204 protein-coding genes, 1 pseudogene, 1 riboswitch and 1 other annotated feature (2 of these 207 running past the window's edge) are annotated in these 230,686 nt (G+C 50.5%); of the genes and pseudogenes, 41 read left to right on the top strand and 164 right to left on the bottom strand.

Annotation, left to right across the window (positions count from 1 at the left end):
* From M6D81_RS01605 to M6D81_RS01590, 4 genes are all read left to right on the top strand, one after another.
* Nucleotides 1-728 carry the 3' portion of an MFS transporter gene (locus M6D81_RS01605; RefSeq protein WP_410795676.1) on the top strand. The gene continues 124 nt to the left of window position 1, outside the view, so only the last 728 of its 852 coding nucleotides appear in the window; its start codon lies beyond the left edge, outside the window; the stop codon is at nucleotides 726-728.
* Between the two features lie 155 nt (nucleotides 729-883).
* Nucleotides 884-2,137: a staphylopine family metallophore export MFS transporter CntE gene (cntE, locus tag M6D81_RS01600; protein ID WP_262675027.1), complete on the top strand. Its 1,254-nt coding sequence runs from the start codon at nucleotides 884-886 to the stop codon at nucleotides 2,135-2,137.
* A 61-nt stretch (nucleotides 2,138-2,198) separates the two neighbouring features.
* Nucleotides 2,199-2,486, top strand: a complete 288-nt coding sequence (locus M6D81_RS01595; RefSeq protein ID WP_262675026.1) for a hypothetical protein — start codon at nucleotides 2,199-2,201, stop codon at nucleotides 2,484-2,486.
* 269 nt (nucleotides 2,487-2,755) lie between these two features.
* Nucleotides 2,756-4,525: an ABC transporter substrate-binding protein gene (locus tag M6D81_RS01590; RefSeq protein WP_262675025.1), complete on the top strand. Its 1,770-nt coding sequence runs from the start codon at nucleotides 2,756-2,758 to the stop codon at nucleotides 4,523-4,525.
* A gap of 70 nt (nucleotides 4,526-4,595) precedes the next feature.
* On the opposite strand, the gene M6D81_RS01585 is transcribed toward M6D81_RS01590, so the two are convergent.
* A complete protein-coding gene (locus tag M6D81_RS01585) occupies nucleotides 4,596-5,729 on the bottom strand; it encodes an SGNH/GDSL hydrolase family protein (protein ID WP_262675024.1) in 1,134 nt (377 codons plus the stop codon).
* A 300-nt stretch (nucleotides 5,730-6,029) separates the two neighbouring features.
* Between M6D81_RS01585 and M6D81_RS01580 the strand changes: the two genes are divergently transcribed.
* Nucleotides 6,030-6,227, top strand: a complete 198-nt coding sequence (locus tag M6D81_RS01580; protein ID WP_262675023.1) for a GapA-binding peptide SR1P — start codon at nucleotides 6,030-6,032, stop codon at nucleotides 6,225-6,227.
* 169 nt (nucleotides 6,228-6,396) lie between these two features.
* Nucleotides 6,397-7,119, top strand: coding sequence for a 4'-phosphopantetheinyl transferase family protein (locus tag M6D81_RS01575; protein WP_262675022.1), 723 nt, complete (start codon nucleotides 6,397-6,399; stop codon nucleotides 7,117-7,119).
* A 52-nt stretch (nucleotides 7,120-7,171) separates the two neighbouring features.
* Here M6D81_RS01575 and M6D81_RS01570 read toward each other — a convergent pair whose 3' ends face one another.
* The 3 genes from M6D81_RS01570 to M6D81_RS01560 all read right to left on the bottom strand — a co-directional run bounded on the left by M6D81_RS01570 (nucleotide 7,172) and on the right by M6D81_RS01560 (nucleotide 10,251).
* Nucleotides 7,172-8,572: an ADP-ribosylglycohydrolase family protein gene (locus M6D81_RS01570; protein ID WP_262675021.1), complete on the bottom strand. Its 1,401-nt coding sequence runs from the start codon at nucleotides 8,570-8,572 to the stop codon at nucleotides 7,172-7,174.
* A 107-nt stretch (nucleotides 8,573-8,679) separates the two neighbouring features.
* Nucleotides 8,680-9,528, bottom strand: coding sequence for an AraC family transcriptional regulator (locus M6D81_RS01565; RefSeq protein ID WP_262675020.1), 849 nt, complete (start codon nucleotides 9,526-9,528; stop codon nucleotides 8,680-8,682).
* A gap of 15 nt (nucleotides 9,529-9,543) precedes the next feature.
* A complete protein-coding gene (locus M6D81_RS01560) occupies nucleotides 9,544-10,251 on the bottom strand; it encodes a MerR family DNA-binding transcriptional regulator (protein WP_262675090.1) in 708 nt (235 codons plus the stop codon).
* A gap of 165 nt (nucleotides 10,252-10,416) precedes the next feature.
* Here M6D81_RS01560 and M6D81_RS01555 point away from each other — a divergent pair, with 165 nt between their 5' ends.
* Nucleotides 10,417-12,879, top strand: a complete 2,463-nt coding sequence (locus M6D81_RS01555; protein ID WP_262675019.1) for an ATP-binding cassette domain-containing protein — start codon at nucleotides 10,417-10,419, stop codon at nucleotides 12,877-12,879.
* Here M6D81_RS01555 and M6D81_RS01550 read toward each other — a convergent pair.
* Nucleotides 12,876-13,508, bottom strand: a complete 633-nt coding sequence (locus tag M6D81_RS01550; protein ID WP_262675018.1) for a TetR/AcrR family transcriptional regulator — start codon at nucleotides 13,506-13,508, stop codon at nucleotides 12,876-12,878. The two genes, M6D81_RS01555 and M6D81_RS01550, sit on opposite strands and share 4 nt — an antisense overlap.
* Nucleotides 13,509-13,684: 176 nt before the next feature.
* On the opposite strand from M6D81_RS01550, the gene M6D81_RS01545 reads away from it, so the two are divergent.
* The 8 genes from M6D81_RS01545 (at nucleotide 13,685) to M6D81_RS01510 (ending at nucleotide 19,799) form a co-directional block, all read left to right on the top strand.
* Nucleotides 13,685-14,857, top strand: a complete 1,173-nt coding sequence (locus M6D81_RS01545) for a YhgE/Pip domain-containing protein (RefSeq protein ID WP_262675017.1) — start codon at nucleotides 13,685-13,687, stop codon at nucleotides 14,855-14,857.
* A gap of 288 nt (nucleotides 14,858-15,145) precedes the next feature.
* Nucleotides 15,146-15,592: a GNAT family N-acetyltransferase gene (locus M6D81_RS01540; RefSeq protein WP_262675016.1), complete on the top strand. Its 447-nt coding sequence runs from the start codon at nucleotides 15,146-15,148 to the stop codon at nucleotides 15,590-15,592.
* A 51-nt stretch (nucleotides 15,593-15,643) separates the two neighbouring features.
* Nucleotides 15,644-16,210 carry a GNAT family N-acetyltransferase gene (locus M6D81_RS01535; protein ID WP_262675015.1) on the top strand — a complete coding sequence of 189 codons (567 nt, stop codon included), beginning with the start codon at nucleotides 15,644-15,646 and terminating at the stop codon, nucleotides 16,208-16,210.
* Nucleotides 16,211-16,235: 25 nt separating this feature from the next.
* Nucleotides 16,236-17,267: a GNAT family N-acetyltransferase gene (locus M6D81_RS01530; protein ID WP_262675014.1), complete on the top strand. Its 1,032-nt coding sequence runs from the start codon at nucleotides 16,236-16,238 to the stop codon at nucleotides 17,265-17,267.
* The gene (locus M6D81_RS01525) at nucleotides 17,267-17,872 is read left to right on the top strand and encodes a GNAT family N-acetyltransferase (RefSeq protein ID WP_262675013.1); all 606 of its coding nucleotides are present in this window, start codon (nucleotides 17,267-17,269) and stop codon (nucleotides 17,870-17,872) included. The genes M6D81_RS01530 and M6D81_RS01525 overlap by 1 nt, the downstream gene beginning before the upstream one ends.
* A gap of 323 nt (nucleotides 17,873-18,195) precedes the next feature.
* Entirely contained in the window at nucleotides 18,196-18,552 is a 357-nt protein-coding gene (locus M6D81_RS01520) for a PadR family transcriptional regulator (protein WP_410795681.1), read from the top strand.
* Between the two features lie 13 nt (nucleotides 18,553-18,565).
* A complete protein-coding gene (locus M6D81_RS01515; RefSeq protein WP_262675011.1) occupies nucleotides 18,566-19,255 on the top strand; it encodes a permease prefix domain 1-containing protein in 690 nt (229 codons plus the stop codon).
* Nucleotides 19,239-19,799, top strand: a complete 561-nt coding sequence (locus M6D81_RS01510; RefSeq protein ID WP_262675010.1) for a DUF4825 domain-containing protein — start codon at nucleotides 19,239-19,241, stop codon at nucleotides 19,797-19,799. Before M6D81_RS01515 ends, M6D81_RS01510 begins: the two co-directional genes overlap by 17 nt.
* A gap of 495 nt (nucleotides 19,800-20,294) precedes the next feature.
* Here the strand turns inward: M6D81_RS01510 and M6D81_RS01505 are convergent, their stop codons facing one another.
* From M6D81_RS01505 to M6D81_RS01490, 4 genes are all read right to left on the bottom strand, one after another.
* Nucleotides 20,295-20,876, bottom strand: a complete 582-nt coding sequence (locus M6D81_RS01505) for a serine hydrolase (RefSeq protein WP_262675089.1) — start codon at nucleotides 20,874-20,876, stop codon at nucleotides 20,295-20,297.
* Between the two features lie 207 nt (nucleotides 20,877-21,083).
* Complete coding sequence (locus M6D81_RS01500) at nucleotides 21,084-22,511, bottom strand: NAD(P)-binding domain-containing protein (protein ID WP_262675009.1); 1,428 nt, start codon at nucleotides 22,509-22,511, stop codon at nucleotides 21,084-21,086.
* A 98-nt stretch (nucleotides 22,512-22,609) separates the two neighbouring features.
* Nucleotides 22,610-22,957 (bottom strand): ArsR/SmtB family transcription factor, encoded by a 348-nt coding sequence (locus M6D81_RS01495; protein ID WP_262675008.1) that lies wholly within the window; start codon nucleotides 22,955-22,957, stop codon nucleotides 22,610-22,612.
* 252 nt (nucleotides 22,958-23,209) lie between these two features.
* Nucleotides 23,210-23,998 carry a class I SAM-dependent methyltransferase gene (locus M6D81_RS01490; RefSeq protein ID WP_262675007.1) on the bottom strand — a complete coding sequence of 263 codons (789 nt, stop codon included), beginning with the start codon at nucleotides 23,996-23,998 and terminating at the stop codon, nucleotides 23,210-23,212.
* A gap of 393 nt (nucleotides 23,999-24,391) precedes the next feature.
* On the opposite strand from M6D81_RS01490, the gene M6D81_RS01485 reads away from it, so the two are divergent.
* A complete protein-coding gene (locus tag M6D81_RS01485) occupies nucleotides 24,392-24,850 on the top strand; it encodes a hypothetical protein (RefSeq protein WP_262675006.1) in 459 nt (152 codons plus the stop codon).
* 443 nt (nucleotides 24,851-25,293) lie between these two features.
* Here the strand turns inward: M6D81_RS01485 and M6D81_RS01480 are convergent, their stop codons facing one another.
* Both M6D81_RS01480 and M6D81_RS01475 read right to left on the bottom strand, forming a co-directional pair.
* Entirely contained in the window at nucleotides 25,294-25,881 is a 588-nt protein-coding gene (locus tag M6D81_RS01480) for a chromate transporter (RefSeq protein WP_262675005.1), read from the bottom strand.
* On the bottom strand, nucleotides 25,878-26,399 hold the full coding sequence (locus M6D81_RS01475; RefSeq protein WP_262675004.1) for a chromate transporter: 522 nt from the start codon (nucleotides 26,397-26,399) through the stop codon (nucleotides 25,878-25,880). The genes M6D81_RS01480 and M6D81_RS01475 overlap by 4 nt, the downstream gene beginning before the upstream one ends.
* Before the next feature lie 165 nt (nucleotides 26,400-26,564).
* On the opposite strand from M6D81_RS01475, the gene M6D81_RS01470 reads away from it, so the two are divergent.
* Nucleotides 26,565-27,443 (top strand): LysR family transcriptional regulator, encoded by an 879-nt coding sequence (locus M6D81_RS01470; protein ID WP_262675003.1) that lies wholly within the window; start codon nucleotides 26,565-26,567, stop codon nucleotides 27,441-27,443.
* Between the two features lie 193 nt (nucleotides 27,444-27,636).
* Here the strand turns inward: M6D81_RS01470 and M6D81_RS01465 are convergent, their stop codons facing one another.
* The 19 genes and pseudogenes from M6D81_RS01465 to M6D81_RS01375 all read right to left on the bottom strand — a co-directional run bounded on the left by M6D81_RS01465 (nucleotide 27,637) and on the right by M6D81_RS01375 (nucleotide 53,542).
* Nucleotides 27,637-29,256: a response regulator transcription factor gene (locus M6D81_RS01465; RefSeq protein WP_262675002.1), complete on the bottom strand. Its 1,620-nt coding sequence runs from the start codon at nucleotides 29,254-29,256 to the stop codon at nucleotides 27,637-27,639.
* The gene (locus M6D81_RS01460; RefSeq protein WP_262675001.1) at nucleotides 29,231-31,045 is read right to left on the bottom strand and encodes a cache domain-containing sensor histidine kinase; all 1,815 of its coding nucleotides are present in this window, start codon (nucleotides 31,043-31,045) and stop codon (nucleotides 29,231-29,233) included. Before M6D81_RS01460 ends, M6D81_RS01465 begins: the two co-directional genes overlap by 26 nt.
* Nucleotides 31,046-31,076: 31 nt before the next feature.
* Entirely contained in the window at nucleotides 31,077-31,961 is an 885-nt protein-coding gene (locus tag M6D81_RS01455) for a carbohydrate ABC transporter permease (protein ID WP_262675000.1), read from the bottom strand.
* On the bottom strand, nucleotides 31,958-32,857 hold the full coding sequence (locus M6D81_RS01450) for a carbohydrate ABC transporter permease (protein ID WP_262674999.1): 900 nt from the start codon (nucleotides 32,855-32,857) through the stop codon (nucleotides 31,958-31,960). Before M6D81_RS01450 ends, M6D81_RS01455 begins: the two co-directional genes overlap by 4 nt.
* Nucleotides 32,858-32,964: 107 nt before the next feature.
* A complete protein-coding gene (locus M6D81_RS01445; RefSeq protein WP_262674998.1) occupies nucleotides 32,965-34,290 on the bottom strand; it encodes an ABC transporter substrate-binding protein in 1,326 nt (441 codons plus the stop codon).
* A 108-nt stretch (nucleotides 34,291-34,398) separates the two neighbouring features.
* Entirely contained in the window at nucleotides 34,399-36,927 is a 2,529-nt protein-coding gene (locus M6D81_RS01440) for a beta-mannosidase (protein WP_262674997.1), read from the bottom strand.
* A 269-nt stretch (nucleotides 36,928-37,196) separates the two neighbouring features.
* Nucleotides 37,197-38,681, bottom strand: coding sequence for a glycosyl hydrolase family 28 protein (locus M6D81_RS01435; RefSeq protein WP_262674996.1), 1,485 nt, complete (start codon nucleotides 38,679-38,681; stop codon nucleotides 37,197-37,199).
* Nucleotides 38,674-39,621: a glycoside hydrolase family 43 protein gene (locus M6D81_RS01430; RefSeq protein WP_262674995.1), complete on the bottom strand. Its 948-nt coding sequence runs from the start codon at nucleotides 39,619-39,621 to the stop codon at nucleotides 38,674-38,676. Before M6D81_RS01430 ends, M6D81_RS01435 begins: the two co-directional genes overlap by 8 nt.
* Before the next feature lie 14 nt (nucleotides 39,622-39,635).
* On the bottom strand, nucleotides 39,636-42,110 hold the full coding sequence (locus tag M6D81_RS01425) for a glycosyl hydrolase family 28 protein (RefSeq protein ID WP_262674994.1): 2,475 nt from the start codon (nucleotides 42,108-42,110) through the stop codon (nucleotides 39,636-39,638).
* Nucleotides 42,111-42,126: 16 nt separating this feature from the next.
* The gene (locus M6D81_RS01420) at nucleotides 42,127-43,587 is read right to left on the bottom strand and encodes a glycosyl hydrolase family 28 protein (protein ID WP_262674993.1); all 1,461 of its coding nucleotides are present in this window, start codon (nucleotides 43,585-43,587) and stop codon (nucleotides 42,127-42,129) included.
* 23 nt (nucleotides 43,588-43,610) lie between these two features.
* Nucleotides 43,611-46,550 carry a sensor histidine kinase gene (locus M6D81_RS01415; protein ID WP_262674992.1) on the bottom strand — a complete coding sequence of 980 codons (2,940 nt, stop codon included), beginning with the start codon at nucleotides 46,548-46,550 and terminating at the stop codon, nucleotides 43,611-43,613.
* 1 nt (nucleotide 46,551) lies between these two features.
* Nucleotides 46,552-47,922 carry a response regulator transcription factor gene (locus M6D81_RS01410; RefSeq protein ID WP_262674991.1) on the bottom strand — a complete coding sequence of 457 codons (1,371 nt, stop codon included), beginning with the start codon at nucleotides 47,920-47,922 and terminating at the stop codon, nucleotides 46,552-46,554.
* Nucleotides 47,923-47,928: 6 nt separating this feature from the next.
* Nucleotides 47,929-48,771: a carbohydrate ABC transporter permease gene (locus M6D81_RS01405; protein WP_262674990.1), complete on the bottom strand. Its 843-nt coding sequence runs from the start codon at nucleotides 48,769-48,771 to the stop codon at nucleotides 47,929-47,931.
* Between the two features lies 1 nt (nucleotide 48,772).
* Entirely contained in the window at nucleotides 48,773-49,684 is a 912-nt protein-coding gene (locus M6D81_RS01400) for a carbohydrate ABC transporter permease (RefSeq protein ID WP_262674989.1), read from the bottom strand.
* Between the two features lie 19 nt (nucleotides 49,685-49,703).
* Entirely contained in the window at nucleotides 49,704-51,128 is a 1,425-nt protein-coding gene (locus tag M6D81_RS01395; RefSeq protein ID WP_262674988.1) for an ABC transporter substrate-binding protein, read from the bottom strand.
* Between the two features lie 300 nt (nucleotides 51,129-51,428).
* Nucleotides 51,429-51,857, bottom strand: a complete 429-nt coding sequence (locus M6D81_RS01390) for an NUDIX hydrolase (RefSeq protein WP_262674987.1) — start codon at nucleotides 51,855-51,857, stop codon at nucleotides 51,429-51,431.
* A 56-nt stretch (nucleotides 51,858-51,913) separates the two neighbouring features.
* On the bottom strand, nucleotides 51,914-52,792 hold the full coding sequence (locus M6D81_RS01385) for a PhzF family phenazine biosynthesis isomerase (protein ID WP_262674985.1): 879 nt from the start codon (nucleotides 52,790-52,792) through the stop codon (nucleotides 51,914-51,916).
* A 75-nt stretch (nucleotides 52,793-52,867) separates the two neighbouring features.
* Nucleotides 52,868-53,129, bottom strand: a pseudogene (locus M6D81_RS01380) (carboxymuconolactone decarboxylase family protein).
* Complete coding sequence (locus tag M6D81_RS01375; RefSeq protein WP_262674983.1) at nucleotides 53,129-53,542, bottom strand: tautomerase family protein; 414 nt, start codon at nucleotides 53,540-53,542, stop codon at nucleotides 53,129-53,131. Before M6D81_RS01375 ends, M6D81_RS01380 begins: the two are co-directional and overlap by 1 nt.
* A gap of 109 nt (nucleotides 53,543-53,651) precedes the next feature.
* Here M6D81_RS01375 and M6D81_RS01370 point away from each other — a divergent pair, with 109 nt between their 5' ends.
* On the top strand, nucleotides 53,652-54,536 hold the full coding sequence (locus M6D81_RS01370; protein ID WP_262674982.1) for a LysR family transcriptional regulator: 885 nt from the start codon (nucleotides 53,652-53,654) through the stop codon (nucleotides 54,534-54,536).
* Between the two features lie 123 nt (nucleotides 54,537-54,659).
* Here M6D81_RS01370 and M6D81_RS01365 read toward each other — a convergent pair whose 3' ends face one another.
* The 3 genes from M6D81_RS01365 to M6D81_RS01355 form a co-directional block, all read right to left on the bottom strand.
* Nucleotides 54,660-56,411 (bottom strand): Rieske (2Fe-2S) protein, encoded by a 1,752-nt coding sequence (locus tag M6D81_RS01365; protein WP_262674981.1) that lies wholly within the window; start codon nucleotides 56,409-56,411, stop codon nucleotides 54,660-54,662.
* A gap of 137 nt (nucleotides 56,412-56,548) precedes the next feature.
* Nucleotides 56,549-57,910 carry an FAD-binding oxidoreductase gene (locus M6D81_RS01360; protein WP_262674980.1) on the bottom strand — a complete coding sequence of 454 codons (1,362 nt, stop codon included), beginning with the start codon at nucleotides 57,908-57,910 and terminating at the stop codon, nucleotides 56,549-56,551.
* A 108-nt stretch (nucleotides 57,911-58,018) separates the two neighbouring features.
* On the bottom strand, nucleotides 58,019-58,780 hold the full coding sequence (locus tag M6D81_RS01355; RefSeq protein ID WP_262674979.1) for a PDDEXK family nuclease: 762 nt from the start codon (nucleotides 58,778-58,780) through the stop codon (nucleotides 58,019-58,021).
* Nucleotides 58,781-58,971: 191 nt separating this feature from the next.
* Here M6D81_RS01355 and M6D81_RS01350 point away from each other — a divergent pair, with 191 nt between their 5' ends.
* On the top strand, nucleotides 58,972-60,252 hold the full coding sequence (locus M6D81_RS01350) for an MFS transporter (RefSeq protein ID WP_262674978.1): 1,281 nt from the start codon (nucleotides 58,972-58,974) through the stop codon (nucleotides 60,250-60,252).
* 59 nt (nucleotides 60,253-60,311) lie between these two features.
* On the opposite strand, the gene M6D81_RS01345 is transcribed toward M6D81_RS01350, so the two are convergent.
* The 13 genes from M6D81_RS01345 to M6D81_RS01285 all read right to left on the bottom strand — a co-directional run bounded on the left by M6D81_RS01345 (nucleotide 60,312) and on the right by M6D81_RS01285 (nucleotide 73,915).
* Nucleotides 60,312-61,304 carry an HD domain-containing protein gene (locus M6D81_RS01345; protein WP_262674977.1) on the bottom strand — a complete coding sequence of 331 codons (993 nt, stop codon included), beginning with the start codon at nucleotides 61,302-61,304 and terminating at the stop codon, nucleotides 60,312-60,314.
* 55 nt (nucleotides 61,305-61,359) lie between these two features.
* The gene (locus M6D81_RS01340; protein WP_262674976.1) at nucleotides 61,360-62,298 is read right to left on the bottom strand and encodes a hypothetical protein; all 939 of its coding nucleotides are present in this window, start codon (nucleotides 62,296-62,298) and stop codon (nucleotides 61,360-61,362) included.
* A 15-nt stretch (nucleotides 62,299-62,313) separates the two neighbouring features.
* A complete protein-coding gene (locus M6D81_RS01335) occupies nucleotides 62,314-62,622 on the bottom strand; it encodes a hypothetical protein (RefSeq protein WP_262674975.1) in 309 nt (102 codons plus the stop codon).
* A 90-nt stretch (nucleotides 62,623-62,712) separates the two neighbouring features.
* Nucleotides 62,713-65,196, bottom strand: a complete 2,484-nt coding sequence (locus tag M6D81_RS01330) for a bifunctional diguanylate cyclase/phosphodiesterase (RefSeq protein ID WP_262674974.1) — start codon at nucleotides 65,194-65,196, stop codon at nucleotides 62,713-62,715.
* Between the two features lie 159 nt (nucleotides 65,197-65,355).
* Nucleotides 65,356-66,066 carry an FAD-dependent oxidoreductase gene (locus tag M6D81_RS01325; RefSeq protein WP_262674973.1) on the bottom strand — a complete coding sequence of 237 codons (711 nt, stop codon included), beginning with the start codon at nucleotides 66,064-66,066 and terminating at the stop codon, nucleotides 65,356-65,358.
* A gap of 11 nt (nucleotides 66,067-66,077) precedes the next feature.
* The gene (locus M6D81_RS01320) at nucleotides 66,078-68,333 is read right to left on the bottom strand and encodes an excinuclease ABC subunit UvrA (protein WP_262674972.1); all 2,256 of its coding nucleotides are present in this window, start codon (nucleotides 68,331-68,333) and stop codon (nucleotides 66,078-66,080) included.
* Between the two features lie 29 nt (nucleotides 68,334-68,362).
* Nucleotides 68,363-68,761, bottom strand: coding sequence for an SRPBCC family protein (locus tag M6D81_RS01315; protein WP_262674971.1), 399 nt, complete (start codon nucleotides 68,759-68,761; stop codon nucleotides 68,363-68,365).
* Complete coding sequence (locus tag M6D81_RS01310; RefSeq protein WP_262674970.1) at nucleotides 68,758-69,087, bottom strand: ArsR/SmtB family transcription factor; 330 nt, start codon at nucleotides 69,085-69,087, stop codon at nucleotides 68,758-68,760. The genes M6D81_RS01315 and M6D81_RS01310 overlap by 4 nt, the downstream gene beginning before the upstream one ends.
* Before the next feature lie 246 nt (nucleotides 69,088-69,333).
* Complete coding sequence (locus tag M6D81_RS01305; protein ID WP_262674969.1) at nucleotides 69,334-69,912, bottom strand: type 1 glutamine amidotransferase family protein; 579 nt, start codon at nucleotides 69,910-69,912, stop codon at nucleotides 69,334-69,336.
* A 154-nt stretch (nucleotides 69,913-70,066) separates the two neighbouring features.
* Nucleotides 70,067-70,321 (bottom strand): glutaredoxin family protein, encoded by a 255-nt coding sequence (locus tag M6D81_RS01300; RefSeq protein ID WP_262674968.1) that lies wholly within the window; start codon nucleotides 70,319-70,321, stop codon nucleotides 70,067-70,069.
* A 15-nt stretch (nucleotides 70,322-70,336) separates the two neighbouring features.
* Nucleotides 70,337-70,957: an NAD(P)/FAD-dependent oxidoreductase gene (locus M6D81_RS01295; RefSeq protein ID WP_262674967.1), complete on the bottom strand. Its 621-nt coding sequence runs from the start codon at nucleotides 70,955-70,957 to the stop codon at nucleotides 70,337-70,339.
* A 29-nt stretch (nucleotides 70,958-70,986) separates the two neighbouring features.
* Nucleotides 70,987-73,440 carry a heavy metal translocating P-type ATPase gene (locus M6D81_RS01290; protein WP_262674966.1) on the bottom strand — a complete coding sequence of 818 codons (2,454 nt, stop codon included), beginning with the start codon at nucleotides 73,438-73,440 and terminating at the stop codon, nucleotides 70,987-70,989.
* Nucleotides 73,441-73,597: 157 nt separating this feature from the next.
* Nucleotides 73,598-73,915, bottom strand: a complete 318-nt coding sequence (locus M6D81_RS01285; protein ID WP_262675088.1) for a metal-sensitive transcriptional regulator — start codon at nucleotides 73,913-73,915, stop codon at nucleotides 73,598-73,600.
* 331 nt (nucleotides 73,916-74,246) lie between these two features.
* Between M6D81_RS01285 and M6D81_RS01280 the strand changes: the two genes are divergently transcribed.
* Both M6D81_RS01280 and M6D81_RS01275 read left to right on the top strand, forming a co-directional pair.
* Nucleotides 74,247-74,522 (top strand): ATP-binding cassette domain-containing protein, encoded by a 276-nt coding sequence (locus M6D81_RS01280; protein ID WP_262674965.1) that lies wholly within the window; start codon nucleotides 74,247-74,249, stop codon nucleotides 74,520-74,522.
* Entirely contained in the window at nucleotides 74,509-75,258 is a 750-nt protein-coding gene (locus tag M6D81_RS01275) for an ABC transporter permease (RefSeq protein WP_262674964.1), read from the top strand. Before M6D81_RS01280 ends, M6D81_RS01275 begins: the two co-directional genes overlap by 14 nt.
* Nucleotides 75,259-75,319: 61 nt before the next feature.
* Here the strand turns inward: M6D81_RS01275 and M6D81_RS01270 are convergent, their stop codons facing one another.
* From M6D81_RS01270 to M6D81_RS01175, 20 genes are all read right to left on the bottom strand, one after another.
* Nucleotides 75,320-76,078 carry a hypothetical protein gene (locus tag M6D81_RS01270; RefSeq protein ID WP_262674963.1) on the bottom strand — a complete coding sequence of 253 codons (759 nt, stop codon included), beginning with the start codon at nucleotides 76,076-76,078 and terminating at the stop codon, nucleotides 75,320-75,322.
* Between the two features lie 28 nt (nucleotides 76,079-76,106).
* Nucleotides 76,107-76,562: a metallophosphoesterase family protein gene (locus tag M6D81_RS01265; RefSeq protein WP_262674962.1), complete on the bottom strand. Its 456-nt coding sequence runs from the start codon at nucleotides 76,560-76,562 to the stop codon at nucleotides 76,107-76,109.
* Nucleotides 76,537-77,370, bottom strand: coding sequence for an inositol monophosphatase family protein (locus M6D81_RS01260; RefSeq protein WP_262674961.1), 834 nt, complete (start codon nucleotides 77,368-77,370; stop codon nucleotides 76,537-76,539). The genes M6D81_RS01265 and M6D81_RS01260 overlap by 26 nt, the downstream gene beginning before the upstream one ends.
* Nucleotides 77,371-77,667: 297 nt before the next feature.
* Nucleotides 77,668-77,949, bottom strand: coding sequence for a hypothetical protein (locus M6D81_RS01255; RefSeq protein ID WP_262674960.1), 282 nt, complete (start codon nucleotides 77,947-77,949; stop codon nucleotides 77,668-77,670).
* Between the two features lie 286 nt (nucleotides 77,950-78,235).
* Nucleotides 78,236-78,772, bottom strand: a complete 537-nt coding sequence (locus M6D81_RS01250) for an HAD-IIIA family hydrolase (protein WP_262674959.1) — start codon at nucleotides 78,770-78,772, stop codon at nucleotides 78,236-78,238.
* Between the two features lie 22 nt (nucleotides 78,773-78,794).
* On the bottom strand, nucleotides 78,795-79,535 hold the full coding sequence (gene pyrH, locus M6D81_RS01245; RefSeq protein WP_262674958.1) for a UMP kinase: 741 nt from the start codon (nucleotides 79,533-79,535) through the stop codon (nucleotides 78,795-78,797).
* 194 nt (nucleotides 79,536-79,729) lie between these two features.
* Nucleotides 79,730-81,115, bottom strand: a complete 1,386-nt coding sequence (locus tag M6D81_RS01240; RefSeq protein WP_262674957.1) for an extracellular solute-binding protein — start codon at nucleotides 81,113-81,115, stop codon at nucleotides 79,730-79,732.
* A gap of 132 nt (nucleotides 81,116-81,247) precedes the next feature.
* Nucleotides 81,248-82,252, bottom strand: coding sequence for a zinc-dependent alcohol dehydrogenase (locus tag M6D81_RS01235; RefSeq protein WP_262675087.1), 1,005 nt, complete (start codon nucleotides 82,250-82,252; stop codon nucleotides 81,248-81,250).
* 31 nt (nucleotides 82,253-82,283) lie between these two features.
* Nucleotides 82,284-86,972: a heparinase II/III-family protein gene (locus tag M6D81_RS01230; RefSeq protein WP_262674956.1), complete on the bottom strand. Its 4,689-nt coding sequence runs from the start codon at nucleotides 86,970-86,972 to the stop codon at nucleotides 82,284-82,286.
* Nucleotides 86,973-87,432: 460 nt separating this feature from the next.
* On the bottom strand, nucleotides 87,433-88,752 hold the full coding sequence (locus M6D81_RS01225; protein ID WP_262674955.1) for a hypothetical protein: 1,320 nt from the start codon (nucleotides 88,750-88,752) through the stop codon (nucleotides 87,433-87,435).
* Nucleotides 88,742-89,263 carry a sigma-70 family RNA polymerase sigma factor gene (locus M6D81_RS01220; RefSeq protein ID WP_410795680.1) on the bottom strand — a complete coding sequence of 174 codons (522 nt, stop codon included), beginning with the start codon at nucleotides 89,261-89,263 and terminating at the stop codon, nucleotides 88,742-88,744. The genes M6D81_RS01225 and M6D81_RS01220 overlap by 11 nt, the downstream gene beginning before the upstream one ends.
* 197 nt (nucleotides 89,264-89,460) lie before the next feature.
* Complete coding sequence (locus tag M6D81_RS01215; RefSeq protein ID WP_262674953.1) at nucleotides 89,461-90,930, bottom strand: hypothetical protein; 1,470 nt, start codon at nucleotides 90,928-90,930, stop codon at nucleotides 89,461-89,463.
* A gap of 744 nt (nucleotides 90,931-91,674) precedes the next feature.
* Complete coding sequence (murA, locus tag M6D81_RS01210; RefSeq protein WP_262674952.1) at nucleotides 91,675-92,961, bottom strand: UDP-N-acetylglucosamine 1-carboxyvinyltransferase; 1,287 nt, start codon at nucleotides 92,959-92,961, stop codon at nucleotides 91,675-91,677.
* Nucleotides 92,962-92,983: 22 nt separating this feature from the next.
* Nucleotides 92,984-93,682, bottom strand: a complete 699-nt coding sequence (locus M6D81_RS01205; protein ID WP_262674951.1) for an FHA domain-containing protein — start codon at nucleotides 93,680-93,682, stop codon at nucleotides 92,984-92,986.
* Between the two features lie 175 nt (nucleotides 93,683-93,857).
* Nucleotides 93,858-94,286 (bottom strand): arsenate reductase (thioredoxin), encoded by a 429-nt coding sequence (gene arsC / locus M6D81_RS01200; RefSeq protein WP_262674950.1) that lies wholly within the window; start codon nucleotides 94,284-94,286, stop codon nucleotides 93,858-93,860.
* 36 nt (nucleotides 94,287-94,322) lie between these two features.
* Complete coding sequence (locus M6D81_RS01195; protein ID WP_262674949.1) at nucleotides 94,323-95,621, bottom strand: arsenic transporter; 1,299 nt, start codon at nucleotides 95,619-95,621, stop codon at nucleotides 94,323-94,325.
* A gap of 13 nt (nucleotides 95,622-95,634) precedes the next feature.
* Nucleotides 95,635-95,946, bottom strand: a complete 312-nt coding sequence (locus M6D81_RS01190) for an ArsR/SmtB family transcription factor (protein ID WP_262674948.1) — start codon at nucleotides 95,944-95,946, stop codon at nucleotides 95,635-95,637.
* Between the two features lie 299 nt (nucleotides 95,947-96,245).
* On the bottom strand, nucleotides 96,246-96,692 hold the full coding sequence (locus M6D81_RS01185; protein ID WP_262674947.1) for a threonine/serine exporter family protein: 447 nt from the start codon (nucleotides 96,690-96,692) through the stop codon (nucleotides 96,246-96,248).
* 36 nt (nucleotides 96,693-96,728) lie between these two features.
* Complete coding sequence (locus tag M6D81_RS01180; protein WP_262675086.1) at nucleotides 96,729-97,496, bottom strand: threonine/serine exporter family protein; 768 nt, start codon at nucleotides 97,494-97,496, stop codon at nucleotides 96,729-96,731.
* 63 nt (nucleotides 97,497-97,559) lie between these two features.
* Nucleotides 97,560-98,471 (bottom strand): NAD-dependent epimerase/dehydratase family protein, encoded by a 912-nt coding sequence (locus M6D81_RS01175; protein ID WP_262674946.1) that lies wholly within the window; start codon nucleotides 98,469-98,471, stop codon nucleotides 97,560-97,562.
* Between the two features lie 130 nt (nucleotides 98,472-98,601).
* Here M6D81_RS01175 and M6D81_RS01170 point away from each other — a divergent pair, with 130 nt between their 5' ends.
* Nucleotides 98,602-98,871: a hypothetical protein gene (locus M6D81_RS01170; protein WP_262674945.1), complete on the top strand. Its 270-nt coding sequence runs from the start codon at nucleotides 98,602-98,604 to the stop codon at nucleotides 98,869-98,871.
* Nucleotides 98,872-98,936: 65 nt separating this feature from the next.
* Here the strand turns inward: M6D81_RS01170 and ahpF are convergent, their stop codons facing one another.
* From ahpF to M6D81_RS01070, 20 genes are all read right to left on the bottom strand, one after another.
* Complete coding sequence (ahpF, locus tag M6D81_RS01165) at nucleotides 98,937-100,466, bottom strand: alkyl hydroperoxide reductase subunit F (RefSeq protein ID WP_262674944.1); 1,530 nt, start codon at nucleotides 100,464-100,466, stop codon at nucleotides 98,937-98,939.
* A 13-nt stretch (nucleotides 100,467-100,479) separates the two neighbouring features.
* Nucleotides 100,480-101,043, bottom strand: a complete 564-nt coding sequence (gene ahpC, locus M6D81_RS01160) for an alkyl hydroperoxide reductase subunit C (protein WP_262674943.1) — start codon at nucleotides 101,041-101,043, stop codon at nucleotides 100,480-100,482.
* 729 nt (nucleotides 101,044-101,772) lie between these two features.
* Entirely contained in the window at nucleotides 101,773-102,801 is a 1,029-nt protein-coding gene (locus M6D81_RS01155; RefSeq protein ID WP_262674942.1) for an ABC transporter substrate-binding protein, read from the bottom strand.
* A gap of 37 nt (nucleotides 102,802-102,838) precedes the next feature.
* Complete coding sequence (locus M6D81_RS01150; protein WP_262674941.1) at nucleotides 102,839-104,140, bottom strand: NtaA/DmoA family FMN-dependent monooxygenase; 1,302 nt, start codon at nucleotides 104,138-104,140, stop codon at nucleotides 102,839-102,841.
* A 137-nt stretch (nucleotides 104,141-104,277) separates the two neighbouring features.
* Nucleotides 104,278-105,129, bottom strand: coding sequence for a helix-turn-helix domain-containing protein (locus M6D81_RS01145; RefSeq protein ID WP_262674940.1), 852 nt, complete (start codon nucleotides 105,127-105,129; stop codon nucleotides 104,278-104,280).
* A gap of 7 nt (nucleotides 105,130-105,136) precedes the next feature.
* The gene (locus M6D81_RS01140; protein WP_262674939.1) at nucleotides 105,137-106,255 is read right to left on the bottom strand and encodes an NAD(P)/FAD-dependent oxidoreductase; all 1,119 of its coding nucleotides are present in this window, start codon (nucleotides 106,253-106,255) and stop codon (nucleotides 105,137-105,139) included.
* On the bottom strand, nucleotides 106,252-107,004 hold the full coding sequence (locus tag M6D81_RS01135; protein WP_262674938.1) for a class I SAM-dependent methyltransferase: 753 nt from the start codon (nucleotides 107,002-107,004) through the stop codon (nucleotides 106,252-106,254). The genes M6D81_RS01140 and M6D81_RS01135 overlap by 4 nt, the downstream gene beginning before the upstream one ends.
* Nucleotides 107,005-107,561: 557 nt before the next feature.
* Nucleotides 107,562-108,245 (bottom strand): DUF4367 domain-containing protein, encoded by a 684-nt coding sequence (locus M6D81_RS01130; RefSeq protein WP_262674937.1) that lies wholly within the window; start codon nucleotides 108,243-108,245, stop codon nucleotides 107,562-107,564.
* Complete coding sequence (locus M6D81_RS01125) at nucleotides 108,242-108,787, bottom strand: RNA polymerase sigma factor (RefSeq protein WP_262674936.1); 546 nt, start codon at nucleotides 108,785-108,787, stop codon at nucleotides 108,242-108,244. The genes M6D81_RS01130 and M6D81_RS01125 overlap by 4 nt, the downstream gene beginning before the upstream one ends.
* Before the next feature lie 682 nt (nucleotides 108,788-109,469).
* Nucleotides 109,470-109,949: a GAF domain-containing protein gene (locus M6D81_RS01120; protein ID WP_262674935.1), complete on the bottom strand. Its 480-nt coding sequence runs from the start codon at nucleotides 109,947-109,949 to the stop codon at nucleotides 109,470-109,472.
* A gap of 12 nt (nucleotides 109,950-109,961) precedes the next feature.
* Nucleotides 109,962-111,461 carry an aminoacyl-histidine dipeptidase gene (locus M6D81_RS01115; protein ID WP_262674934.1) on the bottom strand — a complete coding sequence of 500 codons (1,500 nt, stop codon included), beginning with the start codon at nucleotides 111,459-111,461 and terminating at the stop codon, nucleotides 109,962-109,964.
* Between the two features lie 95 nt (nucleotides 111,462-111,556).
* Nucleotides 111,557-112,528 carry a proline dehydrogenase family protein gene (locus tag M6D81_RS01110; protein WP_262674933.1) on the bottom strand — a complete coding sequence of 324 codons (972 nt, stop codon included), beginning with the start codon at nucleotides 112,526-112,528 and terminating at the stop codon, nucleotides 111,557-111,559.
* A gap of 88 nt (nucleotides 112,529-112,616) precedes the next feature.
* Nucleotides 112,617-114,113 carry an aminoglycoside phosphotransferase family protein gene (locus M6D81_RS01105; protein ID WP_262674932.1) on the bottom strand — a complete coding sequence of 499 codons (1,497 nt, stop codon included), beginning with the start codon at nucleotides 114,111-114,113 and terminating at the stop codon, nucleotides 112,617-112,619.
* A complete protein-coding gene (locus tag M6D81_RS01100; RefSeq protein WP_262674931.1) occupies nucleotides 114,110-114,922 on the bottom strand; it encodes a hypothetical protein in 813 nt (270 codons plus the stop codon). Before M6D81_RS01100 ends, M6D81_RS01105 begins: the two co-directional genes overlap by 4 nt.
* Nucleotides 114,923-114,924: 2 nt before the next feature.
* Nucleotides 114,925-115,407 carry a hypothetical protein gene (locus M6D81_RS01095; protein WP_262674930.1) on the bottom strand — a complete coding sequence of 161 codons (483 nt, stop codon included), beginning with the start codon at nucleotides 115,405-115,407 and terminating at the stop codon, nucleotides 114,925-114,927.
* Between the two features lie 156 nt (nucleotides 115,408-115,563).
* The gene (locus M6D81_RS01090) at nucleotides 115,564-116,715 is read right to left on the bottom strand and encodes a T9SS type B sorting domain-containing protein (protein WP_262674929.1); all 1,152 of its coding nucleotides are present in this window, start codon (nucleotides 116,713-116,715) and stop codon (nucleotides 115,564-115,566) included.
* A gap of 15 nt (nucleotides 116,716-116,730) precedes the next feature.
* Nucleotides 116,731-117,285, bottom strand: coding sequence for a GNAT family N-acetyltransferase (locus M6D81_RS01085; protein WP_262675085.1), 555 nt, complete (start codon nucleotides 117,283-117,285; stop codon nucleotides 116,731-116,733).
* Between the two features lie 209 nt (nucleotides 117,286-117,494).
* Nucleotides 117,495-117,983 carry an 8-oxo-dGTP diphosphatase gene (locus M6D81_RS01080; protein WP_262674928.1) on the bottom strand — a complete coding sequence of 163 codons (489 nt, stop codon included), beginning with the start codon at nucleotides 117,981-117,983 and terminating at the stop codon, nucleotides 117,495-117,497.
* 38 nt (nucleotides 117,984-118,021) lie between these two features.
* The gene (locus tag M6D81_RS01075; protein ID WP_262674927.1) at nucleotides 118,022-118,783 is read right to left on the bottom strand and encodes a hypothetical protein; all 762 of its coding nucleotides are present in this window, start codon (nucleotides 118,781-118,783) and stop codon (nucleotides 118,022-118,024) included.
* Between the two features lie 19 nt (nucleotides 118,784-118,802).
* A complete protein-coding gene (locus tag M6D81_RS01070; RefSeq protein WP_317259083.1) occupies nucleotides 118,803-119,501 on the bottom strand; it encodes a metal-dependent hydrolase in 699 nt (232 codons plus the stop codon).
* A 230-nt stretch (nucleotides 119,502-119,731) separates the two neighbouring features.
* Here M6D81_RS01070 and M6D81_RS01065 point away from each other — a divergent pair, with 230 nt between their 5' ends.
* From M6D81_RS01065 to M6D81_RS01040, 6 genes are all read left to right on the top strand, one after another.
* Nucleotides 119,732-120,190: a VOC family protein gene (locus M6D81_RS01065; protein ID WP_262674926.1), complete on the top strand. Its 459-nt coding sequence runs from the start codon at nucleotides 119,732-119,734 to the stop codon at nucleotides 120,188-120,190.
* Nucleotides 120,191-120,463 carry a hypothetical protein gene (locus M6D81_RS01060; protein WP_262674925.1) on the top strand — a complete coding sequence of 91 codons (273 nt, stop codon included), beginning with the start codon at nucleotides 120,191-120,193 and terminating at the stop codon, nucleotides 120,461-120,463. It begins immediately after the preceding gene.
* Nucleotides 120,464-120,662: 199 nt separating this feature from the next.
* Nucleotides 120,663-121,253: a TetR/AcrR family transcriptional regulator gene (locus M6D81_RS01055; RefSeq protein ID WP_262674924.1), complete on the top strand. Its 591-nt coding sequence runs from the start codon at nucleotides 120,663-120,665 to the stop codon at nucleotides 121,251-121,253.
* A gap of 121 nt (nucleotides 121,254-121,374) precedes the next feature.
* Nucleotides 121,375-122,712 (top strand): cytochrome ubiquinol oxidase subunit I, encoded by a 1,338-nt coding sequence (locus M6D81_RS01050; protein WP_262674923.1) that lies wholly within the window; start codon nucleotides 121,375-121,377, stop codon nucleotides 122,710-122,712.
* On the top strand, nucleotides 122,709-123,752 hold the full coding sequence (locus tag M6D81_RS01045; protein WP_262674922.1) for a cytochrome d ubiquinol oxidase subunit II: 1,044 nt from the start codon (nucleotides 122,709-122,711) through the stop codon (nucleotides 123,750-123,752). The genes M6D81_RS01050 and M6D81_RS01045 overlap by 4 nt, the downstream gene beginning before the upstream one ends.
* Nucleotides 123,753-123,980: 228 nt before the next feature.
* Nucleotides 123,981-124,400, top strand: a complete 420-nt coding sequence (locus M6D81_RS01040; RefSeq protein ID WP_262674921.1) for a DUF1801 domain-containing protein — start codon at nucleotides 123,981-123,983, stop codon at nucleotides 124,398-124,400.
* A 9-nt stretch (nucleotides 124,401-124,409) separates the two neighbouring features.
* Here M6D81_RS01040 and M6D81_RS01035 read toward each other — a convergent pair whose 3' ends face one another.
* A complete protein-coding gene (locus M6D81_RS01035) occupies nucleotides 124,410-125,318 on the bottom strand; it encodes a tyrosine-type recombinase/integrase (RefSeq protein ID WP_262674920.1) in 909 nt (302 codons plus the stop codon).
* Between the two features lie 193 nt (nucleotides 125,319-125,511).
* Here M6D81_RS01035 and M6D81_RS01030 point away from each other — a divergent pair, with 193 nt between their 5' ends.
* On the top strand, nucleotides 125,512-125,823 hold the full coding sequence (locus M6D81_RS01030) for a YbjQ family protein (protein WP_262674919.1): 312 nt from the start codon (nucleotides 125,512-125,514) through the stop codon (nucleotides 125,821-125,823).
* Nucleotides 125,824-125,869: 46 nt separating this feature from the next.
* Here the strand turns inward: M6D81_RS01030 and M6D81_RS01025 are convergent, their stop codons facing one another.
* Entirely contained in the window at nucleotides 125,870-126,469 is a 600-nt protein-coding gene (locus M6D81_RS01025) for a TetR/AcrR family transcriptional regulator (RefSeq protein WP_262674918.1), read from the bottom strand.
* Nucleotides 126,470-126,609: 140 nt separating this feature from the next.
* Between M6D81_RS01025 and M6D81_RS01020 the strand changes: the two genes are divergently transcribed.
* Nucleotides 126,610-127,302: a DUF1295 domain-containing protein gene (locus M6D81_RS01020; RefSeq protein WP_262674917.1), complete on the top strand. Its 693-nt coding sequence runs from the start codon at nucleotides 126,610-126,612 to the stop codon at nucleotides 127,300-127,302.
* Between the two features lie 99 nt (nucleotides 127,303-127,401).
* On the opposite strand, the gene metE is transcribed toward M6D81_RS01020, so the two are convergent.
* Nucleotides 127,402-129,690, bottom strand: coding sequence for a 5-methyltetrahydropteroyltriglutamate--homocysteine S-methyltransferase (gene metE, locus M6D81_RS01015; protein WP_262674916.1), 2,289 nt, complete (start codon nucleotides 129,688-129,690; stop codon nucleotides 127,402-127,404).
* A gap of 113 nt (nucleotides 129,691-129,803) precedes the next feature.
* The gene (locus M6D81_RS01010) at nucleotides 129,804-130,706 is read right to left on the bottom strand and encodes a LysR family transcriptional regulator (protein ID WP_262674915.1); all 903 of its coding nucleotides are present in this window, start codon (nucleotides 130,704-130,706) and stop codon (nucleotides 129,804-129,806) included.
* Between the two features lie 240 nt (nucleotides 130,707-130,946).
* Between M6D81_RS01010 and M6D81_RS01005 the strand changes: the two genes are divergently transcribed.
* A complete protein-coding gene (locus M6D81_RS01005; RefSeq protein ID WP_262674914.1) occupies nucleotides 130,947-131,300 on the top strand; it encodes a four-helix bundle copper-binding protein in 354 nt (117 codons plus the stop codon).
* Nucleotides 131,301-131,370: 70 nt separating this feature from the next.
* Here M6D81_RS01005 and M6D81_RS01000 read toward each other — a convergent pair whose 3' ends face one another.
* From M6D81_RS01000 to M6D81_RS00975, 6 genes are all read right to left on the bottom strand, one after another.
* Nucleotides 131,371-132,672 carry an MFS transporter gene (locus tag M6D81_RS01000; protein WP_262674913.1) on the bottom strand — a complete coding sequence of 434 codons (1,302 nt, stop codon included), beginning with the start codon at nucleotides 132,670-132,672 and terminating at the stop codon, nucleotides 131,371-131,373.
* A gap of 94 nt (nucleotides 132,673-132,766) precedes the next feature.
* Nucleotides 132,767-133,081: a DMT family transporter gene (locus M6D81_RS00995; RefSeq protein ID WP_262674912.1), complete on the bottom strand. Its 315-nt coding sequence runs from the start codon at nucleotides 133,079-133,081 to the stop codon at nucleotides 132,767-132,769.
* Between the two features lies 1 nt (nucleotide 133,082).
* Nucleotides 133,083-133,415, bottom strand: a complete 333-nt coding sequence (locus M6D81_RS00990) for a DMT family transporter (protein ID WP_262674911.1) — start codon at nucleotides 133,413-133,415, stop codon at nucleotides 133,083-133,085.
* Between the two features lie 88 nt (nucleotides 133,416-133,503).
* Entirely contained in the window at nucleotides 133,504-134,088 is a 585-nt protein-coding gene (locus M6D81_RS00985) for a TetR/AcrR family transcriptional regulator (RefSeq protein ID WP_262674910.1), read from the bottom strand.
* A 167-nt stretch (nucleotides 134,089-134,255) separates the two neighbouring features.
* Complete coding sequence (locus M6D81_RS00980; RefSeq protein WP_262674909.1) at nucleotides 134,256-135,428, bottom strand: bis-aminopropyl spermidine synthase family protein; 1,173 nt, start codon at nucleotides 135,426-135,428, stop codon at nucleotides 134,256-134,258.
* Nucleotides 135,429-135,886: 458 nt separating this feature from the next.
* On the bottom strand, nucleotides 135,887-136,813 hold the full coding sequence (locus M6D81_RS00975) for a F510_1955 family glycosylhydrolase (protein ID WP_262674908.1): 927 nt from the start codon (nucleotides 136,811-136,813) through the stop codon (nucleotides 135,887-135,889).
* A 148-nt stretch (nucleotides 136,814-136,961) separates the two neighbouring features.
* Between M6D81_RS00975 and M6D81_RS00970 the strand changes: the two genes are divergently transcribed.
* Nucleotides 136,962-138,581 (top strand): multicopper oxidase family protein, encoded by a 1,620-nt coding sequence (locus M6D81_RS00970; RefSeq protein WP_262674907.1) that lies wholly within the window; start codon nucleotides 136,962-136,964, stop codon nucleotides 138,579-138,581.
* A 16-nt stretch (nucleotides 138,582-138,597) separates the two neighbouring features.
* Here the strand turns inward: M6D81_RS00970 and M6D81_RS00965 are convergent, their stop codons facing one another.
* The 3 genes from M6D81_RS00965 to M6D81_RS00955 all read right to left on the bottom strand — a co-directional run bounded on the left by M6D81_RS00965 (nucleotide 138,598) and on the right by M6D81_RS00955 (nucleotide 141,962).
* Entirely contained in the window at nucleotides 138,598-139,689 is a 1,092-nt protein-coding gene (locus M6D81_RS00965) for a sensor histidine kinase (protein WP_262674906.1), read from the bottom strand.
* Nucleotides 139,689-140,378, bottom strand: coding sequence for a response regulator transcription factor (locus tag M6D81_RS00960; RefSeq protein WP_262674905.1), 690 nt, complete (start codon nucleotides 140,376-140,378; stop codon nucleotides 139,689-139,691). The genes M6D81_RS00965 and M6D81_RS00960 overlap by 1 nt, the downstream gene beginning before the upstream one ends.
* 90 nt (nucleotides 140,379-140,468) lie before the next feature.
* Nucleotides 140,469-141,962: a hypothetical protein gene (locus tag M6D81_RS00955; protein ID WP_262674904.1), complete on the bottom strand. Its 1,494-nt coding sequence runs from the start codon at nucleotides 141,960-141,962 to the stop codon at nucleotides 140,469-140,471.
* Nucleotides 141,963-142,155: 193 nt separating this feature from the next.
* Between M6D81_RS00955 and M6D81_RS00950 the strand changes: the two genes are divergently transcribed.
* Entirely contained in the window at nucleotides 142,156-142,992 is an 837-nt protein-coding gene (locus M6D81_RS00950; protein WP_262674903.1) for a chemotaxis protein, read from the top strand.
* 140 nt (nucleotides 142,993-143,132) lie between these two features.
* Here M6D81_RS00950 and M6D81_RS00945 read toward each other — a convergent pair whose 3' ends face one another.
* Nucleotides 143,133-144,815 carry a glutamine--tRNA ligase/YqeY domain fusion protein gene (locus tag M6D81_RS00945; protein ID WP_410795675.1) on the bottom strand — a complete coding sequence of 561 codons (1,683 nt, stop codon included), beginning with the start codon at nucleotides 144,813-144,815 and terminating at the stop codon, nucleotides 143,133-143,135.
* Between the two features lie 69 nt (nucleotides 144,816-144,884).
* Nucleotides 144,885-145,137, bottom strand: a binding site (T-box leader).
* Between the two features lie 161 nt (nucleotides 145,138-145,298).
* On the opposite strand from M6D81_RS00945, the gene M6D81_RS00940 reads away from it, so the two are divergent.
* Nucleotides 145,299-145,982 carry an NAD(P)H-binding protein gene (locus M6D81_RS00940; protein ID WP_262674902.1) on the top strand — a complete coding sequence of 228 codons (684 nt, stop codon included), beginning with the start codon at nucleotides 145,299-145,301 and terminating at the stop codon, nucleotides 145,980-145,982.
* Between the two features lie 32 nt (nucleotides 145,983-146,014).
* On the opposite strand, the gene M6D81_RS00935 is transcribed toward M6D81_RS00940, so the two are convergent.
* From M6D81_RS00935 to M6D81_RS00835, 21 genes are all read right to left on the bottom strand, one after another.
* On the bottom strand, nucleotides 146,015-146,512 hold the full coding sequence (locus M6D81_RS00935; protein ID WP_262674901.1) for a GNAT family N-acetyltransferase: 498 nt from the start codon (nucleotides 146,510-146,512) through the stop codon (nucleotides 146,015-146,017).
* Between the two features lie 4 nt (nucleotides 146,513-146,516).
* On the bottom strand, nucleotides 146,517-147,560 hold the full coding sequence (gene mnmH / locus M6D81_RS00930; protein ID WP_262674900.1) for a tRNA 2-selenouridine(34) synthase MnmH: 1,044 nt from the start codon (nucleotides 147,558-147,560) through the stop codon (nucleotides 146,517-146,519).
* A 36-nt stretch (nucleotides 147,561-147,596) separates the two neighbouring features.
* Nucleotides 147,597-148,646 carry a selenide, water dikinase SelD gene (selD, locus tag M6D81_RS00925; protein ID WP_262674899.1) on the bottom strand — a complete coding sequence of 350 codons (1,050 nt, stop codon included), beginning with the start codon at nucleotides 148,644-148,646 and terminating at the stop codon, nucleotides 147,597-147,599.
* Between the two features lie 45 nt (nucleotides 148,647-148,691).
* Nucleotides 148,692-149,996: a proline--tRNA ligase gene (gene proS, locus M6D81_RS00920; protein WP_410795674.1), complete on the bottom strand. Its 1,305-nt coding sequence runs from the start codon at nucleotides 149,994-149,996 to the stop codon at nucleotides 148,692-148,694.
* A gap of 323 nt (nucleotides 149,997-150,319) precedes the next feature.
* On the bottom strand, nucleotides 150,320-150,484 hold the full coding sequence (locus M6D81_RS00915; protein WP_262674898.1) for a hypothetical protein: 165 nt from the start codon (nucleotides 150,482-150,484) through the stop codon (nucleotides 150,320-150,322).
* Nucleotides 150,485-150,566: 82 nt separating this feature from the next.
* Complete coding sequence (locus tag M6D81_RS00910; protein ID WP_262674897.1) at nucleotides 150,567-153,452, bottom strand: ATP-binding protein; 2,886 nt, start codon at nucleotides 153,450-153,452, stop codon at nucleotides 150,567-150,569.
* Complete coding sequence (locus M6D81_RS00905) at nucleotides 153,445-153,810, bottom strand: response regulator (protein WP_262674896.1); 366 nt, start codon at nucleotides 153,808-153,810, stop codon at nucleotides 153,445-153,447. The genes M6D81_RS00910 and M6D81_RS00905 overlap by 8 nt, the downstream gene beginning before the upstream one ends.
* 26 nt (nucleotides 153,811-153,836) lie before the next feature.
* Nucleotides 153,837-155,351, bottom strand: coding sequence for a diguanylate cyclase (locus M6D81_RS00900; RefSeq protein WP_262674895.1), 1,515 nt, complete (start codon nucleotides 155,349-155,351; stop codon nucleotides 153,837-153,839).
* A gap of 229 nt (nucleotides 155,352-155,580) precedes the next feature.
* Nucleotides 155,581-156,759 carry an MFS transporter gene (locus tag M6D81_RS00895; RefSeq protein WP_410795673.1) on the bottom strand — a complete coding sequence of 393 codons (1,179 nt, stop codon included), beginning with the start codon at nucleotides 156,757-156,759 and terminating at the stop codon, nucleotides 155,581-155,583.
* Nucleotides 156,760-156,768: 9 nt separating this feature from the next.
* Nucleotides 156,769-158,064 (bottom strand): aspartate aminotransferase type Ic, encoded by a 1,296-nt coding sequence (locus tag M6D81_RS00890; protein WP_262674893.1) that lies wholly within the window; start codon nucleotides 158,062-158,064, stop codon nucleotides 156,769-156,771.
* Nucleotides 158,065-158,195: 131 nt separating this feature from the next.
* The gene (locus tag M6D81_RS00885) at nucleotides 158,196-158,642 is read right to left on the bottom strand and encodes a DUF6376 family protein (protein ID WP_262674892.1); all 447 of its coding nucleotides are present in this window, start codon (nucleotides 158,640-158,642) and stop codon (nucleotides 158,196-158,198) included.
* A 184-nt stretch (nucleotides 158,643-158,826) separates the two neighbouring features.
* The gene (locus tag M6D81_RS00880; protein ID WP_262674891.1) at nucleotides 158,827-159,234 is read right to left on the bottom strand and encodes a TerB family tellurite resistance protein; all 408 of its coding nucleotides are present in this window, start codon (nucleotides 159,232-159,234) and stop codon (nucleotides 158,827-158,829) included.
* Nucleotides 159,235-159,311: 77 nt separating this feature from the next.
* Nucleotides 159,312-159,878: an NUDIX hydrolase gene (locus tag M6D81_RS00875; protein WP_262674890.1), complete on the bottom strand. Its 567-nt coding sequence runs from the start codon at nucleotides 159,876-159,878 to the stop codon at nucleotides 159,312-159,314.
* On the bottom strand, nucleotides 159,875-160,243 hold the full coding sequence (locus tag M6D81_RS00870; protein ID WP_262674889.1) for a glyoxalase superfamily protein: 369 nt from the start codon (nucleotides 160,241-160,243) through the stop codon (nucleotides 159,875-159,877). Before M6D81_RS00870 ends, M6D81_RS00875 begins: the two co-directional genes overlap by 4 nt.
* Nucleotides 160,244-160,434: 191 nt before the next feature.
* Nucleotides 160,435-161,187, bottom strand: a complete 753-nt coding sequence (gene hisA, locus M6D81_RS00865) for a phosphoribosylformimino-5-aminoimidazole carboxamide ribotide isomerase (RefSeq protein WP_262674888.1) — start codon at nucleotides 161,185-161,187, stop codon at nucleotides 160,435-160,437.
* 106 nt (nucleotides 161,188-161,293) lie between these two features.
* On the bottom strand, nucleotides 161,294-161,716 hold the full coding sequence (gene fosB / locus M6D81_RS00860) for a metallothiol transferase FosB (RefSeq protein WP_262674886.1): 423 nt from the start codon (nucleotides 161,714-161,716) through the stop codon (nucleotides 161,294-161,296).
* A 123-nt stretch (nucleotides 161,717-161,839) separates the two neighbouring features.
* A complete protein-coding gene (locus M6D81_RS00855) occupies nucleotides 161,840-163,033 on the bottom strand; it encodes an aminotransferase-like domain-containing protein (RefSeq protein ID WP_262674885.1) in 1,194 nt (397 codons plus the stop codon).
* A gap of 35 nt (nucleotides 163,034-163,068) precedes the next feature.
* The gene (gene pdxR, locus M6D81_RS00850) at nucleotides 163,069-164,598 is read right to left on the bottom strand and encodes a MocR-like pyridoxine biosynthesis transcription factor PdxR (RefSeq protein ID WP_262674884.1); all 1,530 of its coding nucleotides are present in this window, start codon (nucleotides 164,596-164,598) and stop codon (nucleotides 163,069-163,071) included.
* A gap of 188 nt (nucleotides 164,599-164,786) precedes the next feature.
* On the bottom strand, nucleotides 164,787-165,713 hold the full coding sequence (locus M6D81_RS00845) for a serine hydrolase domain-containing protein (protein ID WP_262674883.1): 927 nt from the start codon (nucleotides 165,711-165,713) through the stop codon (nucleotides 164,787-164,789).
* Between the two features lie 4 nt (nucleotides 165,714-165,717).
* Complete coding sequence (locus M6D81_RS00840) at nucleotides 165,718-167,166, bottom strand: MDR family MFS transporter (RefSeq protein WP_262674882.1); 1,449 nt, start codon at nucleotides 167,164-167,166, stop codon at nucleotides 165,718-165,720.
* Nucleotides 167,167-167,207: 41 nt separating this feature from the next.
* A complete protein-coding gene (locus tag M6D81_RS00835; protein WP_262674881.1) occupies nucleotides 167,208-167,450 on the bottom strand; it encodes a hypothetical protein in 243 nt (80 codons plus the stop codon).
* A gap of 170 nt (nucleotides 167,451-167,620) precedes the next feature.
* Here M6D81_RS00835 and M6D81_RS00830 point away from each other — a divergent pair, with 170 nt between their 5' ends.
* The gene (locus M6D81_RS00830) at nucleotides 167,621-168,241 is read left to right on the top strand and encodes a DedA family protein (protein ID WP_262674880.1); all 621 of its coding nucleotides are present in this window, start codon (nucleotides 167,621-167,623) and stop codon (nucleotides 168,239-168,241) included.
* 62 nt (nucleotides 168,242-168,303) lie between these two features.
* Here M6D81_RS00830 and M6D81_RS00825 read toward each other — a convergent pair whose 3' ends face one another.
* Nucleotides 168,304-168,570 carry a hypothetical protein gene (locus M6D81_RS00825; protein ID WP_262674879.1) on the bottom strand — a complete coding sequence of 89 codons (267 nt, stop codon included), beginning with the start codon at nucleotides 168,568-168,570 and terminating at the stop codon, nucleotides 168,304-168,306.
* A 201-nt stretch (nucleotides 168,571-168,771) separates the two neighbouring features.
* On the opposite strand from M6D81_RS00825, the gene M6D81_RS00820 reads away from it, so the two are divergent.
* Nucleotides 168,772-170,190 (top strand): hypothetical protein, encoded by a 1,419-nt coding sequence (locus M6D81_RS00820; RefSeq protein ID WP_262674878.1) that lies wholly within the window; start codon nucleotides 168,772-168,774, stop codon nucleotides 170,188-170,190.
* On the opposite strand, the gene M6D81_RS00815 is transcribed toward M6D81_RS00820, so the two are convergent.
* Together M6D81_RS00815 and M6D81_RS00810 are read right to left on the bottom strand one after the other, a co-directional pair.
* Nucleotides 170,183-170,761: a hypothetical protein gene (locus M6D81_RS00815; RefSeq protein ID WP_262674877.1), complete on the bottom strand. Its 579-nt coding sequence runs from the start codon at nucleotides 170,759-170,761 to the stop codon at nucleotides 170,183-170,185. The two genes, M6D81_RS00820 and M6D81_RS00815, sit on opposite strands and share 8 nt — an antisense overlap.
* Nucleotides 170,762-170,844: 83 nt before the next feature.
* A complete protein-coding gene (locus tag M6D81_RS00810) occupies nucleotides 170,845-173,082 on the bottom strand; it encodes an MMPL family transporter (protein ID WP_410795672.1) in 2,238 nt (745 codons plus the stop codon).
* Between the two features lie 125 nt (nucleotides 173,083-173,207).
* Here M6D81_RS00810 and M6D81_RS00805 point away from each other — a divergent pair, with 125 nt between their 5' ends.
* The gene (locus M6D81_RS00805; RefSeq protein ID WP_262674876.1) at nucleotides 173,208-173,825 is read left to right on the top strand and encodes a TetR/AcrR family transcriptional regulator; all 618 of its coding nucleotides are present in this window, start codon (nucleotides 173,208-173,210) and stop codon (nucleotides 173,823-173,825) included.
* A 33-nt stretch (nucleotides 173,826-173,858) separates the two neighbouring features.
* On the top strand, nucleotides 173,859-174,152 hold the full coding sequence (locus tag M6D81_RS00800; RefSeq protein WP_262674875.1) for a DUF3817 domain-containing protein: 294 nt from the start codon (nucleotides 173,859-173,861) through the stop codon (nucleotides 174,150-174,152).
* A 91-nt stretch (nucleotides 174,153-174,243) separates the two neighbouring features.
* Here M6D81_RS00800 and M6D81_RS00795 read toward each other — a convergent pair whose 3' ends face one another.
* The 18 genes from M6D81_RS00795 to M6D81_RS00710 all read right to left on the bottom strand — a co-directional run bounded on the left by M6D81_RS00795 (nucleotide 174,244) and on the right by M6D81_RS00710 (nucleotide 197,288).
* Complete coding sequence (locus M6D81_RS00795; protein WP_262674874.1) at nucleotides 174,244-175,032, bottom strand: undecaprenyl-diphosphate phosphatase; 789 nt, start codon at nucleotides 175,030-175,032, stop codon at nucleotides 174,244-174,246.
* Between the two features lie 44 nt (nucleotides 175,033-175,076).
* Nucleotides 175,077-176,387, bottom strand: coding sequence for a hemolysin family protein (locus M6D81_RS00790; RefSeq protein ID WP_262674873.1), 1,311 nt, complete (start codon nucleotides 176,385-176,387; stop codon nucleotides 175,077-175,079).
* A gap of 103 nt (nucleotides 176,388-176,490) precedes the next feature.
* Nucleotides 176,491-177,627 (bottom strand): DUF3900 domain-containing protein, encoded by a 1,137-nt coding sequence (locus M6D81_RS00785; RefSeq protein ID WP_410795679.1) that lies wholly within the window; start codon nucleotides 177,625-177,627, stop codon nucleotides 176,491-176,493.
* A 103-nt stretch (nucleotides 177,628-177,730) separates the two neighbouring features.
* Nucleotides 177,731-179,869, bottom strand: a complete 2,139-nt coding sequence (locus M6D81_RS00780) for a HelD family protein (protein ID WP_262674869.1) — start codon at nucleotides 179,867-179,869, stop codon at nucleotides 177,731-177,733.
* A 510-nt stretch (nucleotides 179,870-180,379) separates the two neighbouring features.
* Nucleotides 180,380-180,679 (bottom strand): DUF1294 domain-containing protein, encoded by a 300-nt coding sequence (locus M6D81_RS00775; protein ID WP_262674867.1) that lies wholly within the window; start codon nucleotides 180,677-180,679, stop codon nucleotides 180,380-180,382.
* A gap of 822 nt (nucleotides 180,680-181,501) precedes the next feature.
* Complete coding sequence (hrpB, locus tag M6D81_RS00770; protein ID WP_262674865.1) at nucleotides 181,502-183,979, bottom strand: ATP-dependent helicase HrpB; 2,478 nt, start codon at nucleotides 183,977-183,979, stop codon at nucleotides 181,502-181,504.
* A gap of 171 nt (nucleotides 183,980-184,150) precedes the next feature.
* Complete coding sequence (locus M6D81_RS00765; RefSeq protein ID WP_262674863.1) at nucleotides 184,151-185,932, bottom strand: copper amine oxidase N-terminal domain-containing protein; 1,782 nt, start codon at nucleotides 185,930-185,932, stop codon at nucleotides 184,151-184,153.
* Nucleotides 185,933-186,078: 146 nt separating this feature from the next.
* Nucleotides 186,079-186,786, bottom strand: a complete 708-nt coding sequence (locus M6D81_RS00760) for an adenosylcobinamide amidohydrolase (protein WP_262674861.1) — start codon at nucleotides 186,784-186,786, stop codon at nucleotides 186,079-186,081.
* Nucleotides 186,786-188,378, bottom strand: coding sequence for a cobyric acid synthase (locus M6D81_RS00755; protein WP_262674860.1), 1,593 nt, complete (start codon nucleotides 188,376-188,378; stop codon nucleotides 186,786-186,788). Before M6D81_RS00755 ends, M6D81_RS00760 begins: the two co-directional genes overlap by 1 nt.
* Nucleotides 188,375-189,475, bottom strand: a complete 1,101-nt coding sequence (gene cobD, locus M6D81_RS00750; RefSeq protein WP_262674858.1) for a threonine-phosphate decarboxylase CobD — start codon at nucleotides 189,473-189,475, stop codon at nucleotides 188,375-188,377. Before cobD ends, M6D81_RS00755 begins: the two co-directional genes overlap by 4 nt.
* Nucleotides 189,476-189,502: 27 nt before the next feature.
* Nucleotides 189,503-190,333 carry an adenosylcobinamide-GDP ribazoletransferase gene (gene cobS / locus M6D81_RS00745; RefSeq protein WP_262674857.1) on the bottom strand — a complete coding sequence of 277 codons (831 nt, stop codon included), beginning with the start codon at nucleotides 190,331-190,333 and terminating at the stop codon, nucleotides 189,503-189,505.
* On the bottom strand, nucleotides 190,315-191,292 hold the full coding sequence (gene cbiB / locus M6D81_RS00740) for an adenosylcobinamide-phosphate synthase CbiB (protein ID WP_262674855.1): 978 nt from the start codon (nucleotides 191,290-191,292) through the stop codon (nucleotides 190,315-190,317). The genes cobS and cbiB overlap by 19 nt, the downstream gene beginning before the upstream one ends.
* The gene (cobU, locus tag M6D81_RS00735) at nucleotides 191,292-191,876 is read right to left on the bottom strand and encodes a bifunctional adenosylcobinamide kinase/adenosylcobinamide-phosphate guanylyltransferase (RefSeq protein ID WP_262674853.1); all 585 of its coding nucleotides are present in this window, start codon (nucleotides 191,874-191,876) and stop codon (nucleotides 191,292-191,294) included. Before cobU ends, cbiB begins: the two co-directional genes overlap by 1 nt.
* A gap of 15 nt (nucleotides 191,877-191,891) precedes the next feature.
* On the bottom strand, nucleotides 191,892-192,962 hold the full coding sequence (gene cobT / locus M6D81_RS00730; RefSeq protein ID WP_262674852.1) for a nicotinate-nucleotide--dimethylbenzimidazole phosphoribosyltransferase: 1,071 nt from the start codon (nucleotides 192,960-192,962) through the stop codon (nucleotides 191,892-191,894).
* A 69-nt stretch (nucleotides 192,963-193,031) separates the two neighbouring features.
* Nucleotides 193,032-193,811 carry an ABC transporter ATP-binding protein gene (locus tag M6D81_RS00725; protein WP_262674851.1) on the bottom strand — a complete coding sequence of 260 codons (780 nt, stop codon included), beginning with the start codon at nucleotides 193,809-193,811 and terminating at the stop codon, nucleotides 193,032-193,034.
* Complete coding sequence (locus M6D81_RS00720) at nucleotides 193,808-194,839, bottom strand: FecCD family ABC transporter permease (protein WP_262674850.1); 1,032 nt, start codon at nucleotides 194,837-194,839, stop codon at nucleotides 193,808-193,810. Before M6D81_RS00720 ends, M6D81_RS00725 begins: the two co-directional genes overlap by 4 nt.
* Nucleotides 194,840-194,842: 3 nt before the next feature.
* Entirely contained in the window at nucleotides 194,843-195,850 is a 1,008-nt protein-coding gene (locus M6D81_RS00715; RefSeq protein ID WP_262674849.1) for an ABC transporter substrate-binding protein, read from the bottom strand.
* A 156-nt stretch (nucleotides 195,851-196,006) separates the two neighbouring features.
* A riboswitch (cobalamin riboswitch) is annotated at nucleotides 196,007-196,212 on the bottom strand.
* Between the two features lie 107 nt (nucleotides 196,213-196,319).
* Nucleotides 196,320-197,288: an acetylxylan esterase gene (locus M6D81_RS00710; RefSeq protein ID WP_262674847.1), complete on the bottom strand. Its 969-nt coding sequence runs from the start codon at nucleotides 197,286-197,288 to the stop codon at nucleotides 196,320-196,322.
* Between the two features lie 270 nt (nucleotides 197,289-197,558).
* Here M6D81_RS00710 and M6D81_RS00705 point away from each other — a divergent pair, with 270 nt between their 5' ends.
* Complete coding sequence (locus M6D81_RS00705) at nucleotides 197,559-197,990, top strand: FixH family protein (RefSeq protein ID WP_262674846.1); 432 nt, start codon at nucleotides 197,559-197,561, stop codon at nucleotides 197,988-197,990.
* Between the two features lie 5 nt (nucleotides 197,991-197,995).
* Here the strand turns inward: M6D81_RS00705 and M6D81_RS00700 are convergent, their stop codons facing one another.
* The 20 genes from M6D81_RS00700 to lepB all read right to left on the bottom strand — a co-directional run bounded on the left by M6D81_RS00700 (nucleotide 197,996) and on the right by lepB (nucleotide 226,553).
* Nucleotides 197,996-198,688: a sulfite exporter TauE/SafE family protein gene (locus tag M6D81_RS00700; RefSeq protein WP_262674845.1), complete on the bottom strand. Its 693-nt coding sequence runs from the start codon at nucleotides 198,686-198,688 to the stop codon at nucleotides 197,996-197,998.
* Complete coding sequence (locus tag M6D81_RS00695) at nucleotides 198,685-200,925, bottom strand: heavy metal translocating P-type ATPase (RefSeq protein ID WP_262674844.1); 2,241 nt, start codon at nucleotides 200,923-200,925, stop codon at nucleotides 198,685-198,687. Before M6D81_RS00695 ends, M6D81_RS00700 begins: the two co-directional genes overlap by 4 nt.
* Before the next feature lie 210 nt (nucleotides 200,926-201,135).
* A complete protein-coding gene (gene add / locus M6D81_RS00690) occupies nucleotides 201,136-202,185 on the bottom strand; it encodes an adenosine deaminase (protein ID WP_262674843.1) in 1,050 nt (349 codons plus the stop codon).
* Between the two features lie 131 nt (nucleotides 202,186-202,316).
* A complete protein-coding gene (locus M6D81_RS00685) occupies nucleotides 202,317-203,132 on the bottom strand; it encodes a nucleotide-binding domain containing protein (RefSeq protein ID WP_262674842.1) in 816 nt (271 codons plus the stop codon).
* A gap of 84 nt (nucleotides 203,133-203,216) precedes the next feature.
* The gene (locus M6D81_RS00680; protein ID WP_262674841.1) at nucleotides 203,217-203,528 is read right to left on the bottom strand and encodes a rhodanese-like domain-containing protein; all 312 of its coding nucleotides are present in this window, start codon (nucleotides 203,526-203,528) and stop codon (nucleotides 203,217-203,219) included.
* 125 nt (nucleotides 203,529-203,653) lie between these two features.
* Nucleotides 203,654-206,524, bottom strand: a complete 2,871-nt coding sequence (locus M6D81_RS00675) for a VWA domain-containing protein (RefSeq protein WP_262674840.1) — start codon at nucleotides 206,522-206,524, stop codon at nucleotides 203,654-203,656.
* Complete coding sequence (locus tag M6D81_RS00670) at nucleotides 206,514-208,523, bottom strand: vWA domain-containing protein (protein ID WP_262674839.1); 2,010 nt, start codon at nucleotides 208,521-208,523, stop codon at nucleotides 206,514-206,516. Before M6D81_RS00670 ends, M6D81_RS00675 begins: the two co-directional genes overlap by 11 nt.
* A gap of 30 nt (nucleotides 208,524-208,553) precedes the next feature.
* On the bottom strand, nucleotides 208,554-209,624 hold the full coding sequence (locus M6D81_RS00665; RefSeq protein ID WP_262674838.1) for a DUF58 domain-containing protein: 1,071 nt from the start codon (nucleotides 209,622-209,624) through the stop codon (nucleotides 208,554-208,556).
* Nucleotides 209,621-210,610, bottom strand: coding sequence for an AAA family ATPase (locus M6D81_RS00660; protein ID WP_262674837.1), 990 nt, complete (start codon nucleotides 210,608-210,610; stop codon nucleotides 209,621-209,623). The genes M6D81_RS00665 and M6D81_RS00660 overlap by 4 nt, the downstream gene beginning before the upstream one ends.
* Nucleotides 210,611-212,015: 1,405 nt before the next feature.
* Entirely contained in the window at nucleotides 212,016-213,809 is a 1,794-nt protein-coding gene (locus tag M6D81_RS00655; protein WP_262674836.1) for a coiled-coil domain-containing protein, read from the bottom strand.
* Between the two features lie 33 nt (nucleotides 213,810-213,842).
* Nucleotides 213,843-214,760, bottom strand: coding sequence for an ABC transporter permease (locus M6D81_RS00650; protein WP_262674835.1), 918 nt, complete (start codon nucleotides 214,758-214,760; stop codon nucleotides 213,843-213,845).
* Entirely contained in the window at nucleotides 214,753-215,688 is a 936-nt protein-coding gene (locus M6D81_RS00645; protein WP_262675080.1) for an ABC transporter ATP-binding protein, read from the bottom strand. Before M6D81_RS00645 ends, M6D81_RS00650 begins: the two co-directional genes overlap by 8 nt.
* A gap of 28 nt (nucleotides 215,689-215,716) precedes the next feature.
* On the bottom strand, nucleotides 215,717-218,101 hold the full coding sequence (locus M6D81_RS00640; protein ID WP_262674834.1) for a DUF7408 domain-containing protein: 2,385 nt from the start codon (nucleotides 218,099-218,101) through the stop codon (nucleotides 215,717-215,719).
* 155 nt (nucleotides 218,102-218,256) lie between these two features.
* Nucleotides 218,257-218,601 (bottom strand): YqzG/YhdC family protein, encoded by a 345-nt coding sequence (locus M6D81_RS00635; RefSeq protein WP_262674833.1) that lies wholly within the window; start codon nucleotides 218,599-218,601, stop codon nucleotides 218,257-218,259.
* Nucleotides 218,602-218,676: 75 nt separating this feature from the next.
* Nucleotides 218,677-219,516 (bottom strand): VanW family protein, encoded by an 840-nt coding sequence (locus M6D81_RS00630; protein WP_262674831.1) that lies wholly within the window; start codon nucleotides 219,514-219,516, stop codon nucleotides 218,677-218,679.
* Between the two features lie 22 nt (nucleotides 219,517-219,538).
* On the bottom strand, nucleotides 219,539-220,426 hold the full coding sequence (locus M6D81_RS00625; protein WP_262674830.1) for an NAD(P)-dependent oxidoreductase: 888 nt from the start codon (nucleotides 220,424-220,426) through the stop codon (nucleotides 219,539-219,541).
* Nucleotides 220,427-220,645: 219 nt separating this feature from the next.
* Entirely contained in the window at nucleotides 220,646-223,684 is a 3,039-nt protein-coding gene (locus tag M6D81_RS00620; RefSeq protein WP_262674829.1) for an efflux RND transporter permease subunit, read from the bottom strand.
* Between the two features lie 23 nt (nucleotides 223,685-223,707).
* Nucleotides 223,708-224,397, bottom strand: coding sequence for a response regulator transcription factor (locus M6D81_RS00615; RefSeq protein ID WP_262674827.1), 690 nt, complete (start codon nucleotides 224,395-224,397; stop codon nucleotides 223,708-223,710).
* Entirely contained in the window at nucleotides 224,394-225,878 is a 1,485-nt protein-coding gene (locus M6D81_RS00610; protein ID WP_262674826.1) for a sensor histidine kinase, read from the bottom strand. Before M6D81_RS00610 ends, M6D81_RS00615 begins: the two co-directional genes overlap by 4 nt.
* A 102-nt stretch (nucleotides 225,879-225,980) precedes the next feature.
* Nucleotides 225,981-226,553: a signal peptidase I gene (gene lepB, locus M6D81_RS00605; protein WP_262674824.1), complete on the bottom strand. Its 573-nt coding sequence runs from the start codon at nucleotides 226,551-226,553 to the stop codon at nucleotides 225,981-225,983.
* Between the two features lie 180 nt (nucleotides 226,554-226,733).
* Here lepB and M6D81_RS00600 point away from each other — a divergent pair, with 180 nt between their 5' ends.
* Together M6D81_RS00600 and M6D81_RS00595 are read left to right on the top strand one after the other, a co-directional pair.
* Nucleotides 226,734-227,954, top strand: coding sequence for an MFS transporter (locus M6D81_RS00600; RefSeq protein WP_262674822.1), 1,221 nt, complete (start codon nucleotides 226,734-226,736; stop codon nucleotides 227,952-227,954).
* 14 nt (nucleotides 227,955-227,968) lie between these two features.
* A complete protein-coding gene (locus tag M6D81_RS00595; RefSeq protein ID WP_262675079.1) occupies nucleotides 227,969-228,586 on the top strand; it encodes an HAD-IA family hydrolase in 618 nt (205 codons plus the stop codon).
* A 126-nt stretch (nucleotides 228,587-228,712) separates the two neighbouring features.
* On the opposite strand, the gene M6D81_RS00590 is transcribed toward M6D81_RS00595, so the two are convergent.
* Together M6D81_RS00590 and M6D81_RS00585 are read right to left on the bottom strand one after the other, a co-directional pair.
* Nucleotides 228,713-229,009 (bottom strand): hypothetical protein, encoded by a 297-nt coding sequence (locus tag M6D81_RS00590; RefSeq protein WP_262674821.1) that lies wholly within the window; start codon nucleotides 229,007-229,009, stop codon nucleotides 228,713-228,715.
* A gap of 65 nt (nucleotides 229,010-229,074) precedes the next feature.
* Nucleotides 229,075-230,686, bottom strand: the 3' portion of a protein-coding gene (locus M6D81_RS00585; RefSeq protein WP_262674820.1) for an ATP-binding cassette domain-containing protein. The gene runs 167 nt beyond the window's last position; only the last 1,612 of its 1,779 coding nucleotides appear in the window; its start codon lies off the right edge, out of view; its stop codon occupies nucleotides 229,075-229,077.

Here is a 230,686-nt window from a genome sequence, read left to right as displayed (position 1 = left end):
TCGCCATCGGCGCAATGGCTGGACCGGGGATCGGCGGTATGATTGCGGAATGGCTTAGCTGGCAATGGTTATTCCTGATCCCTGTCCCGTTGGCCGCCTATGCTTCCTGGCTGGCGATCAGGCATATTAAAGAAGATGTGAGAAAGCCTGTGAAGCACAGTGTATTCGATTGGCCAGGCGCTGCGATGCTGGCCTGGATGGTGGGTTCGTTCATTTATTGCTTATCCCGGAATCTGGAAGGGGGCGCTGGCTTCGGCACGAGAATGAATCTGCTATTGCTTGTCGTTGGCGTTATTGTTCTACCGTTCTTTCTGTATTGGGAGCGTCGGCACTCCAGTCCCATCGTGCCGATAGCGCTGTTCCGCATCCGCTCAGTCTGGATGGGACTTGCTGTCAGCGCCATGAGCTTCATCATCGCCAACAGCCTGCTTGTCGCGCTTCCAGTACATCTCTATAAGCAAGGCAACTTGACCGCTGCGTCGATCGGCTGGATGATGCTGGCTTACTCGTTGTTACTGGCTGTCTCCAGTCCGCTTGCAGGGAGATGGTCCGACCGTCTGGGATCGAAGCCGCTTATGCTTGCCGGGCTGGCGACTATGGCAGGAGGAACCACATATCTTCTCCTTCAGCCCGGATTCATCACAATCCCGGACCTGCTCTTGGCGCTTGGGCTGAACGGAGTCGGGATGGGGTTCGGCGCCGCTATCGGATTAGGGATGGTCCAGTAGAAATTTCAGTAAAAACTTCTTGCTAATCGTAACATTAACGATTATAATTCGTAGGTATTACGATATATATCGAAAAGAATGGAAAGGTGATCATCACAGCCGTCACGATTAAGCGAAGCGATTGTTGGCGGTAGATCATCTGGAAGGATGCTGACATGAGCAAGATAATTGGAGTGGGGAGAGCCGGGGCCGTCTCCAAACCGCTGCTTCGGCTCTATGCGCTGGCGCTGTTGTTCTTCAGCGCCAATGCGATACTGAATGTCATCGTTCCGCTGCAGGGACATGAGCAAGGCTCCAGTCATACAACAATAGGTTGGATTATGGGAACCTATATGCTCACCTGCATGCTGTTCCGCCCATGGGCAGGCGCGCTTATCCAACGATACGGAGCTTCCAGGCTGCTGCGGCTGATCTTGCTCTTGAACGGACTGGCGCTCATATGGTACACCATCGCAAGCATGGAGTATTATGTAGTCGCCAGAATTCTGCAAGGCATATGCACGGCGTTCTTCTCCATGACGCTGCAGCTGGCCATTATAGATACACTTCCTGAAGAGGAGCGTTCAAGAGGCATCTCGATGTACTCGCTGTTCACCTATATTCCGACCATCGCCGGTCCGCTCGCGGCAGTAGGCATATGGGAATGGGGTGGCAGCAACGCTTTCACACTATTGATGATCGGAATTGCCGTCATGACTGCATTGTTCGGCATGGGGGTGTCCATCAGAGACCAATCGGAATCGCATGATGTGGATGGCGAGTCTGAGGAACGGCAGGTACATACGATGAAGCAGTCCCATTGGCTCCGATCGGTGGGGAACCGCCATCTGGTCGTCTGCAGTCTGTGCATGCTGGTGGCTTCCATTGTATTCGGTGCCGTCGTCACGTTCATGCCGTTATATGCTAAGACCCTGACTTACGGCAATGCCGGATTGTATCTGTCTCTGCACGGTACAGCGCTTGTCGCAACGCGAGTTATGCTCAGCAAGCGCATCCCCTCAGACGGCAGTTGGCGGCCAGCGTTCATGGCACTGCTGTGTCTGGGCGTTTCATTGACCGCGTTATTATTATCCTTTGGGCCAATGGCCGGGCTGCTCATCTATCCGGCGGCCCTCCTGTTGGGAGTTGTCCAAGCTGTCATATATCCGTACTTAATGGCTTATCTGTCCATTGTACTGCCTAAGGATAAGCGCAACGTACTGATTGGCGTCTTCATCGGCTCGGCCGATATGGGGGTCGCATCCGGCGGATTTCTTATGGGCCCTGTTGTCGACGCCGTTTCCTACGAAGGCATGTATCGGCTTTGCGCTTATATGACGGTTGGCATGGCGGCAATTGCATGGATGAGCGGCAGTTGGCTGAGAGCGAGGGAAAGCAGGACAAGCATCCATCCGGATAGTGGGATTTAAGCTTGCGAATCATTGTATTTTTTACCATTAGCCGTTAGGATAGTGGTGAGGAGGCTGTCAGATGACATGGAATAAACGTTTTTTTATCGAAGCTGTGGTGTTCGCTGCCCTCGTTCTCATCCTCTACCTGACATGGCAGGTTGCACAAGGCATGCTCCTTACAGCCAACTATGTGCCAGCTATCATCGAGAGCTATGAATCGGTCGATCAATTGGATAAATCCGTCACAATTGGTTATTCGGCAAGCGGGCACTGGGGATGGTCGGCAGCAGCAGCGACTGCGGCATTTGTCGGATTGGCAGCAGGTTATTACATGATTCGTTATCTCATGAAGAAGAAAAGCGCGTAACAGTATATGAAGAGCAGGCCTCGCCGGTTTGGGGTCTGTTTTTCGTTCGGCATAGCATGCTTATGGTATTGCTTTATCTCATCCATACGCGCCTGCTTCAGCTGATCCGCTACATAGAAATCCAGCATATTCGATCGTCCTCCTTTGTTGCTTTCGTTCATTCCATTATGAGGGGACAAAAAGGGGATAAAAAGAGTATAATTGGATATAATTGTTTTCCCCTTTTAAATCCCCCAATTATGAGGTATACGAAGGAGGACAAATAAACGATGCTGACTGAAGAACGCTATCTTCATCTCTATTCCATTCTTGCCTGCAAGCATGGTGTTGAGAAAGACGTAGAAGTATCTGTGCAGCAGCTCTCGACAGCGCTTCATTGCACGCCGCGCAATGTCAAGATTATACTGCGCAAGCTGGTGCAAGAGAATCTGATTGCCTGGCGTGCGGGGCTTGGCCGAGGCAATCGTTCACAACTTTCCTTCCTCGCGACAAGAGAGAGTGTCTTGATGAGGCTCGCCCAGCATTTCGCCTTGCAAGGCGAATATAAGCGGGCTTTTCAGCATATTCGGCAATATGGAGCGGGAACAGCGGTCCGCCCGGATTTTATTCATTGGATGAACAGCCAATTCGGCTATCATAGGGAGCAAGAGGATGAAGGGGAGTGGGATTCGCTGCGCCTTCCTGTATATAGGAGCCTCATTACGCTAGATCCCAAAGAGGTGCTCTATTCGTTCAGCGCGCATATGGTACGCCAAATGTTCGATAGTCTGGTTACCTTCGATCAGAAGCGGAGAGAAGTGATGCCCTCCCTGGCGCATGCGTGGGAGCATGACGATAAAGGGCAGACTTGGACGTTTTATTTACGGAGGGGCATTATGTTCCATCACGGCAGAGAATTGACGGCGGACGACGTCGTCTTCTCCATGAAGAGGCTGAACAGCTGCGGGTGGTGCGCGCGCTCCATTATGAACGTCGAAAGCATTGGTCAACGATCCGTCCGCTTTACATTAGCGAAACCGAATTGGATATTTCCCCGGTTTCTATGCTCGTTCGCCTACTCGATTGTTCCCGAGGAGCTGGTCAAGGAAGACGAGAGCTTCTGGAGACATCCCGTTGGCACAGGACCGTTCCGCTTCGTAGAATGGACGGAGGATTACTTCAAGCTGCATGCGAACCCGCAATACTTCCAGGGAAGGGCTCATATCGACGAAGCGATTATCGTCATGATGCCCGAGGATACCGCTTCCTTCGGCATTCGTTGGGTCCAATTGCTCAGCGACGGCGAACAGGACGACAGCGTTCATACGCAAGCCTGGAAGAGTGAAGAGTCGCCCAGCATTGGGTGCAGTCTGATCGTATGGAATGTGAACCAGGAAGGTCCTCAGCAATCTCTAAAGTTCAGGCAGGCTGTCGACATACTTATTGACCGGAACAAGATGATCCGGGAATTGAAGGATGAGCGGATGTATCCCGCTATTGGATTCTATCCGACGAATGATGAAGTCGTGTACCCTTCGTCGCCTGATCGTCAGTATGCCCGGCGCTTATTGCAAGAAGCGAATTATAAGGGAGAAGCGGTACAATTATATACGTATACAGCGCATGAAGCGGAAGTGAACTGGATATCGAAAGAGCTTGCGGGGTACGGTGTTGATGTGCAGATCCATTGGCAATCTGTCCACACTCCGCCAGATCAATGCAACCTTCAACAAGCGGACGGCATCCTTTACAGTATCGTGTGCTCCGATGATGAAGTCGATCTTGTAGAGCTGTACGAGCAGGGCAGCTTCCTAAGCCGGAATATGACGCAGGAACTGATAAGATGGACACGCGATCAGACTGACCAAGCGCTTGGAACTCGTTACAAGGAGGATCGCATTGACTGGCTGAAGCGCATTGAACGGAGAGTCATCGAGCAATCGCAAGTCCTATTCCTGACGCATCAGACGATGAACACCAGGTATCATCCCAGCTTCAGAGGAATTGTCTTGAATGAATTAGGCTGGATTGACTTCAAGGATATCTGGCTGTCAAGGTAAGCTGCCTGCCTGCGCTCCGCCAATGCAACTTGGAGGGAGGCAGCGCGCAGGCAGGCTGATCAGATTCGGCTTACGCTTGCTCCAACTCCCGGCTGAGCAATTGTTGGAAGGCGGGAGCAAGCGCATCCGCCATTCGCAAGAAACCGAGGTCTGTCGGATGCGCGCCATCGACCGTACATTCGTGGGCATCATCGCCGCCGAACATATCGCTGCCGTCGAAGAAGTGAATGTTGCGATCTCCTTGCTGCTTATATTGCTCCACGACATCGATCGCAATCTGCTTCATGCCGAGCCGGCGCTGCAGCGCTTCCGGATTGAAGTTCTCCAGCGCGTATCGGAATTTCGATACGACCAATATGGGCACTTCGGGATGCGCTTCCCGGTAGATTCGGATAAATTCCGGCAGCGTCTGGCTATACAATTCATGACTGACTGCATTAGCTTCGTAATCCAATACCAGCAAGGCGGGATCTTGAATGTCGCTAATGATCTGTGCGACTTCGGGTTCGCCGCGGCCATTGCCGGAGAAGCCCAGATTGATGAACTGGAGCGGGATTCTGCGGCTTATAATGTTCGGATAAGCCATCCCCGGACGGTTGGCGCAGCCGCCTTGCAAGATGGAAGTGCCGTATAAGACCACTTTCTTGTTGCTGGCATAAGGAGTCGGGGGGAGGACTTCGCAGTCGCTCTCCAGTCCGATGGATACCGACTTCACGCCTTGATAGAGCGGGAAGTTCAATGTTACCTCACGCATGGTGCTCTCCGGCAATTCGAATAATATACACTCGTAGGATTGCTCTCGATGGTCATAGCGGGAAGTTGCAATATATCGCTGCTCTCCCGGTGTTCCAATATAAGCGTCGAAGCCGCATTGTCCGGTCGCCGGCATATGGTACATATCCGCCGCCGCTGCGAGTTCTACGGAGACCGCAAGCCGCGGCGAATTCGTACGGAAGCTGATCTGTCCGCCTGCGGTGCAGTTCGCCAGATAATCGACCGCTTGAGACAGCTTGCCGCTCTCATTCAAGGGCATGCGGCGGAACAAGCGCTCTTGGTCATACCAGGCGAATCCCGACAGACGGAAGGGCGCTTCGACAGGGGAATGCCAGACAAGACCGAGTGGCCCCGTTTCCTCCAGCTTCATATTCTCATCCAATGACTGTACATTAATTGTTGTGCTTCCTTGTGCAGTAGCTTCTGACATGGCACAAGACCTCCTCACATGATTGGAAACGCTTAACTCCGATTTTACCACATCTTGTATAGAAGTCGATTGCTTTTTTGGAGCTTGTTGGAATAAAGTTTACATAACAATGATTATGTAGCTCTATATGATACAAGAAATATAACCAACGCTGCATACATGAATCGAATTAAACCATCATAATATGAATAAGGACGATACACTTTCTTCATTAACGCACATTATTGCAACATATAGTGTACATAATAAGATATATGATGTATACTATATTCAGAGTTCGATACGAAAGGTGTGTAGCATATGACGGATAAAGGGTTGGATTTGGGAGTCATTATTTGCAAGCATTGCATGACCGTTATCGACACACTGCCTACAGAGCGAGTAATGCGTTATTATTCGGATTGCCAGGAGCTGGATTGTCTTATGGCAAGGGTGAAGGAAGAGCAGACGTCTTACGCAGCATCTACTCATATGCTTGCAGCAAGTAGACAATCCTAAATTTATCGGGATGCCGTCGATTTTTAGCATGATCAACATTCTGAAGCAGCCATTCGGCTGCTTTCTTTTTTATACATAAAGAATTTGCAACTGACTGCTAACGGGACTTCGTCGCACATCTCCGGTATACTGAAGAGAAGAATCCGGCTGACGAAGGAGCGACAACGCGATGATGCCAACGAGGTTTTCACGAATACCCCGGATAATGGCTGTTCCGGTACCTCTCAGTTTGTGCGATGACGACTATGCATGGCTGCACACGAACGTATCGGATGTGAAGCGGAAGAAAGCGGAACGAATGCACCGACCGCAAGACGCTTATCGCACGCTGATCGGCGAGGTTCTTGCAAGGACCATGGTTAGCAGCGCATTAGACAGCTCTTATCACAACATCGTCTTCGAGCACAACCATTACGGCAAACCGATGCTGCCTGACAACCCGTCTATCCACTTCAATGTCTCGCATTCCGGACAATGGGTCGTATGTTTGCTAGGGAGCTGTCCGGTTGGCGTTGATGTGGAGGAGGTAGCAGCCATTGACATGGAATTGGGCAAGACGTGCTTCGCGCCGGAAGAATACGAATCCATTCTCCGCGAGAAGGGGGAGTCACGCTTATCCCGCTTCTATGAGCTTTGGACGCTGAAGGAAAGCTATAGCAAGGCAATCGGCCGCGGACTGTCATTACCGCTTCAGTCGTTTCGAATCGAGATCGACTCGAATCGGTCGATTTCGATTCATGCCGGAGGGGAGCCTTGCTTTTTCCGCCTTTATGATTGGGGGGAGCGCTATAAGCTGGCTGCTTGTTCGATGGAAGAACATTTCCCTGCATCTGTTGAGGCGATTACTTTGGCTCAACTAAAGGAAGAGGCGGCTTCTTCATCCAATAGATAACGAGTAGCGAGCAGCCGACTGTCGACTGCTCGCTGCCGATTAACAGTTAGAATTATCTTCGTTCCCTTTCCGGGAAGTGCAGCTTTCGGAACACCTCATAGCTCCTTCGTGCGCATTCGGAGATGGCAATGGGGTGGAACCCGCTTATCTCGGCATACAGTGTATCGTTCAACGGGGCGATCCAGGATGCGGGGAGCGCGTTCGCTCCATTGACCGCACCGAGAATGGAGCCTACAGTAGCGCCATTGCAGTCCGTGTCCCAACCGCCAAGTACAGCCGTCGTAATGCCCTTCTCGAAGTCGCCTCCGGAATGGATCAATGCGGCGGCGCATAAGGCGGCATTGTTGTTCGTATGTACAGGATGATAATGCTTGAACGCCTGCCATACGCGATCGACGAGCTCCACTTGATCATCCGTACTCTCCGCTATCCTTACCGCAAGCGCGATGTCCTCGGCAAGACGGCTTTGCTTCGGTATTTCGCTCAATCCGATCTCCACAATTCTCTTCACATCGCTTTCCGCGAATGCGGCGGCAATCATCGCAGAGCAGAACATGGCTCCGTAGATGCCGTTCTTCACATGGGAGAGAGAGGCGTCGCGCCAGGCCAGCTCCGCTGCGAGCTGGGGATTGCCGGCAGCGCCGTATGCATAGCCGTCTACGCGAATCTGAGCGCCGATCCACTCGCGGTAAGGATTGAGATAGGTACGCACCCATTCGATATGCCGCTCCCAGTCATGAGGCTTGTCATTGTGCATATGGGATAGGACGCGCGAGAAGTTCATATAGGCTTGGGCCTCTGCCGTGAACACTTGGCCGAATGGAAGATGCCGCAGCCAGTGCTTCCCGACGTCCCATGCGTCGAATGCCAGGCCGCGCTCCTCGAGCAGAAGCAAGCCGAGCACGGTATAACGAATATCGTCATCCGTCTCCATGTAAGAGATATGGCCGCTGCAGCTGGCAGTTCCGAACCAACTATTGATCGCGATGCCGTATTGTTCTCTCGCTTGGGATTCACTTGGCGTATAGTGGCTGATGGGCCACTGACCGGCGCCTTCGAACCACAGCTTGATATTATGCCAGCCGGCTCTTCCATGGGAGCCATGCATGAAGACATGCGTCTCCAGCGGCTTGCCAAGCGCGCAGCCCGCAGAACGGCCCAGCCAGGCGCCGTAGAACTTGTTCATCCATTGTTGGTCCGACAAGTCGCAGTGCAGTTCACGCGGCCCATGCGGACGGACAGACCGAATTTCCTCCAGCCCCGACGGCTCGCAATACTTGAAATCCGCTGTGGACTCAAGCGCCATCAGATCTGCATACACACCCATTAATTCCGCTTCATTCGCCTCTGCCTTCTCGACGCGTTCCGCATAACCGGTCACATCGCAGCCTTCCTCGCGGCGCTGTGTAACCTCTTGACGGATCAGTTCCCGAAGCCCGTTCCAATTTGACATTTACGAATCCCTCCTGCCATCTTAATCAAGATCACTTATGCACTTATTATAATGGCATGCGGAGGTAACAGCTTCTCATGAGGCGACGGCATTTTCTCATTATTTGCTTATACAGAAGCGCCTAAGGACAGCCGGTAAGCGGCAGGCGACATACCGGCATACGTCTTGAACACTCTGTAGAAGGTGGGCAAGCTTTGGAAGCCGCATTCGAACGCGATATGGGCAATTGTCTTGTCTGTGCCTGCCAGCTCCCGCTTGGCTGCCTGAACACGCAGCAGGGAGAGATAATCCGAGAAGCGATACCCCGTTGTCTCCAGGAATGCCCGACTAATCCGGGAAATGCTCAGCCCCAGCTCATCCGCCAATTGCTGAAGCGTAATCGGTTCGCGGAAGCGGTGCTCGACAGCATCCGTCAGCAGCTGCACATGCCGTGCAGTCTGTACGATGGACTGCCGCATATCCTCCGACAGCAGTTCACTGTAATGGCGCAACAGATGCCCGCACAATTGCACAAGACCGCTCTTGGCCATGGCCAAATACCCGGGTTTCTGCTCGTTCAGCTCCCGGGCGACAGCATGCATCCATGGCGCCAATTGCTCCGCGAGTGTCGAACCGCCCGGAATATGATTGCAGAATCGGGTGGAGCGATAGGAGAAAGGGAGCAGCAGAGCGGGGTCTTCAGCCAACAGAAGCGATGCGTCAAAGTTGAGGAATAGATAGCGGCTGGGATCGTTCGTATCGGACATTGCGATATGCCGTTCCTCATTGTTCACAAGGAACAGATCGCCAATGTCTGCGGCATATCGCTTGTTCCCGAAGGAGAACCAGCCTTTGCCCGACAGACAGAGACCGATCTCCAGACTTGTATGTACATGCGGCGGCTGCGGATAAGTAGCAGGCGTCCATTGGAACGCGTTAATCGGAATGGGATGATCGTAGGTAATATGCAGCTTCATCGATTCACTTCCTCCTCAAGGCAGACGCATATTCATGATTTCCATGTAGCGCATGATTTCGGCAATGCCGCGATATTGCAACGCCAACCGGTCATGCAGCTTTTGCATAGCAAGATGAAAGGATTTCCCCACACTTTCCAAGCTTTTCGTATCCAGATCATGAAGAAGTTGCTTCATATGTTCGATGAAATGAACCGTTTTCCTCAAGCTGCTGATGACCATTATTTTTCTGACTTCACGTATTGAGAATTGTCTGTAGCCATTATTCGCATTTCTGAACGATTGAATCAGTCCTTCCTTCTCCCAATGACGGATGGCTGACGCATTGACACCTGCGTACTTGGACACTTCCCCAATCGTCATCGCGGCATCAGCGTTCTTGACGATGCGAAAGTCCGAAAAATCCGCTCCTGCGATCATGGCCATAATGGATTCCACTCGCTGCTTTTCCAATTGGGCCTTGTGCAGCTGCTCGTTCATCAGCCACATGGCTTCCGCGGCGCTTCCTCGCTTGAGTGTTCTCATTATCTCGTAAGCGATCGGAATATCGCAGCCCTTCAACAGCGCTCTGACGGTTACGAAGGCTTGCAAGTGAACAGCCGTATAGCATCTGCGATTGCTTGCCGTTCGGACCACGTCGGGAATCAAGTCTTGCTCCTCGTATCTGCGCAATGTCGTCGTGCTAACCTGAATAAGCTCAGCCATCTCCTTGGGCGTATACATATGCTTCAAGATTCTCACCTATCCTTAAAGTTGAACCTTCAACTCCTACAACAAGATTAAACCGAATAATAGCCCGGAAATCAAGACGTAGATCACAGTAAACCGAAATATTGCATCAATGTTGTAAGATGGAATTGTGAATCGGAATCAAGGAGGCGTCAGAAAATGTCCAACATGATCGTGAAAGGTGCTTGGGAAGGCAATTTGAAAAATGTGGATGTGGAAATTCCAAAAGGAAAATTGATCGTGTTAACGGGACTTTCCGGCTCAGGCAAATCCACTCTCGCCATCGACGTTATTTTCCATGAGTGTCAGAGACAATATTTAGAAGCGATCGGGCTGCAGGGCATCCATAAGCCGAAGGTGGAATCTATTCGCCATCTGTCGCCGGCCATCATGATCTCGCAGTCGGAGTCGAACAGAAATCCCCGATCGACCGTAGGCACCTTGACCAATATGTATACGGACTTGCGACTGGTGTTCGAGAAGTTAAGCGTACGCGTCTGTCCGGGTTGCTGCAGAGAAATATCGTCCGGGGATTGCCGGGAAGAAGTGGAGAAGCGGAAAGACGAATTTAAGGTTTATATGAGCTGCGTACATTGCGGTCACCGGATGGAGAAGCTGACGCGCACACACTTCTCCCATAACACCAGGGAGGGGGCGTGTCCAACTTGCGAGGGCTTGGGCAAGGTCATGTCGATCGACAAAGAGCAGACCATCGATGAATCGCTGTCGCTGGAGGAGGGGGCTGTTCACTACTGGGGTCATAAGTATAAGGAATATCAAATCTCTGCTCTATATAGCGCCTTCCGCCATTATGGCTTATCGGTCGCTAACCACGCGCCGGTTGCCGAGTACAGTCCGCTACAGAAGGTTATTCTGCTTCATGGTACGGACAGTGTGGAGGTCAAGCGGGCATTCCCGAACATTGCAGCTCCCAGAACGGTCGCGGACGGCAAGTTCGAAGGGGTAATCTCTACTCTGTGGAGACGGCTGTCCGAGAAGGAAGGAGAGGCCAAGAAGCTGGAGCGTTACTTCGTAGAAGAGGTGTGTTCGTCTTGCGAAGGAGAGCGACTCGCTCCGTTAGGCCGCAGTGCAACAATAGAAGAAGTCCGATTGCCCCAATTGTCGGCATTCTCCCTGGACCAGTTGCAGGAATGGATTGGCGGGTTGAAGTGCTCCTTGTCCGAACGCCATCTTCGACTGATCGAAGATTATATGCTGGACTTGAATACCAAGCTGCAGCGGATAAGCAACGTCGGTCTATCGTATCTATCGCTTGATCGTCAGATGACGACGTTATCAGGAGGCGAGAAGCAGCGAATCAAGCTGGCCGCCGCGCTCGATAGCAATCTTAGCGGCATTATCTACATTCTGGACGAACCGACGGTTGGACTCCATCCGAAGGATACGGCGGGTATGATGACAATCCTTGCGAAGCTCCGGGATCTGGGCAATACAGTGATCGTGATCGAACATGACCCTGATGTCATGCGGGCGGCCGATTATTTGATCGACATCGGCCCTGGCTCAGGCAAGCACGGCGGCGAGATCATCGCAAGAGGAACATGGGAGGAGTTGCTCAGGCAAGAGGACTCTGTTACCGGCTCGTACTTCAAGCGTAAGAAGCAAGAACGCCGAACATGCCGGAGGGGAACCGGCGAGATGATTAAGGTAGAAGGAACGAGCAAGCACAATTTGAGAAATGTACATGTCAGCTTTCCGATCGGCTGTCTTACTACTGTGACGGGCGTATCTGGCTCCGGCAAATCCACGCTCGTATTCGATGTGCTTGCTGCCGAAGGCGATAAGAGATCCGCAAGTCCGCTCGTTGCCGGCATGGAACAGTTCGACCAGGTCATCACGATTGAGCAGTCCGCCATAACAAGAATGAAGCGGTCCAATGTAGCCACTTATTCCGATGTATATACCGAGATTCGGAAAATCTTCGGAGGTTTAGCGGAGGCGAAGGAGAGAGGACTGAACGCGAAGCATTTCTCGTTCAATTCTCCGGGTGGAAGATGCGAGGAATGCGAAGGACTTGGCTATGTCATGAGCAACATGCTCTTCTTCCAGGATATCGAGGTGACATGCCCGACTTGCGGCGGCAACCAATTCAATGAAGAAGTATTGTCGGTCGCTTACAGCGGATATTCCATAAAGGACATCCTTCAATTATCGATTGATGAAGCGCTGCTGGTGTTCCGGGATCATGCGAAGCTTATAAGACCGTTACAGTTGCTACAAGAGGTCGGGCTTGGTTATGTGGAGCTCGGACAGTCGTTAACGACCTTGTCCGGGGGCGAAGGGCAGCGGTTGAAGCTCGCCAGAGAGCTGATGAGCCATCGAGGAAAGCCGGCGTTATACCTGATGGACGAGCCTACAACCGGACTGCATCCCCTAGACGTGGAGAGCTTCATCAAGCTGCTTCATCGCATGGTGGATGCGGGCAGCACCGTCATCGCAGTCGAGCATAATCAGCAAGTGATGGCCGCCTCCGACTGGATTATTGATCTGGGTCCCGAAGGAGGCGTCAATGGCGGACAAGTCATGTTCACGGGGACACCTCAAAATATGATTGAGCAAGGGGAGAGTGTCACGGCAGAGCACTTGAGAAGCAGCCATTAGCCCTTCAGATTGGCAATGGCGTGACGCACTCCGGAGAAGGATAGCCAGCCTTTGCTTATTAAGCGAATCATAATGAAGTGAATCTCGGTCGGCGTCTGAATGCGTCCTGTATGGAACCAGTGCTGCAGCACTCCGACATTAGCGGATGTGACGTAAGCAATGAGATATTCCAGCGGAACTTGCAGCTCAGACGCCGAATCGGTTCCTTCAAGACCGGACAGCTTAATGAATAACCTCTGCTTCATAAGCTCCTTCACTCGCAGAACGAATGAAGGGTCGCCCTTCGGCCCTAACAGCCACTTGCAAAAATCCGCATTGCGCTCCCAATGCTCAATAATGGAGATCAAGCCGGGGAAAGGCTCATCGCGTTCTGCCGCAAGCAGCAAATCCGTGAACTGAACCTTCGATGCCAATTCTGATAGCTGATTCAGAAATTCATGCACTTGTTGTTCAATGAAATCATGCACATCCTCATAATGCAGATAAAACGTACCGCGATTAATATCGGCGCGGTTGGCGAGATCGCTAACCGTAATTTTCTCCAGTCCTTTTTCCTCCATGAGCTCGATCAACGCTTGCCGCAGCAATTTTTTGGTGCGCAGCTTGCGACGATCCGTTTTATTGTTCATCGCTCGTTGGTCCTCCTGTTCCCAAAATTGAAATCCAATCAACGTTGAAGCATAGTGTGTTTTTTAATGAACATATGCAGTTATTCTGATTATTGCAAATTCCTGTCTCCTCATTATAATTAACATTGCGATCATTAATCAACAGCATGTTCATTAAAATGAAGGAGTGTACTAAAATGATCAAACAAAAAATGTTATGGATTGGAACAGTTGCCGTTCTTGTTATTCTGATGATATTCGGTCTAGCTATGATGGGCTCCGTCTTAGGCGCAAAACCGAAATCGTTGCCTGTTGCTTTCGTAATGTTGGATCAGCCGATTGATCTGCCGGGCAGTGGAACGATGGCGTTGGGGGAGATGATCGGACAGAAGGTGAGTGGGTTGGAGCAGCTGCCAATTGACTGGAAGCTCATGTCTTCTGAGGAAGAAGCGCAGGAAGCGATGAAGCGTCAAGCGGTGTACGGGGTGCTGGTCATTCCGACCGGCTTCAGCAAGGGGGTACAATCTCTTCAGACCCCTTCGCCTAATCCGGCTACTGTGAGAGTGTACGTGAATGAAGGATTGAATATGCAGGCGGCTACCATGGTGAAGACGATTTTGGGGCAAGTCATGCGCAATGTCCAAGTAGAAATGACTAGCCAGCTGCTGGAACAGATTGGTCAACGCGCACCACAACTGCCGGTATCGTCCATGCAAGGGCTATTGACTCCTTTCTTGGTAGAAGAGATCACATCACATTCCGCAGGCGAGAATAACGGTAATGGCAGTGCGCCGAACATGCTGGTTCAAATCGTCTGGATTGGCAGTCTGGTAGGCAGCGCGTTTCTGTATCTTGCGGCAAGAAATGCCAATCAAGCAGGGGGGCGGAAGTGGCAAAATAGCACTATGCAGGTACTGCTTGCAGTGGCTTTTGCTCTGGTTAATTCCCTGTTCACATTGTGGATGGCCAAGTCATGGTATGGGATGGAAGTGGACGATGCGACATCGGTATGGATGTTCCTATGGTTGATGGCTGCCGCATTCATGTTGCTTCAGCTGTCGCTTGTAAATTGGATCGGCCTTGCAGGTATTGGTTTATGTGTCCTGCTGTTCTTCTTCTCCATGCCGCTTCTGAACTTGCCTCCGGAGTTCATGTCGCAAGCTACACAGGATTGGATTTATTCCTGGACGCCATTGCGCTATGCCGCTTCAGGCTTGCGAAACATCATGTACTTCGGCGGGGAAGAGGGAATGTTGCTTCCGCTAGGCGTCATGTGGTGGTTGGTCGGCATCTGTGCTGTTCTTCTGCTGGCTTCGGCACTGCGCAAGAATGATGATAAAGCGATGAAGGGGAGCGCTATGAAAGCTTAGTGCTAAGCAAACCCGCCAAGCATTCTTTCCATGATGGATAGAGAAGCTTGGCGGGTTTTTAGTTAGAAGTAAAGCGAATTTAGTGGATGAGCGTTAATGCCGTCGGATAAATCAGTTAAGTCTATTTTTTATCTTGAAATAATTGGGATAGCTTCTCGATAATGTACCATGGAGGGGAATTTTTTGGAGCTTGAACCTCAGGCAGATCCCTATTTCGAAAAAAGGAGTGATGGTGTTTTGAATCGGAATAAACGCAATCGAAAGCCTTTGAGAGGTTCATTTTTCTAAATGTATACCTCTCAGGCTATGATACTGAAACCAATCGATAAAGATAATTGGTATGCCTGTAGCCAACTTGAGGTAACAGCAGAGCAGAAGCATGTTTTTCCTGTTCCAATTGTGTACTGGCTTGCGGAATCGGCCTATTGCGGATTCACACCTTTAGCGGTTTATTCTGGCGAACAATTAGCGGGGTTTACCGTTTACGCCATCGACCCGGACGATGGAGAGTACTGGATTATGGCTTATATGATCGACCATCATTACCAACATCGAGGCTTAGGCAGAGCCGGTCTGGAAGAGCTAATCAGGTATATGAAAGAGAAGCATGCTTGCCATAAAATAAAACTGGGACATCGATTTGAAAACGTTCGTGCGTCCAACCTTTATGCAGCTTTAGGTTTTAAAGAAGTGGAGCGAAATAAGCAGGAAGTGATACGAGAATTGATGATTTAGGCATGATTAGGTTGGCTAGAATACCGATATAGGGTTGGGAGGAATGGGAGAATGGATACGCAAGCTAATATTTGGACCGGTTTGAAAGTGCGATTACGCTCTGTAATACCTTCGGATTGGAAAGAATTCCATGAGAACGATCAGGATTCGGAGTGTGCAAGACTTTGTGATGCGATATACTTCCCAAGATCTGAAGACGGAACAAAAGATTGGGCAGAACGCACATCAACCAAGGCGCCAGAAGGGGATAATGTATTCCTTGCAATCGAAACACACGATGGAACACTAGTTGGCAGCATTACGGCTAACAGTTGCGACACGCGCAACGGAACTTTCAAATATGGTGTTGCCATTTTTCGTAAACATTGGCGAAAAGGATATGCTTCAGAGGCAATCAGAGTATTACTTCGTTATTATTTTGAGGAATTACGATACTGCAAGGTGAACGCCTATGTATATGCCTTCAATGAAGGATCACGTGTTTTGCAGGAGCATCTCGGATTTGTTCAGGAAGGCGTTCTTCGTGAGATGATCTTTACGAAGGGCAAGCACTATGACGAGTACGTGTATGGGTTAACGAAAGATGAATTTGAACAACTCAACAGCGTGATGAATTGATGGGGCTCTTGGGGAATCATTAGTTGTGAAATGGAGGTATGTCGTATTGCAAATTTTTTGCCTAAATGAAAAGGTCGAACAATTCGATAACGCTGTCCAAGTATTTTGGCGCCAGTGGGGAACAGATAGGAATTTTAATTTCTATCATGACTGTATGCTTCATTCGTTGAAAACAGAGGACGACTTGCCAAAGTTTTATATGGCCATGCAAAATGATTCGATCATAGGTACATATGCGTTGCTGAGGAATGATCTGATCAGCCGTCAAGACATTTATCCGTGGCTCGCTTGTTTATATGTTGCAGAGGAGTTCAGAGGGAACAATATCGGGGTCGAACTGATGCAACACGCAATTCGCGAAACTCGTAAAATGGGGCATGCAAGCCTTTATCTCACCAGTGATTTGGAGGGCTACTACGAAAAAAATGGATGGGTTCACTTAAGCAACGGATTCAGTATTTTTGGAGAAGAGACGAAAATTTATGCGGCCAAAACTTTAGCTAGTCCAGATTTGGATGAGTGTTTTATAATCCGTTCTGTAAAGGAATGCTCTAACCGTCGAGATGAGTTCATTCAATACATTTCTGAAGCTTGGCCCGCAGTAAAGAACTTAGTGATTGCCCAAATAGATGGAAGCATCTCAACATTTACTCATTTGCCACTCACTTTTATCATGTTCAAGAACGAACGTATTATCGGCTTTTATCAATTGATTGAACAGGAAAATCTGATTCGGAAAGATTTTTCCCCTTGGATTGCACCTTTGTTCATCGATAAGAATGAGCGGGGGAAGGCATTGGGAGCGGTACTTTTACAACATGCAAGGAAAACTGCAGGGCAGATGGGGTATGAAAAAGTGTACTTAACTACGGATCATATTCAATATTACGAGAAGTATGGGTTCCGGGAGATTGGACTAAGCAATTTTGAATGGGGACGTCCCAGCAAAATTTATGAACACGATACTTTACTGCGAGGGGATCGCGATCGTTGTACAAAGTTCCATACAACTCGTCTGATACATGACTATACGGATAGGAGGGAGGGGAGCCTATAATGGGACTCCATACTTCTGAAGACCTCTTCATTATTGAATGCAAGGATATTTATTTGAGAGAATTCGTTGCTACTGATTTAGATAAACTTCATTCTCTAACTTGGCAACCAGAAATTTTCGAATGTTTACCCGGTTGGAACGTACCACTCGAGCAAAGGCAGGAATGGTTAATTAATTATGAAATCCCAGAAAACAAACGGTTTTTAAATGAAGCATTGAAAAATGGGGATATTGGTGAACTTCGACTGCGTTTAGGGATTATACTACAAGATTCAGGAGAGTTTATTGGTTGGTGCTGCACGGGCATAAAAGAAGAACTGCCGGCTCCAAATCGAGAAGTTATGTTTGCAATATCTAAGGACCATAGAGGCAAGGGATATACTACACAAGCTGTTCAAGGGATAATTAAGTATTTATTTGAGAATACGAATGTCGAGGGGCTGAATGCAATTGCACTTGTGCAAAACATTCCATCAAACAGAGTAATACAAAAATGTGGTTTTGTTTTTCATAGTAATATTAATATAAAGCACGAGAAATACAATTATTACAAACTCACTAAATGTGTGTGGGATAAGAAGACGCAGTCACTCGCTAAAAACTAGTTACAATCTAATCATAAATGAAATAGCTTGACACAAAATCCCGCAAATCATGAAGATGATTGTGGGATTTTTATGTTTAAAAAGCGAATAAGGTACGGAATGGAACAATGATACTATTGAATGATTTTGAAGGATAAACATGTAAATGCTATCCGGTAAATATAAAGCTCCGAACTTTATGCCACGAATTTTTGGTTGATAATGGTCAAGCCAATTAATATATTGAAAAATGATCGGATTCTAAGCGGACTATACTTGGTTTTTTTAAGTTAATGTATTACTTGTTAAGAAGTACATTGACTCACATAGTAATATCTGATACGATGCATTTGTGGGGTGAGTATAAGGTGAAAGAAAACGGAATAAGCAGCGAATTAATTCGCGGTAACATCGACACCATTATTCTTCGTGTTTTATGTGATGGAGATAGCTATGGTTATGAAATCATCAAGATAATCTCGAAAAAAAGTAACGGAGAATACGAATTAAAGGAACCATCTTTATACACAAGTCTAAAAAGGCTTGAGTCAAACAAACTTATTCAATCTTACTGGGGTAATGAGAGCCAAGGCGGTAGACGGAAATATTATAAAGTGACAGAAGCAGGTAAGGATACCTTTCACCGCAACTTTGCGGATTGGAAAATAGCCAGAGAATTAATCGACAAATTAATTAGATAGCAGGAGGAACCTTGTGAAACATTTACAATATTACGTTGATCAATTATTTAAAGAACATAAAGACAACAAACAGACGAATGAGTTGAAAGATGAAATCTTAAGCAATCTCGAAGCTAAAGTAGCTGATCTTACAGCCAATGGCATGGAATATACACAAGCAGTAAAAGTAGCTACCGATAATATTAGCGGCGTTGAATTATTGATCGACGGTAACACAAGAGTCTATACAAACAAGTATCGGATTGAATTTTTACAAATCGCATTGTTATATTTTCTAATCGCATGGGTCATAACCATCCCCCTAAGATTAGTAGGGATGGGAATTCTTCTCAACATCTTTCTGCTGATAGTCGTATTTGTAGTTGGTATCTTATTCTTCGTATTAAATGCAAAAAAGGAAAGCTACTTTTGGGGTCAGACATCCATCTATAACATTAATATTGTCATGCGCTATAGAAAAATTGCTTGGCTCATTTGGGGCTTGTTTGTTACGGTGTCCATACTTGGTAATACGGCAGTAGTATTTGGCAGTAGTATTTGGTTTGGGAGAGAGATAAATATCACTGGGCCTTATCAATTGGCCGTGTTGGTATTCAGATTTTTATTACCATTTGTTTTCATTATTATACCATTGCTTTTCCATGCGGCTTTGAAACTAATTCGTAAATATGAGGTGGGTGAGAATCATGAGAACCAGGAATAGAATAATAATTTGTTTAATCATTGTGGGATTAGCCTTATTTGGAGTGGTACAAGGTATTGTCATACCCCAAATAGAAAATACTAAAAAGCAATATATGGAGGATCAGCAAAATCCACTTAGTCACGATATTGAAAATGCATCACAATTCAAATCTAAGTATATGGGTGATAACTCTAATATAATTAATCTATTCAACTCATTGCCATTAAACAATGTGGGAATGTCATTTCGATTGATTCCTGAAAAACTAACGGCAGAGATAAACTATAAATCCTATGTAACAGATATTGGCGAAGATCAGGTCAATAAAGCATTAATATACAATGCCACAGCTGCATTTGCATTAATTGACAATTTGGAAGCCATAAACTTTAACTTTATTGAAACGTCATATAAGGTTTTGCGAAATGATGTTGCTAGTTGGTATGGTATAGAATTGTCGACATTATTAAAAAAGGATGTTTGGGAAAAGACGGTTCAGAATAAGCTTAAGGACAATGAGTATGTGTTCGATTTCACAAAAAAAATTCTGATAAGAAATTAACACGTTAATTGGTTACAAAAAACAGCCTCAATTGAACAAATATCGATCGAGGCTGTTTTGATGTTGTAACAGTAACTCCGAACTAATCATGAGAACACATAACACATAAATACTTATTTTATGAGATAGTCCGAAGTGAATGCAATAGGAGTTCGTATTTAAATGTTACTGGACAAATGCGTTGAAAAACGGTATGAGCCTATTCGCGATCCGAATACTTTTACACAAAACTCGTATTTTGTACATAAGTCTATAAATCGATTCAATGCCTAGTCACTACTGAATTTTATCGAAAATTTCGGCGACCACCTGACTCCTGCTGACCGCTTTGATTGTTGGACACCTGTTTGGGTCATACATTTAAGTGTTGGTTTAAAGCCTGCGTAATAAGATTACCAAACCTTTGAATATCAGATACGTAATCAAAACCATTCTTTCCGCCAAAAGTCCATAGACTATTCGTCATTCGTACAACCACCGCATTGCGTTCAGGGATTACAGTACATGAACAACCCGATGCCCCCAGGATTTGGTATGTTCCTTCAGGAAGATCTGGTCCAATTTCGGAGTTTGCAACCTTCTATCTTGTATCCACCAAAAATATCCTATTCTAGGAAACTGAACAGGCAGTGAGTTGGGAGTCTTAACAGAGGTAACATCTTCGAATAAAGCCTTTGGAAGAATCTGTTGTCCTTGTATTGCTCCCTTATTCAGATGTAAGTTCCCCCACAAAGCAAGTTCTCTCGCTGTTATGTAAAGATTACGATCACTACCTTCATTTGACTCGAATCTTAAAGTAGGATATGAATTAGGATCATTTATATCACAAACCAGAGTTTCTTTCCCTTCTGTTCTCCACTCCGTTTGAGTAAATCCTAAAGGTTTAAACACTCGTACATTTATGATTTCTGCAACTGTTTTTCCTGTAGCTTTCTTAATAATCTCAGCCAAAACCTCAGGTTTTTTCCCTTCAAATGATGTACCTTCTGAAAACTTACGTACAACTACGCCACTCCCCTGAAATTGTAACCCAGTTGTTCTTGTAACTAGATGTCTTATTGTGGTGCTACCGAGAATGTTAAGATCGTAGTTCTTAAGATAATTACTTATTGGCTCATCCAGGCTTTTTATCGCACCATCCGCCTTTCCGCCCCCTGCTTCGTTCCGTTTGCTTGACGTACCCCCGGGTACGCCTCCACAAACGCGCCTTGCATGGAACGAAAATTCGGCAAAATTTGCTGTCCTCAGAGTTCTCAGACACGCCCTAGTTGATTTTGTAATTTTTTAGCTGCAGCATGACGACCCACTTTCGCTAGACGTTGTAGAGCAAGTGCTTTCAGACTGATTGTCAGCTGGCTGTCTTGAAGAAAGACTACTACTTAATTGTACTGATTTATTAACACTGCACACACCTGTTTCCGGAAGATCCAATTCCACGTTCTCAGCCGCTTCCCAGTCTCCTGTAAGTGCTGCAACGATTGATCTTACTTGTTCATAGCCGGTTGCCATTAGAAAGGTTGGTGCACGACCATAGCTTTTCGATCCCACAATGTAAAAGTTGTGGTCTGGTTGCCGCAATTCTATTTCACCATGGGGTCTAACTGTTCCGCAGCTATGAACATTCGGATCGATTAATGGTGCGAGCGCACCCACACTTTCAATGTCTGAATCGATATTTATTCTTACTTCCCTAAGGAAAGATAAATTTGGACGTGACCCCGTATTACTAATAACCTCATCCAATCCATAGATGCCAATCGTCTCTCCATTGACCGTACCCAGCACATTGACTTGAGCTTCATTTTTTTCGAAATGTTCAATTAGGAATGAAGTATAAACAGATATCTTTCCAGATTCAACTAGATGCTGCAATCGTATACCAAGTACACCACGTTCACGAAGTGCGTCGCTTTGCTGACCACCATAAACATCTGCTACATTTGATTTTCGAATAACCCAGGTTATTGATGTAAGGGGTTCACGCTCCTGAAGTCGTTCCAGGTCTAACAAAGTATTAATTGCTGAGTGCCCGCTACCAACTACAAGGACATTCTTTCCTGCAAATCGTTCCATATCCCTGCCTAATACATCTGGAATCCCATAAGAAATATGGCTGTTTAATAACTGCTCCTCCCTTGTCCAGATGCCTTCTGAAACAGCAGGATTAGGAGTTGCCCAAGTCCCGGATGCATCGATCACAGCTTTAGCCTGATATTTCAACAGTTGATCCCCTTGCTGCACATGAAGAACGAAGGGCTGCTCAGCACGACCAGTTGTTTTTACTTTACTTAATCCCTTGCGAGTTACTGCAACTACTTCAGTATTATAATGTATAAAAGGCTTTATACTCGGAAGCTCCGATAATGGAGACAAATATTCATCGATTAACTCTCTTCCTGTTGGAAATGCTTGTTCATTCGGAGATTGCCAATCTGTAGCTTCTAACAACTGTTTAGCCGCATTATCCATATTATATTGCCATGGTGAAAATACACGAACATGCCCCCACTGATTCACATTACCTGCAATTTGTGCAGAAGCTTCAAATAGGATAAAGGATTCCCCTCTTGTAACTAGATGAGCAGCAGCTGCCAGTCCTATAGGACCTCCACCTATAATAGCCACAGATAGATCATCATGGGACGAAGCAGGTTTTGAAGTTGTTTTTGAGATTGGCACAGGAACTGATTTAGAACCACAACATTGACTCATTGATACTCTTCCCTCCAAATGTTCATTTTTTTCTACCTACCTACATTTTCAATTCATCTAAATCAACTTTTCTTGATATATTGATCATACGATTGCATTTAACAGCAACCGTTTGACTTTGCTTCATTCGAACGAAAAATACAACACAACTCAGAAGACAGCAGATTATTAACTTCCAATGAGTTCAACTCGTAATAACTCCAAGTTCCTCTTGTCTCACGATGAATTAACCCAGCATCAAGCAAGATTTTGAGATGATACGATAATTTAGACTGCGGCATATCAACGATCTCTGTAAGATCACATACACATGTATTGCCTCGTTGTGTTAGCTCATACATAATCTGAAGTCTCTTTTGATCAGCGAGTGCCTTAAACTTCACTTCATACTTTGTGAAATCCACCTTAACTGCATCTTGCTCCAAAATCTGAAGTTCATTAATCATCGCTGCCTACCTCCAATCCTTAACTACCGCATTCATCAATTTTATTTGATGTATATGTTTATCATAGCAACCCCTTTCCTAAAAGTCAACAACTAATCAAATCATTTTGATTAATAACCTATTTTCACTTCCACCTTAGACATTTCCCCATCTTATTAACAGCATTGGCCGTTCCACAATCCGTATTAATCCACTGAAATGTATACAATTATAGATTGTGACTATTAACTGTACATTTTGCTAAACTACTAACTAAAGTTTTCTTGCTTTAAAAACAAAGGACAAAGGAAACAGTTTCGCATTAAAAACGGAATGATAATTCTGTTCAACTTTGCTCTCGCTTTCAAGGGTTTGTTTATCAGTTTCTTCTATCATTTCCTCAATAATAAAACCTGCTTTGGATAATGCATTAATATACGTTGAAATCTTCCTTTTGCTGAGTGAAGCATCAAATCCATATTTTTCAAATGTAAACAGATTCTCGTCGTAATAAGAGCTTTTAACCACAAGATTATCTCCGTCATTTTCCATACATCTCATAACAGGGTGATCCCAGCTAAATATAAAAGTACCATCTTTCTTTAAGTAGGATGCGATCAAATGAAATGTTTTTTGTAAATCGGTAGTCCAGCCGATTGCATATATCGAATAAACAATATCAAAATAATCGATCGGTAAACCTGGATTCTCTTCCATGGGGCTATTGTATAAATGTGCTTCATGTCCACAATCTTTTAAATAACGGGTTGCATTTTCAATTTGCTGTGTTGACATATCAAGTCCCCAAAGTTCTGAGGCATTACGGTCACCATGATATTTAAGTGAGTGGCCACTTCCACAACCAATTTCAAGAACTTTTTTACCAGACACATCACCAAACAAATGTAAATCTTCTTCGGATGGTAATAAGCAACCGAGTTCTGGGAGTGAAGTTACACCGAACCATTTGTCAGCGGTACTATCCCAAAACTTCTTATTTTGTTCCAAAACCCCTTTAGTATTAAGCGTGTTTTTTCTTGAATTTAATAAAATATTGCTCATTTAAACATCTCCTTAATTCTTGGTTTCGAATGTTACTAATCGTAAAATAGAATATGTTTTTTTACAAACCGCAAAAACACACGTTCGCTATTTTGCATAGATTTGCACATTCGCATGGCTATGCCTATATGTAGGCTTTTCAGAAAATAACAACTCTTTTTATCTCTTGAAATCTTAGATTTTCTCATTTTCCCTCTGCTTTATTGCGCTAAACTGCCCTTTCGTGTTGCAACCGTCGCAATAAGCCTGCGTCCCGATCCAGTGACATCGTTAAGTAAGGCTATCCTTCCTTGGCTTTATAAAGATCAGCCAATCGTGTGGATCGGTTGAAAGCTAGTCCAAACAAAAGAAAGTACTTCCTCATATACTATAAAAAAGTTGGGAGGGATTGTTATGGCTAGAAGAGGTAGATATGCAAACCGATGGGTTTTGTTGAGAACGGTTGATAACCGCTGGGTTTTCGGGAAGATATACGAATATAATTCAACAACTATGAGGATCCTTGCATTTTATAACGTCAATGTATCAACATTCCATCCGGAATATGGCGAATTTCACTATATAGATGTGCCAATGGCGAATATTAGTGAAGCCTGGATTGTCAGTCAGTGGGTCAAATTCATTCCGCTTCCGCCTGGGGAAACATTCAACTGGTACAATTATATTAATCGTTGGGCCTTATTTTATAATTTTCATAGACATTGGACTTTCGGCAAATTAACTGCGTATAATCCTTCAACAAATGAAGTAAACATTCTTGCATTGATTAATGGGAAGTTTCGCACCATTACGTATCCACAAGCAAGTCTTATCGAGGGATGGTACGTTAAAAGCTGGGTTCGAATTCGATAGCCTGCTAATATAGCCTATTATGGCCGATGTCATAATAGGCTGTATTTCGCATGCTTCATTGTCGGCATGGCTGTGTTATATGTGCTCAAGGATAGATGATTTCTGGCTTCCCCTTTCCCCACACTGATACATGCGATGCATATCGGTTGCCAATCTACTACTCCGTTATATCAGTTGTGCAACTTGCTGAGCATGGTGCAGCAAGATTTCGTCCTGTCCAAATTCGGCAATGCATTGAAACCCAAGCGGGAGCCCTTCCGCTGGCCTTCCGGGCAGGCTAATCGTTGGTCCACCAATCGTTAACGCTCAGAGTACCTGTCGAGCGCTACGTCAAGAAAGTTTTCATGATCTTTATGTAAACCCTCTACCAAATTCCAGTTATAGTAAAAAACATCCATCATGTACCGCCTCCTTCTCCCTTTTCAGCCAAAGTACCGTTAGGCTCACCAATATAAAGCAGTCGGTCCGGTTCCTGCAAGCAATCTGAAGCCGCCCCAAATCCCCGTCAGAACCATGAGAAGGATCGGGTTCATCCTCCACTTTCTCAAAGCAATCAAAGAACCTGTAAATATAACAATGGCAAACCAATCTACTCTCGCAGCCACGCTTATTGTTGATGCCCCAATTAACGTCAATAGTAATATTTTTACGGTCGCGGACATGATCAGTCCCAGCGAAGCTGACTTCAATCCGTTCAACGTATCCAACACATAGATAGATTTATTGAATCTTTGAAAAAAACGATACATGAATATGGAAATACAGATTCCTGAAATTACACAGCCGAATGTTGCGATTATTGCGCCAGGTATCCCTGCAATATGTGAGCCAACAAACGTTGCGGTGTTTACCGCTAACGGTCCAGGCGTCATTTGCGAAATCGTAATGAGATCAGTAAATTCCCGTTGCGCTACCCAAGCGTACCTTTCTACGACCAGTTCCTGAATGAATGGAATAATGGCGTACCCTCCGCCAATGCTTAACAACCCGATTTGAAGGAAGACCAAGAGAAGTTTTATTAGTCCGCTCATTCATCCTGCCGCCTCTCGTTTAACCACACTCGCGCGATGCAGAAGAGACAGCAGGCTGCGAGGATAATTGCCACATTAATTTCCAAGAAAAGGTTTGCCACAAGTGCCAATGGAGTCAGCAAGATAAGTAGGAAAGAACGTTCCTTGATCAACATACTGCACATATCAACAACGAAATCTACAATAAGAGCCGCCACACCGGCTTGCATTCCTTTCAATACTGCAGAGATAACCGGATGCGTTGCAAAAGCAATATAAAACTTGGAGATAAATACCAATAGAATGAACGATGGAATGACAGCAGCGATGCAACTTATTATAGCCCCTGTCTTCCCTGCTACCCGATACCCTGCAAGCGTTGACAAGTTGACTGCAATTGCTCCTGGTGACGACTGTGCGATAGTTGCCATATCGACGAGCTCATGTTCATGGAAGAGTTTTTTTCTGGTTACATAATACTTACGAATCATAGGAACAACTACGTAACCGCCGCCAAACGTAAATGCACTAATAAACAAATTTATGCCAAGAAGCCAGAAACATAACTTGGTTTGTTGACTAAGCGATATGATCGCCTCCTCATCCCCCCATCCTATTATAAAGTTTGTAGATCAATTATTAAAATGATATGATTTTATCATTACAATTAGTTTTATTCATACCAGACAGATGGGGTGCCAACGATGATGACGCTTCGGCATTTTGAAATAATGAAAGCAGTATCTGAAACAGGGAACTTTACTAGAGCTGCGGAAAAGCTATATATTACGCAGTCAGCTGTTTCTCATGCGATACGCGATCTGGAGGCAAAGGCAGGAACAGCACTATTTGATCGGCTCTCAAAAAGTGTTCAGCTAACAAAAAGCGGCCGGCTTTTGCTGGAGGAAATTTTGCCAATTTTATCTTCGTGCGAAACATTGGAGTCACATATCCACTGTTTGGAAAAACAGGCGCCTTTGCACATTGTTTCGAGCATTACAATAGCAGCCTTCTGGCTGCCTCAACTTTTGCAGGCCTTTCATAAAGATTGGCCAGAAATAACGGTGAACGTAGATGTGGTCAGCGCAGCCAATGCCATTGAGATTTTGCGGAACAGTAAAGCAGATATCGCCCTGATTGAAGGTGCTGCTCCTCAAGGGCCATTTATATGTACCCCTTTTGACTCCTATCCATTACATATCGTGTGCGCTCCGGACTACCGCAATAACAATGAATTGACCCTTCAACAATTTTGTTCCGAAAAACTGTTGCTGCGCGAAAAGGGAAGTGCAATCCGAGATACGTTAGACAGCATTCTTTATTTGGCCGGATATACGGCGCAACCTGTATGGACAAGCGTCAATTCCCTCGCCTTAATCGAAGCTGCGAAGGCAGGACTCGGTATAACGATATTGCCGGATGTTCTTGTAAGGGAGCCGCTATCACAGGGAACATTGGTCTCGCTATCTGTTCAAGACTTGTTATTGACAAATGAATTAACCTCAGTACGACATCGGGATAAGTACCTGACAGCTCCATTGAAAGCCCTTCTGTTGCACATAGAATCGATTAGGTCTAGGTAGCATACTAACTGAAAAAGCGACAGCCGATCACAGTCGGCTGCCGTCAAGTTGTAATATGAATCGTGAATACTAATTGCCTCACAACCGAATTAAGCTTACTCTTTAATTGAATATAAAACCGTTTTCTTGTATTTATAGTTACTATAAATAATTAAATACTGTTTTCCGATTTCAACATCAATCTCTAAGGGTCTTAACTCGACTCATTCATAATCATAAATTCGTTTAATGTTTGTCCGGTAATTTTCTTGAATACTTTGCTGAAATATGCCGGCTCGGGATAACCGACCATTTCTCCAACTTCATAAGCTTTATACTTTCTCTGCAGCAGCAATGCAACTGCTTTTTGTACCCGGAACTGTCTTAAATATTCAATAAATGTAATGCCGGTCTCTCTCTTGAACAATGAGCTTAAATACTGCCTGGATACATGCAGCTCACGGGCTATGTCAGCAAAAGATACAGCCGTTGCATAATGATGTTCCACGTAGTTTTTGGTTTTTCGAATATATTCGTTCTCGTTGTCATTGGAATATTTACTTTGAATCAGCTCACATAAACATTCGATATACCGATAGGTATCACGTACAATCTTCTCCTCGCTGCCTCTTAAGATCTGCTGCATCATGTCCGTCTGCTGCTCGCTCTCTACCAATAAGGGATCGAATTTGAGCAATTTTACACCTATATCGCTAATCAATGCCATGCAGGTCATTCTAACGAACATTAAATCATGACTGGAATTTGACAGATAATCCTCAATAGCGCGCCAATGGGAACCTACCTCCTGCTTATTTCTGCCAAGCAACCCCTGAATCAATGAGCCTGCCCGTTCCTTCAAATAGTCCAGCCGTTCGACCGAATGATCCTGCTGCTCCTCAATTTGCTGAAAGTCCATTATTTGCTGATAGCCTTCCAAATCGCACAGCTGCAGTATTTTGCAAGATTCACGCCGCGATGCGGGGTAATCATGAACCTCATTGTACCAGCTTCCCACGCCAATATTCACTTCAAGCCCCAAATAATGGTGAATGTTTCTCATGATCTCTTGCGCTGCCTGACTGGCTTTCTCCCTAGTAGGTGCACTCTCTTCACCGCATACCAAGATCGGCAGACGGTTCTTGCTATAAGGCAGCACGAACCCCCGGTCAAACTTCGCCATAATCTCTTTCGAAATATTCATCGCGCTGAATTTGAATAGCTGCCAGTCAGATTCCGAAGATGTCTTCTCCCCATCCAGTCGATAAAGCTGCACGCTCATAACGAGTCCGCCTCGAAATAACGCTTCGTCAAATCCGTAAAACTGTTTTACATTATCCGTAATCTCATACGATTGTTTGGAGGAGGTGATGCATTCCAGCAAAAACTGTTCTTGAAGAACGGGCAGGCTGTGGCGCAGCATCTGCTGGAATTGTTCCGAAAGCTCGACGCTTCGCTGCACCGCCTTCATCTCTTCAACAACTTCGACCAGTACCTCCTGAATTTCCGTATATACCATTGGCTTAAGAATATAACGATGAATGTTCAGCTTAACCGCTTCTCTCGCATATTCAAAATCATCATAACCGCTCAATATAATAATAGGAATCTGCTCATCCAGCGATTTTATTTTTGCGGCAAGCTCCAGCCCATTCATCCTGGGCATCATGACATCCGTCAGAACAACGTCAGGCTTCGACTCATTGACCTTCTGCCACGCTTCCTCACCGTTGCAAGCAGTGCGAACCTGACTGATGCCAATCGCTGGCCAGTCAATCATCTCCACAATTCCATCGAGAACGTATTCCTCATCTTCGACCAGCAATATATTCACTCGTACCCCCGCCTTTTCGCAATAGCTGTTCTAATTGTTCTGTGCTTTGCAAGCAACGCATAGTGATGACAACTTTTACACCGCCTAACGAAGACTTGGCAAGCTGAACGCCATACTTTTCACCGAAATACAATTGAATTCTTTGTCTAACATTGTCAATGCCGTAACCGCCTCCTCCGTCCGGTGAAGGAAGGTGGCTCCTATGCGTCACATCTTGCCAGTTGGCGGGAAGCCCCCTGCCGTTATCCTCGATTATGAGGCTTAACATACCGTCATCATTGCAATCACCGGATATCGCAATGATCCGTTCTTGCTTGTCGAAATCTTGAAAGGCATGAATGATCGCATTTTCAATAAACGGCTGAACGATAAATTTAGGCACGTACATCCCTTTAATAGCCGGGTTTACCCTTTCGACAACACGTAGCCGGTCTTTGAAGCGCTTCTGATGAATTTCCGAGTATATCCTTCCATGCTCCAGCTCTTCCTTAAGCAAAATAAACGGCTGTCCTTTGCTCAAGCTGATCCGAAACAAGCGGGCCAGCTTTGCTGTCATGACGCTGGCGTCATGAGCTCCCTGCTTAGCCGCCATCCAATTGATCATATCGAGCGTATTGTACAAGAAATGAGGGTTGATTTGACTTTGCAGCACCTTCAGCTCCGCTTCACGCTTTGCTTTATGCTCGTCATCCAATGATTCAATTACATTTTTCAACCGCTCCGAAGAGTGATTAAAGCTAATAAACAATCGTTTCAACTCTGAGATCTGATGTGCTTCCGGAAGCCTGTAGTCCATATTGCCCTGCTCCAAATACTTAAAGGCAATCAGCAGTTTCGAGATCGGTCCCGTTATTTTACGGGATAAGTAAACAGCAATGACTATGGAAACAAGAAGTCCGATCAGACCTATTAGCAAGACGATATTGCGTATTTGCACGACTTGAGCCAATATTTTATCGTATGACATCACTTCGATCACTCGCCATCTGATATCATTCGGCGAAGAGAATGTGATTAAGTAAGCAGATTCTCCCACATATATTTTCCGGTACCCCTTCGCTTCAATTGTACCCAATTGCCTAATCCAGTCCGCCTGCCGGTAAGCTTCATAAGAAAACAGTTCGGTATTTCCCGATGCCACTATGTTTCCCCCGCTATCCATAACCAGCAAATCACGCGGATTAGGCGTATTATCGTAGAATACATCAGAAAGAAAAGACGGTTTCAAGTTAATTTCCAAATAGCCTAGAAACGTTCCGGAACGAGCGTAAATTTTGGATACGTACGTAATGACCTCATCATCATAAAATTGGCGGTGCGGGTTGTTCCTTTTGCCGCTCCACAGGGCGTCGGAATTCTTCAGCTGTTCAGCTAGCTCGAAGCTCGATAAAGGAAGCACCCGGTCACCGTTCTGAGAAGGTACATCTTCGTAATGAATGCCATAGACAAATATACTGCTAACATAAGCTCTGGAATACAAATAACTGTTGATCATTTTGTTAAGATCGCGCCGTTTCTCAATTAACGGATACAGTTGCGACGCTTCTTCGCTAAGCGCGTCGGTCAAGAGCTTGTTCGATGCGATCGAAACGGCTAACGCTTCGGTATCTCCCAGCCGGGAGGTCAATTGCTTGTTCGTCTCCGTCAGCAATTCCAGCTTCGACTCTGTTGTCGCCTGGATGACGATCCGAGATACACTCGTATAAGTAACGATGGCCATAACAGTGAAAATGCCAACAAAAAATACGGCAAATACAAACAGCAGCAACGGTCTAATTCTCCAGTTCATAGCTCCCCCTTTCCTATTAGAGTAATCTGCCTTATCCTTTTAGTCCAGTGGTCGAGATTCCCTGTACAAAATACTTTTGGCAAGCGAGAAAGAGGCCAAATGTAGGCAGCAGGGACAGCACCGACATCGCCAGCATTTGTCCCCATTGATTCTCGCTCGAGCTGTCGATGAACAAACGCAGTCCTAATGGAACGGTATATTTGGCAATGCTGTTAATGTAAAGTAGCTGGCTGAAGAAATCATCCCACGTCCATATAAAGCTGAAAATTACCGTTGTTACGATAGCCGGCACGCAAAGCGGCATAAGAATGCGGTAGTAGATAGCGAATGTGTTGCAGCCGTCGATGATGGCCGCTTCATCCATGTCACGCGGAATGCCGCGAAAGAACTGAATGAACAGAAAAATAAAAAACGGGGTGCCGCCTAAAAAATGCGGAATCGTAATCGGCAAATACGTGTCAATCCAATTCAATTGGTGGAAGATCACATACTGTGGAATTAGCACAACCTGATAAGGGAGCATCATCGTCATCATCATCACGACAAACCAGAACGACTGCAGCGCAAATCGCAGTCTTGAGAAAGCAAAGCCGACGAGAGATGCCGAGAGAACATTGCCGATAACGACAAGTCCGCTAACGATCGTAGAATTGATGAAAAACTGGCCGAATTGCACATTCGGAATGGCAAGCCATCCAGAGCTGTAATTCTGCAAACTCCATTCCTTCGGCAGCAAAGAAGCGGCAAAAATTTCATGCACCGGCTTAAAGGAACTGAAAACCATCCAGATTAGCGGATAGATCATCATCATACATGCTGTAATCATCAGCATATGGACGAACAACTTCCGCAAGCTGGCGCTGATGCCTCCTTCAAATCCAATTCGATGTTCCATTCTGTTCCCCAACCTCATCATTTCGCAGCCCCTCCTTCCGATTCATAATAAATCCAGTGCTTCGAGGTCATAAAGATAATGGCTGTGAAAACGCCTACAATAACCAGCAAAATCCATGACAATGCGCTGGCATACCCCATCTGAAAAAACTTGAATCCTTTCTCGTACAAATAGATCGTATATAGAAGCGTTGAATCCAGCGGTCCGCCCTTCGTAATGATATAGCCTTGAGTAAACACCATAAAGCCGTTTATAGTTTGCAATACCAGATTGAAGAAAATAACCGGCGAAAGCATCGGCAGCGTAATCTTAAGGAACTGCTGACGTTTCGTAGCCCCGTCTATAGAGGAGGCTTCATACAAATGCTCCGGTATTTGCTTCAATCCCGCCAGAAATATAATCATTGGCGAGCCAAACTGCCATACCGCCAAAATAACGATTGTATAAATCGCAAATGTCGGAGAAGCGATCCAAATCTGGCCCTCGATATGAAACCAGCCGAGCACTGTATTCACAAAGCCGTCCTGACTGAATATCCTCTTCCATACAACCGCAATCGCCACGCTTCCGCCTAGCAATGAAGGCAAGTAAAACACACTTCTGTACAACCCAATGGATCGGATGCTCCGATTCAACAGAATAGCCACGAATAATGCGAAGGCCAGTTTAAGGGGAACGGATGTGAATACAAAGATAAACGTAGCCTTTAACGCTTTCAAGAATCGCATGTCCTGACCGAATATTTCTTTAAAATTCGCGATGCCGATCCACTGCGCGGGAGAGACAATATCATACTTGGTGAAAGACAAGTACAGCGAGCTGATCATCGGTCCGACCACAAATGCGAATAATCCCAGCAGCCAAGGCAACAGAAACATATATGCGACCGCATTTCTTCTAAAAGTTGATGATTCCATTACCATTCCTCCCGGTGTTTTAAAAATAGAAACGGCTCACGCCGCCTAAGGACGATCGCCGTTTCTATATCTGTTCATTTATGCTTGCATAATGAGCAATGTCTGCTTTAATCGCTTTGCTTGCTTAAAATATCATTTGCTTCCTTCACGAACTTCTTGGCCGCGGCATCCGGCGCCATTTCTCCGAACTGTACGCTCTGCGCCGTATTCTCGAACAATTCCTTTACCTCTGCCGATCCCTTCGGCGAAATGTTGCTGTTCAATGGACGGGCTACGGCTGACAGCTCATCAATAATATTGAACTGCTTCCGATCCGCGTCGTTCAAGGAGGCGCTCAGCCGTTCTCTGATATTCGAAGAAATCGGAACGCCTCTGGTCGCTCCCAATATATCGGCAGCTTCAGGATCATGGGTCAGAAAATCAAGCAGCTTCTTTACTTCTTCCGGGTGCTTGCTGTCCGCATTGATGGACCATAGAATGCCGGCGGACAAAGCATGGCCCTCCTGGCCTCCATCCATCGTCGGATACAGCATCATTTCGAACGGCTGGTTCGCCAGCTTCTCGTATGTCCCGATCTGATTGCTGCCATCCACCTTGACAGGGCCTTTGCCTGTTACGAGCAGCGTCTTCTCATATTCTGCAAGTGAATAAGAATTGGCCAGCTGCGCATCCGGTATAACGCCTTCCGTTCTCAAGTCGGTCCAATACTGGAACCAAGCAGCGAGCGTTTCTTCTGTAAAGCCAAGCTGGTTGCCGTCATATAAATTCTCGCCCTTCTGACGAACGAAATACTCGAAAAACCCGCCAAACTCTGTGCTGAAGTCTTCGCTGCCATAAAAGCCGTCTCCCAGCTTCTCAGCCACCTGCTTCGTATTCGCCGTAAATTCATCCCAGGTCAGACGGCCGTCAATCGTTATACCCGCCTTCTCATAGAGCGCCGGATTGTACATCATAACATAGCTGTTCAATCCAGCCGGAATGGCATACAAGCCCCCTTCATGCTTACCAATTGCAAGTGAGGATTCTGCCACATCAGAATAGTCCATGGCAGCGCTAAGATCGGCCACTAATCCCCGGGTCACGTAATTGCTTAGATAGCTCAAATGCATTTGCATCAAGTCGGGGGCGTTGCCACCGCTTGTCTGCACATTTAGCTTATCCCAATAACCGTCCCATCCGGAGAACTCCGCCGTAACTTTAATATCCGGATTTTTCTCCATAAATAAATCCAGTGCTTTCATCGTTAAATCATGCCGGCTTTGCGAACCCCACCAGGAGATTCTGATCTCTTTTTTCGAAACAGGTGACTCTTTGTCCGATGAGGATGAATCAGGGGCATTATTCGACGGCTTCTCCTGTCCTCCACCGGAACAGCCCGCAAGTGCGGATAACACCATCACTATAACTAATGCAGCAACGATTGATTTCTTCATTGTTCGACCCTCCATAGTCATTGTGTATTAAGATGCTTCTTCATCGTACTGTACTATTCGCGCAGGCTGAATGAACACTGGTCCTATCCTTGTTGTCCATTTGTCGCATCATTCGCAACGAACGGGTGAATAAGAAGTCGATCGGCTGTTCAGCGCTTTCACCTTCAACTTGGAATAAGGAATCCGGCCACCGTCCAGGTGACGGATCGGAATAGTCCGTGAGGTGTTCGGCATCATATCGAAGAAGTTATCTTCGGGAACGGCGTGCCGGCAAGGAATCTGTATGTTGACAAAACGCGCCAGCTTGTCGGTTGTTATCGTGATGGCTCCTCTTGCTTCATCAATCGCTACCTCTAGCTTGGCTTCAGGCAGCCGCAGATCCTTCTGATCGCACAAATAATACATATTGGACTCCGCTAGCCCTGACTTGGAAGACAGCTGCAGCACAATTTCATCCGGCGCGGCATCCCCGATCCATGCCCTCTCGATAAGCGCAATGCGCTCGCTCGAATTTGCCTTGACGGCTGCTGTCCACAGCTGACTAGCCAATAACCGTCCATGAAAATCGTATAATCTTAGTTCAAGCTCATCCCGGAAGAGCTCCAGCGTATCATTGACCACGAATAATTCCAAGTCTCGGTTTGGCTCACAATTCATTGTGAGCAGCAGCGGATGAAAAAACTTTCGGGCGTAATAATAAGAGGCTTTCGGCAGCAAGCTGTAATCAATCATGGACCAGCTTGTGCCCGGCCAGCAGTCATTCAGCTGCCATATAAGCGCACCGCTTGTACGAGGCTTGCGACGGCGATAATGCTCGACCGCTGTCTTCAATCCCTCAGCTTGAGTCAGCATGGAGAAATCAACATACTCATCAATATCATTCGGGATGCCTGTGTAGCCTTCCATAAGCAAAATCCCTTTGGGCTGGTGGGCATCCTTGTTGCGGTAAGCCATTTCGTTGCTCAGCCAATAAAATTTGTCGGCAGGCATGCTGCTTTCCAGTGTATGGCGGTTTGCCGCCGCATGCATGCCGAATTCGCTGGAAAATAACGTCATATCTTTCTTGTAGTTTTTGAAGGAAACGCCATTGATGCTATAATCGATGACCGGAATCTCACCGAACCGTCTCGGCTCGAGATAGCCGTGCCATACTTGCCAATTGTGGCGATCGCCTTCTTCCGCCGAATTATGGTCGTTGCCCCCGAACGGGGAGCTTGGCCAATAAAATCTGGAGCTGTCGAGCGAATGCATTAATTTCGGCATAAGTTGATGATAGATTTTCTCTCCATAGAACGGGGTCTTGATCTCGCCCGTCGAATATCGCTTCTCATAGATCCAATCGTTCTCATTATTGCCGCACCAGATTGCAATTGATGGATGATTGCGCAGACGCTTGACAGTCTGTGTCACTTCCTCGCGAACACTAGCCATGAAATCGCGGTTATAGTCCGGGTACAACGCACAAGCGAACATAAAGTCTTGCCATACTAGCAATCCTTGCTGATCGCAATACGCATAGAAAATATCGCGTTCGTATATGCCGCCGCCCCATACCCGAATCATATTCATATTCGCAGATTTGGACAAATCGATTAAATGAGTATATGTCGAATCCGAAGCAGAGGCAAAAAAGCTGTCCACCGGAATCCAATTGACACCTTTGGCAAATAGCTTCACGCCGTTCAATATAAAAGCGAATTCGGGCTGTTCATTCTCATCCCGGCAGCTTACCTCCACTGTCCGAATGCCGAATGATGTATGATACTCGTCCAATACTTCTCCGTGCCGCAATAGCTTAACATGAAGCTCGTACAAATTCGGCTCTCCCAAATCATGCGTCCACCATAATGCGGGTCGATCCACCTGCAGCTGCAGGCTGCCGGCTGGCTCCTCAATCCTTCCTCTCACATAGTAACATTGATCGCCGCGTTGCAGCAGCGCCTCTGCTTCCATCGGCTCCGTTACATAAGGGGAGTCCACCTCTATATCAATCTGGACGGTGGCTTGCCCGGCTTTCAATTGATTCGTCCTGGCGAACACGTTCGCGATTTTAGCGTGATTTCTCTTCGTCAGCCGCACATCTTTCCAGATCCCGACAGTTACCAGCCGCGGCCCCCAATCCCATCCGAAATTCATCTGCGCCTTGCGCATCCAGGTCCGTTCGCTGTTGAATCCGGCCCAATGGCTGCAATCCTTGCCTTGCACATGCTGCTGTACCGGATCAAATTTGACGGCAAGCGTGTTCTTGCCCCGGCGAAGCTCGCGGGTTACATCATACGTATAGGACAGGAACATATTGTCTGCCTTTCCCAGCTCCATACCGTTCAAATAAACGGTGGCATACGTATCCAACCCCTCAAAGACAAGCTCGACCCACTCATCCCGCTCCACTTCTTCATCGAATTGAAAATCAGTCTTATACCACCATACTTTCTGCTCGACCCACCGGCATTTCATATCATTATGGCCGAAGAAGGGATGCTCGATAATTTGGTTGTCAATAAGTGCAGAATGAACATCGCCCGGTACTTGTGCCGGTATCCAGAAATGATGGCTGAAGCCGGGACCGGCCACCTCCAAATCTCGCATTTGCCCAACATCGAATGATTGTATTTTCCAATTTTCATGCAATCTCATAGGGGCTTCCTCTCTTCTTGTTCATATTTCTTATTTCAGCTGCTATTTTAACCCCTAACGCGCTGCAAGATGAATGTGCTGCGTACTGTTCTTCCTTGTCGTTTTGTCAACTATTGAAGATTCGAGTTGAAGATTCGAGTAGCTATCAACTACGCGATCGATATATAATTCCGGATTTTTCAATCGGCAGCAAAACAAGAACGAAAAACGGAAGAGACTGTCCGCACGCGGACAGTCTCTTCCGTTCTTTCTATCTCCTCAAGCTGCGCTCATCGAACTTCGCTGCCTGATGAGACGTAAATATTGTTCACAAAATTATTCATACAGAAATTCGCTTGCGCGATATGCTCGACCGGCTGGCCGTCCACGAATAGTCCTTCGACAACTACCTGCTCTACGAGATGCCGATTGTCAAAACCATGGAACAAGGATGGCACACCTTCCGGAATTTGAATGTTGCGGAAAACGATATTGCGAATACGTCCTGCCGCCTGATCTACCGACCAGCGGTCCTTAAAAATAAGACAAACCATTGCATATCGCTGTTCGTCCTCGATCCGCATATTTTCAAAACGGATATTATCAATCGTACCTGAATCGCCAACAATGATGCAAAGCGAGCCCAACTCCTCGGTCCAGATAGCCCGGCTGTGCACGACATCGCAATTTTCGAACACAACGCCGGAAATGTCCGTTCGCGTCTCTCCCGTAATGCCGAAGCAGCGGACTTTATCGTTCCATACGGTGCAGTTGTACACTCGAATATCTCTGCCTCCCAGTGCAGGCGGTGCGGCCATTGCCTTGACTACAACCGCATCATCCCCGGTACGAATAAGACAATTATCAACGCGCACGCGCTCACTGTTGACAATATCGATTCCATCACTATTCTCGCGGTAACCAATCAACATCAGGTCTCGGATGATACAATCTTTGGATTGTGACAAATGGATGGTCCAATGTGAAGTGCCGACACAAGTAATGCCTTCGATGCGTACGCGCTCACAGTTCTGAACCAAAGCCGCCTTGCGGGCATGCCAGTCCAGCATAGACAGATCAACGATGCCGCGTCCGCGAATGGCAATATCCGCTGCATGTTGGGCTACAAAAGTATCCCGGTACAGCTTCTTGCCCGCCCAGTCGCTCTCCACATCCGGCACTTCCCCTTCCGGCACCATTACCCTCAGCACCGCACCGCCGGCTATGTACACCGTCTGGCCGGAATACAACTCCAGCGTGCTGACTACATGCAGGCCCGGCCCGTAATAGATGACATTGGCATTGCCTGCCGCCGGAACATTCTCCTCGGAAGCATGCACCATAATAAAGAGCGGCCGCTCCATCTCGTCATTCGTCTCCACGATGTATTTGCCGGGTCCGCGAATTGGAATCCGCACTTCATCCTCTAATACTTCTGCCACAACTCCAAGAACAACCGGACGAATCTGAGCACGATGTACTGGCCGTTTGCTTTTCGCCTTGAGCACAACCGCTTCCGTACCCGCAACATACTCGAAAGAAGCAAACGACAGCGGCCCGCCGCTCGTCACCGGGACTGCATAGACCGGAATCTCATGGCCGCCCGCCGATAGTTGCCAGTCCCGCGACAGCACAAGACCATCCGGGTCGGCACCGTAGGCGTCGTTACCCTGCACAGCCAACCGGGCCTCAGCAGCAGCGAAGCCAATTTCCTCCGGCGCCGGAAAAATACGCAGCTGCACGTTATCAATGGTATATAAAAACGGATCACTCATCGTTGCTTTCCCCCAATATGGATGTTTCGTGTTTTATTTTCGGTTCATCATTAACCCATTGGACATTCAAGAATACTGCCCGTTCCAGCGGGCTTGTATTCGGCTGGTGCAGGCTGAGCCGCCACTGTCCCTCAAACGTTCGGAACAGCATGCCATGCCCTCCATCCTTGCGAAAGAACGGCTCGCTTTCCTGTATCCACGGTCCCCGAATATCGTTGGAGGCTGATTTGGCCAGCCCAATCGCATACCCCTCCTTACCGTGGCTCGACCATAGCATCCATAGCTCATTTTGCGGTGAACGGAACAAATAAGGTCCGTCCGTAACATAACCGGAGCTGCCTTTGTATTTCGTCTCACATACCCATGGTGCTTCAGTTGCCGAAAACAGCTTGATTGGCTCACCAGCCGTTGCCTTCAAGTCCGGCTGCAACGGCTGGGCATATATTTCGCCATCGGTTGTTTGCAGCCATTCCCGACAATAGACGATCCAAGGCGTACCTTTCGCATCCTCATAAAGCGTTCCATCCAGACATTCCCAGCCGAATGGTGTGAGCGGCTCATTCGTCAACGGCTGGAATGGCCCAAGCGGACTATCCGCCACAAGAAGCTGCGTAACCCGGCAGCGTAATTCCGCCTTAAAGCTGGCGAACATATAATAGCGCTCCTTGTAGAAGTGAACCTCCGGTGCCCAGAAGTTTTCATCAGCCCAGAAATCCGCTGCAGGGCGAAAAACCGGGAACGGCCCTTCCCAATGCCGCAGGTCCCGGCTGCGGTAAGCGTCGAAGCCCGTCGCCTTGCCACCCCAAGGCTCTTTGTCCGTTGTCCCATACATGTAATAGCAGCGTTGTTCTGCTACCGGCAAAATGAATGGATCTCGGATTTGAATATCCGCTGTTTTTAGTAATTCATCGTTTGATTCAATGTTTTCTAGTTTGAACATATGCATCCAGCCTCCTAATACCTGATCACCGGGTTCCACGCCGTAGAGTCATAGCCTGAATTAGCCCGTTGGTCTACGCGGAAGGAGAGCGTATCATCTTGCGTAAGCTGCAAGGTAAAATCATGTGCTACGCCTGTTCCGTCTTGCGCCGCGATCGTTTGCCACTGTCCGTCCGCCGGCCAAACCATCGTGCCGTTTTTCCAGATGCTCACATTGACGCCGTCGCCCCCGGTCGTATCCGCCTTCCTGACCTGGCCTTTCACCCGCACAGTGCCAGCTTTCGGCGCTTGCCATTCCAGCATCGCCTGACTGTTGTCCGGATGAAGATACATGTTGCCCGAGCCGTTCCAGATCGCATCGAACGCCCCCGGTCCGCGCCAGTGATTGGAACCGTCAGGGTTCCAGTTCATATTGGTTGTGCCGATACCGCTGCGCCAAACCCGGTAGTACCACCCGTGATTTCCTTGCAGATGTCCCATATCCCAGGCCGCATTGAACACATTGTTGAATTCGTAATTGATTTCCGGATTCCACGACGTGCTGTCATAGGAACTGTTCCCGTTCTGATCGACGCGGAAGGATATTTTGTCGCCTGCCGCCACCGTAGTTGACACTTGGTGACTCACCCCTGCCGTATCATTATAGGCGATCGTCTGCCACTGTCCGTCCGCCGGCCAGATCATCGTGCCATTTTTCCAAATGCTCACCTTCACACCGTCGCCGCCTGTTGCAACCAGCTTGCTCGCCACTCCAGTTAAACGTACCGTCCCCGGCCGCGCCGCCTGCCACTCCAGAGCTACCTGATTGTTATTGTCCGGATGCAGATAAAAGTTGCCGTTGTCGCTCCAAATCGCGTCAAACGTGCTCATGCCGCGCCAATGGTTGCTGCTGTCCGGGTTCCAGCTCATATCGGCGGCCGTTCCGCCACCAGGCAGTACTCGGTATCGCCAGCCCTGATTCCCTTGAACGGTTGCATAGTCTTCAGCCGCCTGGAGGCGGCTCTTTGCCGCAAGGCCTCCCGGCGCCTTCACTTCAATGCGATTGACATAGCTATTCATATTAAAGTGCGGATCGTTAAAGTCCTGAACGACTGTGCCATTGATGTTGATGTTGTCGAACATGACATTGGAGATCTGATGCTGGTTGTCCCATCCGGCCAGTTTGATTTCATTTGTTCCATCGGAGTAAGACGTAATATTTTTATAAGTGATGTTCTTCATTTCACCCGGCCAGGACCAATTGCCATGCAAGGCTCCAAAATAAAACGAGGTGTCCATTTGAACATTAATAAGCCGTTTCGCCTTTTCCACCCGAATGTCTTCAAATGTAATGTCGCTGAAATGAGTGGCTTCAAGCGCAAAGATATTAATCGCAGAACGATCCGGCAAAACATCAGGATGATTGCGGTCATCGAAATTGTATAAAATATCTATGTTCTGAAAATGGATGTTTTTCACATAAGAGGCTACCGTTTCGGCGCCAATGCCAATTGCGTTATTGGCATCCGACCACAGCTGCGTATCGAAAAAAGCAATGTTGTAGATCGGCAGCGCTAGGGCCGGCTCCGTCTCATCCGACAATCCTTTGATCGCTATGGAATCATCGGCCGAGCGAATAAAGCTCCCGTTAAACGTAATATCGTGGCTGCTGTTAATATCGAAGCCGTCACTGCTGGCGAATTTCGGGCTCACACCCTTGTAGTTCGTCACATTGACAAATTCGCTCCCATGGACGGCAGACGTCCAGTTCGCCGTATTGTTGTTGACGATAACATCCTTGATTGTGGCCTGGTTAACGAAATTAAGCGCCAACGTAATATTCCCGTGAGCATCGTTCGGCGTCGTATCGTTGAGCAAAATCCCCCGCCCGCGAATCGTCACATTTGAAGCATTATAAGCCCGGACTCGGCCGCGGACAATTGCGCCTGGCGCGATATACAGCGTTTTATTGGAGTCCAACATAATCGGCGAAGCGCCGCTGCCTGTCAGATCATGATAGCCTGGACCATAGTAAATCACATTCGGATCATTCTCGCTAGGGATGTTCGTATCCGGCCCGTCGGCGAACAGATGAAGCACCTTGCCCTGATAATTGTCATCCAGAATTAGCGTGACATGAGACGGCTCATTCAGCGTGAACGTAATGGTGTTGCCGCTTCTTGTCACATTCAGCCCCAACGAGCGGGGAACGAGCCGATAGGACGAATAATTGAAATTCGGTGTAATGGATACGCTTACGCTGCCTGTCATTTCAAAACTGCCATAGCTGACATTATTGCCCCAGCTGTTGCTGCCGGCATTATATGCCGCTACCTGACTGCCTTGCGCGGTGACGGTAAAATCCGCCGACTTGTATGCAGCAGGCAAATTAGCAGGGGTCGGGTAAACCGTGACACTTCCTGTTGCATGAGCCGTTCCTTCTGAACCGAAAACAAGCAATGGCATAACAAGCGCTGCGGTCAGCAGCGTCAACATCAGCTTTTTCATCATGATGGCTCGCTCTCCTCTATTGGACGTTTATGTTGGCAGTATACTTGTTTATGGTGAAATGCGGATCATCTATATTTATTAATTTTTTTCCGTTAATGTTGATATTTTTGAATATGACGTCTGAAATGAGATGCTTTTCATCCCATCCGGCTACTTTAATTTCATTCGTGCCATCGGAATATGACGTAATATTCGAGTACGTAATGTTGCTCATCGAGCCGTCCTCTACCCAGCTGCCAAGCAGCGCGCCGAAGTAGAAGGTCGTGTCCATTTGAATATTGATGAGCCGCTTCGCCTTTTCCACCCGAATATCTTCAAAGGTAATATCACTGAAGTGAGTAGCATTCAAAGAAAAAATATTAATGGCGGAACGGTCAGGCAGCACATCCGGATTGTTGCGGTCATCAAAATTGTACAGGACATCGATATTGCGGAACGTGATGTTTTTAAAATAGGCGGCAACTGTTTCCGCGCCAATCCCGATAGCATTGTTGGCATCCGACCAGAGCTGGGCATTTTGATATGTAATGTTATAGATCGGCAATGCCTTGGCAGCCTCTTTTTCCTCCGACAGCCCTTTGATCGCTACAGCATCGTCGGCGGAATGGATGAAGGTGCCGTCAAAAATAATGTCATGGCTGCTGTTAATATCAAAACCGTCGCTGCTGGCAAATCGCGGACTGACCCCTTTATAGTTCAGTACCTCGACAAAGCTGCTGCCATGCAGGGCCGATGTCCAGTTCGCAGTGTCGTTATTGACAATAATATCCTGCACTTTGGAATTGGTCACATAGCTGAGCGCCAGCGTTACATTGCCATGCTCGTCATTGGTCGTATAATCGTTATACAAAATGCCCCGCCCCCGGATCGTTATATCCGATACGTTGCTCGCCCTCACGCGTCCCCGTACGACCGCACCGCCTGCAATGTAGAGCGTCTGCCCGGATTCCAGCATGACCGGCTTGCCGCCGTAACCGCCGAGATCGTGATAACCCGGGCCAAAATAGACGACTTTAGAATCTGAAGGGTCTGGTATATCGCTCTCTTCCTTCTGGGCGAACAGATGCAGCACTGTTCCCTGGAAGTCGTCGTCGAGAACAAGCGTTACATTCGCTGCTTCCTCCAACGTGAATGTAATCGCTTTCTCTTCTTGCTTGCTCTTGAGTTCCAGTGAGCGCGGCAGCAGCGTATAGGTATTGAAGCTGTCGCGTGGCAAAATCGTTACCTCCACCGGACCGCCGGTCATATCGAATGAGCCGAATATGACCGGATTGTTCCAGCTGTTCAAACCGCCATTGTACAAATCGATCGGTTTGCCGCCGGCCGTGACGGCAAATTCCTCTGCCCGCAAATGGACCGGCAAATCTTTGGGCGCAGCATAGGCTGTTACAATGCCTGCCTTAACCGGCGTGCCGCTGCAGCCGAGCGCCAGATGCAGCAGCAAGGCAACGGCAAGTAGCCGAATAACCGATTTCATGATGATGGCCTCCTCATACGAATTTACTCATCAAGTGAAGCATCCATATCCAGCGGGATATGGAGTGTTACTGTCGTTCCGCCAAATTCCTGGCTTTCGATGTGCATCGCAAATTCTTCGCCATAATAAATCCGCAGCCGGTGGTAAACATTGCGCAGTCCTACTCCTGTCGAACGCTTGCGTTGTACCTGATCACTTATTTCGTGTTCATGGCCTCCATCGCTTTTATTTCCAGCTTCTCCTTCATCTTGTCCTTCCCTTCCCTCATAATTCTCTGTCAACGAACAGCGCAGCTGTTCCAGCACCTCTTCATCCATACCCAAGCCATTGTCGCTAATTTCAATTTGCAATCCGCCCTCTGCGGGATGAATCGCAATGCGAATGATTCCCTGTTCATACAATTCCTCAATGCCGTGCTGCAGTGCGTTTTCGACAATCGGTTGCAATATGAATTTAAGGATCGGCAGCGAAGCAGGCACGGTAATCTTCCATTGCACAATAAATGCATCCTTGAAGCGCAACTCCTGAATCGTCAAATAATTGCGCACATGCTCGATTTCTTCGGCAAGCGGAACGACCTCGCTTCCGGTATTAATCGTGAAGCGGAATATTTTCGCCAGCGAGTTGACCATGGCGCTAACCTCAACTGCGCCGTATTGTCTGGCCCGCATATTGATTGCTTCCAGCGTATTGTACAGAAAATGAGGATTGATCTGCTGCTGCAGCATGCCAAGCTCGGCTTTCATTTTGGAAGTGACAAGATCTTTCTCTCGGATCTGCTTTTTAATATTTTCTTCCATCAAGTCATTAATCTTCGTAATCATATTATTGAAACTCAGTACGAGCAATCCGACTTCATCACGCCTGTTCAATTCCTCGATCACCGTCCCGTCGAGCGCCTCCCCTGCTTCCAGTGCCTGTGTCAGTCGCTCGATCGGCTTCACCAGCAGCAAGGAGAGATACCAGACAATCGCCAGTATGGCCGCAAAAATCAATACGATCAGCAGCAAATAGCGATAGAGCATTTCATTGATTTTCAAATGAATATCGTCGATTGTAAAAAATAGCGTAGCCGTCCATTGCGAGTCTGGAATAGCGCGTTGCATCATGACTTGATTGCTTGAACCTACTTTTCTGATTTGCGACTGCTCCCGCTCCAAAGTGCCGGCAGACCACTCCTGCACAGCCATTTCTGCAAAACCCTGCTCCGGTGCGCTGGAATAAAACGCTTTATCACTTGCTTCATCCAACAGCACAATCGTTTCACGACGATCCGATGTTACCGACTGGAATGTATCTTCTTTAAGCACCATTTGCAAATAGGCATCTGCCATTGTACCGTCCGGCGTTGGCAAAGAGAGCTTCTTGATCAGCATAATGGCCGGATGGTCATAAACATCCTTTTTGCCGGCCACCCAGACGATTTCCTCCGGCTCGAGCTTCTCCAGCGATGTCATCTCGGACGTTGACAGGCGGAACAGCCCGATATTGTTAATAAATGTCGATGAGTAGCGCGCCAATCCCTGGCTGTTATAGAGGATAAAATAAGAAACGTCGACAAGCCCCGGGTAGCTGGAAATTGGAAATTTCTCATCAATGCCGGGAGCCGGGTTGTATGGCATGAACAGACTGGTCAACCGGGTATCGGTTGCGACGCTGTTCGTCAAGCTTTCATAGCTGTCCATCCGGTTGCACGTTTCCTTCACAATCTGATTGGCGGACTGGACGGTCGAATCAACCAGTTTATTGAACATCGAGTGATAAGTTAACGCCACATGCAGCACTACGGCAGCGATAAACGGAATCATGACCGAAGTAAACAGCAGCAGCAAAATCTTGTTTCGGATCGAAAATCTGGATAAAGACAACCGGGAAAAGCGGTCTTCCGGAATATGCTCGAAATCGATATTGCTCTCTTTCTTCCAGGAAATCCGCGCCAGAACGTTGAATGGATACATAATCCGGTTCGAGAGCTTGATGGAAACGAGCAAGCTGATCAGAAGAGTCGTTCCTAATGACAGAACACTGATTCGCAGCATCAAAGAATCCCAAATCACATTGCTTGCTTTACGTTCAAAAAACAGCAAAGTAATGCCATAGGGAACAATTGTATTGGTTCTCACTTCATACGCAGCGTCCCATTCCTGAACCCACTGTGTCTTTCCCTGCTTGCTATTTTCTATAGCCGAGCCGATGACCTGCTCATCGTTTAAATTGGACCATAAAATATGATCATTATTGTCCAGCAGTGTAATGTAGCCGTCCCAGCTGTCTTCTCCGGGCAAAGCCATGGACAGCATCTGGTCATCCAGCACAATGACGGTCAGCACATTCAGGGAATTTACGCCATTGTTAATAATCATATGACCTTCAATGCTCTCAAAAAAGGCTTGCAGCCGTTCTTTTTTCCCCTCCTGCAGATGTTTCATTTGCCCCAGTGGAGCCGTAAACATCCCATGCGGAATATAGGTCGGCATATCGTAAAAGCGTGTAAATAAATCGATAAGTCCCGTATCGCGCAACTCATCAATCCACGGAATCTGCTCCTCGGGAATGAGCGATGATTGGCTGAATTGTTTGCCTAGATTTTTCTGGTTTTCGTTCTGGCCTATAAAATAAGCCCTTTCTACCAAAGAAGGCTGCAAATGCAGCTTATTCAGCCGATCATTTAATTCCGTACGCAGACGCTCGGCTTCCTCGGGAGGGCGGAGATTATAATACTCCCGGGAATAGTTGATGAAATCCATCGAATTAAGCTGGGTTGCCAAGGAACTGATATCCTTGAGCTTGGTCATCAGCTGGCTCTCGACATGTTTGGTTACATTTTGTCGGGCGGCTTGCCGAATATCAATGCCAATACCGCTTGTATTCCAGTAGCTGATAGCTATGAGAAAGCCCTCCGACAATACAGACAACAGAAAAGCGATGAATATCAAGCGATTGCGCAAGCTGCGAAATTTCATGTTATCCGTCCTTGGAAGCTGTATTGTAGTGGGCATTCCGATATTCCAGCGGCGATTGTCCGGTATACTTCTTGAAAATAAGCGTGAAATAACGCGGGTTTTCATAGCCGACCATTTCTCCGACTTCGTACACTTTCCAGTTCGTATCGGCGAGTAGGCTCTTCGCCTTGTCCATACGATACTCTGTTAAATATTCGATATATTTCATCCCGGTTAATTCTTTAAATAGATGGCTGAGATAGCTGGCATTCAAATGGACATGCTGCGCCACCTCATCGAGCGTAATCGTACGGTCGTAATGGCCAGCGATGAAAGCTTTCACCTCGTGCACCAGCCGCCTGCCGTTTGCATGGCTTACATCCGGATCATCGCCGGATTGCACTTCAGAGCCGGCAGCATCAGTTGCTGTGGAAGCAACTGATGCGGATGATTCAGCGGCGGCAAAGCCGGCTTCGGCCATGAGGCAGGAATGGTGAATCTCAGTCGCCCTGCCGACAACAGGGCCGATCCGGTATTGCAGATGAGACTGGAATAAGCCGCGAAACCGTTTAAAAGCCCGCAAAATCCGTTCCAGCTCTGTCTTTATCGCCTCTTCTGCTTCTGCCTGAACCGCCGGCAGCAGTGCTGCTTCAGTCACAATCAGTGCACATTGCGCCGTTACCGGGTCGACATAATGATAGCCGAAACCGGGATCATCCCAATAATCGTGCAGTAAATTATCGAGTGCGAACACAACCAGCTGCCACTCGGCATCCGACGCAGGCTTGGACCGCGTTGGATAGGACTGGAATCGAAGCACACACACGGAATAAGGAGCTTCAACTTCCAGCAGCACCTCGGCGGCAGCGCTGTCCAGCTCTATCATTTCTTCACTTAAGGAACGCTGCAGCAATTCCGCCAAAAATTTCGTACGCAGCATATGTGCGGTCAGCTTTGCCTTGCGCTCCAGGCTGGCCTGCTTAAGTTGCAGCTCGCGCTCTTCGTTAAGCATCGTCGTCGTTTTGTGCAGCAGCCGAAAATATTCTTCGAAATCAAGGGGCTTGAGCAAATAGTCCAGCACTCCGAATGCAATGCCCTTTTTCGCATATTCAAAATCGCCGTAGCCCGACAACACAATTTTTTTGGTAAAGGGATATAGGACGGACACTTTACTGATCAGTTCGAGCCCATCCATTAACGGCATTTTAATATCGGTCAGCAAAATATCGACGGGCGTCTGCGCCATCGCCTTCAGCGCTTCGATGCCGTTCTCGCAGATGGCAACAACTTCAATCTGAAATGAACCATAATCTGCTTTTCTCAAGCCTTCCCGAATTTCATACTCATCATCAACGATCAGCATGGTGAAACGTTTCTCTAGTCCTGTTATCACCGTTCATCATCCTTTAACAGCAGAGGATACGACTCCTTCAACGAGGTAACGCTGTCCGATAAAAAACACGACAATAATCGGCAGGACGAAAATGACAAGCCCTGCATTGAGCACTTGCGTCATTTCGATTCTCTGGTCGCCAGGGAATGAATAGCCTACCGAGAACAATGCCGTTGCCAGCGGATATTTGTCATCATGAAGGAACATGAAAGGCGTTAAATAATCGCCTCCCCATGAACCATTAAAAGCTAAAATCGACACCGTTGCAACAACAGGCAAAGAAATCGGCAGAAAGATATTCCAAAAAATCCGGAACGTTGAACAGCCGTCAATTCGTGCTGCTTCCTCCAATTCTTTCGGGAAGGAGGCGAAAAATTGTCGATACAGGAAGATGCTGAAGGCACTGCCGCCAAGTGCCCAGAAAAACCATGGCCAGTACGTATTGATGAAGCCGATTTTGAAAAAGATGACATACGTCGGAATTTGCGTAACAATGCCGGGCAGCATCATCGTGGAGAGCATCAGCATGAACAAGACGCCTTTGCCGGGGCCGCTCAGCCGCGCAAATCCGAATCCAACCAGTGCGCTGGTCAGTGTCGGCACAATGACTGCAATACCCGAAATGATAATTGAGCTTTTGGTAAAACCCCAATAATCGATTAATGTCACGGCATAACGATAGTTTTCAAAGTGCAGACCTCCTGGCCAGAAGCTTGACGATGATCCAACCAGCTGCAAAGAATTCGTAATGAGCCAATACAACGGCAGGACAAACAAGATCGACAAGAGGACAAGCAAGCCATAAATAGACGTTCTCCCAAACCAGTTTCCGGTGCTTTGGCCTACCATGCTATTTCCCCTCCTGATCCACTTCGTAAAAGACCCAAAGTTTGCTTGTCGTAAAAATCACAATCGTCAACAGCAGGATCATCAGGAACAGCACCCACAGCAAGGCCAGACCATATCCGAAGCGGCTGAAAGCGAAAATTTGTTGAAAGGCGTGAACTGAATACACATAATTTGGCCGGATCGGCGTCGACAGCAAACTGTTCGAGTTGGCGGCAAGCAGCACCGGTTGAACGAAAATTTGCAGTGAGCCGATTATATTCATAATGAACTGGAAAAATAAAACCGGCGTTACGAGTGGCAGCGTAATTTTTACAAACCGATGAATCGTTGTCGCACCATCAATGGCCGCCGCTTCATACAAATCTTTGGACACCGCCTTTAGTCCTGCCAAATAGATCAAAATCCCGCCGCCGACACCCCATAGCAGCATAATGAACAAGGGCAGCATCGCATAGTCATAACCCAGCCAGTCTACCGGCTGCAGCCCCAGTTGAATCAAATAGTCGTTAATGACCCCATCCTTCGTAAATAGTGAACGCCACATCGTACCGACTGCGACTACCGGAATGATGGATGGAATAAAGAACAAAGTCCGATAAATCCCAATATTGCGCACCTTTTGATTCAGCAGAATCGCCAGCAGCAAGCCGATTGCCGTACTGAGGGGAACGTTAATGATCGTAATGAGCAGCGTCCGTCCCAGCGCATACATCGCATCATTGTCGGTAAATACTTTCATGTAATTGTCGAACCCGACAAACTTCAAATTGTCCATATTAAAACCCGCATAATTCGTAAAGCTTAAATAAAGCCCGTAGAACAGCGGAATCAGACCAAGCAGCAGAAACACGATAAACCATGGAGAGATAAATGCATAAAATTCCAGGGCAGCTTTGACCGATCTTTTGCTCATGGATGTCCTCTCTTTCTCATTACTTTGCGCCGATCAGCTGTTTTCCTTCCGTGATGAGCGTATTCAGTTCATCCGTCATTTTCTTCCCTGCATTTTCAACCGTTTCTTTATCAAAGTAAACCGGTGTGAAGTATTTGTCGAAGATAGCATTCACAGCCTGATAATTGAGATAAGGATTATAGCTCAAGTAGCCTTCGCTGTATTTCAGCTCATTTTGCACAAAATCATAGCCCATTTTATTAAATGGCGTATCCTTAGGCAGCAATTCCGTCAATGTTTTTACCGCTGGCAGACCATAGCCCGCTTTGGCGCGGTCTTCTGCCGGCTTGCCGCCGAAGAACCATTCAAATACTTGCCAAGCCTCATCCGGATGCTTCGTTTTGCTCGAAATAATCGCGCCTGTTCCTGCCGCGGACGGCGAGATCCGGTTGCCATTTTCCATTACCGGTGCAGGCGCAACCCCAAAGTCGTCCAGACGGTCTTTCGTTAGCTGATTATCTTTGAGGAAACCGGAGAACCAGTAGCCGGCCAAAATGATCGCTGCTTTATTATCTACAAACAATTGACCGCCCCAGTCTGTTTCCTGATGCAACGGGCTTGGACCAACAGAAGATTTAACCGCGTCTGCCCAGAATTTCATTAGTTCCTGCAGTTCCGGCGCACTCAGGTCTGCACTGCTCATATCGCTGCTGAACATGCTCTTGCCGATTTGCGCAAGCTGCAGGTTCAACAAATCCTGCTGTGCCGCGATGTTGCCATTGTAGTAACTCAAGCCGTATTGCGTCACTTTTTCGCCGTTTTTCTTGGTCAGCTTTTTGCCAAGCTCAATCAGTTCTTTCCATGTCATTGGCTCTGTGCTGCTTGGCAGCGGAAGGCCGGCTTCTTCAAACATTTTTTTGTTGTAATAGATCGTGAAGTCCGGCGACCAGTCCTTTGGAAAACCATAGATTGGACCTTTCCCATGCTCGCCTGACGTTTTATCAAAACGGAACTGATTGACGATCGGCAAGAAGTCATCTTGCTTGAACACTGTGCTTGCTTCAAAATATTCCGTCAAATCCAGCGCCATATCTTTCAATACAAAGCCCGGTACTTCAGTTACGCCGGCTGCACGGATCAAATCCGGTGCATTGCCAGCCGCCATCATCGCCATCAATTTATTGTAGTCGGCTTCCACTCGCTCGATTTTAATATTGGGATGCTCTTCTTCGAATTCGGCAATCATTTCTGCCGACATTTCCGTGTCATACAGAGTAGAGCGAATCACGACACGCTCTCCGTTCGATTTGTCTTTTCCTTTATCTTCCCCATTACCGGTATTAGCTGTAGCATTTCCCCCGGAACCTTGATTGCCGGTTCCTCCATTATTCCCGCCACAGGCGCTCAGCAGCATACTGCTGATCAACAGACCAGACAGGACAGTTGACCAATTCTTCTTGTTCATTTCAAATCCCCCTAAGATGTAAGATGATAACTAGCATGATGTCGATATCGTTTACAACTTTCGTGATCACAACATTTATTATAGGTTTCAATGTCAGCGGCAACAACGCGCATTCTTTTTTGATTTAGTCTATTATTTTTGGAATGTCGGATTTTCGAGTATACTGGCCACTGTCAGGCAATTCATTGCGCTTATTTTAATCGTTTCGTTTTTTACTATTTGTGATCGGATATAAAAAATCGCCGCTTATCTTCCGACAGCGGAAGTTAGCGGCGACAATTCATTATCAACGTTAATGTCTTACTCGTACCACTGCCTCGGTCCAATGAGATGGAATAGCTGATTGTCATCAGGGTTCATTGCTTCCTGAATTCGCTTAATCGTAAAATCACTAATCGGGCGAGGCAGATCCTCTATTCTATAATACTTGCATTCCGTTACTTCCTTAGAGTCAGGGTGAGGTTGTTGGCTGTCATTTAAAGCACAGATGAAAGCAAAGTGATGCATGTCATGTTCTGGCTCAAAATATACGCCAGATAGTCTCTCCACTGTAACCTCAAGACCTGTTTCTTCAAATACTTCCCTCTTCGCAGTGTCTTCCGCAGATTCGTTCTTCTCTGATAGCCCGCCAGGAAGCTCCCAGTTGTACTTCCCATAATTGTGTTTTACTAGAAGGACTTCACCTTCGGCATTCAATATAACTGCAGCTGCTCCAACCTTTTTTGACATTGGATATCCTCCCAAACCTTTATGTAATACACCTTCACAATAACGTTAAGTCACGGCTATATATCGACCTCAAATTCATTTACATAAACTGCGTTTCCGGTAATCTCTATCGCATTGCCGTTCTCGGATACTGTTACTCTAACCCTGCCATCCCGACCAATTTCTTGACCTTGTTCGATTAGAAGATTCAACGAGGCGGTATGTTTATCTATATATCTAGCGCAATAAGCACCCATTACCCCCGATGCAGTTCCTGTGACTGGGTCCTCAATGGTACCTGAGAATGGAGATGAGAAATGACGAGCATGCATATGCGCCTTTGGATCGTGGGTTTGCAAACAAAATGGATGGACAGAAGCTCGAGGCTTTTCTTTCAGCACATTTGGAAATAGCTTGTTATCGGGTAACATGCGATTGAATACTACAAGGCTCTTGATTGGAATTAATAATGTCCATGTACCCGTACTACCATACACTGTTGGCAATTTGGTATCGATATCCATCTCATCAATACCCAGCGAGTGAGCAAGTTCTTTAATAGATCCATTGAACTCTTCAAACTGAGGATCAGCTTGTCTCATCGTCATGTTGAGTCCATTATTTGAATTGAATTTAATCGGTAACACACCTGCTTTTGTTTCAATGGTCAGATCATCTTTATCATCGAGTAATCCTTTTGTTTTTAAAGCATATAGTGTAGCCATGGTGGCGTGGCCGCAGAGATTGATTTCATGTCCTGGCGTGAAAAATCGGATTTTCTGATCAGCCTTGTCTGATGGCAGTGGGAAAGCCGTTTCATTAAATCCGACTTTCTCCGCCACTTCCCTCATTTGTTCATCTGTAAGATTATCTCCATTAAAAACGACCCCAGCTGGATTTCCCATATTCGGAATATGGCTGAATGCATCATAATGATATACCTTTACTTTTTTCAACTGCCCACCTCGTTCATTTCAAGAAGTTGTGATTATCTTAGACATTCATTGTAGCATCAAATGCCAATAATTAGTTCATTTGTTACTCATTATTACGTTCAGAGCTGCAGCAGCTTTAGGCCATCCAATTCTTTTTTGCTAATTGGAGATGGAATGGAAGCTGTTCCGTATTGCCAATAGCAATCAGGGCCGAAAGTGTACATATGCTTCTTTCTTTCAAAGTCAAAGCAGGATCTCGCCATACTTTTTCAAACAATATATTCTCACTATAATCGACAAAATCAGGAGCTATATCTTTCATATTCGTTGGTATTTTGGATTCAATACGTTCATTCACTACTCTCTTCCCTCCGTCATTTTTATCATCTGTGCTATTCCTTGACCAAATGACCAGTTCTCGACAGATGACTCATTTAACGTAATAAATATGTCCGCTTTGGAAATGTTTAAATGTTGATGAATAGCTTCCCCGATTGAGTGGTACAACTTCCTTTTCTGATTTATTGTTCTACCTGATGCACATGTAATGGAAATATGCATTATTTTGTCTGATCTTTTATTATCGCCTTCTAAGAGATAATCGGGATCATAAAAGAAATGATTAGATGGATAAGGTAAACACATATGAAAATAATCATCTTCAGGAATATTAAAATGCTCTATTAATGAATAATGAATACAATTACTTCCCCTTTTTAACTCCTCTTTATTCAATAGACCTTCTCGATAATAAATTTGGACAAACGGCATACCGTCACTTCCTTTCTTTTAGTCCCATTTTACTCACTTGATAATGATTTGTATAATTGAAATAAAGGCATTATGTTATCAATAAATCCGATGAAGATGAGGTGCTAATATGGATATAAAAGAGTTGAATACATTTAAAACAATTGTTGAAGAAGGTACTTTTTCACTTGCGGCAATAAAATTAAACTATGCTCAGTCAACCGTAACGACGCAAATAAAAAAACTAGAAAAAGAACTGGGATTCCTTCTATTTAAACGAGGATGGGATGCCAAGTTAACGGATGAAGGAGCTTTATTCGTAGCGGAAGTAGATAACTTGCTAATGCATTGGGATTATTCAATAGCGCAAGCGCAGCGTATAAGCAATGAGGAGAAAGGAGCATTAAAGATAGGACTTACAGAATCTGTTGCAAAGAAAATAATCCCATCCATTTTAAATTATTTAAACGACGAGAAGCCTTATATACATTGTGATTTTGTAGTGGGAAATACCGAGCTTTTATCACCATTGGCAGATCAACATAAGATTGATTTTGCCGTATGTGGAAATAAGAACAACAGCTCCAATCTGATTTTCACTCCACTTGGTCATGAAGAAATCGAATTTATTGTGAATAGTCCTTCTCATCCAATATTAGATAAAGGGTCGGTTGAAATAACCGATATCATTCATTACCCGATATTAATTGGGGAGAATAGTTGTTATTATACGCAATCTGTGAATGCTTTTTTACTAGAAAACAATTTAGCCTTTAAAAGAGTTTACAATTGTAGTGCATTGCATCTCATACCCCAAATGATTTTTGGAAATGCAATTGGAATTATCCCGAAAGGAACCCAATTCGTACAAAGTAATATCTCATTTAAAGTGAAAGGATTTGACCCGAAAATGCCGATAGGCTTATTAGTTTCTGCCCATAGAAACAATTACTTGACCCAGACGAAACGTCAAATTATGAAACTAATTGAATCGTCGTCCATCTTTAACCGTTAACATTCGGGAATAACAGTAACCGGATGATTCCGGTTACAGTCCCAGCCTTTTAAGGCTGTACCTCGGTTTCCAGAACGTCAAATCGAATCCAGGTGTTCACGATTTTAATTAGTAAACCTATCCTTATTTATTGTTGATTATCTCGGCATCTTCCTCGAACAGTCTTTCGCCACGGAACAAACGCCATGCGATCTTAGTCGTGTGCGGCAATTCCCGTGCACTTGGAGCGTGGGCCGCCAAATATCGGGTGCATGCGAGCAAGCAAGTCTCCTTGGCCTGCTTAGCGAATGCATCGCAACCCTCATCCCAATGATCGAATTCGGCAACAGCCGCCTCATAAAGCTGAAAGGAGTGAAATTCGGCGTCCTCGCGAAGCAGACAAAGCCCAAGTGTTCCAAGCAGCTTCTGCGAGTCCCGCTGTTCAGCAAGATAACCGGCTACCCAGCTTGCTGCTTCATCCACTTGTTGCCTGCGGTCCAGAATATCGAGCAATTCCTCAAATGTGAAATTGCGGCTGCTGGCAGGCTCCGGCTTCCTCGCTCGCGGCACATTAAGAAACCGGTCATGGTAAATGGCCATTGCTCCATAATAGAGCGCGCGATGGAGTAACGGTTCCTTCGAACGGCGCAACCGCTCATGCACGGCGTGAGCAAAAGTAAAGGTATGCAGCACAGCTATCCAATCACTGAATTCATTCTGAGTGTGAAAGCGCACGATCCTCTCGGCAGCAGCGAGGCAGATCAATTGGGCCAGACGTTCAGGTGCTGCTCCGCCGAGCAGAAGCTTTGTTAACTGTTCGATCGTCTCATTTGCTTTGTCGCTGAGTAATTGATCCACGAATGCTTGTTCATCTAACTGAACGGTGTGCTCCGTTGTCGAAGATTGCTTTAACTTCTCAAAAGCAAGCTGAATCGGAGTTACCAGATCGACAGGTGTCTGCCAGTGATGGAGCTCTTCACTTCGGGTGGGTGCAGCGAGGAGCTGTACAAGAGAAGCGAGAACTGGCTTCGTGAGCGATGGCCCCAAGCTTTCCAGCGCTTCAAATGCTTTATTATGAAAATCAAAAGTATGACCGCCGTCCAAATAATAATGGTCCGTCACCGATATCATCATCATGTCCGATAGCTGTTCGGGCGTAGCTCCCTGCTCTATGGCCGTCAGCAACACCTTCTCTGCCCCTTGGGTGTCGCGCACCTCGATACAATTGCGATACCACTCTACCAGTCTGTCCACAGATGCCTTGGAGGAAGGCAGCGCTCCGAGCAGGTGGCGGGGAGCTCGGCCGGAACTGGCTCTGGCTACGTGCACCAATCCGTGGTATAAGGCAAGTATTTGGCCTAAAGTATCGAGCTTGGGGAGTACATTTCTCATCGCCGTCAAGATGGTCAGACCTGCCCCCCAGCCATTACCTTGCGATGTACCGAATTTGACGCCGATCATGACAATTTCATCAGTCGGGACTTCGGATTCGATTAACCCGATTACGGCCTTCGCAATGACGATGCCGATGTTCTGCTCAAGACCTTCCCGCAAACGTTGTTTAAGCTTCTCAGCATTGCCTACGTTCTTTGGTATCGAGTTGACCCAAACATCATCTTTCTCGATCTTAACGTCATATGCGGGTACGTCGTCCGCCCAAGGGTCCAATGTTCCGCCGCTGCAGATATCGAAGCGGGCATTGTGCCAGTGACAGGTCAAGATTCCATTGCAAACGCTTCCCAAATGAAGTGGAAAACCGAGATGCGGACATCGATTGTCTATCGCTCTTACTTCATCCTCATGGTAAAGAACGACGATACCCCCTTTGATCACTTTTGAGCTTGCCTGCTTCAACTCCTCCACAGTACCGGCGTATATCCATTCCTTTGTCCCCATAAAATCGCCTCCATCCTTGTCTTTTCTTACAGTATACAGCATTTGCATGTTCCCTTATATGCATGAAAAGAACCTGATCATATGATTCAGGTTCTTTCTTTCATTTATAAGGACAAATGATTGAGCAGAGTGAAGGGTCAAGCCGGCGGAATGCTTTGAGGGTTTCTAAAGACATTATTGGGGTCGTATTTCGCCTTCACTTTCCGTAATCTTGCGTAATTCTTTCCATAGTATACAGGCCCGGAATTTTTAATCCCTTGATCAGGTACGTTAATATAGGAGCCTACAATATAGGGCTGCAATTTCCTGCGCGTTTGTCGCACCAGGGATATATTCCTGGCGGCATGGGACGGTTTAATCCATGAGCTGTTCCACTCTACATAGAACTTGGCATCGCGCCAGTAGAATGCAGTAGACGTCGGTGATATGCGGCTGACCGCACCTCCCCAGTTCAGGAAGAAGAAGCCTGCCGTCGTATTCCCCTCTGCCTTCTCCAGAAATTCACGCATTGCTTTTATCGCTTTATTGTTGAACGGTCGTCTACCGAATCCGCTGGAGAATTGATTGCTGAATCTCTGAGTGAGCACAGGATCGGGAGCCAACAAAAAGTTTAAAGCTTTCGTATACGAAAGCAGCCTGACTGTCTTCTGTGTCGGAGTTCCCACCTTGATTATTGGAGCTAACAAGCGCAATGCTTCATCTTTCGAGCCTAGATACAGCCCCAGCATGGTGACATTGCCGCCAACTTTCGGACCGATAGACAATTCGCTTCCTAGTTTGCTATTCACGGACGGAGCCCATCTCTGCCATACTTTAAGCACCTTTTCGAATTGACTCCATGGCCATACGATACGAAATACAGTAACTGTCGCGGGAGCGCGCATGACTTTAAATTTGTACTTCGTGTAAACACCGAAGTTTCCGCCTCCGCCTCCCTTTGAAGCCCATAAGAGATCCGCATTTCTTTTTTTGCCGGCATGAATGACTCTCCCCTTCGCGTCAACCATCTCAAGCTCAAGAAGGTTGTCGCTCATAAGGCCAGTCGTACGTTGAACGGGACCTATCCCTCCACCAAGTGTAATTCCGCCGATACCGACTGACGGGCTGTCGCCGAATGGAGCTATATATCCTTGTCTGGCCAGGGACTTCACAATTCTTCCGACGCTATTTCCTGTTTCTACAACTACGGTACCGCTTTTTTTATTCAATGCGATTCTCTTCATATCACTTACATCAATGACTATTCCTCCGTTAACCTGTGATAGGTTGTTCTCCAGTGCATGCCGACCGCTTCTTGGCCTTAAGGGGACCTTGTTCTCCCGTGCCCACTTAATGGCGTTTGAGACATCTTTGGCACACTGAGCAAAAACAAATACTTTCGGAAATCTGTCCGTATGCGGGTCCCAGTTTTTGCGTGCCTCGGCATAACCCGGATCGCCTTTGAAAATCACTCGTCCAGTCAGTTTCGTTCTTGATTTCACACACACCCAACTCCTCATGAGTAAATGACTTGCCCTCCATGCCTTAAATCGGCAGTCATTATATTCTATGAAGATATCTTTATATGGCTACGGGCGGCTAATCGTATAAATAGATGATCATTACAGCTACTGACGAAACAATGAAGTGGAATCATAATAACGCCGTAAATACACTCCTTTAGGTGTTATTTGCAAATGAATCTGCCAAATTTCAAGGCCGCTTTGAATCGAAGCCTGTATCGTCTCCAAAGCATCCCGGTTCTGTTCCCACTGCATATCCGGTTTGCTGCACGGCGGTTCGTACATGAAACAGAGTAGTAAAATCGCCCTTCTGTGACGCTTTAAGCAGTCTGACAATACCCCGATTTGTTTAAGTAGCCGATCAAACGATTTGAATTCTCCCTTCTGCTCATCTGTAAGGAGATGCCCCTGCGGTTCAAACGGAAGTTGTGTAAGCGGCGTTTTGACTTCCAGATAGACGTCTCCTGCCAAAAAGTCCAGCTTTGCATGACCGAACGATGGCTCCCTCTTGATCGGCTCGTCTGCTTGAATCATTTCAGATAACTGACCCGCTCGCAAAAAATGCTCAACATAACGATTGGCAGCGTTTTGGTTAATGCCGATCCACGCTTTCTGACATTCTCCGGGAGGATCTGCTGATATGGCCTCGACCGTAAATGCAGTTCTCCGATTAGCGTTCGGGCTGACAGAAAGCAGGCATGGGATATTCCGAAATACGATTTGACCGATACGGACGGTTACCGGGCAATGACAATCATAAAGTCTGCCTTCGATCTCCACCTCCATCACAAACCGATTGCGTCTGCGGCATATTATCCCTTCAATCAGCGGCTGTTTGAACAAGTAGCCACTCTGCACTTGTTGCATACGCACTTCTCCTTCGCCTGGAAGTAGATGTCAGATAATCGTAACGCTACATCATGGCGCATTTTCCCAAAAAAATATAGACTTATAATTATGCTCGAGATATGATTTGAATTATGGCCTTTGCAACTTTCGCGGATTCATAAAGACTTTATCAGATACATATGATATTGAACAACTCTAGGAGGCGCTCAATGGCTACGATAAGTAAAAAACAAGAAAAATCCGTATCCAGCTTGCCAATTCGAACTCGCTTCTATTACGGATGGTTAATGGTTGTCATAAGCGGGATCGGCATTTTTTTCTCCGGCCCCGGTCAAACGTTTTCCAACTCCGTATTCATAGAATCGTATATGAGAGATTTTTCTTTGAATCAAACCACGGTTGCATCTATATACTCCGCGGCTACTCTCATCTCGGGACTGCTCCTATTCTTTATAGGGCGATTGGCAGATAAATACGGGCGGAGAATTATGCTCGCCTGTGTAGCGCTAATGCTTGGTCTAGCCTGCTTCTATAACAGCTTCGTAATAGGCCCCGTCACTTTATTTATTGGTTTTTTTCTCATCCGTTATTTCGGACAAGGCTCTATGACTCTGATTCCCAATACGCTCGTGTCGCAATGGTTTATGAAGTATAGGGGACGCGCCTTAAGCTTTGCTGGTCTAGGTGGATTAATTGGCGCTGCCACCTTTCCCCCGTTAATCAATTATTTGATTGAAGCTTACGATTGGCAGACGGCGTGGCGGATTCTCGGAGCCACTCTTATTCTCTTCTTTGTTCCCGTCGCTATTTACTTTGTTCGAAATAGTCCTGAGGATGTAGGTTTGCTGCCTGACGGAGCGAAGGAGTCTATTAACGTGCAATTGAATGCAGCTACTATTTCGGAGGACTCGTGGACGCTTGCAGAAGCGATTCGAACCAAAGCCTTCTGGTTCGTCATGATTTGTGGTGCTATTCCTGCCATGATTAACACAGGAATAACGTTTCAGATCTTCTCTATTCTCTCCGAACAGGGAATTAACCGTATGTCTACAGCTTTCGTTCTAAGCCTGGTTCCGATCGTCAGCTTCGGAAGTTCATTACTCGCTGGCTTCATAGTAGAACGCTTCCGAGCGCACCGGGTATTGAGCCTTTCCTTTGTATTAAGCGTATTGTCGCCAATCATCCTGATTTTTTCGGAGCAATATACCATCGTGATCCTGTTCGCCATTGTTTGGGGCATAACACAGGGGTTAATGAACATTCCTTTGGGAGTGATATGGCCCAATTACTTTGGCCGCAAGCATCTGGGAAGCATACAAGGGGTAACACATACCGCCCTTGTCATCGGTTCCGCATTAGGTCCGATACAATTCGGATGGGCTTACGACCAGTTCGGAAGCTATACTTCCATCCTTCTCGTATGTTCGGCTATATGGGCAGTTGGTGCCGTGCTGGCATGGATTGCCGTTCCGCCTAGTAAAAGAACATAGTTTCTCCTTGCTTGTAAGGAATAGGAAGATGATGCTGCGTTACAACATATCACGCTTCGTTATTCCCAACTTACGTAGTAAGTACCGAGCATTTTTTGAAGATCCTCAAGCAATTTTAAGATATCAGTGGATGTATCAGTAATTGGTACACCTTCTACGAGGGGCGTTGCCAAGTATAGCTTTCTCAAAATAGCCGTTTCCGCTGCAGCCGTAAGATTCTCCCGTGTCACACGTATTCGCCATGATTCCGTGAGCAGCTTGTCATATGCTTCAGCTGTACTCGCCTCTTCACGCAGCAACTGTTCGATATGCGCATCTGTCATGACTGGCAATTCAGCAACATCAAGCTTGCCATGGAAAATTAATTGGCGCACTAACTTCCTTAACATAGCGTTTATACCGATGTTCGCTGGAGAACCATGCATTCGTGCTTCCTCCACAATAAGCGTGAGGGCATGCCGGCCTGCCTCCGGCGTAAACTGAAGATAACCATTCAAGTACTTCATCCCGCTTACAAGTTCATCGGTAGATATGGGCAAGTAGCCGCCGACAAAGGCACTTCTCACCCAGGAGTCCAGATGATCTGCGTGGAGTACACCATCTTTATTCCGAAGCAAGCTTCGCGTAGATCCGTCGATATAATCCATGACTACCGCAGGCGAAATACTAGCAGTAGACAGGATGCTAACGATCTCATCCGAGAAAACGACTTCCTTCGTCCATTGGTGGTGGTCAACACCTTCGATCGCATCGAGTGTATGACTGAATGGAGCATGTCCTGTATCGTGCAGCAGCGCCGCCGCTCGCAGCGCCAGGTTATCGGGATCGAAATGGGCTGCGAGTGCAAATACGCCTAGTGTATGCTGCAGCCGACTGTAAGTATGGTGGGAATTGATAAAAGATGCTCCGCCATGACGAATAAAGTGAAGACGTCGAACCGCATTGCTTCGCATCAACGCTTGTTCTTCATGAGACAATCGGATCAGCTTAAGCCATAGTGGCTCCCAGACAGTGTTCAGTGCTCCATCCAGTCTTAAACGATAATCCAACACTTCTAATTTCCTCTCTTCCTGCTGTGATTCTGCCGTCTTGCAATTTTTTCTGAATCTACAATTCAAAAACTTCGCCATTCTTCAAAGTAACCGTCACCTTAAAGCTGTATTCCGGGAAATCATTATGCCTGACTTCTGCACCGGTGTCAGCATGCAAGACAGTTACGATATAGTAGCCGGATTCTTCGTCGTTATCGTCAATGGACGCTTGATTATACTCCAGATCAGGCAAATCAGCAGGAGCGATTTCTCCTGAAGCGATCATCAGCCTCATTTTGTTTCTTTCTTCAGCATTCGCAATGCTGTAAGCCGTAACATCTTTCGTAAAGACTTCCTTGTCCGCATAGAATGCTTTTACAATGACACTTTGGATCTGGAATTCAGGCTCGCCGAATGTTTTATTGCGCAGTGAGAATGAGTATTGCGTTCCTTCTTTATCAGTGCTTGTTCCCGATTCCGATATGCTGACTCTGTTTAGAAATTCGCCTTTCAAATGGTTTGTGTACGAACGGGAATTCAGCTTTTTATTGCTCCCGTCCGCAGATTTTTGGAATAAATCTAAGGTATAGTCGTGCTTGTAAGATAATGCAGCTTCACAAGCATACTGCAAGCCATTTTCCGTCGCACATTCAAATTGCTTATCTTCTGAATTTTCTAGCGTAGTTGCCTGAAGAGAAACCGTTGATCCCGCCTCGGCTTCTTTAAGCGTAAATTCGACCAGTGTTTCAACCGTCTCCTTATCTGCATCTACACTCGTATAGGAAGACTTATAGTCGGCCACAACGCTTTGCTGTTCGTTCAGCAGATGCTCCACTTGATTAGAGATACTGTATTGCAGATTATTGATACCTTGATTAAGATTGGCTTCCATATTTGAGATGCGACTGTGCAGATGCTCCATTTCCGACTTCAGCTTGCCATTTTGATATATACTCATAATGAGCAATATGATTAAGCCGATTATGACATACGTTAATTTTCTGCTGTTCTCCACCGATCTTCTCCTTCCTTACCACCAATAGTAGCCCGAATGCTTTTTATTATTGAATAACAATAAACCAACAGGTATGGCAGTCAATAAAATGTATAACCCAAGAAATAGCGGCAAAGGAAAAACCTCAGATCGTTCGATAATCCCCATGCCAATAAATATCATGCCTGATAAGAGATACGGAATAACCAAGCCCTTTTGATAAGAAACACGCTCTTCCTCACTTAATGCACTAACAAAGGATTTTCTTAGTAGAAATTTGAGTTTGAATAAATGACAAAAACCTTGTACGAGCATCCAAACGCCCAGGAAAATCTGTGCATACATTCTCTCCCCTCCTTCCCCCTTAACATCTTACCATATATCTCCTACCTTTGATTTAGACCTCCCATTTCGGGAGAGTTGAAAGCAGCACACTCATTCTTCAGGCACAGTCAGACTGCTTCGCAACAACTCCTGGAATTTCCCCGCTGGCAGAGGAGGACTAAAATAATAGCCCTGCATCCCGTCGCATAAATGCTTCTTCAATATATCGAATTGCTCTTGTGTCTCGACGCCTTCCGTCACGACTTTAAAACCCAAATTATGTGCGATGACAATGACCGATTTGACAATCATCTGTTCCTTCCGGTCAGTCGTAATGTTCGAAATAAATGACTTGTCCAGCTTCAAATAGTCTAGCGGTATGTTCTTAAGGTAGCTAAGCGACGAATAACCGGTACCAAAGTCGTCCAGTGATATTTGAACGCCCATCTCTTTTAATTGCCTCAACAGCGTTAATGTCTGTGAGCGGTTATTCATAAAGACACTTTCCGTCAATTCCAGCTCCAGCATATGAGGACGGATATGTGCAGTTTCTATATTATTTCTAATCATCTCCAGTATAGCGGCGTGTTGAAATTGAATCATCGAAATATTGACTGCAACTGTCAATGGCGGAAGTCCCATATCCTGCCATTTGCGGTTTTGCCTGCAGGCCGTCCGAATGACCCATTCGCCAAGCGGATTAATTAACCCCGTTTTCTCGGCGATTGGAATAAAATCGAGTGGAGAAATAATGCCGAGTTCCGGATGCTTCCAGCGAATAAGCGCTTCTACTCCATAGATGCGTTCTGTTGAAAAATCTACTTTGGGCTGATAATACAACTCGAATTGTTCTTCCTCCAACGCTCTGTACAGGTCATTTTCCAGCATTATCTCTTTCGAAGGCGCATAGTTCATGGCCGAATCAAATATACGGTAGCTATTTCTTTCTTTTTTCGCTACATACATGGCCGTATCGGCTTCTTTTATTTTGCTGTCGATACTACCGAAGCTTGACCATGTGTCAATAACGATGCCGATGCTAGCTGAAATATAGAATGGGCGTTCCTGCAGTATAAATGGCAATGCCAAAGCACGATTGATCCGAATAGCCGATTCCACAACCTTCTCCTTGTTTGCCGCACAATCCAGCATAACCAGAAATTCGTCGCCTCCAAATCGAAATAACAATCCATTATCAGAAAGGACGTCACGTATTCTTCGGGATACTTCAATCAGTACGTCATCGCCTTTCTCGTGATTCAATGTATCGTTAATGAGCTTGAAATGGTCCAGGTCGATAAACATTAATGCGGCTAACTCATCCGGTGGCTTCTGATTCAGTCGTTCCTGAACATATTTATAGAAGCCATTGCGGTTGTATAAATCGGTCAACGTATCATGCATCGCTTGATATCGAATTAAATTCTCCGCTTCCTCGCGACTGGAGACCATGCGATTGAAGTGGCCCGCCATCGTCTCGAACTCATCACCGCTTCGAATATCCAATCGCTGCCGGAGATCACCATCCGCCATTGCCGATGAAATAGCGATAACGCGGCGTATATTGTGTACAACGATGCGACGTATCAGGAAGATCATAATCGCAATGACAGCGGCAAGCGCCAGGAAGGAGATGAGCAGTGAATCCCGCAATGCTTGTCGAAACGGCTTCAATATTTTACTTTTCGGAATAACTATCTCTAAATGCCATAACGCATTCTCAATCTCGATCGGGTAGTACAATCGATATGTAGGAGCCATGTCGCCAGATGTATCCAAAAACATCGCTGTCATCTGATCATTGAGCCATTGCGATTCTGACTTGGACGATACAGGGTTGTCGTAAGGCTGAAGCAGCCTTGAGCGATCCTGGCCATGTGCCAGATAATTATGCTGCTCGGTAATAATTGTGGCGTAGCCCTCCAGCGGATGGATCTTTTCAATCTCCCTCTGTACAAAATTCAGCTCAAAGTCTGCGCCGACAATGCCCAGAAAGCTCCCGTCTTTATCCAACAGCGGAAAGACAAGCGAGGTCATAAGTATTTCCGCTCCATTCACGCTGTACCAGTAAGGCTCAATTAATGCGAATTGCTTGCTGGACTTGGGAGTGTGATAGAAGCTGCCTTCGGTTTCCGAATTGTAACTATGGATCGGAAGCGTAAGTATCTGACCTTGACTCCGGACGACATAAGGAATAAAGCGACCTGTCGCATCATGATAATCATTGCCGTTAACGAATAATGCATCGTTGCCATCGAAGGCATCGGGCTCCCACAGCGTATATATGCCAAGCAATTCCGGTCTGTTCTGCAAAAGATCCTCCATTAATGATACTACGTAATCACGGTTGGACCCACCGTATGCTCTCATCTGCAGCAATGTCGAACTCAGCGTCTCCACCATGGAGATTGTGCGGTCGAATTGATCAGTCAGATCGTTTACGAAAGCAAGGGACTGCTCTTGGGCGCGAAGCTGTCCCTCCTTCAGACTAACGCGGAACAGATTCACAAGATTGTATGCGATCAGGCCGGAAAACGATAGGACGAACACAATGCCAAGCGCCAGCATTAATTTTCCAGCTATACTCTTTCTCATGCACACTTCACCTTTTCTGATAAAATCAAAACAGGAACTTTTTGTCATTATTCTTTATTTTTCGACATTTTTTGATAAGTTCCTTCTTGACGCAAAGCTTGCATGGAAAATGAAAGAAGTCCTCTCCGCATTATCATGCTTAGAGGACTTCTTTCTTGCCTAATACCCGAAAAAGGAATCCTTTTTAATGTTCCTTTTTGAAATTTGCTTATTTTGTACAAACGCGGCAATATCGCTTACCATTGACTTCGGACCTGCAATCAGATACTGGCCGTCATTTTTGTACTTGGCGGTGAGAGTATCGATCTCCCGATGCAAATCATCTCTCGTATCCAGATAAGTGACGTGCAGCGGCAGGTGCCCAGCCAGTTCCTCAAGTTCCTCCTGAAATAGATAGGATTGCTTGCTGTCCAGATAGAGCAGATGGATCGGGTTGCCCCCGCTTCTTGCTTCAGCTTCTATCTGCTTCAAGATCGAGCGGAATGGTGTAATGCCAATTCCGCCTGCGATCATCACCAGAGGACGGCCAGTATCGCCGGGATGAAATGTTCCAACCGGTCCTGTCATATTCACCTTCATACCCGGCTTCAATTCCAGCATCGCTCGTTTAAACTCACTCGGGTTATGACCAATGCGCATGGTCAGTTGAATATAATTCTCCGTCGGAGCGGATGATACAGTGAACGGCTTCAGCGCATTTTTGATTTTCTTGTGCGTAATGCTGAACAATCCATGTTGTCCGGCGATCCAGTTGACATCGCTATCTTTTTTAAATCGGAACGTATACACCTCCTCCGATTCTTTACCGCTTTCCACCAGTACAATTTCCCTTTTTTTGAACATTTTCAAAAAATCCCGGAAAAAGCTCACGTCTTCTCCTCCTAATAAGTGTTCAAGTATTTCCCCGTAATCGATTGCTCTGCCTCGATAATCTGCTGTGGAGTGCCCTCGAACACGACCTGACCGCCCTTGCTGCCGCCATCCGGCCCCATATCGATAATCCAATCCGCTTGGCTGATAACATCGAGATTATGCTCAATAACGATTACCGTATTGCCGGAATCCACAAGCCGGTTCATAATCCCCAGAATTTGGCCGATATCCGACATGTGCAGTCCGGTTGTCGGTTCGTCCATCACATAGATGCTGCCCTTCTTATGCAACTCGCTTGCCAGCTTGATGCGCTGGCATTCCCCGCCTGACAGCGTACTTAGCGGCTGACCGAGCTTAATATAGTTCAAGCCTACGTCCTTCAACGCCTGGAGTCTGCGCACAACCTCTTTCAATTCAAAAAATGCCAACGCCTGCTCCACCGTCATCTCCAGTACTTCCGCAATCGACTTGCCGTTCAGCTTGTACTCCAGCACCTCTTCCTTGAACCTTCTGCCGCCGCATGCTTCGCACGGCAGCTTCACACCGTCGAGGAATGCGAGGTCTGTATATACAACCCCCAGCCCTTGGCAGTTCTCGCAGGCTCCTTTGGAATTGAAGCTGAACAGGCCTTGATTCACCTTGTTCGCGGATGCGAATGCCTTGCGCACATCGTCCATAATGCCCGTGTAAGTCGCAGGATTCGAGCGTGTAGACACCCCTACCGCCGATTGGTCAATGACGATCGCATCCGAATGCTCGCTAAGAAATACATCGTTAATCAGCGTACTCTTGCCCGAGCCTGCAACACCAGTCACTACAGTCAGCACTCCGGTTGGAATTTCGACGCTGACGTTCTGCAAGTTGTGCAGTGTCGCATCCTTGATTGTTAGCTGTCCAGTTGGCTGCCTGCTATCTTGCTTCAACTGAAGTGGGCGTTTCATATGTGTTCCGGTCAGTGTATCCGCCTCCAACAGTCCACCGTAGCTTCCTTCATATACGATGGTGCCGCCGCGAGCGCCGGCGTGAGGTCCAACATCGACGATATGATCCGCTACCTTGATAACATCGGGGTCATGTTCGACGACAATGACGGTATTGCCTTTATCCCGAAGCTTCTGAAGCAATTCGTTCAGTCGATGGACATCGCGAGGATGCAAGCCGACGCTAGGTTCGTCGAAGATATAGGTGACATCCACAAGACTGCCGCTCAAGTGCTTTACCATCTTGACGCGCTGCGATTCACCGCCGGACAGTGTATCCGTCTCTCGGTCCAGCGTCAAGTAGTCAAGTCCGATATCCACCAGATGCTGTAGCCTCTCTACAAGCGACTTTACGACAGGTACAGCAATCGCATCGTCAATCTCCCGCATGACCCGGATGAGCTGTCCGACCTCCATGGACGACATCTCCGCAATGTTTAGTTCGTTAATTATACAGCCAAGCGCGGCCTGATTGAGTCTTGCGCCGCGGCAGCTGGTGCATGGCCCTTCGTGAATAAACGGCGCAACCATTTTTTGCGTACGTTCGGACTTTGTCTTCACGTCCTGCTTAATGTATTTGTTGCTGAACTTCTCAATAACGCCCTCGACCGTAATATTCGTGGCCTTGCCTGCGAAATCCATCTTCACCTTGCGCGCCTTGCCATTCAGCAGCAGCTCCAGCTCTTCCTCCGTATATTCGCTCAGCTTCTTGTCTGGATCGAAGGAACCCGCCTGCACGACAATATTCCAATCCCAACTATCCACTTTATAGTCAGGCAACAGGAGGGCTCCTTCATTCAACGATCTGGACATGTCCAGCGCTTTGTCCATATCAACGCCCAGTCTGCGCCCAAGCCCGTTGCACTCGGGGCACATGCCTTGCGGATCGTTGAACGAGAACATACTCGCCGCTCCGACGTGAGGCTGACCTACTCGGGAGAAGAGAAGTCGCAGAATAGGAGATATATCGGTAATCGTCCCCAGCGTGGAATGGGAGCCGCCACCCAGCCGCTTCTGATCCACGATGACCGCCATGCTGAGGTTTTCGATCCCATCCGTATCCGGCTGAGGAACGCGTGGCAAGAAGTTGCGAACGAACATACTGAAGTTCTCATTCAGCAGTCGCGTCGATTCTGCGGCGATCGTATCGAATACAATCGATGACTTGCCGGAACCGGATACCCCGGTGAAGATCGTAATCTTCCGCTTCGGAACACGCAAGGATACGTTCTTCAGATTATTTTCCCTGGCGCCTGTGATGACGATGTGATTGGATTCACTCATGGATGACATCCTTCCGGTTGAATTCATTATTAAGCCGACAATAGCTGCTCAAGATCGCCGCACCAGTTGGTCCAGCCATACTTGGCTCCTCCCAATGCTTGTTGATTCGAGATCCCGCTTTGCTCGAGATGCAAGTTAACCTTCCCTTCCCCTACATCCTGCAGCGTCCATACGACGGTATGCCGCTCATCGCCTGTGCCCCAAGTATAAGACAAGCAGTTGGGCGGCTCGACGACAAGCACTTCACCTTCCACGATTCCATCCCAGAATTCGGTTGGCTGCGCACGGAATTGGAATTGGTAGCCTACAATAGGTTTAAAGTTATTTTCCATCGTCCACTTGGCAAGCTTGCTTGAATCAGTCAATGCCGACCATAGCTTCTCCATCGTGGTTGTATATTGAAAGTCCAAAGTTAATGTTAAGCTCATTCTTCTTCCTCCTCTAATAATTGCTGCAAGCGCAGCATGTTGGCACTCCAGAACTTGCTGTAGAAGGATACCCAATCCTGAATTTCTCTGAGTGGGGCAGCGTTTAGCCGATAGCGAGTTTCTCTTCCGACTTTTCGATCCGTTACGAGTCCAGCCTCCTTCAAGATTGTCAGGTGCTTGGACACCGCTGTCCGGCCCATTTGAAAATGTGACGTTAACTCATGAAGTGGTTTTTCAACCGACTCTGCCAGCAATCGAATCAATTGGCGTCTCGTCGGATCGGCAATCGCGCCAAATACATCCCGCAACTGGTTGTCCTCATTCACATCAATCTCTCCTAACATTGATTACCCTAGGACAGCCGTCAGTTTCATCACCCCTTGTTAATTGGACACCATTTAGTGACACTTTGATTATAGGCCACCATTTGGTGTCGTGTCAACCTCCAAAACCTTGTTCAACTGATCCTGTACGATCGTCCCTTTATAACAGAAGACAGCCGATCGTATAATCGGCTGTCTTCGCTTATCGCAGCAGTCCCCTCATGAGATATGTTTCGGAGCAGTCAGCTGCTATTCCTTGTAATAACCCGTCTTAAACAGCTCATACCATTGTTCAAGCTCACTCTCGCGCATGATCTGGAAATGCTTAAGAATTTCTCTCGCAAATTCAACCGCAGATGTTCCGTTGGCCGTGATCCACCCATCATTGGAAACGACTTGTTTTTCAATGAAGTGCTTCGAACCTTTATAGTTGGGTGCCAGTTCCTCCATATAAGCTGCCGAATTGCCTGTGTGTTCTCGATGATCCAAATATCCTTGATTCGCCAGGAAAGTACATGCATCACATATTGCAGCGACAGGAATATCCTTCTCAATACATAGATCCACAGCTTGTTTGACTTCATCATTTTCCCCTGATAGCCATAAGGTACCGCCCACTAAAATTAACATTTGAAATTGAGTTGGCATTTCTGTAATTGAATAATCCGGAACAACGGTGAAACCACCCATGGATTTGACTGAATCTTTGTTAACTGCTAATGTTTTAATGATGAAATCTGTTTCCGGTTTATTCAGCTCTGAACAAATATAAGCACTTTCCCAGTCAGCGTAGTTTTGCGAAATAAAGACAAGGATTTCTTTTTTCATATATTAACCTCCTCTGATTTATTTTATTTTACTGCATTATCGTTGACAACTGTGTGTCAGCATTAATTGATGGAGGTACTAAAAAAACCGGACCCTTTGCTTTAGAAAGGGATCCGGTTTTTGTAATTGGGCAATGAGGGATTGCAATGAAAGATTAAAGAAGCAGATCGGCTATTTCTGTTAAGTTTTCTGCAAAACCAATAAAGACCTTGTCTTTAATCAAGATTGTCGGTACAGTCTGCTTTCCCGTTAACTCCAGTACTTCTTTTGCGTATTCCAAATTATCTTCACAATTGTAATCCACATATGGAACCTGATGCTCATTGAAATAACGCTTGGCAAAGTGGCAATCGCTGCAGGTCGGGATCGTGTAAATCTTAATCGGTTCGTTCTGATCGATTTGCGGCATTGGCATTTCACTCCTTTAGGCAACGACTTGTTTTAGCTGCTCCATTGTGATTCGATTCACGAATTTGCTGAACTTCTCTTTTCCTTTCGCCTGTTGCTTGTAAAACTCGATGATCGTGGATACAACGGGAACAAGCTGTTCCTCCGTTATACCAGTGCAAAGCAGTCTCCCCGTCGTTGCCTTGATGCCTTTGGGCTCTCCACCTACGTAAATATCGAATGTATCCCGCATTTTGACGACGCCGATATCTTTCAGCAATGGTTCACTCGTGCCCAATGCACATCCAGCGTAGCCCACCTTCAGCGGCGTTGGCGTCGCGATGCCGGCAATCGCCTGATTCAAGATGCGTGCAGTCTCCAAGCCTGCAACTTCCGCGCCTTTGCAGAAGTTGCAAGCGATCAAGCTTTTGGTTGCAAAACCGGCTGGGTTCACTTCCAGTCCGACGAGTCTCAGCTCTTCCTGAATGGCTTCCTGCTTATCCATAGTCACTTCTACGTAAAGCTGCTTGAACGAGGTCATTTCAATTTTGCTGTCCGAACCGGCGACCACTCCGATCTTGGCAAGCTGATCAGGTGTAAATAGACTTCCCCCAACTTGAATGGCAGGCGACACCGCCAACTTCGTCTTATCTCCCATTATCATTCTCCCTCTTCGAGACCTTTGTTTCACTTGAAATTTGAGGAGCGCACCTTGACACGCTGCAGCCGCAGCGCATTAAGGACGACGGATACCGAACTGAGCGCCATAGCTGCGCCCGCAACCCAAGGAGCCAGCAATCCAATTGCGGCAATCGGAATGCCAAGCGTGTTGTAGCCGAGTGCCCAGAACAAATTTTGACGGATATTGCTCATCGTCTTGCGGCTCATGTAGATCGCATCCGGAATGCTCGTTAGATCGCCGCGCATCAAGGTGACGTCCGCCGCTTCCATAGCTACATCCGTCCCCGTGCCGATCGCCATGCCGATATCTGCCATAGCCAGCGCGGGGGCGTCATTGATGCCATCGCCAACCATCGCTACCTTCTTGCCTTGCGCCTGCAGCTTCTTCACTTCATCCGCTTTGCCTTCAGGAAGTACTTCGGCGCGGACATGATCAATGCCGACTTGGCTCGCAATCGCCCGTGCGGTACGTTCATTGTCACCCGTTATCATGATGACCTCGATGCCCATTTCCTTCAGTCGTGTTACAGCTTCTTTCGATGTTTCTTTAATGGTATCGGCGACCGCGACGAGACCTGCATACGTTCCGTCAACCGCAATTAGCATCGCGGTTTTCCCGTCTTCCTCCAAGCGAGTCATGCACTCAAGTGCCAGTTCGACAGACACGTCATATTTCGCCATCAGCTTGCGTGTACCGGCCAGAACCTCTTTACCTTCCACCATGGCGCGGATACCAAATCCCGGAATCGCTTCGAATTGTTCCGTTGCCGGCAGCTCAATGCCTTTAGCCCGAATCCCTGCAACGATCGCCTCCGCAAGCGGATGCTCGGAATCCTTCTCAGCAGCGCCCACCAAACGAAGAAAAGCATCTTCGTCCATATGAGAGACGGCAACATCCGTAAGTTCTGGTTTACCTTTCGTTACTGTGCCGGTTTTGTCAAGAATGATCGCATCGATCTTGTGCGTGGATTCCAGATGTTCTCCGCCTTTGAACAGCACGCCAAGCTCCGCGGCGCGGCCGGAGCCCGCCATAATCGATGTCGGTGTAGCAAGCCCCAATGCGCAAGGGCAGGCGATGACCAGAATTGCAATCCCCTTCTCCAGTGCATTGGCGAAATCCCCGGGTGTAACCCAGAAATACCAGACTAGAAATGCGGCAACCGCAATTCCTACGACGATCGGCACGAAGATGCCGGAGATGACATCCGCTACTCGTTGAATCGGTGCTTTTGAGCCTTGTGCTTCTTCCACAACCTTAATGATTTGGGCAAGGGCAGTTTCCTTGCCGACTTTAGTCGCCTTCACTTTCAATCTGCCGTTTTTGTTAACGGTAGCGCCAATGACGCTATCGCCGGCTTTCTTTTCGACGGGAATGCTTTCGCCGGTCAGCATCGATTCATCGACCGACGAGCTTCCTTCCAGTACTTCTCCATCTACCGGGATCTTCTCACCAGGTTTCACGACCACAATATCATTGACAAGTACTTCTTCAACCGGAATTGTCAGTTCTTGCCCATCCCGAACGACAAGAGCCGTTTTCGCTTGAAGGCCCATCAGGGTTTTGATGGCTTCAGAAGTGCGCCCTTTCGCCAGCGATTCGAACAACTTCCCGAGAATAACGAGGGTGATAAGAACCGCGCTCGTTTCGTAGTACATCGCGGGACCGTGATGTGCCATGCTGCCCATCGAAGCCCATTCAATCGTTAAGTACAAGCTGTAAAAATAAGCAGCCGACGTTCCGAGCGCGACGAGTACGTCCATATTCGCACTTTTATTGCGAAGGGCTTTGAACGCGCCCACATAGAACTGCTTGCCGATGTAGAATTGAACCGGTGTAGCTAACGCCAATTGAAACCATGGATTCATGAACAAATCTGGCATCCAGATCCAGGACGTGAACGAAAAGTGGCTGACCATGGACCAAAGCAGTGGCAACGAAAGAATAGCTGAGAGGAGCAATTTACGCTTTTGCTGCGAAATGGCTTTCTCGCGATGCTCCGCTGGATCGGCTTCCTCTTGCTTCGGTATCGCTTTATATCCGAGCTTCGCCACGCGCTGCTGCATATCGACAATAGATATATCCGCAGAATTGTATTCAACCCGTGCCGTTTCCATTGCGAAGTTAACGGAGGCGCTTTTGACGCCGGGCAATTTACTGAGTCCCTTTTCGATCTTATTGGCGCAGGCTGCGCATGTCATACCTTCCAGAGAGAAATCGGCGTATTCTTTTACCGTGTCATAACCTAATTTCTTAATGGTTTGTTCCAACTGCTGGACATCAACCTTCGCCGGGTCGTATGACACGCTTGCCTTTTCCAAGGCGAAGTTTACATTCGCGTTTGTCACACCTTCAAGTTTGCCAAGACCCTTCTCGATTTTATTCGCACAGGCGGCACACGTCATGCCGGTGAGCTGTAAGGTAGTTTGACTATTCTGATTGGTTGTGCTTGCTGCTTCCATTGGTATTCGCTCCTTCAAGTTCATTTCCAACGATCTCCTTGTTTTTAATATACCCCTATACCGTATAATAAGTCAACAACTTTTTACATTACCCCTGTACCCTATATATAAAGGGGTTATAAAAGCAGCATTGCTGCTGCTCTTAAGCGATTTTTTCTTATTTCATTAACTTGTTCATGGTCGTCATAAGCTCCGTCAATACTTCCGTATCCCCTTCTTGAATCCGTTCGATGACACAACTCTTCATATGATATTCCAGCAGCAGCTTCCCGACACTGTTTAAAGAAGCTTGGACCGAGGCGATCTGATTCAAAACGTCATCACAGTAAGCATCTCTCTCGATCATGCCTTTAATGCCGCGAACCTGTCCCTCGATGCGGTTCAATCGGTTGGCCAGACCACTCTTCGCTTTATCGGTATGATGACTCTTGCGCTCCCCATCTTCATGAGAGCAACAACCCGGCTCATGCTCCATCCGTTGATCCAAGAGGATTGTCTCTTCGTTCATCGGAATCCCTCCTTTGATCGAATTATAACATACCCCCCACCCCTATGCAAATCAAGTTCATTTTTTATCTATTGCTTTCTATCTATTCGAAGCTTCAATAATCGTTCGTGCAATATCAACAGCTTCGATTTTGTTGCTTGCCGGTCCAGCTATATAACCTTCCTTCAACTTATATCGTTCATTAATCTCATCTAACTGAATCCATATTTTATCTAGACTGCTTGAAGCCATTATTGAACCTATTGAAAGTATGCTCTTTATCGTTCTGGCATTAATTCCAAAACCTGAGGTGCTATTTTTGGATGAGCTGACGACTGGACTTGATGCGAGAGCAAGGCGGGATGTGTGGCGCAGCCTTTCTGTATTGAAGAAACGAGGGCTGTCGATACTATTAACTTCTCACTTTATGGACGAGGTAGAAGCGCTTTGCGATCATATTCTGATTTTGAAGAGGGGAAGCAGCGTTTTTTACGGAACGGTACATGAAGCCATTGCGGCAAGTCCATATGATAAGTTGGAAGAAGCTTATCTTTGGTTTACGGATGAGGAGGTACATGAGATTGAGAGCATTTAAAGCACTATTCAAAATAGAGTCCAGACTTTCTCTACGTGGATTGGATATGTTCATTTTTGCAATAGGCATGCCTATCGTCGTAGTCATTATTATAGGCGCGATCTTCGGTAATAAGCCAGCATACGATGGAGCTACACACACCTTTCTGGAACAATCCTTTGGTGCCATTTCAACTATTGCCATTTGTGCCGGTGGGGTTATGGGATTTCCGTTAGTCATAGCCGATTACCGGACCAGGAAAATACTGAAACGATTCAAGGTCACGCCGATTAGCCCCACTCTCATCTTAACTGTACAATTGACCATCTATGCGCTTTATGCAATCGTTTCGCTCCTCCTTGTGTATGCAACGGCCTCTATTTTCTATGGTTACCAGTTTCAGGGATCTTGGATTGTCTTCATAGGTGCGTATTTCCTGGTCATGGCGTCTATGTTTAGCATGGGACTCTTGGTAGGCGGACTGGCACCCCATATGAAGATAGCAGGTGTTATAGCCAGCTTGCTTTATTTTCCAATGCTGATCTTCTCAGGCGCTACCTTGCCCTATGAAGTTATGCCAGCTACGCTACAAAAAGCGGCTGATCTGCTGCCATTGACTCAGGGAATCAAAATGCTTAAGGGCGCTTCCCTTGGACTTGGAATGTCTGCAGAAAGTACCATTGTTCCTGTTATAGTCATGCTTGCACTTGCAGTTGCATGTGTAAGCTTGTCGCTTCGTTATTTCAAGTGGGAATAGTCTTTGACAATCCGAAGAGGGGGCTTCCAATGCCCCCCCTCATATTTTGGGATGTATTCACCTACATGTTTTCAATGTTAAACTGGCTTAGCTTTACTAAAGGCATCTTTCCTCGATTGCCTTTCGTTACTTCCATTTCCCCTTCTTCATTTCGTTTCTTCACGATATAATCTCCTGTTAGCAAGTTGAAGTCTTCTTCATCCGCTTGGTCTATGGAAGCATCTCCTGAGAAATAACTCCCTCTTGTAGCTCCAATCATATACCAGTCCTGATCTTGGTATCTAAATCTGTATCGATTGTACCAGCGCCAGTTGCTGCCGCCGTAATCGCTTACGATAATGGAGCCTCGATCTATCGATATACTTTCGAAAGGATCTCCCCAGACTCCTCCTTCGTTCTCCTTTAGGATTACGTTTTCCGCTATAATTGACAGCGCGAGATTTCCCTCATTATTTTTAAAAGCAATAAGCAATGCTCGATTTGGAGCCGCATTACTTTCTATTACCTCCTCAATGACAATAGCTACATCGTCAATGCCATCTTTGTTTAAATCCCCTTCAGCCTTTACTAGGTCTTCATCGAATGAATCCATTAATACCCAACCATCCGGAATTAACGAAAGGATATCCTTATTTTGAGCTGACTCTTCTTCGACTTCGGGAACTTGTTGCTGCACAGACGCATCACTAATTTCATTGTCAGTTTGTGCAACGTTTGGAATAGGTGTACTCGTTGATGCCGGAGTCTGATTCGGATGACTCCCACAGCCAAGAAGTACACTGAATATTGATATAACGAATAGATGACGGACTAATTTCATTGTCGAACTCCCTATTTCAGTTTCATTTCTAACTAATGTCCAGAATGTGGTATCCAAATGCATTAATTATTTTAGTATTAACATACTGATGTATTCTCTGGTTCCTCCCATAATTCAAATGCTGATGTCCATGAAGCAAGTATGTAGGCTGATACCGGTCCATAACTGCAACAAAGCACTCGAAGCCTCTATGACAAAGGTTATAGCGATGGCTTCCTCCTAGACCTAATATACGAAGTCCCTTAAAGTGGATCAATTTTCCATCAATGCATTCGCAGCCTTCAGGCGGATGAACTTTATAACTGATATCATGATTGCCGTGTACGTAGAATAATGGAGCGTTAATCATCGTCACCAGAAAGGATAAGTACTCTGCTTTGAGATCACCGCAGGATATAATTAATTCAACACCTTTGAACCTATCCGGCTCATAATGATCCCAAATATACTTCGACTCTTCATCGGAGACAATTAGTACTCTCATTAGCTCCCTCCACTAATCCTTCTCTTACAATCCTCAACAAGTCATCTCTATGATTAGGATGACAAGCGATCAGATAGGGCTCTTCACACATGCCGCTAAAAGAACGGCCTTCGAAGTCTACGACAATTCCTCCAGCTTCCTTCACCATTAATATCCCTGAGTACAGATCATCGCCTTCAGAATTATAAAGAACTATGCCATCGATATCTCCCTTGGCCAGCATGCACCATTGTATTGTCGGTGCCCAAAGCCTCATCATCCTTTTGAAACGAATATCCAAAAAATGTCTAAGCTTGACTGCCCTGCTGTCGTTCTGCACCTTATGACCTTGAATCCAGCCTATATTTCCCCTGGATAAGTCTGAATGATATTTCATATGGTGCGGACGATTGTTACAGAATGTGCCTTCACCTAGAACGGATACGAATAATCGATCCGTCATCGGTTCGTATACGACTCCTAATACCGGCTCTCTTCTGTACATTAACGTTATGGAAGTTGTAAATACGGCTAACCCAATTGCAAAGTTATTCGTGCCATCCAAAGGATCAACTAACCATAGCCAATCGCTCTCAGAACCTACTGTACCTGCCTCTTCACTGTGGATCTGATGACTTGGGAATACCTCCCTAATTGCATGAATAATAATCTTTTCCGCTAGAAGATCCACCTCTGTAATGACATCCCCATACTCATCTTTCGTTTTCAAATCTACGAATCGATCAAATTTCGACTTTGCAATTTGTCCTGCTTCGCGAATAACTTGTACAGATAACTCTTTTGCTTTTTGGATAGTAGATTGATCCATTGCACACCTCGTTAATGTCATTAATTATTGATTTGCACTGAGAATGATCGAACCGCTTATTGTCCACATCATTAGGGCAAATGCTATCCCACATACGTATTCAATTCCATTTAGCTCCTGACCAGTTTTAATTCTTCTCATTGCCGAAAGCAATGTCACGATAAAAACGAGTGCAAATATCGGCATAAATAAAATTGCAGAAAATGAAATGAGGAGCTCCATGAGTACCTCCCGCTAACCATTCTATACGCGTTCCGCAAATCAATCCAAGCGTATTATAATTAGCCACATTAATTATTAACATTGTAAATTATCCTGCTGGCTATTAGAAGCCATAATTGGTTTGGTTCCACAGCCCATTATGAAGTTCATCATGGCATATGACTCTTGAGAAGTTTGCAACTCCTCGGATATCCGATGCAGTTGTTCATATTCTTCCGAATCCAATATCCCTTTTTCATACAATCGTCTAAACCGTTGCACATCAAATTGCTCCCTGAATCCTTCTAAGCCTAACAGATCGCTATGCTGAAGGGTTGCATCGATATCGATATCTACATAGCTTGCTGCGCCTAACAATCTGGGGAGTGAACGCCCTAAGTAACGGTTTCCCCCATGAGCTTCCTGATACTTCGCAATCTACCTAACTCTATAATATTCATACCGTTCTGGAGTCCATACCATTGCAAGTTGCGATATTCCTTTTCCCATCCCATTTGTACTTGTATTTTTAATCGCTCTATTTCGCGTTCTACTCCAAGACTGGATTTTTGAATACGATACGTCGAATTTCTATTTTGCACAACATCTCACCTCTCGCATGGAATTCCCCTCGGTTCAGACGCTTAATCCTTTCGACAACTTATCAAAGATCGTTCCTCACAATCCATTTTGCCGCGTCTAAGAAATTCTTTGCAACATAGTCCGGCGTTGCTTGCTCATACCACTTCTGACGGTATTTGCCCAGGGAATCCTTGCCCCATCCTGTCTCTACAAGAATTCTTCTTGCTCCAACTGCGGCAGCTGCAAGCATATCCGTGGAACCCACATCGCCAATGACCACACATTGAGTCAGATCTAACTCATGCTCTTCTGCAGCTCGAAGCAGCATACCGGGAAGCGGCTTGCGACAGTTACAGCCATCCTCTGGTTCATGAGGACATATATAAGCGGCATCGAATCCATAATTGTCGAACTCATGAATAAAATCCAACTCTGTAGCCTTCCCTTTAGAAATATTGTGTTGATTTGTAAGTGCGAACAATTTGATTCCTGCGTTTCTTAATAGCTGCAATGCTTCTAAGCTTGAAGGATATAACTCAAAATCTCGTGGATGAATAAAATGACCATGTCCGCCCAAAGTACCGTCTCGATCTATAAAGGCGGCTTGTATTTTTGGCATGCTCGTTCCCCCAATCTATCCTTTAATCTTCCAATTCCAGAACCGATTCGCCGCTAATCATCGTCCCGTTATTTTCCCCTTCACAGATATCTCTCATCGACCCTGGCCGATCGAAGTTAAATACATGCATAGGCAGATGATAATCCCTGGCCAGAATGAAGGCGGACTGATCCATAATTTTCAGGTTATGCTTCAAGACGTCGTCATAGTGAAGGGATTTGAACATTCGTGCCTCTGCATCAAGTTTTGGGTCAGCACTAAGAACACCGTTAACTCCTTGTTTGGCCACTAACAAAGCGTCACAGTGAACCTCGATTGCTCTCTGAACAGAAGGATAATCGGTTGTCACATAAGGCTGACCATTCCCCCCTGCAAAAATGACGATATATCCCTTTTCCAAATGATGAATAGCTCTAAGTCTAATGTAGGGCTCTGCGACTGAGGTAATCGGAATTGCGGTCATGACGCGAACTTCTTTGTTCGTTTTCGCTTTGAGCACGCCTCGCAGCATCAAGCTATTGATCACCGTCGCCAACGTTCCAATGTTATCGGCTTCAGCTCGTTCTATGCCCCAGCTCTCCGCCATCTGCCCTCTGAATATATTGCCGCCCCCGATGACTAGTGACACCTCCACTCCCAAGTTCACAACAGACATAATTTCATTCGCAATGTGCTCCAGGCTGGCCGGTTCGAAGCCGAATTCCGATTGTCCTGCTACCGCACCGCCACTAAGCTTAATGAGAACTCTTCTGTACCTTGACATCTGATACACCTCCATCAAATAAAAAAACACTAAAGCAATGATTGCTCTAGTGTCTCTAGAAAAGTGGAATATGAAAATGGATAGGTTGCCTGATAAGCCTTCCGCTTCCGCCTCATATCTCCACTCCTTCCATAATGTGTCGTCCATTTATTCTATATGCTCTTTACACATATTGCAAGTAAAATGCTCTGAATCTAGCGCTTATCAAGCAGCGCTTCCAAGCTCGTTGCGAGCCTTTCTTTGCTCTTCAGACCCGACCAATACAGTTTCAGCTCGCGCAGCACATCGTCATGTTGCGATAATTTCAAGTGCGTTTCCTTGAACGAACTGAAGCTCGGTATGATCTCCTTATGCATCTGAAAGCGGCTCGGACGCTTCAACTCAGACGTCCCGGCAATCTGGGCAGCATGCTTGTGAGCCGGCAAGGTGAACGTCCTCTGCGCGATGACCTTCTGGACATCGAACGAAATCAGGAAATCGATAAGCTGTTTCGCAGCAGCTTTCACTTTCGACTTGCTATTCATGCTCAGCCCAACGGTGACTAGCATCGTCTGGTTGAAATCGCGAAGATGCGGCAATGGCGCCACATCGAATTCGAAGGAAATATCCTTCAATTCGTTCATAGCGAAGTAAGACGTCATGATGACGGACACCTGTCCGTCCCGGAACAATCGCTCCGCATCGGCATTGCTTGCAGACAGCATGATCGGATACAGCTGTGGCGTATAGATCATATCCCATACTTTCTCTATGCCATCCAGCATTCCGGAATCTATGAAGTGATATTGTCCCTCTTCCTGAGGCAGGAACTTAGCTCCACTCTGAATGAGGAAGATGAACCATCGATTGGGATTGGTGAGATGGAAGTATAGTCCGAATCGTTCATTTTTCACCGAAAGCCTTGCAGCTTGCGCTAGCAAATCATCCCAAGACCAGCTGCTGTCAGGCTCCGGTATGTTCAGCTCAGAGAAGTGTTCTCGATTATAGCACAGGATAACAGGAGAGTAAGTGAACGGCTGCGCATACAGACTGTCGCCATGTCGGTACGAATCACTCAGGAAGGGATACAGTTCCGGATTCGCCTCCTGCGCTTCCAGCGCGTCCAATCCTTCTTTTTCCACAAACTCTTCATAGAGGAAATGGTTCACGGTGAACACATCGATCATCCCGTTATCCAATTGCTCACGTATGTATTCATAATTGCTATTTTTGGGGATTTGCACTGTTTGCACCCGGATATGCGGATACTTCCGGTGAAATTCCGATAGTAAATAGGTCAGCTCCGTCTGGTCGTTCAATCGTTGATGACAACCCAATCGAATAATCGTATGCGCTTCTTGCTCGGGAGCTTTGACGCGATTTCCAACTCTGGGAATTTTCTCGATTAGGCCTTCATCAACCAGAACGTCCAGTCCTTTGCGTACTGAATTATTGCTGATTTGAAATCTGCTGCTCAAATCCAGTTCAGACGGCAAGTAATCCCCTGCCGCATAATCACCGGACAATATTTCTTCCCGCAGCTTCCTGATCATGCGATCCAATCTTAGCCGAAAGGTCTTCCTGCTCTGCTTATCGGACACGTTACCGCCCCCCTCCTCTTGCTATTTGCATCATACACAAACTTTATATTCGTTTCAACACTGTCCTCCAGTTTCCTTCATGATGGAGAAACAAGGAAGAGCCGTCTTCGTCAAGACGACCCTCCACGTCCATTACGCTTCATATGCGATGAGCGCGCCTAATATATTTTGCGGCTCATTGGCATAGTCTGCGTATAATTCATGCGCCCGAGACAGCGGTACCTGCTTCGAAAGCAAAGATTCTACCTCGATACGACGTTCCGATAATAGTCGGATGTACTCTCCAATATTGCGCCCCTCTGTCCACCTTACATAGCCGACGGGGTAATCCACGCAATCTTGCTCATATTGCTGATCATAACGGCCAGGTCCTCCGGCGCGGGAAATGAGTACTCTCGCCTCCTTGCCGAACATCTTCGCCCGCGTATACTCCACAGTCATATCTCCGACAATAACGACCGTTCCCCGGTCCCGCAGCCAATCGAAGCTGCTGTCGAACAATTCCATCTGCCGGCCCGCTGCACAGTGGAGCACCGCATCGGCGCCTATCCCTCCGGTAGCTTGCCGCACGGCATCCGGCACTTCTTCGATACACTTGCAGATCGTGATTCCTTCCACATCTTGCAGCAGCTCACGTCTAGACTCCAGCAGATCAATCGCGACGACCTTGAGCGCCGCTGCATGTGCGATGCGGGCGATCAACTGTCCGATAATGCCCAAGCCAACGACGACAGCACACTCACCGAACTTTAATTCCGACTGCCGCAAGGCATGGATCGCAATGGCACCCAGTCCCGCAGAAGCAGCCGAGCGCAGCTCGACATGCTCCGGAACAGGTACGATCAGATGCTTCGGCACAAGCAAGTACTCGGAGTGATTCACATATGGCGCGCCATAACAGGCTACAGCCTGACCTTCTTTCAACACAGGAACGTCTTCGCCTACTTCAACCGCAATGCCCGCTGCGCTGTATCCGAGAGGATGAGGCTGCTCTGCTTGTCTACGGATCGCCGTCATCTCCGTACCTGGACTAACCATGGAATAACGGGTTTTTACCAATACACAGTTAGGCTTCACATAAGGTTGCTCTTTCTCCAGGATAATGACTTCGCCATGTTGTGTTGCAATGGATTTCATCAATACGGTTTCCTCCATTAGATTATCTCGATTACTTGCGTATATATACTTCTCCATTCTCCAAAACGACCCAAGGATGTTGATGGCCGTCACTAACAGGTATGCCGACAATTCCCGCACGGAACCTGACCGATTCCATTAGCTCTCCAGATGATTGAATCATGTATAATACGCCTTGATCATCCGCTGCGATATAATTCGCCAGTCCCTGACCATCCCGATCCCACCCGTTGACATGAAGGACTCTGCCTCCCAACGTTCTTCGAAATTGGACTGTTCCATCATCGCGGATCACATACAGTTGATAACCATCCGTTCCTGCGAGCAGCTCAAGCGTACCGTCTCGGTCATAATCTCCGTGCATCAGATCATTGACCTCCCCGCCGACATTCAACCGCCACAGCTGCTGCAATCCCGAATCTGCTCGGACTACCCAATGTACTTGATTCTGCTTCGTTCCAAGGAAGAACGCTGCCCGGCCTTCATCTGCCCAATCCGGTATAGCATCGATGACCTTCCAGCCAGGTCCGTCCGCTCCTCCAGCCCGACCGGAGCTTCCTTCGTTCCAGTACACGTAGCTGTTGTATTCCATCCCGATTATGCCTTCTTCTCTCCCATCCCCATCCGCATCGGCGAACGCCATATCGTCAATGCCGTAATGGGATAGCACCGACTCGCTCACCACTTCGCCGGAGGCATTCAGCCCGTACAGATACCGGTATTGTGTACCGACCATGATAAGCGGTTCGGAATCGTCACCGTTCACATGCGCCACTCTGACATTCGTAATTCCCAGCAAGTTCCCTTTCCGTTCAGCATGGGCGGGATCGCTTGGGAACTCCCGGTTCCACAGCTCCTCGCCATTCGCATCTATCGCATGAAGATGCCAGTTCTCTGTCGCTGCAAAAACAATTGGCACTCCGTCCACAATCTGAATGCTAACTTCGTTAATCCTTCCTGCTGCAGGGAAGGACCATAATTGGACGCCTTGCCGGTTAATTGCCGTAACGGTGCCATCTTGATGGCCGACGATCAGATCATCCATGCCGTCGCCGTCCACATCCCCGCTGGAGCTATGCGTTATTCCCTCCCCAAGATCGGCGATGTTTCTCCAATTCTTGTACGGCATAGCGGCGGGCTTTCTCTCCTTGCGCCAATCGGAAGGTCTGTCCGGCCTCGTCACATCGCGAATAAGCTTGCTCTGCTCTCTACTTCCCCAATCCGCCGTTCCTTCCTGAACAGGTGTCTCACGCACCGGCTCGCCGGATGCGTCGTAACGCAGAATTTCCTTCTTCGCCCGGTAAGCCGTCCATTGTCCGTTGGCAGCGTTCAATCGGAATATGACAGGCTCAGAGAAAGTCAGCAACTCGCCATTCACACTCAATTCGGTAACACCTGCAGCGAATAAGCTGTCGTTATCCATCCAATGGAACTTGGCATTGCTGGCCAGATTGTCAGCAGCTACAGTTCCCATAACGGCCCATGATGATGCTGAGCCTTCCGAACGAAGTTGCACCGTCTGCTCATTAACTCTTCTGGCATTCACCGCTTGCTCGCCATTGTTATGACTGGATAACACATTAATGAATCGGGACGTATCCCCTGGCGCATAAGTTCTTTCCTCATTCACTTCCGTTAACACCGTTTCCGTATCGGCATAAGGATACGGATAATCGGACTTCCAATACTTCAGGAAGTGGCCGTACCTTTCGTGTGTGCGCAGATCTGAATAATCCAAGCTTTGCAACATCATGTTGACGCCGTCTTGCTCGATCTCGAAGCGATTGCTGACGATACTCGCGGAGCCGAGCGCTTGCCAGGTATTTTGTAGCAGATAATCGCCTGCTTCTTCTGCTGTCAGATCATCCACGATCAGATAATATTTTCCGTCCGGGCTGAAGACGGTCCGATCCCAGTCCATTCCGTTATAGGCGGGAACCTTGCTGCGACTTAACGATTGTCCATCAACATCGGCTGCCCACTCCAATTCCGCGAACGGCGGCTTGTCGAGCTGGACGCCGTCCTTCACGATGACGATACCGCTATGATGCTGCGGCGTCTTCTCGATATAATCACGATCTGTCAGGAATATGCGGCCATTGGCGCTGTATTCCAGAATGGCGTTGCCGTCTTGATGGCCATGCGCACCGGCAGAGAATCCATCGAGCACCAGATAACTGTCATCCGTGTCGAAGCCGGAGCGGAACGCCAGCTTATGGAAAGCATCCTCGAGAGATACGCCCACCTCCCCGTTTTCCAGAACGTGATCATATATGCCTTGATCCATCGGATATGCGCTTATTTTAGGCATTTCCTCCTCGGAAGGCTCCTCAGCTATTGTCGGGTACGCCATATAGCGGTGAATCGGATAGTCGAGATCGCCCATTTTTTGTCCGGGAAATGCACCTGTATTCGTCTTCTCCAGCAAGTACTGATACAGGGGATTGCCATAAAACCAGGCCGCCGCATTCATTACTTGCGAATGCCCCCACGAATAGGCATTGCTATAACCGAACGGATACGTATCCCCGCCTCCGGCCATGGTGCCAAGATTGTTCATCATCATGGCGTTCAGATCGGCGCTCGGACGCAAAGTCCTCGTTAAGTAGGTCAAATCGCCGATCGCCATTCCATAATCGATATTCGTCATCGGGACATGCATCAGGTAATCGGAGCCTTCATCCAGGCCGATTAGCGTCGTATTGTTCATGAAGATACGATCTCCAATCGCTCTCCATTCCTCAGCTTCGGGCAAGTGATGATACCGCTGGAAGTAATCCGCAGCGACGACAATCGATAGCGCAGGGAATACTTCATGATTGTAACGCGCCCCCGTTTCTTCAGCTGCCGTCAAGTAATGAGTAACCGAATTGGCTTCAAATGTCAGGTAGAGCGCGGATATGATCTGCTTGCGATCCAGTGTTGAGAATATCGGCGAAGCCTCCAGCACAGTCCAGTTATTGATTAACGCATCGGATGATGTCCACATATTCCGCCAGAAATTCAGCTGATCTTGCGCCTGCGCCGGATACGCGTTCACGAAGTTGGCATAACCCTTCAGTGTCTTCCGATACACCTCTCCCATGCCCGGGTCGGCTGAAAGCAAGTAATACTCGCCATAAGCCGCTATCGATTTGAACAGCTCGTACAGCGCGTTCGCATCCTCTTCATTGCCAGTCGTCGGAGTTAGGCGCGACAGCAAGACGTCTGCTTCTGCCAGCAGGGCATCCTTATCTTCTTCACTTAGCTCAACGCCGAACTCGAAATACTGCTGCGCCTGTTGAGATAGCCGAGCTTCCGCGAGCCATGGAATGGCCGTATCGGCGCCTTCCGACACGCGCGCAAGCAGACGATCGACCGCAGCTTCGGCACCGTTCAGATCACTTGCCGTAACAAGCAGTGTATTGCCACCCATCCCGAACGGGTCGACAATCGTCTGAAGTCGATATCCGCCTGCGCCGGGATAGACGGCATCGGCGTACGACATCTGCATGCCGTATAATCTGGAGATTTGCCAGTTGTTCCCGAGACTGCCGAGTAGAAGCGTATTGCCTGACCAGCCATGCTCGAACTTGGTCTCGTCAGGCGCCACCACCTCGATATCCGCCCCGCCCAGTGATGTCAGTCCGTCCGCCAATCGGCTTCCAAGCTCCGTCCATGCTGTATCTTCTGGAGCAACGATGGTCAATCCTTCCAGCGGTATCGGCCGGGTCAGTGTTCTCGGCGTTATAGTCTTATGGGGCGGCACGTCATTGTCATCGTATATGATGACATCCGCTTGACCGTAAGCTCCCTCATATGTGGTGGAGATGACGGTTTCTCCTGCTGACACGCCGATAATCTGATTATTCTCGATCGAAGCAATCGCGGAATCATGCGATATAAGGACAGGCTGTACATCCAACGCTTTCAAGCCGCTGTAGGCATATTCCCCAAGCACATTCACCTCGACGCTCTGACTGACTGGCAGTTGAATAGTGGAAGGATAGATGTGCAAGGCTTGAAGCGGCCCTGTTCCTGATGATGCCTCATCACGAATTCGCACATTATCGACATAGAACGTCCCTGTGCGATTGCTCATCGTGACGAATCGTAGGCGATTGGCCGAAGCAATCTCTGTTTGCTTGAATGCGGTATCTTTCTTAAGCAGCAGCAGATCTTGATCGTCGAATATATAGATCGTCTTCTTTTGCTCCGCCGCATTGAAGTCGATGCGGAAGCGGTACCATTGATTCAATGAATAACTCATTTCCGTATATATGCGCTCAGTACCGTCGAAGTATTCGAAGTTGCCATAATTGGTGAAGCCGAACCATTCCAGCTGCTTCACATCGCCTGCATTTTGCTCAAGCAGCATGACCATTCGGTTTGTCGTCTCCGCCTTAGCCCACCACTCTACGAATCCCGCTTCAATCGGAGCGAACTCGTACGCTGCAGCTTCTGCAGTCGTTGTACTTGCGTCGACGATTTTGACACTTTTTGTTCCACTGACCGTGTATACAGCATCCGTCACGGTTACCCCTGACGATGCCTGCCAGCCGAACTGTCCATCCATCGCGCCGACATCGAAATTCTCGAAGCTGGCAGTATACTCCCCGGCTGTCGCTCCTTCCTGAACTTCAAATGCAGTCAAGACTGGCGTCATCAGCAGGGCAATGAGTGCCCAGCATATGACTCGTTGCCAATGCTTCCTTTTGACACTGCGATAATTCATCATCATATCCTCCCCATCGTTTTAATAGACTTTCACCTCTTAACAGGAAATTCAATTCTGCATATTATCTAATTTACATCACTATTATATTTTCAAGTTGCAAGCGCTGTCAATCTCTCAATTTCGAGAATTGTGCATATCATCTAATTCATTAAATCATAAATCGACAGGCTCTGACAGCCATTGCTGATGAGAGTGCTCCGCTATATAAATTGCTGCACCGGAATTATACGTTCTCATGAATAGGTGCGGCATCAATTAGTCCACTAAAATAAAGGAGCTTCTGGACTACCTGTCCAGCCCGCCCGGCGCCAAATTCCCGTGCTGCTCATCTATCCCTTTGCGCAGAAGTACTTTGCCAAGGGAGTAACGTTAGACTCCGAGAAGGAATAATGCATTGTATAGCAAGAAGGAGAAGAGTCCTCATATAAGGGGCTCTTCTCCTTCTTGTCGGCTGCTGGTCAAATCACTGCAGCTCTATTCTTTCCCCTACGATGTGCAGGGCTTTCACTTTGGATAGCTCAATCGGCAACGAGGATAGAAATTTCACTTTTATGCTGTCTTGATCGCTATAGCTCATAACCGTATCGTAACGCGAATGTGTACCGTCGGCCATTTCAGCCATTACCTCTATCCGCTTAGCTTCATCAAATACCCCCTGGCCGTACATCGTGACGCCTAATGGTGAGACAGCGATACTGTCGGAGCTCCACGACTCGAAGTCCTTCTTCCACTCCTTCCGAATCTCGTCTTGAGCTGACTTCATACGGAAGGTTGTTCTCCAGTTGCCCGTCGTGTAATTCCCATTCGACACAAAATACCCCTGTGCGCTTCGCTTCAGCAACTCCTCTGGATCAGCATCGAAGATGTATTCCGTGAATTCATTACCATATTCGCTCTTCCCGGATTCATCGACGCCGAAGCTTAATGAGGATGACGTGATCTTCTCCCCCCGCTCATCAACAAAGTAAAAATAGCCGTGATCATCGATATTGTCTCCGTTCCATTGAACCTGAATATGAAGACGCTCGTTAACGATACCTATATTGGAAATGCTCATGAATCCGACCTCAGGAACCTCAATTGTCGCATCGTTCGGCCTCAGCACCTTTATGATCCCTTGCTCTTGCAGTTCCAGATACAGCTGCCCGCCGCCGCCGCTAATGCCCGTCATATCGAGCTGTACGGTATTTGGCTGTTGGGCCTTTACCTTCGTGGAATCCCAATCCAGTTCGAATTCATGGATTTCCTTATCGCTGAGAAAAGAGCTCACGCTTACGGCGACTTTACTGTTGCGCAAGCTGTCCCCTCCATTTCCTTGTATGCGAAACGTAGCCGTATTTGTATCCTCGTCATAATCTACTAGTTGACTATTGAACATACGTGCGCCGCTGATATTATATTCGTACAGATCAACCGTTTCATCGATGCGGTTGCCCATTAAATCCTGTAAGGTTACATAGACAACGGCCATGTCATCGTCATGCATAGCGGCGACGACTTCCATCTTTATCCCATTATCCTCTATGCCAGTTTGAACAGGCTCAAGCATGAGCGCGACTTCCGGACTCACATTGGCTAGCAAGTGGTTAAAGCTTGGTATAGCGGCTGCTCCCACTCCTGCCGAGAAAACAAGCAGCGCAGAGGCCGCCAAGGAGATGAACAGCCTCTTCCCCTTTCGCTTCGGCTGCTCCAAAGCCGCCTTTTGCACGCCCAGCTTTACTCGCTCGTGCAGTTCTTGGGGGATATCGATTCGCTCCATTTGCTGCTTAAGGCTAGATCTCATAACGCTTGTCCTCCTTGAGTTCATTGCGAAGTTTGGCTAAAGCACGATACAGGATAGATTTTGCCGTCCCTAGCGGAATGTTCAATAGGTCGGCGATTTCCTTAAACGTATAGCTTTCATAGAATCGTAAGACAACGATACTTTTCTCCTCGTCTTGCAACACGTTCATCATATGCTGCAAGGATATCGATAGCGTGATATCTTTCTCCTCCGAGACTAGCAGATCTTCTTGCCGATCCTTGAGAGGAACAACCTTTTTGTTCTTGTTATGCGTATTAATCGCACAGTTGATCGCAATTCGCATTAACCACGTTTTGACATACTCCGGCTTCTGCAACGTATGAATCTGTTTGAATGACTGATAGGCGACCTCCTGAACAACATCCAGCGCATCTTCTTTATTTTTCACATAGACGTATGCCATGCGATAAATATCTTTCTCATATTGACGAAAAATGTTCAAGAAAGCTTTTTCATGCCCTTTTTGAGCTTTTTTCACTAAGCGTTTAATCTTTCATTCCCCTTTCCTGATGCTTCCTATATCTATTAGACAAACAACCCCTCTTTTTGGCTTAACTTTTCCCAAATTTCGTCCGCCCATGTAACCTTCATGCACGATTGACGTCAACATTGTTAGTCCCCATAGAACCATGAAAAAAATCGTCCTCGTAAAAAGACGATTTTTCTCATCATATAAGCTTCGGTTAGTCATTTCATTGACCGCAGCGTACCTCCCATGATGTTAAACAGATAATTCACTTTATCCATACACTGAGAGGTTGTTGCCGACGTCTTCGTAATGACACATGCATACATGAACATTCCCTGTACCGGAAACTGATCCGTTTTAATCTCGTATATGCCTTCATCGTCCACTCCGAAGGTAGGCGTATCCTTTATCGCATAATTCCACGGCTCTCCTTCCGGCATCGCAATCTTAACAAGCTTATAATCGTCGGTTGCAGGCGTTAGCTTCATTAACTGCAACCGCTCCAGCGTATGGAAGAAGTCGTCAGCTCTTATTTGCCTCGGATACTGCACCCAAGTATCGGATGAACTCCGGCTGAGCGCGATCGATTCCTGAACAGCGTTGTACTCCGCATGGTATAGAATATAACGTCCCCGTTCATCCCGATCTACGAGTTGGAACATGAGCGACTTCACTTCTCCGTCATGCGTTACATCCGTCTCGAAGCTCTCCATATTCGCCTGGTCGCTAATCGGCACACGTGCCGCCAACATCTTCATCAGCTCGTGATGCCCCAGTTGTTCGAGCGACACGTCACGTATAACCATGTTCTTAGGGGTGAAATCCAGTGCTCCTACTGCCGTTTGCGGGATTAGCTGCACCGCATACAAGAGAAGACCGAGCATCGCAGCCTTAAGCTTCATGTCGCTATTCGACTTCGCATCTCGGAAGAATAACAGATAGGCCACGAAGCCTAGCGGCAGATGAATGCCATTCAGCGAGAATGTAAACCCGCCTAAAAGCAGGTAACCGACAAGCTTCCACGCTAATCCCTTTTCCGGTTCCTTATGCTTATGGTATATCACAGTCAAGACAACGATGAGCAGAATGATAAGGAATCCAGGAAAGACATAAGGCGCCAACTCCCCCGTTTCACTGCGATAACCGTACAAATAATAGCCGGAGTAACGTATATGACCCCCTTGTCTCAGTTTTTCGATTTCGACATTTTTAACGGTAACGGAGACGTAGTTCCCTGGTCCGCTGCCAGCACTAAATCTTCCCTTGAGCAGATCGTTTCCCTCATGGTCGGTAACCACCCATTTCTCTCTACTTCTAGTACTGATAAAAGATTCTGGGACAATTTGGTAGATTGAGAGGAACTGCCCGGAGTTCCGATCAGGATCGGGTATTGTATTTAGTTCAATCGAGATATTATTCCCTCGCCTTAACACTCGTTCTAATACGATTTCCGTATCAAACTTCTCATCGACAACGAGATGCAATTTGTTCTCGCCTTCGGATTTCTCCGGAATCCATTCCGGCTTCAGGAAGAATTCCGTTTCAACTCCTTCCTTTACCAACCCTAACGTATAGCCGTCTTGCTGGACAATTCGTTGATATACCGCTTCATCGCGATTGTGATAGGTCCAGATCGCCGCCATTATGACGACAGCCAATCCTATACTTATGAGCAGCCTCCATTTCAAATCGTTATTGCCCCTCTCCAAACTTGTATTTATCAAGCATCCACAGTCTTTCAAGCGTGCAGCGTGAATCAAGTCAATCTGGGAAATTATTCTATCGTTTTATCTTAACGCAAGATGACGAGGATTGAAAAGGGCATTCCACGTGCTGATTATCCAATGTGGCGTTGTACCAATCCTTCGCTAACGGATCTAATCGGCCTTATTTGCTGTTCCTGACCATTATTGAAACTGTAACGGATCTCAATAAGCTTATTTCACTGTATCCGTTCCAAAATAGTGAAAAGAACCGAAATAAGCGCTGTAAGATCCGTTAGCTCGGCATTTCGCCTGATTTTTGCTAGTTAGGCGCTTTGACGCCCGTTAGCCTGTAAACAGAAAGAAGAGCATGGTGCGTGTGATGCGAAGTGCGGATGCGAAGTTCGGATACGGAGCTCGGAGCGCAGAATACATAGTGCGAAGGAAGAGCCAGGGGGGCGCGAAATGACAAAATGCCGATGGGGAGTGTTGGATGAATAGTGCAATACGAAGCATAGAGCGCGGTGCATGAAGTGCAGAATGCAAAGTACTCGGAGCTCGGAGCGGCTACAGTCCCGAACACGAAGAAAGGACGCCCGGAGGCGCCCGGAGGTTGTTCATCAGACAGACCATCACATTCAATTCACACCCAACATGGATGCAATCAGTCTGTTAATGGGTGTCTGACTATGTGAATCTATGTGAATCTATGCGAATCAATTCATGCGGCTAACGAGAAATTCGACCTTGAACGTCCATCGCATCCAGCTCGCATATAGATAGCTTGGCTCCAATGGACCGATAGCTGCCAATGACATCCTCGTAACCGCGCTCGATGTGCTCGACGCCCGTCACATAGGTGATGCCCTCTGCCGCCAGTCCAGCCATAATAAGACTGATCCCCGCTCTTACATCCGTCGCATGCACCCAACCGCCCCGCAGCGGCAGTCCTCCGCGTACGAATGCGCTCTCTCGCCGAAGCTCAATCTCGGCGCCGAGACGTCTCAGCTGCGGGACGTGCGCATAGCGCTTCGGGAAGACGCGGTCCGTCACGATGCTCTTGCCAGGAGCTTGCAGCAGCAACGCGGTCATCGGCTGCTGCAGGTCGGTCGCGAATCCGGGATACATGCCTGTGCGAATGCGAGTCGCTTTGAGCGAGCCCGTACCGTAAGCGGTTATGTCGTTCTCTCCGCATGCCACATGCAGCCCCACTTCCTCCAGCTTGGCATTACAGGAGCCAAGATGCTCAGGGATAACATCCTTGACGGTCACTTGTCCCCCATGCAGTCCTGCGGCCATGAGGAACGATCCCGCTATAAGCCGGTCAGGGATGACCGTATGTCTTCCTCCATTCAGATACGGAACGCCTTCGATTCGAATAGTAGATGTGCCTGCTCCATATATTTTCGCGCCTAATTGATTCAGGAATGCCGCTGTGTCGACGACCTCCGGGTCAACAGCGGCGTTATACAGTTGCGTTCGGCCATTCGCCCGCACGGCAGCCAGCATCGCATTAATTGTCGCGCCGCAAGTGACCATGTCGAAATATATGTTCGCGCCCTCCAGCCTCGCGGCTTCTACAATATAATGATCTCTATGCATTTCAATTCGGGCGCCAAGCGCACGCAAGACTTTCATATGCTGGTCGATCGGTCTGGATACGAAGTCGTCTCCCCCCGGGAAGCCGATCGTCACTCTGCCGAACTTGGGCAGCAGCGCGCCGGCAAAGTAATAAGACGCTCTGTAGCTCGACGCTTTGCGCGAATCGATCTCGGCGCTATGTATCCATCGCGGGTCCAGGACGACCGCATCCCCCTCACGCTTCAACTCCATTCCAATATCTCCACAGATCGCCGATACCGTGCGAACGTCTTCGATGTCGGGGATACCTTCCAGCGTCACGATGTCGTCAGCCAGACAAGCGGCGGCGAGCAGAGCCAAGGAGCTATTCTTCGCACCCGGTATTCGTACAGTGCCGTGCAATGGACCTGAATACTCTATTTGTATAACCTTCATGCAGTCATCCTCGCTTTCTTCACTATGACGATTTCAGCTCCAATTCAAGCAAGTAGCCACTGCCTCGTACGGCGCTGATCGGGAACGTATCCTTGCCGAATTTTTTGCGAACGCGGTAGATGAGCGCATTCAATTCATCAAGCGTCACATCGGGTACGCCACCTGCTCCGGGCGAACGCTCCGGCCATACGGTGGATTTGATATCATCGAGCAAGACGAGTCTGTTCGCTTGTTCATGCAGCAAGCGCAGCAGCAGATATTCTTTCTCGGACATCATAATTCGCTTGCCTTCCACGATACATTCCCGCCGCTCCCAATTGATCGTTAATGGCAGCTTAGGAATATCCAACTGCCGGGTAATGCTGAGTGGTTCAATCTCCAGCGTCTGATCGGCATACAAATATGTGAAGTGGAGCACGGTCATTCCCTTGGCAAGCTTAATGATGTCGAAATCGTTCAGAACATACGGCGTATGCGGCGTCACACGTACGCCGTTAATTTCCGTACCGTGACGACTGCCCATGTCGTACAGCACCGCCTGCTCCCGCTCCTTCCGGATCACGAAATGCTGTCGGGATATGAATGCGTTCGTAAAGGACAAATCAGGCACTAACTGCTGCGATACTCGTCCGACCAGCGTTTCATTTGCACTTAAATTGACGCAGGTGCCCGCTCGATAGGGCTCGCCACGTACAATATATAAGCATGCAAATCTGTCCACAATTGTCCCCTCCACTCGCGATGGCATGGGAGCCATCCCTATTGAGCATTATCTATCTCATTTATCGTAACCCAAACGAAGAGTAATGAAAAGCCGAGTACACTGACGCTACGATCACTTTTTAATGACGCCGTACAAGACAACGTTCTCCACCAATAAAAAAAAGATGGAGAGACTATTCTCCATCCTCGACAAACCGCTCCATGCGGCTCTTAATCGCATCGCGAACGGTGCGGAATTGGTGCAAAATCTCATCCTCCGTGCCAGTCGCCTTGGCTGGATCATCGAATCCCCAATGCCACTTCGCGGTGCGAGTATTCGTAACGACCGGACAATGCTCATCGGCATGCCCGCATAATGTAATCACATAATCGGCTCTGTTCAACAATTCCGGATCAATGACATCGGAGGTGTTTCCGCTAATATCGACTCCCGCCTCCTTCATCACTTGAACCGCCCGCGGATTCAAGCCATGCGCCTCCAATCCGGCGCTCTTCACTTCATATTTCTCCCCTCCCAGCTCTTTCAGGAACCCGTCTGCCATCTGGCTCCTGCATGAATTTCCGGTGCACAAGAAATAGACGAGCGGTTTCGTATTCAACATGATGGATTCTCCTTTATATACCGTAAATTAACTCATTTATAATGCATGGAGGACAAGCAGCCACAGATAGAGACCGATCAGCGTAATGAACAGAGTAGGAACGGTCAGCAAGAGGCCAACTTTAAAATAATAACCCCAGCTAATCTTCACCTTCTTCGCAGACAGCACATGCAGCCAAAGCAATGTAGCAAGCGATCCGATCGGCGTAATCTTCGGTCCCAAGTCGGATCCGATGACATTGGCATAAATTAACGCTTCCCGGATTACACCTTCCGTCTGCGTGCTTTGAATAGCCAGCGCATCTATCATGACCGTGGGCATGTTATTCATGATCGATGACAAGATCGCTGCGATAAAGCCCATCCCGATCGTAGCGGCAAGCAATCCTTGGTCCGCGACCGATTGGATGTACCGCCCCAGCGTATCCGTCAGTCCAGCATTGCGAAGCCCGTATACGACAACATACATGCCGATGGAGAAAATGACGACGGCCCAAGGGGCCTCCTTCACCAGCTTCCATGTCTGTATCGCGGCGCTATTTCTCGAGGCAAGCAGGAATACGATGGCAGCTGCGCCTGCAATCAGCGATACGGGAATGGCGAGCCAGCCGCTGACGAAGTAAGCCAGCAACAGGGCGGCCAAAATAACCCAAGCCAGCTTGAATAAACGCATATCTTTGATAGCTTCCCTCGGCTGCTTCAGATGTGCATAGTCGTAGCTTGCAGGAATGCCCTTCCTGAAGAACAGATATAATACAGTCAGACTCGCTATAATGGAGAATAAGTTCGGTACAATCATACGGCTAGCGTACTCAGCAAAGCCGATGTCGAAGAAATCCGCGGATACAATATTGACCAGATTGCTGACGACAAGCGGCAATGAAGCCGTATCGGCAATGAAGCCGCACGCCATAACGAAGGGCAGAATCATCTTGTTCTCGAATTTTAACGCGCGTACCATCGCTAGCACTATGGGCGTCATAATTAAAGCTGCCCCATCGTTAGCGAACAGCGCCGCGACCGCAGCGCCAAGCAAAATAATGAATACAAACATGAGCAACCCGCGCCCGCGCGCTAATCGTGCCATATGCAGCGCAGACCATTCAAAAAAGCCAATGGCATCCAGTATGAGCGAAATCATAATGATCGCTACAAATGCAAGCGTCGCGTTCCAAACGATGCCGGCAACAGTCGCCACATCGCCGAAGTTCACTACGCCGAACAGTAGCGCCAGCAGCGCCCCTGCACTTGCAGACCATCCAATGCCAAGTCCCCTCGGCTGCCATATGACAAAAGTTAAAGTAACCAGAAAGAGTATCGTTGCGATAATAGCCATGTTGTCCCCCACATTAATTGCAATCCTTTTGAATCAAATCGACTTTTTCCTTCAACGATGGAAGTCCGTCCAATATCGCCTGGATGTAGGGTTTATCTTCCACGTTAAGCGAGTAATAAATCCATTGTCCTCTCCTGTCTTCATTCACAAGTAGCGCAGCTCTCAGCTTGCGCAGATGCTGGCTCGCGTTAGGCTGTGAAGTCTCCAGCAAGTCTGCGATATCGCACACGCACAAGGCGCGTTCCTTCAACATCACCATCATGGTCAGTCTTGTCTTGTCTCCAAGCAACTTTAATTGCTCCGCAACCGTGTGAAGTTGTTCCATGCTCATTCTCCCCTTTGTCAGCTGTATTCCGTTACTATATAATAATTTAATTATATAATCAAGTGATTATATAGAGATATGCCGATATTGCCGACTCGGTCACCAATAAGAACTACATTACCGATACTCCTTGTTTTCGCATGACGATTCACTCTTCTCGAACAATGAGTCGATGATAATCTCAAGGGCAGACCTTAGGTCAAGCAAAAGGTCGATGCGAGTTAATTTCGACCATTTACGCACAACGCTAATAAGCAGGCAACGGAAAGTTGCCGCTGCCTTCTTGCTGCCAATTTGCGTTATGTTTTTTTCATTTCCCTATTCACCCAAGTCTTCCGAATCAACTGATGAAGCACCTCGGAGAGTACAAGCCCCATGGCGATTGAGCCCGACACCATGAGCGCTTTGACCCCTTGCTGCACAGCTGTCGTATACTCGCTCTCCACCAGATGCCTCATCGCATCGTAAGCGAGTCCGCCGGGGACGAGAGGAATAATGCCCGATACGCCGAAGACAGTAATCGGCATGCGTTTCCACCTGGCGAGCACATGGCTGAACATCGCCACGCCCACCGCAGCGATCAACGTCGCAACAATCGCATTCAACTCCTGCAGCGCCAGCAGGTAGTATAGCATCCAGCCCAGCAAGCCGACGAGTCCGCACAGCAGCAGCGCCCGCTTGGGAACGTTGAATATAATGCCGAACGCCGTAGAAGCAACGAAGCTTGTTATCATCTGTTCAATCATCTATTGTCCCTCCATTGCATGAACAGCTTCCTCATCCTATAGCTGAAATACGGACAGTACGACCGCAATGCCTGCTCCGATCGCGGATGCCGTCAGGAACGCATCGGCTCCCTTCGACAGGCCCGACAGCAGATGTCCCGCCATCAGATCGCGAACGGCATTCGTAAGCAGCAGTCCCGGCACAAGCGGCATAACGGAGCCGATAATCATCAGATCAAGATGATGACCGAACCCTGCTTTCACCATGAGCACCGAGACGATCCCTATCGCCATTGAAGCCAGAAATTCCGCGAAAAACCGAATGGGTATAATGAGATGAAGCCAGATCAGCAATGCAAGCCCGATGCCGCCAGCGATAGCGACCGGTATAAAATCCGCCCATATCCCTTGCAGCATAATCATAAAGCAGCCGCTGGCAATCGCAGCAGCCGCAATTTGCAGCCAGGCGGGAAATGCATTCCTCGCTGCTTCAATCCCCTTCAATGCTTCCAGAGCTTCGTCCAGATTAATCGTTCCGTTCGCAATCTGCCGCGACAGATCGTTCACTTGCGTTACCTTCTGCAGATCGGTCGTTCGGTCCGTAATGCGAACGAGTCTGGTGGCGGGATAAGCGCCCTGGATACCGAATATAATGCCCGTCGGCATGACGAAGCTCTGCGATTCAGGAATGCCGAATGCCGCGGCAATGCGCATCATGGTATCTTCGACGCGATACGTCTCGCCGCCGCTCTGCAGCATGATTTTTCCTGCCAGCAAGCAGAGCTCGGTCACTTCCTCCACGCGATAAGGAATAGTCTGGTTCATCACATCTGTCTCTCCTACTTCATGTTGCTTCTATAAGTATAACCGTATTTCGATATACATCTATCACATTTCCGCTGTCTCCCCTGCCTCTACACTCTCCTGCGCCGCCATCTCCCTCACAAGAGCGGGCAGCCATTCATGCAGCTGCGTGAACGTGTAGCCAGCAGCAGAAGCTTTGCTCGTATCCAGCCCCCAATCAGCCGGAACGCCATACGGAGATTGATGCGCTTCATCTGTCTCTTGCACGAGCTTCCCTGACTTGCCGGTTGCCTCCGATATCAGTTCAATTAACTCTTCATTGGAAATATGTCCGCTCGCACAGGCGTTAACGGGACCGGCAAGCTCCGATTTTCCCAGCCAATAGAGGAAGTCCGCCGCTTCATCGGCATGGATATAGCTCATCCTGGCTTGCGGATTAGGCATTCCGATGGGATTGCCGCTCTGTACATGTCGAATATGAAAGTTCAACCGATCTGTATAATCGTCAAGTCCCATAACGATAGGAAACCGTACTGCAGCTACCGGGAAAGCAGCCTTCCGAAACATAACCGCTTCGACAAGCCGCTTGCCTTCCGCATAGCCCGGTTCTCCTTGCCCCCCGTTCCTCTTCAGCGGATGCGTGAAAGGATCGAAGTCCTGCTCGCGCCAGCTCCGATTGCCGAATGCGTAGACGGCCATCGAAGATGTGACGATATATTTGCCTGTACGCTCATTGAACACCTCTGCCGCTTGCTCGGCTTGCTGCGGAAGATAGCATATATTATCGTATACGAGGTCATATCGCTCCGCTCCGATTGCTGCAGCCAACGTCTCGGAGTGTTGCCGATCCACCTTCAGTCGCTTAACTGCATCTCCGAATGGATCTGTCGTATTCCCCCTCGTTACAATTGTTATATCGGCTTGCTCGGCGATCCATTGCTGCACCAGTCTCTTGCCGAAAAATCGGGTTCCGCCAATGACTAACACTTTGGTCATCGCTTATCGTCCACCTTCCCATACGATTCATCTCTTCCTCCTATCATACGATATTGCCGTACGGATACCAAGACTCTTAATCATTCCAAAAAGAATCGGAGAGCTCCTTTTTGGTTGGAACTCTCCGCGTATGAACCGGCTGTATGTAAGGATGACGCAAGGAGTGACGCAATACAATCAATTGTATGCTCAACTCCTGGCAGCTAAGCTTAATGTTCTGAATGGCGCCACTTGTCAAGCGGCAGTGGATGCCATTGCGGCTGCAGATGCCTTCTTGTCCGGCAGCGCTGTACCTGATCAGCCTGTAATCGCTGCCGCACTTGCCATGACGCTGGAGATGTTCAACTCAGGGCAACTGACGGATTGTCCTCCGGAATGCAATGATAACTGTCCGAATTAATAATGAATCTTCATGATCATCGAAAAAAAAGCTGGCATCGGGATGTCCCAATGCCAGCATTCTTATTAATTGCGAATAAGATAATCGAAGGCGCCCAGCGCGGCCGTCGCACCCGATCCCATGGAGATGATGATCTGCTTATACGGGCTGTTCGTGCAGTCGCCTGCAGCGAATACGCCCGGCAAGCTTGTTGCGCCGTGGCTGTTCACCACGATCTCCCCCATGCGCGTGCGCTCTACCGTATCGCCCAGCCAGTCCGTGTTCGGCACCAGACCGATCTGAACGAAGACCCCTTGCAATTCGATATGCCTGGTCTCTTCCGTCTCACGATCCATATAGGCGATGCCGTTCACTTTATCCTCGCCTGTAATTAACTTCGTCTGCGCGTTCGTAACGACAGTAACGTTCGGCAGACTGTGCAATCGGTCTTGCAGCACGGCGTCCGCCTTCAGCTCAGCCGCGAACTCCAATACCGTGACATGATTGACGATACCCGCAAGATCGATAGCTGCTTCGATGCCGGAGTTGCCTCCGCCGATGACCGCCACGTCCTTGCCCGTGAAGAGCGGACCGTCACAATGCGGGCAGTACGCTACCCCTTTGTTCTTGAACTCCGCTTCGCCCGGCACGCCCAGATTGCGCCAGCGTGCGCCAGTCGAGATGATCATTGATTTGCTCTTCAAGACGGCGCCGTTCTCCAGTTCAAGCTCGATCAGCTCTTTCTTCTCGAGACGCTTTGCGCGCTGTGTCTTCATGACATCAATATTGTAGTCCTTCACTTGCTGCTCGACACTGGCTACAAGTTGAGGCCCTTCAATATACTTTACGCTAATGAAGTTCTCGATACCCAGTGTATCGTTCACCTGACCGCCGAAGCGTTCGGCTACAATACCTGTGCGGATGCCTTTGCGCGCCGCATAGATGGCTGCGCTAGCACCCGCAGGACCGCCGCCGACGACCAGTACATCGAACGGCTCCTTACCCTCCAGCTCCGCTGCGTCCGGTCCGGTTCCCATCTTGGCGAGAATGTCTTCAATCGTCATCCGGCCGCCGCCGAACATTTCCCCATTCAGGAAGACGGTTGGCACGGACATAATGTCCTTGCTTTCCACCTCTTCCTTGAACACGGCGCCGTCAATCATCGTATGGGTAATGCCCGGATTGAGCACGCTCATCAGATTCAGCGCTTGCACGACGTCAGGACAGTTATGACAGCTCAGGCTGATATAAGACTCGAAGCGATATTCGCCGCGAATGCCCTTGATCTGATCGATGACGCTCTGCTCCACCTTCGGCGCGCGTCCGCTCACTTGGAGCAGCGCAAGCACCAGGGAGGTAAATTCGTGCCCGAGAGGGGTACCGGCGAACGTAATGCCGGTATCCTCCCCTACACGATTGACGCTAAAGCTAGGCGCTCTGTCCAGCACTGCCTGCTCGAGAGAGATGCGTGGAGACATGCTGGCCAATTCATCGACAAGAGCCAGCATTTCCTCTGTTGCAGCGCCTTCGCCAGCGTTGACTTTCAGCACAATATCGCCTTCCAGCAGTTGAAGATATTGCCACAGCTGCGCTTTAATTTCCTGATCTAGTTTCATAAGGAACAGCTCCTTAGATTTTACCTACAAGGTCAAGGCTAGGCTTAAGCGTTTCGCCGCCTTCTTGCCATTTCGCAGGACATACTTCGCCTGGATTGTTGCGAACATATTGAGCGGCTTTCAGCTTGTTCACCAGCGCGCTTGCGTCGCGGCCGATGCCGCCAGCCGTAATTTCCACCGTTTGGATCACGCCGTCAGGGTCAACGATGAATGTACCGCGGTCAGCAAGTCCTGCTTCTTCGATCAGAACGTCGAAGTTGCGGGATACTGTATGGGAAGGATCGCCGATCATAATGTATTCCACTTTGCCGATAGCAGGCGAAGTCTCATGCCATGCTTTGTGCGTGAAGTGAGTGTCAGTCGATACGGAGTACACCTCGCAGCCAAGCTGCTTCAATGTAGCATATTGGTTTTGCAGATCTTCCAGCTCAGTCGGGCATACGAATGTGAAGTCAGCAGGATAGAAGCATACTACGCTCCATTGACCTTTGAAGCTTTGCTCGGTAACCTCGACGAATTGACCTTTGTGGAAAGCCTGTGCTTTGAACGGTTGTACTTCAGTTCCGATTAGTGACATGTGTGTATATCTCCTTTATCAGTGGATTGGATTGACAAGCTTGTACAAGGTGAATCTGAACGATGTCTTGGACAAACTTTATAATCATTATTATTTACGATAGGATATAAAGTGTCAAGACAAAATTTATATTTATTCTTAACTGAGAATACATTTCACACAATCTTCATCTTTATCCTATCGGCCAACTTTACCATTGTCCCAATCTGCGGAACAGTCTATTCATCGGATGCCGGAATTCCTTCTTTCCGCGCCGCCTTCATCCATGGTGCAACGTTTTCCGACTCTTGAGCGTCATAGATAGCAAAGAATGGAAAGTGGTGTCATTTATGTTCTTTTATATGCGTGTCTTCGCTTGCATGCTGGCTTGTGCGCTCCTTCTTTCCTCTACTTCTCTTGCTCCTTCGGCAAGCGCATGCGATCCCGCACCTTGGTCTTTCGGACTGCTTGGTGAACAAGCTGATGGGATTCAGACACCTGATCGTCACTCGCTCATTTGGGATTCGGAGGCTCCGCCTCGGTGGCTTTACGCGACCGCGTTAATACTAGTGGCTTTAATGGCTATCTCGCTTTCGTTCAATTCCTGTGCGCGCACCTGTAAAGAATCTAATCCACACTAATCGGGAAGTCAGCAAAAAAAGGACAGCGGAGCAAATGGGGGCCGCATCCCCGCTTGTCCCAGCTGTCCTGATCCCTCTTTACAGTTAGCATTCCCTTACGCAATATCAGCTATTTGGCCGCTTCCTTCTCAACCAGCTCTATAAAATGCTTCGCAGCAAGACGAACAGCCACGATGCTCGCCGAGTTCAGTGAGTTGTCGAATATCAGTACGCTATCGTTTTTAACGGCCTTCAGGTTATTCCAAACGTCTAACGTTGCATTGGTTTTCACAGCCTCAGCGGCTATTTTCTTATCATGCTGAATGATAAGGTAGTCAGAATCCAGTTCATGCAGCCCTTCCAGCGATAACGGATCGTTGCTCTCGGGATACTCCTCAGGCGCCTTTAGTCCGAATCCGGTATCCGAATTGTAGTACATCGTATTTTTCTTGCCTTGCGCAATAAACTGACCTTTGTTGCCGACGCGGAGAAGTGTGAATGTTTTGTCTTGCAGGCTGGCCAGCTTCTCCTTCGCTTTCGTAATCATCTCATGCGTTTCCTCTATTAATTGTTCTGCCAGCTGCTCTTGTCCGACAATCTGGGCGACCAGCCGCGTCGTCTCATCCCATGGCTTCGTATAATCGAAGACAACGACGGGTGCGATCTTGCTTAGTTCTTCATTGAAGTTATCTGTAGCGCCCATGAACGTGACGATCACATCGGGATCGGCCTCAAGCAGCACTTCGAGATTGGAGGCCTCCACTCTGCCCAGATCGACGACCTCGGCCGTATCGGCATATGGCTCCAGCGTTTCATACTCCTCCAGCGCTTTCGCAGCGAAGGTCGAAGCGTATGCAGGCGACTCCAGTGCGAAGAAATAATCCAAATATAGAGGATGCAATACTGCAACGCGCTCTGGTTTTTCCGAAAGAACAACCTCCTTGCCCGTATTGTCGATGATCTTCCTAGGCCATACGCCTTCTTCTTCCTTTTCACCTTCACCTGCGTTATCTGCCGGCGTAGATTCAGATTGTTTCGTTGCATCTTCAGCCGTACCAGCAGGCTCGCCTGCATTGTTGCCTTTATCCCCTTCACCGCAACCTGCCAATATGCTTGTCAGCATCAAGATGGCGACTAATATAGCTACTGTCTTTTTCATCTCCTGTTACCTTCCCCTCATCTTGTCTTATGTTCTTCTATGCCATATCCATATGTTCGCGCAACGTCGTTCCAGAGTATTCGCTTCGGTACAAGCCTCTCTCAACCAGCTTCGGCATCAGTTCGTCGAAGAACAAATGCAATGACAGCTCCGAGCCGCCCGGCAGCGCGATGAACCCGTCCATGGCTCCTGCCTCGAACCAGGTGACAATGTCATCGATCGCATCGTCAACCGTTCCGATTACGACCCAATGCGAAGACCCCACTACCTCAGGTCTGGATAGCAATTGCTCCACAGTAGGCTTGTTGTCGGCGATGTATCTGCGCAGTAAATCGGCATGTGTCCGGCTGCGGACAGGTTGCGCTGCATCCGGAAGAGAGTCCCTCGTAAGCTTGTAATCCAGCGGCAGCTGCCTAAGATCAATGCCCAATATCATCTCTACGGACGCGTACCTGCGCTCCACGCTAATGGCAGCATGCGTCTCTTCGTGCATCCGATGGGCTTCTTCACGCGTATGGCCCAGGAAGAAATACATACCCGGAAGCACCCGAACGGCTTCTGGTTCACGGCCGTTCTGCACCGCTCTTCTGCGAAGGTCCTGACATAGTTCAATGCCCGCCTCCATATCGGGGATCGAAGCGAATATCGCATTCGCAATCGATGCGGCGAAGTTCCGTCCTGTATCCGAGGCGCCAGCTTGGAACAAGGGAACGGAACCCGAATAATGAGCAGCCGTATTAAGCGGTCCTTTCACATGGAAGTACGGTCCTTCGTGATCAATCGGCGCAATCTGCACGCCGCTGCCAGCCGAATCCGGGCTCGATGCGCCGGCAAGCGCTTCGTACGGATAGCTCTCCCACAGCTTGCTTACGACATCCGTGAATTCTCTCGCTATCGCATACTTCTCCTCTGCAGACGGCATAGGTGCGTTCGAGAAGTTCTCAGCGCCGTCCAGCGAGGTCACAATGTTCCATCCCGCTCGTCCGCCGCTGACCCAATGCAGCGATTGCAGTTGTCTGGCAACGACATATGGCGGATTGAACGTCGTAGAGATCGTCGTGACGAGTCCGATTCTCTCCGTCTCCCGTGCGATCGCCGTCATCATTATGGTGGGATCGATACTGCCGAATTGCGGCGCGCGGCCCTGCTGTACCCGAAGAAACAGCGTATCCGGGCGGAATACGAAGTCCAGCTTCGCCCTCTCCGCCATCTTTGCCAGACCGACATAGAATTCAATCATATCAATCGGCTTTCCACCTTCTTCTTCATGAGAGCTCTTGCCTCTCAACCAGGTCGGTGTCAAGGATAGGCCAATATAAAGCCTTCTTCTTCCTTTCATATCTGCGGTGTGCCTCCCCAAAGGATATCGATAATCATTATCAGTTAACAGTATACCAACTATCCTCGTTGATGAGAATACACAAATGACAAAAGAGGGATGCACCATTATCCAAACAGGCATCCCGACAAAGATATTTATTTGTCATTCCTATATTCAGAGGGAGAGACGCCAAACCTCTTGCGAAACAATCTGCTGAAGTACAGCGAATTGGCATAACCGACGCTGAAAGCAACATCGCGTATCGGATAGGTTCCTCCTCTCAGCAGTTCGCCGGCTCTTTCCATTCGATGCTGAATGACGTAATCGATCGGTCTCACGCCAATATACTTGTGGAAGAAATAGGAGAATTGCTTCACATTCATGCCGTGCAGCTCCGCTAGCTCGTCAAGTGTCAACGGCTTCATATAATGTCCATGTATGTAGGCTACCGCATCCTCTATGCTGCTTCTATGGGACGCGCCTGATGCGCTGTCTCGCTGCCGACTGCGCAGGAGAACCTGATAAAGCAACTGAAGCAATAGACTCTTCACCTGCAGTGTGGTTATTCCTTCAGTTGCCCTGTATTGCTGGTGCAGCACACTCAGCATCTCCGCTTCCTCTGGCCTCACTCCCGGCTCCAGCTTGAAGTGTACGTCAAGCTCACACGCACTATCAGCTCCTGGAGGCTCCTTCCGATCATCCATGGTATAAAAAACGGTATAATACTCGAACTCGGAGCCGCCAATCACTTGAGCGTCAAGCGTCATGCCTGGAGCAGCATGGAAGACGGAGCCCGCATGCAGCATGTACATCGCCGACTCATTCACGCAGAAGCGGGCTTCTCCCCGCACGACGAAGAGAAAGCCATAATTTTTGGTCTTGAAATCGCTCAATAGGCTGCTCGGTTGAATGGTTATTCGGAATACATCCGTAATGGTGAACGAGCAGCGGGCGAAAAGCAACGCCAGCTTGTCGATGTCCGTCACGCTGTCCCACCCTCTCTCCAACTACTAACTACTCTATGGCTTTTCGAATGTCGTAATCGTTCATATCAATATCGGGAACCTCACCCAGCGCAAGCTTGGCAAGCTGTTCGCCCAGCAATGGCCCTACTGTCAGTCCCGAAGCGCCCAGACCGTTGGCCGTTAATAAGCCTTCCCAATCCGGAACAGCTCCGATAACGGGAAGAAAGCCAGGGGTGAACGGGCGAAAGCCGACCCGCATCTCTTGAAATGTGCCATCTGCCAGGCCAGGCGCTGCCGTGAGCCCTTTCTGCAATATTTCTTGCATACCGCCTGCAGTGGCTCTTGTGTCATAACCTTCGACATGATCTTCATGCGTAGCGCCAATGACGATCTTACCCTCGTCGAATGCGAGCAAGTATTGATCGGACGGCGGCATCACGACGGGCCATATGCCCGTATCGCCTTCCTCTCTCACTTGCACATGCATAATTTGCGCCTTCTGATAACTCACTAGAAAGGTTATGCCGAGTGGCTCCAGAAGCTGTCGTGCCCATGCGCCGGCACAGACAATGACCTGGTCCGCTTCATGACATTCTCCGTCGACTGTGAAGCCGGTGATGCGGTTAGAACGGCTTACCAGCTTCGCATCTCCCTCCATGAACGCCGCACCGTAACGCTTCGCTGAACGAATCAGAGCATCGCGCAGCGCTCGGCCGTCGACGCGGGCTGCTCCGCTGACATGAACGGCTTGATAGCCCTCGGCAAGCAAGGGGAATCGCAAGCGAACTTCATCCTCCCCGCACTTTGTAATGTCCCCGATCTCAGGCGTGTCTTCTTTGCGCATATGCGCTCTCTCCGCCATTTTGTCCATTTTACCGGAATCGTGATGGAGATGCAGGGAACCGACTCTGCTGTAGCCTGTCTCGGTCTCTCCTTCTCTTCGCAGCTCGGCAATCAGCTCCGGGTAGAAGCGCGCCCCGGCCTTGGCCAGACGATACCATGCCTGATTGCGCCGCTGTGACAGCCAAGGACAGATGATGCCCGCTGCGGCATCCGTCGCTTGTCCCCTATCCTTGCGGTCGACGAGCACGACCTCCGCACCTCGCTTGGCGAGCTGATAAGCTGTCGATGCGCCTAATATGCCTGCTCCGATGACTGCAACTTTCATATCGGCTGCATTCCTTCCTCTTCTAACATAGCGGCAATTCTTATCCTGCACGTATCCGCCGTCCATATTCCGTCGCTCTCCAGCTGCGGCTTCAGCATTGTCTCTATCGTATTGTACATTTGCTCCTTGTCCGCTTGAGGAACGTCATGGAAGAAGAAGTGATCGAACGACGATAGCCAGTTCCGCAGCCAGCTATCCCCCCGATGCGGCGAAGGGCTGTCGAAGTGGCGTGCGGCCAATACGCGAAAGCCGTTTTGCTCCAGCAAGTTGGTATACTCGCTAAGCGTAGGGTGATACCACGGATTCCGTCCTTCCCATGCATAGCCATTCGATTTCAGGGTCTGACGGATGGCGTTGATTATGATCGCCGTATTCTCGCTGCCAGCGAATTCCGCCACGAAGCGGCCGCCGGCACGCAACGCCAGCCGAATCGATTGCACGACAGCTTCAGCCTCTTTCATCCAATGCAAGGATGCATGCGAGAATACCGCATCGAAGGGCTGGTCCGTCCGGAATTGACTGGCGTCTGCAACTACGATGTCCCATTCAGGATACTTGGCTCTGGCCCGGCTCACCATTTCCTCGGATAGATCAATACCGTGCGGTATCGCACCTGCCTCAGCCATTCGAGCCAAGAAGCTGCCTTGGCCGCAACCCAAATCCAGAATGCGTTCACCCGGCTGCGGCTCCAGCCAAGTGAAGACATCCTCCTCCGGCTTCAACGTCAATGTCCATTTATGATTAGGCATTTCACGCCCCCTTAATTAAAGACTTCAGGTATCTATAATAACGATTATAGAGCAAAGCTGTCAATGCCTGTTCCATTAGCGCCCTTATGGAGCTAACGGTAACAGCCCTAACGCTGTTAAAAGCAAGCGCCAATTTTTCTGCCCGGCCTGTAATGGTATCTGTGTGCCATGACATATACTGCCCGATAAGTACAGCATTTGGCGTCCTTCATCCTTGTTCCCAAGTTCCAACCGAGGTCACATTGCCTACAGCTCACTATTCGCCCACTTTCCTGTCTCCAACCGAGGTCACATTGCCTACAGCTCACTATTCGTCCACTTTCCTGTCTCCAACCGAGGTTACATCGCTTATTACTCCATAATAACGGAATCATCTTACCATATTTGTCCGGCACCCTCACTTTGTGCTTGTACTGCTTACACAGAACAAAAAACTCCCATCCCAAAAGGGACGAGAGTCTATGCTCATGTGGAACCACCCAAATTCATCATTGCCTTGCGGCAATCACCTCTTCAAGTGCGTCGCAAATAGTGGTTAGTGTTAGCCCGCAGAATAATTATGATTCTAAAGACTGAGCGATCCGCAGCGCTTCTTCGGCCGTAACGGGACCGGTAATGGAATAATGAATCCCGTCTACCACCCAATATAGTTCCGTCATATTAGGCTGTTCGAACACATAGCCTTCCGCATCGCCCACTTGCACCTTCGTGAACATATCCAGAGGGTATCCAGCCTGCATCCGGCTTGCGAGAAACGTCAATGCTTGCTCTCCGGAAGCATAGGTGAGCACTGCATCTCTCAGCGGTTCGCCTGACATCCCTGCCGTCGTAATCTCTGCTAAAGTGAACCGTTCCGGCATGAAGCCGGGAACGTGCAACTCGGGACCGAATGCCTCTCTCGCTTCATCAATAGAGCTGTACTTCGTCGTCAACAGCTGCGACAGATCCGATCCGGACACTCCTCCGTTCGATGGTGGCAGCGTTGCTGCCGGATTTCCATTTGGCGCCTTTGCAGTCTGTTGAAGCAAGGGATACGCCGCGAAGATCATAACAGCCGCAGCCAGCAACGCCAATCCCGCTTTCCATCGTTTCATGATCGTCATGTTACGTCCTCCTTTAATTTCGGCGGCTTTCCGCCGTATAGCCGACTTCGTGTCACTGCTAAGCTCCATTCGGGAGAACAGGATATCGTCTGCCTCCTTCCGAAGCTGCTCGCGTAAGATGCGATCCATATCCGTCATCGCTCTTCCCCCTCCTTATCCATCTCCCGGGACAACGCCAATCGTGCCCGATGCAATCTGTTCCGCACCGTACCTTCAGGCGTATCCGTTATCCCGGCAATGTCCTTCGTGCCCAGATCCAAATAATAATACAAGTAGAGCGCTTCCTTATACACTGGCGGCAGTGCCAGTACAAACTGCAGTACTTCGCTACGCTCCAGCTTCTTCAGCGCCTCAGTCTCCGTATCCCATGTCCTGCCGCGCTCCAGCTTGATAGGATCGGTTGGCCGCTCCGAGAACATGCGAACGCCCATCTTGTCCCGGCAGACGTTGATGGCAATTGTCGTCAGCCAAGTCTTGACGCTGCTGTCCCCGCGGAATGACGACCAACCCCGATAGGCGCGCAGGAATACTTCCTGACTAATGTCTTCGGCAAGATGACGATCACCTGTATAGAAGTAAGCGGTACGCATAACAATTGCGCCATATGCCTCCATCAGCTGCTCCAGGGCCTCTGCTGACTGCTTGGAAAATTCATTCTTCTTCATGCCGGCCGGCAACACTTGATCACCACCTCCACCCTATTAGACGACATGAACAGCAATTCCGCTGCATGGAACTGCAAAAAAATGAGGAAATCTCTATCGTCATATGGCATTATTAATCTCCGAGTATCCGGAAACATATCAATTGCAATTCCAGCTCAGGAAAGCGCTAAATGATAAACCGACCGCAACACCAATCTTCTATAAAGTCCGTATGATCTGCCAGATTCAATTGTATTGCACGATTCTTTTCAGCTTCCTGCAACTATCTTAACTGTATTTCATGTCATTATTTTTAATGGAATGCTCCTGATTGTCACAAATAACTGGATTTTATGCTGCTCCTTCAGCTCATTATGACGATATTGCCCTATCTAGTCTGATTCAACTGTACTTATTCCATTTGCGGCTATTGAGAAAGACAATTTACCTACAATAATGACACAAAATCCAGTTAACCGATTCCTACACCGGAGGGCGCTCGAATGCGGTTCCGTTAATTTAGTGTTGGCTGCATACACTTGAAGTGCTGCGCTAACACGCTATTCCGCCACCCCAGTAGGTTGCCTATACTATTCTAGTGCTCACGAATCGATCCTCTAGCTTTAGTTAGTCAACTCGAAATTTACACGTTAAAACACTAAAAAACCGGCTGCAACAGCCGGTTTTTTAGTGTAAATGTGCGCGGGTATATCGGATGCTACAGATGCGAGCATAGCTCCTTAACGAACTTCTCCATATAATGCTGATCGATCTCATCGAACCGGTTTAGACTTGGGCTGTCAATATCCAGTACGCCGAACAGCTCGCCGTTCAGCAAGATCGGAACGACGAGCTCCGAACGAGAAGCCGCATCGCAGGCGATATGACCGGGGAACTCGTGCACATCCGCAACCCGTACCGTCGACCGCTCCCTCGCCGCTTTGCCGCATACGCCCTTGTGATACGGAATGCGCACGCACGCAGGTAACCCCTGGAATGGTCCAAGCACCAGCTCATCGCCTTTGCTCAAATAAAACCCGACCCAGTTCGTGTCGTCCAAAAACTGGTTCAACAGCGACGAAGCGTTGGACAAATTCGCGATGCGATCGTCCTCGCCTTGCAGCAATGCCCGAAGCTGGGATAATAACAGCTCGTAATTCTGTTCACGCGTGCCATTGAATTGCTCGGTATGAAACATTGGCCATCCCTCCTATTCCTTCATAGCCTGCAGCACATCCTGCAGAAAAGCCCACGTGCGTTCTACGGATGAGATGGACAGATGTTCATCTGGCGTATGGATGTCATACAGATTCGGACCGCATGATACGGCATCCAGCTCGGGAAGCTTCTCGATCAGAACCCCACATTCCAATCCGGCATGAATCGCCTTCACTTCGAGCGGCTTGCCGTAACGGCGCTCATACACTTCTTCGAAGAGCGGGCGAAGCCCGGAGTCTGGACGATACGGCCAACCCGGGAAGAAGCTGTCATGACGGCACCCGCAGCCGATGGCTTGCGCGAGCGTCTCCATCGTGCGCAAGACGTCATCCAACTGCGAACGATGAGAGCTTCTTGCCAGACTCTGCACGACGAACGCTTCGCTGTCGGTCGTCATCACCCCGGGATTGGTGGAGGTGCGTACGAGATTGTCGATCGCCTTGTCCATGCTGAGCACGCCGCTTGGCATTAGCGCGAGCAGACGGATGACGGACGTTTTCGTCGCATCGTCGAATACTTTGCCGGACGAGGAGCCTGCTCTTCCGTCTGGGTGCGATGACGCATCGGCTTGCAGCGTGATCTCAACGCCCTCGTCCGTCTGCAGGTACTCTTCACTCAGAATCCGGTTCATCTCCTGCACGCGAGCTTCCGCTGCTTCGATCTCCGACTCGTGCAAGTACAGGCTTGCTTCCGCTTCCCGCGGAATTGCATTAACCTTCATGCCGCCATGAACACCTGCCAGCTGAAATACGGTATGACGACGCAAATCATCCAGCATTCTTCCCAGCAGCTTGTTGGCGTTGCCCCGCTCATGAATGATATCGTCGCCGGAATGCCCCCCTTTCAAGCCATGCACGGATAGTTTGTAAGGCTGCCCCGCTTCCCCCTCTTGCTTCGTCCATTGGATAGGAACCGAATGATAGATGTTAACGCCTCCGGCGCTGCTGACGAACAGTATGCCTTCACGATCAGAGTCGAAATTGATCATTCTGCGCCCTTTCAGGGTAGAGGCATCAAGGTGAAATGCGCCTCCCATCGTCGTCTCTTCTTCCGTCGTCAAGATCATCTCCAGCTCGGGATGCGCCATATCCGGCATGTCGATGATCGCCAACGCCGTTGCCACCGCGATACCGTTGTCCGCCCCAAGCGTCGTCCCACGTGCATAGATCATATCGCCGTCAATGCGAAGAGAGATCGGATCGTTTGCAAAATCGTGCGTCGTTCCTTTATTCATCTCGCACACCATGTCCAAATGGCCTTGGAAGATGACGGGTTCAACTTCCTCATAACCTTTAGCCGCAGGCTTGCGGATAATTAAGTTGAACCGCTCGTCTTGCTCTGCGGTGCAGCCCCTTTGCATTGCGAATTCTGCGACATAATCGCTAATCCCCTTCTCATTGCCGGAAGCCCGCGGAATTTTCGACAGCTCCTCGAAGTGTCGCAAGACAAGGCACTCGCCATTATATACTTTTGTTTCGTTGTTACTTTTCACACTCATCCCTCCATCCTGCTTACTAGAGTATCAGGTTTTGCTCCCATGTGCCAATGGAGCTTGAGGGAGAAGCGTCCATTACGCGACAGTATGGTCTATTCATACGCCAGAACGGAATCCTCTGCGTCTTCACCCAGCATCGCGATCAAGGCTTTATACAGATTCGGCGGATGCTCGGCGATGCGGTGGCATAAGTACAAATACCATTCGTGACCGTAGGTCAAATAGATGCGTACAGGATAGCCGTCGTCCCTCCATTTCATACTCAGCTCGGGCCGGATACCGTACAGCATCTCGATCTCCACATTGTCGGCCGACAGCAGACCCGCTTCCATGAGCTGATCCAATAGACCTTCATCGTGCGTAGCAACCGAGACACGGTGACCCGAACGAACCGCTTGCCGAACTAGCGACTTATAGCGTTCATTAAGCGCCATCGAGCGAGGAAGCGCGATCTCCTCCGCTTCCTGATAAGCGCCTTTCACAATCCGCAGCAGCGCATTGACCGGAAGCTTCGTGCATACGTCTTCCGATGTACGATGCAATTGCGCTTGCAACGTGATGCCGATATTGGCATATTGCTTGCATGCCTTCGAGTATACTTCCAGAATGCGGTCGGTCTTCGCCGATTCCTCCATGCTGATGAACAGCTCGATCCCGTATGCTTGTGCCGCTTCGGCGAGCCTGCACAGCTGTGCAACGGTATAAGACGGATCAATCATCAAGCCGATATGGGACAGATCGAAGGACACACGCGAAGGAATCCGCTTCTCTCCCAGCCCCTCCACAAGCGTCAGCAGCTCTGTAGCTGCCGCTTCGCAATGCTCGTGAAGTGTCGTGTTCTCGCCTATGTATTCAAGAGATACCGCATATCCCCGTTCGACAAGCCGCTCCGCGACAGCAACGCCGTCTTCCCGCAACCCGCCGGTTACATACTGCTTCGCCGAGCGCCAGAGCAAGCTCTGCAGCAGAGGATTGCTCTCGATGTACGATTTGATGTCCTGGCGGCGTGCGACGGATTTCAGCGCGTCTGCGAACTCCCTCTCCAGCTGTGTATAAGTATGCATAGCAACAACCTCTCTTTCGTTAAGTACCCCCAGTGTACTTGGAAGAGAGGCTGCCGTATTGAATGAAATTGATCTTCACTTGCATCATCTATCCGCGATTCATCAACGACTCGGCGAAGGCCGCTTGTGCTAACAGTCCCTCCCACTCTTCGGGAGGCGCATCGCTTTCGATGTTCCAGCAGACGGCCATTGACGTCTCGACATAGAGACACTTTCGAATCGCTTCATCAGGGAGCTTCAGCTCGCTGGCCAGCTTCTCAATAATCGCATTGATTTTCTCCTCAAGTCCGGGTGTGATATCATCCTCGAATTCATTCAATATAAAACGCGGGATATCGAACAAGGGATCGCCCACTACGCCTTTCGGATCGATAATCCGATATTCGCCGTCTACCCCGAGCAAGATGTTATCGTGATGCAAATCGCCATGCAGCAGCATGTTGCGATTATACGTCTCGCTTAGGGACTTACAGATGTCATTGGCCCGCATCATATGCGCATACAAGTCCGGGCAATCCTGCCGGGTACTCATATACCCCGTTATTTTGCTCACCCACCCGGAATAAGTCGGGTAGATATCGACTCTGGCCGGTTCCCGGTGCATGTCCCGATACAGGGAGCAGAATACTTCCAGCCTCCGTTCCAAGGATGGCTCGCCGCGCAATGGAGTGCCGGGCGACACATACTGCAGCAAGATGACACCGTGCTCAAAATCGCCTTCCAACGCTTTGCAATAGCGGCTGCCCTCATATTCCTGCAGGGCGTAATACTCCGAGTAAAACTCCTTTGAAGCAGCCCGTCCGATCTTCAATACCGTCTTGCCATAGAGCGCCGAGCGGCAAGTCAATACCAGATTGGCAGAATAGGACGGAATGAGCCGTAGCGACGATAGTCCCCATCTATACGCATACCGCTCAATATTTCGTATTGCCTTCTGATAAAAAGCGGCGCCGAACGCTTCCACAATCCGTTCCTTCTCCTCCTGCGAGAAGGAGAACGCCTTCTTCCCTCCTGCGCGAATCCCCTTCTGAACCGCATTCGCCACCCGAAAACACAACATAACGAAGAACAGCTCTGCGATAAAGCCTGCGATGCTCAATACCATTAGCGGGATTGCAGCACTGTCATCGATGTTCAGCAGAAACGGCATAACAAACAATATAATGGCCTGAACAGTAACATAGCCGTTCCTGCGCCCGATTACAACAGCGTGCAAGCCCGATTGCCCGGTTCCTGCGGCGATAGTGGCCAGTCCTTGGAATAGGAGATAGACCATCACGACATGTACGATATGTATGGACTGGGCAACTATCAATTCATCTACCGATAACGCATTCGATAGAGATGGATTACGACCGACGGTTATCAAAAAGTGGATTACAGGCGTTGCCGCCAGCAGCAGCGCTAACCACTTCACTGTTCGAAATTGCTGGTGATGATGATTCAGCCCGAACATCCCGGAAGCCATTAGCAGATAGCCGATCGTATCGGGCAGCAGATCGAAGCCGCCAATCCGGAAATCGATTAATACGAGAAGCCCCCCGTAGCCGAGACTTCTTAGCCCCTTCCTTATTGCTTCTGTCATTGTAAGTTGCCTCCAGACTGTACCAGACGCTTAACCTGCTCGTCGCTCAAATGCTTGTTCATATTAATGGGCAAATACTCCACGATCCTGCTCCCGTCCTCGAGCGTAAAGTGAAGTATAATCCTCGCTTGGAATTGGGCGAAGGCAGCTTCAGCATCGTCGGGAGGAGACCAGTTATGCGAGAAGGACAGCCCCTCCCCCTCCGCCATCCGAACCGGATAATCCAGCTTATCAACCGGAACGCCCGATTCCATCAGCTCGTACCAAGGCTCCAACAGCTCGCGATACGAGTAGTCTATTCCTTCAAGCGTCGCGGACTTGTTAAGAGTCACTTTATATTCGCCGTTGGAGCTGGCAAAGTTGAAGTCCAATAGGCCATCATCCTCTCGAGCCACAATTTGAATCTCGCCTATCGGCACCTCCATAGATCTCCCGCTATCGAAGAACACCGTTGCGTCGCGAATGACAAGCGGCAGTGGCAGATCTGCAGGTATCATTTCCGGCCGAATGGTAGCGCTTGCTTCCATCAGCTTTTGATGCGAATAGCTTGTTTTCTCCCACCTTTGAAAGTTGAGATACGGCAATCCTGCCAATTGAATGCCGGCGATTTTATCTTTGGCATGGCTGTTCTCCAGATAATGTATCCCTATCATTTCTCCGCCAACGTTGCCAGCCGTTATATAATGCTTGAGGAATAACGGTTCTTTCAATTGCATGCTCTTATAGTACATCAAATTTCCTATCCAGCTTCCTGCAATCAACAGTGCTATAACGATTAGCACTTTTTTCTCTTTCAGCTTATCTTGCATGCTCAATTTGCCCTCTCGCTTTCTATTGTTCCGATCACTCGATAATCGTTCACGGGTTCCCCCAATACGTATACTTCAATCTTGCCGGGCAGCTTATCCAGATCAATCTCGATAAGGATGTCTTCGTTCGTGAGCGCTCTCTTCGGATTGCTGTCAATTTGTACGGACAATACATCTCCCCGTTTCTTGACGGTCGCAACCGGGTGCGTATAGAGACCGGATTTCCCCATATTGCAATACATGATCACATTCCCGTCCATCACCGCGAAGTAGACATTTGGCTCCGATGCGAACAGCTTGCTCCAATTCTGCAATCCAACCGCTGACATATCCGAATTCGAATCAACGATAATCTGCCTATACGGTACCGCTTTCGGAAATAACGAATACGCATAGGAAATGCCCGATACGATAACAGCCAATAGTAGTGCATAAAAACCTATATTTCTCAGGAAGTTCATCCGCTCACCTTTCGCCTCGGCCACTCTCTTACTCCTCCCTTTTTCACCAATTGGGATTTGCGATGAGTATACCATATTAATTGCCCTTGAAGACAAAAAACCGCATACGACTGCAACTCATCTTGCTCGTCGTACACGGCATTTTAGTCTGCTCAGACATACATATGCGATTGATCCGGCTTATTCAACCGTGAACATGCCCGTTCCCTGCATCGACCATTCCAGCTCGAATGTCATACTCTTATCCGGATTGCCCTTCATATAACCTTCCGTCTCGTTCTCCAATATGGAGAAGAAGTAATCTCCCTTAGGCACCTTGTTGCCGAGCTCATCCTTCAAATCCCATATTAGCTCGGTCTGCATCATGCCATGTCTCCACTGCACTTCGCCCTTGAACGGCTTAGTGGCAAGCGTTCGAATAACCTTCCCTTCGCTATCCGTAATCTCGACAACCAGCTGAAGCGGCTTGGTCGTCACAACCGTATCTTCCTCACTACGGTTAAGCAAGGTGACAATGAACGGGATCGACTCTCCGGGCTTGAACGGCGAGAAGCCGAGAGCCGCATTCAGCGGGAAGCCGTTGAACCCGCCCGCACCTGTGACGCTGCCCACATACCCTTGATCATAGTACCAATCCTCTTTGTCCACTAGCTTTACCTGCAGCTTATAATCTTCGGGTGTTGCCATGTATGGGAAGTAGTTTCTGAATTGAATCATCTCTCCTGGCTGCAGCTGTGAGAGCGGCACATGCAAAGGCTTATTAGGCTTTAGGGCACTGCTCACGCCCAACGTTTCGCCGCTGTCATCTAGTATGGCGATGACGACATCTTTATTTTTCGGGATGATTTTCTCAACCTTGATCGTTCCGCTTATGACCGGCATATCATCATCCAATGCGAACTGGACGTCCAGATTGCCGAGCTTAACATATCCATCCTCATCTTGAAGCGTCAGATCCCGATCATCCTCATAATAAATATCTACCTTCGCTCTATCTCCGGAAGTCGGGGGCGTATAGTAGACGGAGCCGCCCATCTCATTCGCGAAGGAACGCAGCGGGACATATAGTGATCCATTGTGATTCAGAATTTTAGTCTCATCGGAGCTGATCGCATGGCTCTCGCCGCCTAGATGGAAGTTGACATAGACTGGCGTCAGACGCGCCCGCACTTCTTCCGACACGGCTGCCGCTGTTAACACCATAATAGCCATTCCGCAGAATAAACCGCCAATAAACTTCTTCAACTCATCCGCCTCCAGCAATTTCAATTTAATGCCATCTTCCATATAGACGATATATCCCATTGAAAGTTGCTGCACTTCCGAAAACATTAGCTTCCCGTCTCTTTAATGACGGCGGTTAACCGCTTCTCTACTCAAAATGGAGAAAATGACTGCATCGACAAATTGCCCCTTCTCGAAGAAGCAATCTCTTAAGAGCCCTTCCTCTGCCAAACCTGCCTTCAAAAGCAGCTTCCTGGAGCTAATGTTGGCGGGATCAATGAATGCCTCAATACGATTAAGCTGGAGCGATTGGAATCCATACTGAAGGATCGCTGCAATAGCCTCCGTCATGATCCCCTGCCGCCAATATTCCGGCGTTAACTCGTATCCGATCTCAGCCTTGCTGTGCTCCTTCGCCCAATTATGGTAGCCACAAGTGCCGATGACCCGTTCCTCGTTCTTCAGCGATATAGCCCAGCGTATGCCCTGCTCCGTCTCATAACGTTTATTCCAGCTATCAATCAGGTCAGTAGCTTGCTTAATCGATGTGAAACTCTCCAAATCGTAGAATTCTGTTACTTCATCTCTTGAGAAATAATGGAACAGATCCATGCTGTCCTCTGGTCTTAATTGTCTTAGCGTAAGCCGTTCAGTATATATAACGGGAAATGTATTCATCATTTCACAACCAACTTTCTTTTCATGAATAAGAAGTCAATAGATAGTTTTCGATCCGACTCATGTTTTACCACTCGATATTTTTCATTCGCTGTATAACTCATCTCTCCCAACTGATGTCAATAGTGAAGCTTGATAATAATTCGATCTTTACGCCCGTCATCATTGACTCCTTTCACAACTCCAAGCATATCGTTTAACCCCATTAATTAGTCCGATTCCCTATACCACATTTCCGTAGCGTTCAGCACCTTATCGTTCTCTTGGTCCCACATCGTGCTGTATTCGAATACGCCGGGCTTGAAAAATAACGGTATGCGTTCACGGAACCAGTCCTGCATAGGCAGCTCTTCCAGACTGTCCAGGTCTGCCCACAACAATTCGCCTTCCGGCGGATGCTGTAGCAATTCCCCCCGGAATGAAGTGACCAGATAGTTGAACACCATATAGCGAAGTCCCGTATTTATATTGCAGAACTCATGAAGTCCCTTGAAAGTAATTTCCGTCACTTCGAGTCCGGTCTCTTCCTTCACTTCCCGTATAGCGCCATCCACAATACTTTCAGGAAAATCCACTTTCCCTCCAGGTGAAATATAACCGGGGAACCCCATCTCATTCGGTCGATTGATGAGCAATATGCGATTGCCGTCCCGGATCATACTCATGGTCAGAAGTTGGTGCTGCACATTAGCTGTCATACGAGTCCTCCGTTTTTATCCAAAATGCATCCTGTACGCTAACGGCGATAAGGCGGATCAGCCCCTTCGGAACCTTCCGCTCCCATACTGCCTCTCGTTACTTTATATTTCATGCTATGCGCTCCTGCTTCTTCACCCTTGCGCCATCGCTCAATGAAATAGATATAATAGGTTTCCTTCCCGCTTCCCGTCTCTACCTTCGTCTCTCTTTCAATGGCATAGCCCTGATGGGTCAGCTTGCTTATGCCGACTTCTTTCGGAAATAAATCCGTTACACTGCCGTCTCCTTGCGTTGCGAATGCGACCGCATCATCGGTTGTAAAAGGCGGCAAAGGCGGTGCAGTTAATTGTACGATACCAACGAACACGAGCAGAAGTATAAGCGGGGCCGCCAACGCAGCTGCTTTATTTCTTTGTCTCAGACGTGGGAATAGGGACTGCACCGACTTGTCCATCACGAAGAAGATTAAAGCAGCGAAGGCGCCGAATATGCTAAAGAGAGTACCTTGCAGGAATAAGCCGAAAAGGATACCCATAATGACATGCAAAGTCCCGGATACAAGCCATTCTACCGGACCTTGAAGCTTCGTGCGCCCGATCAGATGCTCTATGACAATAGAGGCGAAGATGCCATAAATAAAAACGGCCGGTACTGTGAATATTGCAATTACCAACATCGATGATAGATAATTGTCAGCCGTCTGCCATAAGCTTCCGCCCATTGATGTGAATCCGAACGTCAGCCCGAAAACGACCACCATTACCGTAAAATAGGCGGCCACACACTTTCTCCCTATCATTCGCTCAACCCTCCCTTAGCTACTGGATTGTCAGCGTCTGTCCGATCTCCATTACTTCCGCTTGCAGTCCTTGATCACGTGCTTTCTTCAGCCAGACCTGCGGGTCCTGCTCAATCTGAGGGAATGTATTGTAGTGCATCGGGATATTCAGTCCTGCATCTAACCACTGTGCCGCGATGATTGCATCATCGATGCCCATCGTGAAGCGATCGCCGATGGGAAGCGCAGCTGCGTGGATATCATTCAATTCTCCGATTAGCTTTATATCGCTGAATAACGCCGTATCTCCCGCATGATAGAAGGTGCGGTCCCCCATCGTAACCAGATATCCGCCCGGAAGGCCGCCATCGACAAACTCTCCTTCCCCGATTTCCAATGCCGAACCGTGCAGAGCAGGCGTCATCTTCACCTTCCCCCATGGCAGTTGGATAGCTCCGCCTATATGCATAGGTTTTACTTTAAGTTGCTTTTTGTAAGCGAAATACATGGAAATTTCATAGTTCGCGATAACGGGACATTTCAGCCGCCTGGCAATGGCCACCGTATCGCCAACATGGTCTTGATGTCCGTGCGTGACGAGAATGGCATCCACTTGAACATCATCCGGGCTTAATGTCGCCATTTTGTTGCCGGATAGATAGGGGTCGATCAGAATGGCATGATCGCCAGAGCGCACTTCAAAGCATGAATGTCCGTGATAGGTCAGCTTCATCGACATCTTATCCAACCTTTCTTCTATTATGTAGTTAGTTATTGCTTCATTTGGGAGTCCCACCCTATTATATCACGATTGCTTCTTCTTGAATAAGATACACCGGGACCTTTCTACGACGGAATACCTCGCTCCTATCTAGCCAAACGGTCGGCGAAGTGCCTACCCCCCCCTTTACATACATACAGTCTGTATGTTAAAGTGAAGCTATCTTACATAAATAAGGAGCTGCTCCCATGAAGCTATCCAGTTTTTACCCTGTCATTATGACCGAAAAAGTTGCCGATACCGCCAAGTTTTACTGCGACTACTTCGGCTTCCACATCGTCTTTGAAGCCGATTGGTATGTTAGTCTGAAGCAGGAGCAGCAAGATCAAGCCTACGAACTGGCGATATTGAATGCTGTCCATCCTACTGTGCCGGAGGCATTCCGTCATTCCGTGAAAGGAATGATCCTCAATTTCGAGGTTGACGATGTCGATACCGTCTACGAGAGTCTGATAACCGTGGCCAGGCTGCCGCTTCACCTGGACATCCGAAGCGAAGAGTTCGGTCAGCGGCATTTCATTACTGCTGATCCCTCTGGTGTACTCATCGATGTCATAACGGTCATCCCTCCTGTCGGCGCATACAGCGAGCAATACTCGGAAAACGTATGGGACGGCAAACAAAGCCAGGATCGGAACATGGAGTAAATGAGCAACTACGTTCCGCTAAAAACCCACTTTGGCTCCGGATTGGCCGAGCGGCTTGCACAGCTTATTACGCCGTTGTATCCCCAATTTCCTGCGGAGTCGTTCATTTCTTCGATATCGAAGCAGACGGAAGCATTGGAGCTGAAAGCAAGAGTCGCCATGTTCAGCCGTCAGTTGAGGAGCTCGTTGCCGGCGGATTATCGCGAAGCGCTAGCCATTCTCCTTCAAGTGCTCCCCTTATGTGCGCAAGTCCGTGGCGAATCATGTGAATGACATGACCAAGATTCATAAAGAGGCTGCATTGGAATGGCTGTGGGATCGGATGAAGAATCCGGACGAACACAGCTGCAAGATGGTGCGTCATTCTCTTAGAACGCTGATAAAAGCCGAAGATGCCGATGGCTTGCGTCTATTAACAAGCTGCACGCCGACAGAATCAACCTGAGCAAGAATAAGCGAGGAGCCATACCATATGAGAAGATCGAAAGCGGAGCAAAAACAAGAGACAATACAAACGCTGATTCAAACGGCAAGAACGCAATTCTCCGAACTGGGGTATGCGGCAACGCCGCTTGAAAAGCTGGTCAGCGATGCCGGAATGACCCGGGGAGCGCTGTACCATCATTTCGGCAATAAAGAAGGCTTGTTCCTGGCTGTGCTGCAATCCGTTCAGCAGGAGATTGCAGTGCGCATCGAGTCGGAAGCTTCTGGCAGCGATGATCTTTGGGAACAGCTCATTCTGGGATGCCGGGCATTCATGGCTGCAGCGGTGGCGGATAATAATCGGCGCATATTGCTCATTGACGGTCCCTCTGTATTGGGCTGGGATGTGTGGCGGCGAACGGACGAGCAGCATGCCATGATGACACTCCGGGATCAGCTACAGATTATGCAGACTCAAGGTATTCTGAAGCATGCAAGCGTAGATGCGCTAACCCATCTGTTATCCGGCGCGATGAACGAAGCCGTGCTCTGGATAGCCGAATCGTCCGAACGACAGCAAGCGCTGGAGGAAAGCGTTGCAGCCATTACGCTCTTATGCGAAGGATTCAGAGCCGACTAATTGCTCACACCCTTTCCCCGTTTTCGTCCATGTTTCAATCTTTTTACTGCATGCATGTTTCTAGAAGCATTTACCAATGCTAACAGAGATACTGGATGTGGAAAGGATTGGAGAATAAACGATGGATACGGTGACACTTGCCAGAGCGCTGTTCGGCTCTTCAATGGCCTTTCATATTATTTTCGCAACGCTTGGCGTAGGCATACCTCTTATGATTGTCGTTGCAGAAATCCTATATCATGTCAAGAAGGACCCCGACTATTCCACGATGGCCAAGCGCTGGACGAGAGGATTCGCTATTATTCTCGGCGTCGCAATTCCGTCCGGCACCATCGTAGGCGCTATGCTGGCGCTGCTGTGGCCCGGCTTCATGGAATATGTGGGACAAGTGATCGCATTGCCTTTCCAGGTGGAGATATGGGCATTTTTCCTGGAAGCTTTATTTATGTCTATCTATGTCTACGCTGCAGACAGACTCCCTCCCCTTGCCCGGATCGTAAGCGTCATCTTCGTTGCGATCGGAGCCAGTGCTTCTGCTGTGCTTATTACCGATGCCCATGCCTGGATGAACACGCCGACGGGATTTGAGATCGTAAATGGGGAAATTGTGAATGTCGATCCGTGGGCGGCCGTGCTCAATCCCAGCATATGGACGACGGCGGGTCACGTACTGCTGTCCGCGTATATGACAGGCGCTTTCGCAGTCGCCTCAGTCGCTGCATACAAGCTGTTAAGAAGGAATCGAAGCGCTGTGGAGTATGCCTATCATGGAAAAGCTCTATTTATCGCGCTTCTTATTGGGGGCATTATGTCGGTTGGAACGGCGGTGAACGGACACGCCACCGCGCAGATGCTGCATCATTACCAGCCGGAGAAGCTGGCTGCCGCTGAGGGATTGTTCGAGACGCAAAGCCGCGCCCCGCTTGCAATTGGCGGAACGGCCGACGCCGAATCCCGAACGTTGAATGGCTCTATCGAGATACCGTGGCTGCTCAGCTTTCTGGCGACCAACTCCTTTGATGGCGTCGTGCGAGGACTGAACGACTTCCCGATGGAGAACTGGCCGCCTCTGCAAGTGCATACGTTATTCAACCTGATGGTAGGAATCGGGACGCTGCTCATCTTGATGGCCTTCGCTCCTATTGCCTACCGGCTGCTGCTGAAGCGGACTTATCCTCGCTGGACATTGCTGGCGCTGGTCGCGACCGGACCTCTTGCGATGATCGGCATCGAGACCGGGTGGATATTCAGCTGCACAGGCAGGCAGCCGTGGACGATTTACCATGTGCAGCGCACCAGCGAAGCCGCAACGCAATCGGAGAGCCTTGGCTTGCTGTTTGTCCTGTTCATCGGGATATATGTCTTTCTGCTAATCGTCACTGTTTTTGCTATGCGGTTTTACTTCAAAAGGCATCCTGTGCTTCCCGAGCTTGCCGGCAGGGAGGCGACACCAACATGAGCGATGTAACTTTGGCGATTTTTATACTGTGGGTGTTCATATTCATATACTCCATATTGGGTTCGATCGACTTCGGCACCGGCTTCTGGGCGATGCTGTTCGACCGGAGAGGCTCCAGGACCAATGCAGGTGCTATTGCGAACCGCTTCCTGTCGCCAACGTGGAAAGTGACGAACGTATTTCTCGTATTGCTAGTCGTCGCGCTGGTTGGCTTCTTCCCGCGCTCCATGTACACGCTGGCTGCCGTACTCGTGCTTCCGGTAGGTCTTGCGCTGCTGCTTCTTACCATTCGGAGCACGTTTATGGTATTCGCATTCGCCTTTCGCAAGTGGAGCCGCCTTCTGATTGTCGTCTCGGGCGTGACGGGTCTGCTTATCCCCGGCTTGCTCATTAGTGTATTGCCGGTTACACTTGGCGGCTTTGTGACGATCGACGGCGGTGTGCCGCATCTGGAGCTGGCTAAGCTATTCAGCTCGCCTACAGAATATGCGCATCTGGGCTTCGGGTTGTCGACCGAGCTGTTCTTGTCCGCCATCTTCCTCGCCGACTACTCACGTGAGGCGGAGGATGAACAAGCCTACCGGATATACCGCAAGCTGGGCATCGTGCTTGGTCCTCTCACGCTGATTATGGCGCTCTTGACGACCTTCACAATGGCGCCCGAAGCGGCTTGGATCGTCGAAGGCTTCCGGGAGCAGGCGCTGTGGTTCGGCTATTCCGTCATCGCGTTCCTATTGGGATACGGCGCATTATTCTGGAAGCGGAATAGCGGCTTTATCGGCTTCCCACGCTGGACAGTCGCCGCAGTCGTCGTACAATACGCGCTTGCCAGCTATGCGTATGGCGTATCCCATATGCCTTACCTCATCTATCCGATTCTGACCGTAGAGCAAGGGTTCACGAACCATACGATGTTCCGTTCACTGTTAATCGGCTATATCGTCAGCTCTGTTGTGCTCGCTCCCGTCTTCTATTGGTTCTGGCGGTTGTTTCTGAAGGACAAGCGTTATTTGAAGCAAAAACCGGAAGGGTCATCGTAAGATGCTCCTTCCGGTTTTTGTTTGGTTCGACTTCTATCCGTTTCGACATATACTTTACATAAATATTTTTATGGCAATATTTTTATTAATGCCATTAAACAAACATAACTATTATTATGTTAACTTTGGTCCAGGAACTGTGATGAGATTCTTTTACGTCATGTGCAAATAATGTTATACTATGCAAGATTTCGACCTGATTATCACCGAGAAAGGAGAAGAATCTTCATGAATACAATCCACAACTCCAAGGTCGCCAATATTTTTGAAAGCTATCCCGTACAGATTCGCACAAAACTGCTGTTCCTTCGCCAGTTGGTATTCCAAACCGCTTCAGAAACAGATGAAATCGAAATAGTCGAAGAAACTCTAAAGTGGAGTGAACCAAGCTATGTTACAAAATTCGGAAGTACACTCCGAATAGGCTGGCAAAAGAACAATCCCCACCACTATGCGATGTACTTCCATTGTCAAACGAAACTCGTCGAAACATTTAAGGAGATTTTTGGAGATCTTTTTCGCTATGAAGGCAATCGTGCCATCCTATTCCACGAAAATGATCCCTTGCCTGTCGATGAATTGAAACAGTGCATTTTATTAACGCTTACCTATCATAAACGTAAACATCTTCCCCTGCTGGGCGCATAACCTTCGCATTTACTTTAGGACAGGGATATTTGGGCGCAGTTTACTCATCGCGTATTGTTTGGATTCATCCAGCACATGCGTATAGATTTGTGTCGTCGAAATATCCTCATGACCGAGCAGCTCTTGCACGACCCGCAAGTCCGCCCCATTGCGCAGGAGATCCGTTGCAAAGGAATGCCGCAGCTTGTGCGCGGACAACTTGATACCGTGAAGCTCCTCATGCTCTCCTTGCAGCGCGATGAACATCTTCTCTGCTATCGTCTGCACCATCCGCTTGCTTATCCTGCGGCCGAACTGCGAGATGAACATTGCCTGCTCGTCCTTCTTGTTGCGCGGCAGAATGCGTACATGCCCATAATGGAGCAATAAGGCGTTCAGCTCGGTTGGCAGCGGAATATACCGCCACTTCTCCCCTTTGCCCAGCACCGCAAGTGACCCACGACCGGATTCATAGTCGTTCACGTTCAGACGAACGATTTCACTGACGCGAAGTCCCGCATAGGCCATCAAGGCCACAATAACGACGTCTCTTGCCATATGCTTGCTGTTCACCGCATGCAAGCATTTGTCCAGCCATTTTCGTTCCAGGAAGACAGGCCGGCGGTTCTTCTCCACCTTCGCTTTCTCAATCTCAAGCGTAGGGTTATGGCCGGCCAGTTGGAATCGCATCATCACTTTGAAGAACAGGCGTATCGCCGACTGGCATCTGTTCCGATACTTCGCCCCCGCACCGCGCTTCCTCACATTCGTCAGGTGCTTCATCACATCCAGCTCACTCACTTCGTGAAGCGGTTTCCCGTCCAATTCCATCAGGAATTGCTTCAGATCGTTCGCATAAGCCGTCTGAGTCTCCTTCGCATATTCCCTGTCTTGCATATAGACGACGAATGTCTCTATTTCTTGTTCATAGGTCTCCATTTCTATCGCACATCCCTATCATCTCTATCGGAAAATCATCTTAGAAACTAAATTGCGTGAAATATAGATTTCATGCAATTTATTATAGCAGGTTGCCCCTTGAAAATCACGGCCATGCTAGGAGTATAATTGGAAACTTCAGCTAAAACTACACGTAGTAAGGAGAGGAAATAAACATACAGGAGGAATCGGCATGATTATAACCACAACTCCCGCAATTGAAGGACATCCCGTCAAGCGATACCTTGGCATTACAACTGGCGAAGTCATAATGGGGGCGAATGTCGTAAAAGACTTTCTTGCCTCCATTACCGATATTGTGGGCGGACGTTCCGGAGCGTACGAAGGCAAGCTTCAAGAAGCAAGAGATGCCGCGATGCATGAAATGCAGCAAAAAGCTGCTCATATGGGGGCCAATGCGATAATTGGCGTCGACATCGACTACGAAGTGATCCGCGAAGGCATGCTCATGGTCGCAGTAAGCGGAACGGCTGTTAGCATCTAAACAAGAAGAAAAGAGGTAATTCCGGTACGATGAATCGATACTGAAATTACCTCTTTTCTATAAAGCCTTCTCCCAATAGACCACTGAAGAAAAACTGGATGAAACGTTCCTCCGAAAGCATCACGCGGTTGGACCGTTCCGTCTCGTAAAATGAGCTCATCGCCTGCTGATACATGCTGAAATAAAAAAGAAGCTCGTCTTGCTTCAAGTCCGCAGCCATATACCCTTCTTCCCCACCGCGATTGATCAGCTTCATCAGAAATGGAATAAATCGCTCCTCCAGAAATCCATACACTCTTTCTTGTATCTCCCCTGCATCCGAAGCCTGCTTCAAACAATCATTAATGACCTTAATAAATTTTGATTCTTCGTTCATTACGGCATACATAAGCTTGGGATAAGGCAATTGCTGCTCCAACAATCCCTCATACTGCTTCAATTGTTCCTCCATCATGACAGATATCGCCTCGTATAGCAGCTCGTCTTTGCTTCCGAAATAATTGTATATCGACACTTGAGATACTCCGGCATCGCTGGCGATCTCTTTAATCGTTGCGGTTTGATAGCTGCCCTGTTGCAGCTTAGCCTGTGCAACCTTTAATATTTGTTGCTTTTTATGCTCCGTTCTTCGCTTGAATCCATCCATGTCCTCACCTCATCTCCACTATAATTTTAAAATATATCCGTGTCAAATTTCAAAAGTTATTGACAAGTCAAATTCACTGCGTCATACTTTAATTATGAAATATGTTTTATATATATTTCAAAACTATTCGGAGGTGCATCATGAAAACATTGTATAGTCAACATAACAGCTATTGGTATCCACGACTCACTCTCATGACGCTGGAATTGATCATTATGGCGATTGCCGCCTGGCTATTGTTTTTTGACGGGCATGAAGTGTTGAATAATTTGTTCCATTGGAAGCTGACAAGCGGAAACCCTGGACGAAATACGTTGCTTTTTATTATGATTGTCATCGTTTTCGTACGTATGAAATTTACAATGTTTTATTTATTGAGAAGGCCGATGCCTTGGCAAGAAGCATTAACAGTACCTGCCGCTTTCTCGCTTTATTACGTCGTCATTCCCGTACTGAGTTTAATGCATGACAAGCCGCTGGGCGGCTGGGATATCGGATTTGCCATCCTTTTCATCATCGGTTCGCTCTTCAATTCACATGCCGAATGGCTTCGTCACGTCTGGAAGCAAGATCCTGCCAACAGGGGCAAGCTGTATACGGGCGGGTACTTCCGCTACTCCATGCATATTAACTATTTCGGCGACGTATTGTGGGTGCTGGCTATGGCGCTAGTCGCCTGGAACGGCTGGGCATTGCTCATTCCGCTATGGCTGTTCTGCTTCTTCGCCTTCTTCAATATCCCCATGCTCGACAAGCATCTGGCACAGAAATACGGCGAGCCCTTCGAGCAATACCGGAAGCGGACGAAGACATTCGTGCCTTTTCTCTATTAATTCACCCCTCGCACAGCAAAAAGAGCGGTTAGTCCAGGCATGTCCAATGCGAATCTGCCGGCATAACCGCTCTTATCAAAAGGGATTTCCCACTACATCTTATACTTCTATCGCAAGCTGCTCTCTTGCCAGTTGCGTTGCCTCCACCATATTGCGAAGCGCCGCCACCGTCTCTTCCCGTCCTCTCGTCTTCAAGCCGCAGTCCGGATTGATCCAGAACAAGCCGGGCTCCAGCACGCGGAGCGCACGATCGATCATATTCGTCATTTCTTCTACGCGCGGAACACGCGGGCTATGGATATCATAGACGCCAAGGCCGATGCCCAGCTTGTAAGTATTTTCTTCAAAGCTGTGAATCAGCTCGCCATGGCTTCGCGAAGTCTCGATGGAGATAACGTCCGCATCCATCGCTTCGATGGAATCGATCATGTCGTGGAATTCGCAATAGCACATATGCGTATGAATTTGCGTCTCTTCTTGCACTGAGCAAGTCGTCATGCGGAACGCCTTCACGGACCATGCCAGATAGTCCGCTTGATCCTTCTCCTTCAGCGGCAAGCCTTCGCGAACAGCCGGTTCATCCACCTGAATCATGCCGATGCCCGCAGCTTCCAGCGCTTCTACTTCTTGACGCAATGCATAGGCCAGCTGATAAGCGATCCCTTCTCGGGAAATATCATCTCGCACGAATGACCAGTTCATGATCGTAATCGGCCCCGTCAACATGCCTTTCACGGGACGCATTGTCTTGGACTGCGCATACTTCGACTCCTCGACCGTCATCGCTTCCGCGAAGGCCACATCACCGTAGATGATCGGCGGCTTCACGCAACGCGAACCGTATGACTGCACCCATCCGAATTGCGTGAACGCGAATCCGTCCAGCTTCTCACCGAAGAATTCCACCATATCGGTCCGTTCAAATTCCCCGTGTACGAGCACATCCAGGCCGATTTCTTCCTGCAGCCCGATCCAGATATCGATCTGCTCACGGATAAATGCTTCATATTGTACGTTGCTCCATTCTCCCTTGCGCCACAGCTGACGTGCCTTCCGCACTTCCGCCGATTGCGGGAAGCTGCCAATCGTCGTCGTTGGAAGCAGCGGCAGCCGCCACTTGTTCCGCTGTGCGATATGCCGCTCCGCGAACGGCTTGCTGCGCTTCGGCTCCTGAGCGCTGACGGCGGCTACAGCCTGCTGAATATCCGTACGATTGCGCGCCGCCGACTGCTGAAGCGCCGCCAGCTCTTGCTCATTGCTGCGAAGCTGCTCCGCAATCGCCGTCTCGCCGGCTTGCAGCGCTCTCGTCAGCAGCACCAGCTCGCTCAGCTTCTCGTCCGCGAATGCAAGCGCACCGCGCAGTTCCGGCTGCAGCTTCTCTTCCTTGCCTACCGTCACCGGCACGTGGAGCAGACTGCAGGAGGATTGTACGACAAGACGGCCCGATGGAACTACCGTAGTCAGCTCGCTAAGCAATTCCAGCTTTTCACGCAGCGAAGCCTTCCATATGCCGCGTCCATCTACGACTCCCGCACCCAGCACCTTATCGATCGGGAAGCCGTATCGCTTCAGCTCCGCCAGATTCCCTTCGCGTCCATGTACGAAGTCAAGCCCAATACCTTGTACAGGCAGCTGTACGATTTCGCTGTACGCTTCAACCGACTCGAAGTAGGTTTGCAGCATAATTTTCAGTCCAGGTGCTTCAGAGGCGAAGACGCTGTATATGTTGTTCAACCGCTCAATATCTGTTCGGCTAACGCTCGTTGCCAGCACCGGCTCATCCACTTGCACCCATGCCGCGCCTTCCTGCTCCAGCTCCTGCAGCACTTGCACATACAGCGGTATCAGCTTTTCGAGCCAGAGATCGAATTCCTCTTCCTTATAACCCTTGGACAGCTTCAGGAATGTAAGCGGCCCAATGATGACCGGCCGTCCTTCGATTCCCAGCTTCTCTTTCGCTTCCCGATAGGCAATCAACGGCTTGTTCTCCGTCAGCGCCGGCGATGCGCCATCCAGTTCAGGCACGATATAATGATAGTTCGTATTGAACCATTTCGTCATCTCGCATGCTGTTGCATCCTTCGTCCCGCGCGCCATGCCGTAATAGAGCGATAGAGGAACTGGGCCACCGGAATAAGCGAAGCGCTTCGGCACAATTCCGAACATGGCGGCCGTATCCAGCACCTGATCGTAATAACTGAAGTCGTTAACCGGTATATAATCAACGCCTTCTTCTTGCTGCTTGCGCCAATGCTTCAGCCGAAGCTCTTGCAATTCAGCCTCGAACGCCTCTTCCTCCAGCTTGCCGGCCCAGAATGCTTCAAGCGCCTTCTTCCATTCCCGATTCTCGCCAATTCGCGGATACCCCAATACACTGCTCTTTGCCATCCTTGCCACACTCCAATACAAATTGTTACAAGAAAGATAGCATGGAATGATAGATATAGGGTAACTGCAATAATCTATATCCAGTTATAGCTAAAATCTATATCAATCACTTTTCATTGCCCTACGGCACGTTTTAACGCTTCCACATATGCTGTTCCCAGTATAGATAACGAAGCATTTCGCTGGGCAATCCAGCCGACGTTTATCGTCTCTTCAATAGCGAGCGGCACAGGGATGATTTCGTTGCCGTTCAGATCGGAGCTGAGCACCCCTGTCGAGATCGTGTAGCCGTTCAATCCGATCAGCAAGTTGAAGAGCGTCGCCCGATCGTTGACGAGAATGCTCTTTTTGCGCGACAGCGTACTCAGTATTTCCTCCGAGAAGTGAAAGGAATTATATTCTCCTTGATCGAAGGACAGATAAGGATAATCCTGCAGCTCCTCAATCGTAACCATCTTCTGCTTGGCCAGCGGATTATTAATGCTGATGAATACGTGGGGTTTCGCCGTAAAAAGGCTTGTAAACTGCAGGTTGGCCGACTTGAGCAGCTTGTTGATCACCTTTCCGTTGAACTCATTCACATACAGGATGCCGATCTCGCTTCGCATCGACTTGACATCCTCGATGATTTCATATGTCTTCGTCTCGCGCAGGCTCATCTCGTATTCCTCGTGGCCATGCTCCTGCACCAGACTGACGAAAGCGTTGACCGCGAACGCATAATGTTGTGTCGACACAGAGAAGTGCTGCGGGGACGGCTTCGCGTTCATGTAGCGTCCCTCCAGCAACTCCGCTTGCTCCACGACCTGTCTGGCGTAACCCAGAAATTCAACGCCTTCCTTTGTCAGCGATATCCCCTTGTTCGTCCTTTCGAATATGGTGACTCCCATCGCCACTTCCAGATCCTTGATAGCGCCGGACAAGCTGGGCTGCGATATGAATAACCGCTTCGCGGCTTCGTTAATGGACCCTCGATTGGCCACTTCGATTACATACTTCAATTGCTGTAAAGTCAACGCATCATTCCCCCTCTCCCTCTTCTATATGACTATACCTGTCCGAACCGTTCAATCTGCTCCCCACTCTTATCTATCAGTATAGCACCACATCGCTGACAGCTTGCAAGTCACCAATCTCTCAAGTCATTTATAAATGATCGGTTAGGCATACACCGTGATCTCCGCGTACACACACACATAGACTATTGCAGCTGATGCATTCACACAGACTACAACAAGTATTGGAGGATGATCCACTTGCCATATCGGGACCCTCAGACAGGAATGCCGCAAATCGTAGGTGTTCTTCATCATTGTACCGTTACCTGCGAGCATATGATCACCCACATATTAATGTCGGGCAATCTGCATGGCAGATCGAATCAGCTCAAGCTGCTCCGTGACTGTGCCGACATATGCGCCAAGACGGCGCGCTTCGTCGCGCGTTCCAGCCCGTTCTCCAAAGCGATGCTCATGATGTGCGCACATGTATGCGAAGCATGCGCTGCGGAATGCATGAAATTCAACGATCCCGCTTCCCGCCATTGCGCACAGACCTGTATGCATTGCGCCAGAGAATGCCGCGCCGCCGCTATGGCCATGTCTGCCTAGCAGCTGCACGGCACATACGAAAGCCCGGAGCATGCTCCGGGCTTTCCATCCTATATCTTCCGGACTCCCATCATCGTTGTACTTCGCTTGTATCGATCGTCTCGCCCTTCAGCTTTACGAAGAACGTTAGCGTGTACGATATGGCGAGCAAGACGAACGGTACGCCGGAGATAAGCACCCGGAACGTCAGCTCCGGATTATCGCCGGGTTCGTCTCCGCTCTTATAGCCTAACAGGGCGCCGACGATTAGGAATGCAAGTGCGGCGATCAACCCGCTGGAACGGATGATGAATCCGCTTACTGCCGTGTAGACGCCTTCCCGTCTGTGTCCGGTCGCGGCATAGTCCAGATCGATAATGAGACTGTTCACGACCGGAGGCGTAACTAGGAAGCCCGCCAGTCCGAAGCCGACGATCACCCCGGCTGTAATTCCGCTCGCCAAGCTGCTGCCGAACCAGAGCGGAATGACAGACAGGGCATAAGCCAATATCGACAGCTGCCACGCTTTCACCGGTTTCATCCGTTTTATTATCCAGTACCATACTCCAACAAGCGGGATAACCGAGACGAATATAGAGGCCAGCAGCACAGTTACCAATCCTTCATCCACCTTCAGCACGTATTTCGCATAGAAGGGTATCATGGAGCTGAGCAAGCCGTTGACCGTCTGGGCGAATGAATTGGAAATATTGAATATCCAGAACGGCTTATTCGACAAAGTGGCGGTGAATGCTTCCTTCATACCGATACGAGGCGTCTGGCGCGCTTCTTCGGACTCCTCAGTGAAGCGTAGGAACAGCAGCATGAAGACGACGAATACCGCTCCAAGTACGAGTGCCATGGCTCCGAAGCCCAGATTCGTGTACAGCATTGGGGCGGCCACCGAAGCAATTAGAATGGCAACAATTTGATAGCCTTGCTGAATGGCGGATGCCTTCTTGCGCACTTTATCCTGTCGGTACAGCTCCGGGAACAATGCCCCATAGTTGACCCAGATGATGGTCATGACCGCCTCTAACAAGATGAGAGCAACCAGAAACCATAGAAATAGCATCGTCTCCGATAATCCGTTCGGTACAGCAAACAACATAAAATAAGTAAGCACGAATAGCGGAACCGAAATATAAAGCCATGGTTTTCTTCTACCGAATCTCGTATTGGTGCGATCCGAATAATAGCCCGCCAACGGCTGGTTGACCGCATCCCAGATCAGATACACCGTTCTCGCTGCCGTGAAGAGCACTATTGATAATCCTAACTTCTCCGTGTAGAAAAACGTGTAAAATGTGCTGAATGCCTGCACCGGAATCATCATTGCCAGCATCCCGAATGCGTACATCCACGGTGAATTGACTGCCTTGCCTCTTTCCATCCCTATTCCCCCGCCATATGAATTGTAAGACTCTTCCTCAAGCATACTGGGAATAGATAACAGTTTCAATCATTAATTCTCGATTAGCCTCACATTAGCTTAATAGCTTCAGTCCGACCGCTCCGAACAGAATGCAGCTTAAAAATAGCAATCTGCGCCAATCGGCGGATTCCTTGAACAGGACGATCCCGATCAGGGCGCTACCCGCCGTTCCGATCCCCGTCCAGATCGCGTAAGCCGTTCCCATGGGCAGATCCTTCATCGCCAACGACAAGAAGTAGAAGCTGACCGCAAAATTGGCTATCAATAGTAGTCTGGGGCCCCAGGTTTTTTTTTCTGTTGCGAGCTTCATAAAGATAACGCCGGCCACTTCGCAAATGCCTGCGATAATGAGAAATGTCCACGCCATGTTATGCGGCCTCCTTCTCTGTCTTCTCGCCTGAAATTCGCTTAAGCCCGATTACACCGACAAAGATTAGCCCGATTAAAGCAATTTTCACAATCGAGAACGGTTCACCGAAAAACAATATTTCCGACAAGACGATCCCGCCTGCTCCCAGTCCGGTAAAGACAGCGTATACGGTGCCGACGGGCAATGACTTAAAAGCTTTAAATAAAAGAAAAAAACTAATGACAATTGCTGCGGCAACCGCTGCCCACTCCAAGAGGCTGGACGCTTTCTTCAATCCGATTACCCAAAATACTTCAATAATGCCTGCTAATATGACATAAACCCAAGCCATCCTTCCGCACCCTTCCTACCAGTCGTTAGTTTGATTGTATAAAAAAACGTCCTGCCATGGAGCAGTCCGTCGGCATGAAGGTATAATGCTACCTGCTCTGCTCAGAAACACCATGCCAGTATACCTTCCACGAAGCGGCAAGCCGCCTCTCGAACCGTTCGAAGCCTTCGAACAATAGCTCGACCATCAATCCGTCGAATAGACACATGTATGCATCTAACGCATCCCTTGGTTCAATTTCCCGCAAGACGCCTTGATCGCTTGCTTTCTGGAAAAATGGACGAAGAACGACTCTTATATTCTCTATGTGCTGATTGGCTCTCCGGACAATTTGGTCCCGGAATGCGGCCGGCGGAAAATAGGAGGACCGTATACAAAACATGGCTTCTTCATTTTCCTGGAACCGGTTCGCATATCCCGTCAGCAATTGATGCAACATATCCTTGAATGAAGTTGACTCGCTTGCATGTGCATGACTCCGGAAATACTCAATGTCCTTTCCGAGCGCCTCTTCCAAGCAGATAAAAAATAGTTCTTCCTTGCCCTTAAAGTGTGCGTATATCGACGGTTTCTTAATCCCGACTTCTTGAGAAATATTTTCCAGTGACGCTCCTTCATAGCCGAATCTCGCAAAATGAGACAATGCGATAGCTTTAATTCGATTAGCTGTCATATTCTCCCCTCCCCTCTACCTACCGTTCGTTAGTCAAATATTATTCGATAAGATTATGGATGTCAAGCGTTTTTTGGCATATATTATGATAAATACAAGGATGAGACTTGAGGCATGCTCTACTTCATACTAGAAATAGAACACGCCCGTTTTACAGTTTTTACACCTTACTTCGCCGATAATTGTTCTCGCTTAACCAAAACAAATGTATCACAGCTGCAAGTGGGACAGCCTTCATTTTTCAATTGTTCGATCGTCTCGATCTCTTCGCGTAATCCCACTTTCACTTGCTGCGAGCAGTGCTTGCATTGGTAAGTGCGCAGTGTCTGCCTAACTTCCCCCGTATACAGGGCATCCTGGAATGCCTCGCGATACTCCGGAACCGTCTGATCCGTCGTGCGAAGAATGAACAGTTGACTGCGATTGGCAATCATTTCAGCTCCTTCATAAGCATTGAAGCGAGGGAAATTGGCATGAACGGTCAGCCCCATGCGAAGAAATTCCCGTTGCACGGCCAGCATGAACGGAGGCGCCTTATGGGCGAATGACAGAAATATAGGCAATCCTCTCTCGCACTTAAGCGCCGTAATACCTCTGGAGAGAAACAAGCTCATCCCTTGCAGCGTGTATGGCGGGTCCGTGAAGATGCAATCGAATTGCCCCATAAGCGCATGAGGCAGAGGGTGCCGCAAATCCTTGCGATGGCATGCGATCGGAAATTCGCTCTTCTCAGCAAGATTGGCAATGAAGTGCAAAAACCGCTCGTCGATGTCTACAACATCCACTTTGGTTGCGGTATGCTTTCGGTTCGGAAACAAGCGCTGGAGCAAAAGTCCGATGGATACGCTAACCAGATCATCATCTCCGACGCATAAAATGCGCTTGCCAATCAAGGCGTGCTGCCTCAGACATAAAATGGCCCGCCTCAGGCTGGTCTCCGGTGTACATTGGGATTGGTCAATCGTTACATCGACTTGAGGACGATTATGGAATAGGATGTCCAACTCGTCCGCCAGCTCCCGGATAATGGCTTCCGCTCGTCGTTCACTGAGCAACGCCGCATGAACTTCTATGTCCAGACCATCGAATCCCCATTCCCGCTCTATCCAGCTGATGCATTCAATCGTACACTTTACGCCACGGTCTTGCACGAGAGCTCCCGCTTTCATCAGCTCCCGCTTGATGGCAGCTGTAACCGGAATAGGCAGCAGCAGCTTTCTCGCCAGTTCCTTAGTTGATATGCCGGGACTCAGATAGCATTCAATCAGCAATTGTTCGATCGCCCCCGTCCCTTCCTGCAGATTCATATGCCGACTCGCCACAGTAATATATGAACTCATCGTAAGCCTCCCTCTCAAATTTTCATCTTTCCGACAACGCAAAAAAGGCAGAGATGAACATACGTCATCCCTGCCCCATAGCAGAGCTTGGCATATTGCGCCAGAAAAATAAAAAATCCGCGCTGAACACAGCACGGATAAAGGCGCAATAAACAAGCATCACCTTAGGATTGATGTTATCCGTTGTTCTTAACTAATTCCAAAGCATCCGAAAGCCCGTCAAAAAATAAACCATGCATTTTCAGCTACTGGCTTGGCCTGTGATTCGAAAGCTTCAATATGGAATTTGATTAGTTAAGAACGACCCCAGACATCAACATCTCTCCTTGGTTGAAATTGGATATATCTTATCAAATTTCACCCTGTTTTGTCAATCCAAAACGTTATTTTACACACCTTAAGTCTTCTTACCAACCAAGATGTAGCCTTATCGGCAGCTTCTATTACAAGGTTTTCTTTTATTCTAACTTGCCCACACTATCTCCTTCATCAGCAATTAGCTCCCAATTCTCTCCACCGTCTCCGGTACGAAAAATATTGTTGCGTTCAGACGTTATCGCAATATTATTCCGATTCTGCGGGTTCCGGGCGATATAGAGGATCGATTCATCGGATGCAAGGGGCGGGGTCTTAACAGACACAATCTCCCCTTGATTCAGCAAGTACAGCCCATCGCTTCCTATCCACAGCTCTCCATCTATGCCATAGGCAAGAGCGGTTGCACCTGGCCTATTATCCAGTCTCGTGAATGAATCGCCATAGTCTGACGATACATATATGCCTTTATTTGTACTTATCGCGACTTGTTCTTCCAGACTCGGATGAGCGGTCATCGCTAGCAAATTCCCTTCGATTCCTTCCAATCGGCTGAACCTCCATGTCCTGGCGTCGTCAGTGGACACATAGAGCCCCGCACTTTCCATTCGATCGTTGGCCTTCGGGTTATACGCATAGACGGCATGAGATTCGTATCCGACGGCCAGGCCATGAAAGTCTTCTACGCCGTGCAGATCCAGAATGCCCAACGATTTCCCATCATCCGTGCTTCTTACAATTCCCAATGGATTGGCCAATGCGGATGTTAAGGAGGGATGACCGCTGCTGTAGAACCCGTCATCAACGACATTGAAGCCCATATAATCATGTCTGTCTCCTTCGCCGGATCGCCACTCCCCAGCCGTATACACCTTAATGCCATCATGCGCCGCAAGCATCAGCTCAGTTCCATCGCTTTTATATCCCATACCATGAATATGCGTGATGAATATCTGCTCCTGTTTTTCTTCAGTTTCGTTGGTTATCAAGGCATAGATTCCGATCGATAGTCCAATAACTAGAGCTCCTCCCCACCATAATGCCCCGGACAGCTTTCTCTTCTTTTTCATCGCTTGCTTCCCTCTTTCCCCTGATTAGGTATATCCCGATCCATATTACACCAAGCTTATGTAGATAATATGTAGCTTCGCCTCTACACCGTATCTTCACAATTAAGCGATACGATGGGAATGACGAAAAGATATTGGAGGGAATCCGATGAACAATAATAAAATGAAACTAGCCGCTGCCGTAACCGCCTTCTCCATTGTACTGTCAGCTTGTACCAATAGCGCAATCGAAGATGTGCCCGCACAGTCTGAAGCTGAGAGCTCAAGCGGCGGCAATTCCACTGCTGAATCAGAGAAGCAAAAGTTGCAGGATTCCAGCATCCGCAACTTCGCATTAACCGCAGCCCCGTCTCGACTGGATACGGGTCACGGCGACGTCTTGGACGTATGGAGCTATAACGGTACGGTTCCGGGACCTCCTATCGAAGTTGTCAAGGGAGAGACGGTCAACATCACTTTGCAAAACCGGCTGGAGGTACCCACATCTCTTCACTGGCACGGCGTTCCCGTTCCCAACGACATGGACGGTATTCCGGGCGTAACTCAAAATGCCGTTCAGCCGGGGGAATCATTCACCTATGAATTCGTTGCGGATACGCCAGGTACATATTGGTACCATTCCCATCAGGATAGTGTCAATCAGCTTGATCTGGGACTTTACGGCACGTTCGTAGTAAAAGATCCCGCTGAGCAGTACGACAGAGATTATACCATTGTGCTGGACGAATGGATGAGCTCGGGAACGATGGCACTGATGGATATGGCCATGTCCGGCGTCTCGGAAATGCTAGATGATATGCCGGGAATGAATCATGACAACGGGCATATGAACCACCAGCAGGATAATGACAAAATGATGGACAATAACATGCATGGAGAACACGACATGCAGGAACATGATATGAGCATGTACGATTTATATACGATGAACGGTAAGTCGGGATACGACATCGAGCCTCTTCGTGTCAAGGAAGGCGATACTGTACGTCTCCGCTTGATCAATGCGGGATATCTCTCTCACAGCCTTCATCTGCATGGCCACGACTTCAAGCTGATCACGACAGACGGGCAGCCGCTGAATAATCCGGCAATCGTAAGCGATCAACTCATTCATATAGCTCCGGGAGAGCGTTATGATATCGTCTTCGAAGCGGATAATCCCGGGGAGTGGTACCTGGAGGAGCATGGCCCGGAGGAACGGATGGCAAATATGAGATTGAAGATGATTTATGAGAATGTCTCCGGAAGTCAAGATAAGAGCAACTGGAATGATGAGCTTCCCGTGCTTGATCTGACCAAGTATGGCGAAGCCTCCGACATGCGCTTCAGCTTGGATCAATCCTATGACGTGGCCTATACGATGGATCTCGGCACCATGACACAGGAGGACGGCACGACCTACACCATTAATGACAAAGTATTTCCGGATACCGCGCCTCTATCGGTAAAGGAAGGAGATCAGGTGCTGGTGACCCTTCGGAATACCTCAGCCAAGGACGATCATCCGATGCATTTGCACGGCCACTTCTTTCAAGTGTTAAGCAAAAACGGGAAAGCGATAGAAGGCTCCCCGATTATGAAGGATACGATTAACCTGAAGCCGGGAGAGGAGCTTGTCGTCGCCTTTGAGGCCGACAATCCCGGCAACTGGATGTTCCATTGCCACGATCTTCATCACGCATCTGCCGGCATGGTCACCAAGGTGCAGTATTCGGACTTTAAGAGCACCTTTGTGAACGACCCGGCAGCCGGCAACAAACCAGAGTAAGTTAGAAGAGGCGCTCCTAATCGGGAGCGCCTTCTCTGTTGATAGGCAGCAGTACATGCAACTGGGTGACATTGCCGCTCTCCGCCCACACTTGACCGTCATGATTCTCTACAATGGATTTTGTAATGGCCAGTCCCAGTCCTCCCCCGCCTTTCTTGCGGTTTCGCGATTTGTCCACACGATAGAATCGTTCAAATATATGAGGCAAATCTTCGCTTGGAATGCCTATTCCGTTGTCAGAGACCGTAATCCGCACATCATGGCCCTGCAGACTTCCTTCGATTGTCACTTTGCCGCCTGCGGGCGTAAATTTCAACGCATTGTGGAGCAAGTTCGTCCATACTTGCGCAAGCCGATTTTCATCGGCGACAATCGTAATGGCCGGTATATCCCCTTCCTCAAGCGTGACCCCCTTTTCGCTGAATGAGGGTTGCAGGAAATGAACGATTGGGCTTATGGATTCCGACAATAATAGCTCCTTCCGCATCAGTACGGTTTCGCTGGACGAATGGCGATGCAGCTCTTCCAGCTGCTGCACCAATCCGATCAGACGATCAATCTCTTCTCTGCTGGAAGCGATCCTCTCGGCAGTAGGCTCCCAGACGCCATCTTGAATCGCCGCGAACTGGCTGTTCAACGTCGTTAGCGGTGTCCGAAGCTCATGGGCGATATTCTCCGACATGCTTACCCGGAGCCGTTCCTGCTGCTGAAGCTGTTCGGCAAGATGATTAATGGATGCCGCCAGCTCATCGATTTCCCCCTTGGGCACGCCTATCAGGGGCATTCGCACATGATGCTTGCCGCGAGCCATCACAAGCGCTATATTCTTCATGCGGACGAGCGGGCTGGATATTTTTTTTGCGATATATACGCTTAGAATGATGGACACGAGCAAGGCCCCGCCGATCGTCAATCCGATGGATTGCATAATGGCTTGCTCCAGGTGAGCATATAATAGCTCTGAGGCATGATGACCGCCGGTTTCGCGCCCATACATTTGAAAGTGATAATGCGTCAATTGAATGATAGCAATAGAAGCAATGACAAGCACCGCGCCGATAAAAGCAATTAACAGAGCGCTGATTCGAAAAGTTAACGATCGTTTCATCAGCTTCTGCTCCGGAATCGGTAGCCTGTGCCGAATACCGTCATAATGAGCTTCGGATTTCTGGGATCTTCTTCAATCTTGTGACGCAGGTTCTTCACATGCTGGTCGATCGTTCGCAGATCGCCTTCAAAGTCCAGCCCCATAATCAAATCGATCAGCTCCTCGCGCGAAAAGGAACGACCGGGATTGCGCGCCATGACGACAAGCAGCTTGTATTCATACGGCGTCAATCCGATCGCTTGCCCATGCACATACACCTTCTTGGATCGGCTGTCGATCGTTAATCTCCCGTTATCATAGGACAAGCGGTCGGCGAGAAGCTCGCTTGCATCCGTCCTGCGCAGCACCGAACGGACTCTGGCAAGCAGCTCATGCGGATCGAACGGCTTTACAATATAATCGTCCGCACCTGCTGACAGCCCCCGTATCCGACTGTCGATCGAAGCTTTCGCGGTCAACATGATGACCGGCGCAGGATTCACTGCTCTGATTCGCCCGCACAAGCTCTCGCCGGGCTCATCAGGCAGCATTAAGTCCAGCAAAATCAGATCATAGGATTCCGATGCCAGCTTATGCATGGCTGCTGCGGCGTCACCGGCTTCATCAGTCGTATAACCCGCTTTGTTCAAATAGGCGCAGATTACTTCTCTAATCTTGTCTTCGTCTTCTACTACCAATAGCTTGCTCATCGACTTCACCCTTCCTTGGCACCTTCATCATACCCCCTAGGAGTATTCAGGTCAAGGAACTCCATTATCTCAAAAACAGCAGTCGATGAGCTAGTCAGACTCTTTACTCAAGCTGTAAATCCACGTGCTGAGCTGCATAACGCCGTCAGGATCGTCCACACTCAGAATGATAAGCAACGCATCGTTTCGCAGCCATGATACAGTTGTTACATTTGCTGAAGAAGGGACGTTTTCCGGGAAGGTACGAATATCGATTATCTCATTCGTGTCCAGATCGACAACTTTCACTTCACGCTTGGAGCTCTTATCGTCCGGAGCATACAGAATGGAAAAATACTTATGATCGGGGCTGAATCCTTCCGGACCTTGCTGACGATACCCGCCTTCCAATGGTATAGACGTTATCTCTTGCGATTGGCCAACTTCGTTTAACTTGGCAATATGGAACGTCACACCGTTGCCCTCATGCGTTGCGTAAGCTATATGTCCGTCACGTGTATCATACAATTGCTTGGCATCGCCTTCCAGCTTGACGTCGAACTCTTCTCCATCCATCGTAACAATGACCGTAGTCAAGCGGGAACCGTCTATCACTTTCGTACAGATCATGCTGCCCGCTGCCGTCCATCCTTTGATCATGTAATCTGCGCCTGGCGTATACTCGATCAGCTCTTCTGTGCCCGATTCGATATCGTACGCGAACAGTGCCATTCCATTGGTGTCGTTAGGATTATGCTTGTTCGAATGATAGATCAGCTTTGTGTAATCCTGATTCCATATAATCCCGGCATTCCAGACTAATCCACTGTGAGGAGATTGCTTCAAGGACAGCTCATTCAATTGCTCATAAGTTTTTCCATTATAAGTATCGGATGATAGTCGCCTAAGCTGTTTATCGTCGGAATTAATGGTATATAACGCATTGTCCACAGCCAGATAGGATTGCATCCCGTCAGGAGAAATGATGAATTCGCCAGGGAGTTGATTCGGATTTTGAGGAATAATCATTAATCCCCCGTCAATCTCTATCTCCTGCAGCTTGATGACTGCATCTCTGTTCCCCGTCGCAACTGTTCTTTCGAAGCGGCGACCTATCAGGGGATTGCCAATTGATGTTCCTTCCGTTGTTCGGATTGCGATTGTAGCCTCCACCATCTTATTTTGCAGCTCCACCCAATTGTCTTGCAGATAGCGTCCATCCGGCAGTACATTGTCCACCATACTGGCGTTTGGGTCAGCTTTGATCTTCTCGATTTCTTCCTTCGACATCGGCGCAGCCGAATCGTCTACCAGCGCTTCCAGCGCAGCTGCATAATCCCGATCTTGCGGTTCATTTACTAGCAGCGGCATTGCCATATACGGCCAATGTATTTGGAGATGCTCTTCACTTGCAAAGATCCAGCGCTCGTTCCCCGCTGTTTGTTCGTTCCCCATGGCTGAAACGGAGTCTTCTACCGATTCGGTTTCAGCAACTGTTTCAACCTTTTCTTCAGGATCGGAAGAACCGCTGGTAGTCATGGAGCATGCTCCTAACAGGACGATCATCAGCATCAGGATGAAATTAACGATGCATTCTCGATTCATTATTTCCAGCTCCCTTACAACTTTGATTTCAAAGTGTGGCGCATGCTTTAATCGTGCACATTCCTTACAACATTTGACCGCAAATACTTGGAAAAAGTTGCATATACACCTGCATATAATGGTTATACAAGTTCATTTCTCCTCCAATATATCGGTTGAAAGCAATGAAATCGCTTGAAGGGACGGTGTGAGCATGAACCGGAAGATAGGGATCGTCATTCTTCATGGATTAGGCAGGCAAAAGGAGGATTACGCTGCATCGTTCGTGGCTTTGCTGCAAGAGAAGTATTGGAAGGCTTCTGGACGTAAGTCTTCTGATCTAGTCATTGAGCCTGTCTATTGGGCGGATATATTCGAGGAACGCGAGCAGCAGTTGTACGAACGGCTGGTCATAGCCAACAAGCTGCGCTATAGAGAGCTTCGCCGATTCGTCATCCACTACTTGGCCGATGCCGTCGCTTATCAGCCCGTTGATTCGAAGGAACAAAACTACGAGGCGGTCCACCGGACGATCAGCGAGGCGCTGAATCGGCTATCGCAACGAGCAGGTACGACGGCCCCCCTCTATGTGATAGCCCACAGCCTAGGGGCGGTTATTGCCAGCAATTACTTCTACGATCTGCAGCGGACAGCGAGAAGAGATGCGGTGATGATAGATCGCGATTCAGCGCTGGAAAGAGGGGAGACACTGACGCGCTTCCTAAGCCTCGGCACGACGCTGCCCTTATGGAGCTTGCGCTACCGGGATTTCAATCAGCCGATCGTCGTCCCTTCCCCTCTGCTCCATCGCCATCACCCCGGTATACAGGGCGGCTGGATCAACTATTACGACAAGGACGATATACTCGCTTATCCGTTAAGAGACATCGACCCCATGTATGCCCGAGCTGTAAAGAAGGATGTGCAGGTATCCGTCGGCAATTGGCTGACAAGCTGGAATCCCTTCTGTCATAGCGGTTACTATAAGAGCAAACCCTTAGCCGAAGCCATTGCAAGGATGATGGTTGACACGTGGAAGAGCATGTCATAATTCATTCTGGATGCACCTGCCCCATCACTTGTCGCACCAGGCAAGCATCATCCTTTTGCACTACTTTGACCACATTTCCCTTGCAAATCGTCCTTCTTCTTCCAACTCTTGAAGTCACTGACACACTTCTTCCTTTCTGATCAGTTGCTGCGATTCCAGCCGTCCTTAAGCGAGACGATCCGATGGAATAACAGCCGATCACCCGCTGCATACTCTCGATCCACGCAAAAATAGCCATGTCTAATCAATTGGAATTTTTGCTCTGGTGCCACATGTGCTGCCGATGGCTCCAACATGACGCCCTTCAGCTGAATCAGCGACTCCGGATTAATTCTGTCGAGCCAATCATCACCTTCTAATCGTCCGTTTCCCCCTTTCAGCAACAACTCATGATACAAGTTGACATCGGCATAGACGGCATGCTGACCAGATACCCAATGAATTGTCCCCTTTACTTTGCGACCGGTGAATCCTGTTCCGCTCTTCGTTTCGGGATCATAAGTACAGCGAAGCTCAATCACTTCGTCTGTCACATTATCTTTAACCGCTTCATCGCATTTGACATAATAAGCTCCTTTGAGCCGAACCTCGCTATCGGGACTAAGACGGTGAAAGCCCTTCTCCGGCTGCTCTTGGAAGTCCCCGCGTTCAATATATATCGTTCTGGAGAAAGGGACCTCCCGTTTCCCAAGCGCTTCATTTTGGCTATTGTTCTCAATCGATAACAGCTCTGTCTCGCCTACTGGATAATTGGTAATGACGACTTTCAGAGGCCGTAAAACGGCCATCACGCTCGTTGTCTTCAGTCTCAAATCCTGCCTCAAGCAATGATCTAATAACGAAATATCTGCTGTGCTGTGAGTACGAATGCTCCCTATCGCTTCTATAAAGTTCCGAATGCTCTCAGGAGTGTAGCCTCTTCTCCTTAAGCCTTGGAGCGTCGGCAATCTGGGATCGTCCCAGCCAGCCACATCTCCTCTCTCCACCAGTTGCCGCAGATACCTCTTGCTCGTCACGACTCCTGTCAAGCTCAAGCGCCCGAACTCTCGTTGCCGCGGAGGAACAGGAATACTCAGCTTTCTTAATACCCACTCATACAGCGGGCGATGATCCTTGAACTCGATAGAACATAAGGAGTACGTTATGCCTTCTATGGCGTCTTGAATCGGATGGGCGAAGTCATAAAGGGGGTACACGCACCAATCCGTTCCCGTACGGTAATGCGGTTCGTATACAATGCGATAAATAACGGGATCGCGCATATTCATATTGGGCGAACTCATGTCGATTTTCGCGCGAAGGACTTTGGAAGCAGCGGGATATCGTCCATTCTTCATCTCTTCGAAAAGCTTCAAATTCTCTTCTACTGTACGTTCGCGATAAGGACTGTCCTTGCCGGGCTCCGTCAAGGTACCGCGATATGCCGATACTTCCTCCGGCGTCAAATCGCACACATAAGCTTTCCCTTTCCTGATTAATGACACTGCTGCATCATATATTTGTTCGAAATAGTCCGATCCGAAATATATGTGCTCCCCGGGATCATAACCCAGCCACTTCATGTCCTCCTGAATAGCCTTTACATAGGACATATCCTCCTTCAAAGGATTGGTATCATCAAAGCGCAGATGAAACGCCCCGTTAAATTGTTCCGCCATCCTATAGTTCGTGTGGATTGCATAGGCACTCCCGATATGAAGGTATCCGTTCGGTTCAGGCGGGAATCTTGTGCACATATCTCTGTCGAATGGGGCTTTCTTGAGTTCTTCTGCAATTACCCGGTATACATAATCTTCGTTATGTTTCTTGTTCTCCATCTCCATGCTTGGCGCCTCCTAAATGAAAGTGGTTGTGGACAAAATAAAAAAACTTCACCTCCAAGACTTTGTCGTCTTGGGGACGAAGTTATCGCGGTGCCACCCCAGATTCATTGATATGTCGCCACATCAACCTCTTCAAGTACGCCATAGTCAGAATGGTTATACTCTAGCTCTATAACGGGAGCTCCCGTCATGCCATCCCAGTCAGGAGTTCCGGCATGCTGCTCAGAGGCTTGGTTCAAGGAGACGCTTCTGGCCCCTTCTCAGCTTCCGGAGCTCTCTGTTCAGCAGCGTATTCCCCTACTCTTCTCGTCGTTGCGTTTTAATATTTTGAATATTGTAACAAATGATTGGCCATCGCGCAATTCATATTGCACTTATGTTCGCCAATTCAGTTATCATGAATTGTAAATTGTGTTAGGATGAGAGGAACGGAGTTGAATGAAGAGTTCAACAAGTCGGATGCATATAGGAGGGAGAACCGGCATGAGCACAAAAACCGCTTTGCTTGCAGGAGCGACCGGATTAGTCGGAGGACACTTGCTTCATCGCTTGTTGAACATTGGCGTCTACGGACAAGTGACGATACTGGTCAGGAAGCCATTGAAGCTTCAGCACCCCAAGCTGCGTCAAGTCGCAGTCGATTATGATCAGCTAGATCAATACCGCGAAGATATTGAAGTCGACGATATTTACTGTTGCTTGGGAACAACGATCAAGAAAGCGGGTTCACAGGCGGCATTTCGCAAGGTGGATTACGAATACCCGCTCCATATCGCCAAGCTGGCGCATAGCAAAAGCGTGAAGAAGCTGGTCATGGTAACGTCCATCGGCGCCAATGCCCAATCCGCTTTCTTCTACACTCGGGTTAAAGGAGAGGTCGAAGCTGCGATCCTCCGGGTCGGACTGCCATCGGTCCATTTCCTCCATCCCTCGCAATTGCTGGGTGCCCGACAGGAGAAGCGGCCGGCCGAAAAGGCCGCTATCGCCCTCAGTCCCCTTCTGAAGCTGTTCACTAAAGGCAAGCTGAGCAAGTATACGCCGATTCAAGCCCAGGACGTCGCACTTGCCATGATCGGAATCGGTCAATCCGCTCCTCAGGGCAATCATGTATATGAGTATGAGCAAATCATGAGATTTGCTCATGGGAAAAACGAATCCGTCACATAAAGGAGCTATTATCGCAATAGCTCCTTTTCCCCCTATCCTCTTGTCCACCGCTCGTCACACAAGACGACAGATGTGTCGATCTGCCGAGTGGACACTGTCCAGTATTGGCGAAGCAATTGTTCCTTCTCCTGGAAGTTCGTTACCCGGAAGCCGTGCTTCTCGTAGAATCGGATCGCCCATTCCGCCGCTTGCCATGTCCCGATGAGAATCGGCTTGTCCGTCATACCGATCAGATGCCCCAGCAGCTTGCCGCCGATTCCGCCATTTCGCTGATTCGTGCGAACATAAGCATGGCGGATCAAGGCCACATCGCCTTTGTCCTGAATACCCATTACACCGAGCAACTGGCCGTCGTCATCAGAATAACCCCAGAATTCGACGCCATTTCCAATCTCCTGCTCCAGTTCATCCAACGGCATGTAGGGAGAATGATACATATCAGCCGGAATAACGTCCTCGTACGCTGTAGCCGCATCGTTAATAATGTCATAAATATCTTCCTTATGCTTCGCCTCGCATATCGCGATCATCGTTTCACCTTCCCTTGTCTATGTCGCCCAGCATGCTCTTCACCTGCAACAACGCATCCTCCATCGTGTCCGTATTCACCTTGTCCGCCGCCTGCTCCCCATATTGGCTGGAGGAGTGAATATAACGAGGATCGTAATAATGTACGAGCAACTGTTCAATTCCTGCTTCATACTGTTCAGCTTGCAACAACTGCTCGATTTCCGCCGCGATCGGCGTATGGATTCTGGAACGGATTCGCCTGAATGCTTCTAAGCATTCATCCGCATGCTCCTGCGGGCGATAATCCTCCATAATTTGCCGAACCCGCTCTTGAAGCGGCAGCTCGATAACGATTTGTCGCCCCGTCTCCCTCTTCCTCATCAGCACATCGGGAAGGGCTATTTTTCCGATTCTTCTGTTCTCGGCTTCTATAAGGATATAAGGTGAATGTTGAAGCAACTTCAGTTCCTCCACCAGCCATGCGTCGAATGTTTTCTGATTGCTCGCCGCAAGGCCAATGCCGCCGAAGATGGAGCCACGATGGCCGGCCATGCCTTCCAGATCAAGAACGGGATATCCCTCTTGCTTCAGCTTGCGCAATATGGCGGTCTTTCCGGTTCCGGTCAGTCCATTCACGACGATCACTTCGGCCTGGATGTCAGCGTTCCTCAATTCCTCTAATACCCATTGGCGATAAGCTCTGTATCCCCCCTGAAGTCGATAGGCATGTATGTCCATCAGCGACAATAAGGTAGCCGAAGTCTTGCTTCTCATCCCACCGCGCCAGCAGAATACGGCCTTTGGATCGGACAGCTCTTGGAACTGCTTCACGAAGGAGGGCAGTTTGGCCGACACGATTTCCAGTCCTTTTTCCTTGGCGGCTTGAATGCTGACCTGCTTGTATAATGTCCCGATCTCTGCACGCTCGCTGTCATCGAATATGGGAATGTTAATCGCGCCCGGAATGGTGGCATTTCTGAATTCGGAGGGCGAGCGAACATCGATCATCGTTACGTGCTTCCTGTCCCGCAGCTCTCTCCACTCATCAATTGTCAAATTTTGCAGCATCTTGCGTACAATCCTCTCGCTTGGTAGTGGTATGCTTTATACGATTACAATTGTTCCAGCTTGCTGATCGGTCGCTTCGCCTATGATGCTGGCTTCGACGCCCGATTGCACCAGCTCCTGTAGCAGTTCCTCAGCTTGGGCAGGATGAACGGCAATCAACAATCCACCTGAAGTAACCGCATCGCAGAGCAGCCATTGATCTATCTGATCCATATTCTCCGGGAAGGCAACGGCACCCTTGACGTGAAGATAATTGTTCTTCGTCCCGCCAGGAACAAAGCCCTTCTCCGCCAGCTCTCGCACGCGCGGCAGCATCGGAACGGACGCGCATGCAATGGTAATGCCAACATTGCTGCCCTTCGCCATCTCCAGTGCATGTCCCATTAAGCCGAAGCCCGTCACATCCGTACAACCGTGCACCTCATATTTCTCCATCACTTCAGCCGCCGTCTTATTCAGCGTGGCCATGACGGTAGTGACCCGCTCGATCTCCTCGCTGCTGAGCTGATCTTTCTTAATCGAGGTCGTAAGTACGCCGACGCCTATCGGCTTCGTCAGAATCAGCTTGTCACCCGGTCTGGCCCCCGCATTCGTCCTGACCCGGTCGGGGTGCACCACCCCCGTCACGGCCAGCCCGAACTTCGGTTCCTTGTCGTCAATGGAGTGACCGCCGACAAGCGTTGCGCCGGCTTCGCTTACTTTATCGGCAGCGCCGCGAAGAATGTCGGCCAAGATCGATTTATCCAATGTAGAGATGGGGAAAGCCACGATGTTAAGTACCGTAAGCGGCTTTCCTCCCATCGCATAGACATCGCTGATCGCATTGGCGGCGGCTATTTGACCGAAAGAATAGGGATCGTCCACAATCGGCGTAAAGAAGTCGACCGTCTGCACCAATGCCGTCTCTTCATTGATCCGGTATACGCCTGCATCGTCGCTTGTATCAATGCCTACCAGCAGATTCGGATTCTCGCCTTTTGCAGCGAGATGGCTTAACACACCTTTCAGATCGGCCGGACCGATTTTACACCCGCAGCCGCCTTTGCTGGATAAACTCGTTAGCTTAATTCCTTCTTGCTCACTCATCGTCCTTCTTCCTTTCTGCTCATCGTATTCCTATATTGAATCGTACTAGATTTCATGAGTCCTATGCAACTGTATCCGTTGCAGCAGAAGTTCCAATGCCTTCTCGACATGAACAACTTCCTTCGTCTCGCTGCTGCGCTCCGAATACTCCACACGGTGTTCATCCGCGTGCTTGCCTACCACGATGCGAATCGGAATACCGATTAATTCGGCATCGTGCAGCTTCACTCCCGCCCGCTCATCCCGATCGTCCAGCAGCGTCTCAATGCCCGCTTCCACAAGCCTTTCATAGAGCTCATGCGCCAGCTTCATCTGCGCTTCGTTCTTCACTGCGATTATCGTCATATGGACTTGATAAGGCGCCACGGCTGACGGCCAGACAATCCCCCGTTGATCGTGATGCTGCTCCACGATTGTAGCCAGAAGGCGGGAGAGGCCGATGCCGTAGCAGCCCATGATCAGCTCCCTCTCGCTGCCATGTGCATCGGGAACCGTAGCCCCCAGGCTGCTGGAATACTTGTCGCCCAGTTGGAACGTATGTCCCACTTCAATCCCCTTGCAATATTCCAGCTTCCCCTGTTCGCAAGAAGGACAAGCCTCATGCTGTTCAGCAGTTCCTTCGTCCAGTCCCTCCTGAAGCTTCTCCACATTGGCAGCGAACTGGCAGCTGTTGCATACTGCAATCGTATCCTCCCCAATATCGGCCAGAGCAATAAATTCATGGTTGTCGCCGTCCCCTCCCATCGCACCGGCATCCGCCTCTACCGCCCGATAATTGAGTCCGCAACGGTTGAATATCCGGCAATACGATTCGTACATCCCGGCATAGGTACGCTTGAGCCCATCCCAGTCACTGTGAAAGGAGTAAGCATCCTTCATGAGAAATTCTCTTCCTCGCAGCAGGCCAGAGCGCGGCCGCATCTCATCCCTGAATTTGACCTGAATCTGAAAGACGGTGACAGGCAACTGGCGATAGGAGTCGATTACACCATTCATAACAGAGGTGATCGCCTCCTCATGAGTTGGCCCCAATACGAAGAACCGGTTATGGCGATCCGCCATCATCATCAGCTCAGGACCGTATACATCGTATCGCCCCGACTGCCGCCATAGCTCTGCCGGCTGCAAGGCGGGCATAAGCAGCTCTTGAGCACCCGCCCGTTCCATCTCTTCCCTCACAATCGCTTCCAGCTTGCGCAGCGCCCGCAGACCAAGCGGCATATACGCATAAATTCCGGCTGCAGTCTGCCGGATCAAGCCCGCTCTCAGCATGAGCTGGTGACCTGCTGTTTCCGCATCCGCGGGCACTTCCCTTAACGTTCGCAATAACCAAGCGCTTTGCATTGACATTCTCTTTCCCTCCTATTTTTTCGCATACAACAAAAAAACACATCCGTCTTCAGGGACGAATGTGTCGTGGTACCACCCTAATTTGACCGCGGCATAGCAAATAAGCTGCGATCCTTCCTTGTCATAACGGTCCATTCCGTCAGCGGTTGTCAACCCCGCTGCAGCTCGCAAGGCGGGAGAAACGGGGCAACGCCAGGAAATCTTTCAGCCGGTGGATTTCCTCTCTGATATCGGTCAGCGCCCATTTCATTCCTTGGTCCAAGCCTTTATTTGTGGAATTTTGAACTAATGTACACGATTTTTCGTCCGTTGTCAACGAATCGCTACACTGCTTTCTTCGAGCATCTTTTGCAGACGGTCAGCTTCGTTCCGTCCGACTTGACGAGCGGGTACAGCAGCTTGATCCTTGTCGCTTGACAGATCGGACATGTACCTCTGCCTCTTGCGGGCAGCCTCCACAGCGCCCTTCCTCTCTTCGCCTTGGCCACGCTTCAATCACTCCATTCCGGATAGGATAGGTTGAAGAGTATTGTCCTCTTGATTCATCCTATGCACGGAATGCGCAATATACTATACTCTTGTGTTATCATCATTGCCCGAACCCGCAGTCAACACATCCATCACCATTTTGGACAACGTATTGGGATGGAATGGCTTGATCAGATAACCACTGATGCCAAGCTCCTGAGCCCGCTTCTTCTCCTCGTATGCGCTGGAGATAAGAATAGGAACGTTATTCAAGGAGTCTTCCGCGCGCATGCTGCTAATGACGCCCCAGCCGTCATCGCCATCACTAAGAATAAGATCGATGATGACCAGATCCGGGCGGAAAGCGCGCATAGCGCGCATGGCTTCCTCGCTATTGCTGTATAAATATACGTTGAATCCTCTCTCCTGCAGCTCATCTCTCATCAACGCGGAAATATTCGTGTCGTCTTCGATAATGTATATATTGCCGCACATCTTCATCCCGTCATGGAACTTTTCCTGGACGCCCATTCGCTCTGGCTCCCGCATTTCGGGCACAGGCGCTTCGGACAACGGAAGTCGAATCGTGAATGTGCTGCCTTGTCCAAAGGTCGAATTCACGAACACTTCGCCATTATGAACGGTGACAATTTCTTTCACGATGGCAAGGCCAAGTCCGGTGCCGCCAATCTCTCTGCGATCGGAATTATCCACCCGGTAGAACTTCGTGAACAGCCTGGGCAATGCTTCCTCCGGAATGCCGAGACCTTCATCGGAGATGGACAGAAGCAGTGACTGCCGCTCCCGCTTCAGGGAGATCACAATCTTCCCTCCGCCCGGCGAATACTTCACGGCGTTGCTAAGCAGATTGATCAGCACCTGCTTCAGTTTGTCATGGTCGCCAATAACGGATAATCGCTCCCCGCTTCCGTTCATGACAACCTCATGATGAATGAACTCTGTCCGATAGACGTCCAGCGTTTCCTTCAGCAGGCTTGCCGCATCGATCGTCACGAAGTGATAAGATTGTCTGCCCGACTCCATTCTCTGCAGATCCAGGAAGTCGTTGATCAGCGTCGTCAGCCGTTTCGCCTCCTGATGAATCGTCGACAGATACTTCCGTTGCCGCTCCGGCTTCAGTTCCTTGCTGAGCAGCAGCTCGGTGAAGCCTAGCACGCTGGCAAGCGGCGTGCGCAGTTCATGGCTGACCGTACTGACGAATTCCGACTTGATCTGATCGACTTCATGCTCTCTTGTAATGTCCCGATGGACAAGGAGCGTCCCGATTCTCTCCTCCTTGCGGAACAGCGGCTCGTAATAGACGAGAATATGTCTCGTGTACGGCTCAGTCATAGTGTATATGAAGCTCTTGGTATCCATCGTGGCATTGTTGACGGTATTGCGGACAAAGCTTTCAAGCTGATCTCCCGCTTCCACTCTTCCTATCAGTCTGTCCAGAAACTGATCCAACGACAAGCCGGACATCTCCTCGTAGGTTGAATAGCCCATCATCTCAAACAGCATATTGTTGACTTGCAGTGTCCGCCCTTCGAGATTAAGCAGTTGCACGCCTTCCTGAATCGTATTCAGCATATCCCGCGTCATCTGCCGCTGACGTTCCTTCTCTTCGAACATGGCAAGCCTGTCCAGCGACAGCGACAGCTGAGTAGCCATCCCTTTCAGCTCCGCCAGCTCCTGTGAGGATACTTCACGGCCGATTCTGGACAAGACCATATAGGCCGCCACTTCTTCGGAAGCATCAAGGACAGGGACGTACACATCGTATGTATACAGTTGCTCAGTGTTGAATCCCTTCTCCTCCGAAGCCGCCTCTCTCTTCAAGATATAAGGCTCCTTCGTTTCCTTCATTCGCAAGATGAGCCCGCCGCGGAACGACTCCAGCAATTGGCTCACCCCGCTGTCGGACACGCCGAACGATGCATGATCTTGCTCTTCATTCATAAGCAGAATCATGCCCTTGTCTGCATCGGACAGCTCTACCGTATGGCGGATGACGCTTTCAAGCAAAGGCCCTTTATCCGTCGTGTTGGACAGCGATTGAATAAGCTGATTTCGCTTCTCCAGATACACCTCATTGGCAGCCATCTTCCCAAGCGCTTCCTGAAGCGTTTCTTGCTGCATCTGCAATTCATCCTGCTGCGCAATCAGCTCTTCATTCTGGGCCATTAATTCCGATTCCTTCGCCGTAATCTGCACCATCATTTGATCCAGTGACTGGGACAGCTTGCCGATCTCGTCCACTCTATCTGTGTAGGCCAGATGAACAGGCTTGCCCAGAGCGAAATTCTCGGCTTCCTTCGTCAATCCCCCTAGCGGCTTCCCAATATCCATCGCCGTCCGGGTCGCTATCCATACCGAGAGAAGCAATATGCCTAGTACGTATGTCGCGAAGAGTAATCCTTCCTTGAATATATCGTGGACCATCTCTTCATTTTTTCGTTCCAGATACACTTCATTATCCCGGGCGAATTGATCCGCATAACGGACAAGCGAATTGACCGCATCGTTAATGCCGCTGGACGATAATGCGCGAAGCTCGGCATACCGATCGTTCTGCACTAAGCTCGATGCTTTCGGGAATACATCCTGGATGAAGTCGTCCATGAACTTGTCGATGTCTTCTATCAGCTTGTCTTCCAAGTCATTATGCGGCATATTCCTGAATGTATCCAAGGCGACCTTCAACAGCTCGTATTCCTCGTATACTTTATCGTATTCCATCTCGTTCAAGAAGGCATAATACCCTCTTGCCCGGAAGAACACTTGTGAAGTGTGCTCGGCAATGTCGGAGATGATCGCTTCTTTCTCGCTTAGTTCCTTCTGGGTGTTCTGATAAGATGTCAGCGTATCGTACGCGCGCCATAATACCGTTCCCGCTCCCGCCAGAATGAGGAATAGAGCCAGGAGCATCATGGCAACGAACCGACGTGTAATACTCTTTCGCAAATAACCCATTAGTTTATTCATGCAGCATCTCGCCCACGATGCGCACAAGTTCAATCGGACTGAACGGCTTCGACAGGAACACGTCGGCTCCAGCCGCCATCGCTTTCTCTCGGTCCGTAACCTGGCTCTTCGCTGACAGCATCATAATTTGCAGCTGCTCCCGGCCCGGCAAATCTTTAACGGCATTAATTAGCTCCAAGCCCGTCATCCGCGGCATCATATGGTCGACGATTAGAAGATCGTATTGCCCGGCTTCCATCATATCGAACGCTTCCCTGCCGTCGACGGCGCTGTCAATTTCATATCCTTCGTCTTCTAACGAATCTGTAATCAGCATGCGCAGCACCGCCTCATCTTCGGCTACCAATATTCTGCTCATTGTTTCTTCCCTCCCCTATCCGTCTGTTAATGCACTCTATTCACCAATCTCTTCAATCTAGCCTTGAGTTCTCCGATGCGGAACGGCTTCGTCACATAATCGTCAGCGCCCAATTGCAGCGCCTGAACGGTGTCCTGCTCCGATTTCCGTCCTGTCAGCATGACGACGGTGAATTTCTCCTCATTCGGCAAGTTTCTGATCCGGCGCAATACGGAGAAGCCGTCCATCTGAGGCATCATCACGTCCAGAATAACGAGATAGGGGGCCGAGTCGCTCAAGTCCATCTCTCGGAAAAACTGTTCACCGCTGCTGAACGCATGCAGAACCGGTTCCAGTCGATCGTGAAAATCCTCCCCAAGCTCATCCGACAACAGCTTACGAATCATATGATCGTCATCTACAATGACAATATGAAGCTTCCGCTTCACCGGCTCGAAGCTGTTGCTGTCGGTTGTTGCCACAATTCGTCTTCTTCCTGCCGCCTTCGCCTGATACAAAGCGGCATCCGCTGCTTCGATCCAGGCATGCGAGCTGTTTCCGGGGTCATCTACAAGCGTAACGCCACCCGAGAAGCTGCAATGGAAGACCGTATCTTGAGAACGGAAGTCCACCTTGGAGAAGCCTTCAATGAATTCCGTAAGCAGCTGCTTCGCATGCCCGACCTCCAATCGCGGCATAACAATTACGAATTCTTCTCCACCGTACCTGATGATGCTGTCCGTGCTTCGAAGCTTGGTCTTCAGGTACGATACGAAGCCTCTTAGCACCTCGTCGCCAATCAGATGTCCGTATGTATCGTTCACCGATTTGAAGTGGTCCAGATCAAGCACTGCCAGGGAGAATACCTCCCCGGTCCTTTTCATTTCAGTGAACAGCTTGTTGAACAGATCATGCATATATTTCCGGTTATACGCCCCGGTCAATTCATCAATGAACAGCAGCTGCTCCAGACGCCGCTTATTTCTGAGCTGCCGATCCAGTCTGGCAAGCATTTCTTCCATATCGATCGGCTTAACCAGCATGTCGTCAATCCCCATTCGGTAAGCCTTCAGCTTCGCTTGCCTGGACGTATCATGGCTGATCATCATCGTCGGAACATATTGTCGTTTCAGCTTCTCACTTAACGTCTCGATCACCTGAAAGCCATCGGAATCGGAGAAATGCAGATCCAGAATGAGACTGTCAGGCGGCATGGCGTGGAAATACTCAATGACTTTATACGGCGAAGCCGTTGCCACTACCGACCAGCCAGCTCCCTCCAGCTCATCTTTCAAATAGGTTAATAGAGCGACATCGTCGTCCAAAATAAGCGCTAGCGGCTTATCCATTCTATCGTCAACGGCTGCAGACGTGGATTGGGCATCGGGATCAGACTCTGAAGCCTGATTGGTCTCCGCAATTAAATCCACTAGGAATTGCTTTAATTGCTTTGTCGACCATTGTCGAGGCTCCATATCAAGAAAGGCGTCATGCAGCGCAGTCACTCTAGCATGAAGCTCATGCAGGCCAATCGTACCCGAAGTGCCCTTCAAGGAATGCAAGAAGAACGCGACCTCTTCATGCGGAATTCCTGCAGGCTCATTAAACCATAAATCCAGCTGATTGCGTATATTATGAAAGAACAAGTCTTTATACTTATTCAGTAGGGTCCCCTCCTTGCAATGCCCGACAATTATCGAGAAGTGTCGACAAAAAATGCACTATTTCCTATTGTATTCTACCATTCACTACCGGGCAATGCCATATTCCAAGCAAAAAAGCTTCCATTCGCTAGAATGGAAGCTTCTTCGGCCGAAATAGAAATCCGAGCAGACCGAACAAGAGAAAAGCGCCCCCCAAAAAGAGGAAAATACTATGCTCGCTGACATATTGAATGCCGTAACCGCCCAGCGTTGGCCCCGTCATGCTGCCGATGCTGAAATGAATCGAGGCGATGACATTGACAACGGGCAGAATCGGTACGGGCATAATATCCGCCGCATAGGCGAGTCCAAGCGAGTAAAACGAGCCTACCACGCCGCCGGCCATCATAAATAGCACAATGAGGGTCAGCACATGGTCTCCCGCGAGCGGAACGGCGAGAAAGGCCGATGCCCCTACGATACCGCAGCCGATTAAGATCGGCTTGCGGCCGATGCGGTCGCTCCATATGCCGAGCGGAAGCTGCAGGAGAAGTCCTCCTATGCCGAAGGATAACAGCAGCAAGGAAATTACATGCTCTTCCAGCTGAATGCGCATCCCGTACAAGGGGAAGCTGCTGTTCATCGACGCCTCCATAAGTCCATAGAGGAAGCTGGGAATAAGCGCGAACCACGCTAATCGGTAAGCGGCCCTGAAGCGGTTCCTCTCCCCCGCCTCCCTCTTATACGCAGGCGGCCGTTCATTGCGCACGCGAAGCATAAGCAGCATCACGCTCAAGTAGAATGCGCTGGAAACATAAAATGGAACGTGATCCCCGAACGTCAGCAAATTAATGCCCAGCGGACCCAGGCTGAAGCCCAGCCCGTAGGACATGCCGTACAATGAAATATACCTGCCTCTGCGTTCGGCGGGACTGGAGCTTACAATCCACAACTGCGTGGAATAGTGCAGCGCACTGTCCCCTACTCCCACTAACAATCGCAGCAGAAACCACACCGAGAGCGAGCTTGTCGCAGGAAATAGCAGGCATGCAGTTGTAATCAACGCAATGCCTGCCAGAATAACCGGCTTGTAGCCGAATCGGCGGACCGGCTTCTCGATGAATAACATGGTGCCGAAGATGCCGATATACATGGCCGCAGAGTTCATCCCGTTCTGCTCGGGCGGTACTCCTGCCTGTTCAAGCAAGATCGAAAGCAGTGGCAGAAGCAATCCCTGACTCATGCCTGCGACGATGATGACCAGCAATAATAAAATAAATCGTTGCCGGAACGCTGATGTCGATGTCTGAGATGTCAACTGGTGCACGCTCCCAGTTTACCGGTTAGCCAATATACGATCTATACTTGTCATACCGACGCAAATGCATAAGATGTCAATCGCCTTGTCCAGCTCAGCCAGCGACGGGAATGTAGGAGCAATCCGGATGTTGCGGTCTCTCGGATCTCTTCCGTACGGGAAGGTAGCGCCCGCACCTGTAAGTGTAACGCCGCATTCCGACGCCAATCGCACAACCTCCCTGGCACAGCCGTCCATCGTATTCAAGCTAATGAAATAGCCGCCGCTCGGCTTGTTCCAGGACGCGATACCCCTGCCCCCAAGCTCGCTCTCCAGCCTATCCAGCACTAAGGAGAACTTGGGGGCTATCAATGCCGCATGCCGAGCCATATGACGCTCCAGTTGTGCCATGTCGCCCAGGAAGCGGGCATGCCGCTGCTGATTCATTTTGTCCGGGCCGATCGTCTGGAATGACAGCTGCTTGCGAATAAGATCCGCATTCGCCTTGCTCGTCGCCATAGCCGCTACACCAGCGCCGGGGAACGTAATTTTGGACGTTGAAGCGAACAGGTATACACGGTCGGGATGGCCGGCCGCTTTGCAAGCCTCCAATATATTCTTCAGCTTGTCATGTTGATCGCTCAGATGATGCACTGCGTAGGCATTGTCCCAGAATATGCGGAAGTCCTCTGCCTTCGTCTCCAAGGCGGCCAAGCGGTCTACCGTGTCGTCGGAGTAAGTCGTTCCCTCCGGATTGCTGTATTTCGGCACGCACCATATGCCCTTAATCGTATCGTCCTCACGCACCAGCCGCTCGATCGCGTCCATGTCCGGTCCGCTCTCCAGCATCTCCACGGTTATCATTTCGATGTTGAGATGCTCACAGATTGCGAAGTGGCGATCGTATCCCGGACTGGGACATATAAATTTCACGCTCGGCAGATTGCTCCACGGAGTTCCTTCGCCACCTTTATTATTAACCCCGTTAATTAAAGCTCTGACAATAGTGTCGTACATCATATTCAAGCTGGAATTGCCGCCTATGATGACTTCCTCGTCGCTCGCTTCCAAGATGTCTGCGAACAGCTTCTTGGCTGCCGGGATACCGTCTATGCCGCCGTAATTGCGATAATCCGTTCCGCCAATGAAATCATCGGCGTCCGTTGCGCGAAGCATGTCCATGGACAGCTCCAATTGCTCTTTGCACGGTTTGCCTCTCGACATATCCAGCTTCAAGCCTTCCCGCTTGAAGGCATCATATCTCTCCTTCAATAAGGCATACCGTGCCCGCAGTTGCTCTGAATTACAGCTGTTATAATCCGATTGCAGATCCATCCCTCTATCCACTCTCCCAAATCATGTCATTCTATCATCGTACAATCACAGTATATCATCTTGTCGTACCTTTATCATCTCATATTAAGGGCACTCGCTTCAATTGAAACGAGTGCCCTGATGAACATGCATTAAGGAGCAAGACTATTGATTTGACCCAGCAGTTCATTAACCCGGTTAATCACATCCGGTATCCCCGTTGAAGCGAATATGTCCTTCCCTTGTTCGATATTGGTCAATGCGGAATCCAGCCCCTGCTTCAGCGTCTCGTTATGCTGTACGATTGACTGATACAGCTCCTGAGCGTATTCGGGAACTTGAATTCCTTCATAATTGGCAATCTGCTTTTTCAAGTCTGCAATCTGCTGCTTCAGGTCGGCCTTGGCCTCCAAGTCCGTCATTGCCTGCTGCGCCTTCTCATTCATACTCTGGCCGAATTCGGTCAGCTCATTCATATAGGCCGTCGTCTCCGAAGCGAAATTCACGGTGCTGCCCACTTGCTCGAAGATTCCGCAGCCGGATGCCGCGATCAAAGCCGCGGCGAGCATGAGCATCAATCCTAATCTTGTCCTGCTCATTCTATCTCCTCCTCTTACTGCTTCTACAATTACGATAATGGCCATCTTTCGTTTCACTTTATGGACATGTGATCTTCACCCGATTATTGGAATGCAGTTCTGGCAAGCACAGAAAAGAAGCCGTGCAGTTACAGTGCGTTCACGGCTTCCAGTCTGATAAACAGATGAATCTGATGCTCTGTCATCAAGCGTTAAGAATGAGCTTTATCCCATCGATTTTCAGCTTGTCCATTGCAATTACCCACTCTCGCATCGACTCGTAAGTCTCATCGGAAAATCCGAACAGATCCTTCAGATCCGTCACGATTTCCTTCTCTTCGTCATTATAGTCACCGTCGGTATAGAGAAGCATCAAAATTTCGATTAGAAATATTTTTTGGACGCTTTTGTCCTGTACGGCAGATGCAATTTCTGCAAGGCTTCTAGGATTCGACAGGTCGATATCCACATCGAGCAGCCCCATCTCTTCTATATAGGAACGGAGCTTTCCCCTCTCCTTCCAATTCACATTGCCATCCGCTTTCGCTGCGAGATGCGCAATCTCCAAAAATGCCAGCTTATGTACTTGCTGTTCCAGAAAGTGTAGAAACAATTGTTCCAGCTCCTCTATGTCGTTGTCATTATCGTTCTATGATCTATACGTCCTGACCGAAACTCAGGTTGCACACGCTATACTTGCAAACACCGCCGCAGAAACGTGGAATCTCGCAGCTGGACAAACTTGCCAGTGTAACTGGACGGCTGATGCTCCGCCATGGTCGTAATAGCCTCCTGGGGATTCAGCCACAGCAGGCGATCATGCTCCGTATTGTCCTTATGCGACAGAAGTCCGGCACGCTGCATCTCTGCTGTGTTCTTCGTCTGAACCGCAAAACCGTAGCAAAAATGCATCAGCTCTTGTTCATCGCGATATTCGATAATGAGTCCAAGCTCACCGACCAGTTGAATCTGCGAGCCGAGCTCCTCCATAATTCCCCGCTTCAAGGCGCTTATGGCATCTTCACCTTCAAGAATGCCGCCTCCCGGCAGCGTATAGCAATCATCTTGCTTCCTATGAATAATGGCGGTCTTGCCTTCATGATTGCGAATCACTGCCCGGCTATCGCGGCATAGCCAATATCGGCTTCCATGCCTGCGATGGCTGTTATCCTTCTGACTTAACTGCAATTCGCGTTCATAAATCTCCTTTAATATCTTCATGCTGCCTAATCCCTTCCCCTGCCGAATCCAAATCACGCTTCCTCCTCGTCACGAATCGTATAGAAGTGCAGCCGGTTGCCGAACGGATCGGTTACCGTCACTTCATTCCAATCGGATTGATAGCCGGGACGAGCGTAGCGGTATTGCTTCTGCAGCAGCTCCGTATGCAGCGACTTGGCGTCTTCCACCCCTATTCGAACGGCCGCTCCCGGGCAGCAGTCGCCATGATGCTCGGTCAGATGAAGAATGCATCCATTCCTAGCTATTTGCATATACAGAGGCAAATCATCTTGGAACCGATGCTCCCATTCTATCTGAAAAGACAAAAAATCCAAATAAAATTGTTTGGCCTTCTCCAGATCGAATATGCGAAGTATAGGTACCGTCTGTCGCCATCTCAATATGATCCCCCCTCATCCATGACAGAAGAAACTTCTTGTCTTCCATTCGACGTCAGGGCTTCAATTCCTGCCTGAAAGAAAAACTGCCTCTTCGCCGATTGGAAGAGACAGTTTATCGCAGTACTAGCTTTCCTTATGCTTCGAATTGGCCTTCGCAAACAGAGGACACAATGAAAGGTTGATGAGTTCCATTAATTCATCTCGTTGCTGTAACGCACAACATCATGATAAGACAGCTTGCCCCCGAAAATATCGAGTGCGCTGCCGATTGTCAGGTCCAGCTTCCCTTGGGACAGTTCCCGGAATCGCTCCATATCTTCTAGCGACCTGGCGCCGCCGGCATATGTTGTGGGAATGCTCACCCAATCCGCAAGGGCCGTGACAAGACTTTCCTGCACGCCGCTTTGCTTTCCTTCCACATCCACCGCATGGACAAGAAATTCGTCGCAAGACTGCTCCAGATAACGGATATTGTCAGCATTGACTTCGAAGTCGCTATACTGCTTCCACTGATTCGTCACGACGAACCACTTCCCGTCCCTGGCCTTGCAGCTCAAGTCGATGACGAGGCGTTCCTTGCCCGCTACCTCGACCATTCTTTGCAAGTTGCGTTCATTCAGCTCTCCGTTCTGAAAAATGTATGATGTGACGATCACATGCGTCGCGCCTTCATCCAAATAACGCCCGGCATTGTCATCGCGTATGCCTCCCCCAATTTGCAACCCGTTCGGATAAGCGCGCAGTGCGCGAAGCGCAGCTTCTTCATTGCCTGGACCGAGCATGATGACGTGACCGCCTGTCAGCCCGTCCTTGCGGAATAGCTCGGCATAATAAGCGGAATCGTGCTCCGAGACGAAATTTTCGATTAACGAGGCATTCAGCGTTTCTCCGACGATCTGTTTCACCTTTCCGTCGTGCAGATCAATACATGGTCTGAATTTCAATTGTATTCCCCGATTCTTGTCATATTGGTTGGACCGCTTTTACTTATCAGTAACTATAACATACGAAGAAAGTATCCTCTACCGCTATGGCAAAGGATACTTTCGTTCACTCATCGTAAAATGTCATATGCCGTTTATCCGCTTTGTAATAATCAAGCCGATCCAGCAAGGAGCCTGTATGGAATTCAAACATATGGCCGTCAGGGTCGAGAAAATAAATTGACTTCTTATCTCGCTCGTCCCTTGGCCGTCCCGCGAACAACTCAACCTTCAATTCTTCCAGTCTCCTCCATAACGCTTCATAATCTTCTTCCGAAATCGTGAATGCGATATGCGTATACGTCGGAACGGCATGGCTTCTATCTATGTTTTCCTGGTTCAGTGCAATCCACAAGCCATTGAGGTCGAAATAGGCCAGCTTTCTTCCTTTCACTAACAGCTTCGCTTCAAAAACGCTTTCATAGAAGGTGATTGACGTTTCCAAATCCGTAACAGAGAAACATAAATGATTAATGCCGGCAATTTGCATCGCTACCTGATCTCCAATCTTCATTTACAACGATACTGGTCTTCATTAACCTTCCATGATTATACATCTGTTACAGGAAACATAAAAGACCTATTCTATGGATTTTCGATTAGGTCGTCTTACCTACCGAACTGCGCATTCATATTGTCGAAGCGCTGCGCCCAGCCTTTCAATCCCCGTCCAAATATCGCTCTCGCTGGATACCGAATAATTCAGCCTGAGCGTATTCTCGTGACCGCCTGCGGGAAAGAAAGCCTCGCCCGGCACGAACGCGACCCCTCTATTCAGGCATTCCTTCAGCAATGCTCTCGCATTCGCGCCTTCAGGCAGCTCGACCCAGATGAACAAGCCGCCGGAAGGTTCATGGTAGCGTGCTTCCTCGGGCAAGTGCTGACGCATAGCCTGAAGCATGGCATCCCGGCGCTTGCGGTATACGTCTCTCAATTTGTCGATATGACGATCCAGATCGTTATTTGTCAGATAAGCGTGGATCTCCCTCTGACTGATCGACGAGGAGTGCAGATCGCTTGATTGCTTGGCAAGCACATACTTCTCCATCCAGAGTGTTGAAGCGGTTAGCCACCCGATGCGATACCCTGGACAGTATACCTTGGAGAAGCTGCCCAAATGGATAACCTGTCCTCTTGCATCCATGCTCAGAAGCGATGGGCGCTCCGCTGGCCGGAACCACAGCTCACCGTACGGATCGTCTTCGATGATGACCGCGTCGTACTCCGCCGCGCATGCCATGAACTGCTTCCTGCGCTCCGCAGACCAGCTGCGTCCCGTTGGATTCTGGAAGTTGGGAATGACATAGATCATCTTAACGGGATGTGTCTCCAGTTGCTTGCGCAACTGCTCGATCAACATGCCTTCTTCATCGCAACCCGCCTCAACGAAGCGCGGTTCGTAAGCCCGAAGTGCATTCAACGCTCCCAGATAAGTTGGACTCTCGCATAGCACGACGTCTCCCTTGTTCAGGAACAGCTTGCCGGAGAGATCCAGGCCCTGCTGTGATCCGTTCGTGATGAGCACATGCTCCCTGTCCATTGCCGTGCCATGCTTCCGGTTCATTCGATCCGCAATCCAATCTCTCAGCGGCGCATAACCTTCCGTTACGGAATACTGCAGCGCTTCCTTCGCTTGCTGGCTTAGAACGGCATCTCTTGCCTTGGCTATTTCCGCAAGCGGGAATAACGCGCTGTCCGGCAGACCTCCAGCGAAGGAGATCATGCCCGGCTGCTCGGTAAGCTTGAGCAGCTCCCGGATTTCTGATGCTTTCATGCCTTCCATACGATCTGCCAATATATGCAGCATCTGCACTTCCTCCAATTCGATTCGATAATTGTCTACTATACGAACGGTAAATGATAAGATCTTCCCGGCCTTGCGCTCCCTCTCTGTTCCTCCAGCATGCCGCTTGATAGGGCATGAAGCCTGGCCAGCCCTTCCTCCATCTGCGAGCGGAGAGGCCAGGAGAAGTTCAACCGGATGCATGAGCGGTACTCTTGCCTTCCGTCGAACGAGAAGTAGGCGCCGGGTGCGAAGGAAACCTCCTTCTCCATAGCCCGAAGCAGCAGCACAGTGGCAGACAGCTCCTCCGGAAGTCTCAGCCATAAGAAGAAGCCTCCCTCCGGCAGTCTGAACGACCAGCCGTAGCGCTCATAAGCTTGCAGGAATACCGCCATATCATCGCGATTCCGCTTGTAATATTGGCGGCACATCGCCAGATGCCGCTCCATATCGCCTGAGCGTATAAAGGAATCGATCAGTGCCTGATTAATCGGGCTGGAATGCAGATCCATATACTGCTTCCATCGGGCCATCGCATCCGTTATTTCCGCAGGCGCGTACACCCATCCGACACGTAGCCCGGGAGACAGCAGCTTGGAATAGCTGCCGATATAGATGACCTGACCCGCTGCATCCATCGATTTCAGCGCCGGAATCGTCTCCCCGCTGTAACGAAGCTCATAGTATGGATCTTCCTCTACGATATAAGTGCCGTACCGCTCTGCCAGCTCCATCAGCCCCTTACGCTGCTGGAAGGACAACACGCGACCGGTCGGATTCTGGAAGGTCGGCTGTACATAGATGAATTTCGGCGCATGCTTCATCAGCATCGCTTCCAGGAAGTCAAGCTGAAGCCCGCCCCTGCCATCGGATGGCATCGTCATAATTCGTGCCCCGTATAACCGGAACAGCTGAACGGCGGAGAAGTAAGTAGGCTCCTCCACGAACACGATGTCCCCCTGCTCGATCATCACCCTCGCTACAAGGTCGAGCCCTTGCTGCGCTCCGGATACGATCAATACCTCTTCCACAGCTGCATCAGCAGCTCCTCTTCCCTGCATCCACTTCGATACTGTCTCCCTGAGCGGTGCGTACCCATGTGTCGGACAATGCTGGAATAAGCGATGCCCTTGCTCCGTCGTGATGCCAGCGAGATGCGATTGAAGCCGTTCTACAGGCATGCAGGCCGCTGCGGGCTTGCCCAGCGCGAATGAATAATGATCAGGACCGGCAGGCATGCTTAGCAGCTCCTTGATCAGATCCCTCTCGAGCGGCGGATTGCGCAGGAATGCTTGCGGGACGACCGAAGCCGAATGCAGCCTGGAGCGCTGCAGCGCTTTGCTCCATTCCGAGCGCTCTTCCACGATCGTTCCTCTTCCGACTACAGCGTTCACCCAGCCTTCCGCCTTTAATTCCTGATACGCGCGCAGTACCGTTGAACGGTTAACGCCGAGCTGCTCGGCCAGTTTTCGCTCAGGGGGCAGCTTGGAGCCCGCTTGCAGCGATCCGTTCCATATTTGCGATTGAATCTGCATCTTTATTTGTTGATAGATCGGGACCGATAACTCCCGGTTCATACTAATATTCATCGCCTGCCACATCCTGTCCGAACGAAAGTACGCACCTTCAGTGCTTGCATATGCTTTACTATTATTGTAGCTATATTCTACTGCAGCCGAACGCCGTATGAAACAGCCAATTCGCGGCTGTCAACCAGCCAATGCGAACAACCGCAGCAGCGATTGTCTCGTCTGATACGGTTGTTCGTCTGTTGCTTCTATATGAAAGCAGGCACGATATGCTCGAAGATGACCTTGCGGGAATAGACGGCATCATTCCGCCTCGTCACCTTCTTCCTCACGACGACGACCAGCTCCTGATCGGGCATAACCATAATATATTGGCCGCCATGACCGAATGCGAAGTATGCATCGGCGAATCCGTTGCTCGCAGACGGCGAGCACCACCAATGGTAGCCATAACCGCCGTATATGGGAGGCTTGTAATGCAGCAATCCCTTGTGCCGCATTGTAGTGGAAGCCTCAATCCACCGCTCGGACAGAAGCCGCCTCCCGCCCCACTGCCCCTTGTTCATATATAAAGCGCCGAACAAGGCCATATCTCGGCTCCGCAGCGACATCCCGGTTCCGCCTTCACTGATCCCGTTCTTCTCGCTCCATACTAAAGCGCTGAACCCTAGCGGTTCGAAGAGCCTTGCCTTCCCGTACAGCATCGCGGTAGTTCCCGTCACCTCGCTGATCAAGGCGGACAACAGATGCGAAGCACCCGAATTGTAGGTGAACGCTTCACCGGGAACATGAGCAAGTGGTTGCTCCAGCACGAAGCGTACGGGATCGGCGGCAGCCCTAAGCGCCCGGTAAGGCTTGTCGAAGTCCGGCCATCGGAATCCGGGCGTCATCGTTAACAGATGCTCGATGGTTACCTTGCCGCTCCAGGAGGCGTTCCCGCTGTCCGCCAGTCGGAAGTCGCTGAGTGGCTGCGTGACGCTTCCGATTAATCCTTCATCGATTGCGATACCGATAAGCGCAGACAGTACGCTCTTCGTGCAGGAATAGATGGGATGCAGCGCCTCTTCTTCCTCAGCATGCCATTCCTCCATCGATGCATTGGCTTTCATCACGATAACGCTGGTTATCCCCCACTCTCTCCAGAGAGTGTGTCTGATTGCTTGTATATTGTTCATTGCGTTAGTGTGCCTTGCCCGTCCCCGCCGCATTCTCGCCGATCGGACGCTCGTTCTCATGGGTGTCATTATGCTCGTCGCGCCGGATGTTGGGCATCAGCGTCGCAAGCAGCATAATCGCCACCGATAATCCCGCTACCCAGAGGAAAATGCCGTGCAGACTCTCTTCCAACACTTGAGGCTCGATACGGTTAGCCTGGCCGGTATGCAGCAGCAGGCCGAACAAGGTAATGCCTATCGTCTGACCAAGCGTTCGAACGAAGTTATGTCCGGCGGTCGCGGCTCCGCGCATCTCCCATCCGACTGCAGAGGTTACGGCAACTGTCAACGAAGTGAAGATAAGCCCGAAGGACAGTCCTACGACGGCAGTGCAGAGCACGATTACCAGGATCGGGGAAGAAGCGTGTATGAAGGTGAACCCGATCGTACCAAGAAGGAGCAGGCATGCGGCAGCCAGACAAATTCGCTTCAGTCCGAGCCGGGATATGTAATTGCCCGCCAATATCGACCCCAGCGGCCAAGTAATTGACAACGGTATCATGGCAATGCCGGAATATGTCGCGCTCTTCCCTCCTACACCTTGTATCCACAGCGGAACGTAGAATACGATAACGACCATGATGACACAGAGCACGAACCCGCTGGCATTCGCCATATTGATGACGGAATGACGGAACAGTTGGATTGGAATGATCGGCTCCGGCGAACGTCGTTCAATCCATGCGAACAACACGAGAGATAAGGCAGAGCCGGCAAACCACAACCCGATCTCGACAACGGAAGCCGCTCCCCCCTCTTCGCCCCTCAGAAGAGACATAGCGTATAAAAATGCGTACATCCCGATTGTGAACGCAATAATGCCGGGATAATCGATATATCGCTTCTTCCTCTCCGTTACGCTCTTCATGGATACAGATAGCAAATACAGCGCAACGATGCCGAACGGCAAGTTCATATAAAATATAGCCCGCCACGACACAAAATCGACGAGCAAGCCGCCAAATAACGGACCTGTAATGCCGGCAATCCCCCATATGCTTGCCAGCCATCCTTGCACCTTGGCACGCTGCTCAAAGTCATACATATCCCCGATTATCGTATAGGGCAACGTCGTCAAAGCGCCGGCTCCCAGTCCCTGCAATGCCCGGAACCAAATGAGCTGATCCATGGAGCCGGCAATGCCCGACAGCATCGAGCCCAATAAAAAAATGACCGCACCGGCGATTAAAATCTTTTTGCGGCCATACAGATCGGCTAACTTGCCGTATATCGGTGTTGTAATAACGACCGCCAGCAAATAGATGGAAATAATCCAGCTGTACTGCTGAACGCCTTGCAGCTCCTTCGTAATGCTGGGCATAGCCGTACCTACGATAGTGCCTTCGATTGCGGCGAGAAAAGTGACAACGAATAGCGCAATCGTAATGTTTCTTCTGGAATGAAAGTTTTGCATAGCTATCTCCTTTAGGCATAGGCAAACGCTTCAGGAAACGGCTAAGCTAGCTGCGGTTCCTTGCACATTTGCTGTGAAATCAATTGAAAGCACTTCTTCAAAATATAGCGTTGACGTTCTCCGTCATTCATTCGCCAGAACTCGCAGTCCTGGAACAAATGGCATAACACCTTCTGGGCAGCAGCAGCTGCTGTCGGCTCCTCCGCCAACAGTCTCAAGCAGTATGTATAAGTGATCGATTCTATATCGCGCAATAGTTGAACTTTATCTTGGAAAACTGCCATCTCGCTCCACACCTCCGATATTCCTTTAGCAGCACTCATTATATCGGAACGGATTGCGAAAATAGTTACGAATTGGTTAAAAATATGAAACCTTTATTCGAACGGTTCGTAGTATCCGTCATGGCTCGCAGAGTGTTCAAATTACCAATATGAATGGGATGGAACTAATAATGGCTTATGACCTCTTGATGGAAATTATCGAGCGCGTCGGCTATGCTGCGCTTTTCTTGGTCCTATGTCTCGGTCTAATCGGTCTGCCGATTCCGAATGAAGCGGTTGTCATGACTGGAGGCGCTCTTGCCGCATCCGGCATTCTAGCGCCGATCCCCGCTTTTACCATGACCTGCCTCGGAATTTGTTCCGCCATGACCTTCAGTTACAGCGTTGGACGATTCGCCGGAAGCAAGCTGTCAGATTGGTTTCGAAGCAAGAACAACATCGGCAAAGTTGTCGTGAAGTCGGAGGAGTTGGGCGAACGATTCGGAAGCTATGCGATATGCATGAGCATCTGGCTGCCTTTCTTGCGCCACGCGACGCCATATGTCATGGGAATGAACCGCATGAAGTTCGGACGTTTCATCCTGTTCGCTTATCCGACGGCGTTCGTATGGACACTGCTCTATTTTATTATCGGTACATTCGTCGGAGATTCCGTCGAGAAGATTGCCGATATGATCTATCAATACGGGCTGTGGATTGTAATCGGGCTCTCCGTGGCAGCAGTCGGCTACGGCGCATACCGCATCTTGCAGCATCGGAAGAAGGTCGAAGCGATTGAGGAAGAGTTGTAGCTTGTAAGACGAAGCACATTCCGCCACTATGGTGGAATGTGCTTATTCGTGTTCACAGCGATCTATGCGGGACTCATCTCCTTGACCGCGCCAACGAGACGGTAGAACAAATCATCGTTCTCCTCGATCTCATCCTCCAAAGCCAGCAGCTGCTCTTCATCGCCGGAACCTTCCCGGAAGAACAAGCCGTACCCCCAGTCCCGTCCCTTCTTGCTATGCAGCGTCATCTCATAATCCTGGCTGTGTCCCTCTACGGCAAGAATCAGCTTGCCGATATATCCGTCTTCTTCGCTATGGCGCAATGATGCTTCTACGATTTCTATTTTCATGCGCGTCACTCCTTCTTGCTCCATCTTCTGTACTTAAGTATAACGGGAGCCTTTGGGCAATACAAGCAATGCTGCCACTAAGCGGCCCTTCGCCCCCCCCCCCCGTATCCGCTCCTGCCGAACCCATGCCCGCACAGCTGCATAGACTGCAATACGGCCATGATGCGTGACAGCCGTCTATGCTGTGAGAGGAGTATTTGTATGACACTGGAATTGACAGCTTTGCACTGGGTCTATTTATCCTTTATTTTATTGATTATCGGTTTTATGATTATGCGCCGCGATACGACGCTTATCTGTATCGCAGGGATATTTGGCATCGGCCTGCTCGCCACGACATCCATAGAAGGGTCCGTCAGCGGCATATTCGATAGCTTTATCTATGCGATTAAGGAGCTGATCAGCACGATTCTGATCATTTCCATCATTGTTGCATTAAGCCGGATATTGATCCGTACGGGCATTAACGAGATTATGATCAGCCCCTTCACCCGATTTTTGAGAACGCCTTCATTGGCTTTTTGGGGAATCGGCATCATCATGATGATCGTTTCCTGGTTTTTCTGGCCTTCTCCTGCCGTCGCGCTCATTGGCGCGGTGCTTCTGCCGGTTGCGGTAAGGGTCGGACTACCGGCTCTGGGAGCGGCAGTAGCCATGAACCTGTTCGGCCATGGCATTGCGCTTTCCAGCGATTTCATTATTCAAGGGGCACCCAAGCTTACTGCGGACGCCGCCGGCATCGCAGTCAGCGATGTCATGACGGCAAGCATACCGCTTGTCATCGTTATGGGAGTCGTCACGACCATCGCAGCTTACTGGATGATGAAGCGGGATCAACGGCTGGGACGATGGCGGGACGGACTCGTGGAAGATACCCGTCCGCTCACTGGCGCTGCGTCCAGCCAAGGCAGTGACGATGATGCGGCCGATCATCTGTCTCTCGCTACGAAGCGTCTGCTCGCCGTCCTCATTCCCATCCTGTTCGCAGCCGATGTCGCGCTCATGCTTGCGCTGAATCTGCAAGGCGGAGACGCTACCGCCCTCATCGGGGGAACGGCAATTATCATCATGCTGCTTGTCACGATGCTGACCCACCGCGGTCGTGGCTTGGAGCGAACGACCGCGTATCTGATCGAAGGCTTCCTGTTCGGATTCCGGGTATTCGGTCCGGTCATTCCGATCGCCGCCTTCTTCTATCTGGGCGATGCCGGCTTCTTCTCGCTCTTCGGAGAGCAGCTTCCCCAGTCATCCGGCGGCATCGTGAACGACCTGGGCGTCGGTCTTGCCCATGCCGTACCTGTCAACGATGTTGTCAGCGCCGTAACGTTGACAGTGGTCGGCGCCATTACGGGGCTCGACGGCTCCGGCTTCTCTGGCATCTCGCTTGCCGGCTCCATCGCTCAGCTGTTCGGCCATGCGATCGGCTCCGGTATCGACACGCTCACGGCGCTAGGCCAAGTAGCCGCTATATGGGTAGGCGGCGGCACGATTATCCCATGGGCGCTCATACCGGCAGCTGCCATATGCGGGGTCAGTCCGTTCGAACTGGCCAGACGCAATCTGAAGCCGGTCATTATCGGTCTTGCAGTTACGACGATTGTGGCCATCTTCCTCATCTGATCTTTCTTCTGCGAATCGTCATTACAAGCAAGAAGAATATTGCTGCTGCCAGAAGCGTGATGGCGGCGATCCACCACAGACTTGATTTGCCCGAAGCTTCTCCGGCCTGTGGCACCGGCGGAACGGAGCTGTGACCCAACTGCTCCAGCTCGCCAATGACGGCGGAAGCGTCACTCGCTTTCGCCGTTCTGCTGCACAAGCTGACTTCCAGTTGATCGCCGGTCGTATAAGCGAACACCACATATTTAAGGCCGTCTTCGAACTGAAATCCGCATGAAGCCTCGTCGGCGCTGGATACGACCTTAATTGAAGAAGCTACTTTTCCCTTCCATACCCGATGGACCCGGAACCTATATTCCACAGGATCGGCCGAAGACTTGGTGAACAGTCCGCCTTTTTCCTTCCTTTCCGTTACGGTCCCTTCGAACACCGCATGGCTTTTGTTTTTGGCTTTCTCCACGCTTTCCGGCATAGCGCAGCTGCATGCATACGCGCGATCCGAGCGGAAGGCGAAGCTCCCGGTCAACAGCACGATAGCCAACAGCACCGGTAACCAACGCAATTTTCTCATATTCACTGCATCCCCCATTACGCTTTGTTACGATATGTCTCACTGCATCTTATTAACGATGCGCAATGGGATAATGTTGCAGTTTATCGCTCCGCTGCTTCAGCCCTTGCCGCAGAATCCACTTTCTTCTCCTTCGCCGGCCAGAACGCCCATCTGCCCAGCACGGCGGTAATTGCAGGAACAAGGAATGGCCTTACGATGAATGTATCCATCAGCACGCCAATCGCAGTAATGAGTCCGAACTGCACCAGCACCTGCAGCGGAAGCGTCGCAAGCACAGCGAAGGTGGCGGCAAGAATCAGCCCGGCGGAAGTGATAACCCCGCCTGTATCGCTAACTCCTTCCTTGATGGCTTGCAGCAGCGGCATCCGCTTCCTCTTCTGCCATATGCTTGAGATCATGAAGATGTTGTAATCCTCGCCCAGCGCTATAAGAAATACGAAGGCATACAGCGGAATCGATCCTTGAATGCTGTCGAAGCCCATTAGATGATGGAGAATAATCCAGCCAAGTCCGAGTGCGGCCGCATAAGACAACAGCACCGTCGCTACCAAGTACAGCGTTGCTGTCACAGAGCGTAAGTACAGAAGCAGCAACAGCATGATGAGTCCGATGACGAGCGGAATGATTACTGCATTATCCCGATCCTGGAGCGCCTTGTCGTCGTATTGCTGCGCGGTAGCGCCTGCGATCCACACCAGGTCGGCAGCGTCTTCCGCACCGCCTTGTCCCAACGCTTCGGAGGCTGCCGCTCTAAGCTTCGGAATCGTCTCCATCGCTTCCAGAGAATAAGGATTGGTGTCCAGAATGACGCGATAGGATGCGTAAGCTTCATCCACACCGCTCTGAACCGCATCATCCGCTTCAGCCACAAGCGGCATGCCACGCAACGCATCAGCCACTTTCTCTCTACTGGCTTCCGACTTCACCATTACCGTTACAGGCGCTAACTCGCCTTGCGGGAAGGCTTCTCCTATCGTAGCGAATCCTTGTCGTGAAGGCATATCCTCCGGGAAACCAGACAACAAGTCGTAGGAATATTTGATGCCCGGTACGAACCCGGCCAAGATGCCCAGCAGCACGACAGTCGCAGCGATGACAGCCCATGGCCTCGTCACGACGAGCTTGCCTATCTTCGTCCCCAGCTTCTTCTCCGGATCGGGCCGGCGATACGATTGGCCCCGCTGCGCCGCTCTCCGTCCGGCTTCCGCTTCCGTGCGCGGAATGAACGGGAAGAAAGAAGCGCGGCCGATTATGGCCAATAGCGCCGGTACAAGCGTCAAGCTTGCAATGCCCATGATGAGAATGGACAAGCTGAACGGTACCGCGAACCGGTCATAGGCACCGTAATGGGCGGCTAGCAATGCAAGCAAGGATAACACAACCGTGAAGCCGCTCATCGCAATCGCTCCGGAGGCCCCTTTGAAGGAACGGCGCAGCGCCTCTCTGCGGCTCTCCACCAAAGTCAGCTCCTGCCTGAATCTGGTAATGAAGAAGAGACAGTAATCGGTACCGGCGCCGAATAACAGCACTGTCATGATCGCTATCGCTTGCGAATCGACGATAATCCAACCTTCGCTCGCCATCGCGCCAAGCAGCGGGCTCGTTACCATATAGGCGAATCCGACACCGATCAGCGGGATGATCGCCAGAATGGGAGATCGGTAGATGAGGAGCAGCAACACGAGCACAAGGATAACGGTTGCCATAAGAAGAACAAAATCGGCATTTTTGAACAGATCGGTCGCATCGACGAAGATGCCGACAGGTCCGCTAATTCTGATGCTTAATTGGCTGCCGTCCCCAATGTCCTGCGCGAACGGATCGTGCCCCGCAATTTCCCTCACCATATTCTGGAGTTTCTCTAAATTATGCTTTAAGATCTCGGTATCCGTTCCTTCGCGGAAGGCGATCGGCTGCACAAAGGTGGTCCCGTCCTCGGAAGCAAGCGAGATGAGCGCCGGCAACGGCATTCGATCAAGCGGAATCAACTCTCCTTGCGCTTCCAGCGGCTCATTCGCCAGCCTTGCCGTCAACTGCTGCATATCGCTGTAATCTTTCTCCGTCAAGCCATCGGCGCGATGCCAGACGAGCAGTGCCGGAACACCTGATGCATCCGGGAAATAACGGTTCATCAATTCGTCCGCGACGACGGAAGGACTGTCAGGCAACAGGTTTGGAGCGTTGTTCTTCTCCTCATCCCCCACTGCGGGCAAAGTCAGCGTTAACAGAACTGCCGCTGCAATCCATACGAGAAAGGTAACCCATCGCCCCTTCGGTCCGGTTATCCATCCGCCTATGCGTTCCAACATCATGATCATCCTCCATTTCACATCATTAACATTTTCCTATACAATAACTACATGAGACAGTTTAATTATATATACCGGAAGGTTAATTAATCAACTGCGAATTTGTGTCCTTTTAATGAATGGAGGTTCAATTGATGCAACAAGAGCAACACAAGCGAAAACCGGGACGCCCCAAAGCTTCGGGCTCGTCGCATACGATGACCCAAATATTGCGTACCGCATCCTATCTGTTCATGGAGCACGGCTATGAGAAGGTGTCGCTGGTCGCAGTCGCCAAAGCTTGCGGCCTGACGAAAGCGAGCGTCTACTATTACTTCAATAATAAAGCTGTATTGTTCACGGAATGCCTGCTGCTCGTACTGAAGATCGCCCATGATCAGACGGCCGCGATTATGAGCGGTCCGGGCTCGCTTCAGGATCGGCTTCTTACGGTTGCGCAGCGCTTCATGTCCAATGCACATATCGAATTCGAGTCTATGATGAGAGAAGCTTCAACGGAATTGACGGAGGAGCAAGTGTGCAACATTCGTGCTGCCGAACAATCGCTCCATACCCTGTTGGAGGAGGTATTCCGGCGGGCGATCGATGAAGGCGAGATAGCGCCTTGCGACCCCAAGTTGCTGTCACATGTCTATACTGCCTTGCTGACTGTCCGCAACCGCAAGGAAGTGATCAACGAACGGAAATCAGTGGATCAATCCGCTGAAGAAATCGTACAATTATTATGGCGTGGACTCGCTCCTCGCCAATAATTCATACCATTATAAGTACCAGGAGGAACATTCATGTTGAAATCACCGCTGGCAAGACTTCGTTTTATCGGTTTTTTTGAGGGACTGTCTTTTCTTGTTCTGTTATTAATTGCAATGCCACTGAAGTATTGGGCCCATATTCACGAAGCCGTAACGGTGGTAGGTGCTCTGCACGGCGTTCTTTTCATCTTGTATATGCTGGCAGTCGCTCATGTGACCATCGTGCATCGCTGGTCCCTTAGCAAAATTTCCCTCGCGATCATTGCGGCCTTCCTGCCCTTCGGCCCTTTCGTACTGGACAAGAAGCTTCTGTCGCATGAAGTGTAAATCGCAAAAGGCATTTCCCGTGTGAAAATTCGTCCTGAACAAGCCGGGGAATGCCTTTACAGGTGTTGCTCGCGTCGCGCATCGTACAGCGTCACATCATGAGGAAGAAGAACAGGAGCGCAAGGCCGAAGCGGTAATAAGCAAAATACGATAAGCGAAGCCGCTTCATCAGGTTGATGAACGTGACGACGGCAATCATGGCTACGATGAAAGCGGCGAGCAGTCCAATCAGAAAGAGAAGCACATCTTCCTTCACCAAATATTCCTTGCTGCCTAGCAAATCGACCATGCTGGCTCCTGCCATAATCGGAACAGATACGATAAACGTAAATTCGGCGGCTGCCTTCTGGCTCGTGCCCGCCAGTATGCCCCCCGATATGGTCGAGCCGGAACGCGAGAAACCGGGCCACAGCGCCAGCATCTGGAAGCAGCCGATGACGAATGCCTGCGCATACGTGATATCGTCCAGTTCTTCCGCGACAATCTTCCGCTTGCTTCGATCCGCAGCAATCATAAGCAAGCCGCCTGCTACAAGTCCTATTAGTACAGTCTGCGGTCCGAACAGAAATTCCTTGATGATGCGATGCAACAGGACGGCTACCGCACTTGCCGGCAGCATCGCCAGCGCCACATGCAAAGCATTCAGCCCGCTTCCCTTGCCGATTCTGAAGTTCAACAGCTTCAGGAATCTTCGCCAATACAGGACGAGAACGGCAAGCACCGCTCCGAATTGAATGACGACCTCGAACGTCTTGGCGCGTTCGCCCTGGAACCCAAGCAGCTCTCCCGTCAGAATAAGATGTCCGGTTGACGATACCGGTAAAAACTCCGTTAGTCCCTCCACAATTCCCATCACAATGGCATGAATCAAATCTTGCATCGGCATACACTCCTTCGCCCGTACAGCCAAGTCTCTATACAAGCTTATGCATGTCCGTATTCACTCATTTCAGTTTCTGCAGAATCGGTGAAAATTTCGATTCGGCGAATGCGGTGCGCGTCACGGTCCAATATGGTAAACCGGGCTCCATCATAACGCCATGTGCCGCCTTCCGGCAACTCGGGCTGTTGATGGTACAGCCAGCCGCCGATCGTATCCGCTTCATCATTGGGAAGATGCAAGCCGGACACCTCGTTCACGTCGGCGATCAACGCTTTCCCGTTCACAATATATTGCTGCTGTTGAACACGCTGGATTTCCCGCTCCTCGTCTTCGTCGAATTCGTCTCTTATTTCCCCTACAATTTCTTCAATAATATCCTCCAGCGTCAACAAGCCTGACGTCCCCCCGTATTCGTCCAGCAGAATGACCATATGCAGACCTTCCTGTTGCATATGCTTCAGAAGCTTGTTGATCGGCATCACCTCCGGCATTGACAAGGCGGGCTGCAGCAGTTCGCGTACATCGTGGTCCAATTCTCCGTCGTACAAGAAGAATCGCTTCGTATTCAGTATCCCGACGATGTTGTCCTTGTCGCCTCTGGCAACCGGGAATCGCGTATATTGCTCCTCCCTCATAATCGCGATATTCTGCTCCCGCGTATGCTCCACGTAGAGGCAGACCATATCCGTGCGGGGTACCATCACTTCCCTTGCCAGACGCTCATCGAATGCGAAGATGCGATTGACGTATCCGTATTCGCTGCGGTTGATTTGACCGCTCTCATAGCTCTCGGACAAGATCGTCCGAATCTCCTCCTCGGTATGCGCCTCATGCTCGGATACCCGCTGGAAGCCAGCCAGCCGGACAAGCCGGTTCGCAGAGCCGTTCAACAGCCAGATGAATGGATACATCACCCGATAAAAAAATATGATCGGCTTGGCCGTCAGCTTGGACACCCATTCCGGACGGATGATGGCTATCGTCTTCGGAGCCAGTTCTCCCAGCACAACATGCAAATAGGTAACGAGCAGGAAAGAAACGAGAAAGGTAAATATCTTCTCCGTCTCCTGTCCCAGCTGAAGATGCTGCAGCAACGGATGCAGCATCTGCTCCACCGTCGGCTCGCCCAGCCAGCCCAACCCCAGCGCCGTAATTGTAATACCCAGCTGGCACGCAGACAAATAGCCGTCTAGATGGCTTGTAACCTTCTCGACGGCTCGGGCATTGCGAGCGCCTTCCGCGACCAGCTGCTGGACGCGGCTTGCGCGCATACGAATAATTGCGAATTCGGTCGCTACGAAAAATGCTGTAAGAGCAAGCAGAACAATGAACAATAACAACTTGATCGCCATAAGCGCGAATAGCTCCCTTCAGAGACGGATCATATCTTCTCCTGTCCCCTTAGTTCAGCCTATCCCTCTAGCCCTCAAGTCATACTCGCCAATCCGCAACCAATTACCAAGGCACATCGTCTGCATTGGCAGTTGGAGCATCCGCTGCGTCTGCAGCCGGTTCCCGATCCGGCGTCGAAGTGCCGATCACGGGAAGAATATCCGCCAGCTCCTGCGGCTGCAGCAGCTCTACCGGCGACATGCCCTTCTCGAACTGGAACGCTCCCCCTTCAATTACAACGACATAGCGGCCGTTATGGCGGGCGATGTGGATCGAGGAGCCGAAGTGGGAGAGCAGTCCCTTCACCGTCACCTCGTCCAGCTTGAACGTGAACGGAAGATCCGGCTTCTGCTCCACCAGTGCGGACGCCGCGATCTGCACCTGCTCCTGCGGCCACCACTCCTGCAGCTCCCGCTTCTCGCTTGCCGCCCATACTTCCACCGCATTCTCCGCCTCGCTGCGCTCGGTGCTCGCTTCCTCTTGCCACCTGTCTGCGATGAATTGATGGGCCATCTCCACAACCTGCTCGCCCATCACCTCGGGCAGCGGCTTTTCATAAGATACGAATTTCAGGAAGTCCTCGAAGTAGCGGGCGTGAGACGCCTGATGAATTTTCAGCTCCCATGGCTCCAGCACGCCTTCCTCGGGCATGTGCGGATATTGAATCGACTTCATTCCCCTAGCGCTGATCGCCATCTCGACATGTGAGATAAGACTTCTCTCATCCGCTATGCGCGCTATCTTCGGCTCGAAGTCGCATTTCAGCAGGAACAGGAACGGCTCGTCGAAGAATGTATTCAGCTTCGATCTCGCGATGATGAACGCGCCGCCTCGAACGGCGCTCGTATCCAGATAGATGTGCACAAGCTCGTCAGCAATGCCCAGGTAACGCTCCTTGCTGTCGGCCTCTCTCAATCTCTGGAACAGGCTGTAGTTGCCATTGCTGCCCAGCTCGTACCCCGGCTCCACCATGAAGCGCCCTACCTTCGTCGGCGGATTGGCGGTATTGGGGTTCCGCTCCGCCTTGCGCTTCACAATACGCGAGAATTCACCGTCGAGGAAGGACTTCAGCTCGCTATCCTCGTATTCGTCCCCATCCAGAGTCGCGAAGTGTTTGAATCGCTTGACCGCGGAAGGGGAATCCTCGGCGCCGTCAGTCTGTATGACAAAAAAAGATAAGTACTCCATCATAAATTCCAAAGCCAGAACAATCTCCAACCTTCCGTTTAAGTCTCCCTAGCATCATATCACAGGTTCGGCGCGGCAGGATACCGCCGCTTCGGCCATCCTGCCGTATTCCGCCCTAGTCCTGCGCAGCCGCTTCAATCCGATCAGCCTCTCGAAGCAGCGGTGAAAGCTCGCCTCGATACAACAGCTTCAGCTTATGCAGCGCCCGGGTGCAGCCGACATAAAGCAGCTTGGCGTCCTGCTGACTGTATGCCTGATCGCCCGCGTCCGCAATCAGGACGGCGTCGAATTCCAGCCCTTTCGACAGGTAGACGGGTACAACGGACAGCCCCCCGCCGTAGCTCGGCTGCTTGCTCTCCACGAGCGAAGCGGACAATCCTGTCTGCATGAAGTAACGATGAATGGAATCGCACTCTGCCGCGGTGCGGCCGATAACGGCAATCGTATCGTAATCGCTTCGCTCTTGCCACCGGCTTGCCGTCGCAGCAAGCTCGCTCAGCCACTCAGCTTCGCTTGCCGGCAGCAGCTCGACGGGATCGCCGCTGCGGAAGACGGGAACGGCCGCCTTCACTTCCCCTTCCATCTCGCCCAGAATGTAATTGGCGAAGCCGATAATCTCCATCGTGGAGCGATAGCTTCGATTCAGTTCGAAGAAGCTTGCAGCATCTTCCGGGAATAAGTCGGTCAGCTCCTTCCAGCTATGAATGCCTGAATAGCCGTGAATACCCTGCTGCAAATCGCCCAATATCGTCATGGACGTCGTCCTCTGACACATGCGCAGCGTCTCAAGCTGCAACGGCGAGTAATCCTGCGCTTCGTCGATGACGATGTGATCGAGCGGAGGAGACTTCAGTCCGTACAGCCTTAAGTGGATATAGACGAGCGCCGCCATATCCTCTGCCGCGGCATAGCCGTCCCTCAGCCTTGCCGCCGTTTCCTTCGCGGCAGCTTGAGGAACGTCGTTCAGCGCTTCCTTGCCTCTGAACATGGCCAGGTAGAGCTGCTTCGCCGAATAGGAAGGAAGCTTCTTAAGATAAGCATTCAGCCTTGTTTTGGCTTTCGCCATCACCTTCTTGTCCTGCACGCCCCTGTACTTCAGCTCCGACTGGAACCAACGCCGAATCCGGCTTTCCAGCCGGTCGCGCTTCACCATTAGCGGCTCGTCGCCGTAATCGATCTCATACCACTGCTGAAGCTGAGCTGGCGGCAGTTCCAAGCCATCTACAGGGAAGAAGGACACCTCCGGCACGACGCTTTCCTCCAGCTTGCCGATTGCCGCATCCAGCGATTCTTTGAACGAAAGGCTTCCTTTCCATCTTCCTGTTGCTTGAAGCCAATCCTCCGCCCCGCGCTTCTGTTCGAACCAGTAAGCAAGCGTCTCCGACGGATCAGTCAACTTCACATCGTGCTCTAACAGCTCTATCGCCCATTCGTGGTAGGTCGTCTGCCCGATGTCCCCTACACCGAGCTCCGGAAGCACTCCGGAGATATAGTCCAGGAACATCCGGCTCGGAGCGAAGATAATCATGCGCTCCGCCTTAATCCGCTCCGCATATTGATAGAGCAGGAATGCCAGACGATGCAGCGCGACTGTCGTCTTGCCGCTTCCCGCCACGCCCTGGATGAACAGTGCGCCGTTCCTGTCTCCGCGAATAATGCGGTCCTGTTCGCTCTGAATCGTCGATACGATATCCCGCAGCTTATTGTCTTTGTTCTCCCCAAGCCGATACAGCAGGAATTCATCCGTTACCGATTCGCCTTCCTCCTGCCCTCGCACATAGCTGTCCACATAACGGATCAGCTCGCCTTGCCGGATGACGAAATTCCTCTTCAAGTACATATCGCCGCTGATCTCCCCGTCGGGCGATACGTAGGAAGCGGGTTCCGTCCCGCCCGTGAAGGAATAGAACATGCTTGCCACAGGCGCCCGCCAATCGATGACAAGGGGATCTCCGCCGGCCTTATCCCGCGCCACGCCCGCCTTGCCGATATACAGCGGAACAACGGGACGCTCTCCAGCGCTGCCGATGCCGAACTCCTGGAAGTCCATACGCCCGAAGTAAGGCTCGCGCCGGGCGATTTCCAGTCTTCGCTTGCGTTCTTCGCGTTGCAGGTCCAGCATCTGCTCCGTGAAGTCGTCGCCCGTGTAGCGGGGACCGATCTCTTGCAGCTGGTTGTTGATTGACTCCAGCGCTCTCTTCAGGTGAAGCTCCTCATCCTGTTGTACACTCGTACTTGCAACCTTCGAACCCACTGTCATCCCTCCAAGCGAAAAAGGGCTGAGTCTCCGAACCGAGACTCAGCTTATATTCGCAATCATGATAAAAAAACGGAAAGTTACTATATCACAACAAGAAAACTTTTGCAAGATCAAAATTTCATGAGCTTCCTTTTTCAGTGTTTCCTTCTTCCAGAATTTTCATCTTCCAGAGTTTTCATCTTCCAGCGCTTCCAGCTTTCAGTCCTTCCTTCTTTCAGAACTTCCTTCTTTCAGAACTTCCATCTTTCAGAACTTCCTTCTTTCAGAACTTCCTTCTTTCAGAACTTCCTTCTTTCAGTGCTTCCTTCTTTCAGAACTTCCTTCTTTCAGAACTTCCTTCTTTCAGTCCTTCCATCTTTCAGAACTTCCTTCTTTCAGTCCTTCCATCTTTCAGAACTTCCTTCTTTCAGTGCTTTCTACTTCAAAAACTCCCCTTTTCCATACTTTCACATTGCCATCCCAACTCCGCCATTGTATCTCCAATGTTCGCAGATATCGCCTTGTCTATTGCTGCAGTGCTCCCGAGCTCATCACCCAATAGCCTGTTATCAAAATAACCACGATCAAATGCAGCGCGAGGAGGAACGGAATGCCCACGGTAAATGAGCGATGCTGCGTCTTATGTCGCCACACCTTCATCCCCCACAGCGTCCCTGCCGCACCGCCGACTGCGCTAAGAAGAAATAGTCGTTTCTCTGGGGTGCGCCTTCGCTTGAGTTTTGCGCTCTTCTTATCCCAGCCCATTAACAGAAAGGTATATACGTTCAATATAACTATTGCGCCTATAATAACATAATAGATCAAGTCCTCACCGCCATTCTCATCATCGCATGTATCGACATTTTGTACGATTTTTCATACAAACGCCGCACATCCGCCCCACCAATCCAGCGCTTTGTACGATTTTTCATACAAACGCAGCACATCTACTCCACTTACCCAGCACTTTGTACGATTTTTCATACAAACGCCGCACATCCGCCCCACCAATCCAGCACTTTGTACGATTTTTCATACAAACGCAGCACATCTACTCCACTTACCCAGCACTTTGTACGATTTTTCATACAAACGCCGCACATCCGCCCCGCCAACCCAATACTTTGTACGATTTTTCATACAAACGCAGCACATCCGCCCCGCCAACCCAGCACTTTGTACGATTTTTCATACAAACGCAGCACATCCGCCCCGCCAACCCAGGACTTTGTACGATTTTTCATACAAACGCCACACATCCGCCCCGCCAACCCAGCACTTTGTACGATTTTTCATACAAACGCAGCACATCTACTCCACTTACCCAGCACTTTTTACGATTTTTCATACAAACGCCGCACATCCGCCCCACCAATCCAGCGCTTTGTACGATTTTTCATACAAACGCCACACATCCGCCCCGCCAATCCAGCACTTTGTACGATTTTTCATACAAACGCCGCACATCCGCCCCACCAATCCAGCACTTTGTACGAATTTTCATACAAACGCAGCACATCTACTCCACTTACCCAGCACTTTGTACGATTTTTCATACAAACGCCACACATCCGCCCCGCCAATCCAGCACTTTGTACGATTTTTCATACAAACGCATCTGATTTGTTGTTTTAATCAACTCGACCGTTACTTCCGGGGCTTGGCGCGATTGGTTGCAATAGCCGTTAAAGGATTGTCCGGCCAGTAATGCTTCGGATAACGTCCCTTCAAATCCTTCTTGACTTCGAAATAAGCGTCCGACCAAAAACTCTTCAAATCGCTCGTCACCTGCACAGGCCGCTGAGCAGGCGACAGCAGATGGATTGTCAGAGGAATTGTTCCTCCCGCCAGCCTCGGAGTTTCCGTCATCCCGAACAATTCCTGCAGCCGAACAGCGACAACCGGCTGATCAGGATTGCTGTAGTCGATCGGGATACGCGAGCCGCTTGGCGCTGTCAGATGAGTGGGTGCTTGTTCATCCAGCATTTTGCGATGTTCCCATGTCAGCAATCCGCTCAGCAGATCCGCCATTCTGAGCTGCTGCAGATCCGCCCTGCTCTTCAGTCCGTACAGATGAGGCTTTAACCATTCGTCTGCCGAAGCCAGCAGCGCCTCGCGTGTCATGCGCGACCATTCCGTTCGTCCGCTGCGAGCCATGAGCTGCATGCGCTCCAGCAGCGATTGCGCTTTCCCCTTCATCGGCAGGAAGCCCCAGCCCTTCTGACGGACGATATGAAGCAACACCTCCGAGATTCGATCCCGGTCGGGCTGATTCAGCGGATGCTCGGATAGAACGATTGCGCCGAGCATCCGCTTTCTGCTAGCGCGAACGGCCGCAGCTTGCTCGTCCCAATACATATGTTCTGAATCCCGAATATAAGCCGTCAGCTCCGCATCGATCTCCTCTTGCGACAATGCCGCTGCCAGCAGCACACGCCCTTCCGCTCCAGCATCATCCAATTCGCAAGCAACAACATACGGCGACGCGGACAAGGGCTGTTCGACCGGCATCACGGCTCCGCGTCCGACAGCCAGGAGCAGCCGTCCGTCGCTTCGCCGCTGCGCAATGCGATCGGGATACGCTGCAGCCAGCAGCACTCCGATGGAACGAAGACCGTCCCGTTCCTTCTTCATGCGCTCCGCTTCCAGCACGATTCGTTCCAGGTGCCCGGCGGCAGCCGTTATCCGCTGCAAGGCGGGATCGCGATTGCTGTCGCGACGAAGCTTGTCCAGCCTGAGCTCCATATCGACGTTGCGCTCGTGCGGCAAGATATCTCTGTCGCTTAACAACGCTGCAAGCTCGCAAGCGCTGCGAAGATCGTCAATCGACTTGGCCGACAGCAGCATCGCACCTAGCCGAGGATGGACCCCCAGCCGCGCGATAAGTCTCCCTTCAGCCGTCGGCTGACCGGACGTTTTCATCGCACCTAGCCGCTGCAGGAGATCTGCCGCTTGCCCATAGGCCGCCATGGGAGGCGGGGTCACCCAATCCAGCTCCGCGGGATTGGCAATTCCCCATATGCTCAGCTCCAGCGCAAGAGATGACAGGTCAGCGGACAACATCTCGGGAGCATTCTGATCCGCCAGATAGCGATGTTCTTCTTCGCGCCATAACCTGTAGCACGTACCCGGCATGAGCCTGCCGGCTCTGCCCCGACGCTGATCGGCTGACGCTTTGGAGACGGACACCGTCTCCAGCCCGCTCATGCCGGACTTCGGCGAGAAGCGGGACACCCGCATCAGACCGCTGTCGATGACGACAGTGACTCCGTCAACCGTGATGCTGGACTCTGCAATAGATGTAGTGAGCACTACTTTTCGGCGGCCGTCCATGCATACAGCTACCGCCTCCGCCTGCTGCTGAAGCGGCATGCTGCCATACAGCTCCCTGATTTGAACATTTGCCGGCAGTCCGGCAGATGCCAGCCAGCGCGAGGTTTGACGGATTTCTCTCACTCCGGGCAGAAAGGCCAATACATCGCCTTCGTGACTGTTTAACGCGCTTTGAATGCAGCGGCCCATCCGGGATGCCAGAGGCGTTTTTTTGTCCCCTTCAACATAATGCGTCTTCACCGGGAACAATCGTCCTTCGCATCGGATAACTGGCGCATGCTGCAATAAGGCTGCGATGGGCTCGGCCTCCAGTGTCGCCGACATCACGACCAGGCGCAGATCCTCGCGCAGCAGCTGCTGGGACTGCAAGGCCAAGGCCAGACCCAGATCGCCGTGAAGATGCCGCTCATGGAATTCATCGAACAAGATGACCCCTACACCGTCCAACGCTTGATCCTCTTGCAGCATTCTGGTCAGCACACCTTCGGTTACCACTTCGATGACAGTGCGAGGGCCTACCTTCGTATCCAGTCTAACCCGGTATCCGACCCGTTCTCCTACCGTCTCTCCCAGCTCTCTTGCCATATATTGCGCTGCCGCCCTCGCTGCAAGCCGTCTTGGCTCCAGCATCATAATCCGTTGTCCTCTCAACCAAGACGCTTGCAGCAGCGCAAGCGGCACGCGCGTCGTCTTGCCGGCCCCGGGTTCTGCCAGCAGCACGGCGTTGTTGCTGCTCGACAACGCTGCCAACAGCTCCGGCAGCACATGATCGATAGGCAGCTGCTTCTTCATCGTCAGTACAGTCCTTTCCTAGGCACAGTAAGCTCTATTTTACCACAATTGGCTTGATTATTTATCGGTCCGCCGAAACTGGCTACACTCTCCGTCCATACGCAAGAAGGCATCATCTCCAGTGCAGCAGCTGCAGGAGCGATGCCTTCGGCAATAATCTGGTAATCTTAACTACTCGACACGATCATCCAGCGGATAGAAGATCAAGTTGATCGGGAACGCGGAACCTGCCGGTGGACTGAACGAGATATCCAGACTCTCCTCGCGGCCCGTCGTTTTCGCCAGCATAATCATGCCGTCGAACGCCGTCAGTACGCCGGACGCCGGAACCTTGACCATCTCCCCATTCACCTTGAACGGACCTTTGAACGCGCCGCCCTTGGCCAGCACCATAATCGCCATCTTGCGCGGATTGTCGGCGTGAATGCGATAGACCGTTCCGTAATTGCCGGATAAGACGGCCTCAGTGCCGCGAATGGGATCGTACCCCATCTGGAACGGATCTTCCTTGCCGTCCCCTATGACAAGCTTATGAGGCTTCTTCAGTCCGGCATCCGTAAGATCCATCTCCCAATTAAAGCCGGCGATCTGGAAGGTACCTCGCACATGACCGTTGAAGGGAAGCTTGCGCATATCCAGCATCTTCGTCGATACGGAATCCGCTGCGGCGAACGTGAATTGCACCTCGCCATCCGTCTCCACATCGTACAGCAGATTGACCCCTTGACCGGGATAGAAGTCGGGGAACTGCTTGTAGATGAACGTCTGGCCTGCGGGTATGGCAATCGTCTCGTCCGCCTTGTCCTCCATCAGGAAGTCGACAGTCGCTTCACTGCCGATCAGATGGGCGTAGATGGAGGGATATACTTCTCCCTTGTTGGTCGTGCGAACTTTAACGGGCTTGTCCGATTGATTCGTGGCCAGTATGGCGAATCCGACCTTCTCCTTCGTTCCGTTCAGATGATCGGCGTAGAGCCTTCCCTTGCCATTGATGACATCCTGGTACAGAATGCCCGTCTCCGTGAATGTCTCCGGACTGTCGCTCATAAGCATCGTGCGGGATCTGTCCAGCTCGATCTCCTTCTCCAGACTAGGCAGGTTGAAGTAATGGCTGTACAGCGTGCTCCAATCCATCGGCAAATAGCCGCCGACCGGCTTCGTATAGATGGGATACTCCTCTTCGGTCATATACACTTCATCCTCGATCACAAGATTTCGCGTATACGGCGCACTCTCATGACCATGCTTGTCCTTCACCTTCAGCGTAATAGGGTAAGTGCCGGCTTTGAAAAACACCTCTTCCTTCCCTTCCCATTCCTGCTGATGCCCTTCCGCATCGGGATCGTAGCTCAGGTTAATATACTTGATCGGTTCGCCGATCCGGTAGCTGCTCTTGCCGAAGGTGAACTTGGCGACAGGCTTGGAATTGTTCTTGTCGGGATCGTACAGGCCGTCCGGCTTCTTCGCATAGACAACATCAACCCTTCTAAGCTCGTTGTTGTATGTATAGGTTGCGCCCATATAGTCGGACAGCCATCTCAACTGGATCAGCAGCCTGCCCTTCGACAGCATCGCGACATCATCGAAATTATGCAGCAGCCCGTTCACCCATACTTCCTTATTCTCGGTGTCCAGCGTAATGATGTGGCTGGGCGTCTCCATGAGAATAGTGCGTGTCTCTTCGTCCCATTCCACCTTCATGCCGAAGGTGTCGCCCAGAAATTTGGCAGGAACGTACGTGCGTCCCTTCTTGATCACGGCTGGCGAATCCAGCATCACTTGCTCTCCGTTCAAAAAAGCTTCCGGTTGATCGACATAAAATACAACGTATGAAGTTCCTGAAGTAATGGCCTGTTCCTGCTCGGCTGCCGCCTGGAGAGGTGCGGTCAACAGCATGAGCGACAGCATGGCTGCTGCCGCTTTCGTCTTATTGCGGCGATTCGTGGAAATCATTCATCTGGCCCCTTTTCATCGTTTACAATATCAATCCGGCATCATCATTATGCTCAAAAAGACAATAAGAAACCGGTCAACCTATAAACGTCACACATTCAGAAAAGTTGCACCGATTCCCAACATGCCTGATTGGCTACCAGTACTCAATCTTCGTCCTGGGTCTTGCAGGCCACGTACACAGACCTGTAGACAGCCTCGGCAAGCGTGCAGCCCAACGAGGTGGCTGAGCCGGCATACACGTGCTTGACTCCCCAGCTCATATTCTGTGTAACGGCAATCGCAATGGCGTCCGTCGTCGTTCCAGTCGCGGATTCCCCGTTCGCCCGCTCGACGATTCCCAGCTTCTGGAGGGCGGCCGTCTTCGCTTCCGTCGCAGTAATGACCGCGTTCACCATTGCAGACTCGGACAACTCCCCATCAATAACAATCATCGTATTGATGGTACCGGGCATATACGATGGGAACGTCTTTCTCGGCAAGCCCGCCCTTGCCGCATTCTTCGTTCCCGAGGTCGTGCAGCAGAGCAGCTTGAAGCCATCCCCTTCAGATTCCTGCACGGCAGCATGTGTCAGCTTGGCCGCCGTAATGAAGCCGACCGTCCGCTCGGAATTGTATCCCCATTGCACGCACTGTTCGCGTATATCCCGTACGGGATCGTCGCATTGATACGTCAGCGGCACCTTCCAGTTCACCATCGCATCCGCCTCCGAGAATCCTCCCGGCCATACGGCGCTGCTAAGCGCATATAACGGCTCCTGGCTCTGAAGCTCGATCCTGTCTTCCTTCAATAATAGTTGAACGCCTGGGCATAGCCGAGACACATATTCGTTACCAATGCGAAATGGTTGCATTAATGGCTCGACTCCTTCCTCAATCCGGCTATATCGTATATGAGCGGAACGTTCAGACACATCCTTGCATGTTCGGCCAACCGGTCGAATGCCGTTTCCCTGCGCCGCCGGAACGGAATGCCGATGGCCTCTCCCTCCAGAGCAGCCCACCCTTTGCTTGTCCGGATATCGTTCAGCCATTGCCGTCTGAAGGCATCGTTCTGAAAGATGCCGTGCAGAAACGTGCCCCATGTGCGACCATCCGGCGAGGCGGCACCTTCCGGTCGCTCATTCTGCTTGCCGCACGCTATACGAAACGGCTGATGTTCCGGAGGCTTCATCCATTCCACGGCTCCCATATGAATTTCGTATCCTTCGATATCTGTCTCTTCATGTAAGGAAGTTATGCGGGCGCGTCCTCGCACTTGAAGCGTCGTTTTCTCTTCTCCGAACAGGATGCGGAACGGGAACAGCCCCATTCCTGTCATGGAGCCTTCGGAAGACTCTACCCCTTGCGGGTCAGATAGCTCCAATCCCATCATTTCATAGCCGCCACATATGCCGACAGTCCATCCTCCCCGTTCCTTATGGTTCAGCAGCAGCGATTCCAGACCTTGCTCACGAAGCCAAGCAAGATCCTCCAGCGTATTTTTGCTGCCCGGTACGATGACAGCGTCCGGATTCCCCCACTGCTCGGGAGAGCTGACATAGCGCAATGACACATCCGCCTCGAAGCGCAGCGGGTCCATGTCGGTGAAGTTGGAGATGCGGGGCAGCCTCAGCACGACAACATCCAGACGCTCCTGTTGCATCCCTTCAAAATACTTGGAAGATGACGGCGATTGGCTGCCGATCGCCAAGGAGTCCTCGTCCTCCAGAGCCAGATCCGGCAAGTGGGACAGCACCCCCAGCACCGGCTTGCCTGTCCGCTCCTCCAACCAGGAAAGCCCAGGCTGCAACAGCGACAGATCGCCCCTGAACTTGTTGATAATGAAGCCGCATACCCGGTCGCGCTCCTTCTTCTCCAGCAGCTCCAACGTGCCGACGATAGCGGCGAACACGCCGCCCCGGTCAATATCCGCCACCAATATGACTGATGCCTCCGCCCATTCGGCCATCTGCATATTAACGATATCTCTGTCCTTCAGATTGATCTCAGCCGGGCTGCCCGCTCCCTCCAACACGACAATATCGTGTCGGGAACGGAGCCGCTGCAGCGCTTCCCGGACAATTCCGCCCGCTACGGGCAAGTACTGGCTCCGGTATTCCGCCGCCTCGTAATCCCGAAGCGGCTTGCCGTGCACAACGACCTGCGAGCGCATGTCTCCTGACGGCTTCAGCAGAATCGGATTCATATCGGTAGTAGCCGTTATGCCGCAAGCGTCAGCCTGCATGGCTTGCGCCCGACCAATCTCCTTGCCGTCTGCCGTCACATAGGAGTTAAGCGACATATTTTGCGATTTGAACGGTGCGGGACGATATCCATCCTGCTTGAATATGCGGCAGAGAGCGGCGGTGACGACGCTCTTGCCGACATCGGAAGCCGTTCCCTGAATCATCAGCGTACGACCCGCCGCCATGCCGCTCTCCGCTTGCCATTCCTTTGCCCTCATGCGAGTTCCCCCTCCTTGCCTTCCGCCATCATCTCCGTCAATCTCTCCAGCAGACTCGCATTCTGCTCGCGCAGCTTCACTGCCACTCGAATATATCGTTCGTCCAGGCCAGGAAATAAGGAAGCATCGCGGATGAGCACGCCCGTTCTCCCCATCGCTTCCTGCAAGCCGGAAGCATTCAGCTTCATCCTCTCCGGCAGCCGCAGCAGCAAATAGTTCGCATCGCTTGGCGTTACGATAAACCCGAGCTTGGTCAATTTCTTCGCAAGCCAAGTCCGCTCCTCGCCAAGCCATGCCAGCGTACGGCTAACGAACGGCATGTCTCCGATCACAGCTTCACCAATCGATTGGGCCAGTGAATTCACGCTCCATGGCACTTGCAGGCTTCTCATGCCAGCGATTAACTCAGGAGCAGCTGCTGCGTAACCGAGCCGAATGCCGGGAACGGCATAGAACTTCGTCATGGAGCGAATGACGATCAGACGAGAGTGGCGCGCAGCTTCCGCTACCATAGTCAGCGTCTCCGAGCCCGGTACGAAATCAAGAAAAGCTTCATCCAGCACCACATATGCTCCGCTGTCCAGCAGCTGTTCGATTAGCTTCCGGTCCATTAATCGCCCAGTGGGATTGTTCGGGCTTCCCAGCATATACAGTCCTACACCCGACTGCGCCGCCTGCTGGAGCTGATCTTGCCCCAGCTCGAAGCCGGACTGCGCCGACAACGGGATGCGGTGAAGCCGGCCTCCCACCTTGCATACCGCATCGGCATATTCCGAGAAGCAAGGCGACACGACGGCTGCCGCTTCCGGAGCAATGGCTCTAACCGCCAGATCGATCAGTTCCGCCGCTCCATTGCCGATCAGCAGACATTTCTCGTCAATGCCGTACAGATTCGACAATAGTTCCTTAAGCATGCGGGATGCAGGATCGGGGTAAGCCTGTATCCGCTGTATGTATTGCTGCACGATATCCCCGACGTACTCCGGCGGGCCAAGCGGATTCATATTGGAGCTGAAGTCCAGGAAGTGAGCGGATTCTCTTCCGAACGCTTCCGTTGCAGTCGTCAAGTCTCCCCCATGTCCAAATCGTTCCAGCATATCGACATCGTCCTTTCTACCTTCTTCTTATCCTATATGTCGCCATATGACAACGGCGAGCAGCAGCAGTGTCTCCAGCGCTTCGTTCATCGCACCGTACGTATCTCCGGTCAGACCGCCAAGCTTTCGGTTCAATGAAGCGGCCGATGCCGTCCCCGCTAAAACTGTCAAGATCAAGGCCGAAGCGGCAATCATCAAAGCGTTCATATAGTTAACTTCATTAATCATTAATGCTGCAAATGAAATCAAGAGCGACAAAATCGCTGAAAAACCAATGTTTTTATTGTTAACACCATTAAATAAATTGGCCATTCCTTCACCTTGCCGTGCAGTCTTCCACCAGGCAATCGCTGCTCCCATCCAGGAGCGGCTCCAGCAGCAAGCCAAGATCCATACGGCAGCCAATGGTATTGCCCCCGCTTCACTGCCGGCGTCACCAGCCGTCAACAGCTCTGCAATGAGAGAAGCTTTCAGCATAAGCAACAGCACAGCGGCAAGTACGCCCATCGCTCCGACGCGGCTGTCCTTCATGATGTCAAGCATCCGCTCGCGTGAGCGGTGGCTGAGCACACCGTCAGCCGTGTCCATCCATCCGTCCAGATGCAGACCGCCCGTCAGCGCCGCCCATAACGCCACGAGCAGAACAGCGGAAGGCCATGGCGGAAGCAAGTGAGACAGCAGCCACGAAGCAGCCGCAAGCAGCGTCCCAATGGCCAATCCGGCAACCGGGAAGTAAGCAATGCTTCTGGTCAGAACAGGAGGCGTGAATGGCACATTCAGCGGAACCGGAATCCGCGTCAGGAATTGGACGGCAGCCGCTATCGCATAACCATGCTCTCTCAAGCGCATATGAGCCATGTGAGCATCACTCCTATCCATATGATTATGCTGACCGCGTACAGCAGCCTCACGCTCTGCCTGATATGGCAACGCTGCAGTGATTGCAGCGGCCAGCCCATGCGCGCCCGTTCGCTCATGACGCCAAAGTAGCGGTTGCTGCCGCCAAGCTGTACGCCAAGGGCACCCGCGGCGGCGGATTCCGGTATGCCGCTGTTCGGGCTTGGGTGGCTGCCGGCGAATGTCCGCATAGCACGCCAGCTGCGTCTTCCGTCCAGCCCGGGCAGCAGATAAGCCGCGACAACCATCATAAGGCCGGTCAATCTGGCGGGTATGTAATTCAAAACATCATCGGTGCGGGCCGAGCACCAGCCGAAGTCGGAGTACTTGTCGTTGCGGTAGCCGACCATGGAATCCAGTGTATTCGCTGCCCTGTACAACATGGCCAGCGGCGCTCCGCCAAGCAAGGCGAACAGTATCGGCGAGACGAAAGCGTCTACGGTATTCTCCGCTACAGTCTCCACCGTAGCGCGGACAGCTTCAGACTCATCGAGACTGTCCGTGTCTCGCCCCACGATATAACCGACATATTTCCTTGCTTCGCCAAGATTGCCCTCGATCAGCGGTCGATAGACGGACATCGCCGCTTCCTTCAAGCCCTTCACGGCAATCGTCGTGGAGATGAACCAGGCGCTCACCGCGTAGCCCAGCCATGTGTGAACCATATCGGCAAGCTTCACGATCCCCCACATCGTCCCCCAGCTTGCGGCCAATACAATGACAGTCAACAGAATCCCGTACATTCGCTTCTCACCGCTGCGCTGACAGCCGTCCTGACGCAGCCATGCCCGCTCCAAACGTCCGATCAGCCGGCCGATCCATATGACGGGATGAGTAGGCCATCTGGGATCGCCTATAAGCCAATCGATTGCAATCGCAGCCATCGCCAGCAGCAGCAGCTCCTGCAGACTGTACTGCATTACATATCCTCCCAGCGGAAGGCCGCCGCCCGCAGATCGATCGGAATGCCCGCTGTCACCAGAAATACCCGTTCGCAGACGGCGGCTATCCTTTGATTCAGCCTGCCCGCCTCGTCACGGAATTGTCTGCCGAGCGGATATTCCGGCACGATGCCGTCTCCTACTTCATTCGTGACGATCAGAAGGGGATACGGGTAACGAACGATCGCTTCCACAAGACGATCCGCCTCTCCGTCGCATTGCCTGCTCTCCGCAGCTTCCTCCTGCAGCAGCACATTGGTGAGCCATAACGTGAGGCAGTCCAGAAGCACGACCGGAGCCTTCCCACCCCCGGCGGCGAGCGAGTCGCCTTGCCGGCGAAGCTCCTCCAGCAGCTCCGCGACCCGAAGCGGCTCTTCTCTCGTCACCCAACGGAAGCCCGCAATCTCCCGATCCTGCCGATGTCTGCGGACGCGCTCTCTCATCTCATCGTCGTAAGGCTGGCAGGTGGCGATGTAGACGCCGCTGCTTGCAATCCGCTGCGCATATTGCTCCGCGAAGCCGCTCTTGCCGCTTCTGGCTCCGCCCGTGATCAATATTGCCAATGCCATCCCCTCCCGCTAACTGTTCTCAAGTCCGATATCCTCGAATGTGGCCATTTCCTGCATCAGGCGAAGCGCCGCTTCCACATAATGAAAAGCCAGCACCGCGCCGGTGCCTTCGCCGAGCCGCATGCCAAGCTGCACCATCGGCTGCAGTCCCAGCTTCTCCAGCAGCAGGCGATGACCTTGCTCATGCGACAAGTGCGAGGCGATCAGATACGGTCTCACGCCTTCCGCCAGCTTCAGAGCGACAAGCGCCGCCGCAGAGGAGATGAAGCCGTCTACCACGACAGGACAGCCCCTCATCGCCGCACCGATATAGACGCCGGCGAGACCTGCGATTTCCAGTCCTCCCACCTTCGCCACCACATCGACAGGGTCATTCCTATCCGGATCATTAACGGCAATGGCGCGCTGTACCACTTTCACCTTGTGCGCCAGCGCTTCGTCGGAGATGCCGGTGCCTCTGCCGACAGCCTGCTCCGGCGACAGCTCAGCAAGCACGGAGGCGATAGCGGCGCTTGCCGTCGTATTGCCGATCCCCATCTCGCCTGTCGCGAACAGTCTCACCCCTTGCTCTGCTTGTGAGCTGACGACTTCGATTCCTGTCAGTATCGCTTGCAGCGCTTGCTCGCGGTTCATCGCCGCACCTTTTGCCATATTGTGCGTGCCCATCATGACTTTGCGGCTCAGCAGCATGGGATGCTCAAGCTCTGCTGCTACTCCTACGTCGACGCAGACGACCTCTGCACCCGCTTGACGGGCAAGCACATTGACAGCGGCTCCTCCCGCCAGGAAATTATGCACCATCAGAGGCGTTACGCTTGATGGGAAGGCGCTTACCCCCTCCTCGCACACACCATGATCCGCGGCCATGACGATGACCGCCTTGCGCGACAGCTCCGGCCACAATTCGCCGGTAATGCCGGCCAGCTGTGCAGCCAGATCCTCCAGTCTGCCCAGACTTCCCGGGGGCTTGGTCAAGCCGTCGGAATGCTGTCTGGCCCGCCTCGCATATGCCTTATTGAACGGACGTATGCCGTCTATCGCTGCCTGCAGTTGTTCTTCATATCGCTTCTCCGTTGTCATTGCGATTCATCCTCCCGCTCAAGTTGCTATCATCCTTATGTCCCTCTCTTCCGCCAGCCGGCGCCTCCCCTACTTCCCCGGCTGCAGCATCATCTGCGGTACACCGCATGACGGATGAGGAACGATGGTCGCTCCAGTGCCATACATGAACCGGATCAGCTCCTCCGTCAAGACTTCTGCGGGCGTCCCGTACGCCGCGATAGTTCCGCCGTGCAAGGCTGCCAGCTTATCGCAATACAGAGAAGCCAGATTCAGATCATGAAGCACGGCGACGACGAGCAAGCCTTCCTTCCGCTGCCACTCCTTAACTGTGTCCATCAAGCCGGACTGATACCCGATGTCCAGATACGTCGTCGGCTCGTCGAGCAGCAGCACCTTCGGTTTCTGCACCATCAGCTTTGCAAGCGCCACGCGTTGCCGCTCCCCGCCGCTGAGCTGATGCATTCTGCGACGCTTCAGCTTCTCCAGTCCCATTGCATGCAAGGCGTCTTCAATGATCGGTTCCGGATCGTCTCCTTCCCCTCCAAGCCAGCTCTGATGCGGGTATCTGCCCATTGCGACCACTTCATGCACCGTAAATCCGACCGGAGGTATTCCGCCTTGCTGCAGGACGGCCATACGACGCGCGAGCTGCTTGCGCTCCATCCGTGCAATGGACTGCCCGTCCAGATGCACCGTTCCCTCATCCGGCTTGATCGTACCCGCCATAATGCCTAGCAGTGTGGACTTGCCTACCCCGTTCGGGCCAATAATGCCGTATATTTCTCCGGAACGAAGGTCCAGCGCAATATCCTCAAGCAAGGAAATTCCGCCAATCTGTTTCTTAATGCCTTCCGTCTGCAGCTTCACAACTCGCCGCCTCCTTCCCTCTTCTTGCGTCTGTATAGCAAATAAGCGAAGAATGGCGCACCGATCAAGGCAGTCACGACGCCAAGCGGAAGTTCCCTCGGGCTAAGCAGCGTTCTGGCCAGCGTATCCGCCCATAACATAAAGATGCCGCCGCCAATGGCAGCCAGGGGCGTAATAAGGCGGTAGTCGGGCCCGACAGCCAGCCGGATCAGATGAGGTACGACCAGTCCGACAAAGCCGATAACGCCGGAGACGGATACCGCCGCTGCGGTAAGCAGTGTCGAAGTAATGAGTACGACCAGCTTCGTACGTTCCGTCCGAACACCCAGATGGGCGGCATGTCGCTCGCCAAGTGCGAACAGGTTAAGCGCTCCGCCATAGTAGAGAAGCACTGGCAAGCCTGCTGCAAGGAACGGAATGACCATATAGAGATGGTCCCAGCTGCGCATCGCAAGCGAACCCATAATCCAGAACAGAATTTGATTCACGACGCCTTCCGAGAGAGAGACCATTAAAGAGACGAAAGCTCCAAGGAACGCTTGGATGACGACGCCGGACAATATGAGCGTCTCGATGCCCATCCTTCCGTCATAGCGCGACAACCAGATCACAGCAAGCAGCGTCACAACGCCAGTACCGAACGCGACTAGCGGTATCGTCCACAATCCGATCGCATATTGCATGCCGAACAAGATAATAAAAGCCGCGCCTACCGAGCTGCCGGAAGCTACCCCGAGCGTATAGGGATCGGCGAGCGGATTGCGCAGCACCCCTTGAAAGCCCGTGCCGGCTAGCGCAAGACATGCGCCGACCAGCACCGCAAGACAAACCCGGCTAAGACGCACCTGTGTAACGATGGCGATCTCTCCGTCGCTCCAGCCCCCCTCTCCCTTCGCCCAGGGCAGCTGATGCCACAGGATGCCCCACACATCGAGGAACGAAAGTCCCGCGGAGCCGATCGACATGCAGGCAATCATAGAAACAACAAGAAGGAGCATGGCTGCTCCCCCGTATAAATATCCCTTCATCTTCTATTTCATCAGCTCGGGATGAATGGCATCCGCAAGCTCTTGCAATCCCTCCGCCAGTCTTGGGCCGACTCGGACAAGCGGATCATTCGTCACCATGACCATTTTCCCGTTCTTCACGGCGTCTATCGCTTCCCAGCCCGGACGCTCCTCGATCGCTGTCAGTATGGAGCTTTTCTCTTCACCGAAGTCCGGATAAATGATCACTTCCGGATTTTGCGCTATGACGTCCTCGGCGTTCACCTGATACCAGCCTGCCTGTCCCCCGGCAATGTTGCTGCCGCCCGCAATAGTCAGCAGCTCGTCCAGGAACTCTCCCGATCCGACCGTATAGCCCGGAGAGAACTCCAGGTATACCCGTTTCTTCTCGGCATCTTGAACGGCCGTTTCCACCTTCTCCCTCACTTCGCGCATATGCCCTGCCACTTTGGCAGCTTCTTCGTTCTCATTCACGATTCGACCGATTTCCTCGATCTTCGCTATGACCTCATCGTAAGTTTTGGGCTCGGAAGCGTACACGTTAACATTCAGCTCGCGCAGCTTGGCGATCGCATCGCCGTTCATGGAGGCCGACGCCAGCACCAGATCCGGGTTCAGCGCCAGCACCGCTTCGATGTTAGTCGTCATATCGCCGATCTTGGCCATGTCGGCCGCTTCCGGCGGATAATTGCTCCACTCGTCCACTCCGACCACTCGATCGCCGGCACCGATTGCGAACACTGTCTCCGTCTCGCTTGGCACCAGCGTGACGATCGCGGACGGCTGCTGCTGGAATGTCACCTCTGTTCCGGTTGCATCGGTTACCGAGTAAGGATATGTCGTATTGCCGGTTGAAGCCGGTTCTTCCGTCGGTTCTGGCGATGGCGATTGTACGGCAGGCGTTGCCGTCGCTCCACCTGCGTTCGCGCCGTTACCTTCCGTCCCCCCGTTCGCTCCGCATGCTGCAAGCAATAACATGAGCATGACAAGCAGCATGCTCGCAATTGCATTCTTGTTCCATAGTACTTTCATAATGATCATTCGCTCCCCTATTGTAGGTTTCTCTCTTGTCACCTTTCTCCTGCTCCAACGCCAAATAAGCGTGCCCGGGCCATGTGCCGGATACGCCTACTAAGCTGCAGCAATAGCTGCAACCGCTCTACCCAACACCTCCTAAATCCACGTAGGACTGCGTGTCGCTTACAGGCAGGTCTCCTGACTTGGATCTTGCAACCGCGGCGTCTTCCCAAGCTTGCGCTCAGTGACATCGTGCCGGGCACACGAAGAACGATTTATCCATCATTCTGCGATCCTTACAGTGGCGGGTCCGTGCCGGAATTGCACCGGCTTCCCTATTAAGTCTCATTCAAGCGATCTCTTGCAGCACGTCTATTCCGTCGCGCACAGCCTTTTTCCCCTTGAATTCGACACCTGTAGCCATCTATTCACTTTAACACATAGTTACTATACTCCTGTTCCTCTTATTTGTCCATGACAATACTCACTTCTGCTCGTCCGCACGCGCCAGGTGCTTTTTCATAAAGGCCATTCCTGCTTTCAACTGATGCGAGCCTACCGTATGTCCGGAGAACGGGTAGATTTCCATCTCTTTATGAGACGCGATGCGATTGTACATCGGAAAAATCGTCTCGGGCATGCATACCAGGTCCTTCAAGCATACGCTGACGAAAACAGGAATTCGGATGCGGTCCGCCAAGTTGTGCATATCGAAATAACTGACCGTCTCCAGCACCTGCTCCAACCGATCCGGATAAACCTCGCAATATTGGGACAACTCCGTAGCCGAGCCGGTGGAATAAAGCATCGAATAATCGATGCAGCACATATTGGGCACATGAGCGACTGCAACGGAGGGAACGTCGCTTAGAGCAGCCGTAAGCAGCGCTAAGCCGCCGCCTTGGCTGCTGCCGACTGTCGCCACTCTCTCCTTGTCCACTTCCGGCTGCTGCGCCGCCCACTCCAGCCCTTTCAGGCAGTCCACCAGGATTGCACGGTAGTAGCAACTATACTTGTCCGTAATATTTTGCGAGACGAACCCCTTGATAACACCGCTATCGAATGCCAGCTCACTGCCGGTTCCGCCCTTCTGGCCGCGAACGTCGATCGCGAGAATGGCATAACCTGCACACGCCCACATGGCCAGACTTTCCGGTTCGAAATAAGTGCCCTGATAACCGGGATAAGTCACGATGCAAGGCCATTGTCGTTCGCCCTTGCCCGCCGGGTGCACATACGTTCCCCTTATCGGTGTACCGTCGAAGCCTTCAAAGCGCACCTCATACGCTTCCATTCCCTCCAAATGACTGTCCACTCTCGTTCTGCTGCTGTTCAACGGCTTGTCCTTGAAGGATTGAAGCGTCTCCTCCCAATACTGCTGTAGATCTTCTCGTGCCGTAAGATCCGGCCGTAAGTTGTTCAAATCCCTTATTCTTCGCTCAATTGCGTTCATGCTCCGCTCATTCCCCTCTCCACTGGGCACCTGTCTGTACCTTAACCTCCATGCCTGCATAATGCCAAGTACAGCGTTTGCATCGAGGCTGCTTCTGGCACCACTGGCTTGTCTAGGACATTATAGCCACAATTCTCCAAGCTGTCCAACGATGAATGAGCCCGCCTTTATGGCTATTCAACCTATCGTAGTAAATTCGCCGCATTGCGCATACGTAATTAATAGCACACGCGGTCGATAGGCCGAGTGGAAATTGGAGGTGGCCATTCCATGCTTAGAACACGCTTCTTCGTTGCCTCAAGCATAATGTTGACGATCGGCGCCGCTCTCATCTTCCTGCTTGTGAAATCCGATCATTCCACGGCTTATCCGTTCATGCCCGAACAAGCTATCCCGCAAGGCGAAGCCATCTGGGAGATAGACAACTCCCCTGCCAAAGCGCTGGAGCTGAATACGTTCAGAATTTCCTTGCGCGATCTGGCCGGAGAGCCTATTACGGATGCGAGCTTACGGATGCAGCTGGATATGATCGGCATGGTATGCGGCGATTACAGCTTTGCCTTAACGGAATCATCCCCCGGCGTCTATGAAGGCGAAGGGATGCCCCTTATGGCCGGAAGGTGGAAAGCAGACTTGACCATTGCGCATCCCGCATTTGAAACGATTGAGTTAAGCAATGCCTTTAAGGCCGTCTACGATTAGGTCGCTCACCATAGCCATGGCGTTATCGATGGGATCAGCCCGTTGACGGCCAGTCCGCGAAGAATGGATTGCACGCCTACGATACAAGCGCATATCGTACCCACCCTTCTCACCCATCTGCGCCAGCGCTTGTCTGTCAGAGCGGCGACGGCGGCGGCGAACGCCAAGGCGGGGAACGTAGCTGCTCCGAAGAGAAGCATGATGAACGCTCCGCCCAGCACGCTTCCCGAAGCGGCCGCATTCATTCCCATTGCATAAGTCAATCCGCATGGCAGGAAGCCGAAGGCGAACCCCGCAGCAAGCACCTGCGCTCGGCGGCCGCCTCTGGAAGACGATGTTTGCGCCGCCTTGACGACAAGTCTGCTGTGCAGCAGCGAAGACAAGCGGTGCATGAAGGGGAGCTGGAATCTGCGCCATAGCCATAGCAGCACGAAGCAGCCGCCCAGGATAGAAGCGACACCTTTCACTCCCGCGAATCCGCCGGCGACATCGATGAAGGAGCCGGTGGCTCCTAACGCCGCACCGAACATACTGTAAGAGAGAAGGCGACCGCCATTGTACAGAAGAGACGATTCCGTCGCGGATACCGGCGACTGAAGCGTGACACTCGTGACGATCCCCCCGCACATGCCGATGCAGTGCGGCGCGCTGAACAAGCCCGTCAGCAGAATTAGTCCTACGCTATGCAGCCCGATCATCGACGGCTCGCCTCACGGCTGTCGGCATTCAACCGCCGCCCCAGCAGCAGCGCATTGGCAACGACGGATACGGAGCTGAGCGCCATTGCCGTCCCCGCCATCCAGGGCGCCAGCCAGCCAATGGCTGCGAACGGAATAATAAGCACATTATATAGGAAGGCGAACAGCAAGTTCTGGCGAATGTTCCTCAGCGTCCTTCTGCTGATCGCAATTGCTTCAGGAATGCTCTTCAATCGCGAGAACATCAGCGTCACATGTCCTGCTCCTAGCGCCCCTTCCGTACCGCTGCCCATCGCGATTCCGACATCGGCGGCAGCCAATGCCGGCGCGTCATTCCATCCGTCTCCGACCATGGCAATCTTGCCGCCCTCCTGTCGCAATTGCTCGATCATACGCTGCTTATGCTCCGGCAACATGCCGGCCCGCACCTCGACTATGCCGGCATTCGCAGCGATAGTCGCCGCTGGAGCGGCATGATCGCCTGTCGCCATGACGGGACGTACTGACAGCTTCTTCAGCGCTTCAACTACTCGCGGAGCCTCTGCTCGAATGCTGTCCGCGAAGCCGATAATACCGATGCATTCCTCCCCTCTAATGGCATACAGCACAGTAGCCCCCGATCGTTCCCATTGCTCCGCCGACCGTTCAGCTTCCTTCCCAATCTTCCACCCCTTCTCCCGCAGCAACCTCAAGTTGCCCAATGCGATGCGTTCCCCTTGCAGCGTACCCTCCGCGCCATATCCAGACCTGTATGTCAACGATTCCGCTTCTGGGACGACGATTCCCTTCTTCATCGCAGCTTCGCGAACGGCGACGGCAAGCGGATGCTCCGACTTCGCCTCAACCGCTGCGGCAAGCCGCAGCACCGACATGGTACTGTCCGCACATGCGTACAGCTCGCTGACGGACGATCGGCCTTCCGTTAATGTACCAGTCTTGTCGAATACGATCGTATCGATCCCCGCAAGCCGCTCAATCGCTGCCGCATCCTTGACGATGACGCCGCTCTTCGCCAGTCGTCCCGAGGCGATGACAAGCGAGATCGGAGCAGCAAGCCCCAGTGCGCAAGGACAAGCGGTGAGCACGACAGCGATTGCGCACATCATCGCATGGCTCCATCCGCCGGGTTGAAGCAGCAGCCCCCACAGCAGGAACGTGGCGGCAGCGAAGCATAGCATCATGGGGACGAACCAGCCGGCCACCGCATCGACTTGTCCCTGCAGCGTTGACTTGGAGCGCTGACCTTCCATGACTAGCTCGCGAATTCTGTTGAGCAGCGTCGCGTGTCCGGCGGATGTCGTTCTTATCTTCAACCGGCCGCTGTCCAGTGTCGTTCCTGCCCAGAGCGAATCGCCGGGGCTTTTGTGCACCGGGCGGCTTTCGCCAGTAAGCATGGATTCGTTCACCAGAGCGTCTCCTTGCAGTACTGTGCCGTCGACAGGAATCATTTCCATATCGCCGACCCATACCGTATCGCCCGTCCGCACATATTCCGTACGTATTCGATTCCTCTCTCCAGCCCGCTCCACGGTTGCATATGTTGACTGCAAGCTGCCGAAGCCGTCCGATTGCACTTGCGAACGAAGCGATGCGGTCGTCTCCAGATATTTCCCCAGCAGAACCGCAGTAATGACTACAGCCGAAGTTTCGAAGTAATAAGGACCTCCCAGACCATTCAACACGGCATAATGGCTATACAAATAAGCCGCAGACGTGCCAATGACGACAAGCACGTCCATATTGGCACTTCGTTGCTTGACGGCATGGTACGCCCCAATATAGAAAGGAAGGCCGATTCCGAATTGAATTACAGTAGCAAGCGTCAACTGTACGTATGGGTCGGCTATCCAGGATGGAAGCATGGCGGCTATCCGTTCCAGCCCCGCCATATGATGAAGCATGCCCGCCAGCAGCGGCAGAGAGAGGAGGATGGCGGGAAGCAAGCGCAGCAGCATCAGCTTACGTTCTTGCTGCAGGCTAATATAGGGCGACTGGTTCATCGTCGCAGTGAAGCCCAGCTTAGCGACAGCGTCCTTCATTGCCTGCAGGCTCACCTTGTCCGTCTCCACCTGAGCCCATGCCGTCCGCAGCGGAAAGCTGACGGCAACCTCGCTTACGCCGTCCATACGGGACAGTGACTTCTCGACCCTTGACGCGCATGCGGAGCAATGCATGCCTTGCAGATGAAATTCCAGCTCCGCAATCTCGCCCATCATCATGTTTGGATTGACTGTCATTGGCCTCGCGCCTCCTTTCACTCCTACTATATGACGGGTTGTCAGCCCCTCATGACAAGCCGGGGAAAAATGAAAACGCAAAATAACCCCACAAAGTGAGACTTTCCTTCAATGCTCACTGGGTACTTGGCAGGTTCCCCGAAACATATAAATGCAATTAACGCCAAAAAAGCACTCTCATCAAGAGTGCTTTCCGTCCAGCAACACTGCTTATTCGCCGCTTGCCCACGCCTTTAGCGCTTCTTCTATTTTACGAATCAAGTTTTCTTTCTCCGGCGGCAGCAAGAAGGCAGCTTGCGCTCCGTTGCGAACTAGTTGACATAATTCTTCTTCTGTGAACTTGAAATGTGCAACTAACGCGGCGTACTCCTTCGTTATTGTCGTGTCCGACACGGTCAGATTATCGGTGTTGACCGTAATCGGGATGCCTTGTTCGAAATAGTCCCGAACGGGATACTGATCCCAGCCGCTCACAGCTTTCGTCTGAATATTGCTGATGGGGCAAAACTCCAGAGGAATTCTCCTGTCCCGAACTAGCCGGAAAACGTTCATATCCTCCTTAAGCCGAACGCCGTGGCCAATCCGGCTGGCGCCAAGGACATTAATTGCAGTCTCCACATTATCCGCGCCTCCCGCCTCTCCTGCATGAATCGTCACAGGCATGTGCAGCTGCCGTGCAAGGTGGAACTCCTCCTCATACAGTCCCGGCGGATAAGCCGCCTCTGCGCCTGCCAAGTCAACTGCAACGACTCCTTGCCCATAAAACTCGGCAGCCTCCCTGATCACTTCCATATTCCGTACTTTATCGTGGCCCCGCAGGCAGATTGCAATGCAGCGCGCCTTCACTTTGAAAGCTACTTCCCCTCGCCTTAGCCCTTCAACGACATGACGGATCGCATCTCTGACGGATAAGCCGCGTTCCCGATGCAGCTGCGGCGCGAAACGCACCTCGATATAATAGCAGTTGTGAGCTGCCGATTGCTCCACCAGTTCATAGGCGACTCTCTCCAGCGCATAAGCCGTATGAAGAAATGCTCCGACGAAATGAAATTTGTCCAAATACTGCGCGAGACTGGCGCAATCTCCCTCGACCTTCATATAAGGGGCCAGTCCGGCCGCATCCCATGCAGGCAGTTCCTGGCCGTCCCGTTTTGCAAGGTCGATAATGGTCTCCGGCTTTACGCTTCCGTCCAGATGGACATGCAGATCCACCTTGGGCATTGCCCGCAGTTTTGCTTCCGCTTCCGTATGTTCAATCATGATAGCAGGCCTCCTGATCGCTTCCGCTAATATTCCTTATAGTTATTGCCAGCTGCATCTCGGCCGATAACCTGAGTGCAACAGATAGTTGCCTGCAAGCTGTAATTGCTGCATTAATGCCAAAATCGCGTTCATGATTCAGCTGCTACTTTCTTGTTCCTTTCCTCTTCACATCCCCAGGCATAGCCCGAAGCCGTCAGCACTTGCTCGAAGTAATCTGCGTCGCCGAATTCGCCTCCCTTTAATGCCAGCTCCAATCCCTCCAGTTCCTTCGGCTCAGCATATACTGCACACATCGGAGCGCCAGGGCAGATCGGCAGCAGCATCCGCAGAGCATAGATATTCATCGCATCAGCCACATAACCTGACGTATCTCCGCCTGCAATGACAATTCTTCTCAGAGGTGTTCGCCTTACGATCTCGAACGTCCACTCTCCCAGCTTCCGTCCGATACATGCAGCTATCTCTGTAGTTCGAACGCCTTGCGCTAGCAACAGTTCCCTTGTCTCTGCAATGTGGGGATCATGCGGACCGAGAGCGGTGAACAAGATGACACTTCTTCCTGCCTCCAGCAGAGCAATTGCCGCATCCAGAAGTTGCATCGGCAATCCCTCGCTGTCGAGGAAAGCGATCGGCGGAATCCGTATCGGCTGGAATCCCTTGGCAGAAGCCGCCTCAATCTGGCGATGCGTTATGGCGGAAGTGCTGCCAGACACGACAAGCACTTGTTCAGCTCTTGCAACCTCAATACCGGAGAAAGGCTCTGCATCTCTGGATGAGGCAATTCCGCTTTCCCTCCAATTTCGTTCCAAGCTGTACTCGCCCTCCGGCGAACCGGGGACGAGAAGATCACGGCTTTTCCTGGCAGACTCCCCTATCTGCCCGGCGGAGACCGTCACTCTTCGCTCGTCCAATCTATCCGTGGTGAGCAGCAACTCATTATCCAACCTGTATCCCTCCCGGAATTAAAATGAACGGGACAGCAGCTTCTCTGCTCAAGTCCCGTTCATGATGCATGCATTGCAATTCCATTATTGGCCTGTCACGACGGTTCCTGGCCATGCCAGCATCCCATCGCATACATTGACAACATCGAACCCCTTCAAGCGCATATATTCGCACACTTTGCCGCTGCGTCCTCCGCTACGGCAAATAATGACGACATCGCCTTCCTCCAGATGCACTTCGCCCTCTCTCGCCTGAAATTCCGACAGAGGAATGCTTCTCGCTTGCGATATATGTCCTTCTTCCCATTCGTCGGGCTCGCGGACATCGATGAGATTGATTCCAGCACCTTGCTCCAGCTTGCTGTGCAGCTCGGCAGCTGTGATTTCGCGTATCATGTTGTCACGGCAACTCCTTTCCAGCTCATATTGCATTGCTGTTAGCATTGTAACGTGTCATGCGCGCAAAGTCCATAGCGATATGGACAACGGTTTTCATCATGCTCTATTCAGGATGAAGAACGCTATCGTCTGTTTTTCTTTTTGGCAGCGAGCAGCCGACTGACCGTAGCGGATTGCGCATTCTCTTGCTCGACACTCGCTCTACCGCCCTTATTGTCTAATTGATCGCCGATCAGCCCCCCCGATGGAATCGGTGCGTCCTTCACCCCGTCTCGCAGCCGCACATGACCCTCATCTCCTTCATGGCCGCCGGATAAAAACGAGCTCCTCTTGCCCTTCCTCTCCTGCAACCTAGACAGTACATGCTGCGAATCGACAGTGGTTTGCCGTACTGTCATCCTGTTCTCCTTGCGGAACATTGCTCGGTGCAGCAAGCTGGCCCATCCAGTCCAAGGAATGGATAAACGGCGCAGTGCGATATCCAGCAGCCATAGCAGCAATACAGCAATCAGCATCTCTCTTGTCCAGTCATACGGCTTCCTTATCGCGGGAGGCTGGAATCGGAACACTTCTTCCGCCGACTGTATGACTCTGCCGCCCGTTAACGAAGCGACAGCGTGCAGAAGTCCTTCTCCCTCGTCATCGCCAATTCGGTATTCCGGGGAATATGGAATGACGAATCCCGCGGTCGTGCCGCCAGTGAACGCTTCGCCATTGACGCTGCCGATGCCGGCTAAGTATGCACCCGGTTCAGCGGACGGCAACTCGCCCCGGAATTGACCGAGCCCCGCTGGAGACAATCCGATTGTACGCTCATTCCCGGAATGCTCCCGGATGCGGACGGCTAACGTACCGTTCATAGAAGGAGAATGACCGGTGGTGCTGGTGACTGTCAATTCCGCCGCTTCGCCTCTTAGCCTCGTCTCGATCTGGTACGGCGCATGCTGGAATTGCGGGAACGTCCATTTCACCCATTCCGTCAGCACATCGGGGTAAGATGACCACAGTACCCAATCCCGCGACCACTTGCCGGCTGAATCACTCGTCCAGGCTACCGTCTTGCCTGCGCCATACGACCATCTTGCCAGCAGAGGGTCCTCCTCTGAGGACCAGAGGGCAACCTCGGCAAGCTCCTTCGGCGTTGTGGCGATATAGGCTTGCAGCTGCGGAACGCCATCTTTCCATAGCCGTCCCCAGTCGCCGGCCGAACCGGCAATCGGCGCAATCGCTCCTTCCACGACATAGGTACGGGAGATGAGTACGGTCTCTCGGCTGAAAATGGCAGGGATCGTGCTCTGGTCCTCTGTATAGTAATACCGGCCGGCTCCGGCAGACGCCAGCTCCTCTAGCAGACGCTTGTCCGCTCCTTGGCCGACAGCGACAGTTGACAATGTTACCCCATTTTCCTTCATGCCGTTCGTGATCGTGGAATAGGGCGTCGACGTCGCAGACTGTCCATCAGTCAGCAGAATCATATGTCTGCGCTGCGCTTCGACCTTAAGCAGCCCTTCGAATCCGCTCTGAAGCGCCTTGTAAATATCTGTGCCGCCGTCTGCGCCAATTCCTTGTATCGCCGATAGGACGGATTCCTTGTCTTGCAGACGAGTCGGCTCCACCACCCACCATGGAGAGGAATCGAAGGCGATAACCCCGACCGTATCCTCCTCGCGCATCAGCTCCACCGTCCGCATCGCCGCTTCCTTAGCCAGTTCCAGGCTGGTGCCGGACATGCTGCCGGAGCGGTCGATAATAAGCGTCAGACCAAGTGTCGGCATCTGCTTCCTCCCCTGCAGATCCATATATACGGGCAATGCGCGCTCAATCGGCGTGTCGAAGTAACCGCCCAATCCGAAGCTGCTGTCTCCACCCAGCATGACCATTCCAATTCCGAAGTCTGCAACAGCGCTGTCCAGCCATCTCATCGGCTTCTCCGAAATACGCGTGGCGGGAACGTTATTCAGCACAATGCTGTCATAAGCGGCATAATCGGTCAGCTCTAGAGGAAGCTGCTCTGGCGAAATAGTCTCCGTTCGGATGAAAGAAGCGGCAAGCGCTGCTTCCACATTGCCCGACGAGCCGGGCTCTCCCTCTACAATTAGGACGGTCCCGGGTCCTGTAATGCGGCTGAACGCATGCGCTGTATTGTTGGCGGCTTGCCCGTCCGCCTCCGCATACAGTTCAGCTCTGTAGGTATGAAATCCCGCTTCCGAAGCGACGCCTCGCAGGGAGAACAGATTATCCCCCCTCTCCAGTTGTACCCCGGATACTCCGACTTCCTTGTTTCCCTCGTACAACTTCAGCTCCGCCATGCCGCTGAAGGTGCTGCGGATAGAGATCTGGAATGAGAACGACTCGCCCTCCTTCATGACGGCTGGCAGCTTCAACGCTTCAATCGCTGCATCGCTCCCTCCCCCCGACGGCCAATGATAGACGTCCACGGGAATCCCGGCATCCTTCAACAATCTGGCTTCCCGGCGCGCATCTCCGCTATTCTCTTTCCCATCGGTCACCAGAACGATTCGACCTCCGCCATAACCCTGCAGCAGAGCGGCGGCATGACGCATGCCTGCTGCCATATCCGTAAAGGAAGGATTCGGCTTGGCGATGAATTCGTACCGCCCGTGATCCGCTTCGGATTGCGCAGACTGAATGGAATCGATAATCGCATTGGCCCCGAATGCGACCACCGCTCCGACGTCCTCCTCCTCCTTGCTGCTCCATGCCTCCGCAATCCACTGTTCCAGCCCGGCTTCATCCTCCATGCTGGCTGACCGGTCCGCGACGATGACGACTTGGCGGTGTTGCAGCAGCTTGTAGGGATGGATGCCTGCCGCCATCGCTACGAGCAGGCCAAGTATGATCGATCTCGTTGCGATGACCGCGATCTTGCGACTGCCTCGCAATCGAAGCGTGCCCCTCAGCATCCACCATATCAGCAATAGACATGGCAGAAGCAGCAACATCGCCGGCGGTGATGACAGTTCAATACCCACGACGATACACCTCCCATTCCGCCGCAAGAAGCAGTATGAGGAGCAAGGCAATCCAGGCGTATATATATGAATTCGGAAGCATTCCGTCTTCTTGCGTCCGTATCGGATCACCTTTTCTGGAAAAATCCGCCTGCTCCGTTCCCGAACTGCCGGATGTCTCTTCAAGGAATGTCCAGTCAGCTCGATTCGTCCGCTCCATGAGCTCTTTATCATCTGCCTTCACATGCAAATATCGCTGTGCCAGCACCCGGCCTTGCTCTCCAAGCTCGGTCAGCCTGTACAATCCGGGAAGCTGCGGAGCGATATGAGTCGACCGGTCCAGCGGCAAATAAGCCGCTTCTCCCCGAATGGCTTCCAGTTCCTGCCTCGCATACTCATCCGCGGAAGCCACTAGCTCCCACTTCGCCTGCAGCGTTCCTCCTGACATGGCGAACTCCATCGTATCGCCTGCGACGACCGTTCCCAGATGCGGATGAAGTCCGCCGTTCATCCAGCTTGCGGCTTGCAGGACGAACACAGGGAATTCCTGCCGGAGAGGCCAGTCGGTATCCTGGAGACGGAACGACTGCCACAGGCGCGGCAATCCGTCGACAGTCCCGGCATACAAGGCCGGAATTCCTCCATATGTGATAATCGCTTCTCCCCAAGCCATCTCACGTTGCTCATAGCTGCCCAGCGCTCCAATATGCATATCTGCCAGTTGAAGATGCTCGGTTACGGGATGCTCCCCGATAACGGTATGGCTGGAAGACGGTCTGATCAGACCTTGTGGAGCCTCGGGATGGTCGATCATCCATAACGGCAATTGCGCAAGGAGCGCCGACCATTCCGCTTCCTCAAGCAGAGCATCGGCATTCGTATCCAGCACGGCCCAATCTGCCGATGCCGCCGTCTCTCCTGACGGGGCAGCGCCATCGGGAGTAGCCTTCATGACGGTCAATCCCGACAGCTGCAGCGCTTTCTCCAGGAACAGATTCACCTCTGTCACAAGCAGTACTTTGCCGGCAGCGGTGTCGCCGGGAAATTGATAGAGGACATTATCGATCGTTACTGCATCGCTCTGCAGCTGAGCCCGATAATAATCAGCGGGAGGTAGATGCCGAATCTCGGCGCTTTGCCAAGAGTCGGGGGCCGCATGCAACATCAGCTCTCCCACCATCTCGGGCGGCCTGTCGGCGTAATGGGCATACAGCGCGACGACGCTTGTCACGGACTCGATGCCATTGTTCCGGATTGCCGCCATGCCATAGTAACCCGGTACTTCGCCGGATTTGCCCGCAATATCGAAAGAGACCAGTGCGACATTATCGCCCGTCAAACTCTCGTTCACATCCATGAAGCGCAAAGGCGCTCGAAGCTGGATCGATGACAACTCCTCGATACTCCCCCATTGCCCGTCTGAGAACAAGACGGTCAGGCCGCCAGGCTGACCCGCATGCAAGGAATCGGCCAGAGACAACGCCGCCGTATAATCGGTTGTTCCATAATAAGGGGTGATAGATGACAGCAATTCTTGCGCTTTATTGCGGTCCCGCAAACCCGCAGCGATGAGCTTCGGCTGCTTGCCGGTGACGACAATTGATACGGGCAGCTTCTCCGGCTGTTCGTTCAGCCAGCGCTTCGCTTCGACTATGGCCTTATTCAGTATAGTCGTACGGCCATTCGTTCCGTCGCCCGGCTCCGCGGAAGCTTTCTTCGTCATACTGCCAGAGCGATCGATGAGCAGCACGGCATGATGGGTCGATCGGGACGGCTGTTCCCAATATGGCTCCATAAGCGCCAGTACGATGAGTACGGCTATGATCAATTGCAGAAGCAGCAGCCAGCGGCTCTGCAGCTTCTGCCACGGAGCGTTCGCCTCCTGCTCCTTCAATACCCGCTTCCATAGCAAGTGGCTTGCAATCTCGGTTCGTTCATATTTCCGCTTGAGCAAGTACATGAGAATGATTGCCGGCAAAGCCGCAGCAAACCATGCAGACGCCGCAGATAAAAACTGCATCGCGCTCCTCCTTCCGCAATTCATCTTCGCCTATTGCCGGCTCAACGCTCCCGGTATGCGACTCCATTCCGCAATCGCGTTCTCCACTGGCTTCCCTGTATCCGCGAACAAGTACACGGTTCCTAGCTCCGAGCAAAGCGCGGCAAGCTCTTGCTTGTAGCTCGCCAGCGCTGCTTCGTAGTCGTGAAGCAGCCGTCTGGAGACAGCCGCTTCCTTGCCGCTCCGCAGTTCGCTGTCGATCAGCAGCAGTTCACCGTCCAATCGGGGATGCTGCTCCTTCGGGCTGAGCAGATGCACCAGCACCGTATGCTGCCGCTTCCCGGCCAGCATCAGCAACGTTTCCTTTATTCCGCTTTCGAACCAAGCGTCCGTGAACAGCCATGTCGCTCCGGGACGCATGAAGCCGCATTGGGCTCGGAACATGCTCAACATATCCAATTCGACCTGTTCATGGGGTTCTTTCCCTACCTCTTGCTGCCCTTCGGACTCGGCAAGCTCGCCTTGCAGGCCTGTCCGCTTGCCGCCGACCAGCCCTTCTGATCGAACACGCTCCCAGTCGGAACGCCAGAAGTCCGACAAGAACGACATCAGCTTCGCAGCACCCGCCCGGCCGTGAAGGAACGGCAAGCTTGCACCGCTTTGGCCTGGCTGCAGCATCTTGACAGCTACCCGGTCATCGGCGCCGAGTGCCGTATATCCGACGCTTGCCGCGAGACGGAGAGCGTAATGCCACTTATTGCTGTCGCCGTCTCCGAAGTGTGTCATCGAACGGGAGGCGTCCAGCACAAGCTGAAGCGATAACTCCTGTTCATCCCAATACTGCCTGATATATGCCTTGTCCGTGCGCCCGTATACATTCCAGTCCAGACGCCGTATATCGTCACCCGGTACATACGCGCGATAATCGGCGAATTCCATCGAGCTGCCAAGCGTAGCCGAACGTCGCCTTCCCGCCAGCATGCCTCTCGTCCGGACTGAAGATGCCACACGCAGCCGACGAAGCTGAAGCAGCAGCTCCTGCCGGGGAAATAGCAGCTGCAACGCCTCGTCAGGCGTATGCCGTACTGCGTTCGCATGAAGATCGCTCATCATGTCGGTCATCTGGAAGCCTCGATGGAAGCAACGATTGCATCCGTTATCTCGTCGGCAGAATGTCCTGTCGCTTCCGCCTCGTAGGTCAGTATGACACGATGTCTTAAGACGGGCTTCGCCGCTTCCCTTATGTCCTGCCACGACACCTGCAGCCTGCCCGCCTGCAGCGCCCTGACCTTCCCTAGCGCCACAAGCGCCTGAACGGCTCTCGGCCCTGCCCCGTATTGGACATAGCGCTTAACCGTCTCCGGTGAGTCAGACTGTGCCGGATGCGTCATCATGACCAGTCTCGCTGCCAGATCCAGCACTTCTTCCCCGATCAGAAGTCCTCTTGCCATCGCTTGAATGGCGGCCACATCATGACCGTCCATCACCTCTTCCGCTCTTGGAATGGCCGTTGCCGTCGTGCGCCGGACAATCTCCTTCAGCTCTTCGCGCGTGGGATATTGGATGCGAATCTTGATCAGGAACCGGTCGAGCTGGGCTTCCGGAAGCGGATACGTGCCTTCCTGCTCGATCGGATTCTGGGTGGCCAAGACGAAGAATGGCTTCTGCAGCTGATGGGTCGCCCCTCCTGCCGTCACCGAGCCTTCTCCCATCGCCTCCAGCAGCGCGCTCTGCGTCTTGGGCGTTGCCCGGTTGATCTCATCGGCCAATACCATATTCGCGAACACCGGACCTTGCTGGAAAAATCTCTCTTGCCGTCCGCCGCTGCCGAATTCGATCACCGTCGTCCCCGTAATATCCGACGGCATCAAGTCGGGCGTGAATTGAATACGTGAAAATTGCAAGCTGACCGCATCGGCCACCGTTCGGACGAGCATCGTCTTGCCCAATCCCGGAACGCCTTCCAGCAGCGCATGTCCTCCGGCGAACAGACACCAAAGCAGCTGTTCGATCACTTCCTCCTGACCCACAATGACTCGGCCGATCTCCACTTTCAGCCGCGTCATTCGCGTCGACGCTTCATGAATCTGCTCTCGCGATTCCAGCATGACGACTCCTCCCCAGCATCATATTCGTTATCCAATTGACGATCAGACTGTACAAGCTGTTATCGGTTAGCTGTTTTTTTGCTAACTGTTGCTTCCTCTGTCGGTTGCAGTCAAAATAGTCGATCAGCATCTTGTTTGTCGAGTAAATCACACACAAGCCACCCTCTCATACTGCCGGCCAATGTCATATAAATTGCACGCCTAATTCAACTATCGTGACGATTTTGTACGAAATTTCATACAACGCGCACCTCTAATCCAACTATCGTGACGATTTTATACGAAATTTCATACAAATTGCACGCCTGATACCACTATCATGATGATTTTGTACGAAATTTCATACAACGCGCACCTCTAATCCAACTATCGTGATGATTTTGTACGAAATTTCATACAACGCGCACCTCTAATGCAACTATTGTGATGATTTTGTACGAAATTTCATACAACACGCACCTCTAATGCAACTATCGTGACGATTTTGTACGAAATTTCATACAACGCGCACCTCTACTGCAACTATTGTGATGATTTTGTACGAAATTTCATACAACACGCACCTCTAATCCAACTATCGTGATGATTTTGTACGAAATTTCATACAACGCGCACCTCTAATCCAACTATCGTGACGATTTTGTACGAAATTTCATACAACACGCACCCCTAATTCAACTATCTTGACGATCGACTTGTAATAATGCCCCGATCAAGTGATCATTATTTGTAAATGTGACAGTTAAATCGCATCATTTGTCAGGCGACAAGGCAAGATGGGCTTGGCGGGGCTATGTGACCAAAATGGGCGATAGCGCATACTTTCCTCTTCTTTTCCGAGTCTATGTGACCATTTTGAGCGATAGCTCCTACTTTTCGGCGGTACGAGGCACACTTGGAGGGCCTATGTGACCAAAATGAGCGATAGCGCACACTTTCCTCTTCTTTTCCGAGTCTATGTGACCATTTTGAGCGATAGCTCCTACTTTTCGGCGGTACGAGGCACACTTGGAGGGCCTGTGTGACTAAAATGAGCGATAGCGCACACTTTCCTCTTCTTTTCCGAGTCTATGTGACCATTTTGAGCGATAGCTCCTACTTTTCGGCGGTACGAGGCACACTTGGAGGGCCTATGTGACTAAAATGAGCGATAGCGCACACTTTCCTCTTCTTTTCCGAGTCTATGTGACCATTTTGAGCGATAGCTCCTACTTTTCGGCGGTATGAGGCACACTTGGAGGGCCTATGTGACCAAAATGAGCGATAGCGCACACCTTCCTCTTCTTTTCCGAGTCTATGTGACCATTTTGAGCGATAGCTCCTACTTGCTTTAGTGCCTAAGTAATAACGAATTTTCGTACAACGTACACAAACATTCCTGATGTACAGTCATACAGCGAGTTCTTCACTCCGGCTGAATCGCCTCAAAGTAGCGCTTTATCTTCTCCTGCATGCTGGACGGCAAGCTGCTGTGGCTAAGCGACTCTCTAGCCTGACGAGCATACTCGCCAAACACCTCTTCATACGGCCTCGATACGCCCTCATTCCCTATGGATGGTCCACTGTTGCTGATATCTCCGCCCGAAGACGGCCCGCCATCCGAATGATCTTCACCTTCCCCTGCCATCGTACGAGGCGTCGTTACCATCGTTCTGCTTCCGCTGGACGTGCCTGCACCACCGCCGGATGATGCACCTCCAGATCCTGTACCGGTACCAGTTCCGGCGCCGGTATCAGCTCCTGCTCCATTGCCAGTTCCTGTACCGGTACCAGCTCCTGTTCCATTGCCAGATCCAGCGTCGGTACCAGATTCCGCACCGTTACCAGTTCCGGCGCCGGTACCAGCTCCTGCTCCATTGCCAGATTCGCTCACGCCTTCAGCGCCTGCTCCATCACCGTCCCGGGAGACGCCCCCGTCGCCGGCTCCCGGCTGCATGCTGCCGTCGTTGCCGGGCGCGACGCCATCACCGCCACCGGACTGTCCCGGCGGCGGCGATTCACCCGCAGCGGGCACCTGCCCACCGCTGCGGCTAAGCTGGCCCGACACACTACGGGCCAGCCTCTCCAGCTCGCCCTGGCTCATGCCATGGGCGAGCGCTTGCTCCAGCGCGGCGAGGCCGTCGTCCGCGCCGCTCCCCGGGGCGGCTTCGCCCGTCGCCGCCCCGCCGCTTCCGGCGGCGCGCGCCTGCTGCGCCGCCGCCGGAAGCGCCGACGACAGCGCATCGTCGGCGCCTTCCTGGAGCGGCTGCTCGGCAGCGAGCCGCTCCAATGCTTGCGCCAGCGCTTCGCGCTCCGCTGGCTCGAGGGCATGCAGCTCCGATCGAAGCGCTTCGATCGCCCGCTGCATGCCTGTCATGTCTCGGTCTTGCAGAGCCTGACCGAGATCGGAGAGCTGCGGCTCATCGCGCATTGACTCCGCTGCCGCTTCCAGTCGCTTCACTGCGGTTTCCGCTTCGCTGCGGAGCTGCTCCAGCTCCTCTATCGCCTCCCGGAGCTCTTCTTCCAGCTTACCTTCAGCGTTCATATCCTGCAGCTGACTTCTCAGCTCTTCCAGCGGCTGCAGCAGCTCCGCCTCCATCTCGTCCGGCAGCGTCTCTTCATCTACTTCAGCGATCAGCTCATCAAGCTCTTCCTCCAGCTGTGCAGCTCTTTCCCGAAGGGCAAGCATCGCCGTCGCCCGCTCATCCATCGGATTCGGCAGGAGGAACAGCACCAATAGGAGCATATACAGCGCCGAGACGCTGTATACGCCCAGCCGCCACGTGCTCCACGCCGGCCATGGCACGCGCTGCGGCAGATTGGCGACGAATCGCTCGACCGCCCGAATAGCATCCTGCCGTTGCCATAGCAGCATCCGCGCTTCTTCTTCGCTGCAAGCCCTCTCTTCTCTCATATTGTCCATCGCCGTCAATACGGCGTCTTCCGCCTCCCCTTTGTCGATCACCCTCGCCGCTTCACGCAGAGACACTCCCCTTCGCACAGCTGCGATGAAGGCCGCCAGAAGTCCCGTTACCAGCAGCGCGCAAGCGATAAGCTTCGCATAAGGAAGAGGCCATAGCCGGCTCGCCGCCAGCACGAACGCCGCCGCTCCGCTGCCGAGGCTCAACCCGATAAGACACCATCGCAGCCAGCGGAAGAACAACAGTCTCCTGCGCAGGGGCCGAATCAGCTTCTGCAATGCCAATCGATCCTCTTCCATCGTTATACCACCTCCGCCTTCGATAATTGGGCATTACCTTCTTCTCCGTTTCAGGCTGGGACGCAGCTTGCGAATGGCAGTCCATAATGCCAGCGCGATAAGAACAGAGTAGACGATCAGGAACAGCTGCCACAGCTGAAGCGGTGCAGACTGGACGCTGCCACCGCCCCATCTGATGGAACGATAGATACTGTCTGAGAAGGTTGAGTCGAACAGACTGTACAGGGCGGCTGCGGGATTCAAGGCCATCACATGACCCATCCAGAAGCTGACTGCACCATACTGCACGGACGATTGCTGCAAGAACGCCTGAAGGAGTAAATAAATGACGATCGTGCCCGCGAACAGGAACAACGTCACCCCGTAGGTCACAATGACCGACAGCATCGTCCGCTTGAACAGCGTGGAGAACATGATGCCGAACGAGCCGAGCACCAGCATGAGAAAGAGATAATACAGAAACACGAATACAAGCTGCTTCGGAGACACTCCGCCGTACAGAAACACAATGCTGTACATCGGAATCGTACTTAGCACCACGAGCACCATGAAGCTTAATGAAGCCGCCAGCTTGCTGATAATAATCGTCGCCGAGCTCTGCTGCGTCGTAAGCAGCAGATTGAGTGTCTGCTTCTCGCGCTCGCCGCTGATGATGCCTGCCGTCAGCCCTGGAGCCATGAAAGCGATCAGACCCATCTGGGCCATACTCAAAAAGATGAACAACAATCTTCCGCTATCCGGATTGAAGGTGTTGGATCTGCCGGATATGACCTGCGTCAAAAAAACGGCGGTAAACGTAAGAAGACCGATGGCGAACAAATAGAAAAACAGCGTCCACATCGCCCGCGGCGAGCGCATGCGAAGCCGAAATTCCTTGTTCAGTACGGGATTGATCAGCAAGTGGCGCAAGTTCACGTCGCTTTTCTTCAGCCCATGTTGATGATCATGCATGCTCCACATCGCCTCCTCTCGTAATCTCCAAAAATACGTCTTCCAGGTTCGTCTGCGCCTCGCTGAACGACACGACGCGAAACCCTTCGGCCATCAATTGGTTCAGCAACTTGGCCTGTTCTTCGTCGCCGCCGCCGAAATAAATGCGAATACCGCGTTCATCGCGCAATACCCGGTTCACATGCTCACATGCCAGCAGCAGCTTCTCCGCTTCTTCCAGCCGTTCCAGAAGACGGATATGAAGAAAACGCTTTGTGCGCAGCCGGTTTTGGATATCTCCCACATGGCCGACCGCCACCAGCTGTCCGTGCTCAATTACGCCGATCTCATCCACCATTTCCGCGAGCTCAGGCAAAATATGCGAAGAAATGAGAATCGTTTTGCCCATTGCCTTCAATTCTTTCAAAATCTCCCTCATCTCAATCCGTGCCCTCGGATCGAGTCCGGATGCCGGCTCGTCGAGGATGAGCAGCGCCGGATCATGCACGAGGCAGCGGGCCAGACACAGCCTCTGCTTCATGCCGCGGGACAGAGAGTCCACGTAGGCGTCACGCTTGTCGCTCAAATTGACAAGCTCCAGCAGCTGAGGAATCAGCTGTTCGCGCTCAGCCCTCGGAATGCCATAGCTGGCCCCGTAGAAATGCAAATATTCCACGGTTTTGAACTGGTCGTATACGCCGAAGAAATCCGGCATATAACCGATTCTTTTGCGCACCTCGTGCGGATGCTCCGTCACATCCAGTCCATCGACCCGTGCAACCCCCTCGTCAGGGGCAAGCAGCGTAGCCAGGATCGACATCGTGGTCGATTTTCCGGCCCCGTTGGGACCGACGAATCCGAACACTGTGCCTCTATCAATCTTCAGATGTATTCCTTTCAACGCCTGGAAAGCACCAAAGCTCTTTCTCAAGCCGGTTATCTCGATCATCGGACGTGCTGCAGCATGCTCCTGTCCTTCATTCATTGCCCATCGCCCCCTTAATCGCAATCTGAGGAAGCGTCGTCTCCTGATGGACTGTCGATTCCAGCTTTACTCGGATGGTATGACCCTCAATGATATATTGCCTTGGCTCGGGCAGTTCTCCTTCCTGAAGCTCCACCCACTCCGCGCCTGCTTCATGCCAGATCGTAAATTGAACGCCGGGCTGCTTGAGCGTTGTTGGATACTTAATATGAACGGCCTCTAAATCCGCCGTATCGTCAGGCACCAAGTATTCCATGATCAACTCGCCCTTTCCTACAATAAGCGCGCCCTTCCGCATTTGCTCCATGCTTTCCAGCGAGCTGGATACGATAACAGGCTCTAATGTCTCTTCAGGGTTCAAGCCGCTGGCTGACGTCTCCATTTCGTCAAGCTCGTACAGCCATAAGCGCAAATTGTCAGACTTGACCGCCTTGCCGTTCATCGTGAACGGGCTTGCTTCAACTTCACTGATCGCGACGATCGTCGGTTCGTTCGGCATGAGTCCGCCGGAATAATCGTTCATCAAATAATTGATCATATCTCGCTGCCTATAGTTTTCGTCAACTTGCGCGCCATTCGGATAAGGGAACATAGTATCGCCGTATTGAAAATATTGATAATTGCCTGCTGAAGCAGCCGTTCCGGATAAGGTGACTTCTCCGCTTTCACCGCGCAGCAAGCTGCCGATCGGCAGAACGGAACCGTTCATCAGCAGCGCCACATCGTGCAAGTCGTCGATTGTACGATTCGTTACCTTCAGCTTCAGGCCTCCGCTGCCCGGCGCGAATTCCGCCTGCAAGCTTCCTGATTGCTCCGGAGACATAAGCTTAAGCTCCATCCATACCTTCCGCGTCGACCAGTAAGGCACGTTATGCCATCTGGCGCTGACGGCATGACTCCCCTGCAGTACTTGATGATTGCCGCTTCCAGACAGGCCTCCGCCGAAGGAGTTATCGTTGCCGTATAAGCGGAGCATCCGCTCATCTGCGAACTGCATCGTAACGGTTCCTCCGGTTGGCGAGAAGACGCCGGCACCGCCATAGCTGACGGCATGACCGTCGTTCGACAGCCGGATGACCTCAATGGAATGGGCGGACGGCACGCGTTTGTCTCCCGCCCCGACATACAATACAGCCGCTCCCATGACAACTGCCAGCGAAGGAATAATCCACCAAGCCCATTCCCGCCTGTCGAGCCGCGATAGCAGCACATACAACAGCGGAGCGGCGATAAGAATATAGATGCAGAACAGCAGCAGCAGCAGAGAGAAGCTCGGCGGCTTAATCGTAGGGAACGTGTCTATCCACTGATTCATGGAATAGAGCATATTGTCTCCACTCTTCGTAGAAACGTTCAACTGCAGCACCGATGACGAGCCTTGCAGCAGCTTCGCCCATAGCATCGCGCTGCCCGGCCAGGAAGCCATCGGCTCCAGGGAAGCATCGAATGCGGCATAGATGACGCTACCGAAGCCGTATTGATGATGAACAGCGATCGGGATACCACCTTCTGTCAATTTAACGGAGCCGCTCTTCTGTTCGCCGACGGACACGGTTATCGGAGCCGACAGCTTCGTCTCCGTACCGCCTGCCGCAGCAATTGCCGACGGGTTCTCAATGACAATGGTACCGCTTCCCGTAACAGGAGCCATCTCCTGGAATGCCTCTGCAGTCTTCGCATAACCCGAACCGCCCGACAACACTAATGTGCCCCCCATCGCCACCCATTCCTTGACAGCGGCTACATGCGATGAGTCCCAATTGCCGGTAGCGACATCGTTAAGTACGATTGTATCGAACATGGCCAGCATCGTCGCCTCGTCAGGCAGCTCCTCCGTCTGCATGGGAATGACGGCTATGGAATAACCGCGCTGATTGAGCGCAGGCATGAAGTTGAATGTATCAGGATCGCGCGATACAACGCCAATCACATAATTGCCGGTTACGGAACGACCCGTCGCATAGGTATCCCCGTTGATCGGAATTGACTTGCCTTCCTTGTAGGAATGCTCGAAGAAGCGAATGGTATTATTCTCTTTGTCCAGGTTCATGCCAGGAACGCCAATGACGACTTCAACCTCCGATTCCATCGGCAGTTCCGTCTCCACCACATAATCCGATGCGCCGTATTCCGTCGAATACGTAGAGAATACAAGCTCGCCTTGCAAGTGCCGATCGGATCTGTTCGTCAAGCTAATACGAACGGGATACCACTGACCGAGCTCATACATCCCTTGATATCCTGCGGCAACCTTCGATTCTATCCCGATACTGCTCTTATCCGCATGAGTTGTACCTTGCAGCAGGATGAGGCAGCCCATGGCTGCGACGAGCGCGATGAGAATGGCTGTAATTCGACTTTGGCTTCTTGTTCGCATCTTACTTCTTTCCCCCCTTCTCCTCTCATCTCTATCTGTATACTATTAACGCCGTAAAGGAACGAATTGTTTCCGCATTCATACGAAAACAGCCAGCACCCGCTGCGCAATCTGGCAAACATTCGGAGTGCTGGCATATGTTGATTCAATCGTAGTCATTCACCCCTGGACGTTAGCTGCTCAAGCTTGACATTTACCAAACGGTCCCTAGATGTCTCTACCGTTACGGTTACCCGTACGGCAAATTCCCGTTCGTCTTGGCGCAGCCATAATCGGAACACTTCCTTGGCTTCGCCTGACGCGCCCGTCTGCCGCCCCTCATATTTGTAGTCGACAATAGAGGCGCCTTGATAAGCTTTGGCCGTTTCCTCCATCGCTACTCTCCCCCACTCGGCATAGGACGGCTGGGCGAACAGAACAGCTGTATCATCGGGATGACCGCCTTGCATGGACAAGCTGATGTATAACATGATCGCTTTCAAGACGACTTGCTTGATCATATGGAACGACCTCCTGTATAACGGCATTGCTGCTCTTTGCTGATCGTCCCCTAGTTTGCCTCTCTCATCCGTCTCTTATTCCGCTTGCCGCCGTACGTCATTCTCTCCCAGCATAGGCGAATACATCATCAACGCCTCGTTCCTCGTGACATATTCGTCCCCGATCAACTCATTGTCCGAATTCCATATTCTCCGCGCGATCACATTGCAGCGCATATAACCTCCCCATGGCTGCGACAGGATGCGATGCTCCCTTTCATAGATTTCGTAACGATAAGACGGTGGCTGAGCAGAACGCCACTCTCCCTTAAGCGTATGTTCCGCCGCGGTTAAGCAGAGCTGATAGACATGGGGCGAATCGTTGCGGATTTGCAGATCGAGATAGTTGTAGGCGCAAGTCGCTCCGCTGCCGAACGGCTGGGTTCTGCCCGCATCGGGAAACACATCATAGCTGTGCCTGTGCCTCTCCGTAACGGTAAGCGGAGTGTGGAGCGTCATCCAATAGATCAGATTGGAGAGCTGGCACAAGCCGCCTCCTATTCCCGTTTTGTATCCGCCATAGAAGAGGATCATACCTTCTACATAACCTTTGCGGCGAGTCGGCTTGCCGATCGTACGCCAGTAAGAGAACGTTTCGCCGGGCTGCAGCAGCAAGCCGTCCAATCGCTCCGCCGCCAATCGCAAGTTTATGATTTTATTCGTATGAATCCATCGCTCCACCTGACGCAGCTGGCGCACGTACGGCGTCTCGTGCCGAATATGGCTGTATGGCAATCTAGTCTGCTCCTTCCTTCTTGCTGTCACAGAGCGATCGCTAAGCCAATGCCAATATCGCCGACCGGTATACCACCACTTTCCCGCCCATAATCGCAGCCTTGACCGTCGGATCGGACGATGCCTGGACGTGTTACGCAATGTCGCTCCCCCATCCCGATTGCTATTTGTTCATCTCCCACAATTTATACAACGCATGTGTGCCTTCATCCCCGAACCCCGCATCCGCCAACTCGCCATACAGCTTCCTCGCAAGTTCGAGACCCGGGAGACGAATAGCCATTTCTTCAGCAGACTGCAAGGCGATTCCCATATCCTTGATGAAATGCTTGACGAAGAAGCCCGGTTCGAACCTGCCCGCAATTATACGCGGAGCAAGATGCTGCAGCGACCAGCTTCCCGCCGCCCCCGTCTCTATGCTCTTCAGCACCGATGCCGGATCGAGACCGGCCGACTTGGCATAGACCAGCGCCTCGCACACGCCAATCATATTGGATGCAATCGCAATCTGGTTCACCATCTTCGTATGCTGCCCGGCGCCGGCTTCGCCTTGCCGTATAATATTGCTGCCCATTAGCCGCAGAATCGGCTCCGCTTGCCGGAACGCCTCGGCGTCGCCCCCTACCATGATGGACAGCGCAGCGTTTCTTGCACCTACATCTCCACCGGATACCGGCGCATCCAGTGCATGCATGCCCTTCTCTGCCGCTGCCTTGTAGATTCGCTTGGCGAGCAAGGGACTGGACGTTGTCATATCAATAAGAACGCAACCAGGCGATGCATGATTCAGCAAGCCATCCTCCCCCAGATAGACCTCTTCAACATCCCGAGGATAACCGACGATCGTCACGATGCATTGACATTGCTTCGCTAATTCGCTCGGGGAATCAGCCCAGTGCATTCCTTTCTCCAGCAAGGGCTGAGCTTTTGCTTTTGTACGCGTATAGAGATGCACCTCATAACCCGCATGATGAAGATGAGTAGCCATACTGGTCCCCATGACACCGATGCCTATGAAACCTATTGTTGTTTGATCCGGACTGAACATCATTATCCACTTCCTTTTCACTCATCATACGATTTTCCAGCTTATCCAACAGTATAACAGCTATACCGGTATAAAAGCGCCTGCCTTGGCAAAATTGTTCGCATCAGCTGCGACGACGCATTCCGCTTCCGCATCATCAACAAATACGAAAGCAAGCCCCACAGATTAAAATCCGTGGGACTTGCCTCATTGTTAAGCACGCTTATTGCATGCTTCGGCTTATTAAGCTTGCTGCCCGGCAGCCAGCGCTCTCTTCTTGTCCTTCTTCCGGTTCAGGAATTCGTACACAATCGGAACAATAATGAGCGTAAGAAGCGTCGAGCTGGTCAGACCGCCAATTACCGTTACCGCCATTCCCTTGGAGATAAGGCCGCCGGATTCGAAGCCGAGTGCGAGCGGCAGCAAAGCGCCGACCGTCGCGATTGCCGTCATCAGAATCGGACGAAGCCTTGTTACGCCGGCCTCCAGCAACGCTTCCCTTACAGTCAATCCCTCATTCTCCTTGTGAATAACGCGGTCGATCAGCACGATCGCATTCGTCACTACAATGCCGATCAACATCAGTCCGCCGATCATCGCTGTCGCGCTAATTGTTTCGCCAGCGATAAGCAAGCCCAGCATGGCTCCTATGACGGTGAATGGCAGCGAGAACAGGATGGTCAATGGCGTCAGACCGCCGCCGAATGTCAATACGAGCACCAGATAGACGATGGCGATCGCTGCCAGCATCGCAAGCCCAAGCTGGCTGAATGTTTCCTGCATTTGCTCGGTTACACCGCCTTGCTTGACTTCAATATGGCTTGGCAGCTCCATTGCATCAATGCGATCTTGCACGGTTTTTGACACGGCTGCGACATTGGTCGAGGTCACATCGGCCGTAATTTCGGCATAGATGCGATCGTCGCGCCGCGTAATCGTGTTCGGCGTCTCGCCTTCCTCAATCGAAGCCACTTCCTTCAGCGCTACCGCAGTGCCCATTGGCGAAGGGATCATAACATTTTCCAGATCCGTACGGCTGCTATACGATCGTTCCTCCACTTTCAAATACACATTCACTTCTTCTCCGTCCTTCTCCACTGTTGCAAGGACGGGACGATCGCGCACCGGACTGAGCGTCATCGCTATATTGCCAGCCGTCAATCCATACTGGCTCAGCTTGTCGCGATTGGCGACTATGCGATATTGCTCATACGTCTCGCTCAGACTGGAATCCACTTTCTCCAGGTCCTCTACGCCTTCCAGCTCTGCCATGATGTCCTTCACGACAGGCTGCAGCGAATCCATATCCGGACCGAACACGAGAAGTGAGAGTCCCGAGCCGCCCATCGCTCCGCCGGAGAAGTCCTGCTGCTTCCATTCGCCTTTCCCACCTAGCTCTTGCAAGACGGGAACAACGGCCTCCTTCTCCTCCGAGAATCCTTTGAATTCCTTGTCATAGCTCAGGTTGAACAGCGCTTGCTTGGAAGCGCCCGGGCTGAACGGATTTTGTCCACCGACGGAATATTGTACGACGCGAACGCCATCGCGCTCCAGAAGCACCTTCTCCGCTTGAAGCGCCATCTCTTCCACTTGCTCTCTTGTCTCGCCTGGCGCCGGGTTATACGTGACGAGCAGCTGCTTCTGCTCGTCTTCCGGAAGGAAGCTGGCTCCGACCAGCGGGAACAGCATAATGCTCCCGATGAGCAGCAGCGTAGCAAGACCGAATGTGACCAGCTTATGGTTCAGCGTCCATTCCAGTACGCGCTTATAAGACATGGCCAGCTTGCCCGGCTTGTCGTCATGCAACTTGCCCTTAAGACCGTTGCGGAACATCATATGCGCCATCATCGGCACGACGGTTATTGCCACAAGCAAGGAAGCCGCCAGCGCGAACACGATTGTAAGCGCGAATGGCAGGAAGATCTCGCCGATCATTCCGGATACCAGTCCCATCGGCAGGAACACGGCAACGGTGACAATCGTGGAAGCCATAATGGGAACGAACATCTCTTTCGTCGCTTCCAGGATCAGTTCCTTGCCCTTCAACTTCTCGCCGGAGAGCGACATTCGGCGATAGATATTCTCGATGACGACGATGGAATCGTCGATTACGCGTCCGATCGCCACCGTAATGGCACCTAACGTCATAATGTTAAGCGTAATATCCATCTGCTTAAGCAGATAAAGCGCGATAACAATCGACAGCGGAATGGATACGACGGAGATAATGGTAGACCTGATATTTCTCAGGAACAGCATGATGATAATAATTGCCGCGATGGCGCCAATAATAGCTTTGCTCAACATCGTGTGGACAGACTCTTCAATTGGTTCCCCTTGGTCAAGCGATATCGTGAAGAGCATATCCGGATTGGCCGCTTCCATATCCGCGATTTCTTCTTTCACCAAGTTGACGACATCGACGGTATTCGCATCCGCCGACTTCACGATATTAATACCGATGGCATCCTTGCCATTCGTGCGCGAGACGGACTCCGCCTTGCCTTCGATCGTCAGCTCGGCTACATCGCTGAGCTTGACTCCAGGAACTAGAACGAGATTGTTCAGATCCTCTTCCGTCGCGATGTTGCCGTCTACGACAACTGCGCGTTCGCTTTCGCCGAATTCGAAGATGCCCATCGGCACCTTCAGCGTCGAAGCGCTAATAATGCCTTTCACCATATCCTCGGTTAATCCGATTTCCTCCAGCACATCGGGTTTGAAGGTCAATATGCCTTCCATAACATTCTGGCCGGACACCTGAACGTCCGCTACGCCTTCAATGCCCTGTAGCCTTGGCAGAATGCTCTCCGCGACTTCCTTCGTCAAGGCCGCCAGGTCCAAGCTGTCATTGGACAAGCTGATGGATACGACCGGGAATGCGTTGAAGCTGATGCGCGAGATATCGGGAGTCTGTACGCCCTCCGGAAGCGGAATATCGGCAAGAATCTCCTTCACTTCCGTAGCCGCTTTCTCCATATCCGTATCGTAGTCATACTCAAGTACGATATTGGAGGCATTCTCGTAAGAAGTGGACATGACCATATTGACGCCTTTCAAGTTGCGTGTGCGCTGCTCGATCGGCTTGGTCACCTTTTCCATCACTTCATCGGGTGCTGCACCGGGGTAGACGGTCGTAACGCTCACGATCGGAATGGTAATGTCCGGAATCGTCTCCATCTTCATGCTCATACCGGCTGTCAGACCTGCGAACATAACGATTGCCGTCATGATCCATAATGCGAATTTGTTGTTCAACGAGAAATTAATAATACTTTTCAACTGGCTACACTCCTCTTACAAGTTTATACTTTCAACCGGTAACCGACACCCCATATCGTCTCGATGAACTGGGGATTGGAAGGGTCATGCTCGATTTTCTCGCGCAGCCTTCTAATATGAACGGTTACCGTTGCAACATCCCCATTGGAATCCAGCCCCCATATTCGCTCGAACAGCTCCTCCTTCTGGAAGACGCGGTTGGGATGCGAGGACAGCAGCAGCAAGAGATCGTATTCCTTCGAGGTCAGCATCACTTCTTGCTCATGGATCGTCACTCTTCGCGACAGCTTGTCGATGACAAGCCCTCTAATCTGAATAAATTGTCCCCGCTCCGACTGTCCCGAAGTGAGCCTATCGTATCTGGATAAGTGGGCCTTAACCCTTGCAACTAGTTCACTGGGACTGAATGGCTTCGTTATATAGTCGTCGGCGCCAAGTCCAAGTCCGCGAATTTTGTCAATATCTTCTTTCTTCGACGTCACCATTAAGACGGGCAATTCCAGTGCGTTCCGCACCACCCGACATATTTCGAAGCCGTCCAGCTTGGGCAGCATCACATCCAGGATGAGCAGATCGTACTTGCCCGTCAGCGCCAGTTCCAGTCCTTTGTCGCCTCTGCCTTCTATACGGACGCTGTACCCGTGGCTTTCCAAATAATCTCGCTGCAATTCTGCGATAGCCAGCTCGTCTTCAATAATCAAGATGTTCTTCATTCCCATTCACCACCTCGGAGAGATTGGACAAGAGGAAGCTTCAGGCAGAAGCGCGCGCCGCCTTCATCCCCGTTCTCTGCCCATACTTCGCCGTTATGGCCATCCACAATCTGCTTGACAATGGCAAGTCCAAGACCGCTGCCGCCCGTCTCCGAATTACGCGACTGCTCGGCACGATAGAACCGGTCGAATATATAAGGAAGATCATCCGGTTCTATACCTGGCCCTGTGTCCTGAATAGCAATCATGGCATACTGTCCCGCTCTCCATATGTCGACCTCAATCGCGGATGCGCCTTTCTCATCCTGCTGTGCCATGTATTTCACACTATTGTCCAATATGTTCGCCAATACGCGATTCAGCTTGTCCGGATCGGCTGCAATCGGCAGCTCTCCGCTTTCCCTTCTATGGAATTGCAGCTTCACGCCCGACTTCTCCAGATGGAACCGCTGCTCTTCCATGAAGTCCTCCAGATAAAGTCCGATATCCACGACCTTAAAGTCGTAAGCAACCTTCTGCAGATCCAGCTTGGAGAAGAGGAACAGCTCGTCGATCAATCGATCCATCTCGGAGGCTTTCCGGTAAATCGTCAGCATGTAGCGCTCCCGCTTCTCGTCCGTATTGGCAATGCCGTCGCGAATGCCTTCAACGTATCCTTTAATAGCCGCGATCGGCGTCTTTAAATCATGGGAGATATGAGAAAGCAGCTGCTTCCTGTTCTCTTCATATTGCAAGCTCTGGTCGATGGATTGCTTCAAGCGATCCCGCATCTCTTCGAATGCCGTTCCGAGCTGAACAATCTCGTCGCGGCAACTCTTCTTCGACGGTTTCTTGCGCCCCAGCGCAACCTTCTCCGACAGATCCCCATCTTTCATGCGGATTGCGGCCGTTCTTAGCGATTGCAGCGGCTTAATGATGCTTCGCGACACCAGATAGGTCAGTATAAGACTTGTAAGACCTACGAACAGCAGCATAATAATCATCACCAGAGGGTCCCAGAATATCGGGATCGTCTCCATGCGATTCAACAGGACGATACGTCCTGCACTGCCGTCGGGGTATTGAAATTCAATTTGATGGGTGCTGAACCGGTACAGATGAAAGCTGGTTTTCTCCGGCGGCTCCCGATAGAATTCGGCCCAATCTTCCTCGGGCGACAATTCCATCAGAAATGGCGATACATTCGTAAGCACACCGTCTTGCCCGACCAGAAGTCCCGCCCATTGTTCTCTCAACCTCGTCTGCAGTTCATGGAGAAATGCCTTATCTTCCAGTCTGCCCGTATCGTCGTCGATCACATACTTTAACTCGCCATAGATTAACGCCTGGTTAAAGTACTCCTCCCGTCTTTCTTCCGAGAGCTTGCGCAAATCTTCCTTGCCGCTCAAGTGATAGAGCAGAATGAAAAAGCTGCTCATGAGAATGACGGGAACGAAAGCCATAGCCAAATAGGAGAGATACAGCCGTAATCTTATGGACATTGCATCACGTCCTTCATGGAGCAGCCCCTTTCCTTCCCTCGTCTAGAATACCGCGCAATTCTAAACGATATAGAAATGGAATCTTACAAAATTATTACGAATTCATTTTTTATCCAAAAGACCAAAATCATGCACAGGCCAAATACGAAACACAATCTTCCCCTCTATAGCGCTCTTCGGCACGGTGCCGAAGGAGCGGCTGTCCAGGCTGCGCTCGCGATTGTCCCCCAGTACGAAGAATTCATCCTCCGGCACGACCAACGGCATTTGCAGCGAACCTTCGAACGATTCGCCTTTTGCATACGGCTCCTTCAGAGGCTCCTCGTCAATATAGACCGTCCCGTTCCTCATTGCGATCGTCTCACCCGGCAAGCCGATAACCCGCTTCACTAGCCGTGTATCGAATTGGTCGCCGTAAATGATGACGATATCTCCTCTTTCGGGTGCATGGAAGCGGTATGACCATTTATCTTCGATCAGCCGTTGACCTTCGACCAGCGTGTTCTGCATCGATACATTATGTACTTTGGTTTGCGCGTAGGCATAGTTTTGAATGAGCAGCGATGCACAGACGGCGATACCAAGCGAAAAGATCCACTCCCTCGCTTCCTTCAACCGCTTCCTTCTTTTTAAGTAGCGTTCGTTGCTTTCCGTAATACGATCGTTTTGATTCATCTCCATCCCTCTTTCCGGGTCCAATGCGACCTTTGATTTATCTCTTTCATTATAACGGCCTTGGACGACCAACTGTACTCCACTACGTTAACGACTGGCGGAAGTTTCCTATAATCTTGTGAACATGGGATGACAAATTGGGTGCGATTGCGATACAGTGATTGAGGAGAGGAGCTGTCGATGAAAATGAAAGCGTCGCGAGGGCAAAGATTGCTGTTTACCGGCGTCACGCTGTTATATTGGATATCCATGTACATTTATGTGCCGATCTTTACTCCATATTTGAGCGACCGTGGATACTCCATCGCATTTATTGGCATTGTGCTCGGCAGTTATGGCTTTATGCAGCTTGCTGTCCGCTTCCCGCTCGGCATCTGGTCGGATGCGCTTCGCAAGCGCAAACTGTTCATTCTGATCGGCATGATGGCGGCCTGCTTAAGCTGTTTATTGTTCCTGCTGCCCGGATTGTGGATCTGGCCGCTTGCGGGAAGGCTCATGGCCGGGCTCTGCGCTTCCACTTGGGTAGCCTTTACAGTGATGTATGCCGGGTACTTCGAACCGCATGACACTTCAAGAGCAATGGGCAATATAAGCGTCATGACGGTATCCGGCCAAATGATCGGCATGCTGCTTAGCGGCTGGCTAAGCGAGCAGCTTGCTCCTGCCGCGCCATTTTGGGCAGGCGCCTTCGTAGCGGGGATGGGCTTGCTGCTTGCGCTTTCACTGAAAGAATCCGAGGAGACCGGACAGCAGCGCTCCGGTATGTCGCTGACGGAGGCGGGCGATGTCGTACGCACCCCTTTGCTGCTGCGCGTCTCCACGCTTTCCATCCTTGGTCATGGCGTATTATTCATCACCATGTTCGGCTTTACGCCGCTGAAAGCGGATCAGCTCGGAGCGAGCGGCTTTCAGCTCACCTGGCTAGTGTTCGCTTTTATGCTGCCGCATGCCGCAGCATCTTATCTGACCGCGACATGGTTCGTTCCCCGGTTGGGCAATTGGGGAACGATCGGCTTAGGCTTCGCGACCGGCGGCCTTTGTACCGCTTCGCTGGCTATCGTCCAGTCGCTGGAATGGCTCTATGCCACGCAGGCAGTGAACGGTTTTGCCCAAGGGTTGTATTTGCCGCTTCTGCTCGGGCTTGCCATACGTGACGTCCAGCCGCACCAGCGGGCAACCGCTATGGGCTTATACCAAGCCATCTATGCCTTCGGCATGTTCTCAGGACCGTTCGCGGCAGGATACTTGAATGAGAACTGGGGGCTGGCCGGCGGATTTCTGTTCGGTGCCATGCTGGCCGGAGCGGCATTGCTGCTCGTATGGCGCTGGGCATCGCCGCACAAGGCAAGCAGCACAACTGCCGACAATCGCAGTGATGCGATGATGGAAGAAGGAAGGTGATGTTTTTGGATGAAGTGATAACGGCCACCCATCCCCGTTTGCAGCTCGTTTTGGATGTCGGAGGCGTGCTTGCCAGCAACCTGTCACCCGTATTTTGGGAGTTAGTATCGCAGGCTGCGGGTATTCCCTCTGATCGTAATGAGATATACAAGCTGTACAGAAGGGAAGTTAGCGAGAAGCTGTGGATCGGAGAAATAACGGAACAGCAGTTCTGGGAGTGGCTTGAGGCGCAATCGCCGTCGCTCGACAAGGAGCTTTGCGAATCCTTCCTCTATAGGTGCTTGCAGCCGCTGCCGGCCATGGGCAAGCTGGAAGCATGGAGCCGGTCGGCGGATATTCATATTCTCAGCAATCATATCGAGATATGGCTTCAACCGATGCTGAATCGGATTCGCCCATTTATCGGACATACCGTCATCTCCAGTCAAGTAGCGATGAAGAAGCCGGACGCAGCCATCTTCCATCATATGGCGACGCTGCTGCCATCCGCATCGCCAATATTGTTCGTCGACGACAAGCCAGGCAATCTGGAGATTGCCCGCTCTGTCGGCTGGCAGAGTATGCTGGCCGATCCCGAAGGCGATTGGCTGCGGTTAATGGATGAGCGATTGGCTTCCGGCGGTCAGGCGTGACGAAGAGGGCAAGCCATTGTGCTTGCCCTCCCGCACCAGTGTATGCCGTATACTATCTCGCCTCATATCTACCTTTTCCACGCACCAGTGTATGCCGCATACGCTATCTCGCCTCATATCTACCTTTTATGCACTCCAGTGTATGCCGTATACGCTATCTCGCCTCATATCCGCCTTTTCCGCACTCCAGTGTATGCCGCATACGCTATCTCGCCTCATATCCACCTTTTCCGCACTCCAGTGTATGCCGCATACGCTATCTCCGCTCATATCCGCCTTTTCCGCACTCCAGTGTATGCCGCATACGCTATCTCGCCTCATATCCACCTTTTCCGCACTCCAGCGTATGCCGCATACGCTATCTCCGCTCATATCCACCTTTTCCGCACTCCAGCGTATGCCGCATACGCTATCTCCGCTCATATCCGCCTTTTCCGCACTCCAGTGTATGCCGCATACGTGATCATAGGCTTCTCATGTCAACGGCGCTATAACAATTGGCTCGTAATGTACATGACCGACAATCCGAGCAATGCGATCGCAACAATAAGCGCGTCCCAACAACCCGGCACAAGACGGAAGCCGTATGCAGGAGCGGTCTTCACATGTCCATACCCGCGAGCTTCCATAGCGTCAGCCATTTCCTCTGCGAGACGCAGAATCGATCGCAGAAACGGCAGCATGACCGACCTTAGCATCCGCAGCGGAATCGAGCCGACTGTCGTTGTCGCCTTCCCTCTGGCATGTGCCAGCTTGGCGAACCTGCCCCATTCCCCGATTAATAGCGGGATAAAGCGGAAGATCAACGTTACGAGCAGAGCAAATGTATGTACGGGAACACGGAATCTGCTCAGCCAACCGAAAGTCTGCTCAATGGCGCGCTGCAGACGGAGAGGCGTCATTAGCTTCAATAATGGCATGCCGAGCACCATCATAAGGAGCATGCCGCCAAGACGAATGAAGGCTGGCTCTGCATCCTTCCAGCTGAACCCAAGAGGCTGCAGCGATAAGCCGGCAATAAAAGTGAGCGTGACAATGAACACAAAAAAACCTCGAATGATGCCGTTCCAAGAAGCAATAAGCCGCCAAAGGGGCATTACGGACAATATAACGACTCCAGCAGCAAAAAATAAATTCGGCAATTCATTGGCCATCAACACTCCAGCAACCAACATCATGTTGGCGATAAGCAGTGCGCGAGGGTCAAACGTATCGGGCCGCAGCCACATCGGCTTGCGATCCGAGGCCTCTTCAGTACTCCGCACATCTTCAGTACTCCGCATCGTACCATTATTCTGCTTGACCGCATAACTGACGCTCCCCTTCTCCAGGACCGTATCCGCCTCTACTGTGCTGGCTCCCGCATCTCTGCCATCGGCTCCCGTTTCAAAACCCGTCTTACGTTCCATCAGCATCGGCGCGAGCGACTCCGCCAACTCTGCTGACGATAAGGACTGTACAGCGGAACTGCCGCTCCAAGACAAGTCCCTTGACGGCGGCAATAATTCCGCCTCGCGAAGCAGCGCTTCTGTTCGCCATGCTTGCGGAATCCACGCCGATGCCAAATTCCCGGCGATGTCGGCAGGAGCCGCTTGACGAACCTTTCCGTCAGCGACTATAACGACGGAATCCGCAAGCGGCAGCAGTGCTTCCAGATCGTGCGTCACGACGACCGCGCTTTTCCCCGCCTCTCTGTGTGCCGCCAGTAAGCCGCACAGACGGTCAATACCATCAGCATCAAGTCCCGCCGTCGGCTCATCAAGAAGCAGCCATTCCGTCCTGCACGCCAGCAGGCAGGCCAATGACAGCCTTCGCTGCTGTCCGCCGCTAAGCGACCACGGATCGCGCGACATCAGTTCCATTGACAGCCCCAGCTGCAGCATTGCGTCTGCAATCCGCTGCTCTTCTTCCATCCGTTGCAGCTTGTAGGGACGAAGTGAGTAAAACAACTCTTCCTTAACGGTAGAAGCGAACCATTGCGCTTCGGAATGCTGGAGCGCGATACCCAGAGACATAATTACATCGCGTTCCAGCCGCTTCCTCCACTTTCCTTCCTGCCACAACATCTTGCCGTTAAGTGCAATTGAACCGTCTGCCAAT

The organism is Paenibacillus sp. J5C2022, assembly GCF_025567625.1.
GTDB lineage: Bacteria > Bacillota > Bacilli > Paenibacillales > Paenibacillaceae > Pristimantibacillus.
This window is presented reverse-complemented; position numbering and strand designations above follow the sequence as displayed.

What these genes read in the sequence shown, in the direction of transcription:
- cntE (WP_262675027.1), top strand. Translation starts at nt 884, where the DNA reads ATGAGCAAGATAATTGGAGTGGGGAGAGCCGGGGCCGTCTCCAAACCG.
- M6D81_RS01595 (WP_262675026.1), top strand. Translation starts at nt 2,199, where the DNA reads ATGACATGGAATAAACGTTTTTTTATCGAAGCTGTGGTGTTCGCTGCC.
- M6D81_RS01590 (WP_262675025.1), top strand. Translation starts at nt 2,756, where the DNA reads ATGCTGACTGAAGAACGCTATCTTCATCTCTATTCCATTCTTGCCTGC.
- M6D81_RS01585 (WP_262675024.1), bottom strand. Translation starts at nt 5,729, where the DNA reads ATGTCAGAAGCTACTGCACAAGGAAGCACAACAATTAATGTACAGTCA.
- M6D81_RS01580 (WP_262675023.1), top strand. Translation starts at nt 6,030, where the DNA reads ATGACGGATAAAGGGTTGGATTTGGGAGTCATTATTTGCAAGCATTGC.
- M6D81_RS01575 (WP_262675022.1), top strand. Translation starts at nt 6,397, where the DNA reads ATGATGCCAACGAGGTTTTCACGAATACCCCGGATAATGGCTGTTCCG.
- M6D81_RS01570 (WP_262675021.1), bottom strand. Translation starts at nt 8,572, where the DNA reads ATGTCAAATTGGAACGGGCTTCGGGAACTGATCCGTCAAGAGGTTACA.
- M6D81_RS01565 (WP_262675020.1), bottom strand. Translation starts at nt 9,528, where the DNA reads ATGAAGCTGCATATTACCTACGATCATCCCATTCCGATTAACGCGTTC.
- M6D81_RS01560 (WP_262675090.1), bottom strand. Translation starts at nt 10,251, where the DNA reads ATGTATACGCCCAAGGAGATGGCTGAGCTTATTCAGGTTAGCACGACG.
- M6D81_RS01555 (WP_262675019.1), top strand. Translation starts at nt 10,417, where the DNA reads ATGTCCAACATGATCGTGAAAGGTGCTTGGGAAGGCAATTTGAAAAAT.
- M6D81_RS01550 (WP_262675018.1), bottom strand. Translation starts at nt 13,508, where the DNA reads ATGAACAATAAAACGGATCGTCGCAAGCTGCGCACCAAAAAATTGCTG.
- M6D81_RS01545 (WP_262675017.1), top strand. Translation starts at nt 13,685, where the DNA reads ATGATCAAACAAAAAATGTTATGGATTGGAACAGTTGCCGTTCTTGTT.
- M6D81_RS01540 (WP_262675016.1), top strand. Translation starts at nt 15,146, where the DNA reads ATGTATACCTCTCAGGCTATGATACTGAAACCAATCGATAAAGATAAT.
- M6D81_RS01535 (WP_262675015.1), top strand. Translation starts at nt 15,644, where the DNA reads ATGGATACGCAAGCTAATATTTGGACCGGTTTGAAAGTGCGATTACGC.
- M6D81_RS01525 (WP_262675013.1), top strand. Translation starts at nt 17,267, where the DNA reads ATGGGACTCCATACTTCTGAAGACCTCTTCATTATTGAATGCAAGGAT.
- M6D81_RS01520 (WP_410795681.1), top strand. Translation starts at nt 18,196, where the DNA reads ATGCATTTGTGGGGTGAGTATAAGGTGAAAGAAAACGGAATAAGCAGC.
- M6D81_RS01510 (WP_262675010.1), top strand. Translation starts at nt 19,239, where the DNA reads ATGAGAACCAGGAATAGAATAATAATTTGTTTAATCATTGTGGGATTA.
- M6D81_RS01500 (WP_262675009.1), bottom strand. Translation starts at nt 22,511, where the DNA reads ATGAGTCAATGTTGTGGTTCTAAATCAGTTCCTGTGCCAATCTCAAAA.
- M6D81_RS01495 (WP_262675008.1), bottom strand. Translation starts at nt 22,957, where the DNA reads ATGATTAATGAACTTCAGATTTTGGAGCAAGATGCAGTTAAGGTGGAT.
- M6D81_RS01490 (WP_262675007.1), bottom strand. Translation starts at nt 23,998, where the DNA reads ATGAGCAATATTTTATTAAATTCAAGAAAAAACACGCTTAATACTAAA.
- M6D81_RS01485 (WP_262675006.1), top strand. Translation starts at nt 24,392, where the DNA reads ATGGCTAGAAGAGGTAGATATGCAAACCGATGGGTTTTGTTGAGAACG.
- M6D81_RS01480 (WP_262675005.1), bottom strand. Translation starts at nt 25,881, where the DNA reads ATGAGCGGACTAATAAAACTTCTCTTGGTCTTCCTTCAAATCGGGTTG.
- M6D81_RS01470 (WP_262675003.1), top strand. Translation starts at nt 26,565, where the DNA reads ATGATGACGCTTCGGCATTTTGAAATAATGAAAGCAGTATCTGAAACA.
- M6D81_RS01460 (WP_262675001.1), bottom strand. Translation starts at nt 31,045, where the DNA reads ATGAACTGGAGAATTAGACCGTTGCTGCTGTTTGTATTTGCCGTATTT.
- M6D81_RS01455 (WP_262675000.1), bottom strand. Translation starts at nt 31,961, where the DNA reads ATGATGAGGTTGGGGAACAGAATGGAACATCGAATTGGATTTGAAGGA.
- M6D81_RS01450 (WP_262674999.1), bottom strand. Translation starts at nt 32,857, where the DNA reads ATGGAATCATCAACTTTTAGAAGAAATGCGGTCGCATATATGTTTCTG.
- M6D81_RS01445 (WP_262674998.1), bottom strand. Translation starts at nt 34,290, where the DNA reads ATGAAGAAATCAATCGTTGCTGCATTAGTTATAGTGATGGTGTTATCC.
- M6D81_RS01440 (WP_262674997.1), bottom strand. Translation starts at nt 36,927, where the DNA reads ATGAGATTGCATGAAAATTGGAAAATACAATCATTCGATGTTGGGCAA.
- M6D81_RS01435 (WP_262674996.1), bottom strand. Translation starts at nt 38,681, where the DNA reads ATGAGTGATCCGTTTTTATATACCATTGATAACGTGCAGCTGCGTATT.
- M6D81_RS01430 (WP_262674995.1), bottom strand. Translation starts at nt 39,621, where the DNA reads ATGTTCAAACTAGAAAACATTGAATCAAACGATGAATTACTAAAAACA.
- M6D81_RS01425 (WP_262674994.1), bottom strand. Translation starts at nt 42,110, where the DNA reads ATGATGAAAAAGCTGATGTTGACGCTGCTGACCGCAGCGCTTGTTATG.
- M6D81_RS01420 (WP_262674993.1), bottom strand. Translation starts at nt 43,587, where the DNA reads ATGAAATCGGTTATTCGGCTACTTGCCGTTGCCTTGCTGCTGCATCTG.
- M6D81_RS01415 (WP_262674992.1), bottom strand. Translation starts at nt 46,550, where the DNA reads ATGAAATTTCGCAGCTTGCGCAATCGCTTGATATTCATCGCTTTTCTG.
- M6D81_RS01405 (WP_262674990.1), bottom strand. Translation starts at nt 48,771, where the DNA reads ATGGTAGGCCAAAGCACCGGAAACTGGTTTGGGAGAACGTCTATTTAT.
- M6D81_RS01400 (WP_262674989.1), bottom strand. Translation starts at nt 49,684, where the DNA reads ATGAGCAAAAGATCGGTCAAAGCTGCCCTGGAATTTTATGCATTTATC.
- M6D81_RS01395 (WP_262674988.1), bottom strand. Translation starts at nt 51,128, where the DNA reads ATGAACAAGAAGAATTGGTCAACTGTCCTGTCTGGTCTGTTGATCAGC.
- M6D81_RS01390 (WP_262674987.1), bottom strand. Translation starts at nt 51,857, where the DNA reads ATGTCAAAAAAGGTTGGAGCAGCTGCAGTTATATTGAATGCCGAAGGT.
- M6D81_RS01375 (WP_262674983.1), bottom strand. Translation starts at nt 53,542, where the DNA reads ATGCCGTTTGTCCAAATTTATTATCGAGAAGGTCTATTGAATAAAGAG.
- M6D81_RS01370 (WP_262674982.1), top strand. Translation starts at nt 53,652, where the DNA reads ATGGATATAAAAGAGTTGAATACATTTAAAACAATTGTTGAAGAAGGT.
- M6D81_RS01365 (WP_262674981.1), bottom strand. Translation starts at nt 56,411, where the DNA reads ATGGGGACAAAGGAATGGATATACGCCGGTACTGTGGAGGAGTTGAAG.
- M6D81_RS01360 (WP_262674980.1), bottom strand. Translation starts at nt 57,910, where the DNA reads ATGAGGAGTTGGGTGTGTGTGAAATCAAGAACGAAACTGACTGGACGA.
- M6D81_RS01355 (WP_262674979.1), bottom strand. Translation starts at nt 58,780, where the DNA reads ATGCAACAAGTGCAGAGTGGCTACTTGTTCAAACAGCCGCTGATTGAA.
- M6D81_RS01350 (WP_262674978.1), top strand. Translation starts at nt 58,972, where the DNA reads ATGGCTACGATAAGTAAAAAACAAGAAAAATCCGTATCCAGCTTGCCA.
- M6D81_RS01335 (WP_262674975.1), bottom strand. Translation starts at nt 62,622, where the DNA reads ATGTATGCACAGATTTTCCTGGGCGTTTGGATGCTCGTACAAGGTTTT.
- M6D81_RS01330 (WP_262674974.1), bottom strand. Translation starts at nt 65,196, where the DNA reads ATGAGAAAGAGTATAGCTGGAAAATTAATGCTGGCGCTTGGCATTGTG.
- M6D81_RS01320 (WP_262674972.1), bottom strand. Translation starts at nt 68,333, where the DNA reads ATGAGTGAATCCAATCACATCGTCATCACAGGCGCCAGGGAAAATAAT.
- M6D81_RS01315 (WP_262674971.1), bottom strand. Translation starts at nt 68,761, where the DNA reads ATGAGCTTAACATTAACTTTGGACTTTCAATATACAACCACGATGGAG.
- M6D81_RS01305 (WP_262674969.1), bottom strand. Translation starts at nt 69,912, where the DNA reads ATGAAAAAAGAAATCCTTGTCTTTATTTCGCAAAACTACGCTGACTGG.
- M6D81_RS01300 (WP_262674968.1), bottom strand. Translation starts at nt 70,321, where the DNA reads ATGCCGCAAATCGATCAGAACGAACCGATTAAGATTTACACGATCCCG.
- M6D81_RS01295 (WP_262674967.1), bottom strand. Translation starts at nt 70,957, where the DNA reads ATGGGAGATAAGACGAAGTTGGCGGTGTCGCCTGCCATTCAAGTTGGG.
- M6D81_RS01290 (WP_262674966.1), bottom strand. Translation starts at nt 73,440, where the DNA reads ATGGAAGCAGCAAGCACAACCAATCAGAATAGTCAAACTACCTTACAG.
- M6D81_RS01285 (WP_262675088.1), bottom strand. Translation starts at nt 73,915, where the DNA reads ATGGAGCATGAGCCGGGTTGTTGCTCTCATGAAGATGGGGAGCGCAAG.
- M6D81_RS01270 (WP_262674963.1), bottom strand. Translation starts at nt 76,078, where the DNA reads ATGAAATTAGTCCGTCATCTATTCGTTATATCAATATTCAGTGTACTT.
- M6D81_RS01265 (WP_262674962.1), bottom strand. Translation starts at nt 76,562, where the DNA reads ATGAGAGTACTAATTGTCTCCGATGAAGAGTCGAAGTATATTTGGGAT.
- M6D81_RS01260 (WP_262674961.1), bottom strand. Translation starts at nt 77,370, where the DNA reads ATGGATCAATCTACTATCCAAAAAGCAAAAGAGTTATCTGTACAAGTT.
- M6D81_RS01250 (WP_262674959.1), bottom strand. Translation starts at nt 78,772, where the DNA reads ATGCCAAAAATACAAGCCGCCTTTATAGATCGAGACGGTACTTTGGGC.
- pyrH (WP_262674958.1), bottom strand. Translation starts at nt 79,535, where the DNA reads ATGTCAAGGTACAGAAGAGTTCTCATTAAGCTTAGTGGCGGTGCGGTA.
- M6D81_RS01235 (WP_262675087.1), bottom strand. Translation starts at nt 82,252, where the DNA reads ATGAAATCCATTGCAACACAACATGGCGAAGTCATTATCCTGGAGAAA.
- M6D81_RS01230 (WP_262674956.1), bottom strand. Translation starts at nt 86,972, where the DNA reads ATGATGATGAATTATCGCAGTGTCAAAAGGAAGCATTGGCAACGAGTC.
- M6D81_RS01225 (WP_262674955.1), bottom strand. Translation starts at nt 88,752, where the DNA reads ATGAGATCTAGCCTTAAGCAGCAAATGGAGCGAATCGATATCCCCCAA.
- murA (WP_262674952.1), bottom strand. Translation starts at nt 92,961, where the DNA reads ATGAAGGTTATACAAATAGAGTATTCAGGTCCATTGCACGGCACTGTA.
- arsC (WP_262674950.1), bottom strand. Translation starts at nt 94,286, where the DNA reads ATGTTGAATACGAAACCGCTCGTCTATTTCTTGTGCACCGGAAATTCA.
- M6D81_RS01195 (WP_262674949.1), bottom strand. Translation starts at nt 95,621, where the DNA reads ATGGCTATTATCGCAACGATACTCTTTCTGGTTACTTTAACTTTTGTC.
- M6D81_RS01190 (WP_262674948.1), bottom strand. Translation starts at nt 95,946, where the DNA reads ATGGAACAACTTCACACGGTTGCGGAGCAATTAAAGTTGCTTGGAGAC.
- M6D81_RS01185 (WP_262674947.1), bottom strand. Translation starts at nt 96,692, where the DNA reads ATGATTGAACAGATGATAACAAGCTTCGTTGCTTCTACGGCGTTCGGC.
- M6D81_RS01180 (WP_262675086.1), bottom strand. Translation starts at nt 97,496, where the DNA reads ATGAACCAGACTATTCCTTATCGCGTGGAGGAAGTGACCGAGCTCTGC.
- M6D81_RS01175 (WP_262674946.1), bottom strand. Translation starts at nt 98,471, where the DNA reads ATGACCAAAGTGTTAGTCATTGGCGGAACCCGATTTTTCGGCAAGAGA.
- M6D81_RS01170 (WP_262674945.1), top strand. Translation starts at nt 98,602, where the DNA reads ATGAACCGGCTGTATGTAAGGATGACGCAAGGAGTGACGCAATACAAT.
- ahpF (WP_262674944.1), bottom strand. Translation starts at nt 100,466, where the DNA reads ATGAAACTAGATCAGGAAATTAAAGCGCAGCTGTGGCAATATCTTCAA.
- ahpC (WP_262674943.1), bottom strand. Translation starts at nt 101,043, where the DNA reads ATGTCACTAATCGGAACTGAAGTACAACCGTTCAAAGCACAGGCTTTC.
- M6D81_RS01155 (WP_262674942.1), bottom strand. Translation starts at nt 102,801, where the DNA reads ATGAAAAAGACAGTAGCTATATTAGTCGCCATCTTGATGCTGACAAGC.
- M6D81_RS01150 (WP_262674941.1), bottom strand. Translation starts at nt 104,140, where the DNA reads ATGAAAGGAAGAAGAAGGCTTTATATTGGCCTATCCTTGACACCGACC.
- M6D81_RS01140 (WP_262674939.1), bottom strand. Translation starts at nt 106,255, where the DNA reads ATGAAAGTTGCAGTCATCGGAGCAGGCATATTAGGCGCATCGACAGCT.
- M6D81_RS01135 (WP_262674938.1), bottom strand. Translation starts at nt 107,004, where the DNA reads ATGCCTAATCATAAATGGACATTGACGTTGAAGCCGGAGGAGGATGTC.
- M6D81_RS01130 (WP_262674937.1), bottom strand. Translation starts at nt 108,245, where the DNA reads ATGACGGATATGGATCGCATCTTACGCGAGCAGCTTCGGAAGGAGGCA.
- M6D81_RS01120 (WP_262674935.1), bottom strand. Translation starts at nt 109,949, where the DNA reads ATGTTTCATACCGAGCAATTCAATGGCACGCGTGAACAGAATTACGAG.
- M6D81_RS01110 (WP_262674933.1), bottom strand. Translation starts at nt 112,528, where the DNA reads ATGCATACTTATACACAGCTGGAGAGGGAGTTCGCAGACGCGCTGAAA.
- M6D81_RS01105 (WP_262674932.1), bottom strand. Translation starts at nt 114,113, where the DNA reads ATGACAGAAGCAATAAGGAAGGGGCTAAGAAGTCTCGGCTACGGGGGG.
- M6D81_RS01100 (WP_262674931.1), bottom strand. Translation starts at nt 114,922, where the DNA reads ATGCAAGATAAGCTGAAAGAGAAAAAAGTGCTAATCGTTATAGCACTG.
- M6D81_RS01090 (WP_262674929.1), bottom strand. Translation starts at nt 116,715, where the DNA reads ATGTTTTCGGAAGTGCAGCAACTTTCAATGGGATATATCGTCTATATG.
- M6D81_RS01085 (WP_262675085.1), bottom strand. Translation starts at nt 117,285, where the DNA reads ATGAATACATTTCCCGTTATATATACTGAACGGCTTACGCTAAGACAA.
- M6D81_RS01080 (WP_262674928.1), bottom strand. Translation starts at nt 117,983, where the DNA reads ATGACAGCTAATGTGCAGCACCAACTTCTGACCATGAGTATGATCCGG.
- M6D81_RS01075 (WP_262674927.1), bottom strand. Translation starts at nt 118,783, where the DNA reads ATGATAGGGAGAAAGTGTGTGGCCGCCTATTTTACGGTAATGGTGGTC.
- M6D81_RS01070 (WP_317259083.1), bottom strand. Translation starts at nt 119,501, where the DNA reads ATGTCGATGAAGCTGACCTATCACGGACATTCATGCTTTGAAGTGCGC.
- M6D81_RS01065 (WP_262674926.1), top strand. Translation starts at nt 119,732, where the DNA reads ATGAAGCTATCCAGTTTTTACCCTGTCATTATGACCGAAAAAGTTGCC.
- M6D81_RS01060 (WP_262674925.1), top strand. Translation starts at nt 120,191, where the DNA reads ATGAGCAACTACGTTCCGCTAAAAACCCACTTTGGCTCCGGATTGGCC.
- M6D81_RS01055 (WP_262674924.1), top strand. Translation starts at nt 120,663, where the DNA reads ATGAGAAGATCGAAAGCGGAGCAAAAACAAGAGACAATACAAACGCTG.
- M6D81_RS01050 (WP_262674923.1), top strand. Translation starts at nt 121,375, where the DNA reads ATGGATACGGTGACACTTGCCAGAGCGCTGTTCGGCTCTTCAATGGCC.
- M6D81_RS01045 (WP_262674922.1), top strand. Translation starts at nt 122,709, where the DNA reads ATGAGCGATGTAACTTTGGCGATTTTTATACTGTGGGTGTTCATATTC.
- M6D81_RS01040 (WP_262674921.1), top strand. Translation starts at nt 123,981, where the DNA reads ATGAATACAATCCACAACTCCAAGGTCGCCAATATTTTTGAAAGCTAT.
- M6D81_RS01035 (WP_262674920.1), bottom strand. Translation starts at nt 125,318, where the DNA reads ATGGAGACCTATGAACAAGAAATAGAGACATTCGTCGTCTATATGCAA.
- M6D81_RS01030 (WP_262674919.1), top strand. Translation starts at nt 125,512, where the DNA reads ATGATTATAACCACAACTCCCGCAATTGAAGGACATCCCGTCAAGCGA.
- M6D81_RS01025 (WP_262674918.1), bottom strand. Translation starts at nt 126,469, where the DNA reads ATGGATGGATTCAAGCGAAGAACGGAGCATAAAAAGCAACAAATATTA.
- M6D81_RS01020 (WP_262674917.1), top strand. Translation starts at nt 126,610, where the DNA reads ATGAAAACATTGTATAGTCAACATAACAGCTATTGGTATCCACGACTC.
- metE (WP_262674916.1), bottom strand. Translation starts at nt 129,690, where the DNA reads ATGGCAAAGAGCAGTGTATTGGGGTATCCGCGAATTGGCGAGAATCGG.
- M6D81_RS01000 (WP_262674913.1), bottom strand. Translation starts at nt 132,672, where the DNA reads ATGGAAAGAGGCAAGGCAGTCAATTCACCGTGGATGTACGCATTCGGG.
- M6D81_RS00995 (WP_262674912.1), bottom strand. Translation starts at nt 133,081, where the DNA reads ATGGCGTGGACATTTCTCATTATCGCAGGCATTTGCGAAGTGGCCGGC.
- M6D81_RS00990 (WP_262674911.1), bottom strand. Translation starts at nt 133,415, where the DNA reads ATGGCTTGGGTTTATGTCATATTAGCAGGCATTATTGAAGTATTTTGG.
- M6D81_RS00985 (WP_262674910.1), bottom strand. Translation starts at nt 134,088, where the DNA reads ATGACAGCTAATCGAATTAAAGCTATCGCATTGTCTCATTTTGCGAGA.
- M6D81_RS00980 (WP_262674909.1), bottom strand. Translation starts at nt 135,428, where the DNA reads ATGAGTTCATATATTACTGTGGCGAGTCGGCATATGAATCTGCAGGAA.
- M6D81_RS00975 (WP_262674908.1), bottom strand. Translation starts at nt 136,813, where the DNA reads ATGAAAAAGAAGAGAAAGCTGTCCGGGGCATTATGGTGGGGAGGAGCT.
- M6D81_RS00970 (WP_262674907.1), top strand. Translation starts at nt 136,962, where the DNA reads ATGAACAATAATAAAATGAAACTAGCCGCTGCCGTAACCGCCTTCTCC.
- M6D81_RS00965 (WP_262674906.1), bottom strand. Translation starts at nt 139,689, where the DNA reads ATGAAACGATCGTTAACTTTTCGAATCAGCGCTCTGTTAATTGCTTTT.
- M6D81_RS00960 (WP_262674905.1), bottom strand. Translation starts at nt 140,378, where the DNA reads ATGAGCAAGCTATTGGTAGTAGAAGACGAAGACAAGATTAGAGAAGTA.
- M6D81_RS00955 (WP_262674904.1), bottom strand. Translation starts at nt 141,962, where the DNA reads ATGAATCGAGAATGCATCGTTAATTTCATCCTGATGCTGATGATCGTC.
- M6D81_RS00950 (WP_262674903.1), top strand. Translation starts at nt 142,156, where the DNA reads ATGAACCGGAAGATAGGGATCGTCATTCTTCATGGATTAGGCAGGCAA.
- M6D81_RS00945 (WP_410795675.1), bottom strand. Translation starts at nt 144,815, where the DNA reads ATGGAGATGGAGAACAAGAAACATAACGAAGATTATGTATACCGGGTA.
- M6D81_RS00940 (WP_262674902.1), top strand. Translation starts at nt 145,299, where the DNA reads ATGAGCACAAAAACCGCTTTGCTTGCAGGAGCGACCGGATTAGTCGGA.
- M6D81_RS00935 (WP_262674901.1), bottom strand. Translation starts at nt 146,512, where the DNA reads ATGATCGCGATATGCGAGGCGAAGCATAAGGAAGATATTTATGACATT.
- mnmH (WP_262674900.1), bottom strand. Translation starts at nt 147,560, where the DNA reads ATGCTGCAAAATTTGACAATTGATGAGTGGAGAGAGCTGCGGGACAGG.
- selD (WP_262674899.1), bottom strand. Translation starts at nt 148,646, where the DNA reads ATGAGTGAGCAAGAAGGAATTAAGCTAACGAGTTTATCCAGCAAAGGC.
- proS (WP_410795674.1), bottom strand. Translation starts at nt 149,996, where the DNA reads ATGTCAATGCAAAGCGCTTGGTTATTGCGAACGTTAAGGGAAGTGCCC.
- M6D81_RS00910 (WP_262674897.1), bottom strand. Translation starts at nt 153,452, where the DNA reads ATGAATAAACTAATGGGTTATTTGCGAAAGAGTATTACACGTCGGTTC.
- M6D81_RS00905 (WP_262674896.1), bottom strand. Translation starts at nt 153,810, where the DNA reads ATGAGCAGAATATTGGTAGCCGAAGATGAGGCGGTGCTGCGCATGCTG.
- M6D81_RS00890 (WP_262674893.1), bottom strand. Translation starts at nt 158,064, where the DNA reads ATGGATCTGCAATCGGATTATAACAGCTGTAATTCAGAGCAACTGCGG.
- M6D81_RS00885 (WP_262674892.1), bottom strand. Translation starts at nt 158,642, where the DNA reads ATGAGCAGGACAAGATTAGGATTGATGCTCATGCTCGCCGCGGCTTTG.
- fosB (WP_262674886.1), bottom strand. Translation starts at nt 161,716, where the DNA reads ATGCAAATTGCCGGCATTAATCATTTATGTTTCTCTGTTACGGATTTG.
- M6D81_RS00855 (WP_262674885.1), bottom strand. Translation starts at nt 163,033, where the DNA reads ATGCTGCATATATTGGCAGATCGTATGGAAGGCATGAAAGCATCAGAA.
- pdxR (WP_262674884.1), bottom strand. Translation starts at nt 164,598, where the DNA reads ATGAATATTAGTATGAACCGGGAGTTATCGGTCCCGATCTATCAACAA.
- M6D81_RS00845 (WP_262674883.1), bottom strand. Translation starts at nt 165,713, where the DNA reads ATGAACAATATACAAGCAATCAGACACACTCTCTGGAGAGAGTGGGGG.
- M6D81_RS00840 (WP_262674882.1), bottom strand. Translation starts at nt 167,166, where the DNA reads ATGCAAAACTTTCATTCCAGAAGAAACATTACGATTGCGCTATTCGTT.
- M6D81_RS00835 (WP_262674881.1), bottom strand. Translation starts at nt 167,450, where the DNA reads ATGGCAGTTTTCCAAGATAAAGTTCAACTATTGCGCGATATAGAATCG.
- M6D81_RS00830 (WP_262674880.1), top strand. Translation starts at nt 167,621, where the DNA reads ATGGCTTATGACCTCTTGATGGAAATTATCGAGCGCGTCGGCTATGCT.
- M6D81_RS00825 (WP_262674879.1), bottom strand. Translation starts at nt 168,570, where the DNA reads ATGAAAATAGAAATCGTAGAAGCATCATTGCGCCATAGCGAAGAAGAC.
- M6D81_RS00820 (WP_262674878.1), top strand. Translation starts at nt 168,772, where the DNA reads ATGACACTGGAATTGACAGCTTTGCACTGGGTCTATTTATCCTTTATT.
- M6D81_RS00815 (WP_262674877.1), bottom strand. Translation starts at nt 170,761, where the DNA reads ATGAGAAAATTGCGTTGGTTACCGGTGCTGTTGGCTATCGTGCTGTTG.
- M6D81_RS00810 (WP_410795672.1), bottom strand. Translation starts at nt 173,082, where the DNA reads ATGATCATGATGTTGGAACGCATAGGCGGATGGATAACCGGACCGAAG.
- M6D81_RS00805 (WP_262674876.1), top strand. Translation starts at nt 173,208, where the DNA reads ATGCAACAAGAGCAACACAAGCGAAAACCGGGACGCCCCAAAGCTTCG.
- M6D81_RS00800 (WP_262674875.1), top strand. Translation starts at nt 173,859, where the DNA reads ATGTTGAAATCACCGCTGGCAAGACTTCGTTTTATCGGTTTTTTTGAG.
- M6D81_RS00795 (WP_262674874.1), bottom strand. Translation starts at nt 175,032, where the DNA reads ATGCAAGATTTGATTCATGCCATTGTGATGGGAATTGTGGAGGGACTA.
- M6D81_RS00790 (WP_262674873.1), bottom strand. Translation starts at nt 176,387, where the DNA reads ATGGCGATCAAGTTGTTATTGTTCATTGTTCTGCTTGCTCTTACAGCA.
- hrpB (WP_262674865.1), bottom strand. Translation starts at nt 183,979, where the DNA reads ATGAAGAAGCAGCTGCCTATCGATCATGTGCTGCCGGAGCTGTTGGCA.
- M6D81_RS00765 (WP_262674863.1), bottom strand. Translation starts at nt 185,932, where the DNA reads ATGATTTCCACGAATCGCCGCAATAAGACGAAAGCGGCAGCAGCCATG.
- M6D81_RS00760 (WP_262674861.1), bottom strand. Translation starts at nt 186,786, where the DNA reads ATGCAACCATTTCGCATTGGTAACGAATATGTGTCTCGGCTATGCCCA.
- M6D81_RS00755 (WP_262674860.1), bottom strand. Translation starts at nt 188,378, where the DNA reads ATGAGGGCAAAGGAATGGCAAGCGGAGAGCGGCATGGCGGCGGGTCGT.
- cobD (WP_262674858.1), bottom strand. Translation starts at nt 189,475, where the DNA reads ATGCTGGAACGATTTGGACATGGGGGAGACTTGACGACTGCAACGGAA.
- cobS (WP_262674857.1), bottom strand. Translation starts at nt 190,333, where the DNA reads ATGGCTCATATGCGCTTGAGAGAGCATGGTTATGCGATAGCGGCTGCC.
- cbiB (WP_262674855.1), bottom strand. Translation starts at nt 191,292, where the DNA reads ATGCAGTACAGTCTGCAGGAGCTGCTGCTGCTGGCGATGGCTGCGATT.
- cobT (WP_262674852.1), bottom strand. Translation starts at nt 192,962, where the DNA reads ATGACAACGGAGAAGCGATATGAAGAACAACTGCAGGCAGCGATAGAC.
- M6D81_RS00720 (WP_262674850.1), bottom strand. Translation starts at nt 194,839, where the DNA reads ATGAAGGGATATTTATACGGGGGAGCAGCCATGCTCCTTCTTGTTGTT.
- M6D81_RS00715 (WP_262674849.1), bottom strand. Translation starts at nt 195,850, where the DNA reads ATGAAAGTACTATGGAACAAGAATGCAATTGCGAGCATGCTGCTTGTC.
- M6D81_RS00710 (WP_262674847.1), bottom strand. Translation starts at nt 197,288, where the DNA reads ATGAACGCAATTGAGCGAAGAATAAGGGATTTGAACAACTTACGGCCG.
- M6D81_RS00705 (WP_262674846.1), top strand. Translation starts at nt 197,559, where the DNA reads ATGCTTAGAACACGCTTCTTCGTTGCCTCAAGCATAATGTTGACGATC.
- M6D81_RS00700 (WP_262674845.1), bottom strand. Translation starts at nt 198,688, where the DNA reads ATGATCGGGCTGCATAGCGTAGGACTAATTCTGCTGACGGGCTTGTTC.
- M6D81_RS00695 (WP_262674844.1), bottom strand. Translation starts at nt 200,925, where the DNA reads ATGACAGTCAATCCAAACATGATGATGGGCGAGATTGCGGAGCTGGAA.
- add (WP_262674843.1), bottom strand. Translation starts at nt 202,185, where the DNA reads ATGATTGAACATACGGAAGCGGAAGCAAAACTGCGGGCAATGCCCAAG.
- M6D81_RS00680 (WP_262674841.1), bottom strand. Translation starts at nt 203,528, where the DNA reads ATGATACGCGAAATCACAGCTGCCGAGCTGCACAGCAAGCTGGAGCAA.
- M6D81_RS00670 (WP_262674839.1), bottom strand. Translation starts at nt 208,523, where the DNA reads ATGCAGTTTTTATCTGCGGCGTCTGCATGGTTTGCTGCGGCTTTGCCG.
- M6D81_RS00665 (WP_262674838.1), bottom strand. Translation starts at nt 209,624, where the DNA reads ATGACCGACATGATGAGCGATCTTCATGCGAACGCAGTACGGCATACG.
- M6D81_RS00660 (WP_262674837.1), bottom strand. Translation starts at nt 210,610, where the DNA reads ATGCTGGAATCGCGAGAGCAGATTCATGAAGCGTCGACGCGAATGACG.
- M6D81_RS00655 (WP_262674836.1), bottom strand. Translation starts at nt 213,809, where the DNA reads ATGGAAGAGGATCGATTGGCATTGCAGAAGCTGATTCGGCCCCTGCGC.
- M6D81_RS00650 (WP_262674835.1), bottom strand. Translation starts at nt 214,760, where the DNA reads ATGCATGATCATCAACATGGGCTGAAGAAAAGCGACGTGAACTTGCGC.
- M6D81_RS00645 (WP_262675080.1), bottom strand. Translation starts at nt 215,688, where the DNA reads ATGATCGAGATAACCGGCTTGAGAAAGAGCTTTGGTGCTTTCCAGGCG.
- M6D81_RS00640 (WP_262674834.1), bottom strand. Translation starts at nt 218,101, where the DNA reads ATGCGAACAAGAAGCCAAAGTCGAATTACAGCCATTCTCATCGCGCTC.
- M6D81_RS00635 (WP_262674833.1), bottom strand. Translation starts at nt 218,601, where the DNA reads ATGATCAAGCAAGTCGTCTTGAAAGCGATCATGTTATACATCAGCTTG.
- M6D81_RS00625 (WP_262674830.1), bottom strand. Translation starts at nt 220,426, where the DNA reads ATGATGTTCAGTCCGGATCAAACAACAATAGGTTTCATAGGCATCGGT.
- M6D81_RS00615 (WP_262674827.1), bottom strand. Translation starts at nt 224,397, where the DNA reads ATGAAGAACATCTTGATTATTGAAGACGAGCTGGCTATCGCAGAATTG.
- M6D81_RS00610 (WP_262674826.1), bottom strand. Translation starts at nt 225,878, where the DNA reads ATGTCCATAAGATTACGGCTGTATCTCTCCTATTTGGCTATGGCTTTC.
- lepB (WP_262674824.1), bottom strand. Translation starts at nt 226,553, where the DNA reads ATGAATCAAAACGATCGTATTACGGAAAGCAACGAACGCTACTTAAAA.
- M6D81_RS00600 (WP_262674822.1), top strand. Translation starts at nt 226,734, where the DNA reads ATGAAAATGAAAGCGTCGCGAGGGCAAAGATTGCTGTTTACCGGCGTC.
- M6D81_RS00590 (WP_262674821.1), bottom strand. Translation starts at nt 229,009, where the DNA reads ATGAGCGGAGATAGCGTATGCGGCATACGCTGGAGTGCGGAAAAGGTG.